This is a genomic window from Paenibacillus apii (assembly GCF_011043685.1).
GTDB lineage: Bacteria > Bacillota > Bacilli > Paenibacillales > Paenibacillaceae > Paenibacillus_AQ > Paenibacillus_AQ sabinae.
Window position 1 is genome coordinate 57,398 of sequence record NZ_JAAKGU010000005.1, and the last position, 230,686, is coordinate 288,083.

Genomic DNA, 230,686 nt, shown 5'->3' on the forward strand with positions numbered 1-230,686 from the left:
AGTTTCCTTGCCGGAATACCGGTTCGATCGTTCCATCCGGCAGCTCGCCGTCGATATCCAGCTCGGGGGACCCGATCATGAAATCGACATGCGTCAGGCTGACGTTGGCGCCTCTGGCCAGCAGTTCGTCCCGGCCAAGCTTCGTTCCGCCCTCGATATTGACCGGATAGGCGCTGCCGAGCGCGAAATGGCAGGAAGCATTCTCGTCAATACCTGTGTTGTAAAAGATCCGGTTCAGCCGGGAGATCGGCGAATCATGCGGCACAAGCGCCACTTCGCCTAAGTAGGACGCGCCTTCGTCCGTCTCTAGCAGTGAAGCCAGATGCTCACGGCCTGTCGAAGCGTCAAATTCCGTTACCTTCCCATCCTTAAAGGTCAGCTTGATGCCGTCCACCAGCCGTCCGTTCAAATTCAGCGGGAGCGTACTGCTTACCGTTCCATTCACGCCGGTGCGGTGTGGCATGGAGTACACTTCCTCGGTCGGCATATTGGCGACAAAATAGACGCCCTTCTCGTTCTCGCCTCCCGCGGCCCGCCACAGATGTCCTTCCGGCAGCTCCACGCGCAGATCGGTACCCGGAGCGCGGTAGTGCAGGCTGCGATAACGCTTGGCGTTCAGCTTCTCCTGTCTTTCCTTCAGACGGGCAATGTGTTCCCGCCAAGCGGCGACGGGATCGCCTTCCGCTTCAACGCGGTTCATCTGAAAGATCGCCTCCCACATGGCGTCAATGCGCGCTTCTTCCGGCAGGTCGGCGAATACCTTGTCCGCCCAGGCGCGGGTCGGCGCTTTGATCAGCGACCAGCTGATCCGGCTGTTCCGGGTATAGGCCTGGTATTTCTGGCGGGCGACCGCTGCCGCTTTTACTGATGCGGACACTTTAGCAGAATCGATGCCCTTTAGCAGCTCCGGATCTGGTACTTTGATATGCAGGATGGCTCCCCCTTCCTCGGCGAATTGCTCCAGCATATCCGCATGCCACTGAGGGTAATAGCCGAAGGAATCCTCCGGCGCTTTCTCGTAACGGATGCGGGTGATGGCTTCGTCGTCCCAATCCATCATGACGTATTTGGCGCCAGCCTCGTAGGCCTTCGCGACAATCAGCCGGGTCAGCTCGGCGGTCTCCAGCGGCGCGTGAACCATCAGCACCTGCCCGGGCTGCACGTTCACCCCTACTTTGACGACCAATTCCGCATATTTTTCCAACATTTGTTCAAAAAAAGCCATGTCTGCTCATCCTCCGTTTGTTCATTTTTTGAACCGAATCTTTCCAGTATATCACAATGGAGCCGCAGCCGCGCTAAGTTCCAGAACGACCGGACAATGATCGCTGCCCATGATCGCGCACTCGATTCGTGCATCCTTAATGGAAGGTGCCAACCTTGAGGACACGAGAAAATAGTCGATCCGCCAGCCGATATTACGTTCCCTGACCTTCGGCATGTAGGACCACCAGGAATATGCATCCTGCACATCGGGATGCAGGTAGCGGAACGTATCGACGAACCCCGCTTCCAGCAGTTCGGTCATCTTTTGCCGCTCCTCCGGGGTAAAGCCGGAATTGCCGTTGTTGGATTTCGCATTTTTCAAATCGATCTCCTGATGAGCCACGTTCAAATCGCCGCATACCACGACCGGCTTATGCTTGTCCAGACGCTGCAAATGCGCGCGGAACCGGTCCTCCCATTCCAGCCGGTACTCCAAACGCGACAGATCGCGCCGGGCATTGGGGCTGTAGGCATTGACTAAATAGAAGTTGTCAAATTCCAGCGTGATGACTCTTCCTTCCGTCTCTTCCTCCCCTTCCAGACCGAGGGTGACGGTCAAAGGCTCTTTTTTAGTAAAAACCGCGGTACCGGAATATCCCTTCTTGACAGCGTAATTCCAATACTGGCGGTACCTCTCTCCGTGATCCAGGGTAATTTGCCCTTCCTGGAGCTTCGTTTCCTGCACGCAGAAGATATCCGCGTCGCAATCCGCGAAATAATCGTTAAATCCTTTGTTCACGCAGGCTCTCAGCCCGTTCACGTTCCAGGATACCAGCTTCATTCTCCGTTATTCTCCTCACTTATGAAACTTGATTATGATAAGATGACTGCCGAAATTCTTGATACAACCCAGGTATTCCTATCCTCCGGTCGGAGGGTCGATATGAATATCCGTGTCGGGACTCGTTAACGACCAGCGGGTAAAGGTGACCTGAAACCCCGCTCGGGTCGGCGCGCACAAAAAAGGTCCGGCCTGAACACTTGGCGGATACGGAAATCGGGCAACACGAACGGTCCGCCACGGTCCCTCTTCCGTTCTGGCTCTGATAATGACGGCATCGTTAAGCCTGGAGGCGCGGATGGTAATCTCTTTGCCAATCCATTCGGGTACAGGCGAAAGAGACCAGTCCGAGTATGTATCCGTTACCACGGCGCCAAGATGCGGCACACCGTCGTTGATTTCAATTCCTGATTTAATCCAATGAGTCGGACTATGCCATAGCATCAATCCCGCCTGATCGTATAATCCGGAAAATCCGTCCAGCTTAAAGGCAATTTCAACGGCAAACGGTTCATCCCAAGAAGCCAGGAGGGCATGACCACTGTCATGCTGAAAACCGTACATCGTTTGCTGCCAGTAATCACTTTGTTCCACGGCTTGAACGATAAGCCGATCTCCCTCAGTACGGTTGGATTCCGGTTCGTTAGTCCAACTACCACTTGACCAGTCTGTCTTTTTGAAGGTCATTTCGCATCATCCTTTGCCTTTTCTTCTTATAAGAATAGCAGTTTGCCAATGTATCTTACAATGTCTGCGGCTTAGCAGGAGATCACTTACGCCTATCGGTTTCTTACTATTTAAGCCTGCTCATGATAGAATGACTTGATGGACCAGACTTTTCAACGAATATCCATACATACTGTATTTGTGAGGTAAAAAAACATCCATGAACGCACCGCAGCTTTTAAGAGGTTTTAACTTTCTGTACTTTGCCCTGCTGGCGATTTTCATTCCGTTTCTTCCGGTCTACCTGGCCGGTCAGGGGCTGAACCCCGGTCAAATCGGGTTCATCGTCGGCACCGGCGGCTTTGTGACGATTATCTCCCAGCCGCTGTGGGGGATGATCAGCGACAGGACCAAGACGATTCGCAAGGTTTTGCTGCTGCTCCTGCTTTTTGCGGGCATACTTGGTTATTCGCTTTACGCTTCAGACCGCTTTATCCCGCTGATTTCGTTCGCCATGCTGCTCTACTTCTTCCTGATGCCGATTGATCCGCTGACGGAAAGTCTGAACTTCCGGGTTGCCGAGGCCCACGGCGTAAGCTACGGGTCCATCCGCACCTACGGCGCACTCGGTTATGCGGTGATGTCACTGCTGGCCGGATATGTCATGTCGTATTTCGGCGGACATATTCTCGCGCCGCTCTTCGCAGGCATCGTGCTGCTCAGCCTTGTGACCACTTGGGCCATGCCAGACGCGCCGGTATCGGGTAAGCCGGTTACCCTTGGCAGCCTGAAAGCTTTTTTGGGCAACAAGGAGACGGTTCTGTTCCTCGTTCTCGTCCTGATCAGCTCGATTCCCGCGCGGATGAACGATACGTTCCTTGGGGTCTATATTTCCGAGCTTGGCGGCAAGCCGGAGCTTGTCGGACAGGCCTGGTTCCTTGCGGCAGGCAGCGAAATCCTCGTGTTCGCCCTAAGCTTCTGGTGGCTGCGCAAAGGCCAAGAGCTGATGATCATTTCGATTTCCGGCTTTTTCTACTTCATGCGCTTCTTTCTGTCCGTCTGGCTCACCGATCCGCAGCAGCTTGTCTTTCTGCAATTTTTGCAGATCCTGACCTTCCCGGTCTTCTACTCCGCCGCGATTCAATACTTGTACAGCATTGTACCGGCGGAATGGCGGGCGACGGGACAGACCGTACTCGCTCTGCTGTTCTTCGGAATATCGGGTATTGTCGCTTCCTATGCGGGCGGTGCGCTGTATAACGCCTTCGGTGGGAAGTCGCTGTATGTCTGCATCTCGGGCATGTCGTTTGCCGGGTTCGTCTTCGGCCTTATTTTATACCGCTTATCCCGAAAGGAGCGAAACGTATGAATGAAGCATTGAAGCAGCTGGTCCGGGAACTGGAAAATGCGCGGGACCCGGAAGCGGCGGCGGCCATGAGCGCGTATATGCGGGATCAATTCCCTTATTTGGGTGTGCGGACACCCGTAAGAAGACAGCTCTTGAAAGCCTTTCTCAAGGAACATCCCCCCGTTAAGGAATGGGTTCCCCTTCTATGGGCAAAGCCCGAAAGGGAGTATCAATACTGCGGTGTGGATATCGCCCAGTCCCTGCGAAAAAAGCTGGAACCATCCGACATCGGCATGATTGAAGCCTGCATCGTCTCCCGTTCGTGGTGGGACACCGTCGATCTTCTGGCGGCCAATGCCGCCGGGTTTCTGCTGCGCAAATATCCGGAGCTGCAGGCGGAGTACGCTGAGAAGTGGCTGCAATCGGACAACATGTGGCTGAACCGCACGGCCATCCTCTTCCAGCTCCACTACAAGGAAGCTACGGATGAAGCGCTGCTGTACCGCTATATCCGTGAACATGCGTCGTCCGGAGAATTTTTTATCCAAAAAGCGATCGGCTGGGCACTAAGGGAATATTCCAAGACGAACCCGGCGTCGGTCACGGCGTTTATCGAGCAAGAGGAACTGAAGCCGCTGAGTAGGAGAGAAGGACTGAAATGGCTGATGCGGTCCGGCAAAATGCAATAGAGCCCTCCCCGGATAGGGAGAGCTCTGACTTTGAACGAACAAACTAATTCGGCGCTGAACGGCGCATTTTTTATGGGTAAATATATACGCCGGAGCCGAGAAAGTCTGTGGTCAAATCGAACTTAGCTTCCAGCACGTCCATGTCGATCCACGCCGTACCCTGTTTGACCATAGTTTCACTCGCTTTGATTGCGGCCGGCTTACCGTCGGTAACGACCACGATCTGCTTCTTGGCGCCGTCCCATGTCACTTTGGAACCGAGGCTTTCCATGACGCCCCGTAGCGGAAGTATGACTTTCCCGTCTTTATACTCGCCAGCAAGACCAACCACTTCTTTACCGTCCGCGTACACCTGAAGCTTGTCCGAGAACGTGACGCCGCTCTCGATTTTTTTGATAACCTCAATCACAAATTCAGAGCAGTAATCGCTAGATACCGGAGCGAAATCCTCTCCGTACAATTCGGAATTGGACAATACCCGGATGCCAAGGAAAGGAACATTGAATGTTCTCGCTACATCGGCCACCGACGCGGTCTCCATTTCTTCCGCGCTTGTGCCAAGCGTATTATGCAGCTGGTTAATGCGGTCGATTTCCTTGTTCCACGCATCCGAAGTGCCGATAACGCCAGATACGACTTTGCCGTGCTTATACTGATCGGCCAAGCTCATTGCCGTCTTGTACAGCTCAGGGTCCGGCTCGATGGGTTTGGGCATGACCTTCCAGCTGCCGGTGTCGATTCCCGCTCCCGCATCTCTATGCGGGGATTCGAACCAGCTGTAATTGATCGCTTTGGCGCCAATCACAATATCGAACTGATGGAGCGCGGGGTCGTGACCTCCGGCGGTTCCCTGGTTAATGATCGCTTTCGGATGATATTTCTCGATTAAGAGCGTTGTCGAAGCCGCGGCATTGACCATGCCGATATTCGTCTTGGACACGACAACCGGAACGCCCTCGATGGTACCCGAATAAAAATGATACGATCCGAAGGTCTCCGTCTTGTATTCACCCATTTGCTTCAGAAAATAGGCGACTTCCATGTCCATCGCGCCCTGTACGGCGATTGGACGGACTTCTTTGGCCTCAGCGGCGCTTACCTGCAAAGGCATCAGAAGAAGCAGTAAGGCAACACTCCATAATAACCATTTTTTCATCTGCGATCACCTCGTCGTAAAATTTTGGCTTGGCTGCTTTTACACAAGATAATCGCATGATAGATTAGCGTCAATTGCTTGATATGATTTATGTCATGCTGCACAAATTATTGGAATGTTTTTGTAATCCGCTAATAAACTTTTCGGCGAAAAAATGGTTAATTATCATAGGCGTGTTATATTTATTCACCCCGAGGCGAGAAAAAATCGGCATTGCCTTTCACGCGAATTATCGCCTCGAATGGACTATGCCCGGGTCTTAACGACCAGCTCCACATCCTCCAAAGGCTGATTCAGGACAACCGTCAGTTCGCGGGCGGCGTTGTCGAAATGCCATCCCTCCGCGAGCGTCTCCAGTTCATCCCGGTCCGCCGCCTCTTTCCCGAAATCCGGCAGACAACCCGCAAACGGGAGATGCTTGAACGTGAGCGTCCATCGCTTCCAACCTTCGCCGTAGCCTGTCCATTCGGGGTGAATGGTGAATTTGACGGTTCCCTCCGTTCCAACAACTCTTAAGCGGTACAGATTATACTTCTTGTCCTTGTAGGCGAACGTCGCGCCATCGTCATCATACAGGTCAAATGCGCCTTCGCCGTTCTCCGGTGTATAAATATCCAGGAACAGATCCGAGGGGCGTTCAAATTCGGCAGATAGTGCCGGTGCCGTGGAAGGGATAATTGCACCCTCTTTAACGTACAGCGGCAGCGTATCAAGCGGGGCAGAAGCCATGAAATGACAGCCGCCCGCCCTTTTTTCGCCGGTCTTGTAGTCGAACCAGTTCCCCTCGGGCAAATAAACGACACGGTGGAACGTATCGGGACGGTAGACGGGAGCCGCAAGTATTTGATCTCCCAGCAGGAATTGGTCGCAAAGGTTGGCGACATTCGGATCTTCCGGGTATTCCAGAAGAAGCGGCCGGATGATCGGCATCCCCGTTTCGGAGGCTTCCCGGAATAACGAATACAGCAGCGGCATCAAGGAGTAGCGCAGGCGAATATACTCCCTGCAAATATCCTCCACCTCGGGCCCGAACGACCACGGCTCCTGGCGGACGGTTTCCAGCATGCTGTGGTTCCGGCAGAACGGGAACAGCGCCCCCATCTGCGTCCACCGCGCCAGCAGCTCGCCCGTTGTATGATGTCCGAACCCGCCGATATCGGGGCCCGAGAAGGAGACGCCGGACAGCCCGAGGTTCAGCACCATCGGCATCGCCAGCGCCATATGCTCCCAGAAGCTGCGGTTATCACCCGTCCAGACCGCCGCATAGCGCTGAATCCCGGCGTAGCCGGCGCGCGAAAGCACGAACGGCCTGCGGCCATCCAGGTTCCGTATCATGCCCTCGGCGGTCGCTTTGGACATCAGCATGCCGTACAGATTGTGAATTTCGGCATGCGTAGCGGGATTACCGTCGTACCGGTGCAGCGTGTCCGGGTCGATCGTCTTGTTCTCGTTAAATACAGAGGGCTCGTTCATATCGTTCCAGATGCCCTCAATACCCATATCCGTAAAGAAGCGGTGAAGGTCTCCCCACCATTCTCTGGCCTTGGCATCCGAGAAATCGGGAAACACGCTAGGTCCCGGCCACACCGGACCGACAAACGGCGACCCGTCCGGTTTCAGGCAGAAGAGGTCCGAATCTGTCCCCTCTTGATAAACGCGGTACTCCGGGTCCAGCTTCACACCGGGATCAACGATCGGGACGATCCGGATGCCCATCGTTTTCAGTTCGGCGATCATCGCTTTCGGATCGGGGAACCGGGCCGGATCGAAGGTAAAGACGCGGTATTCGTTCATATAATGAATGTCCAGGTGAATGACATCGCACGGAATTTCCTTTTCGCGGAAGGTGCGGGCCATTTCCATCACTTCATCCTGATCCATGTAGCTGTAGCGGGACTGATGGTAGCCGATGGACCACTGAGGCGGAAGCTGGATGCGTCCGGTGAGGGCGGTGTATTTTTTGACCACATCTTTCAATTGCGGACCCGGAATCAAATAATAGTCCAACCCGCCGGTATCCGCTTGAACCGTAAATGCCTCGCTTGAGGTACGCATATCGAACACCGATCTCCCTGGATTGTCCAGAAAGATACCGTAAGAGCACTCCGGCTCATTGACGATCAGAAAAGGAATCGACTGGTACAATGCTTCGATTTCCGGCACATGCGGAGAGAAGTTATCGGAGTTCCACATTTCGTATCGTTCGCCCCGCTTGTCCAGGAAGCCCGTCTTCTCGCCCAGTCCATAGTAATGGACATTCTCGCTTGCCCGGAACAAGGCGATGGCGGATTTCTGTTCGTTCCAGGCCATCATAGGATTTCGGGCCCAAATATGGCCGGAGCTATCCTTAAACCTGAGGCTGCCGTCCTCTTTAACAACCTCTATCGTGATCTCATCCGTTTCGACAAGGTAAGCGAGCCCGATATCGGCAACCGGCAGCTCCGTTTCTGCGGCGCCGGCCCCGGATCCCCCCTCCACAATTGCCGGAGTCGTCTTCATGTTGATCTCTTCATCCGGGGCGGCGCCGGCGAACAGCCTGATGCGGACCGCACCCGCGCGGGCCTTGCTTACGGCAAATTTGCCGTTGACGCAGGTGAAGATCACGCGGCCGGCTTCTTGCTCTATTTTGATAACCCGTCCCAACATCAGGGTGAATGAGGCTGCGTAATCGGAATGCAGCTTGTCCGGACTGATTTGTTCGCTCGTTAGCATGACTTGTTCCTCCTGAACGTTCGTTTGGCATATATCTATAAAAAGTTGATTAACCCTTGTCGGCTCCTGCCGTCAATCCCTCCACAAGGAAGCGCTGCATCAAGATAAACAGGATGGTCACCGGAACGGCGGCCAGTACGCAGCCTGCGGCAAACGTCGTAAATTCGGTAGAAAAGCGGTCGCCGATCATGTCGAACAGGCCGACGGCAAGGGTCTTCTTCTCGGGCGAGCGCAGCACTAGCTTCGCAAAAATAAAGTCGGTGAACGCGCCGGTGAACGTCATCAGCGATGTAAACACGATGAGCGGCGTTGACAGCGGAAGCACGATGCGGAAGAAAATCGGCATATGTCCGGCTCCGTCAATCCGTGCGGCTTCGACAAGACTCTTCGGAATGGTGTCAAAGTAGCTTTTGGCGAACAGAAAGTATAGCGGCGCTCCTGCGGCATACACGATGACGACGGCGGTGTGCGTGTTGAGCAGATTCATCTGATTGAGCAAAATATAAATCGCAATCATGCTCATAAAGCCGGGAAAGAGTCCGAGTACCAGCAGAATGCTCATCAAATTTTTACGCCCGGTAAACCGGAATACCGAGAAAGCATATCCTGTCAGCAGCGTTAGAATCGTTCCGAGAATCATGCTGGCGATGGATATCTTCAGCGTGTTCCCGTACCAGACGCCAAAGGGATGCTTATCGAACAGCATGATATAATGGCTGATCGTGTACGAAGTCGGAATAATCTTATCGCTGAACAGCGCGTCCCCCGTACGGAAAGAAGACATCAGCACCCAAAGGGCCGGATAAGCGCAGAAAATCGTCAGAATAACGAGCGCGATATAACTGAAAGACAGACGGAAGGCCGTTTTCGCTTTTTTGCCGGTGATCATGATGCCTCCTCCTCCTTGAACGCTTTCGTGCGGCGGACATTCCAGATGGCGAATGCGGAGAGCACGATGAAGATGAAAATTCCGATTACCGAAGCGTAGTTGTATTTGCCCTGCTCCATGGACAGCTTGAACAGCCAGGTGATCAGGATATCGGTATGTCCGGCAAACTGGAAATCGCCGTTAAGCGGCTTGCCGTTCGTCAGCAGATATACAATGTTGAAGTTGTTGATGTTGCCGACAAACTGCATGATAATCAGCGGCGCCATCGAGAACATGACCATCGGGAATGTAATCAGCCGCGTCTTCTGGAAGCCGCTCGCCCCGTCGATATCAGCCGCTTCATACATATCTTTCGGTATCGTCGACAGTATGCCGATAATCATCAGCATGGAGACCGGGAAGGTCAGCCAGAAGTTGGCCAGAATGAGCGTGATTTTCGCCCACAGAGGGTCGGACAGCCACGGCGCCTTGGAAATACCGAGCATTCCCAGATACTGATTCACGGGACCGAATTGGCCGTTAAAAATGTTGCGCAGAATCAGAGTGGACACGAACATCGGGATGGCAAAAGGCAAAATGAAAGCCGTCCGCCAGAACGCTCTGAACCGAATTCCCTTCTGCTGAACGAGCAGGGCCGCTGCGAATCCGCCGAAATAGCCGGTGACGGTCGCAAAAAACGCCCAGACAAACGTCCAGATCGTGACGCTGTAAAAGGTGTGGCTCCAGGAGTTGTTGCGCAAAAGCTCCTTGAACGCCTGAAGTCCTTCCCAGTTAATCAGATGCGCAGGAGGCATCGTATCACGGGTAAAGTCGGTAAAAGCGACCAGGATCATGAAAATAATCGGCATCACCGTAAAGAACACGACGCCCAGCAGCGGAATCGCCAGCACGATATGCGGGAAGCGGTAAGCCGCCACGAAGCTGAGTGTCTGCTTGAATGTATTGGGCTGAATACCTTCTTCCCGCAGCCTTCCGGTCCGGTAGGCATCCTTAATGCCCGCGATGTACATCCAAATCAGCACCAGCATGATGAATACCGTGATCAAACCCTCGATCATCAGGAAAATCGAATGGTCGCCCATCACCTGCTTGTACAGCCTTCCGACTTTTTTCAGATGGGTTTCCGTTTCGCCAAGCGTCGCGAGCGCCCAAAGTGCGTGGGGCAAACTCGTAATGGCTGTAAATATCCCATATGCATAAAAGGCGAGCATAAGGATTCCTTTGGCATACTGCTTGTTATAAATCTGGCCCAGACCCATGGCGAGAGCCGATAGCAGGGCCGCCTTTTTTCTGAACTTTTTGGAATGTTCTGGATACTCACGCTCAACTGCCAGCTGCTGCATCTCCTTTCAGCTCCCATCATAAGGAAGGATCACCCGGGAAGGACCGGATGATCTCCTCTATTTTTCATAATGTATAAGCTGAACTTAAGATTTTCCCATCAGATACCAGTCGCAACTACGAGGAACATTTGGACTTCCGGCCGCTGTTGTCTCCAGATTTCTTAATTTAAACCAATCTTCGCGGTTGAAATCCGGAGACAAAGGCGATCGCTATCGCTCCTACAGTTCCAAACTTCCTCTTCGTTACTCCTTACACTGATTACATTTTTCAAGTTCATCTTATATAGTCTGTTTACTTCGCCTCAATGCTCGACTTCATGCCTTCCGCCGCTTTATCCAGTGTTGCCTTGACGTCGGCGCCGTTCCAGATATCATCAAATGCCGGGCCCATATAGTTCCAGAAATATTCCATTTCCGTCAGGTTGGACATCATCTGGCTGTTCTTCATCTGTTTGAAGAAGCCCTGCATAATGGCGTCCTTGCGGATGCTCGGATCATTGTCGATGCCTTCCGCCGCCGGAATAACACCGGTCATCTGGTTGTCTTTGATCTGCATCTCTTTGGAGGTGATGAAGTTAGCGAAGATCTTCGCCGCGTTCGGATATTTCGAATACGAGCTTACATAGTAGGAAGTGTTGCCCGCCAGCACGATCGGCTCTTTACCGCCAGGCATCGCCGGCAGCGGAATGACTTCCACTTTAAATGGCAGCTTGCCGAAATTGCCGATGTTCCAGCTTCCGTCCATATTGATGGCCAGCTTGCCGCTTTCCCACAGTCCCGTCTTCACGTCACGGGTAGCGTCGGACAATTTGAGCGGCATAATCTCCCGAAGCGTTTGGAAGAACTTCATCCCTTGGACCGAGCCTTCGTTGTTAACGCCGATATCGTGGGGATCGGTCTCCCCGCTGCCGAATACATAGCCGCCGTAGCCGGTCATGAACGCCACATCGTAGAAGGCATTGCTTCCTTCGAACATAAACCCGTATTTATTGTTCTTAACGTCATTGAATTTCTTGGAGAACGCGATGATATCATCCCAGGTGTCGAGCTTGGTATCTTTGACCAGATCTTTGTTGACATACAGCGAGTACGTGTACACATTTCGCGGATACCCATACAGAATGCCGTCAATGGTCGATGCGTCGACAGCCATTTTCCGGTTGATGCTCTTCGTATCTTCTTCAAAATAGTCGTTCGGCAGGACGACGCCCGCTTTGACGGCGCCCCCCAGTCCGTCGTTGTTAATGCCCAGCACGTCCGCTCCGGTACCGGCCGGGCCGTCCGTCGTCAAACGGGCCACGCTGTCCCAGTAAGCAACATCTTCCACTGTTACCTTGATGCCGTATTTCTTCTCAAACTCGGCCGCCGCATAATCGGTAAAGGCGTCCTTGATCGTCCAGAAGGTCAGCTGCGCTCCAGGCTCCGGCGTTAATTCCTCCGTCGCCTCCGCGGTCGCTTCCCCGCCGGAATTCGCCGCGGCGCCTTCCGTCTCCGCATTCCCGGCGCCCGGCTTGCCGCCGCAAGCTACGAGCACGAGCATCAGCATCATACAAAGTGCAAGAAGTCCCAATTTCTTAGTCATTTCCAATCTCTCCTTATCGCTTTGGTAAAATGTATAAGCATGACATTAGTCAGTCAGCGCCCGGCAGCTTTCTCTTTCAATAATTCCGTGGGGAAGCACTCTGGATTCGCAGCTTCCGGTTCCTTTCTCCCGGATTTGCTTAAGAAGCATTTGCGCGGACCCGGAACCCAGCTCGTACACCGGCTGGCGTACGGTTGTAATTTTCGGACGGTACGCTCCGGCGATCGGAATATCATCAAAGCCCATAACCGATACATCCTCGGGAACCCGCAGGCCGTTGTCCTCCGCCGCCCGGATCGCTCCGATGGCGATCATATCGCTGACACAGCATACAGCCGTCGGGTGGTCTTCCTGCACTCTCGCGAACAGCTCCATCCCGCTCTTGTAACCCGAGTCAAGGTTGTAGTCCTTGTCAAACACCCATTCCGGGCGTGCGGTAATGCCGTGATCCGCCAAAGCCTGCTTGTAGCCGTCGTATCGCCGTACCGTCTGGTAATAATCCATCGGGCCGCAGAAAAAAGCGATGCTGCGGTGACCCAGCTCGATCAGATACTTGGCAGCGTCATAGGTAGCCTGATAATCATCGATGTTGATGCTGGAGAACCTGCCGTCCTTGTCCGTATGGCTGGAGAAGATGACGGGTACATCATTTTTATTGAAGAACTCGATTTGCTCCGGCTTCGGCGCCGAGGTCAGCAGAATAACGCCATCCACATACTTATCACGAAGCAGATTTAAATAATGAAGTTCAACATCCGTATCCCCGTTCGTATTGCAGAGCAGAGTCGTGTAGCCGTGCTGAATGAGTTCCTTTTCAATGCCGCGGACAAACATCGAAATGAATGTATTGGCAACGTCCGGGATCAGTACGCCAATCAGTGTACTTTCCTTCATGATCAGCGTCCGGGCCACGGGATTCGGGTTGTAGCCCAGCTCGTCCACCACTTTCATGACCTTCTCCCTTACTTCGGGACTTACCGGCTTGCTCCGGTTCAGCACCCGCGACACCGTGGCAATGGACACATCGGCTAGTCTGGCGACATCTTTGATCGTATAAGACATGCTTTCACCCCCTTGAGCTTAATCAGGAAAACCTTTTCCTATACCTCAAAAAAAGAGAGACTCATCTGGATTGCTTGTTCATTGCAGTGGGCAGTACCGTTCACTATTGACGGGTAAACCTTTTCCTGGAAATGAAAACTGTCTTTCTGAATCTTTCATCTGCTTTGCAGCTGTTATTTGCGATTATCATACTATCGGGAATGAAAAGATGTCAATATAAATAACACCATTTAATTTAAATTTTAATTTATCTCAAAGAAAACGAGTGCATTGTAGCAAAATTTGTTAAGTATTATTACATACATCCCAAAAAATGCCGCCCCGCAGCTTGTATGCGGGACGGCATCCATAATGAGCAGTAAGGTTATTTTACGCTGGTATAGCGATTGTAAGCATCCGTGCGAATCTTCAGCAGCTTCTCCAGTCCCATGTCGTTCAGCTTCTTAATATAGTTGTCCCAGCCTTCGTTGATTCCGCCTTTGGTAATAAATTGAGCGCGCATCGTATTCACATAGGTGTCAATGTCCGTCGTCAGCGTCGGCAGCTCCTGAAATTCTTCCGAGGTATACATAACGTTAGGAAAAGGCGTTGCCACATATTCGTTCCCCAGCTTGTCGAGCTGCAGCTTCAGGCCGTCGCCGGTCTTCGGACTAAGCTTGATATTCTGCTCAAAAGTAGGGCTGGCATATTTCGGACCGAAATCCCGGAGCGACTGTTCCCAGTACCAGGCGTCCGCGCTGGTGCCGGCCGGCGGGTCCATCAGTGAATACGTGCCGTCGTCGTTCTTCTTGATGACCGTTCCGATCGCCCCCCAGAAATTCTGGATACTGGCTTCATTCGTATAGAACTGGTCGGCCCAGCGGGCGGCAACCTCCGGATTTTTGCAAAATTTCGTAATGAGCAGTTCATTCCGTCTATAGCTGAGTCCGCTCGGATCTCCAGTCGAATACCGCTTACCATCAAGTCCGGCGATTGGAGGAATGGTTTCATATTGATCGCTCCATTTGCCGAATACCGCATCGGGTGTCCATTGGTTGGAAAAGCCTACGATCGGAGCGTCCGGATTTTGATGCTTCGCGGATGCCATCGTGCCGTCCTGTGTGAACAGCTCTTTATCGAGCAAGCCTTCGGAATAGAGCTTGTGTACCCACTCCAGTCCGGCTTTGTATTCCTCGCTGGTCGGGAAATATACCGGTTTGCCGTCTTTAATCATCATGCTTGTGGCATTCAGGTCGGTAATGCCAAAGGGGTTCAGAAAATCCATCGACAATCCAACCTCGCTGTAAGGAATCTCGTCTTTTTTACCGTTCCCGTTCGGGTCTTGCTCTTTAAACGCTTTTAATACGTTGTACAAATCGTCAATGGTGTCCGGGGCCTTTAGCCCCAATTTATCCAGCCAGGCCTTGTTGATAACAGGCTGTTGGGCGGTGATTGGACGCGATGGGAGTCTGGCCGGCAAAGAGTAGATCTTTCCGTCAGGAAAGGTGCTGATCTGTTTCATCTCGGGTGTTTCCTGCATGGCTGCTTTCAGATTGGGCATATACTTGTCGATATAATCATCCAGCGGGCGGAAATAGCTTAAATTATTTACGATGTCGGAATCGGAGAAGGATTGGTCGCCCAGAATAACTTCCGGAAGCGTGCCGCTCGCCAGCATAATGGACTTCTGTTCGGCCCAGTCGTTGGAGGACATCACCTGCCATTCGATTTTGACGTTTGTATTCTTTTCAAGGTCTTTAAGCCATTGATTCTGCGTGAAGGTGTCCCCCATGCTTCCCCAACGGACGGTCAGTACTTTCAAGGTCACCGGCTTCTTGACAATCGGAAGGCCTTCTTGGTTAAAATCGCCGCTAGCCACTGAGCCGGAGTTCTCTCCCTTGCTGCCGCTGCAGCCAGCCATGCCTGTAAGCAGGACAGGAATAAGAACCATTGCGGTGATCATTTTCACCCATCTCTTCTTTGTGCTTTTGCCCATTCGTGATTCCCCCTGATTCAATTTAGGATCAATGCTGCTACTCCTTCACGGCTCCGATCATCACCCCTTGGTTGAAGTATTTTTGCACAAACGGATACATACACAGGATCGGGACGGTCGCAACGATAATAACGGAATAACGCATCAAATTGGCCAGGCGCAGCGCGATCTGCGCGGCTTCTCCGGTTCCCATGCTGGACTGCATCTGATTGGTGATCAGAATATTGCGCAGGATGAGCTGCAGGGGATACAAATCGGGATTTTTCAAATAAATCAAGGCGTTAAAATACGAATTCCAGTAGCCGACCGCAATCCACAAGCCTAGAACTGCAATAATCGCTTTCGACAACGGCAGGACTACCTGAACAAAATATCGGAGGTTCCCGCAGCCGTCGATCTGCGCCGCCTCCCACAAATCTCCGGGAATACTCGACTGAAAGAACGTCCGGGCAACGATAATATCGTAGACGATAACCGAGAAGGGCAGGACCATGACCAGGAACGTATCGTACAGATGAAAATCCCTGACTGTCAGGAAGGTGGGGATCAGCCCGCCGTTGAAAAACATCGTGAAGATGAAAAACAAGGAAAGAAACTTTCGCCCTACAAGGTCCTTTCTTGACAGCGCATAGGCCGCCGAAATATTGACAATCAGCCCGATGGCGGTTCCCACGACCGTATACAGGATGGTGTTTCGATACCCGATCCAGATGTTCTCATGACGCAGCAGTTCCCGGTAGCCATCCAGTGTAAACCCTTTCGGAAACAGCCAAACCTGTCCATTCGCCACCGCAGACGGATCGCTGAACGACGCAATAATGATAAAAAAGAGCGGGTACATCAGAATCACCAGAAAAATTACTGCAAACACATACATCGCAATTTCCATCACCGTGTCGGATGAACGGCTGTTTTTTACTTTTCGCATATTCTTGTTGACCGCGGCTTCCACTACCCCCATCCTGGACTCCTCCCCTCTACCACAAGCTGTTTTCGCTGAATTTTTTGGATATCTGATTGACCATAATCAATAGAATGAAGTTAATGACGGTATTGAACAAGTTGATGGCCGAGGAAAAGCTGTACTGGCTGCTGAGCAGCCCGATTTTGTACACATAGGTGGAAAGAATTTCGCTTGAGGTAATATTCAGGTCATTCTGCATCAGGTACACCTTTTCAAAACCGACCCCGAGCAGCCCGCCGACCCGCAGAATAAGCAGCGTTATCGCCGTCGGCATGAGCATAGGAATATCGATATAGCGGATTTTGTGAAAGCGGCTTGCTCCGTCCACGGTTGCCGCCTCATACAGGCTCGGGTCGACCGCCGAAAGCGCGGCGATATAAATAATGCTGTCCCACCCGACATGCTGCCACACATCCGACCAGACATACACGCTGCTGAATAAACCGGCGGAGCCCATCAAATCGGGAGCTTCTGCCCCGAACAGTTGATACAGACTGCCGAGCAGACCGGTGCTGGGGGAAAATAAAATCATCATCAGCCCCACCATAACGACCGTAGAGATAAAATGCGGCATATACGATACCGTCTGAAAAAAGCGTCTGAACCGGTTGGGCCTCATCTGATTGACCATCAGCGCCAGCAGGATCGGAATCGGAAAGGTAACCAGACTGTAAATGCTGATGACAAGCGTATTCTTGATCGTCGTCGTAAATTGATAGGAATGAAAGAACTTTTCAAAATACTTGAACCCGGCCCAAGGGCTGCCGGTAATTCCCGAAGCCGGGCTGTAATCCTTGAAGGCAATAATCACCCCGTACATCGGTTTGTAGGCGAATAATAGCGTGAGCACGACAGCGGGAAGCAGCAGCAGATAGAGTCCCCAGTTCCGTCTGATCTGTCCGATTGTCCGCCCCGGAGCAAATTGACCGGCTCGCATGACATCCCCTCCTTTTCTTCATGAATCTGTCTGAACCTTTGAACACCTTTAGTATACCTTTCTCATTTCCCATATACTGGACTTCATGAGACGGGTATTCGGACCTTTGAAGACCGTTAACGTGAAGTTTGGAAGACCAGCCTCCCCTTCTTAGCAGGAAAAGTTGACGGTATTCCGACTTTTGTATGCGCTTTCCGGACTTTGAGACAAAACGGTGCCTGTATCATATGTTTTTTTTCATAAAGGTTTTATAATAGATCTGCCACCCATAAAATAAAACGCATTCAATAAAGGAAACTCGCAGAAAGGATGCGGCTCTTAAGGCCTATGGGAAAAAAAACTGGAAACAAGCCTTATCCCATCAAGCATTATGTAAAAATTATGATTATCATTTCTTTCTCGGTGCTTGTGCTGGACTTTATCATCAGCTTTGCTTCCATTTTCATCGTAAAGCAGCAGTCAACACGGTATTTGCAGGACACGGCCGACCTCTATATCAATCGGATCAATCATGATTTTGCTTATATCAATCACTACATGGGCTGGACGCTGGCGAACGACGAAAGCCTGAACATGATGAATGCCTACGGCCTGAACAGCACTCCGTTCATTAAAGCCAACGAAAATCTGTACAAACGGTTTACCGAGCTGCAAAAAAATTACGGCCTGGAATATAACTTCTTTTTCTATTTGAAGAATCAGTCCTTTTTTCTGAACTGCGCGCCAATGAGCATTTCCTATACGGATTACCGCAAACTGAAAGATCAGATGGTTTCCTACATAGAGGACAAGAACCTGTTCGAGAAATTTTATTCCAAATGGACGCCTGTTCTTGCCGGAGGCAAGTATTATATTATCAACATTGTGCCTTACTACAACCGTTATCTGATCGCCCTCATTTCCGCAGATGACCTGATCCGGCCTCTTCGTCAGATCAATCTTGGAAAGAACGGCTATGCGTCGCTTGTGGATATACAGGGAAGAACCTTGTCCACTCCAATATCCGAGAGCCTGACTGCGCATGCAGAAAGCCAGGCATCCTCTGTGCTGAATTTCCTTCGGTCCGGAAGGGTCGTCACTAACGAATTCTCCAACTCGACGTTCAGCGTCAAGATGGTCATCAAATTCGGGGCGTTTGAGAAGATCGTCATTGCCCAGCTGCTGATTATGCTGATGTTCTTCATTGTCGTGTTTGTGCTGAGCGCCGTCATGCTGTTATTTAGGAAAAGGGTTCTCGGACCGATCCGAAGCTTCTCGCGAAATCTTGCGCGGATTAACGAAGGCGAAGCGCCTGCGGATATTAAAACCGGCAGAATCATCGAGCTGGAACGGGCGAACGCGCAGTTCAAAGACCTGGTTGAGCAAATCAAAACCTATAAAATCGCCATGTACGAGCAGGAGCTGGAAAAACAGCGAATACGGCTGGACTACATGAAGCTGCAGATCAAGCCCCATTTTTTCCTGAACTGCCTGACGAGCATTTACAGCATGGCCCAAATTCAAATGTACGAGGAAATCGAGAACATGGCGATGTCGACCTCCAAGTATTTCCGGTATATTTTTCAAAGCGGCGAGAACTTTGTCCGTCTGGAGGATGAAATCGAACATGTCCGCACGTATCTGGATATTCAAAAATCGCGCTATCAGGGCGCCTTCACCTACCGCATCGAGCAGTCGGAAGATACGATCGGCACCATGGTCCCGCCGCTAATGCTGCAGACCTTTATCGAAAACTCCGTCAAATACGCCGTTTCGAGAGACCGCGAACTGCAGATTACGCTGACGGTAATCAAGCAGATACAGGCGGCTGATGAAGAAATGACGGTCATTCGGATCGCCGATACCGGCCCGGGATTTCCGCCGGACATTCTGGAGAAATTAGCGAATGGCGAGCCGTTCGTGCAAACCGGCGGCAGCCGGATCGGCATCATGAATGTCCTGCAGCGGCTGAACCTTCTTTACCGCCAGAAGGCGAATGTCGAATTTGCCAACGGTGCGGACGGCGGTGCTTGCGTTACGATATCCCTCCCTTTCATTAACACCGATTCATGAACAGCCAAAAGAGGTGTGATCCGTGAACATTTTGCTGGTGGACGATGATTATTTTGTTATAACGGCTCTCGAGAAAAAAATAGACTGGAAAGCATTATCCATCGAAAATATTTATACTGCTTACAATGTGGCGCAAGCGCGCGAGATTCTGCTGCAGCACCCGGTGCAAATCGTCATCTGCGATATCGAAATGCCTCAGGGAAGCGGGCTTGAGCTGCTGGCCTGGATTCGGGAGGAGCATTACAGCGTGCAGGCCATCATCCTGACCAATTACGCCGATTTCAACTATGCCCAAAAAGCGATTGAGCTGCAAAGCTTCGATTATTTCCTGAAGCCGATCGAGTTCGACAAATTGACGCTCATCATTCAGAAAGCCGTTGCCAAGGCGAAAGAGCAGCAAAGCAATGAAAGGGCTATACACGAAGGGCATTTGTGGCAGAAGAACCGGAAGACCCTGCTGGAGGATTTCTGGCGCAGACTGATCCTGGGGAAAGATTTTCCGTCAAGCCCTTCTTCGTTCGCCGCTTTCGTGGAGCAGCAGAATCTCCCTTACCAGGCGGAAGACCGCATTCTTCCCGTTCTGATCAATCTGTTCCCCTATGATAAAAGCTTGGGCGACAACGATAAAAGTCTGTTCGATTACGCGCTGCTAAATGTAATGTATGAGCTGTTCCAGGACTCCGGCTTCTCGGTCGAGGCGATTACGGAATTCAAGGAATATAACTGGATGGTGATCCTGAAATGGAATCATGCCCCCGATCCCCGGATCATTGAAAGCATTTGCGCCTCCTTCATCGGGCAGGCAGGCAAGTATCTCAAATGCGACGCCAGCTGCAATATTGCAGAATCCCGCACGCTTGAACACATCCGTAAAGCGATCAAAGACCTTCTGAAGTTGAACGACGAGATGATCAAGCACCGCAACCGGATCTTTTGGCTGGAACAGTATCACCGCCCGGAGGCCGTATATACACCGCCCGACCTCAGTTTGCTTGAGCAATTGCTGAATGAGAACGCCTATGACGCTTTTTTGAAAGAAACGGGAGATTATCTGCACAAGCTTAATCAAGGCCAAGTCCTGAACATGTCAGTCCTGAGCCTGCTCCGGCTCGATATTGCCCAGCTTGTCTATGCCCATTTGAAGAGCAAAGAAATTGAGGCGCATAAATTGTATACGGGAAGAACCGGAGATCAATTGTTTGTGCAGTCGCTGAATTCCATAGAAGATATGCAAAAATATATCGGCTATCTGGTAAGCACCGCCGCGGAATACCGTCATTTTACCGAGCAGCCCAAATCGGTCGTCCATGAAATCAAGCATTACATCCATACCCACTGCGGCGATGATTTGTCCAGAATGAGTCTGGCGGAGACCGTCTATCTCAATCCGGATTATCTGGCAAGACTGTTCAAAAAAGAAACGGGCATCTCGCTCGGAAACTATATCATTCAAGCCCGGATTACGGCGGCCAAACATCTGCTTGAAACGACTCAACTGTCGGTCTATGCGATCGCCAGCAAGGTCGGGTACGCCAATTATTCGCATTTTTCCAAGCTGTTCAAGCAAGAGGCCGGATGCAGTCCGAATGAATACCGGAAAAGTCGGAAAGAGATGGCGCCTGTGCCCCCGGTATAACTCGAAACTAATATAAGGACGTGATGACTATGCATTTTCTGGATATTGAGGAGTGGAAGCCAGAACAGATCCAAGAAATTTTTAACCTGACCGACCGTCTTTGTCAGAACCGGGAACAGCCCCTGCTTCTAGGAAAAACATTTATTTTATTTTTTCCCGAATCGAGTCTTCGCACGAGAGTAAGCTTTGAAAAAGGCATCCGCGATCTGCGGGGAAAGTATATTTACATATCCCCTGAAGCTCTGAATAAGAGAGAACAGCTTGCCGATGTCATAAGCTATATAGCGAACTGGGCCGATGCAGCCGTAGTCCGGCATCCGGACCTTCATAAACTCAGGGAACTGTCGCGGGGTGCTTCGATTCCTGTTATCAATGCAATGACTTCGGAGAATCATCCGTGCGAAATCATGTCCGACCTATATGCCATCAGCAGACGAAGGCCGGATTACAAGGATTTGGTCTATACCTTTGTTGGCCCGGCGGGCAATATCAGCCGAACATGGATGAGCATGGCGAAGATGATGAACCTGAACTTCCACCATGTCTGCGCCGCAGGGAATGCGCTCGGACCGGAGACCGCCAACTACAGGTTTCATACTGATTTGGAGGAGATTCTGCCGGACAGCGACATCCTTCTGACCGATTCTTTGCCGGAAGAATACCGAACGGCCGAATACATAAGGAAATACCAGCTGGATTTGCAGCGGATGCAGATGGCGAGGCCCGGTTCGCTGCTCAATCCGTGTCCGCCATTTTTCCGAGGGGAAGAGGTTGCAGCGGATGCCATCAGCTCGGATTATTTTGTCGGATATGAATTTAAAAAATGCCTTCTGTACGTCCAGCAGGCCATTATGCTGTACTGCTTATATCACTCGGAGCGGGCAGTTACATAACAAACCGGATAAGCGCCAAGCCTTAAGCAAGGTTTGGCGCTTATCCAATTAGCCGATTATAATATAGAAATCCCCTCTGGTGTTAATCGCGAATTTTACCAACCCTTTGCCAGCCTTCGAGCAATTGGCCAGTCGCCCAATCCAGATAACCGCTGTTATCGTATTTGCGTGAGTAATACTCGATAACGGCAATCAAATTGAAATAGAGATCATACAGCTCTTTGCGCGCCTGTACGCCGGGAGTGACGAATATACTTGTGTCATACCCCTCACGGAAGCCTTCCGAATCTATAAATGAACGAAAATAATGCTCCATCAACGGATCGCCCCACAGCGCCCGTTCCCAATCGATTAGCGACGTAATTTGGCCATCGGCCACAAAAATATTGCCGTCCCACAAATCCCAATGCACCAGCCTCGGCTCTGTCATTTCATCAAGCGCGGGCAGCAAGGTATCAATCCCCTGCTCCACCTCTATGCGGTCAATCGGCAGCGAGGCGCCCAGCCGCACCGCATCGTCCAGCACATCGCCGATCAATCCGGCGAAGGTTTCCCGCCATGTTCCCTTCGCTTTCGCGGGCGCTTGGTTAAACAAACCGAACCGTTCGCCCCGCACTTCATTGATCCGCCGGTTATAACGGCCCAGCTCCCGTTCAATTTCCGCTCTCTCACCCGCTGTCATCTCTTCACGGACTTCGTTATATGGCCGGCCTTTGACTTTCTCCATGAAGAAATACTCATACGGAGTCACGGTGCGGCTGTCGTCATAGGCGTACACTTCGGGAACCGGCGCGATACCGGCCGCTTTTACCAATCGAAGCGCTTCCACTTCGGCGCGCATAATGTTCCGCTCATAACTGAGCATTTCAGCCGTGTCTGATGGAGCGATCTTCAGGATCGCCTCTCTCCCGTCAGCAAGAGCAAGCTCATATGCAGTATTGAAAAATCCGCCAGTCAGCTCCCTCGTACTCAAGATTACCGTTCCATCGCCAAAGGCCGCTTGGGCAAGCCTTCCTTGCTCTTCTTCCGTCAATTTCGATTTCGTGCCGACTTCCATGCTCCACCGCCATTCCCTTTTGATTTACAATTTATAGAATTCGCCGCATCCAAAAAAATACCTCCACTGAACCTATACGATTCAGGGAGGTATTTCCGCTTAAGTCTATTTCAGCAGATACATTCTTGCTTCATAGGGGCGCAGCGAGCCGTTAACAGGTTCATCGCTGTAGTTGGAGATCAGCAGCTCTTTATCTCCCTTCAGTTCTTCGGGCAAGTCGTAGGAAACGGTGTTTCCGTAGAAATTGCACAGCACGAGAACCGTGGTATCGTCCAGCGTGCGTGTATAAGCGAACAGATCCTTGTCATCCGGGAACAGCAGCTTGAAGTCTCCGTAAACGATTACGTTATATTCCTTTCGAAGCCCGATCAGCTTCCGGTAATAATGGAATATGGAGTCAGGATTCTCCAATTGATCCGCCGCATTGATCCCTGTATAATTCGGATTAACCCGAATCCAGGGCTCACCTGTTGTAAATCCGGCATTTTCGCCCGCGTCCCACTGCATCGGCGTACGCGCATTGTCCCGGCCTTTGGCGTAGATGGATTCCATAATGTCTTCATGAACATACCCGCCCTCAAGCCGCTCTTTGTACAGGTTCAGCAGCTCGATGTCCCGGTAGTCTTCGATCGGATACTGCACGTTCGTCATGCCCAGCTCTTCGCCCTGATAAATGTAAGGGGTCCCCTGCATCCCGTGGAGAAGGGTGGCAAGCATTTTGGCCGACTCCACGCGGTATTCCTTGTCATTCCCCCAGCGGGAGACGATGCGTGGCAGATCGTGGTTGTTCCAGAACAGGCTGTTCCAGGCCTCGCCCTTGAGCTCGGTCTGCCATTTGGTCAGCACCTGTTTCAATTTCAGGAAATCCAGCGGGGAGAGATCCCACTTCCCTTTGCCTTCCTGCTCGTCCAGGCCAATATGCTCGAACTGGAACACCATGGAGAACTCGCTGCCATCCGGATTGCTGTACAGCTTGGCGATCTCCGGAGTGGCGCCCCAGGTTTCTCCTACCGTAAGCAAATCTCCTTTTTGAAAGGTTTCTCTGCTGAGTTCTTGAATGTACTTGTGGAGGTTCGGACCGTTGCCGGTGATTTTCCGGTCGGGTTCTTTGGCGATCAGGTCGATCACATCCAGCCGGAAGCCGCCTACTCCCTTATCCATCCACCAGTTGATCATGTCATAAATCTCCTGCCGGACCTTCGGATTATCCCAGTTGAGATCCGGCTGCTTCACGGCAAATTGATGGAAATAATACTGCCCGAGCTCCGGCACCCACTCCCATGCGGACCCGCCGAAGCAGCCTCGCAGATCATTGGGCGGTGTTCCTTCTACGCCGTCTCTCCAGACGTAATAGTCATGATACGGATTGTCCTTGCTTTTCTTCGCTTCCAGAAACCAAGGGTGCTCATCGGACGAATGGTTCAGCACCAAATCCATGACGATGCGGATGTTGCGCTTCTTCGCCTCGTTAATCAGCGTCTCCATATCGTCAAGCGAACCGAACATCGGGTCGATGTCCTGATAGTCGGAAATGTCATAGCCATTGTCATCCTGCGGCGATTTGCATACCGGAGAAAGCCAGATCGCTCCGATGCCAAGCTCCGCCAAATAATCCAGTCTAGAGATTATACCTTGCAGATCCCCGATTCCGTCTCCATTCGTATCCTGAAAGCTGCGGGGATAAATTTGATACACTACCGTCTCTTTCCACCATTTCTCATTTTGCACAGGTATCCGCCTTCCTAATAATAAGTCTAGTGATATAAAAACACACCGGCGCCGATTCCATCCGGCACCGGTGTGATCAAACGCCTCGCTTACGAAAGGGCGCGTTCAGGACAACGTCCTTACAGCCACCACATTTCGCCAAGCTGCTCCTGAATCAGCACCTGATTCAGATTATCGACCGCTTTGGAGAAGCCTTCATTGATCGACATCAGCCCATCCTCGTGCTCGATGCTGACCACATAGTCATAGCCGACCAGACGAAGCGCGCTGATAATGTCGGCCCAGGTCTTCAGATCATGGCCGAAGCCGACGGTGCGGAACTGCCATGCGCGGTCCAGCATGTTGTCATAGGTCTGCATATCGGTCAGGCCGTACTTGTTCACATTGATCGGATCGATGACTGTATCCTTGGCATGGAAGTGGTGGATCGCTCCTTCCCGGCCCAGAATATGGATGGCCTGTACGGGGTCGATGCCCTGCCACCACATATGGCTCGGGTCCAGATTGGCGCCGATCACTTCGCCCGCAGCCGCTCTGAGGCGGAGCAGCGTAGCCGGGGTATGCACCGAGAACCCGCCGTGCAGCTCAAGACCGATTTTAACGCCGTGTTCAGCCGCAAAGGCGCCAGTCTCCGTCCAATAAGGGATGATTTTATTCTCCCACTGCCATTTCAGCACTTCCTGAAAATCATTCGGCCAAGGCGCGACCGGCCAGTTCGGATACTTCGCACCCTCATGGTCGCCCGGGCAGCCGGAGAATGTATTGACAACCGGAACACCCAGCTTCTCCGCGAGTTTAACGGAATTCAGGAAATCCTCGTGATCCTTTTGCGCCAGCTCTTGTTGCGGATGCAGCGGGTTACCGTGGCAGCTGAGCGCGCTGATGACCAGTCCTCTCGATTCCACCGCACGCTTGAACTCCTTAAGTGCACGCTCATCCTCGAGCAGCAGCTGTGGATCGCAGTGTCTTTTTCCCGGATTTCCTCCCGTGCCGATCTCAACCGCTTTTACCCCTTTTTCCGCCACATAATCAAGCGCTTCTTCAAGCTTCCGGCCGCCGAACAGCACCAAAAATACGCCAAGTTTCATGGAATGTGTTTCTCCTCTCTGTATATCTTCCGTAGTTAGGTTAATTGATTTATTTATTCAGTACCGCTTGAGCCGAATCCTGGGCCCAGCTATCCTCGGTTCCGTCAAAATAAACCGTCTTCCCGGTGCGGGCGGATTCGTAAATCGCCTCCAGAATTTGCGTGACCACAAGCGCCTGCTCCGGCTTCACAAGCGGCTCTTTGTCTAGGGTTACGGCTTCGAGCCACAGGCGCGCTTCGCGATCCGCCTCGCTCTCCTCATCGCCCGAATAGAATGCGACTCCGCCCGGAGTAAGCTCGATATTCGTCTCGTACAGACGGCCGGACTTCTCACCGTTGATACGGAGTCCGCTCGTCATGTCGGCGCCGGCTTCCGTTCCGCACAGCAGCGTCTTCGCTTCGCCATACTCGGCGACGTTCAGTGCCCAGCTCGACTCGAGCGCAATCGTCGCGCCGTTCTCCATCGTAATGAAGCCGAACGCGGAATCCTCGACCTTGAACTGCTCGGGGTCCCAAGGGCCGAACGCATTGGCGGCGTTCTTGCGTTGTCCGAGCTTGTGGAAGACCGAGCCGGTTACGCTGTGCGGCTTGTAATTGTCCATCATCCACAGCGTCAGATCGAGCGCGTGGGTGCCGATATCGATCAGCGGTCCGCCGCCCTGCTTCTCTTCATCCAGGAAGACGCCCCACGTCGGCACCGCACGCCGGCGCAGCGCAATCGCTTTGGCATAATAAATGTCGCCAAGTTCGCCGTTCTCGCACATTTCCTTCAAATATTGGCTGTCATTGCGGAAACGGTTCTGGTAGGCGATGGACAGCTTCTTGCCGGTACGGCGTGCTGCTTCCAGCATGGCCTGAGCCTGCGCCGTTGTCTTGGCCATCGGCTTTTCGCACATGACGTGGCAGTCAGCTTCCAGAGCGGCAACCGTGATTTCCGAGTGGCTGTCATTCGGTGTACATACATGAACCACGTCGATGCCGCCGTCTTCCAGCAGCTTGCGGAAATCTGTATAGACCTTGGCATCTTCCGTGCCGTACTTCTCCGCCGCTTCCTTTGCCCGTTCTTCGATAATATCGCAGAAGGCTACCAGTTCAGCGTTTTTTTGGCGCGAAAGGCTTGGCAAATGCTTGCCGTTCGCGATACCTCCGCAGCCGATAATTGCGATTTTAAGTGTCTTAGACATAAATGTTGCCTCCTTGTTTATAATTTGCTTTCAGCCATTCCAAGCTTGCCGCTACGCTTTCAAGCGCCGGCCGGCTGCAGTAATCCTGTTCAACAATCGCCCATTCGGTCCCGGCCTGCTCCGCCGCCTTCAGAATGGCGGTAAGATCAACTTCGCCCTCGCCAAGCACGACCGTTTCCGCCGAACCGTCTTCCCGCCGCTTCATATCTTTAAGATGGATGAGGGGAAGCCGTCCGGCATACTTGCCGATATACTCCACGGGGTCGTAACCGCCGTACTGAACCCAGCAGGTATCCATTTCAACCTGAAGCAGCTCCGGCGGAACTTCGCTGTAGAGATAATCGAAGGCGGTCTGGCCTCCGCTGCTCTCCCGAAGCTCGAAATCATGGTTGTGGTAAAACAGTACCACGCCTTGCTGCTTGGCCTTCTCTCCAAGAATCCGCAAATTGGCGGCAATCCTGCCCCAATCGGAGCGCTGCTCCTCACTGAGATAAGGCACGATCAAATAGTTGCTGCCGATCTTGCGTATGTAGTCCATTTCGGCATCGGCATTCTCCAGCAGGACATCATAAGGGCGATGTGCTCCTATGGCTATGAGTCCTGTCTCCTCAAGCAGCGCCTTGACCTCGCCTTCGCTTCTGCCAAAATAATGGAAGAATTCGACACCGCTGTAACCGAGCGCCGCCACTTTTCGCAGCGTACCTTCGAAATCCTGTTCCAGTTCTTCTCTGAGCGTGTAAAGCTGCAGCCCGATCTTCAACATGCAATCACTCCCTGGACATGGTTTTGTAGCCGTTTGGTTCAGTACCCAAGTGCAAACGATCCCACGAACCGCCTGGCAACTTCAGGGCCGGCGCCCTGATGGGAAATCTGAAAGCCTTGACCTGAACAAAAGGGCTCTTTCTTACCGCTGATTCACCTTCATCTGCTTCTGACGCTTGTTGCCTGGGCGAACCGCAATCCATGTTTTCTTGATGGATTTCTCATTCTGGGTATTATTTTTCGATGCCCTGGAACTAGTATCATCGTAATCTGAAAGCGTATATAATAAAATGAATAATATGATTAAAACATGAACAATCTGATTATCATTTGAAAAAAGGCAGGAGGACATATGACAAGCGATGCACCTTGCACTATATTAACCGCCGGATTTTCCTTCCACCGCAAACCGTTCCAGATGTCGGAAGCGGAAGGCTTTCCCCATTATCTGATTCGTCTCCAGACCGAAGGGTGCTGCAGCGCTTTAATCGACGGCGCGATCACGCGTGTCGAAAGCGGCGGACTGATGCTTATTGCTCCGGGCGTTCCCTACAACCTGATTATCGACAAGGAACATTATCCGCTCGGTGAACCGCGTGTCGAAAGCGGAGATTATCATATTTTTTGCCGGGGAGAGTGGCTCGACCGGTGGTGGAACAGCCGTCATCGGGCGTCGCTCATGCATATTCCGCTAAACGACGCCTTTGTCGGCCTTTTTCGCCAGCTTGTGCTGGAGCAGCGCCGCCTGTCCGATTTTTCCCCGGAAATCTCAAGCTGTTACCTGCAGATTCTCTGCATGGAAATCGACCGGATTACACTCGACCGCCCTTCCGTGTCACCAAGGGGTTATCTGGCTTACCGGATGAAGCAGTTCGTGGAAGAAAACGCGGCACTTCTCTTCCGTCTTGAAGACGTGGCCGCTCATGTCGACATTTCCGTCTCGCGGGCCGTCCATCTATTTAAGGAGGAGTTCGGGACGACGATTGTGAAATATGTAAATGAAGTCCGCCTGGAAATGGCGCGCGAACGGATCGTCTACAGTCCGATGCCGCTGGAGCACATCGCCGAAACCTGCGGTTTCATGAATTACACCTACTTTCACCGGCAGTTCCGCAGACGCTACGGCATGTCGCCGAAGCAGTTCCGCACCCTCAGCAGGGAAAAGGATGCGCCGGCGCTTATTTGACCTTGAGTCCTGAACTTTCCTGCTGCTGGTGCACAAAAAAGATGCCCTCCTCTTCAGGACGGCATCTTGCTGTGCACGGCAGAGCGTTCATTCTTCCGCTTCTTTAATGGACAGCAGTCTGCGGAATCTGACGATGCTATCCCCTTTGACTTGCTGCTCGGTATAGACAAAGGCGACTTTCGTCCCCTCTTCCAGTTTCTCCACATGGGCTTCCAGCGCTTCGCTAAACTGAAGATCGACCGGTTCGCCGTACACTGTTATTTCAACGGTATGAGGGTCGGCCTGTCCTTCGTATATGCCGACTGCTTCTTTTTGCACAGCCTCAGTCAGTCCTTTTACAGCCGATTTATGATAACCCGGTACTGCGAACGCCAGAGAATTTGCCGATACGGCTTGTCCCCCAATGACAAACAGCAGAACTGCGGCCATCAACAGCGCACAGGCCCGGAATCCGGTTAACAATCGCTCTCTTGCCTTGGTATGGTTCATGCTTATTGCACCTCGCTTCTTAAGGATGTCATAGCACTTTAGCAGGAAGTGAAAGCAGGTGAGTGTATCCTTTTTATAACCGGAAAGGCCTTTTTTCAAACGTGGCAATCCGCCTAAAGGCTGTAATTTCGCTTGGATGCATTTCCGCTCCAACCCAAAAAGGGAGCGCCTCCGCCGCTCTCGGCAGGACACTCCCTTTTTCCGATTATCAATTTGTAAGATAGCTTCTTTCGCTAAGATCCACTTACGATATCGCCTGGCCGTCCTTCTCTCGCTTGCAGCCGCTGCCCTTGCAGATCCGGTAATTGCCTTTGAAATCGAGACGATGGTCGGTTACCGCAAATCCGTATTCCTTCTCGAGTCGCTTCTCCAGCTCTTCCAGCCAATCCTCCTTGATTTCGGCCACTTTGCCGCAGGATTGGCAGATCATATGATGGTGCATATGATCATGTCCTTCGCTGCGCAGATCGTAACGGGATACGCCGTCGCCGAAGTTCATTTTCTCAACGATATGAAGCTCGCACAGCAGCTCCAGCGTACGGTATACTGTGGCCAGACCGAGCTGAGGGAAGCTTCCCTTGACGAGCATATACACCTCTTCGACGCTCAAATGGTCCTTCTCGTTATCAAGCAGAACCTTAACAATAGCTTCGCGCTGTGAGGTCAGCTTGTAGTTGTGGGCGGCAAATTGCTGGGCAATTGTATCTATAGGATTCATGATCATTCCTCCCTCCCCGGTTGATAAAGACGCAATCGATGGGACCAAGCCGGTCTTTATCATTTATGCTGCCGGAAGTTTAATCGTAAGATTGTCTAGATTAGAATTATTATAATAAGAGCATACCAAATGCATCGCAAAAAGGAAAGAGGCAAGCCGCCGTTACTCTCCCTGTCAGCTGCGCATTTTAAATCAATCATCCCGTAAGCCCTCCGGTTATAATGATCTTGAATTTACAATTTCAGCCCCGGAAAGGAAATTCAGCCCATGCAGTATTATTTGCAAATACAGAAGGCCGTAGATTATATCGAGCATCATCTGCAGGAGAACCTCGCCATTCAGGAAATCGCTTCTTCCGCCTCCTTCTCCCCTTTTCATTTTCAGCGTCTGTTTCTCGCCATTTCGGGTTTTACCGTTCAGGAGTACATCCGCAAACGCAGGATAACCGAAGCTTCAAAGCATCTGTTGGATTCGGATGAAAGCATTCTCTCCGTTGCCGTAGCCTTTCAGTATCATTCGCAGGAAGCTTTTACGCGCGCCTTTGAGAGCTATACCGGGATAACGCCCGGGAAATTTCGCAAAGAGAATCCGGGATTTATCGGACAGTCACCGATCAGCTTTCTTCATTATCCGGAAAAAGAAACCGGAGAATTCGAGATGGACAAACCGGCAATTGTCCAATTGGACCGTTTACGGATTATCGGCTGCGAGTATAGGACACATTTGGATGGCGGCCGGCATTACCGGGAGATCCCTGGCTTTTACGACGATTTCGGCAGAAACGGACACTTTATGCATATCCCGCATAGAACTGCGCCCGGAATGGCTTACGGGGTTTCCTGCCGCTTTCAGGACGACGGGGGATTCTCTTTTATTGTAGGGGAAGAATCCGGCGAAACCGGGGAAGCGCCAAATCACCCCTATGTCAGCATCGATCTGCCGGAAGGAAAATACGCCAAGTTCAACGCCTACGGTCCCGCGGAGCACATTCAGAACAAACGGGATTTCATTTACGGCGTATGGCTGCCAGAATCCAACTATGTTCGCAGGGAAGGACCCGATTTTGAAGTCACCGATGTGGTTAACTCCAGATTTCCGGGCAGCATGAGAATGCAAATATTTATTCCGCTCGTTTAAGCAAAAAGCCCATACGGATCAATGCCCGGAGTCCATACCTTATAGCAGACAGCGTTCTGTTAAGGAGATGACCGGTGATGAAGACAACGAAAAAAAATGACGCAGCCGTTTCGGCAGATGTTCTGCGTAAAGTGGCGAGGGGCATGCTGCCGTTCTACCGAACCATAGCCGGAAGCCGAAGCTATGCGAGGGCCTGGACCCGCGCGGTTGTCACAGCTGACCTTGGGCTGATGGGCAAGCTGTTGAAGCAGGCTGCGCCGCTGGCCGCACGGCAGGGATACGGAACAAATGCCATTGGGTATTTTGTGGACTTTACTTTTCCGCCTCCCATAGCGGTGTATACGAACGGTACTACCATCCCGCCGGGACTTGTACAGTTTACGTTCAGCACGAAGGTGCACCGCCGGATAGCCCTCGCCGTGCTGCCGCTGTACCGCGAGCTGGCCTTTAACCGGAACTTCACCAAAGCTCTGGCACGGGGTATTCGCAGAAATGACCGCCAATCGGTCTCGGCCATGGTACGCGGACTTATCCGCAGTCCTGCCCTTAAATCAGTAAGCATTGAAGAGTCCGGAATTGCTCTGCTGTTCAAAACCAGCGATTCCCCTTATCCTTACCGTAATCTTTTGTTCAAGGGAGTGGAATGATAGACCTCTGCCCGGCTGCCTCCCGCAACCTTTCCGGCCTGTCCTCCGTTTAGAATATGGCGGTTTCGTAAACCGTACTAGTTGGAGGTGCAGCTATATGACATTTACCAAAAAAGCGCTGGCAGCCGTTTCGATCAGCGCACTAATGATGCTGTCGGCAGGAAGCGCAGTCTTTGCCGCCGGAAGCGGATTCACCGATCTCGGCTCCGTTCAGGGCAAGGAGATGATCCAAAGCCTGAAAGACCGAGGGCTCGTAAAAGGAGTGGACGGCTCGCAGTTTAAGCCAGGTTCCTCCTTGAGCGCAGCTCAAGGTATTCAGTTTATAGCGGGAGGCCTGCAGCTCAGTCTGGCTGCCATAGACTTCATTAAGGCTCCCGTGGCCAGCGATATATTTACCAAAGTCAAAGACGACGCCTGGTATGCCGAAGCTTTTATCAACGCGCATTATAACGGTGTCGAAGTCCCGGCGGATATCGATCCCAAGGAACCGATGACCAAACAGCAGTTCACTGCCCTGCTCGTTCAAGGCCTTGAAAAAGCCGGCAATCTGCCGATGATCAAGCTGGCTCCGGCGAAAATCGCTGACGAAGACCAGATTGACCCTTCTTACCAGGGCGGCATTCAGCGCTCCCTCGCGTACAAGATCACCGCGCTCGACAAAGACGGTAAGTTTCATCCGGAGAGCAAGCTGACACGGGCTGAAGCGGCTGTCATGCTGTATAACGCCTTAGAGTATCTGAAAGCTCACGGCAATCGATAAACTGTTTAGTGAAACGCACTTGCCTCCTGTGCAGAAGGCATCCGTGCGTTTCTTTTTTGCCTGCGCAGACGAAATCATGAAAAGCGGTTTACTCCTGAAGCATTCCTTATTAAACTATTGAAGTAGTTTTCATATAAAAGGAAGTGTAGGCAATGTCCAATCATTTAAAGGCCGATTGCGCACAATGCTTCGGTTTATGCTGCGCAGCTTTGCCTTACGCCAAATCTGCCGATTTTGCAGCAGATAAAGCCGGAGGCATCCCCTGCCCCAACCTGCAGGCCGACTACCGCTGCGGGATCCATAATGATCTCAGAGCAAAAGGCTATAAGGGCTGTACCGTCTATGAATGCTTTGGCGCGGGGCAGAAAGTATCCCAAATTACTTATAAAGGAAAGGATTGGCGAAAAAATCCGGGTTCGGCCCAGGAAATGTTCGAGGTCTTTCCGATTATGCAGCAGCTGCATGAGATGCTGTGCTATTTGAATGAAGCATTGGAGAGGCAAGAGACCGGACCGATAAATACCAATTTGCGGGCAGCTCTGGAATCAACCGAGAATCTCACGAAGCTTGATCCAGTTTCGATTATCAAGCTGGACGTCCCCGCCCATCGGGCGGTCGTCAACGATCTCCTGCTCCAGACAAGTGAACGGGTGCGGGCCAATGTTCCGCCGCGGCATCATAATCACCAGAAAGCAAAACCCAAAATGAGCAAGAGAAACGACTATATCGGGGCCAATTTGCGGGAAGCCGATCTTAGGGGCGCCAACTTGAGAGGCGCACTGCTGATCGCGGCCGACCTCCGAAAGGTCGACATGCGACAGGCCGACCTGATCGGCGCCGATTTCAGGGATGCTGACTTAAGGGGAGCCGATCTCACGGGGAGTATTTTTCTTACGCAAGCACAAATCAACTCGGCTAAGGGCGATATTCATACGAAGCTGCCACCCTCGTTGACGATTCCCGGCCATTGGATGACCTAATGCCTGGAACGGCCCTTGTACTGTACCCTTGTGTTGTAAGCTTGCTTGGACCCAAACGATTCATTGAGGGACCTCAAGGGATATGGTATAGTTAGAATCAATAATAACCGAATACAAGACCGCAATTTCACTAGGGGAGTCACTAGACTGAGACGGAGCCGCGAGCTTCGGACCCTTGGAACCTGATCTGGATCATACCAGCGGAGGGAAGTGGAACCTGAGCTTTTACTTGACTGAAGCCGGACAGCTTGTGCTGATGTTCGGCGGATTTCTAAAGGCCCGTTCATTTCTCTAATGGAAATGGACGGGTCTTTGTTCATTTAAAGGAGGGTTGACCCGCTATCGAAGAACTTTTATCTCTTAAACGCCTTTCTTTTTCCTTTCCGCAGCAGAAGCCCGTATTTTCGGATCTGTCATTGACAGTCCACAAGGGCGAATTCGTCAGCATCGTCGGCGCCAGCGGCTGCGGCAAGAGCACGCTGCTGAAAGTGATAGCCGGACTGCTGAAGCAGTCTGCGGGAGACATCCGGCTTCGCGGCACCGACTCCGGCTCAGGCGCCAACCGGCTTGGCCATATCGCCTACATGCCTCAGCAGGATCTTCTTCTGCCCTGGCGGACCGTGCTAAACAACTGCCTGCTGCCGCTTGAGATTAAAGGCCAGGCCGCCAGCGGAACCAAGGCCAAGGCGCGTGACATGCTGAAGCGTGTCGGGCTCGCCGGATATGAGCTTGCTTATCCGCATGAGCTGTCCGGCGGGATGCGGCAGCGGGCCGCCTTTGTCCGCACGCTGATGAACGGTGGCGAATTGATGCTGCTCGATGAACCATTCGGCGCGCTCGACGCGATGACCAAGCGGGACATACACCGTTGGCTGCTGGAGCTATGGGGGAACCTTAAGCGGACGGTGATGTTCATCACGCATGATCTGGAGGAAGCGGTTCTGCTCAGCGACCGCATCTTTCTGATGCCTGCCGGAAGCGGCGGCGCCCTTCAGGAGATGAACGTCGGGCTTCCAAGGCCCCGCAGCATGCAAATGAACTTTGAACCCGGCTTTGTATCCTTACGGGCCGAGCTGGAGCGGAGGCTGTATGAAACGCGCGCCGTTTAAGGAAGGGATTCACCGCTCAGGCGCCTTCCCTCTCCTGTCGCTGTTGATTCTCGCCTTATGGGAAGCCGCAGTGCGCACGGAACTTGTTCCGTCCTTTATCCTTCCCGCTCCTTCCTCGATCTGGACGGCGCTCGTCCGAAACGCAGGGCTGCTACTGGGCACTCATCTGCCAGCCACCCTGGAGGAAGTCGCTATCGGCTGCCTGATGTCGGTGGCAGGCGGCATTTTGCTTGGAACCGGCATGCATCTGTCCCGGACGCTGGAGAAGGCGCTCTATCCATTGATTATCGTAAGCCAGACGATTCCATTGATTGCACTCTCCCCCATTTTTATTATGTGGTTCGGATATTCCCTGTGGAGCAAGGTTGCCGTCGTCTTCCTGACAGCGTTCTTTCCGGTGGTCGTCGGCGTCTACGACGGTCTGGGCAAAAGCCGCGGCGCCTACCAAGAGCTGCTGCTGACGATGGGCGCAAGCCGCAGGCAACTGCTGCTTAAGATCGGCGTTCCGCTGGCTCTCCCCTCCTTTTTCTCGGGGCTGAAGCTGACCGCAGTGTACTGCGTGATCGGCGCAACTATAGGCGAATGGCTCGGTGGGACTCGCGGTCTCGGTTATTACAGCCGCCGGATGGCCGGAAGCCTGCACAGCGCCGAAATGTTTGCCGCGATTGCCCTGCTCTCGGCGCTCGGCATCGCCCTTTTCCTCGCCGTCCGGCTGCTAGAACATCAGATTCTTAAGAAAAGAGGTACATATTGATGAAATTTTTTACCCGTAGTAAAGCTATGCTGCTGTCTGCCCTAACGATGCTGCTTGTGACAACCGCTTGTGGAGGCTCTTCGCCTTCAGGCGATGCGGCGGCTTCCTCCGCGCCCTCACAAGCCCCCATTGCATCGGCCAGCCCGGCCGAACCTGCTCACAAGCTGACGCTTATGCTCGACTGGTATCCGAACGCCGTGCATTCTTTTTTGTATACCGCCCAGGAACAGGGGTATTTCGCCAAGCAGGGGCTTGATGTAGAGATTCAAATGCCGGCCGACACGAATGACGCGCTGAAGCTCGTCGCCGCCGGCAAGGTTGATCTGGCGCTGAGCTACCAGCCGCAAGTGCTGATGGCCCGGGGGGAGAAGATTCCCGTCAAAACGCTGGCCTCCATTGTCCGTCATCCGCTGACCCACCTGATGGTGCCTGTGGACAGCTCCGTACATAGCCCTAAGGATTTGGCAGGCAAAAATGTCGGCTATTCCTCCATCCCGCTCTATGAGGCGATAGTCAAAACGATGGTCAAGACCGATGGCGGAGATCCGGACAAAGTGAATTTTGTGGATGTGGGCTACGATTTGATCCCGGCCATTTCCACCGGACAGACCGACGCCATTATGGGAGCATTCATCAACCACGAGCAGCTTATTTTGCAAAAAGAAGGCCATCCCGTCAATTCCATCGACCCGGCGAAATATGGCGTACCCGACTATTCCGAGCTGGTGCTGGTCGCAAGCGACGAAGGAGTCGGCACCCGTAAGGACGATTTCAGCAAATTTTTGGCAGCGATGCGGGAAGGCCAGGCGTATGTAAAAGAGCATCCTGACGAAGCGCTGGCGATCCTGCTGAAGCATGAAGACACGACCGCCCCGCTTGACAAGGACATTGAAACGCAAAGCCTGAAGGTACTGCTTCCGCTTATGGACGCTGGCGATAAGCCTTTCGGCTATCAGGACCCCGCCTCATGGGATAAGGTGCGTCAGTGGCTTTCGGATAACGGACTGCTGCCTGCGGGTATTCAGGCCGGAGACGCTTTTGTAAATTTATAAGGTTTATACTTTTTTTAGGGAGGAATTAAAATGTCATTTATTACGAAGCTTCGGGACAACAATCCGCTCATCCACAACATTACCAACATCGTCGTCACCAACTTTACTGCGAACGGTCTGCTCGCGCTGGGCGCTTCGCCGTTTATGGCGGATTCGCATGAAGAGGTGGCGGATGTCGCTGCGATGTCCGGCGCCGTACTGATCAACATCGGCACGCTTAACGATCACTCCATCAAGGCCATGCTGATTGCCGGACAGTCGGCCAACAAGCACGGTGTGCCGGTCGTTCTTGATCCGGTGGGCGCCGGTGCGACGGCCTTTCGGACAGAAGTCACCCATCGCCTCGTTTCGGAAATGAAAATTACCGCGCTGCGGGGCAATGTGGCTGAGGTTGCCAACGTGATCGGGGAGAAATGGTCCATCAAGGGCGTGGACGCCGGAGCAGGCGACGGCGATCATGCCGCCGTCGCTGTGAAAGCGGCGAAGAAGCTCGGATGCATCGTCATTGTAACCGGAAAAGAGGACATTATCACCGATGGCGAGAAGACGTATATCGCGGCCAACGGCGACCCCATTCTGACCAAAGTGACCGGAACAGGATGTCTGCTCAGCTCCGTCGTTGCCGCTTTCCTAGCGATCGCTGGGGACGCTCCGCTGGAAGCGGCGGCCGAAGCCCTCTCCTTCTACGGCGTCGCCGCCGAAATCGCGTCGGAGAAGACGGCTTCCCAGGGTCCGGGCAGCTTCCAGTTCGAATTCCTGAACCAGCTGGCTCTGCTTACGCCGGAAGAATACGGCAAGCTTTCGAAAATACGCGAAGCGTAAACAGAACTACTCAGCAAAGGAGGCAAAACAATGAACGTATACAAGGGGTTAACGATCGCCGGCTCGGACAGCGGCGGCGGCGCGGGAATCCAGGCCGACCTCAAGACATTCCAGGAGCTTGGCGTCTACGGCATGTCCGCGCTGACCGCAGTGACGGCGCAGAATACGCTCGGCGTTCAGGGCGTATACCCGCTTGAACCTGCGGCTGTGGCACAGCAGCTGGATTCGGTCGGCGAGGATTTGGCCCCGGATGCGGTCAAGACCGGCATGCTGTTCAACAGCGAGATTATACGGACCGTTGCGGATAAAATCCGGCAGTACGGTTGGAGCAATCTCGTGATCGATCCGGTTATGGTTGCCAAAGGAGGGTCGTCGCTGCTGCTGCGTGAGGCGGTTCAGTCCCTTATTGACCACCTGCTTCCTCTCGCCCTGGTAACCACGCCGAACATTCCGGAAGCCGAAATTCTTGCCGGCATGAGCATTGCTAATCTACAGGACTGCGAGGAAGCGGCCAAAAGAATCCGGCAAATGGGGTCTCAGAGCGTGGTCATCAAGGGCGGCCATGGCAGCGAAAACGGCATCGTCACGGATGTGCTGTACGACGGCCGAGAATTTGTGTATATGGAAAGCCCGAGAATCGACACCCGGCATACGCACGGAACGGGCTGTACCTATTCAGCTGCTTTGACAGCGGAACTGGCAAAAGGACATTCGGCGGCAGAAGCCGTTCGTACCGCCAAGGCGTTCATCCGGGCGGCGATCGAAGACGGACTAGGCATCGGGGGCGGACACGGACCGACCAACCATTTTGCGTATGGCCGCAGGCTCCGCGCGGAAGGAAGTGACCGGCAATGAGCGAACGGAACCCACTCTCCGGCTCCCCATTGAGCGGCGGAGAAAGACTGGACAGCGAATATGTTCGCGGCCTCCTCAAGGTCTATTTCATTATGGGCAGCATCAACTGCCGCCGTCCGGCCGCCGAAGTTCTTAAGGAAGCGATTGCCGGAGGAGTCACGATCTTTCAATTCCGTGAAAAAGGCACCGGCGCGCTGACCGGCGCAGCCAAGCTGGACCTCGCCCGGGAGCTTCAGGGGATCTGCCGGGCCCACGGCGTCCCCTTTATCGTCAACGACGATATCGACCTGGCGATCGCGCTTGACGCGGACGGCGTGCACGTCGGCCAGGATGACGAGCCTGCCCGGATTCTGCGTGAGCAGCTGGGCAGCGATAAAATCATCGGCGTGTCCGCCCATACGCCTGAGGAAGTCCGGCAGGCCATCGCCGACGGCGCCGACTATCTCGGGATCGGCCCTGTCTACCCGACATCGTCCAAAGACGATGCCCGGCCGGTCCAGGGCACGGTGTTGATCGAGAGCCTGCGCAGAGAAGGCATCTCCATTCCTATTGTTGGCATCGGCGGCATAACCGTTAACAATGCCCTCCCTGTTCTGGCAGCGGGCGCCGACGGCATTTCGGTCATTTCCGCCATTGCCTCCGCCTCAAGCCCCCGGTTAGCGGCGGCGGAACTAGCCAATCAAGAGGAGCGCGAATAGGAATTTGACTTAAATTTTCCGTGCTTCCTCAAATGTGTCACTCAAAGACCGATAAAATAAATACATTCGATCAAGGAGGGCACATAACAAATGAAAAAAAGCTGGATAATCCTCTTAACCTGTATGCTGGTGACAAGCCTAACGGCCGGTTCGGCGCTGGCCAAACCCGATCACTCTAGCGGCAACGGGCAAAGCCAGAAAAATGCCGCCTCGGACAAAGGCCCATCTGACAAGGCCGAGGGGAAATCCGAGAGCAAAGAGAACAAGAAGAAGTCGGTTACGGATGCTACGTATCAGGAAACCGCAACAACAAGTACATATAAAGGCCACAACGGTTACAACGGTCTGCTTAAAGCCATCGAAAATGTGGAAGACAAGCCGGCCGGAGCCGTTCTTGCCGAACTGCTGCTCACGAATTACTCCACCGAGCTGACTCCTGAAATGAAAGCCAGGCTGGAAGCCATCAAGGCCAAGGATGCGGCACTGACAGCCGTCGCCGAAATGCTGGAACAAAACGGCAGTGTAACCGACGCGGTATATGTCCGCCAGGAAGTAATCAAGGCGAATGTCAAGAACCTCGACTCCTACAAAAAGCTCGGCAAACTCTATGATAAATTAGGAAAAAAAGGCATCCGGCTATATGTTAACGGGGAACAGCCTGACGCCGGATCGGCTCCTGTTCTTCAGGGCGGAACAACGCTTGTTCCTTTCCGTGCCATCGCCGAAGAACTGGGCGCCAAGGTCACCTGGAACAAACAAAAGCAGTCCGTGACCATCACCCGCGGCGGAATCGCCGTCAAGCTCGTCATCGGCAGCAAGACCGCTTACGTAAACGGCAAAAAAGTTGCTCTGCAGACCGCTCCTGCCGTTGTGAACGGCACCACGGTAGTTCCTGTCCGCTTCGTCAGCGAATCGCTTAAGGCAACAGTCAAGTGGGAAGCGGCAAGCCGTTCCGTCGTCATTTACGAGGAATAGCTGCTGGCAGAATCACGTTTCATCCAGAAAAAATCGAAGAACTTATTACACTGGGAGGACTCCGCTAAGGAGTCCTTCTTCTATGACTAGTTTCAAGGACCATTGCAAAAATAGTATATACAGATTACGGTTAATAGAAGTACGCACCAATAAACAGAGGAGGTCCGGGATGATCGACCATAACATTACCGAAGGTGTGATCCGCACACGGACGAAGCTGCGCAAGCAGGCGCTGATCTCCATTTTTAACGAGTTTGACGGCGAAATTATGAAGCTTGACGACGGCAAAAGAGCCGAGAAATACGCCAAAATGCGGCTGAGCCCATTCTCTTTTTTCCGGGGCAGCGCCTATCTTTTCTATTTTGATGCTACACGCCAGTATTTTCCCTACCATTCCTCACCCGAGCGCCCCACCTGGATTCAGGGAGATTTGCATTTCGAGAATTTCGGCGCTTTTCGTAATGAAGACGGAAATCTGGTTTATGATGTCAATGATTTTGACGAAGGCTATGTGGGGTCCTATCTCTACGATCTCCTGCGGATGTCTGTCAGCATTATCCTTGTCTGCCGGGAGCTCGGCTACACCCGCGAGGATCAATTGGAAGGTGTGGAAACCTATGTAAAGGCGTATTACCGCCAGATTCAGGCTTTTTGTGAAGGCAAGGATGATCCGGGCAAATTCATGATCGATGAGGATTCGGCGAAGGGGCCCGTCAAAAAACTGCTGCGTAAACTGGAAAAACGAAAAGCGGCGCATTTTCTGGAGAAGGTGACCGCCTCCATGCAGAATGACCGAATATTTCTTGAAACCTCGGAGCTGCAGGTGCCCGGCAGAGCCGAACAGGAAAGATTAGAACAGGCGTGGCCGTTCTATCTGGAGACGCTAAATTCCCGGAGATCGGAGCCGGAACAATACGACATCAAGGACATCGCGGTAAAAGAAGGCTCGGGAACGGCTTCGATCGGGCTGGCCCGCTATTATATCCTGATCGAAGGCGGAGAAAAAAAGGATGCGGACAGCACGGTGCTGGAAGCCAAAGAGGTTCGCGTGCCAATCCCCGCATACTTCATGCCTTACTCGGAATCGTTCTGGCATTATTTCGGCCATCAGGGCAAAAGGGTGACGGCGACTCAGCAGGCCATGCATCATAAAGCGGACCCCTTTCTTGGTTTCTTCACGATGGATGAACGGCATTTCTATGTACGGGAGCGTTCTCCCTATAAGAAAAGATTGAAGCTGGATAATTTCGATTCCATCCCGGATATGGAGCGTACGCTTATCATCATGGCCAAGCTCACCGCGAAAATGCATGCGAGAGCGGACGCCGATGTAAACCAAGGGGTCCTCCCGTATCACAGCGAGAATGAAATTGCACGGGCGATGGGACCGGACCCAGACCTCCCCGCCAGTCATATTTCCCATTGGGCCTCAGCTTACGCCGATCAGGTGGAGGCCGATTTCGGGCTGTTCACGGAATGGACGGAACCTGGCGAACCTTCATGAAAGCCGCTGGAAGCGAAAAAAAAACAGATCCGCTGACCGTACCCGGTCGGCGTTCTGTTTTTATGGCTGATGCTTTACTGTTACTTGATTAACTCTCTCTTTTGAGCAGATTGCTGTTGGCAATATAGAGCGTGATGACCAGCAGCAGGATGGCTCCCGAATAGATCAATGTATCCGACGGACTTTCATGATCGATAATAATCAGCCGGATCATCGCCGTAATGCCGATGTAGATAAAATACCTGAGCGGGAAATGATAATGCGCTTCGAAATACTTGATAATCAGGGCAATGAACTCGAAATACAAAAAATAAATCAGCAAAGCTTCCAGCAGGTCCAGTTTAGTCAGATGGCCGCCATCGTTAACAAAGCCAAAAATATAAAGGGTCTCCTTGCCGAGAAGAATGACAAGAATAACCGCCAGCACGATAAGCGCGACGTTGAGTGTCCATTGCAGAATGAACGGAATTGACGTGATATTATTTTTTGTCTTCAAAAGATCACCTCCCGCCTGAGTAATCCCAAGTATAATCGTGATTTCGTTTTCAAGGCAAGTTTAGGCTTACACTGGCGTTTGGGACATTTCGCGGGTATACTGATTTTACTTTTGGATGTGCTTATTTTTCGAAAAAGGAGAGCTTTAACATGCCGATAAACCGACCTTTGATCACCGACAGCGACTTTCAGGAGGCTATGGAACGGCAGCTGCCCGTGCGCGTGTTCCAGAATGATCACTTGATCAACTCCGGAGCGACGGTGGTGAGGTTCACCGATACCGATGTCATTATCCAGTCCAGGGTCAGCGATCTGACCTATTATTCGCGGCGGGACTGCGAGTTCTTCGAAGTCAGGTAGATAGCGGAAATGCAGACATAGCAAATAACCGGCAACTCGCCATTACGGCGAATCCCCGGCCAGTCCTCATCATAGAGAAAATGATTATTTTTTGAGAGCGGTGCCGCCGGAGCTCATCTTTTCGTTCAGAATCTCCTGAAAGCTCAGGCTCTTCTCCTGAACGGCTTCCCGTTTAAAAGCAACGGGCGGCTGAGCTCTGAAATATTGCTGATTGAACGCCATAAGATTATGTACGGGTAAGGTCATGGAAGTCGGCCTCCTTTTCCTCTACATTTTCACGAAAAATTTGCATGATGACGAATTTGTTACTTTTTACTTACCCTATTCTTTCCAGTCCAAAACAGTTTTTGTGAATTTACGAAAAAAAATTTGCGGACTGGCCGCAAAAACAAAAACAGCGGCAGTCATGGACGAGATAATCATCCTTTGACTGCCGCTGTTGTGCTCGTAATTACATTTCATCCAGCATTCTGAACAACCTATGATATTGGGTGAGAGTCGCCTGATCCTCGACTTTACGGCCGGAATGGTAGAAAGAAATCTCTCCTGTCCCATCCGATAATTGATTCCTGGATTCGAGAATATGCTTCAGGTTCTTCGCCGTCCCGAAGCTGCCTGAAATAATCTCCGCGTCATCGTTAAAAAGCTTCTTAAAAACAGGAATAAAATACGGAAAATGAGTGCAGCCCAATACAACGGTTCCGTACTGCCGTAAATCCAGATGGGAGAACTGGTCTCTTAAATAGGGAAGCACGCTTTCTTCGCTGAAATCGAATTGTTCGGCAAACCGGACAAGGCCGTTCAGCGGCAGGCTTTCAACGATATCGTGACGATCCACACTTCTCACCAGATTATGGTATTTTTCTTCTTTCAGCGTTAGACTCGTCGCAAGCACCAGAACTTTTTTCCGGGTTCCTTCACATTGTTGAACAGCCGGTTTAACGGCCGGCTCAATACCTAAAATAGGGAAATCATATTTTTGGCGAAGGTCTTGCACCGCAATGCTGGTTGCCGTATTACAGGCAATGACTAATGCTTTGACGCCCTGGCTTGCAATAAAGTCAGCGGCCTCGAATATATATTGCCTTACCTCTTCTTTCGGCTTATCCCCATATGGAACATGCAAGCTGTCCGCGTAGAAGATGTAATCTTCATTCGGCAGGAGCCTCAGCGCTTGATGCAATACAGTTATGCCACCTATCCCCGAGTCAAAAAATCCGATCCTCACTACCGCACCATTCTTCCTTCGATTGATTTTTTTATTTTATCACTCCTGTCTCCCCATTACCAATAGGCGGCTCCCTAACCATTGCTAAAGCAATAAAGACGCAAATATGTCAAGTCCGCGAGCGGCCTCTTCCATTTTCTGCCGGACCAAAGAATGATATAATGCACCTGTGGATTGCTGCGGCCCGCGGATATTTCGGCAACACTTTTTTTGGAGGGAAATCATGGTTAAATTTATCGTTTTTATGCTGCTGTGGAGGCTGGTCGGGAATCCGTTTCTTGCAGTGATTATCCTGCTTGCGGTACTCTATTTCCTTGACCGCCGCTATGTCGGCGTGTTCCCGAGCATCACCAGACCTTTTCGCAGAGCAAGACAAGGCTCCAGACTTCGCACTCAAATCTCGCTGAACCCGAATGATGTCTCTTCCAAGTTCGAGCTGGCCCGCCTCTTAAGCGAGCGCAAGAAATACAGGGAAGCGCAGGAGCTTCTGCTGCAAATCGGGGACCGCTATGAGCAGTCCGCCGAATACTGGGTTGATCTGGGCTATGCGAATATCAAGCTGGGTCAGCTGGAGGAAGGCGAAAGCCAAATGCTGCGCGGACTCGAGATTAACCGGAGAGTTCAGTACGGCCAGCCTTATCTTCGGCTTGCGGAGGCGTTTCGCAATTCCGACCGCGACAAAGCGCTGCATTATTTGCACGAGTTCCAGGACATTCAGTCTTCATCCAGCGAGGCGTACTATTTGCTCGGCTCTATGTATAAGGCGCTCGGTCAGGAGACCGAAGCAAAGCGTTCTTTCAACGAATCAATCGACGTCTACCGCTCGCTGCCAAGGTACAAGAAGCGGCAGGAACGCGGGTGGGCGCTGCGCAGCTTTTTTGCGAAAATGCGCTAGATCCGAAGTCTTTAAGCTTACACAAGTACCTCCGCTTCTCCTTCCCGGGAGTTGACGGAGGTTCTTACGTATCGGCCATAGCATCAGGCTCACGGTCTCAAACGGCTCAGCCAGCCGGCCGCACGGGGGAAAGCCTCCTCCAGCATCCTGCGCAGCAGCTCCAGCGAGAAGGTTCCGGTATCCGCGGCGCTGATCGTATAGCTTCCGAAGGCGCTGCCGCCAATGGCGATTTTGCCAATGGCCAGACCTCCAAGCGCCACCGCTCCGACCGCCGCCCCTCCAAAGGCAAGGACTCCCGCCGCGGCTCCGCCCGCCGCAACGGCTCCCAGCGCTGCTCCTCCCAGCGCGAGAATCCCGGCAGACACGCCGCCAATGCCGACGATACCGGCCGCAATCCCCCCGACGGCAAAGCCCCCGAGCGCCACATCACCGATGGCGATAATTCCTTTGGCAACCGCAGGCGCGCCGCCATAGAACCAGCCCCGTCTGCGCAATTTAATATGCACAAGCGGCAGGTCCAGAACCGTAACCGATGATTTGTATTCGTAATAATCGCCATAACCTGAGGTCTCGTAACCATGTCCCTGGTAAGAGTCTTTATTGCTGCCGTAACTCGATCCCGCTTCGGCACCGTACAGTCCGTTCATATATTCCCGGGCCATCTCCCGGGGCGTTCCGGATTCGGCCAGCACCCGTTCTACACTGCTCCGCTCGGCCCTTTCCGTCAGGGAAGTTAACAAATCCTCTGCGATTCTGCGTTTGGTACCGGGGTCTGCTTCAATTCCCGCTATCACTTCGTTGACATAGAGCTTCAATCGTTGGCTCATAAACGTTCATCTCCCATAATCTTATAAATGGAGTGATATAGCAGCGCAAGCTCTCCGGTCATTTCCTTAAGCCATTCTTGACCCGCAGCGGTGATCCGGTAATATTTGCGCCGGGCCCCGCGCTTGCCTTGTGTCTGCTCCCAGTAGCTCTCGACGAGCCGGGAATCCTCGAGCCTATACAGCACGGGGTACAGGGTCCCTTCTTTAAGCTTGAAATATCCGCCGCTTCTCTCATCCAATTCGTTGATCAACTGGTAGCCGTACAAATTTCCGCGTCTCAGCAAATGCAGCACCAAAATTTCCAGAACGCCCTTTTTAAGCTGGCTTGCCGGATCGCTCATCACATCACCTTGCTAACCTTATTATTTAGTATAACTAAGTATAGTCTGCCCCTAATTTTATCCAATGTCAATAGGCGGCTTAGAGCGAGCAAAGGAGTATTTGAACTGTCTGAAGAAAATATAGTTTTAGACTGGAAAATATAGTTTTTGACTGAGAAAATAATGTATTAGACTCATGGACGCCATTAAGCTAACAGGCAGGAGAGTTTAGTCTCCTTCTTGAATAATTACCTAGAAGGTGGAAATTAAAAATAGAGGTGCCCAATGGAAAGAATGATAATAAGAATGAACAGGATTAAAGACTACATAAATGACCACTATTCTTATTCATTTTTTTTGAATGTGTAGAAAAGGATAAGACTAAGAACAGACATGCACAATTAGGGCAATTTGATAAAAAGGAAGAAGCATATAAATGTATCGAGGATTTCAAATCCGAACTAAATATTGCTCATTATGATTTAAGAAAAATCGATTTCTCTAAAATAAATAAGTTAAGTCCCTTTTTGCTTTTAAGCTACTAGGATGCAACCTCTGAGAGTGAATGACTGCATTCTTGCGCTCTCGGTGGCGCTTCGTTAGCCTGCCCATTTTATTAAACTAACGGGCAGTAGAGCGTGGTGGCAATCTGGATAATGATATAGCTAGGAATTCCAAGAAATAAAAATAAAGAACGTTGTATAAAATAAACGCCGCTTTTAGATTGATTTCTAGAAGCGGTGTTTTTGTTTTACGCGTAATATCGCTCTAAGTAATCCTCAAACTCAATAGACGCCTGCGTTTGCGCCAGTTCCTCAATCAATCGACTTCGTTCCCACAGCGTAACGCCAAGTTTGCGCGCTGTATTGACAGCGGGCGCCGTTAAGGTGGAGTTCGTGACAACCATTGCCTCATCGCAATCATAGAACGATTTGCCTGCAAAGACTTCTTGCACAGCTGAATTTCCGACGGTTCCGCTGTATCGCTTGCATTGGACGGCGATTTTCCTTCCAGCCTTCATGATTATCAAGTCCACGCCGTCGTCGCCGCTTGCCGGCGTTAACTGTACCTTATATCCTTTGCGCCGGAATACGTCCGCCAAAAAATGCTCAAATTCCACGCCTTCCATTTTGTCCACCTCGTGGATGTCAGAAGCTACGAGTATGTATTCTTCGAGTATCCTCTTTTTATAAGCAGTAACCATTGATATTTGCTTTCCCGCCTCGGTTAAAACATCGTCCTCAATTTTCTTGCGGTCAGGTGGTACCGATTCGGGAATTAGCTGTGGTTCGGGCATTTCCGTCTCGTCGTTGTGCCAAAAATAGATAAATATTACTAACATGAAGATGCTGGCAGATATCCAATAATTAAGCGTACAGAACTCGCCAAAACCCTTATAAAACTGCCAACCCAAGAAGCGTTGCGATAAAGCTTCTACAGACACTAGCGCAAACTGGATAATAAACGAAACCCACCATCCCAGGGTAGCAAACCCCATACCCACGAAAAGAATGCATGTAGGTAGTTTCTTGACTAGATATTTGACGCGCTCTGAAGCGAAATTGTCCTCATATTTTCTCATGATGGCTTTGTTTTCATCTATTATTTTTTGAAAAGAATTGCGGTGCTTCAGTTCTTCTGCTTTATAGATGCGGTCAATCTCGCAGTCCACGCCAAAATGCCACGATTTTGTTGTTCTCGATTTTCTCAAACATCTCTTCTTTATGTCTCGGACAGAGTCTTTCCATATGCTCTCCCCCCTTTCGCTTTCCCATCTTTCAGTATATCACGCGCAGGTTTTTTCTTAATAAAATTTGTTATTGATTTTCTGATTAGCTAACGGAGACATTAGCATTCAATGAAACAGCGACAGTCTAGGACTTTATTTTTTCGTCCGTGGCTGTCGCTGTTTCAATTTCTACGGTCAGTCTATCCTGAAATAACTCTATTTCATCATCTGATGGTGCCGTGTTAGCGGCATGGGCGTCTAAAACTTATTTTAAGTAGTCTGGAGGTATAACAATTAGAAGAGCCGCATGGAATAAAGACATCCATTAATGAAAAATATAAACCGGAAGAATCTCCTCCGGTTTATCCTATTACAGCCTCCAGTACAGGCAAACGCATACGGCCTGACTTGTAAAAGCCGCGATGTTTTACCCTGCATTGAAAGACTGGATCAACAAAAACGAATTGCTTATTCTCGCCAACGATAGACCGCTTAAGGCGTGGCCATACAGCTTTACGGTGCTGAGCCGTTATCCCAAGTTTAATTGAGCCCAGCGGCTTAATGTGGCCGTCCCTTGGTTCTCCAATGAGCCATTCATGCTCTTCCTTGGCATAGCCAGTAATTACCACATCGGCGTAGTCGTAGTTAATAACCTTCTGCCAGGCCCATGAACGGATTGCCTTGCTTCCCGGGTCACAGGGGCGAATTCGGGTTTGGTAAAGACTGTCCCATTTCTTTAGCACAATACCTTCTAAACCAGCAGACTTCACGAGCTCGAAAAACTGTACAGCGCTGCCGTTCATTACCCGCATGCGCGAGTAATACTTTGTTTCGGTTAATTCCGATTCCAGCAATTCCAAGCGCCTTTCCAGTGGTAAGCCCATGACGTTCTCCCCGCGATAATACAGGATATCAAAGGCGCAAAACTGGATCCGGTGCTTGGCCTTCCGGGAATGAAAACGAGCCATCATCGCTTCAAAGTCAGGGTGGCCCTTTTCATCCGTAACGATTAATTCCCCGTCCAGGATGGTTCCTTTACTTATAGGAGGATTGTGGAGCTCAGGGAAGCGAAATGTGACGTCCATGTTTTTCGTGTAAAGCTTCAGCGCATCCATATTGGACACAAGCAAACGGATGCCGTCCAGTTTCAAACTGGCGAAATAGTCGGGATGGTCGAAAGGCTTGTTATCAACAGCATATTGCAATAACATAGGCGGGTAAAACATGATTTATCACCCTTTTTTAGGGTAACACAGTCGGTAAGGGGCCGATACTGGGAGTTGTTGGTCCTTGTATTCATCCACTGTCTAGAGGGGTGAATTTGAAAAAAGGAGGGCTGTCTCATGTGCGGTAAATTTACCTTAACCAGTAATTTGAATGATATTATCCAGTCTTTCGGCATTAGCCGGAATGAATATGACAGTTACGAGAAGAAGTACAATATCGCCCCCACCCAATTAAGGACTAAAAATATGCTAATTCATAGTGTAGTTCCTTTTGTTGATACTCGAATTTGTAGTTATAATGGGAGAGAGGCTGTTTTCATTTAACATGCAAAATACTCCATTTATTCGAAAATAAGTTATAATATATATCAAGTAAATCACAATGGTATTATAGCATTCAATAGTCAGCAATAAATAGGAATTTGTAGTGGAGATTATTTATATAACAGAAAGGGCGAAAAAATGAGTGAAATTGGTAGAATATCCGAAATTATCGGTCTTGCACAAATAACGGATAGAATAGAATTTATTTACAATTCGGTTATTGATTGTGATGCTTATATAAGAAATAAAATTGAATATGAAGTAAACGGTCGTATCATACCTGCCTTCCTGCTTATTCCAAAAGGTGAAGCACCGTTTCCAGCAGTTTTGGTTAATCATCAACACCATAGTCAACGAAATTGGGGCAAAAGTGAAGTTTGCGGATTGGTTGGTGACCCATTACAAGATTTTGGAAGCAAGCTTGCTTGTGCAGGTTTTGTAGTAATTGCGCCAGATGCAATATGTTTCGAGGAACGAAGAGTAAATGCGAGAGGCACTGAAGAAAACCACACAGAAGATGAATGGAATCATTTCCTTGCACTATGTCATGGTATTTTGACAGGAGAAACATTGGCGAAAATTTCCATAGAAGATGCTATAGGTGCAGTAAGTGTTCTTAATGGTTTGGATATTGTGGACAAAACAAAAATTGGTTGCTTAGGACATTCTTATGGTGGGAACACTACATATTTCGCAACTGCTTTTGACAAAAGAATAAGCTATGCCATGTCAAGCGGAAGCGTTGTCAGTTATAAACATCGTATGGATAACTCAATAGGAATAGAAATGTCTAGTATTATACCTGGATTTCTCAAAGAATTTGAAATTGTTGATGTAATAAAAGAAATAGCACCGAGAGATTTCTTAATTATTTGTTCTGATGAAGATAAGTATTCAAAGGATGCACCGCAAATTTATGAAATTGTAAGAAAACACTATATCTCAAGAAATGCAGAAAGGAATTTGCAGATAAAACAATATAAAGGTGGTCATCAATTGACACAAGAACGCTTTGACTATATTTTAGAATGGATTACCAGCCACGCCTAATGAGCATAATACGAAGTTCGACATATTAGTATTGTACGAACTATGTTAAAATAACCCATGAAATAAATGGAAGAGAAGTCTCTTCCATTTATTTTTTACCATATCAACAATTTAGTCTAACAGAGCCTTTTAATAATATTCACTCTAATGTAAATCCATAATTCTATACAAAAAATATAAACAAAAGAAGGACATCTTTTTAAAAGATGTCCTTCTTTTAAGTAAGCAGCTTTTACCCATTAATAGTATATGTTAGAATCTAGTATCATATACAAATTAATATCACCTTGATGCTGTTTTAAACCATGTAATGATAACTAAGGAGTATGCTTGGAGGGAAGATGCTTATGGATTTCGATCAAGTGAAATTTCTCACAGAATTTAAAAACAGATTAAATGAGGACTTAAAAACGTTATCTACAAGTGAGAGCGAGCATGAAACTAGAATTCAATCCCTTCAAAACCAGCTGCAGAATGCTATTGAATCCGGAACAAATGCTACTGTCGGAACTCTCCCCGTTACTGTATTCTTGGAACAACAGATTAAAATTGCGAAATCCAACCTAACTGCATTTCAGAATACAAGGCGAGAACGAGAACTTGAGATTCAGGAACAAATAAAAATGGTTGATGAATCATTGGAAATATTGTTGAGATAATATATAAAAATAGGCTCCTCTTCATGAGGAGCCTTTCGATTGCTATAGATATAGATTGCTTCCTTCTTGAACCTCCACACTTAAAGTATCAAATAGCGCCCGATTACGCATGACCAGGTTACCGTTTTTCAGCATGTGTTCTGTCTCGGTAAAGAGCAAGGTTTCAGCATGTTCTCTGGCTTGCTCGTAGCTCTTGCCGACCACACCTAGCCGTAATGCCGGCAAATAGGCGATCACGTTTCCAAGCTCAATATCCTCCTCAAATAATACCTGGCAACCCTGAACTATGTCCATGACCGCCTCATCGTTTGGAACTGTCGATCCACTTTTGAGTATCCGTTCAAGCTCTGCAGCTGCAACGTCAGCAGCATTTTCACGCGCTTCCTCAAAGGTGTCACCGATCGCATCGAGTTTTAGAGCCGGGATATACGCGGATACATTCCCTTCTGCCTTATCTTCTTCATACAAAACCGTGAAATTATATTTCATCATGATTATTCCTCCTCGGTAAAGAAAGTGATTACATTCAGTATGTATAACTAACTAATAGTTAAAGAACTTCTATTAGTTTTTGATACAAATTCGTAGCAGTTTTGAATCCGTAAATCCCGGTAATAGATCCAGTCCGTACGTTGCCGACATAGAGACGGTATTTAGCAGTTTTTCGCTCGGTTTTCAGATCATCCAGTCCAGCCAGCCATTCTTTTTGGAACGCTTGGACCTCCCTTTCTGTCAACGGGATAAAATGAGTGCCACAATCATAAACAAACCAAGCGAAATAGGGCGAAGTTTTCATGGATTCGATATCATTGACATAGAAGTCTGCATAAAATTTAGATTGCAAAACCACTCTTTTTAGAATATTTTCCATCTTATAAATTAAGCTTGGGTGAATTTGCTGTTCCGCTTGATTTTTTTAAACATTAAAGCATTCATTCTGGACTCCTCCTTAATAAAAAATAGTAGAAAAAAAATAAAAACCATGGATAGCACAAAAGACACCAATAGTAAGTCGGTGTCTAGCTCTCCATGGCTAAATAAGCCTAAAATATATAAACAGGAAGTGCTCCTGTTAAACTCCAACTCTGTCGGATCAATAACGACAAAGAAAACGAAAGCAACAAATCGTAATACTTTATAAATACCACATTCGCTAAATTTCGTCAATTACATAATGAGTAGAGTGTAAATCAGAATATTACACGAAATTTTAGGACCTTTTCTAAATGAAAAACTATATTTAAGACAAGCGGAGCGTCTAAGAATCTTTCTTTCTATAATATTGCTCAATCAATGAAGGTGAATACCAAATTAAAGTCGCGGCATGATTTGACAATGAATATTCATTTGTAAGTCAGATGCGAAGAACAATGAAATATATTAGTGAAATTATAATAGCTTCATTTTGAAAGATTACTTCAAGTGCTTGTTTGTGCTAACATCTGCATAGTGTTTAAAATAATCTTTGGCAGACTCTTGTCTATCATTATTCTAATTGATTCCAATCAGGTACACGAATTTGATTGGCTCCCTTCACTGCAATTTCAAGCCATTGATAGAAATAATTAAGACACAATTCAGATGACTCGATTTATTACACAGTGAAACATTTCTCTATTAATTTCTTAAAACCCCGCTGACAATAGTCGGCGGGGTTTTCTGGGGTGGTTGACTCCGGGAGCGACATTCTTACAGGAGTCTTTCAATACTTTCCTCTAACAGCTGAATCTACCCTTCGATGCTCACCGCAGTGAAGCCGGAGTTTGAAAAATTCATGCCGCCGGCGTATACGCCGATAATGACCTGATTGTCCGCAGGAGTTATCGACACAGGGGCAGTGTAGACCGCCTTGGTCCGGTCTTCAGGATTAGCCGTAATTGTGCCCCGGCCTGTCGGCAGCACAAACCACAGCGGGTCGGTGCCTGCATTGGCGTCCGCAGTCACACTCACTTGGCCTCCCTTGGAGATGGTGGCGCTGCTTGAGGTTACGCTGACTGCCGTAGTCGGAACAACAGTGATGCTGCTCTGTCCAGTAATCGTTTTGTCAGCACAACTAACCGCCTTAAAGATTACCCGCTCCGCCGCGCCATCCTCCAGGAGAGCAGGAGCCGTATAAATCCATTCCCCTTGCTGAAGCGCAGGACGCAGCGTGCCCACTGGGGAGCTGAGCGTGCAGTCCGCTTTCACCGGATTCCCCGCGGCATCGGCTACACGCAGCATGAAGGTCTGGCCGGGTGTCACCATCAGCGACTCCGGCTCGACCTGCAGCCCGCTCGCTGCAGCCGGCGAAGTAACCACAATCAGCGCCCGTCCCTCCTGCTTCGTGTCTGACCGCAGAACAGCGCTGATTACCACAGGCTGCGCAGCAGCCCCGGTTACTGCCGGAGCCGTGTAGAGACCGGCATCACTGATCGTACCGACACCACCGGCAACGACGGACCAGAGGAAGTCACCCGCCGAATGTCCCGTAGCGCCCAGCTGCACGGAAGTGCCCGGCATAATGGAGGGCGTCACTGCAGGCTCCACGGCAACCGGTCGCTTCGTCCGGCCGGCGGCATACAGATGGCCTGGCAAAGCCGCCTTTTCAACATGCAGTGTATGGCTAGCCGGAAACAACAGGTTCTCAAGCGCGAACACGTTCACACTGGGCAGCTGGATGTCCTCCAGAGCGTTTTGCAGTGAATTCTCCACCGTATTTTTAAGGATGTCCGACACATTCATCTTACCGAAGAACTTCTCCCAAAAATCGGCTTTATACGGTTTGTAAGAAGCTGCGCCTTTGCCGCTAAATGTGATGATATCCGTAACCGTGTCCACACTCGGCGTGGCAGTCAGGGAGTACGATGCGGTGCCCTCGTTACTCTGAGTGTTATCAACCCCAATATGACCGGGATAAGGCCGCGTCCAATACTGCTTCCACTTATATTCCCAATACACTGACAGGTTGGTCCCGTCCGCCCTGACCGTAAGCCCGGACAAGTTCATGTTCACGGGCATCTCGTAGCCGTTAGAGTCAGAGCTCCATGAATCCGTATCCTCGTCTTTCACCATAACGGATAACGTTCCGCTGTGAGCGACCGTAACCCAGTTTCCTGCACTAATCTGCTTACCTGAGAACGAAATCCCCGAGTTGTTGTTCTTAGAGAGAAACGGCGGGAACAACTTGCCGAACAGAACCTCGCTCGATACATACAATCCCGTCGTGTAACCCTCTTCAATCGGATAAGGCTTCAAATCGCCGAGATCCCCTGTACTCCCGTTCGTACGGATGAGAAGGACGACACAGCCGTCATTCTCTCCTGCCTTTTGACAATAGAATACGAAGTCCGTGGGCTGCAGGCAATCCGGCACATTGGATTCCGTTAATCCTCCCAGAGCATAAGTCGTATCATTGGCAGCAAAATAAAACCCGAATGCTTTCCCCAGCTCCATCGCAAGTTCCGATTTCGGATCAATGCCCGCAATCCTTGGCGTGAAGGCTCCGCCTGCCAGATCGATGACGACCGAGCCCAACTGGGAGTTGGGATTCGTTACCGTACCTCTGATTTTGCGCAGATTAATCTCTCCCGTAACCTCTGCCTGATTCCTTGTTACATGAAGTACAGCTTTTACCACGGAGCTGTTGGGATCCATTTTCACCACGACGCCGCGTATCATTTCCATGGAAACAGTGCACTGCTGATTATCAGTATTTCCGGCTGAGAAAGAGATTTGGGGTGGTCCGAGCACCACGTTCACCAGCCAGATATCCTGATCGTCCTGCGCAGCCAGGCTAAAGTGAATATCCGCGCTGTCGGGCCCTTTCTCGAGATATTGGTGGAACAGCAGCTCATTCAGATTGGCTGCATCTATGGCAAGCACCGCATCCCAGCCCTTGAGGGCTGTCTGCGGCTCGGCACTTTCCATCTTCACTTGTCCTGCATTCATACGGCATCCCTCCTTAAGTCGTCAGCGCACGCGGCGCCTCAATCGCATCAACCAGCAGGCAAGCCCCGCCTGCAACATACCCGACAAAATCAATAGCCTCCACGGCTCCAATAAACACCGGCGCAAGGGGTTCCTTCCGGATGGTGTTCATATTGTATACGGCAAAGAGACACGGAAGTGGAAGCAAGATATTCGCCAATATGCGGTACCCGCTGGTAGGATACGCAATACTGTTATAAACGTTTAAGATTAACCTGCCTAACCCATAGAGCGAAAGCCCTATCTGGCCAATATCATACGTATTATTTTTCAGGAAGGTGGCGACGACGCTTGTGGACGATTGGATAACAAAATAGAACACATAGGCTAGGGAAGCTAGCTTTACACCTACGACAGCTGCAATCGTCCAGTCCATAGCGTCCAGGTCCGGCAAACCGTTGCTGAGCCCCCAGCTGATCCCGGACATGACGATCGACAACGAGCTGACCCACCAAGGGCAGTCAGGTCCCTTGGCGTCCCCGTACATGACGGGAATAACCACCAGAATCTGCACCACCGCCGAAGCGATTTTGGCCCCTCTCGGCATATCACTTAGCAGCGGGTGTCCTGCTTCGGCCATCCATTTGGCGCTGCTGCCTGCCTTAGGGAAACGCCCATCCGGGAAAGGCTCGGCGGATGTGCCCTCAATGAGCTTGTAGATCACTGTCGTTGGAAAAGCCACGAGCAGAGACATCATCGCGGCTACCGTCAGCTTGTCATCATCCGGATAGCCCGCAGCATCGGCAATCCAGCTCCACAGCGTATTGATCGGCCCAAGATGCAGCTCGTGCGATAGGAAGGCGGTCATCGCGTCCATGACGATATCTCCAAGTTCAATCAATCCGTCGATGATTGCGTCAGTCAGGTGAAGAACAGCGTCGACCATCTTCTGCACAAAACCGAGGAAGGCAGGTAGCGCCATCTCTCCAATACTGGCAGGGTTCTTGATCACATCGCCCAGGGAATCCTTCAAAATCTCCAGAGCCCCGAGGAAGTCTTTGCCTGAGGCCTCCATATTGCTGACAAAAGCTTCCCAAGGCGACTGAACCTCCTGCGACGGCGCTATGCCTGAGCTTGAAGGAGTATACGAGCTCACCTTATCATGCAGCCAGTTGTGGTGCGTATTATCCGTGAAATCCGCGGCGGTTGCCTTCCCCACGAGCCTGTGCTTGCTATCGGGCGGTTGTCCCACAGGCTGCCAGCCGGCTAATCCGCTGAAGCTTACTCCGGCATATTTTGCCTTCATTTGCTCGAAGGAGCTGTCCACCCGGCTGATCTGCTTCGCAAAAAATCCGTCCGCCGCCTTTTGCCCCAGCTTCAGCACTTGCTTCACATAAGGAGGAATGCTTAATATTCCTTCCTCGAAGGCCTTCTTCGTCCGCCAGATTGCACCGAAATCGAACAATGCCTTCAACCAGTCAATCAGCTTGCCGATGTCAGCGGCAATGGCCTGGAACACCCCCGCAATGAAGTGACCGGCCTGCTCCAGACCATGAATCGCGAGCTGTACATCATGTGCAATTACATCGCCGATCTTCAGCGTCACCGAGGCGATCTTCTTCGCTGCGTCAACGACAAAGTTGGACAGCTTGGCGACGCCGTTCTTGACGGCTTCCCATACATCGCCGGCCCACTTGCCGATGTCTCCCCAAATGCTGCCAAGCCCTTCCGCTTGCAGGGCAGCCTTACGCTGCTGCTGATGGGCTTCAAGCTCTTCCGCCGAGTGGAACAGAATGAAGCTTGGCTCCTCAGGATTAGAGAAGTCTGCCGCGTAGCCGGCAATCGGCTGCTGCTCCTGCGAAGCTTGCGAGACGCCCTGTACAACCGATCCGGTCTGTCCGGCCGAGAGCGCAGTCTGCCTAATTGCACCCGCAGCAGTTTTCGCCAGGTTTCCATTCCCCTGCACCCCCGGAGCGAGCGGCTGACCGCCAATACTCGCCTGCGCGAGTGCAGTGCCGTCGGCGTCAAAGACAGGCAGCTCACCATGCGGGTTGGTCGGATGAAGCGTGCCCTTACCCGCGAAATAGTCATGCAGATGGGCGGCCGGCTGCAACCGCAGAGGTGCTGTAAGCCCATCTGCTGTAAGGTGCAGTTCGGGAGCCGCCAGGCCAGAAGTGGCCAATGTGGCAATGGTCAGCTTGCCTGCGGCATCTGTACTCAGCGCAGCTGCCTTGGTGCTGGTTACCTGATGAACGGCGCCCCCACACCAAAGCTCGGCAGAGGAACTTCCTTCCGCAGGCTGCAGCGAGACTGGATGGTTGGATACACCCACACCGTTTGCGTCTCTTAGCGTCAGCTCTGTGCGGAAACGGACAACTTCATAGGACTTCTCACCCGCCTGATGGACGGTGCCGGAATTCCACATGCCGGTGACCGCATCCTGGCTATGCAGGCGCAGCGAATAGTCCGCGGCATCCAGCGCAAACAGCGCCGGAGCATCCGCTGGTGTAAAGTCTGAAGCCAGCGCGGCAACTCCTGTATCGAGCGGTAGGCAGGGAGACCAGTTGGGGTAACCATTATCATCCCATGGATTGTCGATATCCTGATGAACCGCCCACAGCGTCTGCTTATCGTCCACGCCATAGAGGTGAACCGTTCCGTCGGTACTGCTGATATGGCCTGCGGCCACCGTGATGGTACTTCCTTCAATTTGTTGTGAGATCGGACCAGAGGCCGCTGAGTTGGTAGACCAGATGTGAAGTTTGTTTGAGGTATCAATGAAGAGATAAGAGAGGGTATTCTGTGCTCCGTTCCAGAAACCTAAGCAGATATCGGACAGTGTCCCTTGAAAGCCGTCCGCAAGCCCCTTGGAGCTGTATTCCTTCTCGCCGAGCTCTCCGATATAGAGAGCGGGCTTTCCGTTCTCGTTTACAGCCAGAGTCCAGGTTGCGGTATCCGTGAAGGTGAGGCAATACTTTCCTGACAATAGGGCGCCGTCCAAGACACAAACGTTGCCGGTGAAAGGCCCCCCTAAAACTTGCTGTACAGCCGTAAAGAGATCTCCTTGATCCGTACTGCCGTAGACAACAAGTGCGCCTGAAGGAGTGTAGCAGGATTTTAACCCGTGCAGCTTAAGCGTAGTAATCTGCTGCGGCTGCGACCATGCGGCTCCGTCAGCGGCGCTTAATCCGATGGCATGCAGCCCCGTTTCGTCCTGAAAAATACCATGTACCTCCGAAGCGGTTGTTCCCGCATAAGCTGTGCCTGCTGTAACGGCGTTTACAATTCTGTCCTTAAATAGCGTTTCGAGCCTCCATCCGGCATCTGTCGAGTAATCACGCTTCACATGGCACAGTCTGGCTGCTGCCCCCCCTGCTCCCTCCAGGTTGGCGATTACAAGGGCCTCCGTCTGTTCATTCCCTGCTCTTCCTCCGCTTGTTTTATTCCGGAATACGGCCACCGCACTGCCGCTGGTCGTACTGTCCACCGGAATTTTGTCCGTCATGACCAGATCCTGACTGAGCACGCTTAACCAGGTAGCTTGATACGGTGTTGGCGGGGAATACGCCGAAGCTTTTGCAGTCGTAGTACTCAATCACAAAACCTCCTAAATTTTAAATAATAGAACAAATCTAGACTAACATTTTATTCCAAAAATGACATGGTAATTAAGACCCAGACAATTCACAATGTTTTTTTGTTTTGCTTTCACTTATATCCATTGGTGATTCGTCTTTCATAAACAGTACCAGCTCCTTAACAGGCGGCATCCGCCTTAGCGTTATCCCCATCCAGTATGCTGTAAATTCAAAAAAACCGTGCGAAACAAAGCCGCAGCCATAAACAATATAGAGGGCCGGACAGGATGCAAACAGCCGCGATCCATCAGGCCATGACCAGCATGCACAACGATGGTCAGCTTGCCAAATGGAAGATGACTGACACGGGCGGACAGGAAGGAGCCACATTCTAAATGTACTAATTTGGCAGCGACATCAAGATGAGTCTTACATCTGTCACCAAGTCCCCATGTCTCAATGGCAAACTCCAGTTCCTCTTATGCTTTTTTCCATAAAGCTTTTCATTCTACATAATAAAGCATCGTTATCAGAATTCTTTTTGAAGTTTTCTTTAAAGTGCTGTACTTCTAGTACAAAACTTTGGTTAAGTTGATTATTAAAGTCTGACATATGGCCAAATTGAAATACTAACCCAGAGGCATAATTATAATGTAATCTAGTAATAATATCCTTGTTTTTCTCCCATTTATCATTCAGCTGATCAATAGCTGATCTCTTTGGTAGCTTCATTAAATGACCTCTTTAATTCAATATCAATAGCTTTCCTACCTTGTTGATAAACTGATGTGAACATTCGTAATAATGGTTTACTTTAAGCTGTTGTTTTCTATTAAACTTTTTGACCGTAGCTATGTTTCCATATAATACGCGCCGTGTCTGGCCGGCCCTTCCAAAAAGCCAGATCGACTATACTGCCATCCTCTAGGTTCAAATGTTTAACATCTTCCATCTTAAATTGAAATTGATACATTTCCCCCTCGGGCAGAGAGAAAAGCTGTTTTTCGCCTCCAACAATCTGCGTATTGATCAGATACCTGTTCCCTTCCGGATCCAAATTCGCAATACAATACTGAGCGACAATCCGCTCAGGGTTAATTTCCCCCACTTTACCAATTATGTCGTATTCCTTGCGCCCATCTTCCTTGATACGACGAACTCTTAATTTATCATTGTGGTCAAGATTCATATGCCGGATAATGGATTCGTTCAGATAATCGACTTGATTACCGTTTTGATCTACCACAATGCCCCCTGAGAGTTTGATTCTTTTGAAGATGAGAGACTCTTTAACCACGGGAAGAGCCTTTTTAGCTTCCGCGATAGGCAAATTTTCGTCTTCGGAGACATTGTCGTTATGTTCTTTCATAGCTGCTGTATCGGCCTGTTCAGTCATGTTCTTCTCATCGAGATGTTCAGACCAGTTCCAATCATACTCTTCATATTTTTTACTAGAAACTTCAGCAGCTGAGGCATCTTCCTCTTTCTCCGAATACAAATCCAGGTCGTTAATGACTACTCCACCGGTATTCGAAAAGGGCATTAAAGCCATTGCTGTCTTCTCGAAGGCTGTTACGGTGTCAGAAGAAAATAAAGTGTTAGACTGAAAAATAAAGTATTAGACTAGGAAAATAAAGTTGTAGACTTAGAAAATAAAGTATTAGACTGGCAACTGGTGCCCGTTGGTTAAGCTAACGGGCAGGATAAGGAATTTTTGAAAGGTTATTGATATAATAGAAAGGTGGGAGATTTTTGATAGAAACAAAACGTCTTATAATTAGAGAAATGGTGCAGTCCGATTATGATGCATTGTGCGGAATATTGTGTGATGAGGAAGTAATGCGTGCTGCTTATGAAAGTGCATTCAACTTAGAAGAAGCACAAAATTGGCTTAACAGACATCTTAAAAGATATGAAGAATATGGTTTTGGACTTTGGGCTGTTGTATTAAAAGAAACAAACGAAATGATTGGTCAATGTGGCTTGACAATGCAAGGCTGGAGAGAAAAAGAAATTTTGGAAATAGGATTTTTGTTTCAAAAAGCGTATTGGCACAAAGGTTACGCAACAGAAGCGGCAATTGCTTGCAAGGAATACGCTTTCTCAGTTCTTAATGCAAATAGGGTTTATTCTATTATTAGGGACACAAATATAGCCTCTCAAAAAGTTGCTGTTCGAAACGGTATGAATATTATTGATAAAGATACTAAGAATTTTAGGAATATAGATATGGAATTTTTTCTGTATTCTGTAGAGCGAACAAAATGAGCAGGTGAAATTGAAAAAGGTTTCCATGATGAACCCATATACTGTTTGAAATTGAGCTAACGGAGAACGATAGTTGAATTTAAGCAGCGGTAGTCCAAGACTTTTTTCTCGTCCATGACTGCTGCTGTTTCATTTGTTGGGGGGGCAGTCAAATACTTTATTTTCCTTAATATGAGCACACTCCCGCAATGAAAAAGCCAGCCCGAAGGCTGGCCGATTTCCGCCGCTTTGCGTGGCGCAAAATAATGCCATTAAGATTATTTAAACTTGCGCCAATCCCAGTTTACATCTGGATATTGCGGTCCGCTGCTTCCTCCGGCTCTTTCATTTTGAACGGCCACCAGTTCGCTCTGCCGAATGTTTTTACCATAACTGGAATGAAGAAAGGCAGAAACAGCAAGGCGTACAGAACAAGTCCCGAGAGCACCACGGTCGCAATCTGCATCATGGACAGTACGCCCGACGGATACATTGCCGCAAACGTGCCTCCAAGGATAATGACCGCCGATAAAATGACGGTGCCCATATTGCGCATCGCGTGCAGGATGGCTTCTTTGACATCCCAGCCTGAATTCTCGTTGAAGCGGGCCATCAGGAAGATACTGTAATCAACGCCCAGCGCAATCAGCATGACGAAGCTGAAGAACGGAGTCGTCCAGGTGATGCCGGAATAGCCCAGCAGGTTAACAAAGACCGCTTCCGTTATGCCCATCGCCGTGAAATAGGTCAGGACAAGCGACAGAATAAGGTAAACTGGCATAATGACCGACCGGAGCAAAAAGACCAGGATGACGAAAATTCCGCCCAGCATCAGCATAACCGTCCGCGAGTAATCCGCATTTGAAATGGACTGCAGGTCGCTGTAGGTGCTTGTTACCCCGCTCATTGCCACTTCCGCATTTTCCAGCTTCGTGCCCTTAACCGCCCGTTCTACCGCCGCCTGAATATCGCCCGCCTTATCGATCGCCCCGGTGCTGTACGGGTTATCGGCAAAGACGACATCAATCGTCATCACCTTGCGGTCATCCGACAAGTAATTGTCGAAGACGGTCTGGATGTCGTCCGATTCCAGCGCTTCCGCTGGAATGAAGAAACCGCTCAGCTCGCTGTCTCCGGCGGCCTGAATCTGGCTCAGATAATCCTGCGCCGAGCCGAGACCGCCGGTAATCTGCTTCAGCCCTTCCGCGCTGTCGCTGAGACCCTTCGTCAGCTGGCCGATTTGCCCGTTCAGTTCACTGAAGCCGTCAGCAAGCTGCTGCTGTCCGCCCTGCAGCCGGTCCAGTCCGTCCGTAATGGATGGAATCTTGCCGACGATTTGCCCTTGTCCGCCGGCAGCCTGATTGAGTCCGGACTGGAGCTGAGCAATCCCGGCTGCCAGCTTTTGCAGCCCCTGCGCCAGCGCATCCTGTCCGGCAGCCGCCTTGGCATAGCCTGCGTTGGCTTCGTCCAGTCCCGCGGCAGCACCTTTAAGCTGCCCGGAGACTTGACCGAGTCCGGCGGCAAGCTTGGCGGTTCCTTCCCCGGTCTGGGTGACCGTTCCCTTGATGGTCTGGTAATTCGCATCCTGCAGAAGCTCGGGATGGCTCCCCTCCAGACCGGTAAAGCTCGGTCCCAGACCGGTGAGCGCCGCCGCCGCGCCGGACAGCTGCTGCTGAATTTGGCTGATTCCGCCATCCAGCGCCGTCAGCCCGCCACCCAGCTGCTGATACCCGGCCAGCAGCTTCCGATGAGCATCGGCCAGTTGCTGCGCGCTCGCCGCAGCCTGCTGGAGACCGCTCTTTAACTCGCCAGCTCCGACAGAACCGCTCTCGATGCCTTTCTGGATGCGGGTCAGACCGTCGCCGAGTGCGGCGACACCCGATTTCAAGGCAGCCGTGCCATCGACGAGCTGTTCCGCTCCGGAAGCGGCTTCTGTCAGCTTCGGCTCATTCTGCTTGAGCCGGTTGCTTGCATCCGACAAGCCGCTCCGGATTTGCTCCAGGCCCTCATTGCTCTTGTCCAGGCCTTCCGACAGCGACGCAACCTGCGTCGGAATCAGAAAGTCGTCAATCTGCTCGCCGGCCGGACGGGTCATGCTGCGAACCGTCTTCACGCCGTCGACCTGTTCAACCTCGCGGCTGATTTTTTCAGCAAGTCCCATATACTCCGCGTTGTCCATCCGGTCATCGTTCTTGATCACCAGCTTGCCTGGCATCGATTCTCCCGGACCGAAGCTGTCTGCGATAATGTTGAAGCCTTTTACCGATGGATAGCGGCCGCCGATCTCTTCCAGGCTGTTAAACGAAAGCTTGCCGCTGTAAGTAAGGAGGAACGGGAGCACGACGGCTGCTACAATCAGCATCGCCGCCCAAGGTCTTTTTAAAGAAAAGGAGCCCGCCGCTCCCCAAATCCGGCTCTCGCTGTGCTCCAGACTGCCCCGCGACGGCCAGAACAGCTTTTTGCCCAGCACCGCCATAAAGAAAGGGACGACAGTAACCAGCGCAAGCAGCATCACCGCAATTCCTACGGCGACCGCCACGGCCGAACGGTACAGAATGAACTTGGACAGCCCGATGACGACGAAGCCGACAAATACGGCCAGTCCGGAGAAGAACACTGTTCCGCCCGCCTTGCGGTACGTCTCGATAATGGCCGTGCGGGTATCTTCCGTAGCGCCCAGCTCTTCTTTAAACCGGCTGATCAGCAGAATGCAATAATCCGTCCCGATCCCGAACATGACGGCCACCATGAAGATCTGCGTGAAGGTGGAGAGCGGAAAATCGAACCGGTCTACAAGAAACGCCACAATCGACTGCGACACAATATAGCTGAGCCCCACGGTCAGCAGCGGCACGAACGGAGCCACAACCGAACGGAACACTACGAGCAGAATCACCAGAATAAACACGACCGTGATGTATTCCGATTTTTTCAGACCCGCTTCTGAGCTTAGGATCGTATCCTCGTTAATCAGCCCTTCACTCGTCAGATAATGATCGGCGTCCACATCCTTCAGCAGGGGTGCCACCTTATCCGGCAGCGCTTTGACTTCTTCATCCCCGCCTTTGACCGACAAAGCGACCAGGATGGTCTTGCCGTCCTTGGCAATCAGGGTATCCTTTAACGCCTCCTGCGAAAAAGGGTCCGTAATGCCGCTCAGCCCTAGCTGCTCCTTATTGCTTGCGAGCTTTTCCACTCCTTGACGGATGCTCTCCGTCTCTTTCTCGCCAAGACCTTCCGGCCTGTTGAACACCAGTGCGACCTGATGAAGTGTTTCTCTGCCCTTGGCGTCGGACGCTTCTCTCAAAATCTCCGATGCTCTGGAAGAAGTATAGCCCTCCGGAACGGAGATTTGACCCTTCTCCCGGACCAGATCGGAGAATGACGGAGCGGTCATGACCAGAACCACCGCCGCAGCCAGCCAAACCGCGATTATTGCCCATCTTGCTTTCAAAATGCCTCTCATTCGTTTCTTCCTCCCGGTTCCTGCATTAATTCCGCCAAGCTCTCGAACATGGTGATAAACTGCTCAACCTTGTCCTTATCGAAGTTAGTCAAATAGGGCGAGATGACCTCCAGCACTTTTTCTTCCGCTGTTTTGTATATGCCGTGTCCGTCCTCGGTAATCGTCAGATAAACGAGCCGCCGGTCGTTCTCGTCCCGGGTTCGCTCGATAATGCCCGCCTCAACGAGTCGGTTGATCATTGCGGTTATGGAACTTTTGCCCACGCATAAAGCTTCCGACAGATAAGTCGAGGTGCAGCAAGGCTGCCCGTCGATCAGCCTTAGAATCTGGAACTGCTCACTTGTTAGGCCCTCTTCAATGCTTTCCCTGATCCGGGCGTTGACCCGCCGGGTTACCGTATGATAGGCGTCAATGTAGCGGTAGATCCACTGTTTGATCTCATCATTCAAAATAATCGCCTCCTCCCGTAAATAGTTCACTAGTAGAACTGTTTTATTGTAAAACTATATTTCGATCTGTTTGAAAAGTCAAGTTTAAGCCCTGGTGCGCATGAAAAAAGGGACCCCCGGCAAGCCATCCTTGATGACATGCGGGAAGTCCCCTGAAACTTGAATTAGTCCTCTGATTCTTCCACTTCGTATACGCAGCGAAGCTGTTCGATGCCGGAAGGATTCTCTCCCAGCGAGTAGACCATAAAGCCCAGACTCCGGTAAAAATTCGCTGCCGACTCGTCCTCGGTCTCCGCAACGACATAACGGGGCTGGCGTTCGGCCAGCAGCTCCAGTATCATCCCGCGGGCATAGCCTTTTCCGCGGTTCTCAGGAAGCACGGCAATGTGCCGGATATCGATCGAGCCGTCCTCGGTCATTTCAAAGCCGATCAGGCCGACCAGCAGCCCTTCATCCTCCCATCCGTAAAGCTGAAGGGCCGCTTCCTCCTTGTATTCCGCGTGGACGCGCTCAAGCTCGCCGGGATCGGAAATTACCGCATAAGACAGCAGTTCCTCAACATCGGGAGAATCGATTCTGGTTTTAAGATCGGTAAACATTGTATTCATAGTCTCCTTCTTCTCAATATGGCGGCCTGCCGTCAGCAATCGTCCGGCCGCCAAAGGAATCAGCAGGCCGACGGGAATAAAAACGGCCACATTACCGAGCAAATTCACCAGTCTAGCGGTGATTGTCAGCCCGCTTCCCGCCGAAAGATAATACCATACCGTATAAAGCGGGACAAGATTGGCTCTCATCGGAAGATCATGCCTTACGGTCCGACCGAACCCGAAGAACATCCAGTAGAGCAGACAGGCCGAGTAGATCAGCAGACATAGAATGGCCCATCTCCTTATCTGGCGTATTCGCGTATTGTGCCGTTTCAAGGTTTGGTTTTGCCGCTGATCACTTCAAGGCTTCCGTCGTTTTTCCCCACGATCGCCATATCCGCTATCCCGAGGAACAGGCCGTGCTCTACAACGCCCGGAATGGAATGAAGCGCCAGCGCAAGTTCGGGAGCTGATGTGATGATTTCAAACCGGCAATCCGCTATGTAATTTCCGTTGTCGCTCTTATATAAGTTTGCCCCGTCCCGGCGCAGCTCGGGAACGCAGCCGAGCTTGGCCAAATCGGCGACTGTCCATTCCCAGGCAAACGGTACGATTTCCACCGGCAGCGGGAACTTGCCCAGCGTATTGACTACTTTGGTCTCATCGGCGATTACGATCATCCGGTCGCTGCCTTTGGCGACAATCTTCTCACGGAGCAGGGCTCCGCCGCCGCCTTTGATAAGCTGAAGATCGCCGTCCAGCTCGTCCGCTCCGTCGATCGTCACGTCCAAACGGTCAATCTCCCCGAACGATACGAGCGGAATCCCCAATTCCTTCGCCTGCTGCTCTGAAGCTCTTGAGGTTGCGACCGCTGTAATGTTCAGGCCTTCGGCAACCCGTTCGCCGAGCTTGCGGATCGCCCAATAGGCCGTGGAGCCCGTCCCGAGACCAACCTTCATCCCTTCTTGTACATATTCAACCGCCGCTTCCGCCGCCAACTGCTTCGCGTTCATTTGGTTACACCCCTATTTGCCGTTATAATAGTCTGGTATTCAGTATTGCCTAACTTCATTTCTTTCAGGAGGATCTTATGCATGAGAACCGAAAATCAGATCAAATCCAAAATCAATGAGATGACCCTCCAGCGCAGGTCTCTGGAATCGCGCCTTGCCCCTTTAGCCCAAGACGACCCGGGACGCCAGGCTCTTGCCGCGCAGCTGACCCGGCTGGACGATATGATCCTCATGCTGGAATGGGTGCTGAACGAGCCGGTCGGCAAATATCATGCCTGACGCCCTCAGTCCAGGCTTTTGCCGAAGCAGAGACATTCCGGATTATCCGCATAAACGCCGAACCTGTCAATCGGGCGGTAGCCGTGCTTCATATAGAGCGCTATCGCTTCCGGCTGCTTCCCTCCCGTCTCCAGCCTCATCTCCTTGAAGCCGCGACCGCGCGCCTGGTCCTCCAGATACTTCAGCATACCTGAAGCTATGCCCATCTTGCGGGTGCCCCGGTCCACGAAGAACCGTTTCAGTTCGGCCGCAGGCTGCTCGTTACTGTCCGGCGTTAACGGACGGATTCCTCCGCAGCCGAGCGCTTCTCCATTGTGGCGGGCGATAACAAAGATGATTTTGCGCACGTCGGGATGATCGAAGTCAACTCCGTAAATCCGTTCCTGCGGATAGCGTTCCATAAGCTCCTCATCCAGCATGGCAATCAGGCGCCGCAGATCGGGATTGCCGGAATCCACAATCACATATTCCACATCGGTATGGCTCACTTTCCTCTTCCACTCCTCCAAGGGGGCTTCACCGTCATTCGGCTGCAGATTTCCCTATATTCTTCAGCGCTTCCTGATACAACCCTGCGTTATCGTCCTCATAACAGATAAAGTCGATTCTTTCCGGAGGGCCATCTTCTCCCTCCAGAGCATGGATATATTCCGCAACCGCATTCAACGCGACGCTGCATGCGAGCGGCTTCGGAAATCCGTAAATGCCCGTCGAGATGTTTGGAAAAGCGACGCTTCGGGCGCCTATCGACGCTGCCAACGCCAGGCTGCTCTTATAGCATTTGGCGAGCGTGTCGGCTTCGCCGGCTGACCCGCCTTTCCAAATCGGCCCCACCGTATGAATGACGGCCTGGAACGGCAGATTTCCGGCTCCTGTAGCCACCGCTTCGCCCGGAAGGCAGCCGCCCTGCTTGCTGCGAATGAGCGCGCACTCTTCGGCAATTTGGGGTCCCCCTGCACGATGGATCGCTCCGTCAACGCCTCCGCCGCCAAACAGTCCGGAATTGGCGGCGTTCACGATGCAGTCGCCGTTCCATGCTGTAATGTCACCCTGCTCCGCAGAGATCACGGTCCGATTCAGTATGACCTTCATGCCCCTATCTCCTCTCTGACTCTATCCGTTCCGCTCCAGGACCGCCGTCCTTTCACCTTTATGATCTGTATTATGGGCGTAAGCCTGATACAGCAGGCTGCCTCAGGAGGCAAGAACCGTCATCCTGAACTGGACACAATCTATCGCATGCTCCCGCCTTGTTACAGAAATCGACATACCGCATTTAATCTTATCACGGGCAGGCCTTGCCGAAAATGCCCTTTATGTCAATCGTCCGATTATTTTCTCATTGATTGCGATTCTCTTCAATTGGAGTCACCTGCCCGTCGCATTTATTTATCTATTCATACCCGGACATGGATGCGGCCAATCCGCTTTAAAGAAGAATCAAAATGAAAGCGATAACCTAAATATAATAGTTATTTTGAGATAATCAAAATAACAGTTGAATCTTTTATCACAATGACCCATAATGTAGGTATCCCTAAGCTTTAAAATTATCTGGAAACCAGAGGAGGATAAGGAAAATGAAATTTTTCTTGGACACCGGTAATATTGAAGAAATAAAGCGGATTACCCGCCTTGGTTTGGTGGACGGGGTAACGACGAATCCGTCGCTGATCGCCAAGGAAGGCAGACTTTTTAAAGATGTGATCAAGGAAATCGTCGAAATCGTTCCCGGGCCTGTCAGCGCCGAAGTCATCGGTCTGAAAGCCGCGGAAATGCTGGAAGAAGCTTACGAAATCGCGGAATGGGGCTCTAATGTCGTCATCAAGCTGCCCATGACCGAAGACGGTCTGGAAGCCTGCTATGAGCTGACGAAGAAAGGCATCAAGACGAACGTCACCCTGATTTTCTCCGCTGCCCAAGGTCTCATGGCCGCCAAGGCCGGCGCCACCTTCATCAGCCCGTTCGTCGGACGTCTGGACGACATCGGCGTGGACGGCATGAAGCTGATCACAGACCTGAAGACGATCCTTTCCAACTACGGCCTTAAATCGGAAATCATCGCCGCCAGCATTCGGAATATCGCCCACGTGGAGCAGGCTGCCATCGCCGGAGCGCATATTGCTACGATTCCAGGCTCCCTGCTGCCGTCGCTGTGGAAGCACCCGCTGACCGACAACGGAATTGAGCGTTTCCTCAAGGACTGGGAGAAGGTTCCTCAGGCTGTCAAGCAGCCGCAATAAACCTGGTGCTTTCAATGAAACAAGCTCTTGCCCGGCCGCCGGGCAAGAGCTTGTTTGTTTTACCTTTTACGCTTACTTGTATTCTGGAAATAATTATCCTACCATGTAAATGTACATACAATACGCAAAGGAGACCCATAATGACCCTGCCCAATCTGCAGCACTCTCCAGGCTTTTTGCTCGGTTCCGCATACCGGCGGATTTCGATCCTTTTTTCCCGCGCCCTGAAGCCATTCGATATCACTCCGGAACAGTGGACGGTCCTCTATACGATTGCATGCCGTGACAACATCAACCAGAAGGCGGTTGCCGCTTCCGTGGACAAGGATCAGCCAACCACCGCCCGGATCGTCGAGCTGCTGGGCAAGAAGGGCTTGATCACGAAGACGGTCTCGGATAACGACCGGAGAGCCTATCTGCTGAACGCCACCCCCGAGGGGAAAGCGCTGATCGGCGCCACCCGCTCTCTTGAGCAGCAGAATCTCGATTCCGCACTTGCAGGCCTGACCCCATCCCAGGTTGAAGAGCTTCGCTTGGTCCTGCGGACCATCTGCCGCAATACCGGCAATATTTATGAAGACTAGACCGGCGACCTGCCTCTGCGACCGAATGCTCCGTCCCGTTCGGATGGTTCCGGTTTGTAACGGGATAAGGCTTCCCCTTTCTTCTCCCCCCGCTGCCCTTCGCTCGGCTTGATGCCAAACAGGGTCAAGAGTCCTCCCAGAGCGCCTGCCGCCGCCATTGTAACGAACAGCGTCCAGTGACCTGCATTCATGAGCAGGGATACGGCCGGCGGACCGAGCGCCACCCCGATAAACCGCATACTGCTGTACAGGGAGGTGATCGTGCCGCGGTTCTCTTTTTCAATCCCTTCGGTTATTAATGCATCCAGACAAGGCAGGGCGGCGCCTATGCCGATCCCCCCAAGGCTCAGAAATCCGACCATAAAATAGATTCCGCTATGGAATCCGGTAATAATCATGGATGCCGTAAGCAGCGCCATTCCCGCGAAACCTAACCATTTCATGCGCTTTTTATTTTCCCCGATCATTTTTCCGGCTCCGAACGAAGACAGGCAGAGCAGCGCGAGCGGTATGGCGAGCACCAGGCCTTTCAGCCAGCCATGCATATGATACTCCGATTCAAGCGTCTCCGACAGGTAGAACAGGACGCCGAACGTAACGAACATGCAGATGCAGCCAATGGCGAATATCGAGTACAGCCAGCGTCCCTTTTCACGCAGCACATCCCGGATTCCCTGAAGAAACTGCCGTACTGTCGGTGGCTTATGCTCTTTTTTCTTCGGACTCTTGACAAGGAACACAACCAATAAAAATGAAATCAGACACAAGGCCGGAATGGAAATAAACGGCAGGTACCACAGCAGCGTTCCCAAATAAGCGCCGAGAATAGGGCTGATCACCTTGCCGAAGGTGTTGGAGGTCTCGATCAGGCCCAGACTTCTGCTGACTTCCTCTTCATCCCTGAACATGTCGCCGACCAAAGGCAGAACGATGGGAAAAGCGCCCGCTGCCCCGATTCCCTGCAAAAAACGCCCGGCAAGAATCACCCAATAAGCGGTGATTCCACCCATCAGCCACGCCGCGGCAGCCGAAACTCCCCCTCCCAGAGCCGCGACGATCAGGCTGGGAAGAATTACGGCTTTGCGTCCGAAACGGTCGGAGAGATATCCGGCAACGGGAATCATTACAATCGCGACGACGCCGTATACCGTAATGATCATACTGACCTGAAAGGAGCTGACGGCCAGCTTTCGGGAAATTTGAGGAAGCACCGGGAGGAGCATGGAATTTCCAAGCGTCATGATAAAAGGAATGGATGCCAGGGCCAGCAGATCCCTTTTTTTATCTTTCATGTGCGGACCACCTTTGTTCTTCGTTCACAACATCCTTTAGTGTGGTTGGTTCCCCACCGATTATTCATATACAACAAAAAGCCGCCCCGAAAGGTCGGTAGCGGCTTTAAATTCGCTTATTCGCTTTTATTGGACGCGGCTGCCGGTGTCCACCGATTGCACGGGAATGAACCGGCTCGGCTCGCCGAGGCAATAAATATGCAGCACATGCATCGCTCTCGTGCAAGCGGTATAGAACAGCTTCCGTTCGCTTTCCCTTCCATAATTCTTCGATGATCCATCATAGATGATAACCGCGTCGAATTCAACGCCTTTGGCCAGATATGCTGGCAGAACTAGCGTCCCCTTCTGGAAATTCGGCGTCTCCTTGGTCACAAGCTGCACATCTAGCTTATCCTTGAGACCGTCGTATACCCTTGAGCTTTCCCCGGCCGTCTTACAGATAACCGCAACATAGTGATAGCCGCGCGAATGCAGGTTCAGAATATCTTCTTCCACTCTGGACAAAAGCTCCTCGCTTCCGGACACCTCGCGAACCAGTGGCTCTTCCCCTCTTCGGTTAAACGGAACGATCCGCTCGCCGCCGGGAACCATGGACCGCGTAAACTCGACAATCTCGTAAGTCGAGCGGTAGCTCCGGGTCAGCGATACGACTTCCGTATTCTCTTTCCCGTAGATGCTCACAAGTCCCGCCAATTCGCCGAGTGCCTCACCCTGAGCGTAAATAGCCTGGTTGAGATCGCCGAGCACGGTCATTTTGGCCCGCGGGAACAACCGGCGGAGAAACTCGAGCTGGAACGGCGAATAATCCTGCACTTCATCCACGAATACATAACGAATCGAAGTGTTCGTATGAAAGCCCTGGCTGAGCTCCTTCAAATACAGGAACGGCGTGGCATCCTCATAGGCAAGCTCTCCGCCGGCAAGGGAATTCAGCGTCTGAACGCTGACACCGTCCCAGCCCTCGGGCAGCGCCGCCCCTTCGTTAAGGCTTTCCAGCAGCTCTCTGTCGCGGAACAGGCGGGAATAGAGTCCGTTGGCGTCGACAAAGCGGCCGCGTTTGACCCAGCCCCGCAACGGCTTGAGCCGCTGGCTGACTATGTAGCGGGCGAGCATTTCCTTCTCGGTGTCAAAATCATCGAACGTCTCCTCCTTACCCCGCTGCTTGCGCCGCATCGCCTGATATGCGCGGTGATACTCGCTGGAGTCCAGCAGGTCGATCTGGTCTTCCACCCAGTCCGAATTCCGTTCCCCTTGGCTGAATTGGGCGATTTTCTTCAGCAGCCAGCTGGTCATAAGGTCGATCCGGTTCGCCAGCCTGATGGATGGGTCGTATTCGTAAAATTTCCGTTCCATTTCTTCCTTGCCTACGATAGCGCGCCCCTGGAACATCAAAGGCTTGAAGAGCATTCCTTCGGATTCCAGCCTGGTTGCATAACGGCGGATGGCATCGAGAAATGCGACCGACGATTTGTAGGCAATGCCTTCCTTTCTGGCATCCGCCTCAGGGCCATCAGGACTGCCCAGCAGCGATTCCGTCTGGCTGAATACATCCTCAAGCTGGAATTCCTGGCCTAGGCGGTGCTCCAGATACATCTGGAAGGTTGTCTGCTGCATGTTGTCTTCTCCGAGCTCGGGAAGCACGGTAGACACGTAGCTGTTGAACAGCGGATTGGGTGAGAACAGAAGCACCTGATCAGCCTGCAGATTGTCCCGGTACTTGTACAGCAGGTAGGCGACGCGCTGAAGCGCCGCGGACGTCTTCCCGCTTCCGGCCGCCCCCTGAACGACGAGCATCCGGCTGCGGTCGTTGCGGATAATCGCGTTCTGCTCCTTCTGAATGGTAGCTACGATGCTCTTCATCCGGTCGTCCGCGCTGTGGCTTAGCACCTGCTGAAGCAATTCGTCGCCGATCGTGACGCCCGTGTCGAACATCACCTCGATGGTTCCATTGTCGATGACAAACTGCCGCTTCAGACTCATGTCCCCGCTCACCGTGCCTGCCGGCGTTTCAAAGGCTGCGGGACCGGGCGCCCCGTCATAATACAAGCTGGAAATCGGAGCCCGCCAGTCATAAATAAGAAAAGTGCCGTTGTCCTCCATCAGCGAGCCGATGCCCAGATAGATGCGTTCAGTTTCACCGTCCGGAGCTTCCGTGAAATCAATGCGACCGAAATATGGGGATACCACAAGCTTTTTATATTTTTTCAGCGCTTTGCTGGATTGCAAATGATGGCGTTCCCGCTCGGACAATACCTGTGCCTGCTGCCGCAGACTGGTGGAGGTTTCGCCGAGATCGTCGGGACTGCTGAAGTTCACGGTTACCTCTTCCCAAAAATCCTTGCGGAGCTCCACCACATCGCTGCGATGAAGCCCAAGCTCTTCGGAAAGCGCCCGGATATGGCCTTTGAGGAGCCCGGTAATGCGGTCGACACGAAGCTGCTCTTCTTTCCATTCCTGTTCATTGATCGACATTGAGATTCATCCCCTTTTTATAGGTTGATCATCACAACCAATTTACAAAATACAAGCGATCCGGTTCCCCTTGGGAGCCGGATTTTATGAAAATATAAAGATTTATAATCCGGGCACTTAATCTTCCGAAGCGCGGTTAATCTGGTCAGCGACCCTGTCAAGGCGTTCTAGCTGATAACCGTAATCATAAATCGCTCCGGCGACGACGGCAAGCCTTAGGCGGTTGTCGTTTCCTTGCCTGTCATGAACGACAGAATCCAGGAAGCTGTCATTGTCATCGCCCAGCGGCTTCGTCTCCGACATCCCCGGTTTAATCTTATCCTGAAACTTCAGTAAAATATGCTCATGATATTTGATCAGCTTCTCCAAATGGCGGTCGAACATGACATCGGTCTCTTCGCTCGGCTCGGCCTGAAAATAATGCCGGTCCACCGCGTCTAGTACTTCAAAGCCCTTTTGCAGGGAGGAGAGCAAATTCTTATACACTACCATCTGCCGGGTCTGGCTGTACTTCGGCTTGCGCAGCTGCTTCTGTTCTTCTTCGAACAGGGCGTATTTGTCCGCGAGCGAACGGATCGAGCCCTCAAGCGTATTCTTCTCGTCCCGGAACACGCTTTCTTTCATTTCATGAGAAACGGCCGTGCGCATCAGCAGGGAGAGGCTGTTAAAGACGCGTTCAATCTGGTTGATGTACTGCTTCCGCGGCTTCGGGGGGATAACCAGAATGTTAATTACAAAAGCCGACACGATCCCCGTCATCAGCATCAGAAACCGTGTAAGCGCAAACTGCCACTCTCCCGAGCCTTCCATCACGGAAATAACGGTAACCAGCGTCAGTCCGATCGTATCCGAACGGTTCATTTTCATGCTGAGCATAATGACCAGGATGCAGACGATGCCAATGGCAATGGGCTGGTTGGACAGCAGCATCCCGCCAAGCAGCGCAATGACCGCTCCGGCCGTACTGGTCTGAACCTGGTCCAGAAAATGCCGCCACGACCTGTAGATGGACGGCTGCATGGCAAATATGGCCGCAATTCCCGCCCCTGTGGGAGAGGGGAACTTCAGCAGCGTGGCCAGATATAGGGCAAGCGTTACCGCCAGCCCCGTCTTAAGTACGCGGGCGCCAAAATTCACGGCCCATCCCTCCTTTTGTTACTTGTAACGGCTTGTTCATACCTGATTTTATTATATTACCCAAGAGGCCGAGCGGCGAAATTTAACGGGAATTAAGCCTTTTTTCAGCGTTCTTTCAGGTTTCTGGCAATACTGGATACTGCAGTTCATTATTAAGGAAATGAGGTGAACCTATTGAGCGCATGGAACAAAAAAATGCTGACGCTGTCCGCAGCCCTTCTGTTGGTCCTGACTTTTGGCGCTTCCGCAATTGGCGCTGAGGGAGCCGAAAACGCCCCGGACAACGGCCGGACCGCCGATTCCCCATCCCATCCCGTCTCCGATAATGGAGAACATAAAGCCAAACGGCACGGCAAAGGGCATTTCATCTTCACGGAAAGCGCGAAGCTGTTCGGCATGGACTGCTCGGCTCTAGCTGAAAGCCTGAAATCCGGCAAAAGCCTGGCCGATATCGCCAAGGAGAAAAAAGGCTGGACGGAAGAGCAGTATGTCCAGAAGCTTGCGGAGGCTGCCGGCAGCCGTATAGACAAGGGCGTAGCTGAAGGACGCTTCACGCAGGAGCAGGCCAGACAGCTCAAGTCCGGTCTGCCGGCCATGCTGAAAGCAAAAGTCACCGAGAAGGGGCCGTTCACCGGACATCATCACCCGCATCGGAAACCGGCCGATCAGAACGGATAACCGTTCCCGCTAGTAATACCGCAGCTGGGCACCTCATAGGTGTCCGGCTTTTTTCACGGGGAGCGAGGGCTAGCCCTTGCGCTTCTTCTCCAGGAAGGAACGGAGCGCCTCAAACAGAACGATGGACAGCATCAGCCACGCGCAGCTGGCGGCGTATCCGCCGATCACATCGCTCGGATAATGCACGCCAAGATAGATCCGGCTCCAGCCGATGGCGGCGGTGAGGATAAAACAAACGGCGACCAGCAGGACCCGGGCCTCTCCGGTGCGAATATGGCGCCACAGCAAAAAGGTAAGCGCACCGTACACCGTAAAGGCGGCCATCGAATGGCCGCTTGGGAAGCTGAAGCCAGCTTCTTCAATAATCCGGTGAATGTTCGGCCGCTCCCTGTGGAACCAGTTCTTGAGTATGGAGTTCAAGATATGAGATGTCACACCCGCCCATAGAAAAAACAGCAGCTCCAGCCGGTGTTTTAGAAACAGAAACAGGGCAGCCATAATGACAAGGGAGAGCGTAATCACGATTTTTGACGATCCGACCAGCGATAATGCTTTGGCCAAAGAGGTAAGCGCCGGGGACTCGGAAGATTGAACGAAATGTATGATCCTGTTGTCAAACCACGCTGTTCGGTTATACGCGACCTGAACGGCAATCAGCCCGAAAATCACCATAAACAGAAGAAAAAGCTTGAAACCTCTGGACCAGTGCCTGGCAATCATTCTCTTTTCCTCCTTATGAGCATCCGACGGACAAGGTCTGTTTCCAGAGGGAACCTTTTCCATGCTATACTTTGTTAGTAGTCAATTATAAAAAGATGGAGTGCTGCCAAAGTGGAAATCCAAAAGCTTCAGGAACGTATGCTTAGTCAATTTGTTCAGACCAAGGTTCCGCTGACGATCTTTACGACCAATGGAGTGAAAATCCAGGGCATTATGACCTCGTATGACGCCTACACGATCACTTTGCAGGGTCAGAACGACGGCAAACAAAGCGTATTGTTCAAGTCCGCCGTATCCACAATCGTGCCGCTAAGGCCAGTATCTCTCCGTTAAGCATCAGCAGCACATGCAGGAAACGCCGGACCGCACAGACCGGCGTTTTTGGCGTTTCGTTATTGTTGCCCCCGCTTCATCACTTTAAGCTTTTAAGTACACCGGCTTGACGCATACAGGCTTTGGTACCTGCGCTTCGTGTCCGGTAAAGGTCAACTTTCCGCTGGCGCTGTCCCTTGCAAAGACCACCAGATTATTGGAGTCCCGGTTGGCGGCAATCAAATAATCTCCGCCCGGCGTAAGCGCAAAATGTCGCGGATGTCCGCCGTGAGTGGACGTGTGCTCTACCAAGGTCAGTCTGGCTGTCGCCGGATCGACCGCGTAGACGACAATGCTGTCATGTCCGCGATTTGATCCGTACAGGTAACGTCCGTCTGGAGACAGCGCGATTTCCGCACAGGTATTCTCTTCGGTATAGTCTTCCGGGAGCGTAGGAACGGTAACAACGGGGCTCAGAGTACCCGCTGCGGCATCATATGTAAACGAAGTAATGGTGGAGTCCACTTCGTTAATGACATACGCGGAACGTCCGTCCGGGTGGAATGCGAAATGACGCGGGCCTGCCCCCGGGTGAAGCGGCGTGTCTCCGTGCAGCTCCAGCGTTTCTTTTTCCGCATTAATACGGTATGCCCGGATGACATCAATCCCCAGATCGCAGACAAACAGGAACCGTTCATCGGGACTAAACGTCGCCGAATGCGGGTGAGGACGGTCCTGACGTTCAGGGTGGGCGCCCCGGCCCGAATGAACCGCGAAATCGGTTAGACGCACGGTCTTTCCTTCCGCGTCAAGGGAGACGAGTCCGATTTGTCCACCGTGATAGCTGGCGACCACCAGGAACTTGCTGCCCGAGTCTCTCGCAATATGGCAGGTAGTCGTGGCAATTGCGCCTTCGGCAAGCATCGTCTCCGTCCGGCTGATCTCCGATAATGCACCGGATTCACGTTCCACGGAGTAGGCTATTACTTCGCCTTCCTTGACGCCATGCCCATTGACCTTCTCGCCGATGGAATACAGGCGGAGCCTCTGCTCGTCCACATTAATAAATGTCGGATTGGCAACTCCCTTCACTCCGCTGAGCAAGGTTAGAGCGCCCCCCTGTTCCGGCTCAAACTGCAATACATGAATACCATTTACATCGGCTCCCGAATACGAACCTACATATAGAAAAAGCTTGGACGGTTGATTCATACTAATAATTCCTCCTTTGGTCTCTCTTCGCTTTTTATAATTTACATTTTTTCATCGGCTATGACAAATCCCAAAACACCGAGAACTGCATTATTTTAAAAATAAGCTTTTCAAGTATGGCTGGCCATGATATAATGTAAGCGCTAACACAGAAGAATATGAATAAGGGGGAACAGGAATGAACAGCATTCTACTGGAAGCCAGAAATGTATATGAGGACTTCGAGGTGGAAACGGACGTTCTGTTCTTTAAGGTTGGAGACCACGACCTGGTCATCTTTCACGGCAGAAACTACAATATTAAAAAGAGAATGACTGCCGAGCAATTGAATCGTCTGTTAAAATCCTCAAGCTATTATCATGTGCAGGGCGGCGTTTACGTCAATCTGAACAAAATCAGCTCCATCGAGGATGATTGCATCTATTTCGGTGAAAAAGGCGAGTACGCCAAGCGGGTACGCATTCCGAGAAGAAAGCAAGAGCATATCCGCCAGCTGATCCGCAGCCGGATCTCTTAAGCAGGATTCAAGCATTGGCGTAAAAGCCGGAGAACGACGGGCGACCGTGTTTTCCGGCTTTTTCCGTTTATTAAGGCATACTTAAAAAGAATATCTGTTTTTTTATGCTTTCTTAAGGTTTGATCCCTGGAATTCTGGTAAAGTTGGTAGAGAGAAAAGGCAACGCCTATAAATGAAGGGAGTCATTGCTACAATGGATGAAAAGAATTTGGACCAGAGCAAGCACCAGGAGAACCCTGCGGCGGCGGAACAAGCTGCTGTGGACAACACAAATCCGGAAATCCCGGTAATGGACAAGATCGGCGAACCGCCCGCAGGGGCCCCCTCTTCCTCCAAGGGAAGCAAAGGCTGGATGATCGCTTCGATCATACTGGCGGCAGCGCTTATTATTGTGTTGATTAAACCGCCTTTCCAGAAGGCTGATGGCAATGCCGCCGTAGCGACGGTTAACGGCCAAGATATTACGAAGAACGAGCTGTATGACAAGCTGGTGCAGGCTGGCGGGGAATCGACGCTGCAATCCATGATCACCCAGGAGCTTGTCGATCAAGAAGCCAAGAAAGCGAACATTACGGTCACCGATGCCGACATCAATGCAGAGATTGAAGATCTCAAGAAGCAGTTCGGCGGCGAAGACGGACTGAACTCCGCTCTTTCCCAAAGCGGCATGACCATGGACGATCTGAAGAAGCAATTGCCGCTTCAGGTAGAAATCCGCAAGCTGCTTGAGCCTAAAGTCAAGGTTACCGACGACGAAATCAAAAAATATTTTGATGAAAATAAAGCCTCTATAGGTTCGGAAGAAGAAGTCCGCGCTTCCCATATCCTCGTGAAGACGAAAGAGGAAGCCGATGCGATCGTCAAGCAGTTGAAATCCGGCGGAGACTTCGCGGCTTTGGCCAAAGAGAAGTCCGGTGACACCGGCTCCAAGGACAAGGGCGGCGATCTTGGATTCTTCAAGCGCGGCGACATGGTAGCCGCCTTCTCCGACGCGGCTTTCAAGCTGAAGGTCGGCGAAACGAGTGAACCGGTCAAGAGCGAATATGGCTACCATATCATCAAAGTAACGGATCATAAAGATGCTGTAACCCCAACACTTGAGAACTCGAAGGAAGAAATCCGCAAGACACTGGTTTCCCAGAAAGTTTCCGAAATGTCCTCGACATGGATGCAGACTCTGACTTCCGGAGCGAAGATCACGAACACGCTGACCGACGCCAAGAAGGCGGAAGCTTCTGCAGCGCCAGGAGCCTCCGCAGCGCCTGAAGCAAGCCCAAGCGCCGCTGCACAATAATCAATTCTAAAAAAGGACAAGCGACAACCGTCGTTTGTCCTTTTTTGCGTTAGTGCCACTAATAATCATCATGTCGCGGAAGCTGCTTAATCAATGCTTCTCTTTCCTGATCTTCTTGTCGTGATTCTCTCCCCACTCTTTGGCCTGCGCGGTGGCGATCGAAATCGCCCGCGAATCGGACGAGATGAATCAGCCTTATTTAAATACTTTAACGCGGTTCTCGACCGGTTCGAATTCCTTCTCACCCGGAGCGGTGACAATCCCGCCGAAAGGCATCTGTGCGATCAGCTTCCACTCGGCCGGCAGTCCCCAGTTCGACTTCACTTCATCGTCGATCAGCGGATTGTAGTGCTGAAGGGAAGCGCCGACGCCGGCTTCCGCCAGTGCGGTCCATACGACGTGCTGGAGCATGCCGGAAGACTGATTGGACCAGATCGGGAAATTATCGGCATACAGTGCGAAATTCTCTTGGAGGTGCTTAATAACGGCTTGATCTTCGAAGAAGAGAACCGTGCCTGCTCCCGCTTTGAAAGCGGCCATTTTCTGCGCTGTGCCTTCGAATTGTTCGGAGGGCACAATTTTTCGAAGCGTCCCGGAAGTGATGTCCCACAGCTTATCATGCTGTTCACCGAAAAGCACGACAGCTCTGGAGCTTTGCGAGTTAAATGAAGTCGGGCTGTGCAGGATGGCCTGCTCTACAATTTCCTGTACCTGCTCCAAGGACACCGGAAGTTCCTTGCTGATTGCATAGACGGAGCGTCTTTTTTTCACCGCATCGAAATAACTATTTGACATATAATATAACCTCCATTTTGTTAGGTTCTTACTTTTTTATATCTTAAAACATTTTCTCAGAAATTTCAACCGCTCCGTTTAAAAATTTTATTGACCGTTATTATTTTACCCGCTCCAGCCCTATTTATTGTTGTTTACCCAAAGCAGAGTATGGGAAAGCATGCGTAAGCACGTAAAAGCCCGGCCGCTTTAACGCTGTTGGCGTCAATTAGCGGCCGGGCTTCATTCCGGCGATAATGATTAATCGCGTGTAATATAGATCAAGCCTTCATCGTCCACTTTCACTTTGGCGTGAAGCGCTTCGGCTACGAACCGCAGCGGTACATAGCCTCTGCCGTACTTGTCAAAGAAGACCGGCTGGGGCAGCTTCACATTCACGCCGTCGATGACGGCATTAGCCGAACCCGGCTTCAGAACAATTGTAGTGCCATAAACATCGTCAATGACCGTAAGCTTCTTGGAGGCCGCATCCCATTTCACCTGGGCATCGAGTTGTAGAGCCAGGTACCGAAGGGGAATCATCGTCGTCTTCCCTTTAACTACGGTGTCGTATAATTCGGGCTCGACCACTGCCGACTTCTTGGTAATGCCAAGATCATTCTTGAGCACACCGTAAACCGTAGAATTGGCGTCAAATTGGCTCAGCACGGAGCCAGGTGTAAGATTAATTTCGGTAACGTTGAGAGCACCGTCTACGCTGATCGGATCGGCCTTAACCGCACCGTTGATGTTCCAAATCTGCGTTTCTGATTTGAAGGAAATACTCCGAATTGGTATGCTTCCGTCATTTGGCAGCGCCACGTTTAGACTCAGGTTCTGCTTGCGCACATGTAACGAGCTATCCACGAACAAGTCCAGTTGAAGCTTGGTATCCTTGCTCAGTACAGTTTTGATTTCCGGTGTCGATTGGTACAGCTTATCGAGTTCTTTGTCATATACGAGCAGCGCCGCATCGACGGCGAGCTTGGCCGCGTCATGCAGAACCGGAACGACATCGGCCTTGTTATCCAGCGGAATGTCGGAAAGACCGTACTGCTCCAGCAAAGCCTGCGCCGGTTCCTGCTTCAGCAGCGGCAGCAAGTAATCGTACAAGCCGTCGATCAGCTTGGTGAAGCCCTCGGTATCCTTGGAGATCGATTTCAAAAAGGCTTTGAGTAGTGCCGGGAGCTCATCCCCTGTCACTTCGGCATGAAGCTTCATTAGATTAAGCGTCTCGCCATACACAGCTTCATTAACCGGAGTCACGCTGATGGCGGAAGGGTTCGGAAGGTTATTGACCACGAACTGGCTCACCAGCTTGCCTACGCTTTCGGCCTTGTCCTTATCGAGCCCAACCTGCGACAGCACTTCATCGTAACCTTGAAGCGGGAAGTAGAACGGCTTCTTGGCTCCTTCCACATTCAAGGCAAGCACCGTTTTGTTCATGTAGAAAGTGAACGGTATCGCTGCCTGCTTAAAGCCCAGCGTCCCTGCCGCGGAAATGTCCCCGTTGTCCTGGACCTTCAGATGGCTTACATTCAAGGATAAAGAATTGATAAGATCGATGGTCTTCTGATCCTCCGCGCTGATCCCCGCAGCCGGAACGGCATTCAGAGAGAACGATACGCTTTCCTCAGCCGATTTTACATCAAGATTGCCGAGCAGCGCCTTGTTTACATCATAACCGTTTACGGCCTGACATCCCGCAAGCACCAGCAGCAGCGCCAAGATAGGAAGCAGCCATTTTGCTCTTTTTTTAACTCGGTTCATTGAATCCCTCTTCTCTCCTGTATTGGCGATAACAAAACCTATTATCTCAGGAAAGGGATATTCTGTAAACGAAGATTCTTCGAAAGACGCTTCACAGAGAGACCAGGCTTAACCATTCAATCTCGGGTAAATATCCGTAATGTAACATTCGTATGGTGGCAAGAACCGCAAGATGCCCAGGGTAAAAAGACCACCAGATCCATCTCGGAACCTGACGCTTCCTCAATCGTTCCCACAGCTCAGGGCCATAGGCGACTACCAAAGTGGGCAGCAGACTCAGCATTTGAACGGTCCAGCCGTAATAGAACAAATAGACCGTATTCAGCGCCAAATGAGCAATCACCAGCCCGTAGGACCGGAGATAGCGGAAAATAAGCACCAGCAGCAGCCCGTACGCATTGTAGTCAAGCGGTAGAACGTCCATGATCCACAAAGCCGGAATAACAACCACGACGCTCAGCCATAGCTTGGGGAGCTTGTCCAACGCAATCAGCACCAGCTCGGATAGCAGCAGCGTGAAGACGACATTCAGCCCTCCCGGATTGAGAGCCAGATTGTAGGGAATTTGCGCAATCAGGGCAATGGCAAACAGACGCAGCAAATAACGGACCTTGGAAGAAGTATGGAAATGCCCCTGAACAAGCGCGTAGCAATAAATAGGGAACGCAATCCTCCCGATATACCTCCATTCCATATCCCGGGGAAAAAAGATATACCCGATATGATCGATCAGCATCGTGAGCATGGCAATGAGCTGCATGTCGGTCCTCCTGTTTCATCTTCCGAATATCCGTACAAGCAGACACTCGAACCGCTCTTTAATGTTGTTTTCTATAATCCTTTTACGTAAAATCTCGCCGTTTCTTCCCAAAACTCGCCGGGCTTCAGGCTGAACAAGCCGATTTCATCTCCCGGCAGGTCCATATTCGGCGCATTTACCAGGTTGATCTGGGGCTCTGGGCAGAAAAAGCCTTCTGTTGCTCCGTTGTTCCAAATCATCCATTGCTTGTAGGAAGTGCCCGCATCGTAGACCAGCGTCACGCCAAGCTTTGTATCGGTAAGCTCCATGCGGTTTCTTCCGTTTTGCGGCACGGCTGTATAATGATTGTCGAGAGGAGCGAAGAACGGATTTACCCCTTCCTCTCTGAGTTTGACCTCTTCCGGCCCGAGGGGCTGGTAATTTCCTGTCGGCAGCATCCGCTCACTTAGCTCCCAGCGCTTGCCGATCGTTATTTTTACCCGGTAATCGCTTGCTGAGCTCTCCGGCGCAAACGGAGCGTTAACGGCCGTATGGAAGGCCAGCAGACAGGGCATGACTGCCTTCCCGTCGTTATGGATCAGCACCTGCTGGGACAGTCCCGCTTCCGACAGGCCGTATCGCAGCTTGACAGTATATTCAAAGGGATAATATTTATAGGATGGATGATTCTCGTCCACTTTAATGGCGACGGTCACATAGCTTTCGTGCTTGCCACTCCCGAAGTCTTCCACCTGCCAGGCCACCGTATGCAAAAAACCGTGCAGATGATTCCCGGTCGCCGCTTCGTTCACCGGCAGCTGATAGACTTGTCCGTTCCACGGAAATTTGCCGTCTTCATACCGGTTCGGAGGGAATAGCACGGGAATGCCGTATACTCCGGGGCTTTGCTTAAACGCCTCGATTCCGTCTTCTCCCGGTTCGCGCAGGAAGCGGAAGCCCTTCTTGGTATCGCGAAAAGCGATCAAATTTCCGCCGGTTTCCGGAAGCACCGCCGCCTCGTAACGTCCGGCCTTCAGCCATACTGCCGCCTCTCCCTCAAATTGCCCTTCATATGCCAGGATCTCCATGGTTTCGGCCAATCCTCCTCTGAATGTAACTGTTTTCACCAGGATAGCTTATCATAAATCGGAGCCCGGCACTATAATTGCTCCACTTCGACGTTCGTAATATTCTCAATCCCTTTAAGATCATAATAGATTTCCGTTGCGAAATCGCGGTGGGAAGCGGACAGAACCATATCAATCATTTGTCTTCCGTCCTCCAGGTCCTTGATTTTCATTCGACGGATGATGCGTTCGTGGAATTTTCGTTTGCGTTCACCTTTGGTCCGGCATGTCCCGTTCTCGATTTTCCGGATAACTTCCGGCATGCCCTCCATATCCGCCATAACAATCTTGACGGATACGTCATGATTGTTCAGCTTCTGGGGTCCGATCGCCCGAATAAGCCATGGTACCACGTTGACCGCAAAAATAAGCAGCACGACGGCGATTGCGGCTTCGATATAGAATCCGGCCCCCACCGCGATGCCGATCCCCGACGCCGTCCAGATCAGCGCCGCCGAGGTCAGGCCCGAGATAGCATCACCGCCTCTTCGCAGGATAACACCCGCACCCAGGAAACCGATGCCGCTTACGATTTGTGCCGCAAGACGCATCGGGTCCATATTGGGATGTTCGGGACCGGAGAATTTGTCAAAGGCCCGGATCGATACGATCGTCACAAGGCAGCTGGCGATACTGATAACCATACTGGTCCGGATTCCCAGCGGTTTCTGCTTCAACTGGCGGTCTATGCCGATGAACAGCCCGAACAGCATGGCTATAAGCAGCTTGATCATAGCTTCGAAATGCATGTGCATTGTTTTCACTCCCTTCAAGCAATAAGATGTATGATGACAGACAGTTAATTTGCATTCATATTGTAAATTAAATAGCCCCACTCGCGTGGAGCTTTACGTAGCTCTTTTTCGGCGCAGCATCCCGCTTTATATTATATGCACTGCCGTTTCCGTCGAGACTTCCCATTTTAGCCAGGCAATAATTCCTTAACTAATACCCACACAGCAAAAAATGAATCGGCGCACGGTTCAACCCTTCCGCAAAAAAGGCCGGCAAGTCCGTCCGGTTTCGGACATCCTGCCGAGCCTCAAATAGTATTCGCTGTGACGATAACGAGGATTGCGATTAGCCGAGCACGATCCGGTCATCGGCCAGCTTGTGGCCGCTGATTCTCTCGAACTCTCCAAGTAGGCGCTCCACCGTCAGATCCTTCTTGCGGCTCTCGTCGATATCCAGTATAATCTGGCCCTTGTCCATCATAATAAGCCGGTTACCCAGCCGGATGGCCTGCTCCATGTTATGGGTTACCATCAAGGTGGTCAGCTTCATTTCGCGAACGATGGATTCGGTCAGCCGGGTAATCAGCTCCGCTCTTGCCGGATCGAGCGCAGCCGTATGCTCATCCAGAAGCAGGATTTGCGGCTTCGTGAACGTAGCCATGAGCAGACTGAGGGCCTGCCTTTCTCCACCGGACAAAAGCCCCACCTTGGCTCGCAGGCGCTTCTCAAGGCCAATGCCAAGCCGCGCAAGCTCCTCCCGGAACATTGCCCGCTTTGCAGCCGAAACGCCGATGGACAGTCCTCTGCGCTTGCCTCGCTTGTACGCCATCGCCAGATTCTCTTCGATCGTCATACGCGGCGATGTGCCGGCCATCGGGTCCTGAAAGACCCGGCCGATCCAATGGCTGCGCCGGTGCTCGGGAAGTTGACTGATCGGGCTTCCTTCAATGAGAACCTCGCCGAGATCGGGCTTCATCACGCCGGAAATAATATTCATCAGCGTTGATTTTCCGGCCCCGTTGCTGCCGATGATGGTGACGAAATCCCCGGGCTGAAGCTCCAGATCAATGCCGAGCAGTGCAATCTTCTCATCCGGCGTTCCCGGGTTGAACAGCTTGGATACGTTATCAAGCTTTAACATTCGCCGCGCCTCCTTTCTTGTCTTTCAGCGCCTGCTCGACCAGTTCGGCCGTACGTTTGCGAGCGCTGTTTTTGTGCTTGAGGAAGCGCTGAAGAGACGGAAACACAAGCGCGATGATGACGATAATCGCCGTAATCAATTTCAGGTCGGAGGCGTCAAGCCATTCGACCCTCAGTGCCAGGGCGACAACGATCCGGTACACGATCGAGCCGAGCACAACCGCGAGGGTCGCGCGAAACACGCTGCCGGACCCGAAAATCGCTTCCCCGATAATGACGGAAGCCAGACCGATGACGATCATTCCGATGCCCATCGAGGAATCGGCATTGGCCTGATATTGGGTGATGAACGCACCGGATAGCGCCACCAGCCCGTTGGACAGACTGATGCCAAGTATCGTCGTGGTGTCCGTATTCACTCCGAAGCTGCGGATCATTCGCGAATTGTCCCCTGTCGCCCGCAGCGCGAGTCCCATATCGGTCCGGAAAAACAAATCGATCAGCAGCTTGACCGCGATCATAACGACCGGCATAACATACAGAGGATCAATCGAAGATAATAGCGTCGTCTCCCCCATTATTGAAACATTGGGCTTGCCCAAAATCCGCAGGTTGATCGAATAAAGTGCGATCATCATAAGAATCCCCGACAACAGCCCGTTAATTTTCCCTTTAGTATGGAGCAGGCCGGTGCACACCCCGGCAATAAGTCCGCCGGCAAGCGCTGCGACCGTAGCCAGCCACGGCGAATAGCCGTGAGTAATCATAACGGCGGCAATGGCGCCCCCAGTCGTAAAGCTTCCATCCACAGTCAAATCCGGAAAGTCCAGAATCCGGAACGTTACATAAACTCCCAAAGCCAAAAAAGCGTAAAGCAAACCGAGCTCTACCGCCCCTAACATGGATTGCCACATGATGTCTTGCCTCCCCTTCAAACGGCAAGGGGCGCCTCTTAAGGATCGCCCCTGGTCAAAACTTTATTGAATAATGCTGTTGGCTTGATCGGCCACTTCTTTCTTCATAGCGTCGGTTACTTCAATGCCTTGAGCGGCGGCGGCCTTCATGTTCAGGATAACATCCAGCTTCTGCTGAACGGTTACCGGAAGATCACCGATTTTCTTGCCGTTCTTTAGCACTTCCACAGCCATCTGTCCGACTTGATAACCGTGATCGAAGTATTTGAAGCCCACTGTGGCAAAAGCGCCTTTCTCAACCGTATCGCGGTCGCTTGAGAAGAATGGCAGCTTGTTCTCGTTAGCTACCTGGATAATCGAGTCCACCCCGCTGACAACCGAGTTGTCAAGAGTGATGTACAGCGCGTCGGCTCGTCCAATCAAAGATTCGGCAGCCTGCTTCACTTCGGACGTGTTCGTTATCGGCGCTTTGACGAGCTCGATTCCATGCTTGTCCAGCGCGGCCTTGGCCTTGTCCGCCATTACGACAGCGTTCGGCTCGCCTTCATTGATAATAAGCCCGAGCTTCTTCACCTTAGGAAATTGAGCGGCAATGAAGTCCATCAGCTTGGTAATCGCCTCCGGATTCGTATCGGATGCCCCCGATACATTTCCGCCCGGATGTTCCAGATTGGATACCACTTTTGCGTCAATCGGGTCCGTTACAGCCGCGAACAGGATCGGCGTTGCGTTCTTGATTGCCTGCACCAGCGCCTGAGCGGGCGGCGTTGCGATTCCGATAACCAGATCATTGTCTTCGGACGCGATTTTTTGGGCGATGGACAGATTGTTTGCCTGATCCGCCTGTGCATTCTCAAAGTCAACGGTTAGATTCTGTCCTTCGACTATACCCGCGTCTTTCAGCGCGGCGATAATGCCGTCGTACGTCGCATCCAGCGACGGATGCTCTACATACTGCGATACCGCGATCTTGTAAGTCTTGGCGTCCGTGCTTCCCGCTCCCGCAGTGCCGCCCGGTGAAGCCGCCCCGCCGTTTCCTGCCGAGTTATTGCTGCTTCCGCATCCTGCAGCTGCAAGCATAAGACTTAAACTAAGCCCCAGCCAGATTTTCTTTTTCTTCATCTCTAAATCCCCTCTTCTCATAATTGTTTCAGCGCGTGCATCGAACCGCGCACCGCAGCATTATTGCTTTTATCAATAAAAGCAATAAAGCGAACGTGTGGCGGCGTTAGCCTCGATACCAGCATTCTATGAACCTATATTATAGGTCAGGTTCTATTTCCGTCAATCTGAAAAATAACAAGTACCGCCGGCCAGAATTGACTGGACTGTTTTTCAACGGCAGATTTGAATCCCTTTCTTTACAGCCATTTCCTTTTGGTAAGGATACACATAACAAGGAGGATCACTGAGCATACTGAATCTACAACTTTTGAATATGGAGCGTGTGTAATGGAAACGAATCAAAAAAAGCTGCTGCTCTTAAGCTCTGTGCTTTCAGCCGCCGTCCTTGCTTCGGCCTGCGGAGCGGCCAATAATGCCGGCCAGCCCCGAGTCAACACTGTCAAACCGTCCGTTCAGTCTGGAGGATATGTCGAGAAGCTGCCTTTTACCGACTCTTCGGGCAAAACGTGGATTCCCCTTGAACCTGCGGTAAAATCATTAGGCTATCGAATGGAAGAGAAACCTGCGGACGGCGGATATGCCAAAATCGGTTACAGCGACGTCATGTACAAAGTGCGTCCGGGCTCTCCAAAGGCCTTCTCCCTCGGCAAAAGCTGCACGCTGCCGGAAGCGCCGATGCGGCGAGACGGAAAAATCTATATTACACCGGCTTCGCTGTCGAAACTGGTTCAATCGAAGGTCAGTTGGAACCCCGGAAACGGCGAAATTTCCATTGACACTCCGAGAGAAGGGAATGAGGATGATCAGCAAAGTGCAACCTCGCCGGGCAAGCTTATTCGCATTCAAAGCCTATCCTCGGATCAAGCCGACGAGCTGATTTCCTACGCCAAAAAATATCTGGGCGTTCCTTATGACTTCGGAGCAGCGCCATATGAGGAATCGAAGAAATTCGACTGTTCCTCCTTTACCCGCCATGTCTTTAAGAAGTTTGGCGTCGATTTGCCGAGACTAGCGAAAGATCAGGACAATATCGGCAGATCTGTCAGCCGGGATGAGCTTCAGTCCGGAGATCTTATTTTCTTCACGGTTCCCGGCCGCTTCGAAAGCGACGCCATTCCCGGCCATGTGGGCATTTATATCGGGGATGGAGAATTCATCCATACCTGGGGCGCTCCCGGCGTACAAATCAGCAAGCTGGACAACGGATATTGGAAAAACGTCATTCTGCATATGCGGCGCGTCCTGTAGGGCGCGCTTTTTCCCGCTTTAACCTCTATCTTTGCCCCGATACCCTAATGCTCAGCGTTTCCTGACGCCCGATCCCCCGCCCTTTTGAAGCCTTTGAATCTTGTGCCTTGATAAGTCAGCTCTCCCCGGTCTCCTTCAACCATCAATCCGTAACTTTGGTCAGGCACTTCAAGTTCAATCCGGGCGCCATTCTGAAGCTCATAAGTAACGTAGTAATTGGTGCTGGCGCTTGTGTCGCCCGAGCCCCCATAGACCTTGAACCGCTTGGCGACGACAGTGCAAGGAGCAGTTACCAACTCACTGGCATTGTTAGCGCTCCACTGCTTAATCCCTTTGAATAGGCTGTACAGAATAGCGGAGAGAATACCAACGGCGACAACTGCGAAAATAATGATAAAAATCCGGAAGAAAGCCGGCGTATCCTGCCAGAACAATTCCAATCCGCTTGGCGGCTCTGCCGGAAATTGACTGCTCCATAGTTTCATTTTCTGCTCCCCCGTTCTATTGTTTAATTCGATCCCTTTTGCGTGCTGCCATTTGGCTCCATGGTGAAGGCTATGTTATGATTTTAACACTAGATCGGCGAAGGAGGTGCCCAATTGTCTCTATATATTGATCGAAATGCGCGCAGCGGGCTAATTCGGCTCGTTTTGGCGCTCCTCCTTGCGCTGGTTCTGCCGGCATCAGCTACCTTTGATTGGCACAGCCCCTTGGCTCAAGACAGTGCTGCAAAAGGCATCGAAAAGCAGGCTCACCATTTTGCCTCTACATCCGCACGCCAGCATCCGAAGCCGCATATTCCCGGCACATTGCCCCTTTTGCCTGTTGAACAGGACTCTCAAACCGGCCCGAATCCCGGTCTTGTACCTTTACGTTCCGCGTTATTTTATCCGATCATATATAATCTGTTGAAGCGCCTGCTCCTGAATCCGCTTAAATTCACCTCGAATTATGTGGTTTACTTTTCCGAAAGATGAAGATATAGGCATAGAACACTGCAAAAATTTCGATTTTTACTCATTGGAGGCTGTAATCATTATGAATTTCAGAGAATGCGATCTGCCCGGAATCGGGAAAAAGTTTGTTCTAAAGACACGCAGCGGCGACAAGCTCGCTATTATTGTACATGATGACGGACGGCGTGAGCTGTATCATTTCGAATACGACGATCCGGACCAAAGCATTTCCATGGTCACACTTGACGATGACGAAGCCAGATATATATCGGCGATCATCGGCGGTGTAACCTATAAGCCAAGGTCGCTGGAATCCATTGAGGTGGCACTGGACGACCTGATTATCGAATGGTACCGGATCGAACCGGGGTATGAATGTATCGGCCGCACGATTGGCGAGCTCGACATCCGCGCCCGTTCCGGAGTTACCATTATTGCTGTCATTGAAAAAAACCACACCAAGCATCTCAGCCCCGGGCCCGAGCTTGAACTGACGCCGGACAGCATCGTCGTTGCCGCAGGAGAGCGGGAGCAGCATAAACAATTCAGGCAGATTTTGCGGAATGGATGTGGTTGATCGATGAACCATATCGTATTTGAAATCGGATTGGCTATTGCCCTTGTGGCGCTGTCCGGCTTGGTTGCCGCGAAGTTCCGCTTCTCCGTTATTCCTTTTTATATTCTGATCGGAATGGCGGTAGGACCGCATGCATTTCATATTTGGCATCTGGATTTCCGGTTTATCGAAAGCGCCGCCCTGATCGAATTTATGGGCCGGATCGGCGTGCTGTTCCTGCTGTTCTATCTCGGTCTGGAGTTCTCGGTGGGCAGGCTGGTCAAGGCGGGGAAATCGATTGCTATTGGCGGAACCATTTACATTCTGATCAACTTTTCCCTCGGTCTGCTGCTGGGCTGGGGACTCGGCTTTCCTCTTGAAGAAATTCTGGTGGTGGCCGGCATTACCACCATCTCCTCCAGCGCGATCGTCGCCAAGGTCCTCGTCGATCTGAAGCGCACCGCCAATCCGGAGACCGAAATGATTCTCGGCATCATTATGTTCGAGGATGTCTTTTTGGCCGTTTATATTTCGATTCTTTCCGGCCTGGTGCTCAGCGGCTCCTCCTCGCTTGGCGGAGTGCTGCTGTCGGCGCTGATTGCGCTGGTATACATGCTGGGCCTGCTTATTGTCGGCCGCAAACTGGTCCCGCTGCTTAACAAGGCGCTTAATATCCGCTCGGGCGAACTGTTTGGCCTTGTGATTTTTGCCATTCTGTTTCTGGTGGCGGGCTTCTCCGAGACCATTCATGTGGCGGAAGCGATCGGAGCGCTGCTTGTCGGACTCGTTCTCGCGGAGACGGAGCATGTCAAACGGATCGAGAAGCTGATCATTCCGTTCCGCGATTTTTTCGGAGCTGTCTTCTTTTTCAGCTTCGGCCTGACGATCGATCCGCTCACCCTTGGCGGAGAAGCCTTATGGTATTCACTGGCGGCAGTGGCCGTCACGCTGCTGGGCAATTTCGCCGCCGGCCTGCTTGCCGGACGGAGCGCCGGCTTAAGCCCGCGCGCTTCATCCAATATCGGCCTGACAATCGTTTCACGCGGCGAATTCTCCATCATTATGGCAAATCTCGGTAAAGCGGGCGGATTGCTCGCTGTTTTGCAGCCGTTCGCAGCGATGTATGTGCTGATTCTGGCGATTCTCGGACCGCTGCTGACCAAAGAATCCAAGGCGATCTACAAAGCGCTGGATAAGGTTTTTAAATGGGAAGGCAGGCATAGGGAGCGAAAGGCGCGGGCTCAGAAGCCGGCTCCAGCCTCCGACGAGCAATAACCTTAGACATTCTTGAATTTTAAAAAAGCGTTCCAGGCTTCTAGGCCGGAACGCTTTTTTACTTTGTGCCGCTGTCCATCCACCGCTTGTGTAACGACCAATTGACCGATGCTAGCGGAACATTCCCCATAACCGAATCAAATGGAATGTGTTGTTCGGATCGATTTTCTGGGCGATTACAAATCGTACTATGCTGTCCTCCTGGTCGGAGGTGAGTCTTTCCCCCAGAATAACCGAAGCGCTGCGCACCAGTCGGCGCACAACACCGGAGTCCTGCAGCTGTTGTCTGCTTACACCGTTAATCAGGGATTTGATCCGTTCCTTGACCGCCGGGTTCTTCATCTTCAGCTTGATGCGCTCCACCAGCTGCGGGCTGATTCCATATTGCTGATAACTCAAGCTTGCCGCACCTCCCGTCATAACCAATCTTTTACGTTCTTCTAAGTATATGACGGTATGGGGCTTCATTTGACTCAATCGATCAGATCCCCCTGAAAAATGTGCTCCTTCTGAAGATAATTCCTCAGCGGAGCATATTCGGCGGATGTCCAGAAGCTGCCGTCCCGGAGCAATTCGGCCGCATCTTCACGGGCCTGTTCCAGAACGGCAAAGTCGCCGGTCATATCCGCAAGGCGGAATTCCGGCAGCCCGCTCTGCTTCGTGCCGAAGAAATCGCCTGGCCCCCGAAGCTCGAGATCCCGCCGGGAGACTTCGAATCCGTCGTCCGTTTCGGTCATCGCAGCCATCCGCTCGCGACCGACTTCCGACTTCGGATCGGCTATCAGCACGCAGTAGGAGGCGTGCTCTCCCCGCCCGACGCGTCCGCGCAGCTGATGGAGCTGGGACAATCCGAACCGGTCGGCGTCCATAATAATCATCAGCGTGGCATTCGGCACATCGACGCCTACCTCAACAACGGTCGTGGACACGAGCACCTGCACCTCATTCTCGTAAAAAGCGCGCATAACCTCGTCCTTCTCGCCGGGAGTCATCCGGCCATGCAGCAAGCCCACCCGGTAATCGGGAAAAGCCTGCGTCAGCTGAATGTGCAGATCAATGGCATTCTGCACGTCCAGCTTGTCCGATTCTTCGATCAACGGACAGATCAGGTACGCCTGACGCCCTAGTCCGACTTCGCGACGGATCAGATTCAACACCTTATCCATCTTGTCCGGCTTGACCCAGTGGGTTGCAATCGGAATACGACCCTTCGGACGTTCGGACAACGTGGAGACGTCCATATCCCCGAAGACGGTAATCGCCAGCGTCCGCGGAATCGGTGTCGCGGTCATCGTAAGCACGTCCGGATTATAGCCTTTACGCCGCAGAACGCTGCGCTGGTTCACGCCGAAGCGATGCTGTTCATCGGTTACAACAAGGCCGAGTTCCCTGAAGAATACATCTTCCTGAATCAAGGCATGGGTTCCAACGACAATATCAACGAGACCCATTTGCAGCGAGGCCAGAAGATCCTTTCGCTTCCGCCCGTTCACACTGCCTGTCAGCAGCGCCACTGTAATGCCAAAAGGCTCGAACATCGCCTGAAGAGACCGGCTGTGCTGTTCGGCCAAAATCTCCGTAGGCACCATCAGCGCTCCTTGAAAGCCCGAGCGGACCGTCGCGAACAGGGCGATCGCCGCGAGTGCCGTTTTGCCGGAGCCCACATCCCCTTGAAGCAGGCGGTTCATGCAGTAGGAGGAGCGCATATCTTGCAGAATTTCAAGCTCCGCCTTCTTCTGGGCGCCCGTCAGCTCGAAAGGAAGACTGCGGACGAACTGCCGCACGGTCGCATTGTCCACGGTATGAACCATGCCGTCCATTCTCCCCCGGTTCAGCGTCCGAAAGGCTTGAACCTTGAGCTGAAAGAGAAACAGCTCTTCATACACCATCCGCCTGCGCCCCTGCTGCCCTTCCCGTGAATCCTCGGGCTGATGGATCGTGGCGATCGCCCGTTTGCGCGGCATGAACTCATATTTGCGCATAATCGGCTGAGGCAGAATCTCAGGGATCAAATCCCCGAACTGCAGCAGCGCCTGGGAAATCGTCTTGCGGAGCCAGCTTTGCGTCAGCTTTCCGGTGACGGAATACACCGGCTGCAGCGTTCCGGTCTTTCCTTCGCCCCGGTCCGGAAATTCATAATCGGTCACCGTTATTTGTGACCGTTTCTGATCCCATTTTCCGCTGACAACAACCCGGCGTCCCGCGGTCAACTGCTCGCGTACATAGTGGCGGTTAAACCAGGTCGCCGTGAACATCCACGGCTCCGCCATCATTTTGCAGCTAAGCCGGGACTTTCCTCCAAAGCGCTGCAGCACCGGAACACCGATCACTTTAGCCTCTACGGTCACTTTGTCCCCATGCTTCACCTCGCTAAGCGACTTCGGACGGTAATCCTCATAACGGAAAGGATAATACTCCAGCAAATCCTTCACCGTAAATATGCCAAGGGCGTGAAGCTCAGCCTGCTTTTGAGCGCTCACGCCACCAATTTCCTTAACTTCGATTGTATCCAAAGACAGATTCATATTCATCCCTCACTACGCGGGCCAAATAAATACGGCAAGTGTACCATTGCCGACATGGCTGCCTACAACAGGGCCTACGTTGGTCAGCACTTGTTCCTCAAGGGTGAAATGCTGAGAAAGCTCCCGCATTAATTCTTCACCGGCCTCAGGCTGAGCCGTATGCCCTACGGCCACATTGATTTTGTCTATGCCTTGCAGATCGGCTTGGAACAGCTCGATCATCCGGGCCACCGCTTTTTTTCGTCCTCTTACCTTCTCCACCGCATAAATGATGCCTTCCTGATCAATGGACAGAATTGGCTTGATATTGAGCAAGGTACCGAGCACAGCCGACGCTTTGCCGATCCGTCCTCCCTTTTGCAGATACTCCAGCGTATCCACGAGAAAATACAGCTTGCGCGCGCGGCGCAATTGTTCGACCGATTCCAAAATCTCCTCCGGTCCTTTCCCTTCCGCGGCTAGCCGGGCCGCATGGACCACCAGCAAACCGAATCCGTAAGATGCCGACAGGGAATCGAATACAGTAATACGCTCGCCTTCCTCCTCCAGCATCGATTTGGCGAGCAGCGCGGACTGATAGGTTCCGCTTAACCCGGAAGAAATATGGAAAGACAATATCGGACTGTCCGGATATTGCTCCAACAGTTTGTGATACACATTCATATATTCGACCGGAGACGGTTGGGACGTAGTCGGCAACTGCTGCGACCTTGGAAGTCGCTCATAGAACTGTTCCGGCGTGATATCGATTCCGTCGCGGTAAGATTCTTCCCCGAACATTAGGGTCAATGGCACGATCTCGATGCCATAAACTTCCGCCATGGACGGGGGAATATCCGAGGTGCTGTCGGTAACGATAACGGTTTTATTCATGGTAAACCTCCCCTTGACTAGTGAAAAAGGCTTAAGCTTCTACCGAGAATAAATAATAATAGATGGGCTGACCGCCTTCATGGACCTCGACCTCGGCATCTGGATAATTAGCTTCAAGCCAGCTCTCTAAGGCAGCCGTCGTTTCCGAATCGGCATCTTGTCCTGTCAGGATGGTCACGATTTCATCCCCGCTCTCCAGCATGCCTGCCAGCAGGGCCTGGCTCGCACCCAGCAGATTCTCGGCGGCAGCGACTATCTTCGAATTGGAGATCCCGATGTACTGGCCCGATTTAATGTCCATTTCCTCGTATTTCGTATCCCTCACCGCATGCGTGACCTGCCCGGATTTAACCCGACTCAGAGCCTCCAGCATACCGGAAGTGTTAGTCTCCACGGATTCTTCCTCCTGGAAGGCAAAAGCCGCCGCAATGCCCTGCGGAATACTCTTGGTCGGAATAACCGTAATCTCACGCTCGCCTTCGAGCAGTTCCTTCGCTTGCTGAGCGGCAAGGACAATATTCGAGTTATTAGGCAGGAGGTAGACATGCTTCGCCGAGATAGACGATATCGCGTTAACGAAATCTTCCGTACTCGGATTCATCGTCTGCCCGCCCGACAGCACAATATCGATGCCCAGGCTCTTGAAGATCTCGGCGATTCCGTCGCCTGACGACACGGCGATGAATCCGTATGGCGCCAGATCATCCGCCGGAGGAACGGCAGGCTCCGCAGCCGCGCTCTTCTCCTCCGGAATTTCGGCAAATACATCGGGACTTGGTGCGATATCCATCCCCGCGGTCAGCAGCTCGCGGTGCTGCTCGCGCATATTCAAAATATGAATCTGCGTAATCTCGCCATACAGCAGCGCAAGATTCAGGACCTCGCCCGGAGCTCTGGAGTGGACATGTACCTTGATCGTCTCGTCATCGGAGATGACAATAATCGAATCGCCGTTCACAGATAACGCTTTCCGAAATTGATCTTCATCGAAATCTGCCGCCTGAGTTCCTCCCAGCTGACGGTTTATAAAGAATTCCATATCGTAAAAGAACTCAATATCCTCTGTCGAGAGCTGAGACTGGGCCGAGGCCTGGATGCGCTGCGGCTTCGTTTCAAGCTTGGCCGGCGGCGCCGCAGGAACTGCCGGAACCGCTGCGCTTACAGCTTGTCCCTTGGCCGAATCCGCCAACGATCCGCTCATTAAATATTCATAAAAACCTTCATATATATAGACCAGACCCTGACCGCCCGAATCCACAACGCCTACTTGTTTGAGTACCGGCAGAAGCTCCGGCGTTCCCGCAAGCGCTTCTTTGGCCTTGGCCAGCACTTCAGTCATCAATTCGTTAATATCGTTAGTCCGTCTCGCCAGATAAACGGCATGTCTGGCAGCTTCCTTAGCCACGGTCAGAATGGTTCCTTCCACCGGTTTGACCACTGCTTTGTAAGCGGTATCGACTCCGGTTTGAAGCGCTGCAGCGAACTGCTGCGTGTTGAGCTCCTCATATTGGGTTGCATAGCGGCCGAACCCCCGGAACAGCTGGGATAAAATAACCCCGGAATTCCCCCGGGCGCCCATCAAGAGGCCCTTCGACAGCACTCCCGCACACTGACCGATCGAAGCCGAGCTGTTCTTTCGCAGCTCGCCCGCGCCTGCCGTCATCGTTAAATTCATATTGGTCCCCGTATCTCCGTCCGGAACCGGAAAAACATTCAGGGAATTGACGTGCTCCGCGTGCTGCTGCAGCTTCTCCGCGCCGGCTAGTACCATCGCGGTAAAATCATCTCCGTTTATAGAACGCTTACTCAATGAGAATTCCCCTTCCTAGCCTTCGTGCCTCTTCATACCTGACATCAAATAGACATAATGCACTAATCTATATTGTACTATAAGCGAACTGAGAAATAAAATGTTTTTGAATTGGTTGACGAAGCATTTTTTACTATGATATTATATTTAAGTATTGTTTGATTGCAGGTGATCGCTACAAGGAGGTGTAATCATGTCCCGTAAATGTGCTGTAACTGGCAAAAAGCCGAGCAGCGGCAACCACGTTTCTCATGCCAACAATCGTAATCGCCGCTCCTGGGGAGTTAACGTTCAGAAGGTACGCATTCTGGTGAACGGTAAACCGAAGCGTGTATACGTTAGCACTCGCGCCCTGAAATCCGGTAAGGTCGAGCGCGTTTAATTTTTGGAATGAGCCGCTCACAATAATTTGATACTTAGAAGAAATGGCAGCGCCGTCCTTTGCGGGATGGCAACCGTTTCTCCGACAAATATAAGACGAACTATAAGCGCGCAGCTTATAATGCTTATATTTCAAGCAAAAAGCACCCTTACATTAGTAAGGTGCTTTTTTCATGTTCCCCTATTCCTTTTGCGGCCCTCAACTCTTCTGAAAGGTATTCAAAATCGCTTTCACAAACCCTCCCAAAAACTTTGGAAGTTTAAATGTATAAAATTTCATGTTCCACCCTCCGATCGGTCCTGCAGCCCTGTTAAGAACACAAAAAAGGCTACATGAGATTTCTGCTCATGTAACCATATTTATGCGAAGAGAACTTGGCCTATACCTTGGCCATTAGCCCAACTTAGCGGCCCCCGGCAGCGGCACGGATTGCGGAAATGGCCGCAGCCCGGTCACTCTGTCCGAAGACGGCATTCCCGGCAACCAGCACATCCGCTCCCGCCTCACTGACGATAGGCGCCGTCGCTTCAGCAATTCCGCCGTCGACTTCAATGCGCAGATCATGACCAATCTCGTTCGCCCATTCCCGGATTTCCCTGATTTTATGCACAGTGCTCGGGATGAATGCCTGTCCGCCAAAACCGGGGTTCACGGTCATGACGAGAACCAGATCGAGATCCGGCAGAATTTCTTTCACTGCGGAAGCGGGAGTCGCCGGATTGATTGCCACGCCAGCAAGCAGTCCGAGCTCCTTGATCTGATGGACAACCCGGTGCAGGTGCACACAAGCTTCAGCATGAACGGTAATAACAGCCGCTCCAGCTGCGGCAAAATCGGCAATATAGCGCTCCGGATTCTCGATCATAAGATGAACATCCAGCGGAAGGGAGGTATGGGCCGATACCGCTTTGACGACTACCGGGCCCAGTGTAATATTGGGCACAAAGCGCCCGTCCATAACGTCTACATGAATCCAGTCAGCGCCGGATTTTTCGGCTTCGGCCACCTCGGAGCCGAGCGCAGCGAAATCGGCAGAGAGCAAGGATGGTGCAATTTTGATCATAGGTCAATACCTCCGCTTCTTATCTTTCATTTCATTAAAAAACAGCTTGTAATGCTCGTAGCGGCTGTCTTCGATTTCTCCGGCTTCCCAAGCCTCGATGACGCGGCAGCCCGGTTCATGCAGATGGGTGCATCCGCGGAATTTGCAATCCGCCGCATAGGGGACAAACTCGCGGAAACAGGAAGACAGCTCCTCCACGCCAAGCTCCAGAAAATCCAGCTGGCTAAAACCCGGCGTATCGGCCACATAGCCCCCTTCGCCGATATCCATCAGCTCGACATGCCGAGTCGTATGACGTCCGCGTCCAAGCCGCATGCTGATCTCGCTTGTTTCCAGGGAAAGTCCGGGAACGATCCGGTTAAGCAGCGACGACTTGCCGACGCCGGATTGGCCGGCGAATACGCTGATTATGCCAGACAGCCTTTTTCGCACCTCTTCGCTTCCCGATCCCGTCCGCGAGCTGGTAACCAGCACTTCGTAGCCGATCTGCTCGTACAATTTCTTCACATGAACGATGGCTTCTCCGTCTTCATCAGCGAGATCCTGTTTGGTCAGCACGATGATCGTGTCCAGTCCGGCATGCTCGATATGTACAAGAAACTTGTCGAGCAGCTGCAAATTCAGATCCGGTTCACGTACGGAGAATAACAGAACGGCTAACGACACATTGGCGACCGGCGGCCGGATCAGCTCGGAATCCCGGGGATTGATTTCATCAACCATCCCTTCTCCATTCTCGGTCAAGGAATAAATGACGTTGTCTCCGACAAGCGGAGACAACCCTTTTTTCTTGAAGATACCGCGGGCTCTGCACTGAATGATTTCATCCTCCGGAGAGATTTTCCCTTCCCGGAGCGGTTTTACATAATAATAACCGCTTAGAGCCTTGACGATTATTCCTTCAGGCATATGATAAAGCCTTCCTCTCTTCGATTTGGCTTACATTCTGGCAAATCTTTAACTCCGTTTACTGCAAGAGCGGCTGATAACCGGCCGCTCTTGTTCAATGAATTATTTTTCAAATCAGTTGTTTTACTGTTTCGGTTTGTCTTTTTTACCTTTACCGTCAGGACTTGAATTATTCATACTTGTGACAACCTGGGAAGCACTGGCTCCCGTCTGGTTTACGGCCGAACCGTCCCCGGTATCCGGGGGATTACTCCCCGTACCGGGCGCGGCGGCCGGATCGGTCGTCGGCTCGCCGTTGGCGGGCGCCTCCGAAGGCGACTGGGTCGGTGACGGCGACGGTTCAACCGGAGAAGCTTCGGGAATCTGAACCGTACCGTTCTTGGCATCCATGTACGAAACGGGATACGTATCGAAGAACTCCCCGTCACGGTACAAAATGACTGCCCCATCCTTGTTCGGAGCAAGCACCAGATTCACCGACAATACTTGGGTCCTACTGATCGTGCGGGTTCCCCAATCCTGGTTCTCGCCATTGTTGCGCGCATCGGCGTACTCAATCCGGATCTTGGTCTTCTTGCCTTCCTGAACCGGCGAAACCGGCAGGTTGAATGTGTATTCCAGCGCTTCCGGCGGATAGCCGTCACTGATGTAAATAGTGATTTTCTCGCCGGGCGGCGCCGAGGCGCCTTTTTCATACGGCCACTGCTTCGTTACCTTTCCTTTTTCAACAGAGAAACTGGATTCACTCTTCACATCGCCGAGCGCAAGACCCGCCTCTTCAAGCTTGGCTTTCGCCTCCGCTTCGGTAAGCCCGGTAAGGTCCGGGGTAGCGACGGTCTCCTGCCCCTTGCTGACGGTGATGGAGACGGTTGCCGTGTCCGGGTCATATTCGCTTCCGGAGATCGGGTTCTGCCTAAGAACCTGGCCTGCCTGAACCTCCGCACTGAATTCGCCGACCTGGGTAATTCGGCCCTGCTCCATTCCCTGAGCCAGCAGAGCGTTCACCGCTGCGTCATAGGTCATTCCGGATAAATCCGGCATAACCGACAGCGGTTTGGCAATGCTTACCTTAAGAGCGATGGTCGTTCCTTCTTTTACCGTCGTGTCCGGCTCTTTGCTCTGCTCAAAGACGATGCCTTCGGCAAAGTTAGGGTTGTACTGTGTCGTAACCGGCTCCTCCAGAACGAGTCCGACTTCAGCCAGCTTGGCTTTGGCATTGTCCAGCGAAAGATTGACCAGCTTCGGGACCGCAACTTCAGGTACGACCAGCTTTGCGTTAACATACCACACTACACTAAGCATCGCCAGAAGAAGCAAAAGCGTCAGCCCGATCCAAAGCGCGGGTTTCCCCCAGCCTTTTCTCTTGCTGGAAGATGGCTCATCTTCGTCACGGATCATCCGGTCTTCGACAGCCCCTCGCGCACCGAGGCCCTTGGGAATCGGCTTGATCGCGGGCATGACCCTCGTCCTGTCCTCATCGTCGTCGGCAAAAGTCAGCTTTGGCTCGCTTCGGCGCTCTGGCAGCAGACAGGTTTCCAGATCCTGAAGCATCTCCTTGGCAGACTGGTAACGTTCCTCGGGATTCTTGCGCATTGATTTGAGAATGATGTTCTCCACACTCTGGGGAATCATCGGATTCAGCTTGCGGGGTTCCTCGAATTCCTCCTGCAAATGCTTCAGCGCTACGCTGATCGGACTCTCGCCCAGAAAGGGAAGGCTGCCCGTCAGCATTTGATAAATCACGATGCCGAGCGAGTACAGGTCCGATTTTTCGCCGGTGGTTACCCCCTTGGCATGCTCCGGAGAAAAATAATGCACCGAGCCGACAACCGAGCCGGTCTGGGTAATAGTCGTTGACGTCACCGCGCGGGCGATCCCGAAATCCGTTACCTTAACCCGGCCGTTTCGCCCGATCAGGATATTATGCGGCTTGATGTCCCGGTGGATAATCTGATTCTGATGGGCATGATCCAGCGCGTCGCAGATTTGGGTGGCGATTCTTACCGCTTCATCCACCTGCAGCGGAGCCCTCTCCTTGATGATTTCATTCAGATTCTTGCCTTCAACATACTCCATGACAATATAATGAATTTCATCTTCCTGCCCCACGTCATAGATGCTGACTACATTGGGATGAGAGAGGGATGCGGCGGATTGAGCCTCCCGCCGGAACCGGCGAATAAATTCTTCATCATGTACAAATTGATTGCGCAATACTTTAATAGCGACGTTACGGTTGAGCAGAATATCATGCGCCCTGTATACAAGGGCCATACCCCCTCCACCGATTCGCTCGATGACTTGGTAACGGCCTCCCAACTCGTGACCGATCATCTATCCCACTCCTTTGATTCGGGCACAGCGGCCTCCTCTTGATGTTCTAACATAGCGACGCTGATGTTGTCGCCGCCGCCGGCAAGCAGTGCCAGCTGTAGCAATCGGTCCGCTCTTTCCTTAAGCGATATTTCCTGCAGCCCGGCAACCTTCCCCAGATGCTCGGCGCTGACAAAATTGCTCAAACCGTCGCTGCACAGCAGCAGCACTTCACTCGGATCAAGCGTTATTGGAAGCAGATCGGTCTTGATGTCCTCGTCCGTGCCAAGCGCGCGTGTAAGAACATTGCGGCGCGGATGGGTATCCAGCTCCTCAAGACTGATCTGGCCATTTTTGAACAGCTCGTTTACCAGCGTATGATCATCGGTCAATTGCTTCGCCTTGCCGTCCCGGATTATGTAAGCTCTGCTGTCTCCAATGTGGCCGATGTACCCCGACTGCCCGGCAAGCAGCACGGAAACGACGGTCGTCCCCATATTGTGGTAACGGTCGTCGCTTGCAGCCTGATTAAAGACGGTATCATTGGCTTCACTGATTGCATTAGACAGGGCGGTGCTCAAAGCTTCTCCCTCCAGACCGGGCGCGAGGCCATCCAGATTGTCACGGATGGATTCAAGCGCAAGGCGGCTCGCGGTATCGCCCGCCAAATGTCCGCCCATTCCGTCGGCAATAATACCGAGTGTATAGCCGTGAGCCGTCACACCGGTCCAGACCGAATCTTCATTGACGGAGCGCACCCGTCCAATATCGCTGGCATGAACTGTTCTGATCAAAAGATCTCACCTCAACTCCATATGTTTGGCACGCAGCTGTCCGCATGCGGCCGCGATATCATGGCCCTGTTCCCGGCGTATCGTCACATTGACGCCTTGGTCGGCCAGAATCCGCTGAAACTGAAAAATATCGTTGCGGGAGGTGCGGACATACTTGCGTTCCGGCACATAGTTGACCGGAATCAGATTGACATGGCACAGCATGTTCTTCAGCACTCCGGCAAGCTCTTCCGCGTGCTCCGGCTGGTCGTTGACGCCGCCGATCAGCGCATATTCAAAGCTGATACGCCGTCCCGTCTTTGCCTGATAATAACGCAGCGATTCCATCACCTCATCAAAAGGATAACGCCGGTTGACTGGCATCAGCTTCGAACGAAGTGCATCATTCGGGGCATGGATGGAGATCGCCAGATTAATCTGGGTATCCTCCTCTGCAAATTTATATATACTCGGGACAATCCCGCTCGTTGATACCGTTATATGCCGCTGGCCGATATTTAATCCTTTTTCATGGATCATAAGCCGCAGAAACCGCATCGTGGCGTCGTAATTTTCAAACGGCTCTCCCGTTCCCATAATGACAATGCTGCTAACGCGCTCGCCCCGGGTATCTAAAATCTGCTGGGAACGGACGACCTGGGCCACAATTTCGCCAGCCGTCAAATCCCGCTTCAGCCCGCCGAGCGTGGAGGCGCAAAAGGTACAGCCGATTCTGCAGCCCACCTGTGTCGTTACGCATACGCTATTGCCGTAATTATGCTTCATAATAACTGTCTCTATTGCATGGTCGTCATGGAGGCCGAACAGAAATTTCACCGTTCCGTCCTTCGACTCCAGCCTGGTGATCTCTGAAAGCGCGTTAATTGAGAACTGATCACTCAGCTTTGCCCGCAGCGCCTTCGACAGGTTGCTCATCGATTCAAAGTCGTTCACCCGCTTGACGTACAGCCAATCAAAAATCTGTCCTCCGCGAAAAGCCGGCTCTCCGTTATCTTTGGCCCACTGGGACAGCTCTTCAAGAGTAAAATCATATATTAAAGGTTTCATTATCTTAATCGCACCTGTACTTTCTTCTGGATAGTTATAATGCTTTGTCATCCTGCCTATTTTAACATAAATCTCACAAAGGGTAAAAGAAATCGCGGGATAGCGCATATTTTTAAGGCATTGGGCCCGGTTTCTGGGCAAAAAAATTCCTGCGCAGCGGAGGTGATCCGCACGCAGGAATTTATGAATTTCAGGACAATCGCCGAAGAGCCGCGATATAAAAACCGTCACTGCCGAAATTATGGGGAAGGATCTGTATTCCGGGGGCATCTGAGGAAAGAAGATCGCGGAGGCGCCCGCCAAGAGGCGTATCACGGTCAGCTGACGTAAACTGTGGGTTGTGCCGCAAAAAGTCTTCTACCGTCTCCTCATTCTCGGCACTCTCGATCGTGCAGGTGCTGTACACCAGAACACCGCCCGGTTTCAGAAGCCCTGAAACGGACTCCAGCAGTTCTCTTTGCAGTGCGGAAATGCTTGCTACATCCTTGGGGCTCTTGCTCCATTTCAAATCCGGCTTGCGCCGGATCACGCCAAGTCCCGAGCATGGGGCGTCCAGCAAAATCCGGTCAAAGGTCATGGGAGCATATCGCTCCTTCAGAAGCAGAGCGTCCGTTGCAATCGCCTTGACGGACTCCAAACCGAGCCTTTGGGCCTGTTCGCGCACAAGCGAAACCTTGTGCTCATGCAGATCGCTCGCGATTACCGTGCCCCGGTCCTTCATCAGCTCGGCCATATGCGAAGTCTTACCGCCCGGCGCCGAGCAGCAGTCGAGCACGGTCATTCCCGGCTCAGGCGCCACCGCTTCGGCGACGAGCATCGAGCTCTCGTCCTGAATGGACAGGACCCCGTCCCGATACCAGGAAGATAAGGCGAGGTTGCCGCCTCCTTTGATGACAATCCCATAGGGACTAAGCGGAGAAGGAGCCGCTTCGAGCTCTTCGCTTCGCATCTCCTCCAGAAGCTTGTCCCGGGTCGTCATCGTGGTGTTCACCCGCACACTGACAGCGGGAGGCTCATTATTGGCCCGGCAAATGTCTTCGGCAGCAGCTTGGCCATATTGCCGAATCCAATCCTTGACCATCCACAGGGGATGCGAATGTTTCAGGGAAATGCGCTCGGCATCGTCAAGAGCTTCCGGCAGCTTGGGAAGTTCTCCTGCACGCAGCGCGCTGCGGAGAACGCCGTTGACCATGCCCGATATTCCCTGATGCCCCCGCTTCTTGGCCAGATTGACCGCCTCGTTCACAGCCGCGTGAGGCGGAATCCGGTCAAGGTACACGATTTGATACAAGCTCATCCGAAGCAGGCAGCGCACCCAGGGCTGAAGCTTGCGCGTTCCCTTGCTTACGAAGTCTTCCAGTATAAAGTCCAGCGTATTTAGTCTGGAAATCGTACCGTATACCAGCTCCGTCGCAAGTCCCGCATCTTCTCGGGACAGCCCTGCTTTTTGCAGGCTGGCATTAAGCAGAAGATTGCTGTATGCGCTTTCCTGCTCGACACGCACGAGCACATCAAGTGCGGTTTCCCTCGCCGTAGCCGGGCGAGCGCTGCGGGCCTCCCCCGGTCCGCGGCCGCCCTTGCCGCCCCGGTGGTTACCGGGCGGCCTCATTCCAGCACCGTTCCGGGCTTCATCGCTGCGCCGCGCGTGAAGTCGGCCGCGCTCATTGCCTTCTTGCCGGCCGGCTGAACGGTCAGAAGCAGCAGACTTCCGTCGCCGGTCTTCACTTCAACGCCGGCAGGGCCGGCCGCCAGGACCGTTCCCGGCACGGTCTCGGCTTCTCCGGAACCCTCTTCCAGAATGAGTCTTCCGGAAGGGGCTGTGTCGTCGGGATTGGCGGCCGCCCATACTTTGAACGTCTCTCCGTTCCACAGGGTAAAAGCGCCTGAGAATGGGACAAGACCGCGGATTTGGTTATAGATGGCCCGAGATTCTGCGGTCCAGTCGATCCGCTCATCCTCCCGGGTCAGGTTGGGCGCATAAGTTGCCTGGCCGTCATCCTGCGCTTCCGCCGTTACGGGTCCTGCCAGCAGGCGCGGCATCTGGGCCTTCAGCAAATCCCGTCCGGCAAGACTCAGCTTCCCAAACAGCGTTCCCGAAGTATCATCATCCTCAATCGGGACCTCGACCTTGGCGATCATGTCTCCCGTATCAAGCCCTTCCGCCATGTACATCAGCGTAACGCCCGTTATGCTTTCTCCGTTGATAATGCTTCGCTGAATCGGCGCTCCTCCCCGGTACTTGGGAAGAAGCGACCCGTGTACGTTCACGCAGCCCTTGGCAGGCAAATCCAGCACAGCCTTGGGCAGAATCTGCCCGTAGGCCGCAGTAACGATGAGCTCCGGCTCATACGCGGCAAGCTCAGCCACCGCCTCAGGCCGGCGCATTCGTTCCGGCTGAAGAACGGGTAGGCCAAGCGCCTCTGCAGCCGCTTTGACTGGTGAAGGGGTCAGCGTCTTCTTTCTTCCCTGGGGCCGATCCGGCTGAGTAACGACGGCTGCAACCTCATAGCCTTCCTCCACAAGCATTTGAAGGCAGGGCACCGCGAAAGCGGGTGTGCCCATGAACACAATCTTCATTTCCTTCACTCCTCAGTCCGGCTGCGTTCCGCATTGCTGTCGTATACCTTCTCCGCGACATCCGTGAACAGCACGCCGTTAAGGTGGTCGATTTCATGCTGAAACGCCCGGGCCAACAGCCCGCTTCCCGTAATGGTAATCTCATTGCCTTCCCGGTCAAGTCCCCGGACGGTTACCGTCTCCGCACGGCGGACGTCTCCGTTAAGACCAGGAATGCTTAGGCAGCCTTCAGGACCGAGCTGCTCGCCCTCGGATTTGATGATTTCGGGATTGATCATCTTAATCAACCCATGCTCCTCATCGGCATCTACCACGATCAGCCGTTTGAGAATGCCGACCTGCGGCGCGGCGAGACCGACGCCCTCGGCGTCATACATCGTATCCGCCATATCGTCCAGAAGCTTTTGGACGTTGGGCGTAATTTTGGTTACCGGTTTTGCTATTTTGTGAAGCACTTCGTCAGGCTCTTTCACGATTATACGTATCGCCATTTCGCTAACACCTTCCTGTTTTTGAATAGATTATGCCAAAACGGCGCTACATCAACATTTGAGGGTCGACGTCAATACTTAATTGAAGCACCGGGTCGCGAAGCGAATCCTCCAGCTCCTCCGCTACCTCGCGGGCCAGTCCAATGGCATCGATGGCTCCCCGCCACTTCACCATGCACTGGAAGCGGTATCTCCCCTTTAGCCGGGGAAGCGGGGAGGCGACAGGCCCCAGGAGATCGAGCCCGTCGGCCGTCAGCTTGTCCAGGCTACCGAACCATCGGCGCTGCCGTGCTTTGCCCTGGATATTCATCGCGTAGTTCTCCGCCATCCGCAGTGCCACCGGCATCTGCTCATGCGACACCGTCACCAGAATCAGTCTGCAATAGGGCGGATAGTGAAGCGCTTTGCGGTGCTTCAGTTCATCCTTTATAAAAGAAGCATAGTCATGCCGGCTGGCATGAACGATGGAATAATGGTCAGGTGTGTAGGACTGGACCAGCACCTCTCCCGGAAGTGTGTGCCGTCCCGCCCGTCCGGCGACCTGTGTGAGAAGCTGAAACGTCTTCTCGGCCGCCCGAAAATCCGGAAGATTCAGCGCCGAGTCCGCGGTGATGACGCCCACCAGCGTCACATCGGGAAAATCAAGCCCTTTGGCTACCATTTGCGTGCCCAGCAGCACGTCGGCTTTTTTGTCCCTGAACTGTCCGAGCAGCTTCTCGTGCGAGCCTTTCTCGGTCGTCGTGTCGACATCCATCCGAATGACCCGGATTCCCGGAAACAGCTTGCCCAATTCTTCTTCGACCCGCTGCGTTCCCGTTCCGAAGAAGCGGATATGTTCGCTGCCGCATTCCGGGCAGATCTCCGGAGCTGGCTCCGCATGGCCGCAGTAATGACATCGCAAATTATTGCTGCGGCTGTGATAGGTCAGCGAAATGTCACATTCGGGACAGCCCGCGACGTAGCCGCAGCTTCGGCACATCACAAAGGTCGAGAAGCCTCTTCGGTTCAGCAGCAGCACCGACTGCTCTCCCCGCTCCAGTCTGCTCTGAATCGCCGAGTGAAGAGCGCGGCTGAACATGGAGCGGTTGCCTTCCTTCAGCTCCTCACGCATGTCCACGATTTGAACCGCCGGAAGCTGGTTGCCCAGCGCCCGGCTCGGCATCTCCAGCAGCACCGGTGAGAAAAGATCGTCGATCTTGGACCGTGCAGCGTAATAGCTCTCCAGCGAAGGCGTCGCCGACCCAAGGATGACGGCCGCATCGCCAAGCATCGCCCGGCGGACGGCCACATCCCGCGCATGGTATCTCGGATTCTCCTCCTGCTTGTAGGAGGTTTCATGCTCTTCATCCATAATGATCAGGCCCAGATTGCTAAAAGGGGCAAATACCGCCGATCGGGCCCCGACCGCAACAGACGCTTTGCCTTCGCGGATTTTGCGCCATTCGTCATATCGCTCTCCGGAGGACAAACGGCTGTGCATGACCGCGACCCCGCTGCCGAATCGGCCCTTGAAGCGTTCCACCATCTGCGGCGTCAGCGAAATTTCGGGAACAAGTACTATGGCCTGGCGTCCCTGTTGGACGCATCGCTGGATGCACTGAAGATAAATTTCCGTCTTTCCGCTGCCCGTTACCCCGTGCAGCAGAAAGACTTCATGACGCTGCTGCTCGACCGCGCCTATAATCCGATCGAATACGGCCTGCTGCTCAGCGGTTAGCGGGAGCGGATCGCTCGGCTTGAAGTCTCTCCCCCGGTAAGGATCACGGTAGACTTCCACTTCCGTAATTTCAATCAGACCTTTGTCTTCAAGTCCCTTTACTGTACTGGCCGTCACCTGCAGCGCGGACAGGACATCCTTGAGCGGCATGGGGAGCACTGCCTCCATATCGATCAGGAAAGACAACACTTCCTTCTGGCGGGCGGATCTGGCGGGAAGCTTGCTGAGCGCTTCACGGGCGGATTCCGGCTCCATGGCCAGATCGACCGCTTTGAGCTTTTTTTTGCCCATTTTATCCTTGATCGACTGGCTTTCCCTCAGCACGCCCCGCCGCAGCATGAACTTGATCGTCTCCACTCCGTCCGGAAAGGCCCGGGTCAGCTGTTTCATTGACACCTCGCCTCCCCGGCGAACGAAGTCGGCGATCTCTTTCTCCTCCCCGCCGGTACCCAGGAAGATGGGAAACCATTCTTCATCGGGGAACAAGGTTCCCTCTTCATTTACCGGTTCCGGTTCCGTATCGCCAAGCGAAATAAGCCGTTCGGCTTTGCCCTTAAGCGCCGTCGGCAGCATGGCCTGCAGCGCAGAAATCCTGCGGCAGGCGTAACGCTCGCTTATCCAATCCGCCAGCTCTACCAGCTCCGGCGAGAGCGGCGGAACGAGATCGAGCACCTCCTGAATCGGCTTGATTCCCTTAATCGTCCGTATATCGCCGGATTCCAAAGATACAACAAAGCCCTGCACCGTCCGGTGCCCGAAAGGAACAGCCACCCGGCTGCCTACCTCAATCCATACTTTAAAAGACTCGGGAATTGAATAATCGAAGGTTCGGTCGGTGCTTCGAACGGGAACATCGACGATAACCTTGGCGATATCCATTACAGGCCTTCTTCCGGCAGCCGTTCCGCCGCAACGGAGAGCACCCGGCGGGCCACCTCGTCCTTTGAAAGCAGCGGCAGTTCCTCCACAAGACCTTTTTGATCGTAAATCGAGACAATGTTTGTATCTGCGCCGAAGACCGCACCCGGTACGCTCACATCGTTGGCGACAATCAAATCGAGGTTTTTGCGGACCAGCTTGTCCTTGGCGTACATTTCCGCATTTCCGGTCTCGGCCGCAAAACCGATCAGCAGCTGATGGTTTTTGCGCTGCCCCAGCGTCTCCAGAATATCAACGGTTTTGACGAGTTCGAGGGTCATTGTGCTGCCGGACTTCTTGATCTTCGTGTCCGCTCTCTCTTTCGGACGGTAGTCGGAAACGGCGGCAGCCTTGATCAGGATGTCGCAATCCTCCCAAACGGCCGATACGGCGCCATACATCTCGTCGGCAGATTGAACGCGCACCACGTTAATGTCCCGAGGCGGCTGTTCATCCGTCCGCGCGGCCACAAGCGTTACCTCCGCTCCCATTTTCTTGGCCGCCCGCGCGAGGGCAAAGCCCATTTTGCCGGAAGAATCATTGGAGATATAGCGGACAGGGTCAATCCGTTCCACTGTGCCGCCGGCGGTTATCACAACTTTTTTGCCTGCCAGCTTACCGGTATTTTCCTTATCATTCCGCTCAAAAAAAGCCTCTACGCAGCTTACAATCGTCTCTGGCTCCTCCATTCGCCCTTTGCCGACATAACCGCAGGCCAGCAGCCCTTCTCCAGGCTCTATGAACTGGATTCCGCGCTCTGCCAGGATGTTGAGATTGTTCTGCACAGCGGGATGCTGATACATGTTCACGTTCATGGCTGGAGCAACCATTACGGGTGAAGTCGCCGCTAGCAGCACGGTCGAGAGCATATCGTCGGCGATGCCGTGCGCCATTTTGGCTATAATATTTGCGGTGGCGGGTGCGATCAGCACAAGATCGGCCGAATCGGCCAAATCAATATGCGAGATGGAAGACGGGTCCCGCTCCTGAAAGGTGTCGCTGAATACTCTCTGTTTCGACAATGACTGTAAGGTCAGCTCGGTGATGAACTGTTTGGCCGAAGCTGTCATGATAACATGCACCTTGGCGCCCTTTTGTACAAGCTTGCTGCACAAGGAAGCCGCTTTATACGCGGCGATTCCCCCTGTAATGCCAAGCAATATCGTCTTGCCCTTTAACATACTCTTCCCCCCTGCTTCCCGTGTTAACGGAAAGAATCCGTCCACAAGATAACAGCCGCCTCATCAGTGATCGGGAGCAGCCATAACTTACGGACATCCACACGTTTGTGAAAAACGTATCAATATCAAGAAGAAACGGTCTCACTGTCCTTTTAGGAAGCTTAAGCTTCTGAAGCGGCGATACGAGTATCGCTGTTAGGTACCGTTTCTTGCAGAAATTAAGACAATTGAATTAGCGCTCAGCGTATTCATACTTAATATTTTAAAAAAATAACAACCTTCCGGTTGTCAGGAACAGCCCATTCGGGCTATGAAAAAATGCGGATCATCGATGCGCGGGGCACCAGCCTGAGCGGCCGCAGCCCCCCTCAATCAGGACTACGGGCGCCAGCTGTTATCCTAGGAATCCCTGCCGCTTACCGTTTATTCGGAGATTTTGTCATCTACGCGGGTTACCGTGATGTAATCCTTGTATATTTCTTCAAGCGCAACCCCGACTTGCTTATGTGCTCTCGGAGACTTCAGCTCGGAAAGGCTTCCTTCACGAAGCTGTCTCGCCCGGCGGGCCGCAGCGACAACAAGGGAATATTTGCTGTCGACTTTGTTCATCATTTCATCGATCGATGGATATAACACTGGTACACCTCTTCAATTCAATTTATACAGTTTCCGAAACCGCCCAAACTATCTTATTTTACAATGTTCGGCAATAATAATGCTTTCTATTCGCTTACACGCAAGATCGATTTCGTCGTTAACCACTGCGTAATCGTAATGGCGCATCAGGCTGATTTCGTCCTCCGCGACCGTCATGCGGTGATTAATAATGTCATCATGCTCTGTTCCGCGCCCGCGAATACGATCTTTCAGCTCATCCATCGACGGCGGCAGGAGGAACACAAAGATCCCTTCAGGGAACTTTTCCTTCACTTTAAGAGCGCCCTGCACTTCAATCTCAAGGATGATATCCTTCCCGCTTTCCAGCGTCCGTTCCACAAAATCGCGCGGAGTTCCATAATAGTTCCCCACGTATTCCGCGTATTCCAGGAGTTCGTCGGCTTCAATCATATGAAGAAACTCCTCACGGGTCTTGAAGAAATAATTCACTCCATCCCGTTCGCCTTCGCGGGGGCTCCGCGTGGTCGCCGACACGGAATAAATGAGCTCCGGTATTCTCGGCCTCAGCGCGCTGCATACCGTTCCTTTACCGACTCCGGAAGGTCCGGACAATACGATCAGCAATCCTTTTGACATAGTACACTCCATTAATCGTTATTCGTCGTTGTCGTCATCTTTACTGGACAGTCTGTGCGCCACGGTCTCCGGCTGAACCGCAGACAATATGACATGGTCGCTGTCCGTAATAATGACGGCACGGGTACGTCTACCATAGGTTGCGTCGATCAGCATATGCCGGTCTCTCGCTTCCTGGATAATCCGCTTGATCGGAGCCGACTCCGGGCTGACTATGGAAATGATTCGATTCGCCGATACTATATTTCCAAAGCCGATGTTGATGAGTTTGATTGCCATGTTCCGGTTGTTCCCCCCATAAGTTACATCTTCGCTTGCCCGGTCGCTATTCCAAATTGGCCGCCTGCTCGCGAATCTTCTCCAGCTCCGCCTTCATCTCCAGCACGCGGCCGGCGATCCCCAAATGATTGCATTTGGAGCCGATCGTATTCGTTTCCCGGTTCATCTCCTGAATAAGAAAATCAAGCTTCCGGCCCATTGGCTCGCCGCTGCCGAGCAGATTCCTGCACTGCTCAAAGTGACTCCGCAAACGGGTCAGCTCTTCTTCAATGTTGGAGCGGTCGGCGAAAACAGCAACTTCCATTCCGAATTTCTGTTCGTCAAAAGGAAAAGTGCCGTCCTGTAGCTCTGCCAGCCGCTGGCGAAGCTTGTCTCTGTATTCCAGTACCACAGCCGGAGCCAGCCCGGTCATTTCACTTTGAAGTTCTTCAAGCCTGCTCAAGCGCTCCGCGATATCGGCTGCCAGATAACGTCCTTCCCGGGCTCGCATTTCCACAAGGGCCCGAACGCTCTCTTCCAGTCCGCCTACCAGGAGTTCCTGCAAGAACTCCCCGTTCTCCGGCAGATCCGGGCTGCCGTCGCCGCTCTCCATTACTCCCGGCAGGCTCATTATACCCGGCAGATCAAGCTCGCCGCCCACGCCGAATTCCTTCTTCAGTGCTTCCGCTGCAGCCAGATACGCCTTTACAACCGGGCGGTTCAGAACCGGACCGCCCGCGTTCTCCTCATGCTCCCGGTTAATAAAGACGTCAATGCGGCCGCGTTTGACGTATTGCTGAACCTTTCGCCGCAGCGCATCTTCAAACCCGTTCCACTCCCGAGGCATACGGACCACAATTTCGCAGTAACGGTGATTCACCGATTTGACTTCAAAAACGATCTTGCTGCCGCCTAAATGCCTGGACGATTGACCGTATCCGGTCATGCTAAATGACATCGGCATCACATCCGTTACACTATTGTAATTGATTCTCTCTAGCGAAACAAGGGGGATAATTGGCGTCCCGATTTGGCCCACACATGGTTCAGAAGCTGAACGCTCATATCGTAGAACATGAACGGAGTCATCAAATATATGCCGTTGAAGCGCTCCGTTGCCGCGTCAAGCAGCTCCTTCGCGATCGCGACCCCCTCTGCCCGTCCCGCTTCGCCTTCCAGCCCTTTCATCCGTTCACGCACCTCACCGGAGAGCTGAATGCCTGGCACTTCATTATGAAGATACTCGGCGTTGCGTCCGCTGGCGAGAGGCATGATACCAATAAATACAGGAATATTCAGGTGAGCCGTCGCATCGGCGATCTTATGAATCAGCTCCGGGTCATATACCGGCTGGGTCATAATATAATCGGCTCCGAATGCAATCTTCTTCTCGAGACGCTCAACGGCCTTTCCCAAATGCTTGACATTGGGGTTGAACGCAGCACCGATAACGAAATTGGCCTTCTGCTTGAGCGGCTTGCCCGAGAAAGCAATGCCGTCGTTGAGCTGCTTGATCATCCGTATGATCTCGAATGAAGTGAGATCGTACACCGAGCTTGAACCCGGAAGATCGCCGAATCTTGCAGGATCACCCGTTACGGCAAGCACATGGTCGATGTCAAGCGCATCGAGCCCCATCAGGTGCGACTGGGTTCCGATCAGATTCCGGTCCCGGCAGGCGATGTGCACAAGCGGACGCAAGCCCGTCTTCTGCCGGACGAGTGCGCCGAGCGCCATATTGCTCATGCGGCACACGGCCAGCGAGTTGTCGGCGAGCGTCAGCGCGTCCGCTCCCGCGCGGCGCAGCGCCTCCGCTCCGGCCATAAACTTCGAGATATCAAGGTCCCGCGGCGGGTCCAGCTCAACGATTACGGCATGGCGTTCCTTAACGATATCGATAAGGCTCGGCTCTCCGCCTTCAGCCTCGAAATCGTCCGCAAGGTTCTCATGTATGCGAACGCTAATCTTTTCTTTCGGCTCAGGAGCCGTCAGCGTCAGAGGCTCATAGCCTTTAAGAGCCGCCGCGATTTCCGCGATATGCTGCGGCGTCGTTCCGCAGCAGCCGCCGATAATACGGCTTCCCATGCCGGCGAAATCTCTTGCCATCTGACCGAAATATTCAGGGGAGGCGCCGTATTTGTAGTGGCCGTCCACATAATCGGCCAGTCCAGCATTCGGATACACCGATACCGGCAGGTTCAGGCTGCCTTGAAGCGTTCCGAGCGCCCTTTTGATGCCGATCGGACCGGTACGGCAGTTAAAGCCGATAACATCGGCCCCATCATCTTCCAGAATGCGGAAGGCTTCGGGAAGCGTCAGCCCGTCCATCGTCATCGCCGTCTCGTCGACGGCGAACTGGCAGATGACCGGCAGATCGCTTAGCTTGCGTGCCGTCCGGAGCGCCAGATGCAGCTCCTCCAGATCGTAAAACGTTTCCAACATAATACCGTCCGCATTTTCTTCGAGCATCGCGCCGATCTGCTGGCTGAAATACTTTTTGAGCTCGGAGGCTGACAGATTGGCCCGCTTGCCGGCACGGATCGAGCCAACGGCCCCGACGACATAACCGGCGCTTCCGGCGGCTTGTCTGGCGATCCGGATGCCTGCACGGTTAATCTCTTCCACTTTGGATTCCAGACCGAACTTGGACAGTTTATCGTAATTGGCCGAATACGTATTGCTCTCCAGCACCTCCGCACCCGCCTCAATATAACTGCGGTGAACCTCTTCAACAACCTCGGGCGAGGTCAAATTCAATTCTTCATAAGATATGCCGACAGGAAACCCTTTCTGATATAAAAAGGTTCCCATCGCTCCATCCCCGACCAGCACCTTGCTCGCCCAGGCAGACCGCAAATCCGGCTTCACAGAGCAACCCCTCCCCAGACATTAGTTTCATACTAATGTAACATAAATCGTGAGGAAAGATAAGCTTTCGTCCCGAAGCATCTGCAAGATTCGAGCACAGGGCGCATGACAGGCGACTTCCGGCCCCATACTATTGGATAAGGCAAAGGAGCTGAAACCCGTGAAGAAACAAATAAGAAAGATGCTGCTGAAGAAATATGCCGCGATGGTTCTGTGTGGCACGTTCACCATTCTGCTATTGTATTTTGCGGACTGGATGTTCGGATACGGCCTTACCAATATTAACACCCTGTTCCCCTTTACCATTTCTACCGCGGCCGAAAAAATACTGATGATTACCCTGACCGCAAGCTTCCTTATCCCGGATCTTATCCATTGGATTACCGGACGTCAGCCCACTCGGGAACTCGAACGGTAATTCCTGAAGGCGGCGACAATAATCAGGACGGCCGGAATGACAATCGTAAAGACGGGATATACGAAGGTAAGCATCTCCCCGCCTTCCTCCAGATGTTCCACAAAGCTTCGCGAATCCAGCATGCTGGAGGATAAAATAATAATCGCCGAGGGAATAATCAACGTCCGGTAAGGGAGATTGAACAGGTCCGAGATGGCGATCACCGCTGCACCGTAGTAAACGGCTACTTTGAAAAAGACGCCGATAATCAGCAGCATTACCACCAAAACGTCCAATCGCTGGATAAAATCGGACAATGCCGCTTTACTTACGGTAGATAGCAGGGGAAACGGAGAACGCTCCACCATGTCGCTGCCCAGTACAGTAATATTGACGAGCGCCGTGTAGCTGATAATCAAACCGGCTGCCAGGATTGCGGAAGGGACTACCCAAACCGCTCTTTTTTTGTCGCCGATATAAGGCATCAGCATTATGAAACAGAAGACTTCGCCGAACGGAAACATATAATTCGAACGGATCACCGAAAGGGCCACCGGTTTGATTCCATCCCCCAGCATAGGCAGAATGCGTGACCATTCCATTTCCCCGGAAAAAAGCATTAGCAGCGTAATAACCCCGCCGATCATCAGCACACCAATCATAATGATAAACGAGGTCCGTGCCAGCACCTCCAATCCTTTATGCAGCACGTATCCGCAGGACAAAATCATCATCGCGGCAACGATCATGATCGGCGTTCGGTTCAAGGAGGCCATGACCAATAGAGCGCTGCCATCGCGCAAATCGCGGCCGGCTCCATTCAAGAAGATAACCGCATAAAGAATGACCACGACCGCCCCAATCGGTTTGCCGAGAATCGCCCGTGCATAGCCGGATAACGGCAGGTCCGGATACAGCTTGAACAGATAATTGTAACCGGTATAGATGAGCATGCCCACCAAACAGCCCAGGAAGATGGCAATCCAGGCGTCTCTGCCAGCTTCCATTCCAACATTGACCACCAGCGCCGTCCCCAGCTCAAACATGAGAACCAGGGAAAAAAAATGTACGGGGCCAATTCTGATATCACGCATGAAATCCCTCCATTCCTATTCCTCCATCTCTTCCGACGATCGCAAGGAACGGGTCCTCATCTCGGTATGACGGACAAGGGTGTTGACCTTGATGTGCACTTTACACCGCGGAAAGATGATATCCCAGCGATCCTTGACCCGCTTCCAGCCTTTGGGGTTATTCCTCTCCACGTTCTCATTGAACCGGATATAATCGCTTTTTAGGCGCATCGCCATTTTGACGGCGGCATCGATTTCCTTCCTGGTTTCCTCACTCAGAAGCTTTTCCCAGTTTCTTAGTACGGAAGACTTGGAAATATCCAGTGCACCGTTGTATTCTTTCAAAGCGGCTTGCTGGCTTACGCTGATGTAGATATCCGGATGCTCCGGGTCTTTCGCAATAGCCCTGACCGAGGTGTGCACCTTGAACATACTGAAGGTGGCAGATTCATTATTCCCAAAGTCAAGAAATAATGGATATTCAGTCAGCTTGTTGTGGATCAGGCTAAGGCCCATTCCTTCTATGCCATCTTGGAATGCCATCAGTTTATCCTGCTTGAATACGGCAAGACCGGCGTTTTTCAGAATGGCCTTTGGCTTGATGCCCTCCACATTCCCCTTCGTTTCCCCCTTTTCCAAATCGCCCTTGACAAGCACGCCGTTGATAATCGCCCCTCCCTGTTTCGCCAAAATCCCGCGGATTACATCATCCACCTCAATTCGGAAATTGTAACCGAAGGAGCGGTTTCCCGTTTCCAGCTTCTGAACAAGGTCGTTGGCAGGGATTTTGCCGAATACCGTCATTACGGAAAGAATGTCTTCCGCTCGCTGTCCTCTGGACACAAAGACCAGGGTGCTGAGCCGCATTTCGGATTCCCGTTCAAAAAGATCCATGAGATCCTTAATCCCTTCACGGGCGAGCCCTTCGGATATGATGATCACCTTTGAATGGCCCAGAGAGAGAATTCGCGCGGATTGACGAGAAGCGTTGCCGAGGGCCTCATAAATGGACCGGCCGCTTCCTTTGTATAGAGCGACAGGGGCGTTCCCCCTGCTGTTTTTCCCGGTTATTTCATCCGCTACAACGACCTGGAAGGACACGCTGTATTTTTTCTCTTCCGACGGCCCCTTATCGATAGATACGCCAGATACTATTGCTCTCTTGTTCAGTTCAACGCTGTCCCAGCAGCCGGCCACAAAAAGAAAAAGCCCCGACACCACCAGCAGCTTCCATAGTTTAAGCACCGGTCTGCCCATCCTTCCCTGAATCGGATGTTCCTTTGTCCTTACCTGATTTGTCGTTATCGTTCATATGTCCAAGCTTATTCGGCCTGAGATTAACCAAGAACATGGGCACTCTCAAGACCGTATCCTTTTGTCCTCTCACAGAAAACGGACTGAACGGGGCTAAATACGGAGTGCCGAACGATTGCAGACTGTTGACGTGGGCGATTAATACGATCAGCCCAAGCGTAATGCCATAGAATCCGAACATCGACGCGGCGATCATAAATCCGAAGCGGACGATCCGGCCCGCGACGGCTAGATTATAAGATGGTATGGCAAAGCTTGCGATACCAGTCAGCGCGACCACAATGACCATCACCGGTGTAATAATGCCGGCTTCCACTACGGCCGTGCCCAGAATCAAGGCTCCGACCACCGAAACGGTCTGTCCCACCGCTCTCGGCATCCGGATGCCGGCCTCTCTCAAAATTTCAAAGGCAGCCTCCATAATGATCGCTTCGATCGCAGCCGGAAAAGGGACATTCTCCCGCTGGGCCAGCAGGCTGATCAGCATGGGCGTCGGTACCATTTCATAGTGGAAGGTGGTCAGGGCGATGAAAACTGAGGGCCCGAGAAGCAGAATGATAAAGCTAACATATCGCACCAAACGCATGAGCGTGGCAATGTCAAACCGCAGGCTGTAATCATCGGTCGATTGAAGAAACTGGGCCAATACCGTCGGCATGATAAGCACAAATGGCGTACCGTCTACGATCAATACAATTCTTCCTTCCAGTAAATTGGCCGCCGCGACATCGGGACGCTCCGTATTAAATACCGTCGGGAACGGGGTGAATACTTTGTCCTGAATAAGCTGCTCGATATAACTGGATTCCAGAACCGCTTCAATGTCGATTTTTTCCAAGCGCATTTTGACCTGGTCGAGGACTTTCTGGTCGACTCTATCTGTCATATATACAAGGGCAACGTCCGTATTCGTCACTGTGCCGAATTTCATAAACTCGACCCAAAGCTTCGGCGATTTGATCCGTCTTCGGATCAGCGCAGTATTTGTAATGATCGACTCGACAAAAGAATCTTTCGGCCCCCGGATCACAATCTGGGAGGATGGCTCGGCAACGGTCCGCCACTCACCTCCCTTTGTTCCTCCTTCGATCGCCTTACTGCAGCCGTCCAGTAAAATGATGGTGTTCCCCGAAAGCAGTGAGAGCATCATGTCGTTCCAATTATCTTTAATTGAAGTTTCGCCAAGCTCCAGCGCCCGGCCGAGGATGAGCTGAAGCCTTTCCTGCGGCTCCCGCGGCATTTCTTCCGCTGCGAAGGCAGTATTTTCAATCAATGCGCCAACCACGAATTCATCAACGGCAACGGAATTGACCAATCCATCTATAAAAACGGCTGCCGCCCAGACCGGTTCAGCTAGACCCAACTTAACCTTCCGGATCTTCAAATCGGGACTGGAACCGAGCTCCTGCTTGATGTCGCTCAGCGTCTGTTCAAGATTATTCGAAATGGTTAGAACCGACTGGTTACCGGTTCCGGCTGCTGGTTCACCCGAAGCCCCGGCAGACGCGTTCTGACTGTTTGATCCGTTTTTTTTCATCCGCTCTCGCCTCAATTCAGACTTCTTTTTTCCATTATTTACGACTTCCACGTTTGTTATTCGCCCGGGATTGAGGTGCACACGACTAAGGAAAGTGTCATTAAACGGCAAAAAGGCCAACCGGCAAGCTGCCGATTGACCTTATTCATTCTTCTTCTATTTGGCGAAAATCACCTTAGATGGAAACTGACCCTTTGAATACCGCCTCTGCCGGTCCTGTCATATAGACATGATTGTCTTCCTCATTCCATTCAATAAACAGGTCTCCACCCTTCAGGCTAACCCAAGCTGACCGGTCGCTAACTCCGTTGAGGACGGAGGAGACGAGCGTGGCGCAAGCGCCTGTTCCGCAAGCCAGTGTAGGCCCGGCTCCCCGTTCCCATACCCGCATGTCGATGTGTCCGCGGTCTTTTACAGTAGCGAATTCGACATTCACCTTGCGCGGGAACAGCGGATGAACCTCAAGCTTCGGTCCCCAGGTCGTCAGATCAAAGGAAACGGCGTCGTCCACATAAATAACGCAATGCGGATTGCCCATCGAAACGGCGGTAAAGGTAAATTCCTTTCCGTCCGTCTCAATCGGCCGCCCCAGTACAGGCTCAGCGTCGATATCCACCGGAATTTGCGGACCCGACAGTACAGGCTCGCCCATGTCGACCGTTACTGTCTCCACCTTTCCGTCCGTTACCTTCAGCTTTACCTTCTGTTCGCCCGCGCCGATCGTTTCAATGACGATTTCCTCCGACTGCACATGGCCGTGATCATATACATATTTCGCCACGCAGCGGATAGCGTTGCCGCACTGTTCCGCTTCGGAACCGTCCGAATTGATAATCCGCATCATGAAATCCCCGCGTTCCGAGGGCAGAATATATACGAGTCCGTCGGCTCCGATGCCGAAGAACCGGTTGCATAATTTGACAGCCAGTTCCGCCGCGTTGTCTGGCAGCGATTTCTCGCCGAATACGACGATAAAGTCATTGCCGAGTCCATGCATTTTGGTAAATTCCATAGCTTCGTCCACTCCTTCGGTTAATTGCCACAAGCATACCGCAAGAGTTCAGGCAAAGCTATTGATTTTATGCCGAAATTTTTGTACTTTTCGGCAGGCTCCGTCCACCGCCGGCGCCTCCTGCCCGGAGACGCTTCCGGCTGTGCTTCCCGCCGAGGACGCTGGCCGCGCCCATCAGGAAGGTCGGAATGCCGGAGGCGACGAGGCACAGCGACCAGTCTCTGAAGCCGAGGGGCACGGTCTTGAATATAGGCTGCAGCGCCGGGATGTACATTACGCCGAGCATCAGCAGTACGGAAGAGAGCACCGCAAGCACCAGGTATTTGTTCTGAAACGGATTCCGGTGAAACACGGACCGGGAGCTCCGGCAGTCGAACACGTGAAAGAGCTGAGCCATTACTAGGGTGGCGAACGCCACCGACTGCGCCTGAACAAGACGGACCGGATCTTCCGGGGCGACGCGCAGCGTCAGCCAGAAGGCCGCGAGCGTGCACAGGCCGATCAGAATGCCGCGGCTGATAATCTTCCAGCCCAGCCTGCGGGCGAAGATATTTTCACTGGCTCCGCGCGGCTTGTGTTCCATCAGGTCTTTCTCGGGCTGGTCAACGCCCAGCGCCATCGCAGGCAGGCCGTCCGTTACCAGATTCACCCACAGGATTTGAATCGGCACAAGCGGGAGCGGCAGGCCAAGCATCATGGCGAAGAACATCGTCAGAATCTCCCCGACATTCGATGCGAGCAAATAACGGATGAATTTGCGGATGTTCTCATAGATGCTCCGGCCCTCTTCGATCGCCGCCACAATCGTGGAGAAATTGTCGTCTCCCAGGATCAAGGCCGATGCTTCCTTGGTGACATCGGTGCCCGTGATGCCCATCGCGATGCCGATGTCCGCCGCCTTGATTGCCGGAGCGTCATTAACCCCGTCGCCCGTCATGGCGACGACATGGCCGCGCCGCTGCAGCGACTTGACGATGCGCAGCTTGTGCTCGGGCGAGACGCGGGCGTAGACGAATACGCTGTCCGACATTTTGTCGAGCGCGTCTTCGTCCATCCGCGACAGCTGGCTGCCCGTCAGCACTTTGCCGCCGCGCTGGAGGATACCGAGCTGATGGGCGATCGCTTCGGCGGTCGTCCCGTGATCGCCGGTAATCATCACCGTCTTGATGCCCGCCTTGCGGGTGATGCTAATCGCATCCCGCACCTCCCGGCGCGGCGGGTCGATCATGCCGGCAAGCCCGGCGAAGATCAGCTGGCCTTCGGCCTCCTTCTCCGAATCGGCATGCTCGTTCGGCCGCAGGTCGCGGTAGGCCAGGCCGAGGACTCGGAGCGCGTCCGAAGCCATCGCCTCGTTCGCGTCGAGCGCTTTTTGCCGCAGGGTAGGTGTACATGGCACCACCTGACCTTCCCACAGCATGTAGGAGCAGCGGCTCAGCAGGACATCGGGCGCTCCCTTCGTGCACACCATGCGGCCTCCGGGGTGGCTTACAATAACCGACATCAGCTTGCGTTCGGAATCGAACGGAAATTCCTTCTCTCTGGAGAACGTTACGGCAAGCGCCGATGTGGTCAGCCCCATCTTCGCGGATAACGCGACGAGCGCACCTTCCGTTGGATCGCCCTTTAGCTCCCATACCTTCACTGCAGAGGCAGATGTCTCTCCTTCGCCGCCTTTCGCCTTGCCTTTTCCTTTGCGTTTGGCCCGTACTTCCTCGGGAACCGTCTCGTAAATTTCGGCATTGTTGCACAGAGCGCCGATCTGCAATACCCGCCGCAGGCTCTGGTCATTCTTCAGATCGGCCGGCTTGCCTTTATGGAGAACCGCGCCTTCCGGAGCGTACCCTTCACCTGTGACCTCAAAGCTGCGTCCTCCGTTCCAGACTCGGGTGACGGTCATTTTATTCTGCGTCAGCGTTCCAGTCTTGTCGGAACAGATAACGGAAGCGCAGCCCAGCGTCTCGACGGAAGGCAGCTTGCGGACGATAGCCCTGCGCTTGATCATCCGCTGGACGCCGAGCGCCAGCGCTATGGTCACGATGGCGGGCAGCCCCTCGGGAATCGCGGCGACCGCGAGGCTGACACCGGCCAGGAACATCGACACCGCGGGCTGGCCGTGCAAAATCCCCGCAAGCACCACCACCACGGTCAATGCGAGCGACACGTAAATCAGAATTTTGCCGAGCTGTTCCAGCCGCCGCTGCAATGGCGTCTCCTGAGTATCGGTGCTCTGGATCAAGTCGGCGATCTTCCCCATTTCCGTGCCCATTCCTGTCCGGACGACGATCGCTTTGCCTGTTCCCCGGGTGACCATCGTGCCCATGAAGCCGATATTCTTTTGGTCCCCCAGGGGGACCTCCTCGGCGTGAATCGGCTCCGGGTGCTTGGATACCGGCAGCGATTCACCGGTCAGCGCCGACTCTTCGCAGTACAGCGAGCTGCATTCCAGCCAGCGCACATCGGCGGGAACCCGGTCGCCGCTCTCAAGCAGGACGATGTCGCCCGGTACGAGCAGGTTAGCGGGAATTTGCTTCACGGTCCCGTCACGCAGCGCTTTCGCAGATGGGGCGGACAGCTGCTTCAGCGCCCGCAGCGAGCGCTCGGCGCGAAACTCCTGGACGAACCCGAGCAGACCGTTCAGTACAATAATGGCGACAATCGTGACCGCATCCAGGTATTCGCCCAGCAGCCCCGATACGAGCGTCGCTCCCATCAGCACAAGAACCATGAAGTCCTTGAATTGATTCAGCAGCAGCGTCAGCGGGGAGATTTTCTCTCCTTCCGACAGCTCGTTCAGGCCGCTCTCGTTGCGTCTAGCTTCGGCCTCCTCTTCGCCAAGGCCCCGTTGCTTCGACACCGCGAATATTTTTTGCAGCTCATCACTGCCGAGCCTGTGCCAACTTTTTTGTTCCATGACTCTCCATTCCCCTCCCGGTCGTTTCTTGACTTCCGGCGGCGTTACCGCTTTTCCACCCGTTCATGACCAATGTATTCGGGGTCGTCCCGAATTATCACCCTGAGCTTATCCGCTTCGTTTTGCGCTGAGCGGCGAAAGTATGGCATCATAGAGAGGAATGAAATTTTACCAGCGACAGGAGAATTTATAACCATGGCACTCGACGGCATCGTGACCCGCGCCATTGTGGCCGAGCTTCAGGCTTGCATTGGACAGCGGATCAGTAAAATATATCAACCCGGCGATCACGATCTTGTATTTACCCTCAGAGGCGCAGGGGGAGGCGGCAAGCTGCTCTTGTCAGCCAACCCGACTTATCCGCGCGTGCATTTTACGGAAAGAAGCACCCTCAATCCGGCGGAAGCCCCCATGTTCTGCATGCTGATGCGCAAGCACTGCGAGGGCGGCGTCATCGAGGCAATTTCCCAGGTGGGGATGGAACGCATCATTCATTTCGAAATCCGGCAAAGGGATGAACTCGGAGACGTCTCCAGCAAGAAAATCATCATTGAGCTGATGGGCCGGCACAGCAACATTATCCTGACCGACGTCCAGACGGGCACCATTATCGACGGCATCCATCATGTTACGCCCGCCATCAGCAGTTACCGGATCGTAATGCCCGGCTTTGCCTACACGCAACCGCCGGAGCAGAACAAGCACAACCCGCTGGATATCTCGCGGAGCGATTTCCTGCAGCTGTACCGGGATGCCAAGGAGCAGCAGGTTGAATCGGAAGCAGCCCTTGACGAGAGAGCGGAAGGCTCTAGCGATAAGAGCAGCGGCCGGGAGAATGCGAACAAAAAAGCCCTGAATCCACCTTCCCTCAATCCCGCCGGGTGGATCGTCGATACCTTCAGCGGGATCAGCCCTCTGATCGCGCAGGAGATGGTCCGGCGGTCCGCACAGGGCGGAGATGCCGGGACGGCTTCAGGAAGTGGCGAAGTCTCAGGACGGGAAATCGCGATCGAAGAACAATTCGCAGATGCCTTCGAATCCATCATGGAGCCTGTCCGCAGGGGCCAATTCTTTCCGGTTATCGGGACGAACGCGAAAGGCAAGCTTGTGTTTTCCGCAATTCCACTGACGCTGCCTGTAAGCAGGACCAAGCATTACGACACGATCAGCCGCTGCATGGAGGACTATTTCGGTGACAAGGCCGAACGGGACACGGTCAAGCAGAAAGTCAGCGACCTGATCCGTTTCCTGACGAACGAGCGGAGCAAGAATATCAAGAAGCTCGCCAATCTGCAGGCGGATCTGGAGGAAGCCGGCGGAGCCGAGGAGTACCGCATTCGCGGCGAGCTGCTGTTTGCATCGCTGCACATGCTATCCAAAGGCGAGAAGGAAGTCCGCCTGGTTAATTACTACGAAGAGGATCAGGCGGAGATCACGATCCCGCTCGACCCGCTGCTCACTCCGTCCGACAATGCCCAGCGCTATTTTAAAAAATACAATAAATACAAGAACAGCCTCGCGGTTATCGAAGAGCAGCTAGAGAAGACGCATGAGGAAATCCGCTATTTGGAAAGCCTTCTCCAGCAGCTGGATCACGCTTCCCTGAACGACATCGAGGAAATTCGGGAAGAGCTCGTAGCCGGAGGATATTTAAGGGACCGCAGCAAAAAAGGCAAAAAGAAAAAGAAGCCCACTCGTCCGACGCTCCAGGTGTTCACTTCCTCCGAAGGCGTTGAAATCTATGTTGGCAAAAACAACCTGCAAAATGAGTACCTCACGAACCGCCTTGCAGGACCGAACGAAACATGGCTGCATACGAAGGACATTCCGGGTTCACATGTCGTGATCCGCGGGGAAACATTCGGCGACGCCACCCTAAATGAAGCAGCGCAGCTTGCCGCTTACTTCAGCCAGGCCAAGCAGTCGAGCAGCGTTCCGGTGGACTGCACGCTGATCCGGCATGTGCGCAAGCCAAGCGGCTCCAAGCCCGGCTTCGTCATTTATGACCATCAGCGGACCCTGTTCGTGACACCGGATGAAGAAATGATCAAGGGACTGCGCAGCACGTTGAAGAGCTGAGTTTAGCTGGATTTGGCTAATAGAAGCCTTCCATTGAACTCCAGCGACGCTATGAAATAGGCAGATAAAAAGAAGCTTTCACGAAGCGGATTTTCGCTTTTTGAAAGCTTCTTTCATTTTTTCTCCGTTCAGGGAAGCGGCGCTTATGCGTCCATGAAAGGTGCAGTCGAAGTCCTGACTCGCTATTTGGCGAAGGAACTGCGCCGTCTTCGGTGCCCTTTTATGTAACAAACTTGCCGCTACGGACAGCATGGAGAACTTGCCTTCTTCCCATTCGTTGAACAGCATCACGTTTAGTCCCCCGCAAGTTCACCTACTCAAGTCCCTTAAGCCTTCAGTTGTTCCAGCACATCCGCGGAGACCGTTACACTTCCAAGATCGCCGTGAAAGATCACACCGCCCCGCGTGCCGTGAAAATCCGAGCCGCCCGTTACCAGCAGGCCGTATTTTCGGGCCATGGCCAGATAGCGCTCCTCCTCTGCGGGGCCGTGGTCGGAGTGATACGCCTCAACGCCGGCGAATCCGCCGCCGCCGAGAATGCCGCGCACCAACTCATCGTCGCCGTAGAGTCCGGGATGGGCCAGCACCGCCTTGCCTTTGGCTTCGGCGATCCATTGACTGGCTTCCTCGGGAGAAATGCGCGGCTGGGCGACAAAACCGGGCTTGCCCTCGGCCAGATATTTATCAAAGGCATCGCGCATATCCGACGCCGCTCCGAGCCGCACCAGTTCATCCGCGATATGCGGCCTGCCGACGCTTTCGTCAGGCTTCAGCTCCCGGCCGATGCCCCGGACAACGGCCTCCATCGTAATGCCGATGCCCAGCCCTTGCAGCTGCTGGGTGATGGCCTCATTTCGCGCGGCGCGGGTGTCCCTTAAGCCCGCCAGCCTGCTCAGGAACAACTCGTCCCGGAAATCCACATAATATCCAAGGACATGGATGTCTTTGCCGCCGGCGCGGGTGCTGATCTCAACGCCTGGAACGACTGTAATGTCGTACAGCTCCCCGGCCTCCAGCGCTTCGGGTACGCCCGCAACCGTGTCGTGATCCGTAATGGCAACCGCGACCAGGCCCTTTTCCTTGGCTAGACGCACATTTTCAGCCGGAGGCTGCATGCCGTCGGACGCGAGCGTGTGCGTATGCAGGTCGCAGCGACCGGAAGATACGGACCCGGCAGCCTCGAACTCTTTTACCATTTCGCTCATCCTCTCTGTATGGATTCCAGCCGTTTCCTTTCTTCCCATTCCTCGCGCAGAATCCCCATCTTGATCGCATCATAATATTGGCCCCGAACAATACGCGCCTTGCGGACGCGGGCTTCCTCTGCCATTCCGCATTTAGCTGCAAGCCGCATCATCCGTTCATTGCCGGACCAGGTGCCTATGCCAAGACGGACCGTATCCATGTGAGTAAACAAATAATCCATCCACATTCGGAACGCTTCGGTTCCATAGCCGCCCGACCAGTAGGCCGAGTCGCAGATGACAATGCCGATCTCGAACCAATTTGTGACCTCGGACACCCAGTACCGGCCCACCTTGCCTTTGACTTCACCGTCGATCTCAATAATCAGTTGGGAGCGTACCTCATCGGTAGACGCCGTCTCCAAAACCGCCTTGTGCTCCTTCAGAAACTGTCCGTATGAAGCCGGCTTTTGGATCTGATAAGGGCCATTCCATTTCAAATGCTCCCTGTCGGGGGATTCATAGTAGTGATAATAAAGCTTAGGGATATCGTCTTCGGTGAAATCGCGCAGAATCACCTTTGTTCCCGCCAAAAAAACAGCCATTCCGCTCCCTCACTCCCCATCTGGCATTATAAATGCCCAGACTTGTCAATCCTCCGCATGCTTGCGCAGAAAATTCAGAAACGTTACCGCGTGAATCGGCAGCAGCGTCGATTTGTCATGTATCGCGTAAAACTGCCGCTTGAACGAAACGCCCGAGACATTTACGATCTTCAGCAGCCCCAGAGCTACCTCATGCCTGACCGTAGAGGGGGACAGCATTGTCAGGCCGAGCCCGGCCTCGACCGCCGATTTGACCGCGCCAGTGCTGCCAAGCTCCATGACAACCTGCAGTTCTCCCAGATCCATCCCCTTGGCCAGCAGCTGCTCCTCCATCACCCGGCGGGTTCCCGAGCCCTGCTCTCGCAGCACGAACGGAAACCGCAGCGCCTCTTCAAGCGAGACTTCGTCTCGGTCCGCCAGCTCATGATCCCCCGGCACAATCAGCTTCAGCTCGTCCTCCATCACCGGCTCGATTACCATGTCCGGGTGGGTGACCTCCGCCTCAATCAGCCCGAACGTGAGCTGGTGCTTGTTGATTTCCTCCATAATTTGCGTGGTGTTCATGATCTTAAGCATGACGGAAATGTTCGGATACGCTTTGCCGAAAGGGGCCAGAAGTCTCGGCAGCACATATTCCCCGATCGTCAGACTGGAACCGAGCAGCAGCCGCCCTTCCAGCATATGCGTATATGCCGCCATCCCCTGATCGGTCTCCCGCATCAGCTCAATGCTGCGCAGCGCAAAGGGCAGGAGCGTCCTTCCGGCGTCGGACAGCACGATTTTTTTGGTGGAACGGTTGAACAGCTTCGTCCCGAAGTAGTCCTCCAGCGCCTGCACCTGCATCGTCACGGCCGGCTGCGTCATATGCAGCGCCTGCGCCGCCGCGGAGAAGCTTCCTTTTTCGGACACGGTGTAAAAAATATGCAGCTGATGAAAATTCACGCTCGTCCACTCCTATTTTTGCATGACTTGGATTCCGTAACTTCCTTCATTCTCAAAAAGACATGCAGCCCCGGCCGCATGCCTCTTCGCCTTATGTTTGTTCCGGTTTGTCACTACTGAAGCTCCTTTAAGGCTCCATTTAAGTTACCTTCTTTTCCGGCCGGACTGCATGAGAGATACTCTCCTGGAGCTTCGCTGTCGGGCAAAATAGCTTTTCAAATCCCTGAGATCAATATTTTCCGACATTTTCCCGAGAAAGGATACGACGATCAGCTTGTAGAGCGGGTTTCCGTACAGATCGGCTTCGCCCGGCATTTCCACAATGCGCGCCGCCATCACAAGATCGTTGTCCACCACATACATTTCCGGCTCACCCGGAGAATGCGGCTTCACTCTTTTTTGCTTAAGACATTGCCACAGCCAAAAAGCGGCCTCCTTGCCGGTCACTCCGTCCCCCTGGCTCCTGTCCTCGTAACGGCTTCTCGCATGGGCCGTAATGACAAGATCGGCGATTCTATACTCGTTCAGCATCACATAGAACGGCTCGTAACCGCCCCGGCCGGCCATTTCCTTATCGCGCATAGCTATCACACTCCACAAAGGATCTTGGCGCGCATGTATTGATGCCATCTTACCACCATAAGAGCGGGATATACAAGCTTGAGCCCTGAGGCCGGGGAACTATGAACGCCTAAGCAAAGACTTCCGGCAGCGTACTGTCGTCAATCAGACAGCTGCCTTTGATCTGTTTGCATCTCTTTTTGAGACGCGCGGCCTCTGCGGAAATCTCCTCGATTGACCCGAACTTGCGATAACGGTTCGTTACGACGGAAACCGAAAGCGAGACGAGCGGAATTTCCTCATATTTTCCCAAACGATTCTCCGCCAGAACGGACTGCTTCGTCAGATGCGACTCGGAGTAGAAGCCGTGGATCGTCTCGTCAAAGGCGCGCAGAACCGTCCGGCAGCCTTCAGAATACTGATGATGGTCCATCACGACGATAAAATCATCTCCGCCGATATGTCCGACAAGTCCCCCCGCTGGAGCCATGCCGCCACTGATGATTTCTGCCGTCCATTGAATGAGCCGGTCGCCCTCTTTGAACCCGTATGTATCGTTGTAAGCTTTGAAGTAGTCCAGGTCGAAATAAAGCACGCTGAACTGCTCCAATGTCATGGATTTCTTGAGCCATTCGTTGATATTGACATTCCCCGGCAGACCGGTAAGGGGATTCAGGTAACTCGCCGTTTCAGCCATGATCTCGGCAAAATGCAGCAGCAAATCTCTCACGCTGACTGCGCCGCATAACCGGTTGCCGCTCGTTACCACCACATCGTCGTACAGCTTATCCTCATCGCGGGCCATCGCCTGTTTGCTGACCTCCGTGATCGGACATTCGGCATCCACGACTAGAGGAGCACGGTCCATGACCAGCTTCACAGGTCTTTGCATATAGAGCGTGTAGCCGTATAAGGTGCCTATTTTTTGGTAAAATCTCACTCTCATGATCAGTGCAACCGGATATTCGTCCTCGGTGACGGCTATTCCCTGAAGCCCTGGATTTTGCTTAAAAATACGATCCACGCATTCACATGGTGTACTCGGAGCAAGGTGCGGAATCGACTGGCATATTTCTCCTACATTATGCTGCATCAATTAGTGGCTCCTTTCCAGGACAGAACATTAAACAACGACGGGTATGCGTCCCGCTGCGGGAGAGGATTCCGGTCTTCCGACAAGATAACCTTGTCCGTAATCGATTGCCGCTTGTTGCAAATATTTCAGCTCCGCTTCGGTTTCGATGCCTTCGGCAATGACGCGGGTCCCCGACGCCAAAGCGTATTCGCGTATTAGTCCAAGCAGATGCTGCTGTTCTATATTCCCGTTAATGCCCCGGATCAGCGACTTGTCCAGCTTGATGAATTCCGGTTTCAGATATACAAGGGTCTTCAGGCTGTTATAGCCCGAACCGGCATCATCGACGGCAATCCGGAAGCCTTGCTTGCGGTAATGCGCCAGTGTTTTCTCAAAACCGACGTAGTCATGAACCGCCTGTCGCTCCGTCAATTCCAGAACGACGCGGGAGGGCGTCAGTCCCAAATGCTTTAATAAACTGACGGTTTCACCGCTTTTGTAGCGTTCATCGTTTAATACACCGGGACTTACATTGATAAAAAGCAGAGCCGAACCGCCAAAGCCAGCCACCGCCGCACTGCCTACATAACGGGTAAGCGACACCTTCCGGCAGTATCGGTCCAGCCTGGACGTGTACTCCGTCTTTGCCGCGAACTCGTAGAAAATATCTGCGGAATGAAAAAGCGTTGAAGCGGGAGGGCGGTTCAGCGCCTCATGCCCCATGGTCTCGCCGGTTGACAGCTCCACAATCGGCTGATAAAAGGTAGACAGCGCTTCCTCGTTCATCACCCGTAATAACTCCGCGAGCCGTCTGAATTCTGTGATTTCTCTCTTCATCCTGTGGTTGATGTGCCTTAAATAATGCAAAATGGGCGCATCCTCCATTAAGGATAGGTATGATTTGATCATATTCGCTCCTGCATGCTATTCGCCTGAATTTCCGATACTCTTCTAGAATAGGCGCACAATATTAACGGGGGATAAAATTTAGTCAAGTGTTTCCGCGAAAATAATCCAGTTGACCTAATTCTAAAGTCCCGTATTCATTTGCATGATCTCCCGAGTGAAGCCCGATGTAACAAGTAACGAGCAAAAAAGATAATATGCCATACTTAATATACATCTAAAATGTAATTATTTGGAATATATCTTTCAACGGCATAAGAAAAACTCCTATCGGAGCCTCTCGAAGATGTTGCCGAATCCCTCTTTAGCGGTTGTTTTGCAATATCAGGAAGTCTAGTCTTTGAAGTTTATACTTTCTGATATTATCAAAAAAAGGAAGAAGTCCAAAAGAGGACTTCTTCCCTTCCAAGCAAGAGCTTCAGACTACAGCCCGTAATATCGGGTCTTGTCCGGCACGTTGCTGTTGTACTCCGTCTTCAGTTCATTCCGGTAGGAACGTTCGATCTTGCGAACGTAGGACAGCCTGCGCACGTTCTTCATGATTTCTTCCGCACGGTCCGTATTCACGTACATAACCGCGTAATGCATTTTTCGCGAAATGTAATGCAGTGTGCCGTATTTTTCCAGATTACGCGCGGCTTTTACATCGCTTACCCAAATGATATAACCTGTGCGTTCCGCAAACATGCGCTTCTCCGCCTTTCTGTCTAGGGCTTCCTTAGGCGTGTCAGCCGCAGGAGCATTTGCCTCCGCTGCCGCAGCCTCCGCCTTTGGGCAAGGGGTCGTTGCTTGGAACCTTGATGCTGTCCGAGACCGAATAAGCGATCATCTCCGACATGGAATGAAGCATATCGTCCAGCGCTTTCTCCGCCTGCTTGAACCGCGCCACTTCCTCGAACGTTTCGAGCTCGGCTTCCGTCTTGGCTACCTCATCCTTAGCTGCGTGATAGCTCGGATGAAAATGGCCGAACCGCTGAGTTTCCTCGAACAGTTCTTTCTTGCTCTCGAGCTTTCTGATCAAGCTCTGGATTTCGGGACTCGCGGCAACCCGCGCCTTCCAGTATAAATAATCCATCACTTCGGCGGACCGGTTAATCATATCGCCCAATTCATAGGCGCCTGTCAGCACTTCGGCCATATCGACCGTGTTGTATTCCGCTACGCTCATGAATTTCATCTCGACTTCCGTAAATAATTGTTCCACTTTTTTTCAGGTGGACTATCCTATCATACCACAACCGCCATCCGCAGAAGAAGAGGGAAAACCGCGAAATACAGGAACGATCAGCTGAATCGTGTCCCAATCGCCTGAGGACATTTCCAATTCCTGAGGAGTCTCGCCAGTGAAGCTTAGCAAGCGACCGGATACTCTCCATGCCCCCGGCATGATCCGCTCAGGTATGAATTCGCAGGGTCTTCCTTCAAGGGACAGTCTTACCTTCGTCCCCCATTTCAGCGCCTGCTCCATCAGCAGGCGTGCGGTGGAAGCGTGATACCGCCGCTCCTCCTTGATCCAGGCGGACGGCACTTCCGCCGCATCCGGCCACAGCTCCTCCGCCGACTCCGGCGCAGGAGGCATCTCGGCCTGCACGGCGGCGCCGTGGTCCTCGGCGTACCACAGCCCTGCGGCAGGATCGGCTGACAGCGCATACCCGCTATCCCCGGTTTCAGGCGGATCAAGCCGGAACAGTCCGCCTTCAGGAGAGCCTTCGCCGGCAGAGCCGGGCAGGCCTTCCAGCGGATGCATTCCGGCTGAAGCCAGCTCCCTGCGGACCAGTTCCGCCCGGCCTTGGCTCACGGCGAAGTGCCGGGGGCCAAGCCGCTCCAGGCCGTCCTTCAGTCTGGGATGCCCGGCGATCATCTCGGCATCCGTTTCACTCCTGCAGGAAAGCACCAGGGTCTCGGTCAGAGCCGTCCGGCCGATATCCCGGCCCCATTGTTCAAGAACGGCCCTCACCTCACCGGGCAGACCGGACTCCGCGTAATGCTCCAGCCATCGAATGACCTCATCGGGCGATATCCCTCTGGAAGAAGCCCTTTCCAGCCGCTCCCGGGTCAATCTTAAGCTCCACATGCTGTCGATCTGAACCAGCTCCGCGAAGCAGGCCAGGCTCCAGCGAAGGCTGTAGGGCGTCTCCTCCGGGACAAGCACCTCAAGGTCGGGCTGAACGATAATCCGCACCTCTGCGGGGTCAATGGATTCGGAAGATACCGATGGATGTGGCTTCGTGTTCGTCCAGCGGAAGCATAGACTCCCGCCGGTATCGCTTCCGACCTCTGCCCAGCCAAAGCCTGCGAGACAGCGCAGCCAGGCGGCAGACACCTCGACAAGCCCGGGCCTTTCCCCGGGCAGGGCCAGTCCTGTCGCTTCCATCCAGCCGACCGTATCGGCCAGCGAATACCAATGACCGGGCCGGTATTCCGGCCTGCAAATCAGGCAGCGGAAATGCCTGTCTGCCGCTGTCCGGCGGCCGTATCGCCGGGAAGCCGCGGCATGCAGCAGAACGGACATTTCGCTTTCACTAAGGCCCAGCCACTTCTCAACGCCATTTCCCTCAGGCAAGAACGTTTGGTCCCTCCGTACCAGAAGACCCAGATGAAGCAGCAAATCGATGATCAGTACCGCAGGCTGAGGGTAATCTTCGGGATACGGCGAGCGCAGATCAAGCCCTTGCAAATGTTCTTCTTCCAGCTGCATTTTACAGGCGAGACGGCTGACATATTTTTTGTGAACGGCTCCTTTGGAAGTCAGCGGAAGACCTTCCTCTACGGCAAACAGCAGGGCCCGAAACAACTCCCCCGCCAGACCCGGGCCTGTTGCCACGGAAAGCCGAAGCCCTTCCGGCTTTAAGCAGTTGGGAGAGACCGGGAAGAAGCGGCTATGCAGAGTATCCAGTCTTTCGGCGGGTATATAGAACAACTGATTCCCCCCGATTTGCCGCATGGCGCCGATCCATCCGCCTCGCAGCAGCTCCGAGAAGGCCAGTCTGAACTCCACACGGGTCATATCAAACGGACGGAACTTTTCTTCCCTGCCCTCCTGAAATGGACGGTCTGCGCAGGCCGTGCAAATCTGTCTTAGCAGACGGGATGTATCTTCGGACAGACGATGAAACCCGCTGCTGTCTTCGCTCGTCCAATGGTCCTTACAGGTTGTCATAACGATCCCGAAGCCTCCTGTTCATGGGGGTTTCCGCAATCCGGCAGCAGATTGAATTCCTGGGCGGCCGAGTCCGGTTTCTGCATCACTGCATATTCATATCCCTGCTCCGTCAGAAACAGCCGGCGCTTTAACGCAAATTCCTGCTCTCTGCTGTCCTCCGTTACCAACGTATAGAAAAACGCCCGGTTGGCCCCCTGCTTCGGGCGAAGCACTCTCCCGAGCCGCTGCGCCTCCTCCTGCCGGGAGCCGAAGGCGCCGGATACCTCAATAGCGACTGAAGCATCCGGCAGATTGACGGCAAAGTTGGCGACTTTGGATACGATCAGCACAGGCAGTACGCCTGCGTTAAATCGGTTGTATAGCTCAATCCTCTCCTGCTGCGGCGTCTTTCCGGTAATCACCGGAGCGCCGATAATCGCCGCAAGCCCAGCCAATTGGTCAAGGTATTGGCCGATGACCAGTATGGACGCCCCCTTGTGGGCCTCGATAATTTTGACGGCCGTTTCAGCTTTGGAGGGATTGGCCGAAGCAAGGCGGAATTTCTCTTTGGGCGCCGCGTATAAATAACGTTTCTTCAGCTCCGGTTCCATCGGCACCTGAACCTCCACACACTGAACTGCGGCGATCCAGCCCTGCCGTTCAAGCGTCTTCCAGGGACAGTCGTAGACTTTGGGACCGATCAAGGAAAAAACATCCCCCTCTCTCCCGTCTTCTCTGACCAGCGTGGCGGTCAGCCCAAGACGGCGGGTGGCCTGAATCTCGGCGGTCGCCCGGAAGACGGGTGCCGGAAGCAGATGCACTTCATCATAAACGATCAGTCCCCAGTTCCGTTCGTTGAACAGCCCCATATGGGAGAAGCCTCCCTCTTTGGACGTACGGTGCGTCAGCATCTGATAGGTTGCGACCGTAACCGGACGCACCTGCCGCCGTTCTCCCGTGTACTCTCCCACGGACTCCGGAGACAGATTGGTCCGTTTCAACAGCTCCTCGGTCCACTGGCGTACGGAAGTTGCATTGGAGGTAAGAACCAGTGTTTCGCACTTCAATTCTTCCAAGGCTGCCAGCCCGACGATCGTCTTTCCCGCGCCGCAGGGTAGAACGGCGATTCCGCTGCTTCCGGAAATACCGAACCTTCGCGCCGCTTCCCGCTGGTACTCTCTTAGCTCAAAGGCAGAGTCTCCTTCCTTCCAGCGGATATCAAGCGCTTCCCCTTCATGATAGCCTGCCTGGTCCAGCACCGGATATCCGGCACGGGCCAGTTCCTGCTTCAGCAGCCCCCGGCAGGCGGCGCTTCCGGCCATTTCCAAACGCCCCGTTCTCTGGAATCCACAAGCTTCGGCAGTCTGCCTTACCTCATGCTCATTCAGCAGCTCGTCGCTGTCACTGCGCAGCAGCAGTTCCCCGGAACCGTCCGACGCATGCAGTGTGAGTCTACCATATCTGGACATCAGCAGCCTGATCTCATCCTCCAGCCCGGAGGGCAATCCGCGTCCAGACCACTGCTCAAGGCTGTCGATAATCTCATCGGGAGCAGCGCCAAGCGCAGCCGCGTTCCACAGCGTAAGCGGTGTGATCCGGTACGTATGATAGAGCGGCGGACTTTTGACCAGCTCCGCAAACACCGGCAGCCGGTCACGGACGGCGTCGAATTCCGGGTGCCGGCAATCAAGAAGCACTGTCCGGTCCCGGCGGACAACGCATGGCCCCTTGTCAATCACATTCATTCCCCCTTACGTACTCAAGCGCTGCACTATGTTCTATGTACGAGCCGGCCGGTGATTAATGCAAAGCAGGCTGAAAAAGCCCATCCCGGGCATCCGGGAATGAGCTTATAGATCAGTGATGTGCTAGTGCAGGCGATGCTGCTCGGAAATGTCGCTGAGCGCTTCGCCGGCATTGTCCGCAAAAATATTGCGAACCGCCAAATCGCCGATGGATACGACTCCGATCAGCTTCTTGCCGTCTGTCACGGGTAGCCGGCGGATTTGCTGCGAAGCCATCAGTTCGGCGGCCTCATCTACCGAGGTGTTTTGCGAAGCGCAGCGGATACCCGTCGTCATTACTTTATCCACCGATGTGGAGCCCGAGTGCTTCTCGGCGTATCCCCGGATGACCAGGTCACGGTCGGTAACAACGCCGATAAGCGTATGTCCGTCCTCGAAATCCACAACCGGGATAAATCCGGTGTCGTTATCTTTCATTTTGACAGCCGCTTCATAAATATTGTCCTGCAGAGTCACGGTAACCGGCTGGGTGGTCATAACTTCCTGGACTGTTTTCTTCAATGAAGAACCCTCCTTTTCGCTTGACGGACGGCCGGCCTTCGCCCGACAAAAGCCGAACGGCTTCTGTAAAACGCGCAGGCCGCATCCGTATTACGTAAATAGGTTCTCCGTTAACCGCAAAAATATTCTGCACTCATTCGTTCAGACAGGAATCGGCCATCGCGACCATCAGCTTGAGGCCATGAATCATCGCGTCTTCATCGAAATCAAATTTGGCGTGATGATGCGGATAAATCGCAGCCTTCTCCGGATTGCCCGCTCCAACGAACATGAAGCAGCCCGGCACCTCACGTACATAATAGGAGAAGTCCTCGGCAGGCATCAGCTTTTCCATGACCGTCACTTGAACCGAACTTCCCAATGCTTCCGGGGCCACCCGGAAAAAGCGCGCCGTCTCCCCTTCATGATTCACCAGCGGCGGATATCCCATCAAATAATTCAGCCTCGCCTCCGCACCGTAGGCCGCGCAGACCGATGTTACCATCTCTTCGACCCGGCGCCTGAGAAGCTGCCGCGTCTCATCGTCGAAGGCCCGTACCGTTCCGGTCAGCCGGGACTGCTCCGCGACAACATTCTGGGCATACCCGCCTTGAAAGGTGCCCACGTTCAGAACGGCCGGGCGCAGCGGGTCCACCGACCGGCTGACAATGCTGTGCAGCTGCGTCACGAGCGCGGCTCCGGCCAAGATGCTGTCGACCGTCCGGTGAGGCGTCCCGGCATGGCCGCCCTTGCCGATAATGTCGATAAAAAACTCATCCGCCGAAGCCATCAGTGGGCCCGGCGCGCTCGCTACAGTTCCGACCGGCAGCGGCGTCCACAAATGAAGCCCGTACACGGCATCGGCCCCGTCCAGTACCCCTTCGTCGATCATTCCGAGAGCTCCGCCGGGGCAGACCTCTTCCGCTGGCTGGAACAGAAAGCGCACCTCGCCGCGCAGCTCTTCCTTGCGGCTGCTGTAATAGCTCGCCGCCGCCAGCAGAATGGATGTATGCCCGTCATGACCGCAGGCATGCATAACGCCGCTATTCTCCGAAGCGTACTCGCATTCCTTCTCATCCTGGATCGGCAGCGCGTCCATATCCGCCCGAAGAACAACGGTCTTGCCGGGGCTTCCGCCTTTCAATATCCCCGTAACGCCGTACCCTGACGCGCTTTTCTTCACTTCGATACCAAAGCTCTCCAGTTTCTCAGCCACAAAATCCGACGTCTTCCGTTCCTGATACGACAGCTCCGGATTGCGGTGCAGATGGCGGCGCCAGGCCACCATATCCGGCTGCAGGATTTCAATCGGTTTTTGCTCCATATTATCCATTCCCTTCGCATTGGCCGCTCCCATTGAAGGCTCCGCCTGTTTCCGGCTTGTCTCCCCATGAAGCGGCAGTCTGCTTTTATTGTAGCAGAAATGGCATTGTCCGGGTATTCCGTCCTGCTTTCAGCCCTTGCATAGCCCTGTCAAACATAATATCATGAGGAAGAATAAGGCACTTGCCAGGCGGGATCACTTGTTTGGATTTACATCATAAGGAGGTTGGCACGCCATGATTTTTGAGAACACGGGTCTTGTAGGGCTGCAAAGCGATCTTCTTTATTTGGATGAGAGCGCCGAAAAGGCGGGGTTCATCCGCTGGCAGTGGGAATATTACCGGGCTACATATGACTGCAAAATCAAAGACTCCGCGGGCGGCGGGGATTACTTTCTGCGAATCAATACGCGAGCCGTTGAGGGCAAGCTGGAGAAGCCGGATACCGTGCTGGCGATTGAAGCCGTTTACTTGGGCAAAGCGACCTTTCCCCACGGTCTGGAATACGAATCTCCGGTCCCTGAAACCGTGCTGAACACAGCCGGTGAACGGATTCTGGAACTCAAACGACTTCTTGAGACATGAGAGCAGACTGATGATGAAGAAGAATGAAAACCCGCCCGCAAAAGGAACACCCGATTTTCAACTCTTGATCCTGACACTGCTGCTTGTCGGATTTGGCCTGATTATGGTTTTCAGCTCAAGCTCCAGCCTTTTTTTCAAAAATGATCCGCTGTACTTTTTGAAGAGGCAGCTCGTATGGGTCCTTCTCGGAACCGTCGCAATGTTCGTCACCATGAATATTCACTACAGCAAGTTCAAAAAGTGGTATGCGCCGCTATTTATAATTACACTTATCCTGCTGCTGTTCGTGGCTTCGACCGAAAGGGTCAATGGAGCGCGGAGCTGGCTTAACATCGCCGGAATGGGCATCCAGCCGACAGAGCTTGCCAAAATATCGATTATCCTGTATCTGGCCGCTTTAATCACGAAAAAGGGCGAACGCCTGCGCGACCTGAGAAGCGGATATATTCCGGTTATGGTTATTGTCGGCATAGTTGCCGGTTTAATTATGATGCAGCCGGATTTGGGCTCCTGCCTCATTCTTGTCGCCACCAGCGGTCTTGTCATTTTCGCCGGAGGCGCGAGTCTCAAGCATATTTTAGGATCGGTCATGCTTCTTGTTCTCGGCGCGGGTCTGGTATTGGGCGCGAAAATGGCGATCGACTCCCTGTCTCCGGGGACGGAGCAGACGGCAGCCAGCCATGATTACCGCAAAGGCCGGATCGATGCCTTTCTTGATCCGTTTCAGGATGCCGAAGGCGCCGGATACAACATCATTCAATCCCTGACCGCGCTTGGAGAAGGCGGCCTCGGTGGCGCCGGGATCGGAAAAGGCGTTCAGAAGCTGCATTACCTGCCTTACCCGTACACGGATTTTATTTTCGCCGTGATCGGAGAAGAGCTGGGCTTTGCCGGCACACTGCTGTTCCTTCTGGTCTATCTCTATTTTCTCTGGAGAGGCATTCTCGTGGCCCTAAGGTGCAAGGACCCGTTCGGAACCCTTGTGGGCATCGGTGTTATGGGCCTTATCGCCATTCAGGCTTTTGTCAATATCGGCGGCGTCACGAAGACGATTCCGCTGACCGGGGTCACGCTACCTTTCATCAGCTACGGCGGTTCTTCGCTGCTCGTTACCATGCTGTCGATGGGCATTATCCTTAACATCTCGCGGGAAACGGCCCGTCCGGTGAAGGAGGAGCATACAAAATCGGTCCGAATCACGCGATCAGTATCCCGCTAATGATTTCGCCAAGGCTATACAACAAAAGGGTGTCTCATTCCTACCTTGACGGTACGGAAGAGACACCCTTTTTCTATGCCGCTTGATCGGTAAATCCTTGCGTTCGAAGGATCTGTATTACGAAATTTCATCGTTCTTGAAAGCAACGCCTTCCACCTTGACATTCACTTCGACGACTCTTAGACCCGTCATGCTCTCTACCGCTTCACGCACGTTCTGCTGCAGCATGCGGCAAACCTCGTGAATCGGTGTTTCGTACAGTACGAAAATCCGCAGGTCAATCGCCGCCTCCAGCTGTCCTACTTCGACGGTAACGCCTTTTTGCACGTTTTTGCCGCTGAGACGCTTGGCCCAGCCTTCCGACAATCCGCCTGACATGGCTGCGATTCCCGGAGTCTCCAATGCAGCCATTCCGGCAATTTTTGAGACTACGTCATTAGAGATTCGAATATTTCCCTTTTCCAGTTGAAGTTGTTCCGCCATGCCCTTTCCCCCTTACACTCATTATCAATTATTGTAATTCCTAAACAGGCTAAAATGCAAATGGCTTTCGGCGCGTTCGTTTACATACCGGAATAATTTGGGTATATTGAGATACATACATAACATTGATTGGGGTGTGTTTGAAATTGAAAAAATGGATTTCGCCGTCGCTTCTTGTCATCACCTTCGCAATCAGCGCTATTGCACATTACGCTAACTGGGATCACACCATTCAATTCGTGCTGTCCTCCATCGCTGTCGTATTTGTTGCAGGATTCCTCGGCAGGGCAACGGAGAGCGTAGCCCACTATGCTGGTCAACGGCTGGGAGGGTTCCTCAATGCCACATTCGGCAACGCGGCCGAGCTGATTATCGCTTTTTTCCTCGTTAGAGAAGGTTTGTACGACATGGTAAAAGCGAGCTTGACCGGCTCCATCATCGGCAACCTGCTGCTTGTACTGGGTCTTAGTATTTTCGCGGGCGGATTAAAATTCAAGGTGCAAAGTTTCAATGTTACACTGGCCGGGATGAACGGCTCGCTAATGATCGTGGGCGTTATCGCCTTGTTCGTTCCAGCCATGTTCCTAACGACTCATTCGATTACCGAAGGGGAGACGGATACGCTCAGCCTGGTCGTCGCGGGGGTTCTGATCGCCTCCTATATTGCCTGGCTCTTCTTCTCGATGATTACGCACAAGAAATATTTGGATGACGTGACCGATGACCAAGAGGAAGAGCTTCCGAATGAGCATGCTCCATCATGGTCCAAAGGCAAATCGATTTTGTACCTGATTCTCGCCACCGTCATGGTCGCGTTCGTCAGTGAATGGCTGGTCGGCACACTGGAAAGTCTGACCGAACGATTCGGACTCAGCGAGCTGTTCGTCGGCGCCTTCCTGGTTGCGATTATCGGTAACGCTGCGGAACACAGCGCCGCCATCCTTCTTGCCATGAAGAACAAAATCGGCGCAGCCGTGGAAATCGCGGTCGGCAGCAGCCTGCAGATCGCCTTGTTCGTGGCGCCTGTGCTTATTTTCGCCAGCTATTTCACCGGTAATACGATGGATATTGTCTTTACCACCATCGAGCTGGTAGCGATCGCTGTAGCGGTCTTCATCGCCAGATCGATTACCCAGGACGGCAAGACCAACTGGTATGAAGGATTGCTGCTACTAGCCGTCTATATAATCCTCGGCGTTTCTTTTTACCTCGTATAAGGGTAAAAACGACAAAAATCGCGCATGTGACCACATGCGCGATTTTTTTATGACGGGTTAGTCCGGTGTATTCTTTTGAAAGAAGAACCTGCCTATTGCTTCGCCTTCTCATTCAGCATTTCATACAATACCGCCAATTCCCGTTCGAGTTTGCTTACAATTTCTTTGCCCGTAAGCTCAGACAGCAGTCCCGCTCTGACCGCGAAGTCGACTTCTCTGGAGAAACCGTACATTTGAGTATCCAGTACTTCCTCATAGAGAGGGCAGTAGCGCGTTGCCAGATTCTCCATCTGCACTTCAATGAGCTTCTGAATCTTATCGGCGTCTTCTTGCAAAAGAGCGACAGCCTTGATGTTCAGTTGTTCCTGCAATTCCGACGAAGTCATGCATCTTCCCCCCCATGTCCAAATTTACAGCTCCGGCACTATTGATTTAATATTAGTCGAAATCGGTTCCCAATACAAGAATGCACTTGGTTCACCTGTATTAAAAAGCCCTGCCGGTCCCGGCAGGGCTTCTAGAAAACGGATGTTATTCCTCGACGACTGTAAACTTCAGACCATGCTTGGCAAATACTTCGCTCATTGCCTTCTTCGCATCTTCGGCATCCGCTCCGTGCACATGCAGTTCATAATCCTGGCTCGCTACCAGAGTCGTGAACAAACCGAGAATGCTTTTGACGTCGATGTACTTGTTGTCAGCCTGAAGAACAATCGATGAGGCGAATTTACTCGCCGTTTGTGCAATTTCCACGATTGCTGCGTTGTTACTGTTTGTGGACATGTGGGATCCCTCCGCAACTGATTTTAGAAATTTATATGCTGTATAATCATTTCCATGATACATTGAATCCGCTTACCGGCGCAAGGATTTATCTAATATTTATCTTCTATTTCAAATGCTCCGGGTTGAGAGCTTCAAGCTCCGGTATGACGAACAGGCCATCTTTGCGAATGAGTCTGTCGTCAAAATAAATTTCCCCGCCGCCGTACTCCGGCCGCTGGATCAGCACAAGGTCCCAATGGATGGAGGAACGGTTGCCGTTGTCGGTCACCTCGTACGCCTGACCCGGTGTAAAATGCAGGCTGCCGGCGATTTTTTCATCGAACAGAATATCCTTCATCGGATGTAAAATATACGGGTTAAAGCCGATGGCGAATTCGCCGATATAGCGCGCCCCTTCGTCCGAATCCAAGATATCGTTCAGGCGGACGGTATCGTTGCTGGTCGCTTCAACAATTTTGCCTTGTTCAAAAGTAAGCTTGATGTTCTCAAACGTAATGCCATTATATACCGTTGGCGTGTTATAGCTGATCGTACCGTTGACCGAATCACGCACAGGCGCGCTGTACACTTCGCCGTCTGGAATGTTTCTATGACCTGAGCATTTCTGGGCGCCGATGCCTTTGATGGAGAAGGAAATGTCCGTTCCCGGCCCCGTGATCCGCACCTTGTCCGTATTGCTCATAAGTTCCGCGAGCGGGTCCTGCGCTTTATCCATATTGGCGTAATCAAGGTTGCAGACGTTGAAGTAAAAATCCTCAAAAGCTTCCGTGCTCGTATTGGCGAGCTGTGCCATGCTGGAGTTCGGATACCGAAGAACCACCCATTTCGTATGTTTTACCCGCTGTTCGCTATGTACCGGATGGGAATACAGTGAATTGTAGAGACGCATTTTCTCTTCGGGCACGTCCGACAAGTCGTTGACATTCTCGCCGGCACGAATGCCGATATACCCTTGCATTTGCTTCATGCGGTTCAAATCGATCTCAGCCCAAGTACGAAGGCTTTCCTCCGTCGCGGTCATCAGCATGCTGCGCAGCACGGAACGGTCAATTAGCTGCACAAAAGCACGGCCGCCGGCCTTGCCGATTTCCTCTACAATTGCTTTTACCAGATCGCGTTCGCTGCCGACCATTTCGACCAGCACATTCTCTCCCGGTTGTACATTTACGGAGTAGCCTACCAGATTTTCGGCTAATTTTTGAATTCGGGGATCTTTCATCTCTGTTCTTCCTTCCTTCGCCTAGCTTTTTATTTCTTGTTCTTTCCAAAATTCAGCATGCTTCCTTATTGTAGCACGACCAAGTGGAAGCGCAAGTGGACCGCCTTGGACGCCCTTCTTTTAGCGGTAGCCATAGAAGTCCACCCGTGATACATACGTCTCCCGGCGAGTCTGTCCCTTTGTTGTCATGTAAGTGATTGTCCGTTGTCTGGACATGCTTTTGGGCAAATTACGCCTCGCATCCACCTTGACATGGTAAACGGTCTCCACCGCAGCATTTTTCAGTCTGCGCTCCAGTTCTCCGTTCTCTTTTAACCAAAGCGTTTCCAGCTTGGAGGTATCTGCTCCCATCCCTGCACTCAAATCCGGCAAACGGGAATATGCCGCGCGAATCGCTTCCATCTCCGCCTTCAGCTCGGCAGCCAGCTGGTCCTGGGCCTGCTGCGGGGAAAGCTCTATTCTCAGCAGGCGCATTCCCCGTCCCGCTCCATCTTCATTCGTCACCATTTTGCTCATGCTCTTGAGCTCTTCAAGCTGACGGATGGGGTTCAGACCCGGGAGAGGGTTGACGGACCGTTCATCGCTCTCTGGAAGCACCTGCCATGCTCCGTTTCTTTTCTCCAGCCTGCTGTAAAGATTCGCTCTGGCCGACTGCTCCGTAAGTACGCCCCGTGAATTCGCAGAGTCCGGCAAAAGGGTGTACAAACGCAGGGTGCTGTGATGGTTCATCTCCCCACCGTAATATACCGAACCTTCAGGCAGCTGCCTGCCATCTACCAGAAGCGCCGCCTGCCCCTCGAATGTCACGCCGTCAGTTCCCGTCAACCCGGCCAACGCCAGATTCAGCATCTCCCCGGCCGGTTTCCCGTCCATCACGCTGCAGCCGCCGGTTAATCCGCAGAGAATCGCCAGCAGCACCGCCGCCCTTTTGGCTTGCGAAATCATCATAGGCCCCATTCCCTCTTTCCATCACTTAGTAACTATATCGTTTCCCTGTCGATGGGGCTTATGCAAAAAAAGCCCTTGAAAACGAGGGGGTTCGCGTCTCCAAGGGTGCTATCTCTTTCAATTCATGCTTTCGATCTCTCCCGAACTGTGGTCTATCATAATTTTGTTGCGGCCGTTGTTCTTGGCCTCGTACAAGGCCATGTCCGCTCTGTAGAACAGAGAGTCCAGGCTCGCCTGGTCCTGCTCCGTCCAGTTCCACTCCGCAATGCCGCAGGATATGGTAACGCTCGGGTTCGTCTCCTTCTGAACCCGCTGACGGATCCGTTCCGCTACGGAATAGGCCTGCTCGGCACCGAGCTGCGGCAGATAGACCGCTAGCTCTTCGCCGCCCCACCTTGCGGCCAAATCCCCCTGACGGATCGACAACCGAAGGATATCACTCACCTGCTTCAGGATAAGGTCGCCCTTCTGATGGCCGTATGTATCGTTCACCGATTTGAAATGGTCTATGTCGACGACGACAAGGGTGCCGCAGAAATCGCCGTTCTGCTTCTCCTTGATGGTCTGGTCGAGAAAATGCCTGGCGTAAAGTCCGGTTAACGTATCCCTGTTCGCCAGCCGGTGGACCTCCGCATGCAGCAGCGCATTGCCCACGGCAAGGCCGATATGTCCGGCCATCGCCTGGAGCAGACGGAAATTATCATAGGTGAAATAATGCGGCTCCCTGTGGGACAGCATAATCGCTCCCCGCACCTCACCGCCTACACTGAGCGGAGTGGCGATAAGCGACTGCGATTCAGTCAAATCCATCAATTGGGACTTCGTTCCCGACTGATCCGGGTATTCGGGGATGATGACCGTTTCGCCGGAGGCGTACACCTTTCCGCCAATTCCTCTGTCGACTTCTATCAATTCATTGATCAGACCGGGATGGTTGCAGGCGACCGCTTCAAGCCCGCCCCTCTCCTCGTTATAATGCAGAATGCAGCAGTAATCGGTTTCGAACATTTTCATCAATTCTTCAAAAGCCGCCTCAAACGTCTCGCTCAGCCCGAGGTTCTGATTGAGCCGCCGTGTCAGTTCATTGGTCATCTGCAGCTCGCGGATGAGCTGATTCGAACGTTCGTACAGCTTGGCGTTCTCAAAGGCGGTTCCCGCGGTTCCCGCCACCATGGACAGAAAAGGCAGATCCACTTCCGGCCAGGCGGGACTAAGCATCACCAAGTGAAACACGCCGTATACGCCCTGTTTACCGCCAAGGGGCAGACCGATCTCCACTTTCCTGTCATCCTCAGTATATGGCCGCAACGCCATGCTGCCGTCTTTGAATGCCTTTAACCGGACGTCCTCTTCATCCAGATCAAGCGGAAGAGGCTTCACCTGCGGATGCGAGCTTAGGTGATCCTGGGACATGTATAGCGTCAGTCTGACGTCCGGATACATCGTCATTATGCTCGCTATCACTTCCGTCAGCACGGCATCGACATCGATGTTGTCATGCATCCGCTGCACGATCTGGAACAGCAGGGTACGGCGGCTGCTTTCGCGTTTGGCATGATTATGTACATTTGCAAGATCAGCTACAAACATATGTTCAAACTGCCTGTAGAAGCAGGTGACGTAGTGCCGGGCCATTCCTTCGGCGGTATTGCGTCCGCCACTTGCAAAATGCTCAGCCGGCATTGCGCAGCCGAAGAGGGCAAATATTTCCCCCTTGGAGCGCGTAGTCATCGGCATTACAAAAAAAGCCGTTTCGTCTCCATTCTCCTCAATCTGAAGCGTACACTCTTTGGTCGTGCTTAGGCTTAAAGTAGCAACCTGCTCCCACAAAGAGTTGTCCGGTTCACTGACACCGCTGCTGCCCGCCAGCCATTTGCCCGCATAATCGAACACGCACCATTTCCACGATTCCGCAAAAGACATGGTGGAGCCCCTTTTGTACCATTCATGAAAACTGTCCACAATCAAGCCTGCGGTGTAAGGAAAATCATGTCGATTGACGTCCATTTTCCTGAGCCACCCGGTTGGATCTTCGGAGTTCCATTCCGGCATCTGGGCGTTTCGCATCAGCGCATGGCTTTCCTTATAACCATAAGCTTTCTGCTCTGACATAATGAAGGATCCCCTTTGCATCCCGAATAGTAATCCGCTACTGCCTTAATTAACACTATTTTACTCTTTTCCCGTCTGTCTTGCATCTGATTTTCGGTAATTCCGGGACTTTTTTTAGGCCCAAAGCCCTAAATATGAAAAAACTCATAAACTTCGTAAGGCACACTTGACTTGAAACCCTATTTTCATATAAAATTTATTGTTGAACAAGACTGTAACAAGTCTTCAATTGGGCGTAACGTTGTGTCACCCTCACGTCTTTCGACTGCAGCGGGCAGCGGCTGAACTTTCCCTGCGGCGCGGCTCCGAATCGGTATGCCGCATTTCGAAATACGGCGCAAATAGAGCCCTGATGAAATTACAATTAAAAAGGAGTCTACTATAACATGGCACGTTACACCGGACCTAAATTTAAACTCAGCCGCCGTCTGGGCATTTCCCTGAGCGGCACTGGCAAAGACCTGAAACGCCCTTTCCCTCCGGGACAGCATGGCGCTAACCAACGCAGAAAAGTAAGCAACTACGGTCAACAGCTTCTGGAGAAGCAAAAACTGCGCCACATGTACGGTTTGGGCGAAAAGCAATTCCGCACTTTGTTCCACAAAGCGCACAGCTTGCAAGGGATCGCGGGCGAAAACTTCATGTTCCTGCTTGAAAGCCGTCTGGACAACCTCGTGTACCGTCTTGGCTTCGCCAACTCCCGCGCTGGCGCGCGTCAATTGGTATCCCATGGCCACGTAACGGTTAACGGCAAGAAGGTTGACATCGCTTCTTACCTCGTAAGCACAGGCGACGCGATCGGTCTTCGCGAAAGAAGCCGCGGCTTGACCTCCGTTAAGGAAGCTCTGGCTAACCGTACTCACCTGCCGGCTTACCTGGAATTCTCCGACGCTGCTCTTGAAGGCAAGTTCATCCGTCTGCCTGAGCGCGCCGAGCTTTCCCAAGACATAGACGAGAAGCAAATCGTCGAATTCTACAACCGCTAATATTTGCTGGATACGCATATATTGCAGCGAAAGAGCCTCCGGATATTCCGGGGGCTTTTTTGTGTTTCATGCGTATTCCTAGGCATGTAAAAAAGAAGGAGAACCGGACGCCAAAGTCCGTTCTCCCTCTTTGAATGCAGCTCACCAGCTGCGCTTGTATTCAGCCTTAGCTCTACTCCAACACCAGCTTGGCAAATTTGCGCTTGCCGACCTGGATGATATCCCCGTCCTGCGGCACGATCTCTGCATTCGGGTCGGTCAACTTCTCTTCGTTCAGTTTGACCGCCCCCTGCTGAACGCTCCGCTTGGCCTCTCCGCCCGAAGCGGCCAGGCCGATCACCGTAAGCAGCTTGGTCAATCGGATCGACCCGTCGCTAAGCTCATTTGCCGGCACAACCGCCGTCTCGATATCGTCCGGCAGCGCACGCTGCTGGAACACGGTCACGAAATGCTGCTGCGCGGCATCCGCCGCTTCGGTGCCGTGGTACATTCTGACAAAGGTGTGCGCCAGCCGCATTTTAGCGTCGCGTGGATGGACCGTCCCCGCTTTCAGGCCTTCCTCCAGCTCCTTCAGCTCCTCGTTGCCAATGTCGGTTGCCAGCGAGTAGTATTTCAGCATCAGCTCATCCGGTACGGACATCGCCTTGCCGTAGATTTCATTCGGCTCTTCGTCGATGCCGATGTAGTTGCCAAGACTTTTGCTCATCTTCTGCACGCCGTCCAGGCCTTCAAGCAGCGGGGTCATGATCGCGGCCTGAGTGTCGACGCCGTATTCTTTTTGCAGCGTCCGCCCCATCAGCAGATTGAACTTCTGGTCCGTTCCTCCGAGCTCCACGTCGCTCTTCAGCGCCACGGAATCCATTCCCTGCATCAGCGGGTAGAAGAACTCGTGAATGCTGATCGGCTGTCCGCTCTGATAGCGCTTAGTGAAATCGTCGCGTTCCAGCATGCGCGCAACCGTCACTTTGGCCGACAAGCCCACAACATCCGCAAAGGTCATCGGTCCGAGCCATTCCGAGTTGTAGTACACTTTAGTCTTCTCAGGATCGAGAATTTTGTGAAGCTGCTTCTTGTACGTTTCCGCGTTCCGCTTCACATCCTCCTCGGTAAGCTGCTTGCGCGTTTCCGATTTGCCCGTCGGATCGCCGATCCGTCCCGTGAAATCGCCGATAATCAGCTGCACCTGATGGCCCAGCTCCTGAAATTGACGCAGCTTATGCATGACGACCGTATGGCCCACATGGATATCCGGCGCGGACGGGTCCAGACCCAGCTTCACATTGAGCGGCACGCCGCTGACAACCGATTTGATGATTTTGCGCTTCAATTCCTCTTCCGGCACAATTTCCACAACACCGCGCGCGATAATCTCCAGTTGGCGCTCAACCTCACGCTGCTGTTCCGGCTTTAATTCTTCCCATTTCATAATAGCAACCCCTTTTGATGTTGATACTTCTAAATAAGAACGCACAAAAAAAGCCTCCTCTTCATCCCAAGGGACGAGAAAGAGACTCGCGGTACCACCCTAGTTAAAGCTCTAACCGTCATTGATTGCAGCGTGACGATTGCAAGCCTTCGCTTGATTGAAATAACGGGCGCTTGACGTACCCGGTGCCGGACTACTGGGACTTGGGCCTTCAGGTCCATTCCGTTCCCCCGGACGGCTCCGGACTGTAATTCAAAAAGGATCCGCTATCGGTTTGCACCACCCACCGACTCTCTGAAAATCCGGGCTTCCCTTCTTACTTCTGTCCTTCTCAGCCTTTAGAAATATCCAGTTGAATTTATTTATATCACAGGATCTTTTGAAAAGTCAAATATCTGCAAAAACCGCCCTCTTCCTACAAGCGCATTCAAAATCGCCAATTTGTGCTATAATAATTCCGTTAAAAGGAGGATGTCGATGTCTCAGGAAAATATAAAAAAAACAGCGACGGACATTCGCCCGCGAAGATCTTGGCTGCGCAGGATCGGTTCCGTCGTGAAATGGATGTTTATTCTGGGCGTAATGGGCGTCTTGATCGCCGGCGGCGCAGTTGGAGGCTTTATCGCTTCCATTGTAAAAGACGATCCGGTCCGCTCCGAGAAAATGATTCAGGAAAAGGTCGGAGAGAACGTCGTGACGGGGTTCGCCTACTTCCGCGACGGCATGCCGATCGGCCAGCTCCGGACGGAGGAAGACCGCAGGCTGGTCGCCTACAAGGATATTCCCCAGTTGGTCATTGACGCTGTTCTGGCGATCGAGGACAACCATTTTTACGAGCATCATGGCGTGGATATCAGCGGCACCATGCGCGCAGTCAAGCAGAAGCTGCTGAACGAATCTGTGCAAACCGGCGGCAGCACCTTGACCCAGCAGCTCGCCAGACGAGTATTTCTTAATCTGGATAAAACGGACGACCGCAAGGTCAAGGAAATATTGCTGTCGCTTCGGCTGGAGCGTTTTTTAAGCAAAGAGGAAATATTGACGGCATACCTGAACAAGGTGCCGTTCGGCAACGGTTCCAATGGCTATAACGTCTACGGTATCAAAGCGGCGGCGAAAGGGATATTCGGCATCGATAATTTGAACAAGCTGAATGTCGCCCAAGCGGCCTACCTGGCCGGCCTCCCCCAGCTTCCTTCCGCCTATTCGGCGTTCAACGGGTATGGGGAATTTAACGAGGCTGCTTTTAAACGCGCGCTCGACCGCCAGCACCTGGTCCTTCGGCGCATGCTGGAGGAGAACAAAATCTCATCTTCCCAGTATCAGGAAGCCCTCGCATTTGACATTAAGAAAGCCCTTGCTCCGCACACCAAGAAGGCTTACGTCACTTTTCCTTATCTTATGATGGAGACGGAGCGTCAGGCAGCCGCGATCCTGCTGTCGCTTGAGAACAACAATCAGGAGACCGCAAAGGGCGGTTCACAGCTTGAAGAGGCCCGCCAGCAGCTGCTGACGGGAGGCTACCGCGTATACACGACAATTGACAAAAAAGTATACAGCGCGATGCACAGCATCTCCGATGACAGCAGCAATTTTACCAAAGAGAGCAAAAGCAAAGGGCTTGAACAGACCGCAGGCATGTTGATTGAGAACAAGACTGGCGCGATTCTGGGAATGATCGAAGGGCGTGATTTTAATGTCGAGAGCATGAACTACGCCACCCAGATGATTAGACAGCCCGGATCGACAATGAAGCCGATAGCCGCCTATCTGCCCGCTTTAGAGTCGGGGCTGATCCAGCCGGCCAGCATTTTGGACGATGCGCCTATCATTCTGAAGGATGGCCAGAAAGGCTTCCACATTCCAAAGAACGCCAACAACCGCTATCAAGGGCTGGTAACGGCGAGGTATGCGCTGAACAACTCGCTGAACCTCCCGGCGCTGAAGCTGTTCGACGAGAAGGTAGGCATCAAGAACGCTTGGGCTTTTGCCAAGAAGCTGGGAATCACAACCATTCAAGACGGGGATTACAGCGCGCAGACCGGCGTTCTCGGCGGACTGAAGTATGGAGTATCCGTTGAAGATCTGACCAATGCGTATTCCTCTATCGGCAATAAAGGCCAATTTAACGACGCCTACATGATTGAAAAGATCGTTGATTCGAAGGGTAACATCATTTATCAGCACAAGCCTCATCCGGAGCGTGTATTTTCGGAGCAGAGCGCTTATCTGATGACAGACATGCTCCGCACCGTCGTTACCGACGGCACCGGAAGCACCGTCAAGAGCAAGTACAAGCATTTCAAAAATATTCCGATCGTCGGCAAGACCGGCTCGACTCAAAATTATGCAGATGTCTGGTTCATGGGATATACCCCGGATATCACGCTCGGCATGTGGGTCGGATACAAGGAGCAGATCAATACGCTCGAGGGTAAAACCCAGCGGAAACAGGCGCAGACCTTGTGGGCCAAGGTCATGAACGCCGTGATCGACAAGAAGCCGGAACTGTTCAAGACGAAGAGCTTCACCAAACCTGAAGGCATCGTCAAAGAGACCGTATCGGCGTACAGCGGCAAACTGCCGACCTCACTTACGGACAAGTTCACGACCGATATTTTCAATGCAAAATATACGCCGAAGGACAGCGACGACGGAATTTCAAGAGCGAAATACATTACCTACCAAGGGGTAAATTATATTCCGCGGGATGGAACGCCTGATGATTTTCTGAAGGAAAAGATCGTTGTTTCCAGAGAGAAGCCGATCGAAGAATTGATCAAGGAACTGGAAGCGGCCTTCAAATCTATGAATGAGCATGAACCGCTGGAGTACTATCTGCCGGAGGATGCGAAGTCGGACGTGCCGACAGAAGTCGACCCAAGAGTTGACGACGGCGCCGCTCCTGCAGCGCCCGGGAATGTAGAAGTCTCTTACGACACCGGCAAGGCCGTCATCCGCTTTGCGCCGAGTGCTTCGTCCGATGTCGTGGGTTACCGGTTATATTCTTCCGTGAATGGCGGACCGTTCCAAAAAGTGTCTGTGCTCCTTGCCGGTGACGGCACATCTTTCACAACGGGTACCCCTGCAAGCGACTTTGCCGTGTTTTATGTGACGGCCGTGGATGTGGCAGGGAAAGAAACGCCTTCGGGAAGTGTCGGCGGAGACATGCCGACGCCTGAGCCGTCGCCAAGCCCGGGAGACGTACTTTCCCCGCCGGATACGGGGGCAACCCCGGGGGATCAGGGACTTCCTGATCCGGGGCTCTTTCCTGGAGGGATCAGCGACCCCGGAGCGAACCCCACCCAGCCGGGTCCAGACGGCGGGCAGGTCACACCGCCGGCCGACGGCAACAATCCGGGTAGCGGCGGAAGTAACGCCGCTAACTAAATAACCGCCATTTCATTATCCTGGAGGACCATATAACGAGTAGACGGTTGACTGCCGCCCTTACGGGCTAAGCGGTCAACCGTCTTTTTTATGGCTCATTTACTCCTCTAATCCTCTATCGTCGAGAGATCGCCGGCCGGCAGTTGAAGCTCCCACGCTTTGAGCACGCGGCGCATGATTTTGCCGGACCGGGTCTTCGGAAGCTTATCTTTGAATTCGATTTCCCTCGGCGCGGCGTGGGCGGATAACCCTGATCTCACAAATGAAGCAATTTCCGCCTTCAGCTCAGGTGATGGGATATATCCTTGCCGGAGTGATATAAAGGCCTTTACAATTTCTCCCCGCAGGGTATCGGGTTTGCCAATAACACCGGCTTCCGCAACCGCAGGATGCTCGATCAGCTTGCTCTCCACCTCAAACGGCCCAATCCGCTCTCCTGCGGAGTTAATGACATCGTCAACCCGTCCCTGGAACCAGAAATAGCCTTCATCGTCCATATAGGCAGAGTCCCCGGAAATATACCAGCCGGGTATGCGAAAATACTCCTCATATTTGGCGGAATTATTCCAAATCCGGTCCATCATGGACGGCCAAGGTGTTTGGATAGCCAGATTGCCCATCGTATACGGAGGGAGCTTATTCCCTTTGTCGTCCAGAATCGTAGCCTTAATGCCCGGAAGCGGCCGTCCCATCGACCCCGGTTTGATATCCATTCCGGGAAAGTTGCAGATGAGCTGTCCGCCTGTCTCCGTCATCCACCATGTATCATGAATGCGCTGGCTGTACACTTTGTCACCCCAACGGATAACCTCGGGATTAAGCGGCTCACCGACTGAGAGAATATGGCGCAGACTGCTTAAATCGACTCCTTTAAGGCTTTCTGTTCCCGCACTCATCAGCATGCGGAATGCCGTAGGAGCGCTGTACCATACCGTTACTTTATTGCGTTCAATCGTTTGGTACCAATCCCGTGGACTGAATCGGCCGCCGCGCACGACATTCGTCACACCGCACAACCAAGGGGCAAAAATTCCGTAAGAGGTTCCAGTGACCCAACCGGGGTCGGCGGTGCACCAGTAAATATCATCATCAAGCAGATCAAGCACGACTTTGCCGCTATAGTAATGCTGGATCATCGCGCGCTGCACATGGTAGACGCCTTTGGGCTTTCCGGTCGAACCTGAAGTGTAGTGCATAATCAGTCCATCCTCGAGGCCGAGCCACTCCGGCTCAAGCTCCTCAGACGCGGAAGCGCATTCCGTTTCATAGTCAAGCACATAATTTTCAGGGTCCGAGCCCCCGCCCACAAGAAAAATATAACGCAGCTCCGGAAGCTCCTCACGCTTTACCCGGTGCAATAATTCCGGGGTAGTGACCAACGCGACAGCGCCGCTGTCCTCAAGCCGATCCTTGACCGCAGTTTCCATAAACGCTTCGAACAAGGGTCCCGCAACCGCACCGACCTTCAGGATGCCGAGAAGACTGAAATACAGCTCAGGCTGCCTGGGCATAAACAGAAATACCCGGTCCCCCTTGCCGATCCGGTATTTGCGGAGGACATTACCGAAACGGTTCGACTTCTCCTGCAAATCGGCAAACGTATAGGATTCGTCCCGTGTAGAATCACTGTACAGCAGCGCCGTCTTTTCTCCCCTTCCCTCACGGACATGGCGGTCGACCGCTTCATAAGCCATATTGACCTTACCCGTGTCATACCAAGTAAAGTTGCGCTCCACATCCTCCCACTTAAAATGGGTGACGGCCTGATCGTAATCAGCCAAATTCGGATTCCGCGCCCGTCCCGGCAAAACATGATGATGAACCTGCCCCATTACCTTTGCCCCCTCTCGCATGAATGGTATAAGCTTAAATCACTTCAAGCACAATTGAAGTCAAGCTATAATTATGAACTTTTTATGTCGAATTCAAGTATAGCATAGCAAGCGCTTACAATCCATCCTTTGTTCATACCAAAAAGAGTCGGCAATCGCCTATGCTGCTATGACTCCTATCGGGTTCGAAAATACCGCTGCCCTCCCATGAGCTGTTCATCAGCGTACGGGAGGGCAGCGGGTTATGTATTAAGGCAGCATGTCCAGTATGCAGCTCAAGATTTCATGGGACTTTCGGGACGCGGTCACTGTAAATTCTGAGAAGCTGACATTGGCTGAGCCGTCGGCCTTGTCGGACATGGCGCGGATCACAACGAACGGGATACCGTTCATATAACATACCTGAGCCAGCGCCGCTCCTTCCATTTCCGCGCAGGCGCCTCCCAGCTGCTCCCGCAGCATCGTGACCGTTTCGTGGCTGGCAATAAACTGGTCCCCCGAAAGAACTCTCCCTGTCACATAGCGGACATCCAGCTCCCGGCAGACCTTCTCGGCAAGCAGCACAAGCTCCGGATCGGCCGGAAACTCCGAGGTCTCCTGGTAGGGAATCACCCCGCGAGGGAAGCCAAGCGCCGTTACATCCATATCATGCTGCAAGCACTCAGACGAGATGACAATATCTCCAACTTCAAGGTCCGGATGCAACGCTCCGGCCACGCCAGTAAAGAGTATCTTGGCAGCGCCGAACGCATCGATCATAATCTGCGTGGTGACCGCGGCATTAACTTTTCCAACTCCCGATTTGGAGACCACAACGGATTTCCCGCCGATAGTACCTTTATAGTATGTAATCCCCGCCTTTGCAACAGCTTCGCTGTGCTCCATATTCTCCAATAGCAATTTGATTTCTTCATCCATAGCTCCCATGATCCCGATAACCGTTTCCATCAACTGGCCTCCCTTAAAATAAAAAGATGATAAAATAAAAGCTGAACTTAAGATTTTCCCATCAGATACCAGTCGCAACTACGAGGAACGTTTGGACTTCCGGCCGCTGCCCATCTCCAGATTTCTTGATTTAAACCAATCTTCGCGGTTGAAATCCGGAGACAAAGGCGATCGCTATCGCTCCTACAGTTCCAAACTTCCCCTTCGTTACTCCTTACACTGATTACATTTTTGAAGTTCATCTTATATAGCATAAAAAGCCCCATGACGGAGCTTTTTACTTTTGGTCTATTCTACTTATCCGGGTATAAACCGCCCGGCCTCCCCCCTGCAAGGGGATGTCCATACTATTCGTTTACGTGGCTGACGGACAGTCGCAGAATAGTCTCATGCGGCAAAATGACGCGCGGATTCTCTACGGTCTCCTTCTTCATCAGCTTGGTCAAAAGTCTCATGGCCACGGCGCCGAGGTCGTACATCGGCTGAGCCACCGTCGTTAGCAGCGGACGCACCATGGAAGCCATGCGGATGTTATCTACGCTAATGATCGAGAAATCGTCTGGCACTTTCAGCCCTTCGTCCTGAATGCTGTGAATGGCGCCAATCGCCATTTCGTCCGTTGCGGCAAAGATCGCCGTCGGCTTCTTCTTCAGCCCCAGGAAATACTTCATCGCCTCAACGCCGGATTCATAGCGGTAATTTCCGATGCGCACAAGATCTTCCTGGTATTCGATACCGGCGGCTTCAAGCGCCTTCTTGTAGCCCTGGAAGCGTGAAAAACCATTGGCCGGGTCATGCAGCGTGCCGCTGATCATCGCGATTTCCCGGTGGCCATGGCGAATCAGCGTATTGACCGCATCGAATGCGGCCGCTTCATGATCGATATCAACCGAAGGATAGGTTCCCTTCTCATCGCTTGTCGCGCACAGCACGATTGGAACGGCCGAAGTCTGGAAAGCGAGAATATGCTCATCCGTTACGGTGCCGCCCATAAAGAGGAGTCCATCCACCTGCTTCTCGAGCAGGGTGTTGATAACGCGGATTTCCTTCTCCTTACGCTTGTCGGCATTACACAAAATAATATTATAGTGATACATATTGGCAATATCTTCGATTCCGCGGGCAATTTCCGCAAAAATCGAATTGGATATATCAGGAATGACAACGCCGACAGTTGTCGTTTTCTTGCTGGCAAGACCTCTTGCCACGGCGTTGGGGCGGTACCCCAAACGTTCAATCGCTTCATACACCTTCTTGCGGGTTTGCGGTTTCACATTGGGATTGTTGTTGACAACCCGTGATACCGTTGCCATAGATACGCCTGCTTCACGCGCTACATCGTAAATGGTTACCGTCAAATTACTCTCTCCATTGCCATAAATTTTATCGTTCGACCTAATTAAAATCATGATACGATAATTTGTACTTTTGTGCAATGATAACGCTTCAATTTCCTTTCAGAAATCTTTTCAGTTCGAAAGCAAAGATGCCGAAACAGGGACTTGTTTCACGGTTTCTTGTTATTATTAACAAAAAGCGCCATGATTGTCTGGTTCCGGATACCTATTCTTCTCTTCATTGCACACGCCATAAACAGGACCTTGGTGATCATCGTTTACCGGCCGATTTTCCGGACTTTCACGCAATATCATTGAACAGGTTATGAGGCTACCGCTTTAATCAGATTACCTGCTAAAACAGAAATGTAACCTCTTTCTTTATGGTATCAAAAATCGACGAAAAAATCCAATGTTTCTGAAAAATTTTCATTGTTTTGCATAAGGGATTATACAATTCGGGATACGGTATGCGGGACCAGTCTCAGCAGCCTGTCCTCAAGCTCCTCCATCCACTTCTTATCCGCTGCTTCGGACGCAATCCGGAATAAATCCAGCAGCAGATCGATCCTCTCGCTCAACGCCTGCTGAACCGCCTGTTCCAGAACTTCCACTCTTCCCCCGTTATCGTTAAAGGTGTCATTCACTACGGAAGCCCATTCATTGTGTTCGGTAAAAGAGAAGCGGCTTCTCTTGGGATTCCCGCCCAGCTCTTGAATCAGCCGGCTTAAATCGTTCTTCACCGCCGGATGCGGCTTATACTGGAAGCAGGACTGGCACATAAAGACAGGGACATTGGTTATTTTCACTTTGCCTTTATAAATCAGTGTATGCATATGTATAATCATCTCTCCGCCGCAGCGGCAGCTTTGATGCAGTTGGCCTTCATTGTACATGGTCACACCTCAACAAATGGTTATTAATAAGGATATTCGCAGCTGCCTGAGGACAGACATTTAGCGCTGGTCCAAACGAATGGATGCATTAGATTTATATTCGCGTTCTCCTGTAAAAAACCTTCCTGTTTGCATAAAATGATTAAATTACCATTTATGATAGTAAATCCTACTATGCGGATGACTTGAAAATTTAAATTTGGTACAATAATCGGGATTACGTTCTTTAGAAGGGAGCTAAAGTCAAATGCGTCTGGACGGAAAAAAAGTAATTGCACTTGTAGACGATGAATTTGAAGATTTGGAGCTTTGGTATCCTGTCTACCGGGTAAGAGAGGAAGGCGCAGAGGTGCATCTGGCCGGCCTTGTTAAAGACAAGACTTACGTAGGCAAATATGGCGTTCCCGCAACCGCGGAATACTCCTGGGATGAGCTGGACGCTGCCGATTACGACGGCATCCTGGTTCCCGGCGGGTGGGCGCCGGACAAGATCCGCCGCTATCCGGCGGTCCTCAAGCTGATTCGGGACTTCAACGAGTCGAAGAAACCGATCGGTCAAATCTGCCATGCAGGCTGGGTGCTGATCTCCGCCAAAATTCTGGAGGGCGTCACCGTAACCTCGACACCCGGCATCCGCGACGATATGGAGAACGCCGGAGCAATCTGGAAGGACGAGCCGGTCGTGGTCGACGGCCATATTGTCTCCGCCCGCCGTCCTCCCGATCTCCCCCCGTACGGCAAAGCCTTCTGCGACGCGCTGGCCGGGAAATAAAGAACTGAATGCAGTCTTTGGCCCTCGCTTGTAAAGCGGGCCGAAGGCTGCTTTTTTATTAACGTATACGAATTGGGGAACTGGTAAGGTACAGGGATAGATTTTGCGTGATTTGACAATATAAGAAACAGGACAAGGGTACATTGCCTGCAAAACCATGGATTTAAGCTGTAACGGAACTGAACAATAAACAGACAAATGATTATGCCGAAATGGAGGATTTTATAGCCTATGTTCATGCATAAGATGCTGCTGATTCTTCATTTGTTCATCTTGTCCAATCCAGTCACCACGGCAGAGCCTCCTCAAAATCAGGAAAAAATATCGATTAATATCGATCCTCTGAAGCATCAGCTGTACCTGTACTCGAATAGTCAACTTATCAAAAAGTATACAATCGCTCTTGGTAAACCCGAAACACCGTCACCTGTAGGCGAGTATGTCGTTATTAACAAATACAAAAATTGGGGGAAAGGGTTCGGCACCCGGTGGATTGGACTTAACGTACCCTGGGGAACCTACGGTATTCATGGTACAAACAGGCCCTATTCAATAGGCCATAATGCCAGTCATGGATGCATACGGATGCACAACCATGATGTAGAGGAGTTATATGAGTTTGTACGAGTGGGGACCAGGATAAGCTTTGGAGGGCATGTTCTTGGGAAACTAAGCGAAAATCCCAGGAGTTTGGCAAAGGGGGATAGCGGCGGTGACGTTCAAATCATTCAATACTGGTTGCGGAGCGCTGGATTTTACAATGGTGAATGCAATGGCAAGTTCAACAGCACAACAGAATTAGCGCTAAAAAATTATGAAAAGAAGCATGGATTGCCCGTTGATGGCGTAGCAGGGTATCACGATTATTTACACCTCGGGTTGGTTGAATGAAGCTAAAAAGTCCGGCAAGCATGCCGGACCCCCAGTTCTCTATATTTTGAATGGTTAACCGTCGATTGGTTAAGCGTCGCCCTTAACGACAGGCTGAATGATTGCCTTGTCGAGGAACTGTGTGAGCTGCCGCTCGCTCTCCTCGGCAGCCCGGCTGCGGAAGCAGAGCTTGGCGATTCTCCGGGCCTCGGAGGCCGCTGTGTTCAATGTCCGGTGCTTGACCTTCAGCAGCGCTTGGGGCGACATGCTGAGGTCGCTGACGCCAAGCTCCAGCCACAGGGGAAGCGAACGCTCATCCCCGGCCAGTTCCCCGCAGACGCTGATGCCAATGCCCGCCGCTTTGGCCGCTTCCACCGTCATGCGGATCATCCGAAGCACGGCAGGGTGATACGGATGGTACATATGGGCAATCTGCTCGTTCATCCGGTCAACCGCCAGCGCGTACTGCACCAGATCATTCGTCCCGATGCTGAAAAAGTCCACCTCTTCCGCCAGGAAGTCGGCGATCATCACCGCGGCCGGCACCTCGATCATGATTCCGATCTGTAAATTGCGGTTGTAAGGAATGCCGCGCCGGTCCAAGTCCTTTTTCACTTCCTCAAGCACGGCTTTGGCCTCTCTTACCTCCTCAACCGAAGAGATCATGGGGAACATCATTTTAATGTTGCCGTGGACACTCGCCCGAAGGATTGCCGTCATCTGCGTCTGGAACATGTCCTTCCGGTCAAGGCTGATGCGGATCGCACGGTAGCCAAGGAAAGGGTTCTGCTCCTCCGGAAGCTGAAAATAATCCAGATGCTTGTCTCCCCCGATATCCAGCGTACGGATGACAACCGGATGCTCTCCTACCTTCTCCGCCACAAGCTTATAAACCTCATATTGCTCCTCTTCGGTCGGAAAACTCTGACGGTCCATATACAGAAACTCTGTCCGGAACAGACCGACGCCCTCTGCGCCGTACTTCAACGCCAGATCCAGCTCCTTCACGGAGCTGATGTTGCCTGCCAGCCGCAGCTTTACTCCATCACGGGTCTGGGCCTCCACCGAGGACAGAAGCTCCAGCTGTTGCCGTTTCTCCCGTTGTCTGTCGCGAACAATGCTGTAATGTTCGGTTGTAGCTTGGTCAGGATTTACATAAAGATTACCGTTGTCCCCGTCGATAATCAGCAGCTCCCCGGTCTGGATCGGGCTGGAGAGCTTGCTCTCCAGGCCCGCCACCAGCGGGATGCCAAGCGCACGGGACATAATGGAAGAATGCGACGTCATGCCTCCCATCATGGTCACAATGCCAAGCACGTAAGCGGGATTCAGGTGGGCTAGCTGGGAAGGGGAAAGCTCTTTGGCCACCAGAATGTAGGGCTGGGTATCGGAAGGCAGAGTGACCTCGGGCGCCCCTAGCAGATGCTTCAGCAGCCGGTTGCCGACATCCTTGATGTCGACCGCCCTTTCCTTCATGTATTCGTCATCCAGGAGGTCGAACATGGCCACAAAGTGATCAATGGCCTCCTTGACAGCCACCTCCGCCGCCTTGTATTGCCTCTCGATGATTCCGCGGATTTCGCTCATGAATACCGGATCGTCCAGAATCGCCAAATGAGCGTCAAAAATGCTGGATTCCTCGGGGCCGACGACTTCCCTGAATTCTTTTTTGATAAATTCGAGCTCATCCTTGGAGGTGCGTATCCCTTCATATAAACGCTCAAACTCTTTGGCCAGATCGACCGGATTCACCTGCGTCTCCGGCATGCTCCATTCCCAGTTCGGCAGAACGAAAGCCTTTCCGATGGCAACACCCGCTGAGGCGCCTATACCTTGTATCATGATTCTACCCCTCCAACATTGCTTTCGTGCAATACGACGGACATCACCGAAGATTGCCCTTTTTTCACAGTTTTAAATGGAGCGTAGCTCCAGGATTTGACGCGTTCCGGATTGGTAATCACCATCGGGGTGGCAAGCGATGAGGCATGCTCTTTCAGGTACTCCAGATCGAATTTCACCAGCAGCTGGCCGGGTTCGACGCTGTCCCCTTCCTTGATCTCCGACTGAAACGGACCTTTCAGCTGGGAGGTGTTGATGCCGATATGCATGAGCACCTCAAGCCCTTCAGGCGTCGCAATGCCGATCGCGTGCATCGTGGGATATATATGCATGACTTTGCCGAATACCGGAGAGACGAGCTCTCCCTTTTCCGGAATGAAGGCGACGCCGTCTCCGACCAGTTTTTGGGCAAAAATATGATCGGGGACCTCTTCGATCGGCAGCATTTTACCCTGCATCGGGGCGTTGAACAGCACCTGAGGCAGGTCGCGGAGCATGAGCTTATCGATTTCCTCGCGGATCAGCTCGGAGTACGTGCCGAAGACGACCTGCACATTGCCCCCGCCGAGCTTGATGATGCCGGCAGAGCCAAGGCTTTTAAGCGCTCCGATGTCGATCTTGCGGTCGTTATGCACCGTAAGCCTCAGCCGCGTAATGCAGGCCTGGACCTGCACGATGTTCTCTTTGCCGCCAAGTGCCTGCAAGATAAGCGGAGCCTGGTAAGGGATATTCCCCGCCCAGTCGCCAAGCTCGGAGCCTTCCTCCCGGCCCGGAGTCGGAATCTGAAAGCGGCGGATCGCCCAGCGGAATAATTGATAATAGACCAGCCCGTAAACGATACCGATCGGGATCAGCAGCCAGGCGCGCCGGGCCAGATGCAGATTCAAGAAAAAGTCGATGGCCCCCGCCGAATAGGAAAAGCCGTGATGGATGCCCAGCGCGTAAGTGAGAGACATCGCAAGTCCCGACATAACCGAATGAATGGCGAACAGATAGGGCGAAGCGAACAGAAAGGCGAATTCGATCTGCTCGGATACGCCGGTCAGGAAGCAGACAAGCGCCGCGCGCATGAACGTCTTTCGGATTTGCGGCTTCAAATCTTCCCGCGCTTCCTGAATAATCGCGAACGCAATGGCGGGGAGCGCAAACATCATGATCGGAAAGAGCCCTGCCATGAAGCTGCCAGCCGTCGGATCGCCGGCAAAAAACCGCGGCAGATCGCCCTGAACGGCTGCGCCGTCCGGCGTTGTATACGTTCCCAGTTGAAACCAGAACACATTGTTCAATATATGATGAAGTCCAAAGGCCGTGAGCACTCTGTATAATACGCCGTACAGGAACAAGCCGAAGCCTCCCGTCCTGTCGACAAAGCGGAGAAGGTCGTCAAGACCGTGCTGTATCATCGGGGAGACGCCCAGCATCACCCACGCGAACAGAGCGGAGAACAAGCCCATAAAGAGCAGTACAAAACGCGATCCCCCAAAAAACTGGATCGCCTCGGGAAGCTTGATATTCTTAAAGCGGTTATGGGCGATGCCGGCAACAATTCCGAGCAGAATGCCGATCAGCGTCGAGGGTTGCAATGCGCCGTCGCCCAGCTTCATCACAATCCTGTCATAGGTGAACATTCCCGCCAGCGCCGCAAGCCCCGCGGGCCCGGCTTGATTGGACAGCCCCCAGGCGACTCCGACCGCAAACAGATAAGGCATATAATAAAAAATTCCCTGTCCCGCATAGGTTGCCACTTCGGCTACCGAAGCCAGCCCCCAAGCGGACCATGGCAGGCTTCCCAGGCTGAGCAGAATGGCCGCCGCCGGCAGCACCATGGTGGGAAGCATAATGGCTCTGCCCAGCTGCTGCAATGATCCGAGCCAGTTCAAAATGGATCTCTCCTTTCATACTACATTGAATGGTACGGCCTGTGTCCCGTTTTGTCAAAAGAATAAGTCGGCACATTTTTGTATTATACCATAAAATTCCATATCATTCGATTGAACGAGCAAAAGCAGGCACAAAAAAACGTCCCCCCTCTCGGTCAGGACGTTTTCTCTTCACTGACGTTACTACGTTTTTCGGGTCCGCCCCTGCATCGTAATCGCTTCTTCGACCTTGATGCAGCGGTCCATGATGGCCGTCATTCCCGCCTCTGCGGCGATTTCGGCCGCTTCCTGACTGACAACGCCCTGCTGCAGCCACAGCACTCTGGCGCCGATCGCTGCGGCCTCCCGGGCAAGCTCGGCACAGAATTCGCTGCGGCGGAACACGTTGACAATGTCGACCGGTTCAGGAATCTCGGCAAGCGAATGATAGCACTTCTCCCCAAGGATTTCGCCATCGACCATCGGATTGACCGGTATAATGCGGTAGCCTTTGTTCTGCATGGCGTAAGCAACCATATAGGAGGTCCGGTCACTCTTGTCGGACAGACCCACGACGGCAATGTTGCCTGCGGAAGCCAGGATGTCTCCGATCCGCTCCCTGGACGGATTTTCAAAAGCCATATGTTTCAGCCCCTTTGTTAAGAAATTCCTTCTGCCGCTTTTATTTTACCCACTCCACATCCGCGCCAAGCGCCTTCAAATGGTCAAAGTACTGCGGATACGATTTGGCTACATGATGCGCATCCTTAATCAGCAGCGGCTTCGCCGCGCGAAGTCCGACGACTGTCAGGGCCATAATGACGCGATGATCGAAGTGCGCGTTGATCGTAACGCCGCCTTCGACGCCTTCCGGTCTGCCGTGAACGATGATCTCTTCCCGCCGTTCTTCGACCTTCGCCCCGGCCTTGCTCAGCTCGGCCAAATAATCGGTGATGCGGTCGCATTCCTTATAGCGCAAATTCTCCACATTATAAAATCTGGAGGTCCCTTCCGCGAACACGGCGGCGGCAACCATAGCCAGCACGGCATCCGTAGCCGCGTCTCCGTCGAACTCGACCGCCTTCAGGCGTTCATTCCCCTGTACGTGCACCGTTCCGTTCTCGTGGGTAAGCGGCACTTCCATCATACGCAGAACATCGATAATTGCTCTTTCCCCCTGCCGGCTCTTCTCGGCGAGGCGATGAATCTTCACATCGGACTTTGTAACGGCGGCGGCGGCCAGTACGGCTGCCGAGCCGGGGTAATCCCCCTGTACGGTATACGACTTAGCCTCATAAGACTGTCCGCCCGGCACCTTGAACGACATATAATCGTCGGCCGCGTGAACTACGATACCGGCCTGCTCCAGCACCTCAAGCGTCTGTCCGACGACCACCTTCGATTTCAGATCGTTGAGAACGATAATCTCGCTGTCTTCCTCAAGCAGCGGCGTCAGAAACAGCAGCGCGCTCAAATACTGGGAGCTGACCGCTCCGGAGACGGTAATGCGTCCCCCTTTCGGGTTGCCGCCCCGGATAGTGATCGGAAGGCGGCCTTCGTTATGCTCGACCTCGACGCCAAGCTGGCCAAGCGCGTCGATCAGATCGTCATGGGGACGCTTGCCCAGCGAGTCGGGGTATGTATTCACAAAGGTCACTTCCGGGCACAGGGAAGCTACCGCCATCAGGAAGCGCAGCACGGCGCCGGCATTGCCGACATTGAGCTCCTTAACGTCTTTGGGACGTCGGCCGAAGCCTTTGATGACAATCTTCTCGTCATCCTCCGTAAGCTCGGCTCCCAGATCGCGGATACAGCGGCGGATCGCGTCGCTGTCTTCGCTGTGCGCCGGATGATAGATGGTGCTGGTTCCTTCGGACAGCGCGGCGACCAGCAGATAGCGCGTTGTATAATTTTTGGAGGAAAGTGCTCCGATTTCTCCGTTTAGTACCGGCGTAGGCCTTACAATAACGTCCATGTTTCTTAGCTCTCCTTATATATTGAATATATTGATTGGTGGATACGGTCACAGTCATCGTTTGACAGAGTAATCCGTCCTTATGATATCATTAAACCATTCTTGTCAAGGAAAGAGGTCATATCCATGAATGGTATTCCCCAAATTACCGCCGAGGAATTGCATCAGCGCCTGGAATCCGGCGAAGAATTGGTCCTGATCGACGTTAGAGAAGCCGATGAAGTAGCCCTTGGAATGATTTCGGGCGCTCAGCATATTCCGATGGGCGACATTCCGTACCGCATGTCCGATATCCCCGAGGATGCGGAGGTTGTTTTCATATGCCGCTCCGGCTCCAGAAGCCAGCGGGTATGCGAATATTTGAGCTCCCAGGGCTATGACCGCGTAGCGAACTTCAGCGGCGGCATGATCGGCTGGTACGAACTGCTGGAGCATTAACCAACATGCTTAAAAGCTAAAACGCGGTAGTGCATTAAAATATCCTGACACACTTGTGCCGCTGTCAGGCTGCTTGTATCCACCGTGCAGTGCGCGAAGCTGTAGGCGTCCTTACGTTCTTCCAGAATGCGTCTGACGCGCTCTTCCGCATTGCCGGCAAGCAGCGGCCGGTTGTTGTCGCCGGTTACACGCGAGATGATCTCCTCCGCCGTTGCGCTGAGCGCCGCGACGATTCCATTCTCCAGCATTAGCTCCCTGTTCGCCTCGGCCAGCACAACGCCTCCGCCCGTGGCAATAACCTGTCCTCCGGTCTGAAGCGTTTCCCGCAAGCTTTCCGTCTCCAGTGTCCGGAAGTAGCCTTCTCCATCCTTTTCAAAAATCTCGGCGATGCTTCGCCCTTCCTTACGAACGATCACCTGATCAAGGTCGACCAGTTCAAATCCCAGTTCCTCGGCAAGAATGGCGCCTACCGTCGACTTCCCCGTTCCCATCATTCCGATCAGAATCAGATTTTTGGCGTCCGTTGGCCTGCTCTGCCGCTTCATGTCGTCTGCCGACATAACGATCACCACCCGCTAGTTTGAGACTTTATCGTAAATTTAGACATATCATAACACAGGGTGAAAACTCAGCACAATGCTTCGTCCATCCGATTATCCCATGACCTCATAAAAAAGCCCGGAAGAACCGCCAGAAGGCGGACTCTTTCCGGGCTGTGAGGCGAAGTATACTCGCCTTTATTCGGATTGCGCTTCGGCGATCCAATCGTGGTGGAAGATGCCTTCCTTGTCCACGCGCTTGAAGGTATGCGCACCGAAGTAGTCGCGCTGCGCCTGAAGCAGGTTCGCCGGAAGACGCTCCGTGCGGTAGCTGTCGTAGTATGCCAGGGCGCTCGCAAAACCAGGAACCGGAATGCCGCGTGTAACGGCTTCGGCAACCACTTTGCGCCATGCGTCCTGATAAGAAGTCATGACGTCCTTGAAGAACGGATCCAGCAGCAGGTTCTTGAGCTCCGGATTGTTCTCGTAGGCGTCCGTAATGTTTTGCAGGAAGCGGGAACGGATAATGCAGCCGCCGCGCCAGATTTTGGCGAGATTGCCGTATTTCAGGTTCCAGCCGTATTCATCGGAAGCGACGCGCAGCTGCGCGAAGCCTTGAGCGTACGAAACGATCTTGCTCGCGAACAGTGCTCTGCGAACATTCTCGATGAATTCAGCCTTGTCACCGCTGAACGGCTCCGATGCCGGACCGCTCAGGACCTTGCTGGCTTCCACACGCTCTTCCTTCATCGCGGACAGGAAGCGGGAGAAGACGGATTCGGTGATCATGGACAGCGGCACGCCGAGATCCAGCGAGCTTTGGCTTGTCCATTTGCCGGTGCCTTTTTGACCCGCCGCGTCAAGAATGACGTCGACCATCGGTTTGCCGGTCTCCGGATCGTACTGAGCGAAGATGTCCTTCGTGATCTCGATCAGGTAGCTGTCCAGTTCGCCTTTATTCCACTCGGCGAATGTGGCATGCAATTCTTTTTCATCCAGTCCCACTACATCCTTAAGAAGCTGATAAGCTTCGCAGATAAGCTGCATATCGCCGTACTCAATGCCGTTATGCACCATTTTGACGTAATGGCCGGCTCCGTCCGGTCCGATATATGTACAGCAAGGTTCTCCGTCCACTTTGGCCGAGATCGCTGTGAGGATCGGCTCCACCAATTGATATGCACTTTCCTGACCGCCAGGCATAATGGAAGGTCCTTTGAGCGCGCCTTCTTCGCCGCCGGATACGCCAGTGCCGATAAAGCGGAAGCCCTTCTCTTCGAGTTCCTTGTTGCGGCGAACCGTATCCGGGAAGTAAGCATTGCCACCGTCGATGATGATATCGCCTTGATCCAGATGCGGAATCAGTTGCTCGATCGTTGCATCCGTCGCTTTGCCCGCCTGAACCATGATCAGGATTTTGCGCGGAGTTTCCAGCGACTGCACAAATTCCTCAACGGAGAAAGTGCCTGTCAAATTCTTGCCTTCAGCTTCTTTGAGAAGATCATGCGTCTTCTCGGGGGAACGATTGTATACCGATACGGTAAAGCCTCTGCTCTCGATGTTAAGAGCCAAATTTTTGCCCATTACAGCCAGGCCTATGACGCCGATTTGTTGTTTTGCCATCTGGTCCTCCACCCTTTTTACACTTTTAATTTTGTGTGAAGCATCAAGAGATCAATTTCATTGACAAAATGCATCTTTGATGAAATTTGACTCGCAACGTAACCATTCTAACGTTTTTTTCACCAGAAGTGAACCCCTAAGGGAAATTGCCTCGCAAATCGAAGACACCCCTTTACCAGAGGTGCCCAAATCATGCTTGATTCAAACTGTATCTACCATTCCAATTTCGTTAATTCCTTCATCAAAAATGTGAGTTTTTCCTTGGAAAGCTTCGCCTGCTGCTCGTCCTTGCGGGCCAAAGCGGCGCTTAGCCGGTCCAGCTCCTCGTCGACTTCGATTCTGCGCTCGCGGATTCGCTCTTCGCCCAGTGTCGAGTAGAACATTTTCGTAAGTTCCTGGTCGGACAGCATAGGGCCTTTCTGATAGAGCACCCTCTGCTGATAGCCGGATATCTCCACCAGGCGGATGACCTCGCCGAACAGGATGTTCTCGATGATGATTTGACGGTCGCGGAACCGCTTGACGATGGCATGCCCGCGCATATCGCCAATCAGCTTCTCCATCCATTCCGCCAGTCGGGCATCGCGAATCATGTAATCGCCCACCAGCTTGTAGCCGTCCCTGATCCGCTGAAAGCGGAGCTTGATAAGCTTTCGCCCGGTACGTACCGATATGACAAAAAGATTATCGCTCTCGCTCCAGTACAAGGAATAGCCTTCCTGGATCAAATCCTTGATCAGATTCTGAATATGCATACGGTCAAACCGGAGCTCCAAATTGCAGTACTCCACCTCGTCGTTCTTATTCACGGCACTCCCTCCTCTATGCCTTGGGATAGCAAAACCGACCTTGTCATTTGCGTCTTTTGTGCTTACGGAAGCCGTGACTGCCGCCGGTAAACACAAGCGGCCGCGGGTAAAGATTCTTTGCGTTAAGCCTACACTTATTTTATACTTCAGTTTATGTAGCGGGAACTTGGTTTATTGACTATTTTTACCCGCTTCCACAACATTCCAAACGCTTTTGCCGCGGATAAATAGCGCGCATTATGGCGAAATCGGAACATTCGCATAGAGCTTAGAGGTGACAGGATTTGACGTTTAACGGATTTGCAGCAGAAGATTTCGAAGTATTTGCCATAGGCGGCCTGGAACCCCGGATGGAGGCTCTCATCTCCAGGGTACGGCCCAAGCTGACGGCGCTCGGCGACGAAGTCGCCCCGTTTCTTTCCGCCCTGTGCGGGGAAGAAATGTATCCTCATGTGGCCAAGCACGCCCGGCGGACGGTGCATCCGCCAAATGATACCTGGGTGGCCTGGGGGCCCGGAAAAAGAGGCTACAAAGCGCTCCCCCATTTCCAGACGGGAATGTTTCACAGCCATCTGTTTATCGTGTTCGCCATCATTTATGAGAGTTCGAACAAGATTATTTTCGCCGATGCGCTCTCCGGCAGCATTTCTGAAGTCCGTAAGCAGCTGCCTGGAAATTATTTCTGGTCCACGGACCATCTGGACCCGCACGGAACCCCGCAATCGGACATGGACGATGAACAGTTCGCCCGGTTGACGCGCCGTCTCAAGGAGGTCAAGAAAGCAGAGGTCACCTGCGGCCTGCGGATAGAAAGCGGCGATCCCGTTCTTCGGGACGGCTCGGCGCTTCTCAAGATCATCGAACAAACCTTCGAGACGCTGCTGCCGCTGTACCGGATGGCGTTCTAAGGGAATTTTTTCACCCCCCTGATTTCTTCAAAAAAGAAAGGCAAAAACCGCCCGCTCACCGTAACATAGGAGAGCGGGCGGTTTGTATTTGGGGCACGGCTTTTAGGGGAAAGCTCCACGCTCAAGACCGCGTTAACTGGAGTGCCTCGTTTTTCCGTTTGGTGCGGCGAACAATCGCCAGATGAAGGAAGAACAGCAGCACCATGACTAATGAGCTCGCTATAAAGGGTACGCCGTGCCCGACCGAATCCCAAAGCTTGCCCGATACGATGGGACCGGCCACCATACCGGAGCCCTGCAGGGTAAGAAATATTCCCCATACCGTTCCGCGTTCGCCTTTGGGCACCTGCTTGGCTATGAAGGCGTTCCATGCGGGCAGGATACAAGCATAGCTGATCCCGACCAGAGCGACAACCACGAAGACATACGGCAGGCTGCGTACGTAAGCAAAGGTGGCGAGCGAAGCAGCGGCCAGCAGGAAGCCGGTATTGAGAAACGCCTCCGTGCCGATCCGGTCGACCAGCTTGCCCGCCGGAACCAGAGCCAGCACGGTGATGCCGCCGCCGGCAATCAGCAGGAGATTGAACTGGATCGGCGATAAATGCAGCTCCGTCCGGGTGAACAGAGTGACGACCGGCGTCATCAGCCCGATGGCGAACGCCTGCAGGAACAAAGCCGGGTACAGCAGACGGCTGACCCTCAGCGATTGTTTAAGCTGGAGCAGCGTCCGCTTCAGACTCGCGAGCGGCGACAGCTTCGGACGGGTCGCTTCCGTCACTTGGGTGCCGCGCGTCACGGCATGAACCCCATGGCCGATCCGCGCCGGAAGCAGCAGGGCAACGGCGACCACGGCAGCGGCAAAGGCCAGCAGCACGAAGAATACGGTGCGGTAGCTTTGATGGCCGTGGTCCATCAGAAAGTTGACCGTGATCGGGCCGATGCCCGTACCGGCCAGGGAGGCCATCTCCACGGCGCCCATAGCCGCGCCGCTGCTGCCGCTCTTGGTGGAGACGGCCAACTCGGTTACGCCCGTCATGACGCAGGGCCAGAGCGGGGATGTACCGATCCCTAGAATCAGGCAGGCCAGCGACAGAGACGCCGCATCTTTGGCGTAAATAATAAGGATTACGGCCACCGCGATCATAATCAGCGCGCCGGTCATTGTCCAGCGGTACCCGATCCGTTCCATGATCCAGCCCGAAGGGCCGCGGAAGAGATTGTCACCGAGATACTGCAGTGCAAAGGCAAGTCCGACTACCGTGACGGATAGCCCAAGAACGTTCTCCATATAGACGGGAAGCAGCGCGACAAGCAGTGATCCCTTCACAAATTCAACCAAAAAAATGATAAACCACATCTCGATTATGAACGGCGACGCCAGACTGATATGCGTGCGCTGCTGGGTATTTGCAGGCATTACATCACATCCTAGTATTATGATGATTGTTTTGTTATACTTCTCTTTGTTTGCGACTTCAGTTATAGAAAGGTTGTGGGAGTATTAATGGATCAATCGCTTACCCCTCTCTTCACGGCTCTAAAAAAGCACGCTGCCGGAAATCCGGTGCAATTTCATATTCCCGGTCATAAAAAAGGTGCCGGAACCGATCCCGAGTTCAGGGAATTCATCGGTGATAACGCCTTTTCCATAGATCTGATCAATATTGCACCGCTCGACGACCTGCATCAGCCCAAAGGCGTGATCGCCCAGGCACAGAACCTGGCGGCGGAAGCGTTTGGAGCGGACTATACTTATTTTAGCGTTCAGGGCACCAGCGGAGCCATCATGACGATGATTCTGTCGGTCTGCTCGCCCGGGGAAAAGATTATCGTGCCCCGCAATGTCCACAAATCGGTCATGTCCGCCATTATCTTCTCGGGGGCAAAGCCGATCTTTGTCTCCCCCGTACAGGATGAGAATCTCGGCATCGACCACGGCATTACGACCAGTTCGCTCAAACGGGCCTTGCAGCGCCATCCGGACGCCAAAGGGGTTCTTGTCATCAATCCGACCTATTTCGGGATATGCGCCGATCTTCGATCGATCGTCGATCTGGCCCACAGCTACGGCGTTCCCGTGCTTGTCGATGAGGCCCACGGGGTGTTGATCCATTTCCACGAGGAGCTGCCGATGTCGGCCATGCAGGCCGGAGCCGATATGGCTGCAACAAGCGTTCATAAGCTCGGCGGCTCCATGACCCAAAGCTCCGTACTCAACGTAAACGCCGATACCGGTCTTATCAATCCGCAGCGCGTACAGACGATGCTCAGCATGCTGACTACAACATCGACCTCATACGTCTTGCTGGCATCTCTCGATACGGCAAGACGCCAGCTTGCCCTCCATGGCCATGACATGGCTTCTAGAGCAATTGCGCTGGCCAACTATGCGAGAGAAGCGGTTAACGAACTTGAAGGCCTGTACAGCTTCGGCAATGAAATTCTCGGCACGGAAGCTACCTTCGACCATGACCCTACGAAGCTGAGCATCCACGTGCGTCATTTGGGTATCACGGGCTGGGAAGCAGAGAACTGGCTGCGCGAGAAGTATAATATTGAAGTTGAAATGAGCGACATGTATAACATTCTTTGCCTAATCACGCCGGGAGATACTCAGCAATCGGTCGACAAGCTGTTGTCGGCACTGCGGGTGCTCTCCGCCATCCATTACGGCAAAGGCGATATCTATGAGCTTAAAGTCCAGGTTCCCGAAATTCCGCAGCTTGCGCTTACACCGCGTGACGCCTTCTATGCGGACACGGAGCTTGTCCCGTTCAAGGAATCAGCCGACCGGATTATCGCGGAGTTCATTTATGTGTATCCTCCGGGTATTCCAATCCTGCTCCCTGGAGAAGTTATTACCCAGGATAACATTGATTATATCCTCGACCATGTGGAGATCGGTCTTCCGGTCAAGGGACCGGAGGATCGCACTCTTACTCATGTTAAAGTTATCGTCGAGGCCGACCCGATTTTTTAATATATCCCGAATTAAGGTGCTTCACCTTTATCTCCCAAATAAAAACCCGATACCTGATCATAGGTATCGGGTTTTCTTGATTTGGCTCCGGGATGTTCCCGGGCTTCTTCTATATCTCGTCCGAATTTATCCCTGCTGTGCAATCAGCTCTTGATAAGCCTCTTCTACAGCTTTCCATTCCGCTTCGTCTTCGATATTGTAAAGCACCATTTCTTCGTCTTCTTCTTCCATGCGGAGAATGATGCCGTCGGCTTCGGGGTTCTCGCGTTCCAGCAGCAGCGCATAGAGCTTGTCGGCTACGTCGAACGTTTCCACCAGCACCATTTCCACATCTTCGCCCTGCTCGTTAGTCAAAGTCAACACAAACTCCTCATGCTCATGGTCGTGTCCGCAGCCGCATCCATCATGGTCATGGCTGTGCCCATGATGATGGCCATGTCCGCCGCAGCATTCTCCGCCATGCTCATGTTTGTGATCGCTCATTGAAATACCTCGCTTTGAATTGAATTATCCTACATTTGGTATGGTAACACGTAAGACGAGCCCAGGTCAATTTACAGACACTTAAGGCAAAGCGTTAATCGAGCGCAGTGATGACCTTCTCGGACACGAGCGCGTAATCGCCGTTTCGGGTCGCCTTCATGTAAAAGCCGAACCGGTATTTGCCCTTCTCCTTAAAATCGTACGTAATTTCTTTCGTAGAGAACCAGAAATTGTCTTCTTGTCCGCCGTCCAAATCACTGGAATCGAGGTCCTTAACGTTGCCGGAAGGATCGGTAATCGACAACTTGACGCCCGCAATATCGTCGGTCAGGCTGTCCACCTGACACAGCGCCCTGAATTTTAGCTTACCCAGTTTGACTTTGCCAAAGATGGTATCGCCCTTGAACAGGGATATATGAACATTCGGTTTAAGAATCTTCACCTTGCCGGAGTCGCTCCAGATCACCAGCCCGTCGATTTCACGAGCGGGTATATAGGTCTTACCATCAATAAAGTACCCTCCGTCGGATAACTCCTTGCCGTTGCTCCATACGCGTACTTTTTGATATACCGAATCGGCAAACAGCACCGAACCGCCCATCAGGGAAAATGCCAACACGCACACAGCCACTTTTCTCCATCTTTTATTCATCGCCGTTCGTACCTCCATACTAATTCATGCTGTTAATATATACTTCATACGTATAGGCAAGTTGCGCCCGGCCCGGCAAAATTTTCTTCCGTTTCGCATAAGGGCGTCTTTCTTGGTGCAATATGGATAAAATGAGAGAGGGCGCCATAAAATCCGTGTCATACAGGCGATTTATCGAGAGTTTAGATTTGGATTATATAACTTCATTCTGCGTTTACAAAAGGCTGATATGATAATACAGATGGCTAACCCGGGAGGTATACAGGAATGACTGTCAAATTGCAAATGCTCGGAACGGGCAGCGCCTTCGCCAAAAATTATTTCAACAATAACGCCCTGCTGCTGGGCAGCGGCTACAACCTGCTGATTGACTGCGGCATTACCGCTCCACTGGCCATGCATGAGCTGGGACGTTCGTTCGAGGAGATCGACGCGGTCCTGATAACCCATCTGCATGCCGACCACGTTGGCGGACTGGAGGAGCTGGCCCTGTCGCTTAAACATAAAACGGGCCGCAAAATGACGCTTATGCTCGCCGAAGCTCTCGTCGATCCATTGTGGGAACATACCTTGATGGGCGGATTGTACCAAGAGGGTATAACGACTTCGCTGGACGATGTCTTTCATGTCCGTCCCCTTCACCCTGATACGAATTACTCCCTCTCGCCGGAGATTAGCGTTCATCTTCTTCGGACACCCCACATACCGGGGAAAGACAGCTATTCGCTTATGCTGAACGAGGAGGTATTCTACAGCGCCGATATGACGTTCGAGCCTGAGCTGCTGACCGGTCTTGTGCGAAACCGTGGCTGCCGCAAAATTTATCATGACTGCCAGCTGGAAGGCCCGGGAGTCGTACATACAACCCTCGATGAGCTGAAGAGTCTTCCGGAGGACATCCGCAGCAGAATCTCCTTGATGCATTACGGCGACGAGAAGCCGGATTATATCGGGCGGATAGCGGGAATGGATTTTTTGGAACAGCATGTAATTTACGACCTGTAAAAAGACTAGAAGGTTCAGGCCCACCGCTCACCCATCTTTGGTAATTAAAAAAGGGACTGCCCCGGGGCAGTCCCTGTCATTTCGCTGCGCTTAGAACAGCGGTAGCTGGTCAAGATTGTTGGTCGGGTCTCCGTCGGCATCCCCTCTGATATGAGGAGCCCCGTCCTTGCCTTTAAATATATTGACGCCGGCTATCGCTCCGGCCTGAATTTCCTGAAGAGCCTGTTCATAGCTCAGAACACGACCCGTAGAGGTCTGAAACGAAGTCAAATCTCCGTCACCGTTCTTTTGAACCGCCACAAAACGTTCCCGTCCTCCGTTCACCATCTGGACAATCTCCTTTATTGCAAATTTGCCAATAATCAGGCAACTCATAGTTTGTCCGAAGAACAGGAGGGATATGTGGACCTATAATTTTTTTTGCATCCGCACATGCAGGATTCCGGCATCGTAGAACGGCTTCTCAGAAACAACCTCGTAACCGAGCCTCCGGTAGAACGATTCGGCCTGGCACTGTCCGTCAAGGATGGATGTTTCGAGCCCAAGCTCCCGGGCCAGCTCTTCCAGCGCGAGCATCAGCACCCGGCCGTAGCCCTTGACTCTGTATTCCTTAAGCACAGCGATCCGCTGCATTTTGGCGGCTCCCTCGCGGTAATAGGTCAATCTTCCCGTGGCAACGGGAACCCCGTCATCTATGATCAGCAAGTGATGGGCATCGGGGCCAATCTCATCGAAACGGTCGATTTCTTCCTCCACGGGAACCTTTTGCTCCTCTACAAACACCTTTTTGCGGATCTCCAGCCCCTGCTGCAGCTGCTCCCCGGTTGTCACGCGCACAATCTCCGCCGCCATGAATATGGTTGCTCCCCTCTATGGTCTCGATGTTGTCAATCAAACTATTATACTGAATATCGTTCGGACTGTATAGCCGAATAAGAAGGAGCGCGGCAACGCGTCCCCTCTTAAGTTATCGGCAGCTTACAGGCCGTTATCAGCGGTCCGTGTATACATCCTCTGGAATGGATTTCGTGTATACGTCCTGCAGCACCGGCGCCAGCGGATCGCCTTCTTCTCCAAGCCCCTTTCCGGGATTTCTGTTTGTCACATCCATCGAATCGGGAAGAGCTGGAGCGGTAGACAGCCCGCCGGGATAGATGCAGCCGGAGGCGGCAATAAGCAGCGCGGCGAAGACCGCGGCCAGACCCAGTTGTCTTTTATTCATCATGCGGCTCCTTTACTCGGATTTACCTTTCCAGGTTTGTCCAATAGTTTTAACGAAACCGGTTTATTTTATAACCCGCCCTACTCTCTGGCAAAAGTCAAGTTATGCTATAATAGCTACGTTTGATTGTACTTTTACGACCTATGATTATACTTTTATATTGAAAAGAGCTGATTTCGTGATAGGTGAGATTTTGATTCAGGTTGTGCTGCCTGTATTTATACTGATTGGCGCCGGATCGCTGCTGCAGCGGCTGTTTCGGCTGGATTTGTATACGCTGGCCAAAATCAACTTCTACTACATAACGCCCGCCGCCGTGTTTATGAGCATGTACCTCTCCAAAATGTCGGCTTCCCTCCTCGGCCTGGTAGTCGGCTTCTATGCGCTTTACATAGGCATTCTATATATGGTTTCCTTTACGCTTACACGTTCATTAAAATACTCCACAAGCATGAAAGCCGCGTTCACGAACAGCGTGGTTCTCGATAACGCCGGAAATTACGGCATGCCGGTCAATGAGCTGGCTTTTCATGGGGATTCTCTCGCCGCTTCGCTTCAATCGCTGATTATGGCGCTGCAAAGCCTGCTCACCTTTACATATGGCGTCATATCCATCCAGCGGGCCAAGCTGAAAGGCAATTACCGGATCGTCATTATCGGCTTTTTGAAAATGCCCGTTCCTTATGCGCTGGTGCTGGGATTATTGTTTCACGCTTTCTCCGTGCCTTTGCCGATGTTCATTTCGAAACCGCTCACTTACGCCCAGGAATCAATGGTTGCCGTCGCCCTGCTTACGCTTGGAGCACAAATTGTCAAATATCCGATTCGCCTTGCCCGTCTTGATCTTTATCTGAGCCTTCTCCTGCGCCTGTTTGCCGCTCCAACGATCGGCATTCTGCTTGTGCTTGCGCTTGGTATCAAAGGCATTCCCGCCCAGGCTCTCATTATCGCTTCCGGCATGCCAACCGGCGTCAACGCTTCGCTGCTGGCTGAGGAATATGGCAACGAGCCGGACTTCGCGGCCCAGACCGTGCTCATCTCAACGCTGCTGAATGTCGTTACGATTACGGGTCTGATTTCGCTGGCCCGAATGTTGGGGTAAGAAATCCGATTCACTTTCATATAAGAGATAGGGGAGGAACAGACCATGAATAAGCTCGTATTTTTTCTCGGGGGAGCAGGAGCCGGCAAGACCACACTCGCCAAGGCGCTGGCAGCAAGACGAAAAATCGCCTTCTTCGACATGGATATCCTGCTGCGGCCGGCGGCAGACGCGATTATGACACTTCACGGACTGGACCCCTCCGACCGCGATTCACAGGAATACAAGAAGCTCTGCCGCGATTTGGGGTACCGGATTACGATGGACGCCGCGCTGGACAACGTCAAGCTGAATGTCGACAGCGTAGTTGTCGGCCCTTTTACAAAAGAAGCCGAGGATGAAGGATGGATTGCGCGCGAGCTGGCCCGGATCGGACGTTCCCTGTCTGATGTCGAGGTTAAAGCGGTCGTGGTCAGCCTATCCGATGAGAGGCTGTACAAGGAGAGAATTACTGCAAGAGGCTCCGCCCTGGATGATTGGAAGCTGCGCCACTGGGATGATTTCCGTTCCTCTCTAGGAGCACGTACGGTAAAATGGCCGCTTCCCTCTTCCTTCATCCTGTACTTTGACAATTCCGGTTCGGACCCAGACCTTGCTGCGGACGCCGTAGAGCGTTTCGTTTACCCGGAGGAATAAGGTGTCACCCTTCCAGGTTTTAGATGGAGAGAATGCGGGAATGTTTGTAGTATTGTCAAACATTTTGACCTTGTGCAAATTGTGAAACAATTCACCGCTAATTATAATTAAACATAACTTACAAGCGCGTCTTCCAACGAAGGCAAGGAGAGGATGAATAAATATGAAATCCGAAACGGCACAAGTCAAAGAAAGATTGCCCCGCCACCTGCTTGCCATGCTACCCTGCCCGCTTAAGGTGCCTCTTGAAGAAACATTTTTGCACCAGCAGAGCTCGGGGCTCTGGTCCGAGCTGGACCCGGAAGAGCTGGCATTTGAAGGAAATGCCAATCAGAGCGACTTCTATAAGACAGTGGATCAGTTTGATTCCGCGGACGAACTGCCGGATGTCGTGATTACGCCGGGGATCAGCAGCTTTTTCCATCCAGACTTCCGCACCCGGTTTCTTGATCATGACGTATTCGCCGACGCCGCCGAATACGTCCCTAATGAGCGGTTCGCGGAAATCGGGATGAAGGACCCGACAGGCAGGGTAACGCTGATGTGCGTGAATCCGCTCGTTATTGTCGCGGATAAAGCCCGGCTGGGCGATACGCCCGAACCGCGCTCATGGAGCGACCTGTTGAATCCGGTCTACCGGAAGCAGGTAACGATGAGAGGCCATAACGGCACCTTTTGCGAGACGGTGCTGCTGACCATCGGACAACGCTTCGGCCAGGATACGCTGACCGGGCTTGGACGTTCGGTTCGCCAAGGACTCCACCCGGGTCAAATGGCAAAGCTGGCGGGAACCGACAACGAGGCGGGAACGGCTCTTTACGTCATGCCGTATTTTTATGCAAATATGATCCGTAAACGGGATAAAGTCAATATTATCTGGCCCGAGGAAGGCGCGATTGCAAGCCCTGTCTTCCTGCTGGCCAAGAAGAATGCTACGGAAGGCGGACGCCGGCTGGCTTCCTTCTTCACAGGCGAAGAGACGGCCCGGCTCTGCGAACAGGCCTTCTTCCCTTCGCCACATCCTTCTGCTACGTCTTCGGTCCCTGATCGCAAGCTGCTGTGGATGGGCTGGGACCTTGTCTGGAACCGGGATATCCAGGCTTTGACGGACGCTGCCAACGCCGCCTTCAACAAAGGCTTTGCAGAGGGGGTCTGACCGATGAAGCTCATAACCGTGGCCGGCCCGCCGTCGAGCGGCAAAACCTCCATGCTTCTGCGTGTGATTGATTGGCTAAAGGAGCAGGGACTTCAAGCGGGGGTCGTCAAATTCGACTGCGTCGCGTCCAAGGATGATGAGCGCTACCGTGCCAAAGATGTTCCGGTGCTTCTCGGTCTTGCCGGCAATCTGTGCCCGGATCATTATTTTGTGACCAATATTGAAGCCTGTGTCCGCTGGGGGCAGTCGCTGGAGCTGGATATTCTGATCAGTGAAAGCGCAGGACTGTGCAACCGCTGCTCCCCGTTCATCCGCCACGCACTGGCGGTCTGTGTGATCGATAATTTATCGGGGGCGAATACTCCGACCAAAATGGGGCCTCTGCTCAAGCAGGCCGATATCGTCGCCATTACCAAAGGCGACATTGTATCCCAAGCCGAGCGCGAAGTGTTCCAGTATCAGGTGCGTAAAGTGAATGCCAAAGCCGAGGTGCTCCAGATCAACGGCCTGACCGGCCAGGGCAAGGAACGCCTTGGCGCTCTGCTGAAGCAGGCGCAGGATATCGATACCCTTGACGGGCGGAAGCTCCGGTTCTCGATGCCTGCGGCGGTCTGTTCCTACTGCCTGGGCGAAACGAAAATCGGCAGCGATTATCAGATGGGCAACGTCAAGAGCATTGCGATTCCAGACGTTCCCCGCCCGGAGGTGAGCTAAGATGACGGACAGCATTGAGTCCATTACGATTCTGGGGGGCCGTTCCAAGTCAGGCAGCCCCGAGGATGTCAATCTGAGGCTGGTACCCGGCGATCTTGTAGCCGTTGTGGGGCCGACCGGCTCCGGGAAGAGCAGGCTGCTGGCCGATATCGAATATGTTGCCCAGCGCGATACGCCGAGCGGGCGCTGCATCCTGATTAACGATCAGCCTCCCGCGCCCGAGCTCAGGTTCGCCTGGGGAAGAAAGCTGATTGCACAGCTGTCCCAGAACATGAACTTTGTGATGGACGCTACGGTAGCGGAATTTATCGCCATGCATGCGGAATGCCGCGACACCCATTTCGAAGAAGCGGGACTTGCGAATCTCATCGACAGCGTCGTCGCCCAGGCCAACCGGCTGACCGGCGAACCGATTCATCCGGACACTCCGCTTACCGCGCTGAGCGGCGGCCAGTCGCGGGCCCTGATGATCGCGGATACCGCGATTCTGTCTGACAGCCCGATTGTGCTCATCGACGAAATCGAGAACGCGGGAATCGACCGGAGGCAGGCGCTGGACATCCTCGTGCAGAATCAGAAGATTGTACTGATGGCAACCCATGACCCGATTCTGGCGCTGCTCGCGCACAGCCGCATTGTGCTGAAGAGCGGCGGCATCGCCGATGTTCTCCGCAGCGACGAAGGCGAATCCGAGCTGCTGGAGGAATTGCAAAAAGCGGACGCCGCCATCATGGCGGTCCGCGAGAAGCTGCGCCGGGGCGAGCGGCTGGGAAGCGCCGCGTTCAAGATCTCCTGACTTACCGCGGCTGACGGTCCGTTTACTCTCCGTTAATATGCCGAAATATAAAAAGCGAACCGGCCCATCCTTGGCCGGTTCGCTTTTTATATTTAATAAAGTCAGACCTCGTTCATCTCAGCAGAATGTGCTGCCTTTCACTTGAGTTAGTACACGCTGGTCAGTGCTTTTTTCCGGGCAACGCCGGTTCGGATAGCCGCTTCGGCTACCGCCTTCCGAATGCATTCCACGACCCGCTTGTCGAAAGCGTTGGGAATGATGAAATGCTCGTTCAGCTCGGATTCGTCGACCGCCGACGCGATCGCTTCCGCAACCGCAAGCTTCATTTCGTCGTTAATGTCGGTGGCACCGCAGTCCAGGGCTCCCCGGAAAATGCCCGGGAAGCAAAGCACATTGTTAATCTGGTTCGGATAATCGGAGCGACCCGTCGCCATAACCTTGACATACGGGGCCGCAAGAGCGGGATCGATCTCCGGTGTCGGATTGGCCATGGCGAATACGATCGGATCTTTGGCCATATTTTGAACATCCTCGACTTTTAGCACGTTCGGTGCGGAAACCCCGATAAATACATCCGCCCCCTTGATGCAGTCGGACAAAGAGCCTTGCTCCAGATGGGGATTGCTGATCTGAGCAAATTCGGTCCAGTGATGCTTGTCGTACACATTCTGGCGGTTAATCGCGCCTTCGCGGTCGACGCCGATCAGATTTTCGGCTCCAGCGCCCAGCAGCATTTTTGCGATCGATATGCCTGCCGCTCCGCAGCCGTTTACGACAATTTTGACATCCCTGATGTCTTTGTCTACCACCTTCAGCGCGTTAAGCAGCCCGGCCAGCACCACAATCGCCGTACCATGCTGATCGTCGTGAAATACCGGAATATCCAGCTCTTCCTTAAGGCGGCGCTCAATTTCGAAGCAGCGGGGAGAAGAAATATCCTCCAGATTGATGCCTCCGAACGTGGGAGCCAGCGCCTTGACGATCGCGATAATCTCTTCCGTGCTCTTCGTGTCCAGGCAGATCGGCACCGCATCCACATCGGCAAATTGTTTGAACAGCGCAGCTTTTCCTTCCATGACCGGCATGGCCGCTCTCGGTCCGATGTCGCCAAGCCCCAGTACCGCCGTACCGTCGCTGATGACCGCCACTGTATTTTTTTTCGTAGTCAGCTCAAATGCTTTATCCTGATCTGAAGCGATGGCTTGACATACCTTGGCAACACCCGGCGTGTAGACCTTGGCCAGATCCTCCATCGATTCGATTGGATGCTTCAAAGTTGTTTCCAGCTTGCCGCCTTGATGAAGCAGCATGATTTCCTCCACATTCATGGTTATCCCTCCTGGTAATTGGCTGACCGTTTCGCGCTTTTAGGTCCTTCTTTATTTATCCTGAATCGGGATGCTTGCGACCCCTAATCGTTAATTCGGTATTTCGGTCTACAATTCTTAATTCAATCACATAACCCTGAGGGATTTCCGCCAAATACATCACATTGATAGGTAAGCTTTTGAATTTATCGCTAATTTTTTGGGGAGCGCTCCCTGTCTATTTCATTTTTTAAAAAACAGTTGCATCTCCTGCCAGCTTTATGATATTATAAATCTCGTTGCAGGACGGTAGCTCAGCGGGAGAGCACTATCTTGACAGGGTAGGGGTCATGGGTTCGATCCCCATCCGTCCTATACGCAGAAAGCCTTGTATATCAAGGCTTTTTTGGTTTTTAAGGACATATTCCATCTCAACATAGCCTCTCCATTGCCTTCATGGTAGCACCGTGGTAGTAAGTCAGTTCATATCTTCCTGTATCCTTCAATCACCGCTGGGCAAATCAGGTTCTGAATAATTGTTCTCCCAGAGCGTGTGCAGCTTCTTCCTGCATGTTCGGAAACAGGTGAGAGTATAGATCAAGGGTAATCTGTATTGAAGCGTGTCCCAAGCGCTCTGATACGATCTTAGGGTGCACGTTATTCTTAAGCAGCAGTGAAGCATGGGTGTGTCTAAGATCATGAAAAGTAATAGGATGAAGTTCGGACTTCTTAAGCATGCTGTACCACGTTCTGGACAGGTTCCTCGGCGTTGTAGGCGTACCGACTGTCGTGCATACCACAAGATCATTATCTTCATACATAGCCCCAGCATAGCTCTTCTCAAGTTGTTGTCTTCGCCGCCACTTATCCAACATACTGACCGTGTCTGGATCAATAGAGATCGTGCGAACGCTTGTCGTTGTCTTGGCTCCAGGACGAAGTGTTTTGCCATCATGACTCAGTGTTTGTCTAACTGACACTATTCCTCGTTCCAAGTCCACGTCGCGCCATCTAAGCCCCAGAATTTCTCCTTGCCGCATACCTGTAGCGAGAGCCAGATGGAAGGCTTCATAATATCGGACCTCTTCCCTGCGAACTGTATTAAGAAAAAGTTTAACCTCTTCGGCTGTCCATACCTCCATATCTTTCTTACCTCCTTTGGGTTTGTTATCAATTCGCGTAGCAACGTTTCTCGGTATAATGTCCTTTCTTTCAGCGGAGTTGAGCGAAGCTGTGACAACGTTATAGATGCGTTTGATTGTACCTTCAGCCAGTCCCTTTGCCCGCAGATCATTCATGAAACGTTCAATTATCAGGACATTCAGTTTGGACAATGGATACTGGCCGAGTTGAGGCATGATATGGAGCCTGATATATGATTCTGTGCTTTTGGTGGTTTGATCGCTGTAATTTGCCGACTTGCCTCTGAACCACTCCTTAAGAAACTCACCATATGTCATCTTTGAGGGCTCATAGTAACTTCCTTTATCCGCCTGTACCTGAGCATCTCTGAGGGCTTTTTTGGCTTCCCGTTCATTCTTGAAGCCGCGCTTCTTCTTCTGAATTCGCTTGCCGTTAGCGTCCTTGCCCAAGGTTAAGGTGTAAAACCATAACTCCTTGTTCTCTTTCTTAACAAAGTATTTTCCTACATAACCCGCAACCGTCATATCCGCATTCATCATTTTCAAAACCTCCATTTCACTTATTATCATTGTTATAAGAATTATTCGGTTTATGGATCACCACGAATGCGCTCAATCTGCATTCTTCACCACTTCCTTTCAGGCTTTTATTCTAACCGTTGAGCCACTTGAAAAAGACTCCTTTCAGAATACGGATCGACTTCCCTACACGCACTACATGGAATTGTCCCGAATTCACCAGTTCATAGGCTTGGCGGCGGCCAATGCCCAGTATATTTTGAATATCCGCTACGTTAAGCACTTCAGGGTAGGATTGATACATCAAAATCATCCTTTCTTGTTTTCTTTAGGTAATGGGATACGATCAATCTTACGTGGAGCCTTCGGTACCTCGCTTGGAGCGGCATAGTGACGTAGAGCCTCGCTGCTTAACTGGACCATCTCGGCGTTTGTCTGATTCCTGAATGTATCAATATAACCACGATGCTTTAATATCTTGAGTGCATCGTGCAATCGTTCTGATTTGGCGAACTTCCCTTTGGTTTTTTGCCATACAAATTGCCTCCGAAACTCAGTGTCATTAGTCTGCGAATTTATTTTAAGTAGTGCTCCCCAAAGGTACTTTGCAGCTTCTATTTCTTCTTCAACCTTTATACATCCAAAGGCAGCAAGAGTATGTTCATAGAAATAGTCCCGTGACGCGAGCACCTTTTCAAGAGTATCACGATTAATAACTGATCTTACGTCTGTAATCTGAACAGGATCGCCTTCAAAGTGTTCAGCGACATGAACAAGGGATGCAATTTTGAGCAAATGTGCAGGCAAGCGATCCGTCCACAACTTCAAAAACTCATACTCCGAATCGGCATTCAAATTTTCTTCATGTTGTCCCAAGAAATCCAGAAAGAGCACCTGCGCCTCTTCAGAAAGTGTTAATTCACTAACGTTATCGGCATTCATTTGCATCATGAACTGAATGGTTGATTCATACTTGTCGACTATAGAACGATCTATTGATTTGGGAGTAACATCCCTTTTGCCTCGCATTGACTTTGGCACGGCATACAAGAAGCGCCCAAAGAGTCCCCGATCAGTAAAGCGTTCAGGTAGTCCTTGAAGAACGCTTGGTTGGACAAATAAGCCGATGGTAAGGATAGGTTCTTCCAGCATTTCAGTTTTCCTACCGATTCGGTCAACGGTAAGATAATCGCCCGTGTATCCCTTCAAATAAACATCAAGATTTGGCATAGTACTGTAACGTTTACCATCCAACATTTCAAATAAACCTCCTTCAGAGGAGAGCAAGGCCATTCGCTCATTGTTTTCCTGAAGCAGGCCGATTAACTTTTCTGGAGTTACATCATCTGCAATAAATCTTGGAAGACTCATTTTGCTTGAGGCTGATTTCTGCTCGGTGTCGGTATCTGTATCGTTGTCTGATATGAAAGCTTTAACAGCAGCCTTTTCATAATCGATAATAGGTTTTATAAACATACTATGAACCGTACTTTTACGCTCTCCTGATGACATTACAACTACGTTGTACAAATTGTTTCGTTCGACCCAGGTTCCCTCACTGAAAGGACGAATCTTAAACTTTTTGGCGAGCGCTGTTGAGAGAACAGATAGGGCCGCCATACCTGATGCGTCATATGGAGTCTGAGTTGCATCTTGAACAGCCATAGTGTACTGTTGCAGCCACTGAGGAAAGATATCTGAAGGAAAAGACGGGAGTACTTTGCTTTCTTCAAAGGTCACTAGTTCTATTTCTGATTTTTCTGATTTAATTACTATGTTATTTGGCAGTTTGATACTCATAATTGCGCCCCCTTGAGATTAATAGGTAAAATGTTTTACAGAGCAGTGTTGGTGTGACTACCAGTATTGTGTAGCGATTAAAGTGTTGGCTGCATTAATTTCTTTTCCCATGATTCGTTCACTCCTTCTGCTGTTTGCTGAGCGTTGCCGCTTGCAAGAATGACTTTACAGCAGCTTAAAATCGGTTTCAATACCTTCTGCCAACCTTGTAATGAACGCTGTTTTGCTTCAATTTTCACTTGATATTAATTCACTAATATCTGGATATTCCGAGTAAGCTTTTTGAAGATTCTATCGATTATTTCAATTTGGACTAATGGAGCGATTTGAATGAGACAATCGTCAGTACAGAATATGATGTTCGCAGATAGCCGTCTGGTATGGGAAGTAACAGGGAACAATTACAGATTATTCATTGACTACAGCATAGGAAGGAAATTCCGTTTTGTGCGGGAAGTATTAGAAGGCCTGTATTCTAGCAAAGAGTACAGCAGAGGAAAGGCTGCAAAGGCAGCTGGGATTTCGTATCAAGGGCTGAAGAACATAGAAGAAATTGAGAACTACCAGCCGAATACCAGTACGATTGAATTGCTGAGCCGAGTCTATAATCTGCCTTCACTGCTATTTACTAATCAGGAATATCAGTTGTCTTTAGAGGGTTTCCTCATTGGCAAGAAAGAGAACAAAGCGAAGTTTTTAGGTGATTATCGTAGAGTTCATATTTTCCCACATATACTTGATCCAGAGTACAGACCAGTTCATCATAAGTGCAATGATCATAGGAGCGTTGAGGGAATTGTTGGTGAAATTGATACTGAAGGGGAAGATGTAGTATTTGATGTTAACGGCAAAATGAGTCTGGATAGAATTACCCTTCAGCTTTCATTGAAGCTTTTCCAAACCTCCAGCAGCATTCTGCTTCAAGAGAATGATTTGGTAACAAGTGCCATTATTGTACCTGAAGACTTAGAGCATTTAGAAGAATTGATTAAGCGGGAAGTGGAATTCTTGGAGAGGAAATATAATCAAAGAAAGGCCGATGATAAGATTAAAGATGTGGGCAGCAGTTTGGAGCGCTACTTACAACGGTTACATAAAAGCGAGCAGAACGAGAACGTAAGTTCTGACTTGTAATTTTATAAACAAAGGGTTGTGTTACCAGTAACGAGATAAATATGTCCTTAATTCTTCACATGGGCACTGTCTCAATTATTACTGGGAGGCAACCACTTTGAACATAAGCTCTGATACCAAGCGTCTGAAGGCAAGATTGAATGATGTACAAGCACGACTTCTCTTTGAACAAGTCATTAAGCCATATAAGCAACGATTCAATGCCCACTACCATTACTCAGCCGATGATAAGCGTAACGCTGTTTTTCTCGGTCATCTGCCAAGAGCGCCTTATATGAACTATACGACGGCGTTGACCTTTCACGGGTACTCTCACGGCAGTCCCTTGCTACGGGATATCTTCGCTGTAGTGCCCTTGGAAGAGTGGCTGGTCAGCGAAATACACATTGCTTTCGATTTTGACCAGCCCTACAAGCAGTTCCACGCCATCCGCCCTCCAAAAAGAGCAGATGTTAGCTCCTTTGATTCCTCAATCTACATTGGGGGTAAATCCTCTTCTTCAAGGCTCCACATGTATGACAAGCAACTGCAAATGAAGAAAAAGCATAATATATGTACCGATATCTGGACAAGGGTAGAGATGCGCTATAAGCTCACGCCGATGAAATGTGTAGCGAGTCTGGAGATGGCTGACTTCTCATCAGCAAGTCAGTACTATGTACTTCAGGATATCTCCTGTCTGGACAATGAGATACGGGATATCGTAACGAAGCTGGATACTCGGTAGTTCAACTGGAAAGACATTGATTGGCGTACTAAAAATAAAATAAGAGAGCACGGCATCACCCAGGGCCTCAACCTGTATGACCTCATACTCTCTAATGTAGACGATATTCCGAGCTTTTTATATACTCCAGTAGCCAAGAAGGATAGAAGAAGAAGCTCTTAGTAGTAATCTCAATGTTAAGCGTAAGCCTTATAAGGCCAGAATGCAAGACTAAGTGTACTACATGCGTCAAAGCCCTGATATAGCCTGATAAAGTCGCTATCGCCGCAATTCCTAACCAATCCTAATAGATGACTACAGGTAGAGAGAGCGATCAGGATAGGGATATAAGTATTAAGTTAGTATGCGGCCCATACTACATAAACACTTGATTTTTAAGGGTCTGAGACTCTTAGTAGGGTTAGTCTCCTTTTTATTGAGATTTTCTTATACGGGCTTAGCAATACTCGTTACTCAGTACAGAGCAGTCTCAAGTAGCTACTCCCACTCAAAAGTCCCTTGAATGGCCATTTGCTCAATACATAAAGGTGTAAGCCAAACTGCTTGTAAACCCAGCAGTGACGCGCCTTTCAGAACATTGCACGATAAAATATTCAACTCCCATGTGTTAACTTTGAATTAATCCCCCTTTTCACCATTCCTGATTTTTCAATCTTTCATATCGACTGGTCATTTTGTGCAAAATATTTGTTTTTTTATCCAAAAACCCCTTGTAAATGTGAGATGTAATGGTTACTCTCTGGTTAGTTCTTCGTAGAGGCACCTGCGACGGACAATCTCCTTCAATACAGCGGCTCCTTTAATGGGGCCGCACTAACTACACTAAGTAAGGGTGGATGGAATGCATAAAGAAATAATGGAATACTCCGCCGATGCTTTATTCGGTGAAGAAGATTATACAGCCTTCTGGAAATTCCCTAAAGAAGGAACAGGACCGATTCTTGTGGACTTGGATATTCTTAAAGTGGGGGAACAACTCCGTATCAAGCGATGCCATGATTGGCTAAATAGAAAAGAACTAGCGGATATACTTGGAATCAGTGTGAACACACTAGCGGATATTGAACACGGTAAGCGAGACATTCCTAATAAATGTAAAGATTCGGTTGCGCACTACCTGTACGGACAATACTACTGTTATGGAGTACTGGCAGTAGATTCTAAAGAAGACTGCAAATCAGGAGGTGATTAAGGTGAAGATGGGTGAAATTAGAGCGATTTTTGAGAAAGAGAACGCACGGCCTGATTGCACTGCAGCACAAAGGGAAGCAAATGAGTTCAGGTTAAAGATATATGAATACCTGACTAGAAGTCGAGCTCCATTTGAACCACGAACAATATTTGACCCGGAAATGGAGTTTTTGAAGTATGGCAAGAGATATACACCTAATTCATTACTGCGATAACTGTGCGTATGGCCTTAACTTTATTAAGCAAGCATAGAATCACCAAGGATTTAGAATAGTGAGTATTCGTAACCTTGGTAAGGCTGTAAGAGGTATTAAGAATTTCATGTTAGAACGATTATTATAATACGGCTTTGTATCAGTGCTAGACATAGAATGTGAACCCACGTATGAAGTGTACGAGCGAACTGCGGCGAGCGTCAAGCGAGCCGAATGTGCAAGCCGAAGGCCATAATTTGAGAGCCGACCAAACGGCCGACTCTCTGGGTAAATCAGTTTTTTCGATAAGCTTCGGTAGCTTCTTTCTCCGTATGTTCATCCAGTACCGAACGCATGACACATTCTAGTTGCTGGAGCGCCCTGTGAGATAGACCGAGTTTCTTTCCAGCGAGCAATGCATATCCGTAAATTGCGAAGTTGTTCAAAATACATATCCCCCTATTAAATACCATTACATAAGCCCATGCTCTTTGAATGAGTAAAAGCTTTCCGCAGATAATATGATATGATCCAACATCTCGATTCCGAGTAGCTCTCCAGCGTTAGATAATCGGGTGGTCAACTGGAGATCTTCTTGAGAAGGTTCCGTAAACTGACTGGGATGATTATGAATGGCTATCCAGCTTGCCGCAGCCCTTTGAATTAATGAACGGTATACTTCTCTTACTCCTACAATAGCGGAGCTAAGACTCCCGATGCTGATCTGGGATTTGCAGATAACTTGATTTTTTGTTGTCAGTGGAAGCGCCCAGAATTCTTCATGCATGAGGTGCCCAATCTCATATCTCATTAGCTGGAATACATCTTCAGGCTTTCTGATAAAACAATTTGCTTCCTGAGGAGTATTCAAGGCTCTTGCCAGCTTCAGTGTGCTAACGATCTGACGGGCCCTAGCTGGGCCAACTCCTTTTATTTGAATGAGTTCTGCTTCACTAGCACCTAAGAGTTCATAAGGGCTGACAAATCGATTAAAAAGCTCCTGCATAACATAGCCGTCCTCCTTAATGCAAAGCGCATCACTAAGGGCGGATTTAATAGAATACATATCCATGGGTTTTTCCCTCCACATAAAATGAAATAGAGGAGCAGCCCATGCCACTCCTCTTGAATGCGTATAGATATTGAGTTAAGATTTACTCGTGTTGGTTACCAAGGCCGCATTGCCGTGCGGTCTTTCTTATTGCCTTTCTTTGATCCGCTTCAGATACCGCTCCACTTGCTTGGGATAGTACTTGAAGAAATAACCTCGTACATACTTGATGGCTAGTTCCTCATTGGTTTTCCATTGACGAATGAAGTATGCTTTAAGCACATGCCCTGCCATACTGATCTGATTTTGCATAACCAGTTGCCGCAGTAGAACCGTCATTTCATCATTGATGATTTTATTGTCTTCCAATTTTATCCACCTCCCGATGACCTACTCTCACACGGTCTTTTTACTCTCTGTCTTACCTGTTATGGCTGGATATCAAGCTTTGTTTTATATTGGCTTGTTAAACTGCTGAAATTAATAAAGACTCCTACTATTGCCGTGATTGGCAAATAAGTAGGAGTCCTACCTTTCATTATTCTTACTTACTTCATTATCTGATTTCAGCCTGAATTTCTTGATGGATAGATTCCTCCTTAACAGCTGATTCGCTTTCTGACTGAATGGATTGCCATAAGAATTCTTGCACCAATCCAAATATTCGCTCCAGATAATTCGTCGTATCTCTTCTACTTCTTGTATGTCCTGTCTGCACAGATGATGGAACAATGCGCTGACCTTGTAATTCCTTGTATTAAGCGGGCCACTGTCATAATGAATTTGTTCCTGACCTATGAAAATGATTGCAACTATGCCATATACGCTAAGCTTTACATTCTTAATGATTTCAGAACCTCTGTAGTCATTGTAGTAAGCGGGATATAGCATGCTTGTACTGTAAAACTGGTACTGGATATTCCCCTTAGCTTGTGCAATCAATATTTGTCTGCTCAATCAAATCACTCCTCTGTAAGATTTGTGTTAATGCCGCGCCGATCCAGTTCTTCTTTAAGAAGCTGAATGAAATCATAGCTGAGTCCAAGTTGAACCGCATCCTGATAAGTTTCGAGGATGACCACGTCTTCCATCCTCTGTAATGGTTGTCTGTGCATGAATTTCCCCTCCTCTCCAATTTAGAGCTTTATCTCACAGCTCCTAATAATCTCTGTTAATCGGCAGAACGCAAAAAAGGACCCGTACTCATTCCTTAGCGGAATGAAATACGAGTCCTTATTTTGTATGTACTGCTATTCGTCTTTCCATTCAAGCATATAGCTAAGTAATTCGTAAGCGTGTTTTTGATCCGAGGCACTTCTGCTTTGGAATTTCGATACAAGCAAGGACAGATAGTAGTTATCCCTGCCTTTTTCTAAAGGTTGAATAAAACGGAATAGTTCTTCAAAGGGGACATCAAGCGCAGCGGCTACCTTTTCAATGCTCTTCATTGTGACATTATTCTCACCTCGTTCAATTCGCCCGATGTAAGTATAATGCAGCTCGGCAAGCTCCCCTAGCTTCATCTGACTCCATTTTCGTTGTTCACGTAAAGCGCGTATACGCTCACCCACAAGCTTCATTGTACGACTACTCAACGTTATCACCTCTACAGCAACGATAGCCTAGAGCGAACGGAGCATCGACAGCGTATTAGCATTATAAGCATTACATTATAGCGTATTAGTAATATTTGTGATATATATACTATAGGTATTTTGGCATACGTTGGAAGTAACCTTTTTGCAGGGAGGCGGTGGGGTCGTTAAGAATTCAAATGCGTATTAGAATTTACATTATATCCCCTGGTAAAATTTATAAATTTTGAATCCTTATATGAATTTTTAAGGTAAGGAGGTGAAGAAAGAATGATTAGTGCTGGATTGATTACAGGTATCGTCATAGTAGGATTTATGCTGTTTAGCGATAAGGGTGTTGCTAGAAAGATCGGCTGGGGATGCCTGCTATTCATACTGTTGCTGATAGTTCTTGGTGCTGTAGCAATAAGCTTCTTGAACAGCATGTAACCGTTTAAAGACCAACATTGCTAGTTTGTCTTCTCCAATATAATATGACTTTGATATGGAGGGATGTTATGTGTTTGCTTTAGGAATAATTGTGATGATTGTCGTAGTAGTGATTTTAGCAACGCAGGCTAAAGAAAAAGAAATTGTTAGGAACACAAATAATGAACAATTACGAAGAGCCACAAACGAGATATTTGAAACCCATTTTAGTAATGCGATGTTTGAGCTCATGGCGGAAATTGAAACAAAGCTGCCACTGGATGAGTGGACCAAGCTAAAAAGCATTCCTGAATGGAGAAGTATTTATATTCAAGTTACTTGTAGCGACAGTTACTGCATGGGATTTTATGTGAGTATGGAAAAGAACTTCTCCAGAGAAATACCAAATCACGAAATGTTAAAGATAGAGTCACAAAGACGTATATTGGAAAGCTCCTGTTACATGTTTGCAGAGCAACATCAATTAAAGAAAGAAACAGGCAAGGTGCTTGCAAATGCCTGCAAACGAGCATACAGCAAGGGATATGATAAAGCCTATCTACAAGGATCATATGTCGCGGTCCCAAGATAGCAATACATAGAAGTAATCAAGGACATGAGGCTTTGAAAGAAGTAGGCACACCATCTGATAGCTGACAATCCTAAATGAGGAGAGAATAAAATGTATATGAAAAGAACTTTATCAGTGCTGGCTGCATCAGCAATTATCATCACGGCGACTTCTATTTCGCATGCGGCTCCAAGCGCAAAGCAACAAGCCGTATACTCGGCCAGTGCCAGCTTTATAAAGGAATACAAGCTGGATAAAAGCGAGCTCGCCCCTCCCTTACTTTATGATCTCAACAATGACGGCAAAGATGAAGTCATTTTGACTACAGCCAAGTATGAGATTACTGATTCTGATTTGTACATAGGTGTATACAGCTTGGCAAACGGGAAAAAGATTACAGTCAGGCATGACCAAGATACGAACGGTATTCCAGCCCAAATCCGAAGAGTTAAGAACAAAACATATAAGAACTGTATAGCATTGAGTACGCATGGTACAACAGGATTCGAGGCGTTCGGGGTTGAGGTGCTCACTTTGCGAAACAATAAGTTAACGAATGTCGCATCTTTTGAGGCCGAGGGTGAAGGCGAGAACAACTTTGTTATTGATTTAAACAAAGATGGATATCATGAGTTTGCTGCTTTAGAGGTAGAGTCTGGAATTGGAGCAGATCGGCTGGGCTTTAGCGGTGCAGCCAATAACATTACCTTCAGATGGGATGAAGCAAAGAAAAAGTACATCCAGTATGGACCCGATGGAATACGAGAAGATCAGCGGAAACCTGTGGGCACATTGACAACAAAGCAGGCTCTAGATATTCTGATCGAGGCCTACAAAGTTGAAATGTCATTTGATAAGCCTCAGTCGCTGAAGAAGATAGAAGCAGCTATGAAGCCTTATTTTAGTCATAACTTTATTTATGAATTCCAAGGATCGCTGCGACCGTCCTCGAATGGTTATAGCCCAACATACATGGAGACAGATGACTTCTCCTCTCTGATGCCGTCTTACAATACTAAACAGAAGCTGACACTGAAGTTCAACTCGGACAAGACCATAGCTATTTCTTCGCAGAATGTTGAGGTTCAAGGCGAAGAAGGATTTGTCTCTACTACTGCGATAACAACACTGGTTAAGACTAAGTATGGCTGGAGAATTGATAGCTTTGATTATTAAGTGAACATGAAGCAGATATAACTGACTATAGAATGAGGCTCAGAAGATTCAGTACAGCTTTGGTTGCAATTGAACTATTATGGCGACAAGTGGAATGTGAGCACTCAGGCATAAATGAGATTGGTGAACTAGAATAATGAGCGTACTTTATTACCCTATATCTGTGAAACCAGGACTCCTTCAAAAGAGTCCTTATTTTCTTAGGAAAAATAATACTAAAGTTTAGTATAATTAGGAAATAAGTCACATACACACGAATCATATCTTATGGTTTTGTTGTATAATTCATGGAGTGAATTTGATACAATGCAGAGAATTTAATACAACTAAGGATGAGTCAGAGTGATAGTACATTGCCCAAATTGTGATACTACTGTAGATGCTAAAGAATGTGGACACAACGTTATATATGAGGAGGAACAGATTCCATCTATTCAGGTGACATTACTTTCATGTCCTCTCTGCTGTAATTCTATTTTTGCTGAACAGGAATTAATTGCTGTAACTTTTAATGAATACGATTGGAGCTTTCCAGTTAGGATTTGGCCTGATCCAGAATCAAAGCTTCCTACTGAGCTTCCTCCAATGGTTAGAACGTCGTTAGACGAGGCAAATAAATGCTTCAAAGCCAAAGCTTATCTTGCCTGTGAGTAATGTGTGGCAGAGTTATTGAATCTATCTGTAAAGATCACAATACTAAGTCAGGTAATTTACTAAACGGATTGAAAATACTTCTAGAGAAACAGATTATTGACAAAAAAATATATGATTGGGCAGACGCCTTACGACTTCATCGTAATATTGGCGCGCACGCTAATGAGGAGGTCATTATCAAGGAGGACGCTAGGGACCTTCTTGATTTCAGCTTTGCTATCTGTAACTACGTATACATACTTACTCTAAAATTTAAGAGCTTTATGGCTCGTAAACAATCGTAATAAGAAGAGATCACAGCACAGTTTATTTTGGTTCACCTCAGTATTCCCAATTATTTCAATCTTAATTTTTTGGGGGTTAGATAATGGCTAGTAACATTGATCAACAAAAAAATATTATTAGAAAATTCTTTAAAGATAACAATATTATTGATACTCTTTTGGGAGAAATATATGTTATGGACGAGTTAGGTCAAGGAGGAAATGCTATAGTATACTCTGCTCTTTGGGGGCGTTCCGTCGTTGCAATCAAATTTCTTGCGGAAGACTGCTCTGTAAAGACAACGTCTAGGCATCAAAGATTTGTCACTGAAGTTCGTGAGATAATTAAATTATCTGATTCTCAGGCTGTTGTGCCTATTTACTTATACGATCTTTTACCCGTTGAGGATTTTATATTTCCATATATGCTAATGAAGCAATATTCCGATACACTTAGTACATGGAAAAAAAAGAACCCCATTCTCCAAATAACTGATGTTTTGCCTGTAATCAAAGACCTTATCTACTGCATAGACAAGATACACAATTTAAATATTATTCATAGAGATTTAAAACCTCAAAATATATTAATTGACGAAGACAACGATCTAGTCCTTGCTGACTTTGGAATCTCATGGTTTGACCCAGAACACTATGAACGTCTTGTTAAAACAGAAAAAAAAGAAAGATTAGCTAACTTTAGTTTCTCGGCACCTGAGCAGTTTCAAACAAACCCTGAACCAAAGCCTACTATGGATTTATTTGCTTTAGGACAATTGATTCAATGGTTAATAACTGGTGATACTCTAAGGGGTGTTGGTAGAACTAAATTAAGTAGTATTCATGAATCCTTTGCTCCTTTAGATTCTATTGTTGATATGCTACTGCAATATGACCCTTCTAATAGACCGCAAAGTGTTAACGAACTAAACTCCCTTCTTAAATCGGTTCTTAACCCACCTGAAATTCAAGAAACAGAAGAAGAAAGAGTCTTTAAGGCTTTAAGAGGTTTTGATTTGATTATCCGATCAACATGCCCAGGAAAGATGGGGCTTATTAAGATTACAGACAAACACAAGATCCACTTAATAATGAGTATGATAGCAGAACAGTATATAAAATTGAGGTTATGGTGGACACAAGGTTCATCTGACTGTCCTATTGAAAATATTCGTCAATTAGATGAAGATATTTGGTTATTCGATAGTAGTGAATGTTTAATTGAGGAGATCTGGGTAAAGAAAGACCATTCTCTTGACCATCAATATATCCTTTTACAATGTGCTCCTATGCCTCCATTTGGCATTTACGAAGATCGTGGACAAAAATCAGAAGAAGCTGCTTGGTTTATGGAGAAATATATTACTAGACAGGAATATGACGATGGTTTTGCTGAGATTAACGGTAAGATTGAAAAAATAAACAACAAAGCTGAAATACGTATTAGAGAATTAGAACGGGATTTCCTTTTTGTAGCAACCTTTGCAAATCCAATAAATGTTGATACTCATCCATATAATAATAGATATGTTGTAGATGAGGTGTATCATTCCATTAAAGACGCTGGAAAGATAGTTGAAACCGAACTTATTAGGCTTGATAAACTGAAACGTCATCCGACTTCAGTAATGATGAGCTGAATTGCAGTGACGAAGTCGATAATAGGGTAATTAATAATAAACTACTTTGGAGGTCTATTGATGAATCTAACCGATATCGCTCTTATGAAATTTTTATATATGAGAAATCCTATGTATCATGGCAAGATTCTTGAACTAAGAGAATCGGTTGCAAACTGGTTGTCATATATTCCCCACACTTTTCCGCATTATACAAGACACACTGTTGAACACAGCGAAGAAATCATTTTACAAATATCAAAAATGCTCTTTAGGGATAATGATCAGGAACAAGGTATCTTACGTTTGTCGAGTATAGAAGCATTTATAATAATGGCATCAGCTTTACTGCACGACTCGGGAATGGTAGTTTCGGATCAAGAAAAAATAAAAATATTACAATCAGAAGGTTGGAATTTATGGGTTTCAGGAAATGGTTCTAAACGCTGGGAAGAAGTAAAAAGTATTAGAAATGATAGCAATATTGATGTTAGTGTCCGTAACTTTATAGCTGATATACAAACAAGATATTTAATTGCAGAATACATAAGGAAAGCACATCATTTTAGAGCAGTCGATGTTATGACTCAAAACCATACTCTTTTGGGTAAATTTTCATTTGATGACCCCTCACTTTTTCAAACAATAACAGATATTTGTGTAGCTCATGGATTAAGTAGTTTTGAACTTGATGACAGTGAAAAATATCCTGAACGTCGCGATATCAGAGGAGAAGAAGTAAATGTGAAGTTTCTGGCTTTGCTACTTAGAATCGGTGATTTGCTTGATATGTCCTATGATAGGGCCTGTCCATTATTAATGAATGCTGCCTGTCCTTTACCATCTGACAGTTTAGCACACTGGACTCAGTATCAACGAATTACTCATCGCTTAACTGCCACTGATTGTATTCAGATTACTGCAAAATGTAATACCCAAGACGAACATAGATTTTTACAGGATTGGTGCCAATGGCTCGTAGATGAGATTAAAAATGCTTCTATAATTATGTCAAAAGCTACAAGACATTCGAATTGGAACGCCCCAAGTGTAAGTATTGGTAATTCTAATGCATCTATAAAAATTCAACCTAGTTCAATAGCTACATATATTCCTTCTGAGTGGAAACTTGAACTTGATCAAGATATGGTGTTCCAAAGATTAATCTCAGACGTCTACAAGTCAGAAAAAGATTTTCTCAGAGAATTGTTGCAAAATGCACTGGATGCAACTAGATGTAAAGTAATTGCAGACTTAAAAGGTCAAGGTGAACCCATTCCAGATTACACTAACCAAATAAGCGAGCATATCAAAGAGAGATATCCAATTAATATTTGTTTAGAAGAGAGAACTTTTCAAAGCCCTCTTTCTCAGGAAGAACATCTCAAACAGGTTTTAATTATTGAAGATAATGGACTTGGTATGGATACAGAAATAATAAAAAAATATTTCTTACAGGTTGGAAGATCTTACTACACATCAGAAGAATTTCAAAGAAGCTTTAATTTTAAGCCTAACAGTCGATTTGGAGTTGGCTTTTTGTCAGTATTTGCAGTCAGTGAATATATAACTGTGGAGACTTATAAACCATCTTCAAACCGTAACGATGGGCCAATTTCCTTATGTCTCACTAGCCCCAAAAGCTATTTATTAACTGATAAAGGATCACGAAACAAAAGTGGAACTAAAATCGAAATAGTACTAAATAAAAAATTTCGAGAAAATGAATTAAAATCTTTATTATATACCTGGTGTAAAAAAATAGAGTTTCCTATTTATGTGAAGGAACATGATATTGAGAATGTCATAAACTGCGAAAATCCCCATCAGTTCACTTATGAAGTAGAGTCTATAAAAGAAAATACAAAGTTTGTCGTTTCTGTCTTTCCAATAGATGAAAGAGGTGTATTTGGAGAATTATATGTTATGCACGTGAATGAAAATGGCAAAGAAGATTGGAGCCAATGGAGATGGATGCAATATCAATATGAAAGTTCTCATCCGCTTGCTGTTAGACCTACTTCTCCTTCCAATCTAACATGTATAAATGGAATTGCCTATGATGAGTCTACTTCTTACAAACCTTTTAGTTTTCGTATAGACTATCGAGATGAACAACTGAAGCCTAACCTATCGCGACAACACACAGACAGGGAAAATCACCTTAATAACCCGATAATTTACAGGAGATTTTTAGAGATTCTTAATGAGCATTTATCTTTACCTTACATAAGTTCTATGCGGAATAAATGGATATACATTAATAAAATAATCGATTACGCGCCTCAAATCGTTAAAGATTTTCAAAATAGTCCAATTATTAGAGTGTTTATTTCAGGAATCCCAAAATTACTAACTCCAAATGAAATTAATAAGCTTGATAAACTTTATACTTTTTCAATAAATGTGGATACTAAAAGCTACACTATCCAAGAAATTCAAGAAATATTGAATGCCATTAAAGAGCCAGTGATTATTGATATTGATTTAAATCGGCTTTCTGATGAAATTACTACTTATGAAGAAAAATCCATCTCAAAAATTACATCGATTAATGGTAACTACTTCTTTTTAACTTTATGGATAAACTCTATACCGAAAAAATTAAAAAAAATAAATTATGAAAATTATGACAAAATAGATTATTCACTAGTAAAATACGAGGATAAAAAAATTATTGGTTTAACACTATTCAATTCTACAAGAAGTAGTAAAAACAGAGAAATATTAGTATTAAACTCAAATAACATTCTTGTTAAATGGTTAACAAAGGTTAAAACAGCTGTAGAAGAAAGCTCTGATTCTTTTATTACTAATGCCTATAATAAAATATTAGAATTACTTAAAACCCCAGTTAGTATAAATGGATATCAGTCAGAGAGCTTAAATGATCAACTTATTAAATGGAGAGAAATTAAAGGATTAAACTCACAACTTTATCCACCTAAAATCATAATAGATAGATCAATGTTTATTAGACGTCTTCATTGAGGTTTTTGGTAGCAAGGTGGCAGCATACACCAAATAACAGGCGGAAATTGAAGGAACTATGTTCTCTCCTACTCACTTTAATCCCTTTATTTATAAGCCTTCAGGACCTCACAGGATAGTAAAGGAAACCACGGTGCTCCTTTGACAGGGTAGGGGTCATGGGTTCGATCCCCATCCGTCCTATACGATTCACCACGAAAAACCCTTGTAATTCAAGGGTTTTTTCTTTTTCCGTTGATGTGAAATTACTGAAATTCGCCAGAAAAGTAGAACCAGGAACGAATTGGGGACGAATTTCAGCACAACCCCTGAACTTTTGCACCATTGCTCTCTATGGAGCCGATTTAGCCGCAGCAAGCAACTTCAAAAATATGCTGAAAGCAATCCATGTATAACTATTTTTAGTTTTATGGATATGTGGTATAGTAAGGCTAGAAACAGCCTACAATGCAAAGAGAGCCGTGCGCGAACACGACTCTCCAAGCAATAGCCGCTTTTAAGGGCGGTTCGGCTTTAACACGGTTTACCTACAAGAAATAGGCCGCGACCCGGTCAGAGGGCGGCCTATTTCTTTTTGAGGTAATTTAGCAGAGCAATAATGAACATGCCGAACATGAACATCAGTGACAACGCTTGATAAACCTCCATGGCATCACCTGAAGGCTTTCGCAGAAAGCCACATCGTAAGCTTAAGCTATTCCGGGAGATTAGCCGGCCGCCCTTACAAGCCTTCTATTGCCATGTCATCATACCATGACGGTTTACAGCTTGAATAGGCGAACAACGCTACTCTATATCTCAGCAGGCTACTCCTCTTTTGTCATGTATAAGGGTCCATCAGCTGCTATATCCGTCAATACAGAGTCCTTTTTAAATTATAGCTCGGTCTTTTTAATTATTTTAGCGAGATTACCGCCGAGCCGTTAATGATCATCCCCCGCCCGAAAAACTTCCCTTGATAAAGGTCACTACTGCAATGCTGTACTTCTCGATGTAATTTTTCAACCGTTCGCCTCCCTCTTCACTCCGGCACTTTTAGAAACTGCGGCAGCAGCGCTCTTTCTCGTCTTCAACAGAAAGGTTAGCGGGATCGCAACAACGCCAATCCATGTAGCGACCACAAACACATCCTGAACACCCATCGCCATGCTTTGCGCTTTTAGCAGCGAAGAGCCTACCGCCCCTCCCCCGGTCAGTGCTTTCAGATGGATCGCGGATCTTGCGGCCAGCAAGGAGCTGAAGATCGCAATAGCCAGCGCTCCGGTGGCTTGGCGCACCCAGTTCGTTACCGAAGAGGCATGCCCGCTATATTCTTTGGGGATGGCCGACATCCCGGCATTGGTCACCGGCATAAAAGCAAGGGCGATCCCAACATAACGCAACGTCATCCATGCAGCCACATAGATATGGGTTGCAGCCGGCGTAAGATGGCTAAGCTCCCAGGTCGAGAGAACCAGCAGCAGAATCCCGCCAAGAATCAGCACGAACGGCCCCACCCTGGTGTACAGCTTGCCGACCACCGGTGACATAAACGCCATCGCCAGCGAGCCCGGAAGCAGCACCAGAGCGGTTAACAGCGGTGTCGACTGCTGGATATCCTGCATAAAAATCGGAATCAGGAACGATCCGGAATACAGGGAGATGGTAATCGTGCAGTTGATGATTAAGCTGTACGTAAAGCGCTTCTGGCAGAACACCTTCAGATTGAGCAGCGGCTCTTTCAGGAAAAGCTCCCGGCAGATAAAGTAGGTCAACAGGGCCGCCCCAATAACGAGCAGCGATATTGTCCCCCACGAAGTCCAGCCCCAGGAGTTCCCTTCGCTGAAAGCCAGGATAATACAGGCGCTGCTTAGAATAACCGTGATGAAGCCTGGCAAATCAAAGGTTTTGGACAGACTGGACCGGCGAGAATAGGGCAAAAATTTAAGCGCGACCGCAATTGCAGCAATTCCTATCGGCAGGTTGATAATAAAAAGGGAGCGCCAGCCGAAATATCCGGTCAGCCAGCCGCCGAGCGTAGGCCCGAATGCCGGAGCCAGCATGGAAGAAAGACTCCATAAGCTCATGGCAAAAGCCTGCCGATCCTTCTCTATAAACTGATAGATCATCGCCATTGTTGTAGGAATAATCATTCCGCCGAACACGCCCTGCATGATGCGAAAAGCGATCAAGGAATGCATGCTCCAGGCTAACGTCGACAATCCGGAAAAAAGGGTGAAGCCCGTTAAAGCAAACACATAAAAGTATTTATAGCTCCACTTGTCGCCAAAATATCCGACGATCGGAGCGACTACCCCAGTCGCCATCAGATAGCCGGTGATCATCCATTGAACGGAACCGACCTCCGCATGAAAATCCTTCATGAACACCGGAAAAGCCACGTTAATCGTGGTTGAACTCAGGATGGACATGAAATTCCCGAAAAAAACCGCTAAAATAATAGGCCAAAATGAAGAATTACCGGCTGTATGTTTATTCAAAGCGTTCTCTCCCCTATGCTGCACCAAAAAGAAAAATCAAATTTAGGTGTAGAATACAATTAGTTTTACATAGGTGTATTATACAACTAATAATTTGAAAATGCATATAACTTTTTTCATTTATGGATATGTATTTGCCTTGCCGGAGGTATTTTCACTTATAATATGGAGAATAGTACACAGCAAAGGACGGAGTAAACAATGGACGATAAAAATTTGGATTTCATTAGCAATGAAATGTTGAAACTGATTCGCCGCGCCTCTCTGGACAAAAAGCATGGCGGTCTGGACCGTTCAAGCTATACCCTGCTGCACCATTTGTCCAGCCATGACAATATCGGGGTTAAAGCGCTGGCCGAAGAATTCGGCCTGGACACCTCTACCATAAGCAGGCAGATAAGCGTGCTGGAACTCAAGGAGTACATAGAGCGGATACCCGATCCGCAGGACGGAAGATCGAGCTATTTTCAGATCACCGAACTGGGGTCACAGAGGCTTGCTGAAGCGAAAAAAATCCGAATGAACAGGTACGAGCAAATCTTTCAAAACTGGTCGCCGCAGGAATGCCGGACTTTCGGTGACTCGTTGGCTAGACTTAACCGTACACTTGCCGAATGACTCTGCTCTGCCGCATTCATTAAACGGCCTGCTCCTCCCATTCGGTTGACATTTCCTTTTGTTCTCGTATGCAGGATAACCTCTCCCTTTTAAGCAGCGGATAATCGTACAGAAACCCTTCGTACACCGTCTCGAAAGCCGGATGATGCAGAAAGTCGTTGGGCGTTACCAGCGCGGATGGCCGATCCCATAGGGAAAGTCCGCTTCGGCGCAGCGCTTCGGATACAAACTGGGAGCAAAAATAAGCATTTTTCGTCTCTATATCAAAGTTCATCAGCACGCCTAATAATCCGATCAGATTGTAGCGGTAGACCTGCCTCTTCTTCTGAAAAGAGAGGATCGTCCGTAGTGCAGCATCGCGCTCCTGCTTCGAAATCCGCAACCGGAGCAGTACGCAGCGAGTGCCCGGATAATGGCGGAACGTTCCCTCATAGACATCTTCTCTTACAAATCCGCCAGCCCACGGTTTTTTCGGTTCTTTGCGGCCAAAGCTGAACACCTCGTTTAGCTCCTCGTCGAGCGCCAGAGAGGCGTGGTTATACGGAGCGGCGGTGATGCTTTTGATCAATGTCGTGAACAATGTGCCCGTATCGGTCAACAAAACATAAATGCTGCTCTCGGAATTATTGTCTCTGCTGTTGTCAATCATTGTCTTCACCTCACCCTAAGATTAACAAAGGATGAAATTAGCTGTAACTGACCGGGGTTTAGTTTCGTTCTGGACTTTGGTCGCGGGACTTCTTTGACCAATGGCCAGGAACACCAAAGCTTATAGTAAAGGATAAGAGAACCGCCAGTACGCAAATGGACGAAAAAAACGCCCGCGTTAGCGGACGCTCAGACAAGTATTTATGTTACTCCTCAAACCTCACAAATTCATCGGCATTAGCCCGGATATGGACGGCGATCGTCTTCAGACTTGCCGGAGAAATCTGCTGAAACCGCCGGTATAACTGCTTCACCCCGGCATTCAATTCCTTGTCACGATCAAGATCGGTAATTACGGCGTCCTTCCACTCCAAGCCGAGCCTGCGGTTTCGGGTCTCCAGAACCTCTTTGGTTTCTTCCAGCAGACGGGACATCTCTTTATCGCCAAAAAAGCTTATTCCGTTCATCACACCCGCCCACATGTCCGGATTTTGCAGCAGATGGGTGATCCAGCCGTAATACTCCATTTCCGAATTTTTCGCATGACCGTAGAAGGCTTTGAACATGCATAACGCCCGCTGTCCTTCAGAAAGTTCGGATATTACCTTGGCCTTCACCGCCATATCCTTGGCGCGAATTTGGCTGAAGGTCGGCTCCATGCACGCCAGGCTCAATCTTTCATCTTCCAAGGAATCGAATTCATTCTTACTCATTACCGCTAATGCCATAACATCCCTCCTTTCCATATAATACCACAACATTCCGGATGGCAGTTTACAACAAGTACTCCAGCTCAAGCTCATGGCGAATGGGAATGCCGTCATTCCCGATCAGGGGTATCGACGGCTTCAGCTTCCGCGCCTCTGTAATGGCATCCCGGTGTACGGCCTTGAGATCAAATCCCCTTTTCTGATAAAAACGGACCGCCTTCGTATTGTCATTGGATGTAATGAGCCAGACTCTGGCCCATCCTTCCGCCCGGGCACGTGCAATCACCGCTTCAATCAGCCGGGTACCGGCCCCTATATTCATGGTCCTGCTCTCCAGCGAGACGATCTCACACTCTCCATTCCGCACATGATAGAAAATTGCCGAAAGCAGATTGCCGTCTTCATCTTCCGCACAGCAGCCGGGCAGCTCCTCCAGCCGGTGGACTTTCCCCCGGGAGACCATTAGCGGACCGGAAAGGTTGGTCACTTTCTTCTTTGCCCGCGTATCCATATCTTTTATCAGCATCCAGCATGCCTCCCGTCTCATTAACAGCGGCTTTATTATATTTCATCCGGCTGTAAGGAGGCAAAATGCACCTTAGACCTGACCTTTCCACGGCGCCCATTCAATGCTCAATCACCAGCATCCCCCACTGATACACACTGGGTACGGTAACGGAAAGCACATATCCCCGCTCGGTTTCTTCAAGGGAATATTCAAGCTCTTTCGGTCTGCCCATATCGATATCGGGGCTCGCCGTAAATACGGAACGGACCGGCTCGTTAACCTGTACGCGAACGGTCAGATTTTTCACCTCCGCCGGCCGGTTCTTTCCTTCGTTCCAGTAATCCTCGGTGTTATTTGTCAGGTTGATGAACTGGATCAATTTTATCTGTTCGCTCTCCCGGACCACGGTCCAGATTTTGCCGGGTTCGCCGTAAGTGGAATAAGGAGCGCCGCCGAATACGTATTCCAGATTGTCTCCATCCACATGCGTCATCGAGACATCTCGCAAGGACGGATCATACAGTAAATGAATATAGCGGATCATAAAATCGTAATAATTCCGGATTTCACGCATAAAGGCATCATCCGCTACGGAATAATCGACGTAGTATCCTTGAGTCAGCACTCCGCTTTTCTCTCCCAGCAGCAGATGGTAAGCTCCATGGGAGAAAATCACCGCCGACAGCAGCAGCGCGGCAGCGTGGGCTTTATCGATGGATTCCGCTGGCTCCAGCCGAAAAGGCTTCAGGTAGGCCGCAAGAATGACCGGCTTTCCATGACCGAATTGCTGCGCCCAGGCAATAATCTGCTGGATATGATGATATTTTTCATACGGATTCCATACCTCGATATATACGGCATCCTGCGAGGCCGCCGCGACCGTATCCACCGGCCAATTACCGACATTGTTGAAGATGAGGCCGATATCCGCTTTGGACTTGCTCAGCTCCCTACGAGTATTCTCGATCAGAACAGGGAATTGCTGCTCCAGCCGCTCCACCTTCACCACGCCGCCGAGTTTTGAAATGCCCGTCTTCGGATATCCGTACGTGTCCATATGAATGCCGTCGAAGCCGACCTGTTCGATCGCCTTTTTGTACTCTCCAATGATGTGATGATGCCATGGCGACTCCTCGCTGACGTTCATTATCGTAAAAATATCGATGAAATCGATGACTTTTCCATTGCCGTAATACAGCGCCCAATCCGGATGCTCCCGGTAAAAATCCTGGCTCGCCGCGTAAATCGCCCCGTAAGCCATAGTCTTCATGCCATGTGAGCGGCAGAGCGCGATTTTCTCCTTCACAACTTGAAGACTGAGCTCTCGGCCCATCAAATCGGTAAAGGTATCCTCCGGCGGAACGAGGTCGTCATGGCGGTACATCCAATCGTAAAATTGCACCAGATTAATATGGAGCTTGCCTAGGCTCTCCACATCTTTGGTATCCCCAAGCTCACGCGAATGAAAATCGCTTAAAAAGCCGTACCTTGGCGACTGTCGCCAGCTCGAAACCACATCAAAGGCGGTCGAGAAGCGCACAGGCTCCGTCTCCTCCTGCGTTAGCAGCAAATCGACGCCATATCCGCGAAAGGCTTCATCTGGCGGACCAAAATTCAAAATATGCGTTGAAACGGCTCCTGGAGGAATGACAATATCATAGGACTGGCTATCTAATACACGGTTCACACATAGAAGTTCCGCTGTTAGACGAACCAAAGCTTCATGCTGGAGCGGATTATCAAATTCAACTTTAATGCATACCGGTTCTCCGGTCAGATATTGGGCTTTACCCGGGTAAGCGTCTTTAATCGTTGGAAACATACGGTTCATCCTTTCACCGCTCCGGCGGTTATCCCTTTGACAAAATATTGTTGGAAGACCAGGAAAGCAAGGACAGCAGGCGCAAGCCCGATCACGGCGGCGGCGGCCATCAGATTCCACTGCGCGCCGTACTGCTGAAAGAACATGGAGACGGCGAGCGGGATCGTTCTCATGTCTTGACCCTGCAGGAAAAATACGGCCTGGCCGTAATTATTCCAGATCGCCAGCCCCTGCAAAATGACGACCGCCGCCGTTACCGGACGCAGAAAATGAAACGTGACTCTCCAAAAGGCCGTAAACGGCGTACACCCGTCGATAATTGCGGACTCCTCAATTTCCCGGGGAAGCACTTTAATGAAGCCCGTATACAGGAACACGGAAAAAGGAATGCCATTCGACGCCATAAGCAGAACCATCGCCCAATGCGTATTAATGCCGCCAATCGATTTCATCAGTGTGTAAAGCGGCACGGTAATAATGATCGCCGGAATCATCATGCAGATCAGCAGCACGTTGAACACCGATTGATGAAATTTGTTGCTGTATCTGGCGATGGCGTAGCCCGCGGAGCTTGCCACGAGAATAATCAGGACGGCGCCCCCTATAGCGATAATCAGGGAGTTCAGCGTAGCCAGTCCCATTTTGGACGATTCCCACGCCTCCGAGAAATTGGAGAAGTTGAAATCGGGCAGCAGGGACAGGCCGTTAAACAATGTGCGGGAGGGCTTGTTCAACGCCAAATACAGCAGAATGTAAAAAGGAATCAACGACAGCAGCGTCATTGCCGCTACCAAAGTGTATTTACCGAGTGTTCGCGTATTTTTCATAACGGCGGCCCTCACATTTCAAACTCTTTCTTATTGATATATCTCATAAAGAGAAAGACGGGAATAATAATCATGACGAACAGAATCATCGCTACCGCGGTCGAATAGCCGGTAAAGCTTCCGTACAGCATGCGAAGAATGTAGATGCTCAGCGATTCCGTACTGTAGCCCGGCCCTCCGTCCGTCAGTGCGACAATGATCTCGAAGACGGACAGGGACCCGATAATGTTCGTGACGACATTAATTTTGATCGATTGTACGACCATCGGTATCGTAATGTACCAGAGCGATTTCAGATACCCCGCGCCATCGATTTCCCCGGCCTCGTACAGCTCCTTCGGAATGGACTGCAGGCCCGCCAGATAAATAATCATCGTCATGCCCACGAACTGCCACACATTGATGAACACCAGCACGAGGAGCGCGGAATTCGCATTGCCCAGCCAATCGCTTCCGCCGGTGCCCAGATGCAGGCTTGCCAGCAGATGATAGAGAAAGCCCCGGTCCGGCTGCAGGATAAAATACCAGACATATCCCATTATCAGCGGGCTGATGACCGCCGGCAAATAGACGACCGCGCGCACAAAGCCTTTTCCCTTAAATGGCCGGTCCAGAATCAGTGCGTATAGAAAGCCGAATAAATTAAGCAGAGGAGCGCTTCCAATCGCAAAGAAGACCGTATTGTACACATCTTTCTTCGCCCGGGCATCATGGAAAAAATCCACAAAGTTCTGCAGTCCGATAAAACGCGGCGCGGTCATGCCGTTGGAATCCGTCAGGCTGATCCCGATTCCCTGCGCCAGCGGATAAATGAAGAACAGTCCAAACAGCACGATGGCCGGCAGCGCCATAAAAAGGTGCAGGTTATTCCATAGCTTTCGCAGTAGATTCATCCGATTTCTCTCCAATCCATTGCCGGGACCCGGCCTGTATCTTGCGTTGCCGCTTTCCGGGTCCCGGGTTATCTGGCGCTTTATCTGTGGGTTGCTTTCCAGGCTTTGTCCCAGGCGTCTTTGTAGGCTTTGGCAAAATCCAGGGAGGCGGCATACTGGCCGGCCAGCAACTCCTGCACCATTCTGCCGGCATCATCGCCCGAGAAGCCCGACGGCGAATCCGTGAAAGCGATGTTAACGCCGCTGCTTAAGGCCTGATTGGCTTGTTCTTTAAGCGGTCCCCAATCCGCAGTCACATCCGTGAACGCCGGAGGCGATTTCAGGAACTCGCTGTAGGTCTTCAGATTTTCTGGCTGCAATAAGAACTCAAGGAATTTTTTCGCTTCTTCCGGGTGCTTCGACTGGGCGGTGATCGCATATCTCGAATCGTCCGCAGACAGGACAACCGGCTTCGTTCCGTCCTGAATGGACGGGTAGGGGCTGAACCCGAGGTCATTCTGGAAGTCGGGACTAATTTTGAGCAGATCCGCAACGACCCACATGCCCTGACTGATCATCGCGGCTTTGCCTGTAGCGAACGCTTCCTTCTGGTTGTCGTATGTCGCGGTCAAAGCGTCTTTGTTAATCAGGCCGGCCGCTTGCAGTTCCAGCAAACGTTTCGCGAAGGTGTCAATCGGGCCGTTCGCCTGATCGAACTTCAGTTTATCCGACTCATTGTTGATGAAGGCTTCCCGGGCGCTTTTTACTCCCAAATCCTGCTTGATGATGCCGTGAGCCAGGAACTCGATCAGATGTCCAAGCGTCCAGGAATCCCTTCCGGCGATAAAGAGCGGCGTCACATCCGGCTTTTTGTCCTTGATCGCCTGCAGATTCGCCTTAAACTCGTCCCAGGTCAGCGCTTCCTTCAGGCCCAGCTCCTGGATTATTTTTTTGTTATAAAAAATACCGGCCATCGTCACGTTCGTCGCCACCTGATACTGCTTGCCGCTCTTTACATCCGTCGACAGCTCTTTGACCGCAGGCAGAACTCTCGGCCAGAACGGCTCATTTGAAAGATCCAGGTATTTGCCTTGGTCGATATAATCCTGCTCTACCACTGTGGTGATGTCGGGAATGTCGCCGGAAGCAAATTTTACTTTAATGACATTGCTTGCATCCTTTTGGTATTCCTGCTCCACCTCGATCCCCGGATTTTCCGAATTGAACTTCTGGATCAGGGTGTTCATTAAGTCGACCGTCTCCACTTTTCCGGTAAAAAACTTCAGTTTCACGGTTTCTTTGGGGGCCGTTTCCTGAACCGTGCCTGCGGCAGTACCGCTTGGGTTTGGCGAATCCGCGCTCTTCCCGCCGCAGCCTGCCAATAAACCGACCATCATTACGCCTGTGAGCAGCAGCCCCAGTTTCTTTTTTCTCATCATTGACTCCTCCCTTTGTTGGCTGTTCCTTTGACCTGTGTTCCTCGTTACAGTTTCATCATAAGGGGGAATGCGCGACCGCAAAACACCGCATTTTTACACAAAGGTGCGATTTTTGCAGATCTCTGAAAAACGAATTGAAGCGCATACAATAAATCGCTACACTGGTGTTGGGGGGAGTGGAATATGTACAAATGGAAGCGCTACAGATATTGGAGCATCAAGAAAAAGCTGCTCTTTTTCTCCGTATTGTTCATTCTGGGTTCGGTCTTTCTGGCCTCCATTCTATCCTATTCCAAATACACCATGGACTTCGAGCAGCAGTCCTCCGAGCAGGTGCAGCAAATTATCGCCCAGGTCTCCTATAATATCGACACCTATCTGGATGATCTGTTCCGCCTTACCCTGTCGCCCTATATGAACGATGGCGTGATGCAGACCCTTGAGGAAGATGTGCAGGATTCCCAGCTGGCCCAGCTGAAAAAACGCCGCTTCATTGACAATTATCTCGAAGAGATGATGATTTATCCACGGAAAGATATTAACCGGGTCTTTATTTTAACGGATGAAATCTATACGGTCGGACGCATGCCTATCAGTGTGGATTACGACAGCCGGTTTCAGGAATTCGATTGGTATAAACAGGCGATGAATACGCAGGACTCCATCTTTGTGCCAACGCATACTCAGCAGATGGTGAAGAACGGCGGTCCCAAAGTATTTTCCATCGTGAAGCAGCTTCGGAGCACCCGGGATACGGAGAAAATACTCGGGGCCATCAAGGTGGACGCCAACTATAACGGCATCGCCGTCATTTGCAACAAGGTCGATATGGGCTCGGGCGGAGGCTTGTTCATTCTGGACAACAACCGCAACGTGATCTACCGGAGTACGGATCGGCTAAACGCTGTATCCTTGTTCAATCAGGTCAAAGCGGGCGGGAAACCGACGATGATGATTGATCAGAACGGCACCTCTTACCTGCTCAATTCGACGCAGCTCCCGCGTTCCAACTGGACGATCGTTGCCGTAAGCTCCGTCAAGGAACTGAATCAAAAAGCGACGGAAACGAGGAACTTCGGCTTCTTCATCGCAATGGCCTGCTCGCTGCTCGCGTTTGTCCTGATGTATTTCTTTGTCCGTCGTTTCTTGGCTCCCCTGCTAAATATCGTGAAACTGATGAGAGAAGTGGAGCAGGGGAATTTGCAGGTCTCTTTTCCCGCGCACCGGAATGACGAGATCGGATATCTCGGCACCTCCTTTAACGGCCTGGTCGCCAGAGTCAACGAAATGCTGGAGGAAAATACACAGCTCGTGAAGCAGGTATACGAAACGGAGCTGCTCCAGAAAGAAGCCCAGGTACAGGCTCTGTACAATCAGATCCGCCCCCATTTTCTGTTCAATACGCTGAATATGATATCGATGCAAATGCAGACCGGGAAGCAGGACAAAGCTATCGACCATCTCCATAAACTAAGCAGCATGCTTCGCGGCATGACCCGGATGGATAAGGACATTCCGCTACAGAAGGAACTGGATCTCCTTAAAGCTTATTTAAGCATCCAAAGCAGCCGCTACGAAGGCAGACTGGAGTACGAGCTGCAGGTCGATCCCGCTCTGTATGACATGCCCATCCCTGCCCTGCTGTTTCAGCCGATCGCCGAGAACGCGGTGATTCACGGCTGCGAAGCCAAACGAGGAAAAACCTGCATTCGGATTTCGGGCGAAAAGACCGCGCGCGGCGAGGTACTGTTCACGATCCAGGACAGCGGGCAGGGAATGAGTGCGGAAACGCTGCAGAAGCTCCGCGACAAGCTCGAGCGGGCCCGGCCTGATTATCCTTCCGCCGGAGATTCGGACGCGGACGGCATCCGGGCAGGAACCGGCATCGGGCTGCTTAACGTGAACAAACGAATCAAACTAAAATACGGTTCCGGGTATGGACTTCAAGTCGACAGCGTGCAGGGACAGGGAACCGCCGTATATGTACGATTGCCGGAAGCCGGATTTGGAAGGAGCGTCGCGGATGTATAAAGTGCTGATTGTCGATGACGAACCGCTCGTGCGCGAATATTTGAAATTGCATATCACCTCGAATCATCCCGATTGGGAGGTTGCAGGAGAAGCCATGGACGGGCAGGAAGCCTGGGAAATGCTGCAGAGCATACGGGTTCATCTGGTCATCACCGATATTAAAATGCCGGTTGTTGACGGACTCGAGCTGTGCGGACGGCTGGCCCGATCGGATAATCCGCCCATTATTTTGATTCTGTCCGGCTTTGATGAATTCTCGCTTGCCCGGGATGCTCTCCGCTTCGGGGTGCAGAACTACTTGCTGAAGCCCGTAGTCCAAGATGAATTGGCCGAAGCTCTGAATCAGGTTACCGCACAGCTAGACCGCAAATTCCATGACGAGCTTGCTGCCCAGGCTATGGGAAAGGTCTCCAAGGAAAGCCAGGCGCAGGTCGTCAGACAATTCCTGAAGGCCCTTGTAAGCGAAAACAGCGTGGAGATTAAGGCACTCTATCCTCTTGTCTTCCGCCTGAAGGTGCAGCTGATTGAAACCGAAGGCCTTATTATGGTGCTGGACCTCGATGAAGACCGGCTTGCCCAAAAAGGGATGCCTTACGGCGACTTCCCCGTCTTCCGTTTTATTCTTCATCAAATGACGGGCGAGCTGTCCGAAGCAAGCGGCTCCGGGTTCGTCTTCCTGGACGAAGATCAGCACACCTGCGTGCTGGTGACGGGCGAGGGCAAGAACGACATTGAGCATAAGTGCCGCTTACTCTATGATAAAGTCGCTTCAGCCATGCTGGCCAATACCGGAATTACCGTCTCCGGCGCCCTTGGAACCTTGGAATCCGAGCTGTTTCATCTGCAGTACTCCCATGCCAAAGCCATTGAAACTCATGGCCTCTGCCTATTCTCGGAAGAGCCTCTTCTGTTCAATGAACGAAACGGCGGCGTTCCGCCTCAGCGTCTCGCCATGCTCGAACAGACGCTGGCCTCTGTGCAATTGGCCGTCCCGGACCGGAATGAGGCCGCCTTTTTGATGGCGGTGAAGCGTTATTTTGAAAGTCTGCCGCATATTGGCTCCGTTCATGTCTTGAAGTTCGGACTTCATCTGCTAAGGCAGCTTGCGAACGGACCTTTGGAACGTCAGGGCGGATTCGCGGAAAGCGCCTATCGGCATCTCCGGGAGGTGCCCGGCTATCCACCCGGACTTTCCATACAAGCTGTGCTCGGGCTGTTTCAGGAAATCTTTCATTGCCTGACCAGAGGCGGCCCGGAAGAGCCTGTCCACGAGAATGAGCAGGACATCGTCAGCCGGGTCAGAACTTATATCTACTCCCACTACGCGGAGCCGTTAAGCCTTGCCCTCCTCGCCGAAAAGATAGGAATTTCTCCGGGCTATTTAAGCAGCATCTTTCACAAAACGATGCAGGAGCCGTATATCAAATTCCTGACCCGGGTCCGGATGGAACAGGCGGCAAAGCTGCTCAAGGCCAGCCCGGCCATGAAAGTATACGACGTTTCGGAGAAGGTCGGTTACGTCAGCGTTAAGCACTTTTCGCATGTGTTTAAGCAATTTCATCACATGCCTCCGGGCGAGTATCAGGAAAAATATCTGGACCATACAGAGCGGCCCGTCCTCTAAGCCCCGTCCCCTTCGTCTGGTGTCCCTAGGCTGTGTTCATCGTAATGCCGATGAACACAGCCTCTTTGCATGGGGCCGCAAGGTTACAACAGGACGATATCTGTCCAGCCGTTACCCGCCGCTCACCTTCCTCTTTAAGACGCCCGCATGCTTCCCGCCGGCTTCCAGGCCAAAATGCGGTCCAGCCGGAACGTTCGCGGACTTCCCGTTGTCAGGCACGAGGCCCGGACCAGACCGCCCCGGATATCGTTGACCGTAATCCGCCGCTGCGACAAACGTCCGCTTCGGTCCAGATAGACAATTTCGACGGTATGACCTATATATTTCTTCGGCATGGCGCACCTCCAGGAACAAGCGTTCTCTTTTTATTAACACCATTATCGCAAACATTTGTTCGTAATTCAAGTCCATTTGGAAAATAATATGTATATACACGATCATATGTTCGCAATATAATTAGGGCATAGTCCTCTATTTCCGTTCAGAAAGACCTCTGCCGAGGTACATAGGAGACGCTTCCCGGAAGCGCCGGTGTGATTACAAGTTTTTTGATGGAGGGTTCACCCATGTCGAGACACATTTTTTTAATTGACGGACAGTCCTTCTACGCGTCGATAGAGAAGTCGGCTCATCCCGAGTATCGCGATAAACCCGTTGCTGTCGGAGACCCTGAAAGGCTGAACGGCATCGTGCTGGCGGCATGCCCAATCGCCAAATCCCGAGGCGTGACGACGGCGTCCCGGGTCGGAGAGGCGCTGGCCAAATGCCCGGAGCTGGTGGTCATCCGTCCCAGAATGCGGACCTATATTCAAGTCTCGCTCCTGATCACCGAAATCTTTGAGTCCTATACCGATCTTGTGGAGCCTTACAGCATCGATGAGCAATTTTTGGACGTTTCGGGTTCGCTCGCTTATTTCGGATCTCCCTATGAAATGGCCAAAATGATTCAAGAGCATGTCTATTTATCAACCGGCGTACATACGAGGGTCGGCATCGGCCCCACCAAGGTTCTGGCCAAAATGGCGACCGACAACTATGCCAAGAAGATACCGGAAGGTATATTTGAGCTCTCGTTCGAGAAGCTGGAGTCGACGTTATGGAACCTCCCCGTGCATCAAATGTTCATGGTGGCATCGGCGATGACCCGCCATTTTACCCGGATGGGCCTAGCCTGCATCGGAGATATCGCGCGTATGGAGCTCTATGAGTTCAAGCAGCGGATGCGGCGGGAAATGGGAAAACAAAGCGATATTCAGGCCGAGTACTACTGGCAGACGGCGCGGGGGATCGATCCAAGCCCCGTGGCCGCCGGAATACGGCATCAATTAAAATCGGTGAACCATGGCAAGGCGCTCCGCTGGAAGCTGTATCACAGGCTTAAAGACATCGAAATTGTCCTGCTCGAGCTGGTGATTGAGGTGTGCCGGCGCACAAGATATCATCATTATATGGGCTCGGTTGTGTCCGTCTCCGCAGCGGAAACGGACGGTGAACGCTCCTCCCACTTTAGCCGGCAGATGACGCTGCCCGAGCCGACCGCCCTGACCCATGAAGTGGCCGTCGCCGCCCATTCCCTGTTCAAGAAGCACTGGAGCGGGCTGCCTGTCAGCCACCTGAGCGTCTCCCTGTCCCAGCTGACGGACGACAGCATTATGCAGCTTACCTTTTTTGATAACCGCTGCCTTGCTTACGACCGGGAACGGGCCATCGACGGAATCAAGGACCGATACGGGAGCGATGCCATTATGCGCGCCTCCTCTCTGATGGAAGCCGGCGTCGCGCGGGAAAGAGCGGAACAGATTGGGGGGCATTATAAATGAGCAAGCTGGACGACAACGAACGCTGGAAATCCAAAATGCTGCTGACAGAGCATGTCGAGCAGTATGAACAGCAGCATCGTCCCCATCCGGGCAAGATCATAACCGCCGAGGAACGAACGATGCTCCGGGACTGCATCCTGCTTCCGTATATGGAAAAAATGGTGCAAAAAAGCATAGCCGAAATCGAGTACTCGACCAATATCCTCAAACGCCTGTATCTCGCCGCCGGCCAATACATTCTGGAGCAAATCATGAAAGATTTGTACAGACTGCGCCGGGAGCTTAAACAGCGAAATATCCGGATTCTGACGGAGGAACAGTCCGATTTGGTCGTATATCATTATTTTTATTGCCGGGGATACAAGGAGCGTTTTGGCATGACCCGCGATGTGATGCGGTCGGAGATCAGCTTGAGGCTGACCAGATATACGTCGGAGCTGACCGGGCTGCTGAAAGAATCGCTCAAAGAACGGAACAAGGAAACTTAAGCGGGGAAAGATTGCCGGAAACCGCCAGTCACACTTCCTCCTTGAAGCAGCTCTGCCCAGGGCTGCCGTTTGCGTTGCCGCTTCATTTTGACACATCCCCCCAGGGGGGATATAATGGCCGTGAACATTAGAAACGCGCGAAAGGTTATCAAGCTTTATTACATAAATCACGGAGGTTCCTCATGTTAACAGCCGCCCGCAGTGACCAGAGCAGAAAGATCAAGGTGATTCTGGCTCTCGCTATACCGTCTATGATTGAAAATTTTTTGCAAACCATTGTGGGCTTTGTCGACACCCTCTTTGTATCCCGGATCGGTCTGAACGAAGTCGCCGCGGTCGGGGTGACCAATGCCATTATGGCTGTTTATATCGCAGTTTTTATGGCTATGGGTGTAGGGACTTCCTCTCTGATTGCGCGGAGCGTCGGGGCCGGGGACATCGGCAAGGCCAAAGCCATTGCCCGGCAATCGGCGTGGATTTCGGCTCTGCTGGGCCTGGCTTTCGGCATCATTACGTTGTTATTTGCCGAGCCTTTGCTGCGGCTGATGGGCGCGGAGCCGGAAGTATTGGCGGATAGTGCGGTCTATTTCCGGATCGTGGCGATTCCCTCTGTTTTCTTATCCCTGATGACGGTCTTCGGAAGCATTTTGCGCGCGGCCGGCGATACGAAAACCCCAATGAAGGTCGGCATTTGGATGAATATGGTCCATATCGCACTGGATTACGTTCTCATTTTTGGCTTATTCGGCTGGTCGGGCTGGGGGATCGCGGGAGCCGCTTGGGCGACCTCGGCGGTACGGGTGATTGGGGCCATTGCGCTCTTTATCCATATCCGCAGATCGAAGCTCTCTTTTTCCATTCGAAAAAGGGGTTCAAGTGAATACACTCTGCCCTTACTGAAGCTTTCCGCCCCGGCGGCAGCCGAGAGGCTGATCATGCGTTTTGGGCAGGTGCTTTATTTTGGCCTCATTGTGCGAATAGGTACGGATGTTTACGCAGCCCATATTCTTGCCGGAAATATAGAGATCTTCTCTTATATGCCGGGGTACGGCCTGGCCGTCGCGGCGACCACGCTTGTAGGCCAGAACCTGGGAGCGAACAAACAAGAGGATGCCCGCCAATACGGGCTGTTAACTATGTGGATTGCCGTGGCGTTTATGACCGCTGTGGGGATCTTGATGTTTGTGTTCTCCCCAGTCGCCGCCCGCTGGTTCACTCAGGATGCCGCCGTTATCGGGATGGTGACCACCGCGCTGCGCATCGATGCGTTCGCCCAGCCGTTCCTGGCCGTCGGGCTGGTTATCGCCGGAGCCCTTCAAGGAGCTGGGGATACGAAGAGTCCCATGTACAGCACAGCCATCGGAATGTGGCTGATCCGCGTGGTCGGCGTATATGTGCTGTGCCTTTATTTCAACATGGGCATTGCCGGGGTCTGGATATCCATCGCCATTGATTTGATTATTCGAGCTGCCTATTTGACGCTTAGATTTAACCGGAAAATGCGTTCTGCTTAAGCCTAACCGCCACGGCTAATTGAAATAAAGAAATGGAACTTGATCTTTTGGCCCATTGCAGGCACAATCGGATATATAACATTCAAGGGGAGGATTAACAAGGTTTGAACAACGCCGAATCCGGGACAACCTATGAAATTATAGATCTGTGCCTTCTGGCCGGAAAAATCATGCTCCAAAACGGCGCGGAGACTTACCGCGTGGAGGATACGATGACGCGCATGGCCGCCTCCCTCGGATTTCCAGGGGCGCACAGCTATGTGACGCCGACAGTGATCCTCTTTACGACCAGCCGGACGGAGCAGCCCAAGCTGTTCCGTATCGCCGAGCGTACGACCGACCTGCAAAAGGTCGCGGAGGTCAATGACATCTCGCGCCGCCTCAGCCAGCGGCAGATCACCTCGGCGCAGGCGCGGGAGCGGCTGGCCCAGGTGGACGATGCGGCCCATGCCTACCCGGTCTGGCTCCAGATCATGGCCGCCGCCATGGCGGGCGGCTGCTTCACCATGATGTTCAAGGGCGGCTTCCAGGACGCCCTGCCCGCGCTCCTTGTGTCGGGGCTTGGCTACGCCTCAGCGACCTATTTGCAAAGGCTGGTCCAGATTAAATTTTTTGCCGAGCTTACGGCGTCTTTTCTGATCGGCCTGCTGGCCTACTTGTTCGTCCAGGCCGGCATCGGCGAGGAAACAGACAAGATCATCATCGGCTCTGTTATGCCGCTCGTGCCGGGACTGCTGATTACCAATGCCGTCAGAGACCTGATGGCCGGTCATCTGATATCAGGGCTGTCCAAGGGAGCGGAAGCATTCCTGACCGCTTTTGCCATCGGAACAGGCATCGGACTTGTACTATCCTTCGTTTCATAGCCCTACAAAGAGGAGTAATATCATGATTGTGCAGCTTATCACAAGCTTTATCGCCTCCGCCACGTTCTGCATCCTCTTTAACACGCCCAAACGCATGCTGTTTCAATGCGGACTGGCCGGAATGCTGGGCTGGATGGTATTTCTGCTGCTCGATCCCGAGTGGAAATCCGTCGTGGCTACCTTCTTTGCCACGGTCGTCGTCGGGGCGGTCAGCCAAATTTTTGCCAGATCGTTTAAAACGCCGGTTATCATCTTCAGCGTAGGCGGCATCATACCGCTCGTACCGGGCGGCCTCGCCTACGATGCCATGCGCCGGTTCATTGAAGACGATTATAACACCGCGCTGCAGGCCGCCGTTCAGGCTTTCCTGCTCTCGGGAGCCATCGCCACCGGGCTTGTACTTAGCGAGGTGCTGGGGCAGATGTTCCGCCGCGGCCGAAAATAACTGCCGTTTCAAGGGGAGATCATATACCCTCCCAAATAAGCTCACCCCCGGGCACAGCGCTGGGGGAACAATAAGGCCGCCCCGCCCTGGATTATCGATCCGGGCAGGGCGGCCTTATTGGCGATTAGATAGGAGCGAAGATGTTCCGAATCCGGCTATGCTCCGACTCTTTTTTGATACACAACGATATCCAGCCACCGGCCGAATTTACGGCCGATTTCCCTGTAATAGGCGCTCTGCTCATAACCGCTGCTCTCGAAAAAGGACCGGCTCGGGCCATTCTCCGAGCATACCGTGGCCACCAGCGTATGAAATCCTTGTTCCGCGGCCATCCGCTCGATAAAGGCCAATGCCGGCCTTCCGAATTTTTTTCCCGTACACTCCGGCTTCAGGTATACGCTGATTTCACCCGTCACGTCATAAGCCTGCTTGCTCTTGTGTCTTGCTATCAGAACATAGCCCTGCATTTCCCCGTCCTGCATGACCGCATAGGATCTAAACCGGGGGTCGCCGGTCAGCATGTTCCATTTCATTTCCTGTATAGTCAGCTGCTCGGTGTGAAACGACACGGTCGTATTCAGTACATAATAATTATATATATCTGTCGCCTCAACCAAATGCTCTTCCCCGATTTCGGCGAAAGACAGCTCTTCGCGGTTCATCTTTAATCCTCCCAAATGGCCATCTCCAGTTCATCTACAAACCAGCGGAGCTCGGCGGTGGCTCGGCGGCCCAGCGTCCCGTCCTCAAACATCCTCTGCACCGTATCGCGCTGCTCCTGAATGGCTTCGAGCTTCCATTCCAGCTGGCGGCCTTCCTCCTGCTCCGCTCCATTTCCGCCCTGGTCGTGCTTCAGACGGTCTATCAGCATGCCGTAGCGCTTTGCCACGCTTCCATAACCTTCCCGGTTATCCTCGTTCATCTCTTCCTGGATGGCGCCGATTGCGGCGCGGCACATCCCGATCTTGGCTTCCCGGATGCCTCCGACCGGAAGAGGGCCGGAACGGCCGGTTTCTTGCAGAGGCTTCGAGAATATTCCGGAGAACATCCGGCCCAGTTTGTCTAGTGACAGTCTGAGCTGTGAATCGAGTCCTCTTGTCAGCAGCGCTTCCTTGTGATCCAGCAGCTCCATCATCGCTTGCCCCGCCTCGGAAGAGATGGACCCTCCATCAATAAGCCCGCTAAGCTCCCTCCGTTCAGCCTGCAGCCCGGTCAAACGCGCTTTGAGTGCGCACTCCTTGCCATATTTGTCATCCGGACTTGTAATCATCAGCTTGTTCTGTATTTCCTGCAGCGCCGGGAGCGTACCCGGGAATCCCGAAACAGCGGGAACAGCGTCGACACGATTCTTCTCTGCCGTCCCGCCACGGACTATCGCCTTGCAGTTCTCCACAATTTGCGACTTGGCCGCCTGCTCCGACTCCTCACGACTGTCCTCCTCCCTGCGGGCGATAAGCGGAAGCAGGACGCTGGCAATGATCAGGGAAGCCAGTATAACACCCGCCGCCAAAAAGATAATCAGATCCCGCTCCGGGAACGGCGACCCGTCGTCCAGCACAAGCGGAATGGAGAAAGCGCCGGCCAGAGTAACCGCACCGCGCACGCCCGAAATAGAGGTAATAATCCGCGACTTCATCGAAGGCTTGCCTCCGTCCTTAAAGCGCGCGCTCCTCATGCAGATCAACCACACCCAGACGAAACGAAGTGCAATCAGCAGAGTCGTGATAGCCAGCACATACAGAATCACAGTCAGGTTGTCGACCGCCGTATCCCGGTAGATGACCGATACAACATCCGGAATCGAAATACCGAGAATGAGGAAGACCATGCCGTTCAAAATAAACAGCAGCACCGACCATATGCTTGCCGAGACGAGCTGAAGCTTGTATTGGGGAGAATCGGTCCGGTCTTTTTCAATAGCCTGAACGATGCCGCCGGCCACTACCGCCAGAATGCCCGATACGCCCAGCTCTTCGCTGACAAGGTAGATCAGGAATGGCGTCAGAATCTGCAGGAGGACATGTACGGTGACATCCTCCATCCCAAAGCGCCGGATAAAGACGCTAAGACGAATCAGCAGGAACGACAGCGCGGCTCCGGCAAGAAGTCCTCCGGCAGCGATGAGAATAAAGCTGCCGATCGCTTGGGATAGAGAGAATACGCCGGTGACTGCAGCCGCTACCGCAAACTTAAACGCAACGAGGCCGGAAGCGTCATTCATCAGCGACTCGCCTTCAAGTACGCGGTGGACGCTCTTTGGCAGCTGCACCCGGCCTGCCCGACCGGCCAGAGCGCCTACAGCGACCGCGTCCGTCGGCGACAGTATCGCTGCGAGTGCGAACGCCGCCGCGAGCGGGATCGACGGAATCATCCAGTGGATGGTGTAACCCGCCACCAGCACCGTCGCAAACACGAGACCGAGCGCCAGCAGCAGAATCGGCGCCCGCAGATTCCACAGCTCGGCCCGCGGGGTACGCCTTCCGTCGTTGAACAGAAGCGGAGCGATAAACAGGACAAAGAACAGCTCCGGTTCCAACGCCAAGTGAATCCCCCATGGAAAGGCGGCGGTGACAACCCCGAAACCGATTTGAATAAGCGGTACGGGAACGAAGGGAATGAACCGGTTGACAATTTTGGATAGACCGATCAGACCAAGAAGGACAAGCACGGCGATAAACGTCTCCATAGAACTATCCCCCCAATTTAGGTTCGCATCATTTTATCGTAATCGTAAATCTTCATGGAAAAGCAGAAAAAATCGAATAAAATCCTTTATTTTAATACAAACCCCATTATATTCTACGATCCGGCGATATTCAGCTACATACGCATCTTATTATTACTTGACATAAATTTTTATTTGTGGTATAATCATAAATTTGCATATTGATTAAAATTCCCTCTTGGACTAAGATAGTCTCTGCACTCATTTTCCGTCTAGGAGGAATACCATGCAAATCGCCCAAGGAATTGAAATGCTGGAGATTACAGCCGAAGTAATGGGAGGAACGGATACGCTGTATCCTGCCCTGCTGTGGGATGAAGATCATGCGGTGCTGGTCGATACGGGCTACCCCGGACTGCTCGATAAAATCAAGAAAGCGTTCGAACTTGCCGGTGTCGCATGGAGCACACTCGACACCGTCGTTCTCACCCACCAGGACATCGACCATATTGGCGGACTCCCTTCCATGCTGGACGAGGCGAATGAAACAATCAAGGTACTGGCTCATCCCATCGAGCAGCCTTATATCGAAGGGGAGCGGATGCTGCTCAAGCATACGCCGGAAGCGATTGCCGCCGCCGAAGCCATGCTCCCGCCTCATGTGCCGGAGGAGTGGCGGCGCGCCTTTCTGCACCTTCTCGCCCATCCTCCCAAGGCAAAAGTGGACGCCGTAATCGAAGACGGCCAGAAGCTGCCGGTCGCAGGCGGCGTCATCGTCGTCGAGACCCCCGGCCACAGCCCGGGGCATGTCAGTCTGTATCATCCCGCCAGCCGGACGCTGATCGCCGCCGACAGCCTGACAGTGAAGAACGGCGAACTGCATGGCCCTGATCCCCGGGTAACGCCGGATATGGCTACCGCGCTGTCCAGTCTGCGCAAATATGCAGACTATGCCGTTGAGAACGTCATCTGCTATCATGGCGGACTATACCGCGGGGATGCGGGCCGGCGCATTGCCGAACTGGCGGAAGGGGCGCAGTAAACCGTCCGCTGTTGAACTTCAGTCAAGCGGACAGCAGCCGCACTTCTGAACCGGTACCCCGGACGGCGCACGGCGTTCCCCGGGAAAACGCCTGCCGTCAGCCCGGAATCTGTGACGAGATCTGAGCCAGCGTGACTCCGCGCAGCACGTCTTCCATCGCCTGCTGGGCTACCGAAAAGACCGGAATGATGGCCCCGGCGATGTTCTGGCCGACGGGGCAGGACGGATTCGGATGATCGTGAACCGCGAACAGGGAGTCTTTGCCGACAGCGTCAACCGCCAGATAAATGTCGAGCAGCGTAATCTCTCCGGCCAGCCGGGCCAGCTTGGCTCCGGCGATCCCCGGCCGAACCTCGATGAGACCCGCTTTGCCGAGCATGCTTGTGATCCGGCGGATCACCACCGGGTTCGTGCCAACGCTTCCGGCGATCCATTCGGAAGTATTCTTACCCTCTTTGTTAACCTCAAGCAGGGTCAGGATATGGATGGCAACCGCCAATCGGGTGCTGATGTTCATAGGGTGCTCTCCTTTTGACGTCCGGTATTAATAAGACCTTATTAATTGGAACTATCATAGTTACCTTTACTGTTCTTGTCAATCGCGGCGAGGATGGCCTGGGTCTGCGGCCCGTATTTGCGGATCAGCCGGGATTTGCCGAGATTGGCTTTTACGATCCGGACAATTCGCGGATCGGACATGCCGGCGAAGCGTTCAAGCAGGGCAAACCCTTCCTCCGGCTCGGCTGCCGCGAAGACGCTTAAGGCGTATTCGAGGCCTTTGGACAGTACGCGAAGCGGCTCCGGTTCCCGTACCGGCCGGGCCGCAAGCTCTTCCATGATTTCGCCCGCCAGCGAGAGCGCGTACCCCGCGTTGTCCTTCGCTTTCAGCAGCGGAGGATGGGCCAGAGCGGCGACAAAAGCGCGCTGCTCCAGCTCATTCGCCCCCCTCTTCCACGCTTCAAGCAGAGCGCGGAGCAGCCCGAAATCCTGCTCGCCGACGTTTTGCAGCCCCATCGCCGCGGCCTCGCGCATCCGCCAGCGGGAATCGTTCATCGCCCGCTTGAATACGTCCGCAATCCGCTCTCTGCGTTCAGCATCCGCATATCCGTAATGCGCGCCCATCGCCTGGAGCACGCAAAAAGGCAAAAACTCCCGTGGATTGCCCGTACCCGCCGCTTCGTCCGAAATCTCCGCCCATTCAACCAGCAGCTCCCACATTCCTCCGGCCAGCTCCGGGACAGCAAAGTGCCGGGCGAATTTCTCCGCCAGTTCAAGATTGGCCCGCGGCCCCGGGAGCCGGCTGTCCGCCGCCAACTCGTTCCCGAGCCGCTCGGGAGCCGCTTCGCCGCCGTTCATCCACCGCTCCAGCTCCGCCAGCGCGGCGTACGCTTGTCCGTTCATACTTCCTCCTTCACAGGATATACCCAACCTGTCTCATTCGGATATGTTATAGTATGGAAAATACTGTCCAGAATAGAGAAACATTTACGGGAGGCGCTCATGGATCAATTGAAGCCATTGGAACAGGTGTTACAGGAAAACGGTATCCAATATGAGATCATTAAGCATGAAGGACCCCTCAAGACGGCTCAGGAAGGCGCGGCTTATTTCGGAATCGAAATCGGGCAGACCGCCCCGGCTTTGGTGCTGAGAGCCGGCGATCAATTCTACGCCCTGATCGTGTCCGGCGACCGTGGACGCGTCAATCTGGACGAGCCGGCGGCTCTGCTCGGACTGGGCTCTTTAAAAATGGCAAGCCCTAAGCAGGTTCTAAAGCTTACCGGACAGGAAGTAGGCAGCGTATCATTGAAGCTTCCCCTGCCCTGCATCGTGGACCGGAGGCTCTTCCGTTATCCTTTCATATACGGAGGCACGGGAGAGCCCGGTTCGACGCTAAAAATACCGCCGCAGGCTTTGGAACAGCTCAATGAGGTCATCGCCTACCTGGATTAGAAGAACCAGCAGGCTGCGGCCCTATTGGGCACCGGGCTGGTTTTCGGGAGATTTTCAGGCCCCCGTCAAAATAACAGGCCGCCCCTTCGTTACGATAATCGTATGCTCGAACTGCGCAACCCGGCTGTTATCCGGAACGGTCAGCGTCCAGCCGTCCGCCTCCTGGTCCACGAATTCCGCGCCGGTCGTCAGGAACGGTTCAATCGTGATGACCTGGTTCGGCTTCAGCACCGTCGTCTCCCGGGGGCTGAAATACGGCAGGATTTCGTGTGGCTTATCATGCAGCGTTTTGCCGATACCGTGGCTGCACAGATTCCGCACAACCTTGTAGCCGCGTTTTCTGGCCTCCAGCTCCATCACTCTGCCGATTTCGTTGACCCGCATCCCCGCCCGCAGATGGGAAATCACGCTCATCATCGTTTCCTCGGCGCTGACGCACAGGCGCAGCAGCTTCTGGTCGTACGGGGGCAGCTGGAAGGACACGGCAGCATCGCTGAAATACCCGTTCAGCTCGGCCGACACATCGATGTTGATCAGGTCGCCGGGACGAATCACTTTGGAACCCGGAATGCCGTGCGCCACTTCCTCATTAATGCTGATGCAGGTGTCCCCCGGAAAATCATACACTTCTCTGGGAGCCGATTTCGCGCCGAAGCGCTTCAGAATTTCCGCCCCTATTTTGTCGAGCTGCAAGGTAGTCATGCCGGGTTTTACGCTCTTCCTCATCTCCGCGATGGTGAACCCGACGACCTTTCCCGCCGCCTTCAGTCCTTCCAGATCTTGTTCCGTATCGCTTGTCATCGACGCCCATCCTCTCTCATTTGATATCGGTAAAAATAATATGGCCGCCGCAAATTACCGCGCTCTGCCAGTACGAATGGCAACCGCATAATCGGGTCTTCCGCTGCGCTCCGCAATCTCCGCCGCCGCATTCCAATCGTATGGGATCAGCTTATGCTCTACGCTCCAGCCCGTTCCTTCCTTCTTGCGGACCATGCAAAAGCTCGCATATGGCGTACCCGATTCCATAACATGGGGAAAAGGAAGATCGTCCTCATAAGCCGGAAGACCGACGCTTCCCGGGTTGACCAGAAACTTGCCGTCCGGCAGCGTGACGGTATGAAACACATGGCTGTGTCCGCAGAAAATGCCGCGCTCCTCTATAGTGTGCAGCTCCGCCTGCAACGTTTCCGTTTTTTTATAAAAAACGCCGTCTTCGGTTACTTCTTCAAGCAGATACCGCTTATTGTGGTCAGGCGTTCCGTGGCAGAACAGCAGATCCTCATGGCGCCACACGGCTAAATGCCCCGCAATCCACGCTTCCGTATCGGCATCAAGCAAAGGCTTGACATGGCGGTACGTCGGCGATTCGCAGTCTTTCTCCAAAAGAATTTCATCGCAGTTGCCCATGATGTTCACAAGATTTCCGCGCTGCCGAAGCAGCCTCGCCGTTCCCATTGGATCTACCGGACCGAATAAACTGTCTCCCAGATTGATGAGCCAATCGGCGCCGCTCCGGTCAATTTCCCGTAAGACCGCCTCCAGCGCCGGTGTATTGCTATGTATGTCCGAAAATACCGCTATGGTGCAGCTCAGGTAGATCGCCTCCCAAAACACGCGTTCTCTATATTATAACAGCAAAACCGGAACTGGAGAAATCAGGAGGTCTCCCCGCTGTCCGGACAAAAAAAGAAAGGATGCCCGGCCTAAACAGCCATAGAACATCCTTTCCGCGCTGGCAATCGCCTTATGTTCCGCTTCAGGAACACAGCGAGGCTTCAAAAATATTCAGTTCACACCGGCCGCTTTCAGCCAGGCTTCGGTAATGAGCGCATGGCCCGCGGGAGTAGGATGAACGCCGTCTTCGGCCCAGTAAGCCGGATCGGCTTTCACCGAAGCAGCGGCGAACAGGCCGTCGAGCGGGACGAGCAGCGCTCCGTATTCTCGGGCCAGCTTCCGCACAACCGCGATTTTCGGGTCCAGATCTTCCCTCCAGTCGCGGTTCAGCCCCCGAACCGGCAGGACGAACGGCTCAACCAGGATCAGCTTCGCATCCAAAGCCTCCCGCGTGCGGTCGAGCAGATTCCGGTACTGCGCTTCGAACGCTTCCGCCGTTGTCTCATCACCGCTGTCGTACCGGCACCAGCTCTCGTTGATGCCGACATAGATCGATACCCAGGTCGGCATCAGCGCAAGGCAGTCCCTGTCCCAGCGCCGCACGAGATCGGCCGCCCGGTCGCCGCCGATGCCCCGGTTGTAGAAGGTAAGCTTTTTCTCCGGATACAGCAGACCAAGCTTTCCAGCTACCATCAAGGGATACCCGTTTCCCAGCGAATAAGCGTCGAAGCGGTCGCGGCCAACATCGGTAATACTGTCTCCCTGGAACAGAATCACGTCATTTTCTTTAAAAAGCATCTTCGGATGTCCTCCTTTATATAAAAGCGGCCAGCAAGCAGACCGCGGCGGGAATTAAAATCTTTTTCTTCACTATACAGCTCCTTTCGCGTTGTTATCGTTCTCATAATAGACTCTATTACGATTTGGAAATATTGGCAATCCCAAAAAGCGGGAGCTTTGTTGAAGCCTGTGTACGACCTCATTGACGGATATCAAAAGCTGTGATATGTTTATTAAGTAACTATTAGTAAGTTTGTTAGTTTATTAAACTAATTTATTTTTTGATTATAGGATGGAGGCATTACCCATGAGCACACCCGTATCGACGAATTCTTTTGCAGACGTGGTCCAAGCCCGCAGATCAGCTATGAATTTTGTGGAAGGTATCAAGATTCCGCAGAGCGATCTGGAAGAAATCTTCTCCCTCGCCAGACTCGCCCCTTCGGCTTACAATCTGCAGCACGCCCGTTACAAGGTAATCGCAGACCCGGAACTTAAGGAAAAGATTCGCGAGAACGCCTACGGACAATACAAGATCCATACCGCCTCGGCCGTCATTGCCGTTCTAGGCGATATGCACGCTTACGAGCAGGCCCCGGAAATTTATGGCGGTCTTAAAATGCTGGGAGCAATGTCACAGGAAGAATATGACGGAATGGTTGGGGCGATTAATCAAGCTTACATAGGCAAAGAGGCTTTTCAGCGCGACGAGGCGATCCGCAACGCATCCCTGTCAGCCATGCAGTTCATGCTGATCGCCAAAGACAAGGGCTGGGATACGTGCCCGATGATCGGCTTCGACCCGGAGGCTGTCAAACAGACGCTCTCCCTTCCGGACCACCTGGTTCCCGTTATGCTGATCACGATCGGCAAGGACAACCAGCGCAAGATCAGACCGCGCGGCTACCGCAAGCCGGTGGGCGAGTTCGTTGATTTTCTGTAAAATGATTTGAAAAAGCTGCTCTCATTGCTTGCTCGGCAAGCCGGAGGGCATTTTTTTTATGGCCGCATCTTCGAGAGACTCTGATCAGAGGTTCGCTTAGCAGATAGAGACCTCACTTCTTGCAATAGTCCCATCTTTGTCATTAACATAATCTGTTCCGCTCTCGCAATTACTTTTTCTTTCCCATGTTACTTTGTACTCATTATTTATGTGTTTTATCGAAGTTATTTCAGCTTCACCAAAACTGCTGTTTTTCTCATGATATTGCTGGACAACGGATTTGGCTTGTTCTGCTGATATTTGGACAACTTTTGTTTTTGGAGGACTTTGACATCCACTTAAAAGTGCTATTATAACAACAAATATGAAAGCAAAATTTTTACTCATCTCATCGCCGCCCCTTCCTTAAAGATGATTTAACCAACATTATCCTCTTAAATGACGAACCTTTTCCAGATAATGTTGCAGTTACTTGTTTGTAACAATTTAAATCAGCTACTGAAGGGACTTTTCATCAAAAGAGAAATGCCTTCAAACAGGAAATACACTTCCATTGGGTAAGAATGGGGGAAACGAACTAATTTAAATAAAACCACTATATAAAATGAATTTGAAAAAATGACATCATGGTAAGGAGTAACGAAGGGGAAGTTTGGAACTGTAGGAGCGACAGCGATCGCCTTTGTCTCCGGATTTCATCTACTAATGGCGGTATAATCAAGAAATCTGGAGACAACAGCGGCCGGAAGTCCAAACATTCCTCGAAGTTACGAACGATACCCAAATGGGAAAATCTCAAGTTCATTTTATATAAGCAAAAAAAGAACCCCGCCATCCGGCGGGGCCAAGTGTCATCTTTGGGGGTCATGTTTATACTATACAGCCGGACGCTTAAAGGTGCATGAAAATGGGCTGAACCTCCGGTTAAACTGCTGCAAATTGGCTGTTGTACAGACGGGCGTAGTATCCTTTTTGGAGCAGCAGCTGGTCGTGGGTTCCGCTTTCCACAATGTCGCCGTCCTTCATGAACAAAATGAGGTCCGATTCGCGGATGGTGGACAGGCGGTGAGCGATGACAAAGCTGGTGCGTCCCTCCATCATTTTCAGGAACGCGCGCTGGATGCGGATTTCGGTCCGGGTGTCAATGCTGCTGGTCGCCTCGTCCAGAATAAGCATCGGCGGATCGGCCAGCAGCACGCGCGCGATCGTCAGCAGCTGCTTCTGTCCCTGGGACAGGTTGTCGCCGGAGCCGCTGATCACGGTATGGTAGCCTTCCGGCAGCCGTTTGATGAAGCTGTGCGCGCTTACGGCCTTGGCGGCGGCGATAACCTCATCGTCGGTCGCGCCCGGCTTGCCGTAGGCGATATTATCCCGGATGGTTCCGCTAAGCAGCCACGTATCCTGCAGCACCATGCCGAAATTCCGGCGCAGGCTGTCGCGCGTTAGCTCCCTGATGTCCACGCCGCCGATTCGGATCGTTCCGCCATCCACATCATAAAAGCGCATCAGCAGGTTAACCAGCGTTGTTTTGCCTGCTCCCGTCTGTCCGACAATGGCGACCCGGGTACCGGGTTTGACTTCCAGGCTAAAGTCCGTTATCAAGGGGCGCTCGGGATGATAAGCAAACTTGACTTTGTCGAATACAACCGTCCCCTGGCCAGGCTCAGGCACAAAAGCATCCGGAGCGTCCGGGGTTTCGGGCTCAAGGTCAAGTATGGCAAAGATGCGCTGCGCCGAAGCGGTCGCCGATTGAAGCTGTGTAATGACGCCGGTGATTTCGTTAAACGGCTTGGCGAACAAATTGGAGTAGATCAGAAAGCCGGACAAATCCCCCACGCTAAGCCGGCCTGCGATAATGACGATACTGCCGATAATCGCAATCACGGAGAATGTGATGTTGTTGACCAGCCGGGTCGTCGGCCCGGACAGGGAACCGTAGAATTGGGATTTGACTCCGGTCTGGTACAGCTCCCCGTTCAGCCCGGAGAACCGTTCAAAGGCAGCGTTCTCTTGATGAAAGGCTTGAACGATTTTTTGCCCGCCGACCATTTCTTCCACATAGCCGTTGAGACCGCCGAGAATTTTGGCCTGGTCGCGGAAGAGCTGCTGCGAGCGCGTCGTAATAAACCGCGCCATATAATACGATGCGGGCGCGGACAGCAGCACGACTCCGGTCATGAGCGGACTGATGTACAGCATCAACCCTATGGTGCCGGCGATGGTCACCACCCCGGTGAGCAGCGTCTGGTAGCCCTGAAGCAGACCGTCCGATACAGCGTCCATATCGTTCACGAACCGGCTGATCAGGTCGCCCTGCGGATGATTGTCATGGAACCTCAGCGGCAGAACGTTCAGCTTGTCGAACAGCTCGGTGCGCATATTGTTGACCGTGCCGTAAGCGATCCGGTTCGTAAGATAGGTCAGCAGCCAGCCGCATAAGCTCCCGGCGATATATACGGCCGCCAAAACCAGGAGCAATTTCAGGAGTGCAGGGAAATCCACCTTCCCCTGCGCCGTCATGCGGTCAATCGCCCGGGCGATCAGCAGCGGTCCGATAAGGCTGGCCGCTACACTGAGTATGGCGCTGAACGCCGCCAGGATGGCCGAGCTTCTGAACTGCGCGGTATAGATGATCAGTCTTTTCCAAACTTTGTTGCCGTTCATACAGCCGTCTCCTCTCCTGTCAGCTGGGAGCTGCAAATTTCACGGTATACCTCGCAGCTGCGAAGCAATTCTTCATGCCGGCCGACCCCGGCAATCCGCCCGTCTTCGAACACGATAATTTTGTCGGCCTGCCGCACGGTGGCTACCCGCTGGGAGACGACAAGCGTCGTCATTCCGGCCCGGGTCTCACTCAGGGCCCGGCGGAGCGCCGCGTCGGTGGCGAAATCCAGCGCACTGGAGGAATCGTCCAGAATAAGAATGTCCGGACGTCCAATCACCGCCCGCGCGATGGTCAGCCGCTGCTTCTGCCCGCCGGACAGGCTCAGTCCGCCGCGCGAAACCGCCGTATCCAGGCCTTCAGGCAGCCTGGAAATGAACTCCTCCGCCTGCGCGACAGCCGCTGCCTCGCGGACCTCATCCTCGGAAGCTTCTGGCTTCCCCCAACGGATGTTCTCGGCGATGGTTCCGGTAAAGAGCACAGCCTTTTGCGGGACGATGCCAATGGATTGTCTGAGCCCGAGAAGCGGGTAGTCCTTGACGTTCACACCATCGACTCGCACTTCGCCCGAGAAAGTGTCATAGAAGCGGGAAATCAGATTGACAAAGGTCGATTTACCCGAGCCGGTGCCGCCGATCAGCCCCACGGTTTCTCCCCGTTCAATGGTCACGGAAATATCGTCCAGCGCCAGCTCTCCGGCCCGGCTGTAACCAAAGGAGACATGGTCGAACTCAATGGCGGGAACACGGTCGGCAGATGCGGAAGAAGCGTTCCGTTCCGTTTGTGTGGCAGGTAGGACATCCGCTCTGGCAGCCTGAAGCGGGACCGCCGGATGCTCCGGCTCCGTCACAGAACTGGTCACGGTCAGCACCTCGTTTACCCGGGCCAGCGACGAGTTGGCTTTGGTAAATATAATTACCAAATTGGAGGTCACGATCAGCGCCAGCAATATCTGCGTAACATAGTTGATAAAAGCGATGATCTCTCCCTGCGAGAGCCGGCCCTCATTAATGTGAATGCCTCCTGCCCAAAGAATCGCAAGGATGGCCGCATTGACCACCAGAGTGGTCAATGGGCTGAGCAGAGCGGAAATCCGGCCGACGCGCAGCGCCATCGCCGTCACGTCGTCCGCAGCGGCGCCGAAGCGTTCCCGTTCAGCGCCCCGCTTGGCGAAAGCCCGGATGACCCGGATGCCGGACAGATTCTCGCTCAGCACCTGGGCGATGCCGTCCAGCTTCTGCTGATACTTGCGGTACAGCGGCGACGAACGCGAAATGATCCAGTACAGTAAGGCGGCAAAGACCGGAGCAGCCGCCAGCAGTACAAGCGACAAGCGCAAATCGAGAATCATGGCCATGATAATCGCTCCAATGGCGATAAACGGCGCGCGGATGACAAGCCGGATCAGCATGGCAACGGCCAGCTGAAGCTGGTTCACATCATTCGTCATCCGGTTAATAAGCGAAGGCGTGCCGAACCGGTCAAGCTCCGCATAGGACAGTGAGGAAATATGCCGGAACATCGCGTTGCGCAGCCTTGTGCCGAAGCCCTGAGACGCCCGGGCGGCTGAATACTGGCACACCATGGAGCAGGCAAAGCCCAGGATGGACATCAGCAGCATAAGTCCCCCCATCCGGTACACATATGCGGCGTTATGCGGTCCGATGCCCCTGTTCACCATCAGTGCGACAATGGTCGGCAGCAGGAGCTCAAGAATCGCCTCCAGCAGCTTGAAAATCGGGCCGATAATCAGCTGTTTCCGGTAAGGCTTCAGAAATACAGCAATCTTGTTCATTGCTTGGTCACACCCATCCGAGAAAGTATACGTAAAATATTTCACAAACAATAAAAGCCAGTTATGATTATGGCATACCTATTCCCATATTAATAATATTGGATTCGTATCTCTCCGATACGATTAACATATCAATAAGGCGGAGATGCAAAATGGACATTAGACAGCTCAAGTATTTTCTGACGATTGCGGAGGAAGGCCAGATTACATCGGCGGCGCGAAAGCTGCAAATGGCCCAGCCACCGCTTAGTCAGCAGTTAAAGCAGCTGGAGGAAGAGCTTGGGGTCAAGCTGGTGGAGCGGGGACCGCGCAGCATCCAGCTCACGGACGCAGGGGTGATCCTGAGAAACCGGGCGCAGCAAATTCTCGATTTGGCCGATGCTACGGCAAGGGAAATCGGCGATTATGTCAAGGGACTAACGGGGACGCTGTCCATCGGAACCGTCTCCTCCTCGGGGTCTGCCCTGCTGCAGAATCGGCTGTGCGAGTTCCACAGGACCTATGAAGGAGTCAAATTTGAAATTCATGAGGGCAACACATTCAAAATCATCGACCTGCTGGGCAGGGGAATCGTGGAGCTCGGCATTGTCCGTACGCCGTTCAATCCGGCCAACCTCGAATGCCGCTATGCCGATTCCGAACCGATGGCCGCTGTCATGAGCCGGGAGCTGGACTTTTGTCCCAGCCAGTCTTCAGTTGATCTGGGAGAGCTCAAAGACAAGCCCCTGATCATCTACCGGCGGTTCGAGCAGCTTATCACAGACGCCTGCCTCGAACACGGCTTCGAGCCGCAGCTCTTCTGCATGAACGACGACGCCCGGACCACGCTGCTGTGGGCCAACGCGGGTCTTGGCATCGGCATCGTGCCGAAATCCGCTTTCGGACTGGTAAGCAGCGGCAACCTGATCTATAAAGAAATCAACAGCGACTCGTTGCGCACGCGCATTGCGGCTATTATGATGAAGGGAAAATATGCGTCAACTCTGGCGACCAAGTTTTTCGAGAGCTTTGGTCAAGGAGACACCTGAATGTTAATCATCCATTCCATTTCGACAGGAGGAATACCCATGGCGCCTTTCATCGCCCTTATTGTTTCTTTCGTACTGTTCCGCGTGCTTGGACTGCTTGGCCTCACCCCTTTCGACGGCTGGCAGCCGTCGCTGCAGGCGGCCGCAGCCGTCATGCTGCTGCTTACCGCTTCCGCCCACTGGGGAAAACGCAGAGCCGACTTGATCCGCATGGTGCCCCCCTCTTACAGGCAACCCGGGCTTATCGTGACCCTCACCGGCCTGCTTGAGATAGCCGGCGCTGTGGGCCTGCTCTTTCCCGCCACATCGCGGGCGGCATCCTGGTGTCTGGCGGCGCTGCTGATCGTCATGTTTCCGGCCAATGTACATGCGGCCCGCAAGAAGCTGACCATTGCCGGGAGTCCGGTTCCCGGGCTTCCTGTCCGCACCCTGCTCCAGCTGGTGTTTATTGCAGCCGTACTGCTCGCGGGGTAACGATAGGAAAGCTCCCTTCGTTTACCGTTCCCGCGTCTTAGGGACCAACTGGTTTAGAAAAGGCTGGAACTGTGCTAAATTAATGAAAGCGAAATAACATTCATACAGAGGATAGGTGAAACCATTGCAGAATTTCGGATTCGCAAGAGTCGCGGCCGCTTCCCCCGAGCTGCGGGTTGCCGACTGCGCATTTAATGCTGATAAAATTATGGAAATTATTGAACAGGCGGACAAGCAGCAGGTTGAATACCTGGTACTGCCGGAGCTCAGCATCACCGGCTACACGTGCGCGGACTTGTTCATGCAGCGCCGGCTGCTCGACTCCGCGCTGGAGGCGCTGCTTGCCATCGCCCGCAAGACCGCAGGCCTTGGCATGGTCGTAATTGCCGGCCTTCCCATCGAGATCAGAGGACGGCTCTATAACTGCGCCGCCGTTATACAAGGCGGAAACATTCTCGGGATTGTACCGAAGACCTGCATTCCCGGCTACAGCGAGTTCTACGAGCCCCGGTGGTTCGCCGGAGCCGAGGAGCTCGAGACTTCGGAGCTGCGCATCGGGGGAGCCGTGGTCCCGATCGGCAGCGATCTCCTCTTTGTCTGCGAAGAGAATTCCAACCTGGTCTTCGGCGTGGAAATCTGCGAGGATCTGTGGGTTCCCGTTCCTC

General features: G+C 51.8%; 219 protein-coding genes, 1 tRNA gene, 1 riboswitch and 1 other annotated feature (2 of these 222 cut by a window edge). Of the genes, 77 read left to right on the forward strand and 143 right to left on the reverse strand.

Annotated features, from left to right (window positions below; translation table 11 throughout):
* From G5B47_RS12435 to G5B47_RS12445, 3 genes are all read right to left on the reverse strand, one after another.
* A protein-coding gene (locus tag G5B47_RS12435) for an aminopeptidase (protein ID WP_165098433.1) crosses the window boundary here: on the reverse strand, nt 1-1,225 show its 5' portion. The gene continues 8 nt to the left of window position 1, outside the view; the window shows 1,225 of its 1,233 coding nt (coding positions 1-1,225); the start codon lies at nt 1,223-1,225; its stop codon lies beyond the left edge, outside the window.
* 51 nt (nt 1,226-1,276) lie between these two features.
* On the reverse strand, nt 1,277-2,047 hold the full coding sequence (locus tag G5B47_RS12440; protein WP_165098435.1) for an exodeoxyribonuclease III: 771 nt from the start codon (nt 2,045-2,047) through the stop codon (nt 1,277-1,279).
* A gap of 78 nt (nt 2,048-2,125) precedes the next feature.
* On the reverse strand, nt 2,126-2,734 hold the full coding sequence (locus G5B47_RS12445) for a DUF1349 domain-containing protein (RefSeq protein WP_165098437.1): 609 nt from the start codon (nt 2,732-2,734) through the stop codon (nt 2,126-2,128).
* A 199-nt stretch (nt 2,735-2,933) separates the two neighbouring features.
* On the opposite strand from G5B47_RS12445, the gene G5B47_RS12450 reads away from it, so the two are divergent.
* Nucleotides 2,934-4,082 carry an MFS transporter gene (locus G5B47_RS12450; RefSeq protein WP_165098439.1) on the forward strand — a complete coding sequence of 383 codons (1,149 nt, stop codon included), beginning with the start codon at nt 2,934-2,936 and terminating at the stop codon, nt 4,080-4,082.
* On the forward strand, nt 4,079-4,750 hold the full coding sequence (locus tag G5B47_RS12455; RefSeq protein WP_165098441.1) for a DNA alkylation repair protein: 672 nt from the start codon (nt 4,079-4,081) through the stop codon (nt 4,748-4,750). Before G5B47_RS12450 ends, G5B47_RS12455 begins: the two co-directional genes overlap by 4 nt.
* Before the next feature lie 70 nt (nt 4,751-4,820).
* On the opposite strand, the gene mtnN is transcribed toward G5B47_RS12455, so the two are convergent.
* From mtnN to G5B47_RS12500, 9 genes are all read right to left on the reverse strand, one after another.
* The gene (gene mtnN / locus G5B47_RS12460; RefSeq protein ID WP_165098443.1) at nt 4,821-5,906 is read right to left on the reverse strand and encodes a 5'-methylthioadenosine/S-adenosylhomocysteine nucleosidase; all 1,086 of its coding nucleotides are present in this window, start codon (nt 5,904-5,906) and stop codon (nt 4,821-4,823) included.
* A gap of 246 nt (nt 5,907-6,152) precedes the next feature.
* Nucleotides 6,153-8,618, reverse strand: a complete 2,466-nt coding sequence (locus G5B47_RS12465; RefSeq protein ID WP_165098445.1) for a glycoside hydrolase family 31 protein — start codon at nt 8,616-8,618, stop codon at nt 6,153-6,155.
* A gap of 49 nt (nt 8,619-8,667) precedes the next feature.
* Nucleotides 8,668-9,507 carry a sugar ABC transporter permease gene (locus tag G5B47_RS12470; protein WP_165098447.1) on the reverse strand — a complete coding sequence of 280 codons (840 nt, stop codon included), beginning with the start codon at nt 9,505-9,507 and terminating at the stop codon, nt 8,668-8,670.
* A complete protein-coding gene (locus G5B47_RS12475; protein ID WP_165098449.1) occupies nt 9,504-10,850 on the reverse strand; it encodes a sugar ABC transporter permease in 1,347 nt (448 codons plus the stop codon). Before G5B47_RS12475 ends, G5B47_RS12470 begins: the two co-directional genes overlap by 4 nt.
* Before the next feature lie 292 nt (nt 10,851-11,142).
* Nucleotides 11,143-12,432, reverse strand: a complete 1,290-nt coding sequence (locus tag G5B47_RS12480; RefSeq protein WP_165098451.1) for a sugar ABC transporter substrate-binding protein — start codon at nt 12,430-12,432, stop codon at nt 11,143-11,145.
* A gap of 45 nt (nt 12,433-12,477) precedes the next feature.
* Complete coding sequence (locus G5B47_RS12485; RefSeq protein ID WP_165098453.1) at nt 12,478-13,494, reverse strand: LacI family DNA-binding transcriptional regulator; 1,017 nt, start codon at nt 13,492-13,494, stop codon at nt 12,478-12,480.
* A 364-nt stretch (nt 13,495-13,858) separates the two neighbouring features.
* Nucleotides 13,859-15,469, reverse strand: coding sequence for an extracellular solute-binding protein (locus tag G5B47_RS12490; protein WP_165098454.1), 1,611 nt, complete (start codon nt 15,467-15,469; stop codon nt 13,859-13,861).
* A 37-nt stretch (nt 15,470-15,506) separates the two neighbouring features.
* Nucleotides 15,507-16,430: a carbohydrate ABC transporter permease gene (locus G5B47_RS12495; RefSeq protein WP_206107346.1), complete on the reverse strand. Its 924-nt coding sequence runs from the start codon at nt 16,428-16,430 to the stop codon at nt 15,507-15,509.
* A 16-nt stretch (nt 16,431-16,446) separates the two neighbouring features.
* Entirely contained in the window at nt 16,447-17,370 is a 924-nt protein-coding gene (locus G5B47_RS12500) for an ABC transporter permease (protein ID WP_165098456.1), read from the reverse strand.
* Nucleotides 17,371-17,697: 327 nt separating this feature from the next.
* Here G5B47_RS12500 and G5B47_RS12505 point away from each other — a divergent pair, with 327 nt between their 5' ends.
* Genes G5B47_RS12505 through G5B47_RS12515 form a run of 3 tightly spaced genes read left to right on the forward strand, consistent with a single transcriptional unit; the run spans nt 17,698 to nt 21,951 of the window.
* Nucleotides 17,698-19,422 carry a sensor histidine kinase gene (locus G5B47_RS12505; protein ID WP_235949724.1) on the forward strand — a complete coding sequence of 575 codons (1,725 nt, stop codon included), beginning with the start codon at nt 17,698-17,700 and terminating at the stop codon, nt 19,420-19,422.
* Nucleotides 19,423-19,444: 22 nt separating this feature from the next.
* Entirely contained in the window at nt 19,445-21,058 is a 1,614-nt protein-coding gene (locus tag G5B47_RS12510; RefSeq protein ID WP_165098457.1) for a helix-turn-helix domain-containing protein, read from the forward strand.
* 29 nt (nt 21,059-21,087) lie between these two features.
* Nucleotides 21,088-21,951, forward strand: coding sequence for an ornithine carbamoyltransferase (locus G5B47_RS12515; protein ID WP_165098459.1), 864 nt, complete (start codon nt 21,088-21,090; stop codon nt 21,949-21,951).
* A gap of 82 nt (nt 21,952-22,033) precedes the next feature.
* Here G5B47_RS12515 and G5B47_RS12520 read toward each other — a convergent pair whose 3' ends face one another.
* The 5 genes from G5B47_RS12520 to G5B47_RS12540 all read right to left on the reverse strand — a co-directional run bounded on the left by G5B47_RS12520 (nt 22,034) and on the right by G5B47_RS12540 (nt 27,770).
* Complete coding sequence (locus G5B47_RS12520) at nt 22,034-23,008, reverse strand: phosphotransferase family protein (RefSeq protein WP_165098461.1); 975 nt, start codon at nt 23,006-23,008, stop codon at nt 22,034-22,036.
* A 105-nt stretch (nt 23,009-23,113) separates the two neighbouring features.
* Nucleotides 23,114-24,736, reverse strand: coding sequence for a glycoside hydrolase family 13 protein (locus G5B47_RS12525; protein WP_165098463.1), 1,623 nt, complete (start codon nt 24,734-24,736; stop codon nt 23,114-23,116).
* A 119-nt stretch (nt 24,737-24,855) separates the two neighbouring features.
* Complete coding sequence (locus G5B47_RS12530) at nt 24,856-25,824, reverse strand: sugar phosphate isomerase/epimerase family protein (protein WP_165098465.1); 969 nt, start codon at nt 25,822-25,824, stop codon at nt 24,856-24,858.
* A gap of 49 nt (nt 25,825-25,873) precedes the next feature.
* Nucleotides 25,874-27,007 carry a Gfo/Idh/MocA family protein gene (locus G5B47_RS12535; RefSeq protein ID WP_165098467.1) on the reverse strand — a complete coding sequence of 378 codons (1,134 nt, stop codon included), beginning with the start codon at nt 27,005-27,007 and terminating at the stop codon, nt 25,874-25,876.
* Nucleotides 27,000-27,770 (reverse strand): sugar phosphate isomerase/epimerase family protein, encoded by a 771-nt coding sequence (locus G5B47_RS12540; protein WP_165098469.1) that lies wholly within the window; start codon nt 27,768-27,770, stop codon nt 27,000-27,002. Before G5B47_RS12540 ends, G5B47_RS12535 begins: the two co-directional genes overlap by 8 nt.
* Nucleotides 27,771-28,121: 351 nt before the next feature.
* Here G5B47_RS12540 and G5B47_RS12545 point away from each other — a divergent pair, with 351 nt between their 5' ends.
* Nucleotides 28,122-28,955 (forward strand): AraC family transcriptional regulator, encoded by an 834-nt coding sequence (locus tag G5B47_RS12545; protein ID WP_165098471.1) that lies wholly within the window; start codon nt 28,122-28,124, stop codon nt 28,953-28,955.
* Nucleotides 28,956-29,042: 87 nt separating this feature from the next.
* Here G5B47_RS12545 and G5B47_RS12550 read toward each other — a convergent pair whose 3' ends face one another.
* Together G5B47_RS12550 and fur are read right to left on the reverse strand one after the other, a co-directional pair.
* Nucleotides 29,043-29,444 carry a hypothetical protein gene (locus G5B47_RS12550; protein WP_165098473.1) on the reverse strand — a complete coding sequence of 134 codons (402 nt, stop codon included), beginning with the start codon at nt 29,442-29,444 and terminating at the stop codon, nt 29,043-29,045.
* A gap of 244 nt (nt 29,445-29,688) precedes the next feature.
* Nucleotides 29,689-30,162 (reverse strand): ferric iron uptake transcriptional regulator, encoded by a 474-nt coding sequence (gene fur / locus G5B47_RS12555; protein WP_206107347.1) that lies wholly within the window; start codon nt 30,160-30,162, stop codon nt 29,689-29,691.
* Between the two features lie 267 nt (nt 30,163-30,429).
* Here fur and G5B47_RS12560 point away from each other — a divergent pair, with 267 nt between their 5' ends.
* From G5B47_RS12560 to G5B47_RS12615, 12 genes are all read left to right on the forward strand, one after another.
* The gene (locus G5B47_RS12560; protein WP_165098475.1) at nt 30,430-31,299 is read left to right on the forward strand and encodes an AraC family transcriptional regulator; all 870 of its coding nucleotides are present in this window, start codon (nt 30,430-30,432) and stop codon (nt 31,297-31,299) included.
* A gap of 77 nt (nt 31,300-31,376) precedes the next feature.
* Complete coding sequence (locus G5B47_RS12565; protein ID WP_165098478.1) at nt 31,377-31,946, forward strand: hypothetical protein; 570 nt, start codon at nt 31,377-31,379, stop codon at nt 31,944-31,946.
* Between the two features lie 97 nt (nt 31,947-32,043).
* Nucleotides 32,044-32,706 carry an S-layer homology domain-containing protein gene (locus tag G5B47_RS12570; RefSeq protein ID WP_165098480.1) on the forward strand — a complete coding sequence of 221 codons (663 nt, stop codon included), beginning with the start codon at nt 32,044-32,046 and terminating at the stop codon, nt 32,704-32,706.
* A gap of 152 nt (nt 32,707-32,858) precedes the next feature.
* Nucleotides 32,859-33,686: a pentapeptide repeat-containing protein gene (locus G5B47_RS12575; protein ID WP_165098482.1), complete on the forward strand. Its 828-nt coding sequence runs from the start codon at nt 32,859-32,861 to the stop codon at nt 33,684-33,686.
* A gap of 122 nt (nt 33,687-33,808) precedes the next feature.
* Nucleotides 33,809-33,912: riboswitch (TPP riboswitch) on the forward strand.
* 190 nt (nt 33,913-34,102) lie between these two features.
* On the forward strand, nt 34,103-34,795 hold the full coding sequence (locus tag G5B47_RS12580; RefSeq protein WP_328804527.1) for an ABC transporter ATP-binding protein: 693 nt from the start codon (nt 34,103-34,105) through the stop codon (nt 34,793-34,795).
* Nucleotides 34,776-35,549: an ABC transporter permease gene (locus tag G5B47_RS12585; RefSeq protein WP_165098484.1), complete on the forward strand. Its 774-nt coding sequence runs from the start codon at nt 34,776-34,778 to the stop codon at nt 35,547-35,549. Before G5B47_RS12580 ends, G5B47_RS12585 begins: the two co-directional genes overlap by 20 nt.
* Nucleotides 35,549-36,601: an ABC transporter substrate-binding protein gene (locus G5B47_RS12590; protein ID WP_235957158.1), complete on the forward strand. Its 1,053-nt coding sequence runs from the start codon at nt 35,549-35,551 to the stop codon at nt 36,599-36,601. Before G5B47_RS12585 ends, G5B47_RS12590 begins: the two co-directional genes overlap by 1 nt.
* A gap of 30 nt (nt 36,602-36,631) precedes the next feature.
* A complete protein-coding gene (gene thiM / locus G5B47_RS12595; protein WP_165098486.1) occupies nt 36,632-37,423 on the forward strand; it encodes a hydroxyethylthiazole kinase in 792 nt (263 codons plus the stop codon).
* Nucleotides 37,424-37,453: 30 nt separating this feature from the next.
* A complete protein-coding gene (gene thiD, locus G5B47_RS12600) occupies nt 37,454-38,278 on the forward strand; it encodes a bifunctional hydroxymethylpyrimidine kinase/phosphomethylpyrimidine kinase (protein ID WP_165098488.1) in 825 nt (274 codons plus the stop codon).
* A complete protein-coding gene (thiE, locus tag G5B47_RS12605) occupies nt 38,275-38,976 on the forward strand; it encodes a thiamine phosphate synthase (protein WP_165098490.1) in 702 nt (233 codons plus the stop codon). Before thiD ends, thiE begins: the two co-directional genes overlap by 4 nt.
* A 90-nt stretch (nt 38,977-39,066) precedes the next feature.
* Entirely contained in the window at nt 39,067-39,951 is an 885-nt protein-coding gene (locus G5B47_RS12610) for a copper amine oxidase N-terminal domain-containing protein (RefSeq protein ID WP_165098492.1), read from the forward strand.
* Between the two features lie 169 nt (nt 39,952-40,120).
* Complete coding sequence (locus G5B47_RS12615; protein WP_165098494.1) at nt 40,121-41,455, forward strand: DUF2252 family protein; 1,335 nt, start codon at nt 40,121-40,123, stop codon at nt 41,453-41,455.
* A gap of 88 nt (nt 41,456-41,543) precedes the next feature.
* Here G5B47_RS12615 and psiE read toward each other — a convergent pair whose 3' ends face one another.
* Entirely contained in the window at nt 41,544-41,951 is a 408-nt protein-coding gene (gene psiE, locus G5B47_RS12620; RefSeq protein WP_165098496.1) for a phosphate-starvation-inducible protein PsiE, read from the reverse strand.
* A 149-nt stretch (nt 41,952-42,100) separates the two neighbouring features.
* Between psiE and G5B47_RS12625 the strand changes: the two genes are divergently transcribed.
* Nucleotides 42,101-42,310, forward strand: coding sequence for a hypothetical protein (locus G5B47_RS12625; RefSeq protein ID WP_165098499.1), 210 nt, complete (start codon nt 42,101-42,103; stop codon nt 42,308-42,310).
* An 84-nt stretch (nt 42,311-42,394) separates the two neighbouring features.
* Here the strand turns inward: G5B47_RS12625 and G5B47_RS12630 are convergent, their stop codons facing one another.
* Nucleotides 42,395-42,556, reverse strand: a complete 162-nt coding sequence (locus G5B47_RS12630; protein WP_165098502.1) for a hypothetical protein — start codon at nt 42,554-42,556, stop codon at nt 42,395-42,397.
* Between the two features lie 205 nt (nt 42,557-42,761).
* The gene (murI, locus tag G5B47_RS12635) at nt 42,762-43,538 is read right to left on the reverse strand and encodes a glutamate racemase (protein WP_025334734.1); all 777 of its coding nucleotides are present in this window, start codon (nt 43,536-43,538) and stop codon (nt 42,762-42,764) included.
* Nucleotides 43,539-43,761: 223 nt separating this feature from the next.
* On the opposite strand from murI, the gene G5B47_RS12640 reads away from it, so the two are divergent.
* Nucleotides 43,762-44,433, forward strand: coding sequence for a tetratricopeptide repeat protein (locus tag G5B47_RS12640; protein ID WP_165098505.1), 672 nt, complete (start codon nt 43,762-43,764; stop codon nt 44,431-44,433).
* 89 nt (nt 44,434-44,522) lie between these two features.
* Here the strand turns inward: G5B47_RS12640 and G5B47_RS12645 are convergent, their stop codons facing one another.
* The 4 genes from G5B47_RS12645 to G5B47_RS12660 form a co-directional block, all read right to left on the reverse strand.
* Nucleotides 44,523-45,260 (reverse strand): hypothetical protein, encoded by a 738-nt coding sequence (locus G5B47_RS12645; protein ID WP_165098508.1) that lies wholly within the window; start codon nt 45,258-45,260, stop codon nt 44,523-44,525.
* Nucleotides 45,257-45,601, reverse strand: coding sequence for a PadR family transcriptional regulator (locus G5B47_RS12650; RefSeq protein WP_165098510.1), 345 nt, complete (start codon nt 45,599-45,601; stop codon nt 45,257-45,259). Before G5B47_RS12650 ends, G5B47_RS12645 begins: the two co-directional genes overlap by 4 nt.
* Before the next feature lie 730 nt (nt 45,602-46,331).
* On the reverse strand, nt 46,332-47,291 hold the full coding sequence (locus tag G5B47_RS12655) for a restriction endonuclease (RefSeq protein ID WP_165098512.1): 960 nt from the start codon (nt 47,289-47,291) through the stop codon (nt 46,332-46,334).
* Between the two features lie 380 nt (nt 47,292-47,671).
* Complete coding sequence (locus tag G5B47_RS12660; protein ID WP_235949726.1) at nt 47,672-48,535, reverse strand: ATP-dependent DNA ligase; 864 nt, start codon at nt 48,533-48,535, stop codon at nt 47,672-47,674.
* 462 nt (nt 48,536-48,997) lie between these two features.
* Between G5B47_RS12660 and G5B47_RS12665 the strand changes: the two genes are divergently transcribed.
* A complete protein-coding gene (locus tag G5B47_RS12665) occupies nt 48,998-49,909 on the forward strand; it encodes a prolyl oligopeptidase family serine peptidase (RefSeq protein ID WP_165098514.1) in 912 nt (303 codons plus the stop codon).
* A 347-nt stretch (nt 49,910-50,256) separates the two neighbouring features.
* A complete protein-coding gene (locus G5B47_RS12670; RefSeq protein ID WP_165098516.1) occupies nt 50,257-50,568 on the forward strand; it encodes a hypothetical protein in 312 nt (103 codons plus the stop codon).
* A 42-nt stretch (nt 50,569-50,610) separates the two neighbouring features.
* Here the strand turns inward: G5B47_RS12670 and G5B47_RS12675 are convergent, their stop codons facing one another.
* The 5 genes from G5B47_RS12675 to G5B47_RS12695 all read right to left on the reverse strand — a co-directional run bounded on the left by G5B47_RS12675 (nt 50,611) and on the right by G5B47_RS12695 (nt 59,604).
* Nucleotides 50,611-51,060, reverse strand: coding sequence for a type II toxin-antitoxin system HicB family antitoxin (locus tag G5B47_RS12675; RefSeq protein ID WP_165098518.1), 450 nt, complete (start codon nt 51,058-51,060; stop codon nt 50,611-50,613).
* A 1,236-nt stretch (nt 51,061-52,296) separates the two neighbouring features.
* Nucleotides 52,297-54,495, reverse strand: coding sequence for a hypothetical protein (locus G5B47_RS12680; RefSeq protein ID WP_165098520.1), 2,199 nt, complete (start codon nt 54,493-54,495; stop codon nt 52,297-52,299).
* Nucleotides 54,496-54,508: 13 nt separating this feature from the next.
* A complete protein-coding gene (locus G5B47_RS12685) occupies nt 54,509-58,069 on the reverse strand; it encodes a hypothetical protein (RefSeq protein WP_165098522.1) in 3,561 nt (1,186 codons plus the stop codon).
* Between the two features lie 439 nt (nt 58,070-58,508).
* Entirely contained in the window at nt 58,509-58,784 is a 276-nt protein-coding gene (locus G5B47_RS12690) for a hypothetical protein (RefSeq protein ID WP_165098524.1), read from the reverse strand.
* 100 nt (nt 58,785-58,884) lie between these two features.
* Nucleotides 58,885-59,604, reverse strand: coding sequence for a hypothetical protein (locus tag G5B47_RS12695; RefSeq protein WP_165098526.1), 720 nt, complete (start codon nt 59,602-59,604; stop codon nt 58,885-58,887).
* A gap of 200 nt (nt 59,605-59,804) precedes the next feature.
* Between G5B47_RS12695 and G5B47_RS12700 the strand changes: the two genes are divergently transcribed.
* A complete protein-coding gene (locus G5B47_RS12700; protein ID WP_082596080.1) occupies nt 59,805-60,320 on the forward strand; it encodes a GNAT family N-acetyltransferase in 516 nt (171 codons plus the stop codon).
* 283 nt (nt 60,321-60,603) lie between these two features.
* Here the strand turns inward: G5B47_RS12700 and G5B47_RS12705 are convergent, their stop codons facing one another.
* From G5B47_RS12705 to rpiA, 4 genes are all read right to left on the reverse strand, one after another.
* Entirely contained in the window at nt 60,604-63,765 is a 3,162-nt protein-coding gene (locus tag G5B47_RS12705) for an MMPL family transporter (RefSeq protein ID WP_165098528.1), read from the reverse strand.
* Nucleotides 63,762-64,214, reverse strand: coding sequence for a MarR family winged helix-turn-helix transcriptional regulator (locus G5B47_RS12710; protein ID WP_165098530.1), 453 nt, complete (start codon nt 64,212-64,214; stop codon nt 63,762-63,764). Before G5B47_RS12710 ends, G5B47_RS12705 begins: the two co-directional genes overlap by 4 nt.
* Before the next feature lie 164 nt (nt 64,215-64,378).
* Nucleotides 64,379-65,140 (reverse strand): GNAT family N-acetyltransferase, encoded by a 762-nt coding sequence (locus G5B47_RS25595; protein WP_235957159.1) that lies wholly within the window; start codon nt 65,138-65,140, stop codon nt 64,379-64,381.
* Nucleotides 65,137-65,817: a ribose-5-phosphate isomerase RpiA gene (gene rpiA, locus G5B47_RS12720; RefSeq protein WP_165098533.1), complete on the reverse strand. Its 681-nt coding sequence runs from the start codon at nt 65,815-65,817 to the stop codon at nt 65,137-65,139. The genes G5B47_RS25595 and rpiA overlap by 4 nt, the downstream gene beginning before the upstream one ends.
* Before the next feature lie 81 nt (nt 65,818-65,898).
* Between rpiA and G5B47_RS12725 the strand changes: the two genes are divergently transcribed.
* A complete protein-coding gene (locus G5B47_RS12725) occupies nt 65,899-66,096 on the forward strand; it encodes a hypothetical protein (protein ID WP_165098536.1) in 198 nt (65 codons plus the stop codon).
* A gap of 5 nt (nt 66,097-66,101) precedes the next feature.
* Here the strand turns inward: G5B47_RS12725 and G5B47_RS12730 are convergent, their stop codons facing one another.
* Nucleotides 66,102-66,584, reverse strand: a complete 483-nt coding sequence (locus G5B47_RS12730) for a GNAT family N-acetyltransferase (protein WP_328804528.1) — start codon at nt 66,582-66,584, stop codon at nt 66,102-66,104.
* 34 nt (nt 66,585-66,618) lie between these two features.
* A complete protein-coding gene (locus G5B47_RS12735; RefSeq protein ID WP_165098539.1) occupies nt 66,619-67,188 on the reverse strand; it encodes a macro domain-containing protein in 570 nt (189 codons plus the stop codon).
* A gap of 488 nt (nt 67,189-67,676) precedes the next feature.
* Between G5B47_RS12735 and fsa the strand changes: the two genes are divergently transcribed.
* Nucleotides 67,677-68,339 (forward strand): fructose-6-phosphate aldolase, encoded by a 663-nt coding sequence (fsa, locus tag G5B47_RS12740; protein ID WP_165098542.1) that lies wholly within the window; start codon nt 67,677-67,679, stop codon nt 68,337-68,339.
* Nucleotides 68,340-68,479: 140 nt separating this feature from the next.
* Nucleotides 68,480-68,923, forward strand: a complete 444-nt coding sequence (locus tag G5B47_RS12745) for a MarR family winged helix-turn-helix transcriptional regulator (protein WP_165098545.1) — start codon at nt 68,480-68,482, stop codon at nt 68,921-68,923.
* Here G5B47_RS12745 and G5B47_RS12750 read toward each other — a convergent pair.
* From G5B47_RS12750 to G5B47_RS12760, 3 genes are all read right to left on the reverse strand, one after another.
* Nucleotides 68,920-70,215: an MFS transporter gene (locus G5B47_RS12750; RefSeq protein ID WP_165098548.1), complete on the reverse strand. Its 1,296-nt coding sequence runs from the start codon at nt 70,213-70,215 to the stop codon at nt 68,920-68,922. The genes G5B47_RS12745 and G5B47_RS12750 overlap by 4 nt on opposite strands.
* Before the next feature lie 126 nt (nt 70,216-70,341).
* Nucleotides 70,342-72,690, reverse strand: a complete 2,349-nt coding sequence (gene helD / locus G5B47_RS12755; protein WP_165098550.1) for an RNA polymerase recycling motor HelD — start codon at nt 72,688-72,690, stop codon at nt 70,342-70,344.
* A gap of 117 nt (nt 72,691-72,807) precedes the next feature.
* A complete protein-coding gene (locus tag G5B47_RS12760; protein ID WP_165098553.1) occupies nt 72,808-73,827 on the reverse strand; it encodes an FUSC family protein in 1,020 nt (339 codons plus the stop codon).
* A 174-nt stretch (nt 73,828-74,001) separates the two neighbouring features.
* Here G5B47_RS12760 and G5B47_RS12765 point away from each other — a divergent pair, with 174 nt between their 5' ends.
* The gene (locus tag G5B47_RS12765) at nt 74,002-74,505 is read left to right on the forward strand and encodes a hypothetical protein (RefSeq protein WP_165098556.1); all 504 of its coding nucleotides are present in this window, start codon (nt 74,002-74,004) and stop codon (nt 74,503-74,505) included.
* A gap of 69 nt (nt 74,506-74,574) precedes the next feature.
* Here the strand turns inward: G5B47_RS12765 and G5B47_RS12770 are convergent, their stop codons facing one another.
* Complete coding sequence (locus G5B47_RS12770; RefSeq protein WP_165098558.1) at nt 74,575-75,225, reverse strand: phosphatase PAP2 family protein; 651 nt, start codon at nt 75,223-75,225, stop codon at nt 74,575-74,577.
* A gap of 111 nt (nt 75,226-75,336) precedes the next feature.
* Here G5B47_RS12770 and hfq point away from each other — a divergent pair, with 111 nt between their 5' ends.
* Nucleotides 75,337-75,558 (forward strand): RNA chaperone Hfq, encoded by a 222-nt coding sequence (gene hfq / locus G5B47_RS12775; protein ID WP_165098560.1) that lies wholly within the window; start codon nt 75,337-75,339, stop codon nt 75,556-75,558.
* An 84-nt stretch (nt 75,559-75,642) separates the two neighbouring features.
* On the opposite strand, the gene G5B47_RS12780 is transcribed toward hfq, so the two are convergent.
* Nucleotides 75,643-76,749, reverse strand: coding sequence for a lactonase family protein (locus G5B47_RS12780; RefSeq protein ID WP_165098562.1), 1,107 nt, complete (start codon nt 76,747-76,749; stop codon nt 75,643-75,645).
* Nucleotides 76,750-76,927: 178 nt separating this feature from the next.
* Here G5B47_RS12780 and G5B47_RS12785 point away from each other — a divergent pair, with 178 nt between their 5' ends.
* Together G5B47_RS12785 and G5B47_RS12790 are read left to right on the forward strand one after the other, a co-directional pair.
* Nucleotides 76,928-77,266: a hypothetical protein gene (locus G5B47_RS12785; RefSeq protein ID WP_165098565.1), complete on the forward strand. Its 339-nt coding sequence runs from the start codon at nt 76,928-76,930 to the stop codon at nt 77,264-77,266.
* A 193-nt stretch (nt 77,267-77,459) separates the two neighbouring features.
* On the forward strand, nt 77,460-78,560 hold the full coding sequence (locus tag G5B47_RS12790) for a peptidylprolyl isomerase (RefSeq protein WP_165098568.1): 1,101 nt from the start codon (nt 77,460-77,462) through the stop codon (nt 78,558-78,560).
* Between the two features lie 195 nt (nt 78,561-78,755).
* Here G5B47_RS12790 and G5B47_RS12795 read toward each other — a convergent pair whose 3' ends face one another.
* The 8 genes from G5B47_RS12795 to G5B47_RS12830 all read right to left on the reverse strand — a co-directional run bounded on the left by G5B47_RS12795 (nt 78,756) and on the right by G5B47_RS12830 (nt 86,880).
* Nucleotides 78,756-79,355 carry a nitroreductase family protein gene (locus G5B47_RS12795; protein ID WP_165098571.1) on the reverse strand — a complete coding sequence of 200 codons (600 nt, stop codon included), beginning with the start codon at nt 79,353-79,355 and terminating at the stop codon, nt 78,756-78,758.
* A 240-nt stretch (nt 79,356-79,595) separates the two neighbouring features.
* Entirely contained in the window at nt 79,596-81,104 is a 1,509-nt protein-coding gene (locus tag G5B47_RS12800; RefSeq protein WP_165098573.1) for a copper amine oxidase N-terminal domain-containing protein, read from the reverse strand.
* 91 nt (nt 81,105-81,195) lie between these two features.
* A complete protein-coding gene (locus G5B47_RS12805; protein WP_165098575.1) occupies nt 81,196-81,864 on the reverse strand; it encodes a TraX family protein in 669 nt (222 codons plus the stop codon).
* Between the two features lie 71 nt (nt 81,865-81,935).
* Complete coding sequence (locus G5B47_RS12810) at nt 81,936-82,931, reverse strand: aldose 1-epimerase (protein WP_165098577.1); 996 nt, start codon at nt 82,929-82,931, stop codon at nt 81,936-81,938.
* 71 nt (nt 82,932-83,002) lie between these two features.
* A complete protein-coding gene (locus G5B47_RS12815) occupies nt 83,003-83,719 on the reverse strand; it encodes an MgtC/SapB family protein (RefSeq protein ID WP_165099101.1) in 717 nt (238 codons plus the stop codon).
* 331 nt (nt 83,720-84,050) lie between these two features.
* Nucleotides 84,051-84,845: an ABC transporter ATP-binding protein gene (locus G5B47_RS12820; RefSeq protein WP_165098579.1), complete on the reverse strand. Its 795-nt coding sequence runs from the start codon at nt 84,843-84,845 to the stop codon at nt 84,051-84,053.
* Complete coding sequence (locus G5B47_RS12825) at nt 84,832-85,758, reverse strand: ABC transporter permease (RefSeq protein ID WP_165098581.1); 927 nt, start codon at nt 85,756-85,758, stop codon at nt 84,832-84,834. Before G5B47_RS12825 ends, G5B47_RS12820 begins: the two co-directional genes overlap by 14 nt.
* Nucleotides 85,759-85,821: 63 nt before the next feature.
* Nucleotides 85,822-86,880 (reverse strand): ABC transporter substrate-binding protein, encoded by a 1,059-nt coding sequence (locus G5B47_RS12830; protein WP_165098583.1) that lies wholly within the window; start codon nt 86,878-86,880, stop codon nt 85,822-85,824.
* A gap of 330 nt (nt 86,881-87,210) precedes the next feature.
* On the opposite strand from G5B47_RS12830, the gene G5B47_RS12835 reads away from it, so the two are divergent.
* A complete protein-coding gene (locus tag G5B47_RS12835; RefSeq protein ID WP_165098584.1) occupies nt 87,211-88,131 on the forward strand; it encodes a C40 family peptidase in 921 nt (306 codons plus the stop codon).
* Between the two features lie 44 nt (nt 88,132-88,175).
* Here G5B47_RS12835 and G5B47_RS12840 read toward each other — a convergent pair whose 3' ends face one another.
* Nucleotides 88,176-88,616: a DUF2500 domain-containing protein gene (locus G5B47_RS12840; protein WP_165098586.1), complete on the reverse strand. Its 441-nt coding sequence runs from the start codon at nt 88,614-88,616 to the stop codon at nt 88,176-88,178.
* A gap of 114 nt (nt 88,617-88,730) precedes the next feature.
* Between G5B47_RS12840 and G5B47_RS12845 the strand changes: the two genes are divergently transcribed.
* The 3 genes from G5B47_RS12845 (at nt 88,731) to G5B47_RS12855 (ending at nt 90,918) form a co-directional block, all read left to right on the forward strand.
* Nucleotides 88,731-89,108 (forward strand): hypothetical protein, encoded by a 378-nt coding sequence (locus G5B47_RS12845; protein WP_165098588.1) that lies wholly within the window; start codon nt 88,731-88,733, stop codon nt 89,106-89,108.
* Between the two features lie 61 nt (nt 89,109-89,169).
* Nucleotides 89,170-89,664 carry a cation:proton antiporter regulatory subunit gene (locus tag G5B47_RS12850; protein ID WP_165098591.1) on the forward strand — a complete coding sequence of 165 codons (495 nt, stop codon included), beginning with the start codon at nt 89,170-89,172 and terminating at the stop codon, nt 89,662-89,664.
* Nucleotides 89,665-89,667: 3 nt separating this feature from the next.
* Nucleotides 89,668-90,918, forward strand: coding sequence for a cation:proton antiporter (locus G5B47_RS12855; RefSeq protein WP_165098593.1), 1,251 nt, complete (start codon nt 89,668-89,670; stop codon nt 90,916-90,918).
* 111 nt (nt 90,919-91,029) lie between these two features.
* Here the strand turns inward: G5B47_RS12855 and G5B47_RS12860 are convergent, their stop codons facing one another.
* The 4 genes from G5B47_RS12860 to G5B47_RS12875 all read right to left on the reverse strand — a co-directional run bounded on the left by G5B47_RS12860 (nt 91,030) and on the right by G5B47_RS12875 (nt 96,126).
* The gene (locus G5B47_RS12860; RefSeq protein ID WP_025334694.1) at nt 91,030-91,317 is read right to left on the reverse strand and encodes a stage VI sporulation protein F; all 288 of its coding nucleotides are present in this window, start codon (nt 91,315-91,317) and stop codon (nt 91,030-91,032) included.
* Nucleotides 91,318-91,391: 74 nt separating this feature from the next.
* On the reverse strand, nt 91,392-93,443 hold the full coding sequence (gene recG, locus G5B47_RS12865; protein WP_165098595.1) for an ATP-dependent DNA helicase RecG: 2,052 nt from the start codon (nt 93,441-93,443) through the stop codon (nt 91,392-91,394).
* A gap of 12 nt (nt 93,444-93,455) precedes the next feature.
* Complete coding sequence (locus G5B47_RS12870) at nt 93,456-94,316, reverse strand: DegV family protein (protein ID WP_165098597.1); 861 nt, start codon at nt 94,314-94,316, stop codon at nt 93,456-93,458.
* A gap of 31 nt (nt 94,317-94,347) precedes the next feature.
* Nucleotides 94,348-96,126, reverse strand: coding sequence for a DAK2 domain-containing protein (locus G5B47_RS12875; protein ID WP_165098600.1), 1,779 nt, complete (start codon nt 96,124-96,126; stop codon nt 94,348-94,350).
* A gap of 193 nt (nt 96,127-96,319) precedes the next feature.
* On the opposite strand from G5B47_RS12875, the gene rpmB reads away from it, so the two are divergent.
* On the forward strand, nt 96,320-96,508 hold the full coding sequence (gene rpmB / locus G5B47_RS12880) for a 50S ribosomal protein L28 (protein ID WP_025334690.1): 189 nt from the start codon (nt 96,320-96,322) through the stop codon (nt 96,506-96,508).
* 198 nt (nt 96,509-96,706) lie between these two features.
* On the opposite strand, the gene spoVM is transcribed toward rpmB, so the two are convergent.
* From spoVM to G5B47_RS12960, 16 genes are all read right to left on the reverse strand, one after another.
* Nucleotides 96,707-96,787 (reverse strand): stage V sporulation protein SpoVM, encoded by an 81-nt coding sequence (gene spoVM, locus G5B47_RS12885; RefSeq protein ID WP_006675261.1) that lies wholly within the window; start codon nt 96,785-96,787, stop codon nt 96,707-96,709.
* Nucleotides 96,788-96,911: 124 nt separating this feature from the next.
* Nucleotides 96,912-97,571 (reverse strand): ribulose-phosphate 3-epimerase, encoded by a 660-nt coding sequence (gene rpe / locus G5B47_RS12890; RefSeq protein WP_165098602.1) that lies wholly within the window; start codon nt 97,569-97,571, stop codon nt 96,912-96,914.
* 3 nt (nt 97,572-97,574) lie between these two features.
* Complete coding sequence (gene rsgA, locus G5B47_RS12895) at nt 97,575-98,480, reverse strand: ribosome small subunit-dependent GTPase A (RefSeq protein WP_165098604.1); 906 nt, start codon at nt 98,478-98,480, stop codon at nt 97,575-97,577.
* 123 nt (nt 98,481-98,603) lie between these two features.
* Nucleotides 98,604-100,814 carry a Stk1 family PASTA domain-containing Ser/Thr kinase gene (pknB, locus tag G5B47_RS12900; RefSeq protein WP_165098606.1) on the reverse strand — a complete coding sequence of 737 codons (2,211 nt, stop codon included), beginning with the start codon at nt 100,812-100,814 and terminating at the stop codon, nt 98,604-98,606.
* Complete coding sequence (locus G5B47_RS12905; RefSeq protein WP_165098608.1) at nt 100,811-101,587, reverse strand: Stp1/IreP family PP2C-type Ser/Thr phosphatase; 777 nt, start codon at nt 101,585-101,587, stop codon at nt 100,811-100,813. The genes pknB and G5B47_RS12905 overlap by 4 nt, the downstream gene beginning before the upstream one ends.
* Nucleotides 101,588-101,593: 6 nt before the next feature.
* A complete protein-coding gene (gene rlmN / locus G5B47_RS12910; RefSeq protein ID WP_165098610.1) occupies nt 101,594-102,634 on the reverse strand; it encodes a 23S rRNA (adenine(2503)-C(2))-methyltransferase RlmN in 1,041 nt (346 codons plus the stop codon).
* Between the two features lie 190 nt (nt 102,635-102,824).
* Nucleotides 102,825-104,243 carry a 16S rRNA (cytosine(967)-C(5))-methyltransferase RsmB gene (rsmB, locus tag G5B47_RS12915; RefSeq protein ID WP_165098612.1) on the reverse strand — a complete coding sequence of 473 codons (1,419 nt, stop codon included), beginning with the start codon at nt 104,241-104,243 and terminating at the stop codon, nt 102,825-102,827.
* A complete protein-coding gene (fmt, locus tag G5B47_RS12920) occupies nt 104,240-105,211 on the reverse strand; it encodes a methionyl-tRNA formyltransferase (RefSeq protein WP_165098613.1) in 972 nt (323 codons plus the stop codon). The genes rsmB and fmt overlap by 4 nt, the downstream gene beginning before the upstream one ends.
* A gap of 5 nt (nt 105,212-105,216) precedes the next feature.
* Complete coding sequence (gene def / locus G5B47_RS12925; protein ID WP_025334682.1) at nt 105,217-105,702, reverse strand: peptide deformylase; 486 nt, start codon at nt 105,700-105,702, stop codon at nt 105,217-105,219.
* Nucleotides 105,703-105,748: 46 nt separating this feature from the next.
* Entirely contained in the window at nt 105,749-108,298 is a 2,550-nt protein-coding gene (priA, locus tag G5B47_RS12930) for a primosomal protein N' (protein WP_165098616.1), read from the reverse strand.
* The gene (coaBC, locus tag G5B47_RS12935) at nt 108,298-109,518 is read right to left on the reverse strand and encodes a bifunctional phosphopantothenoylcysteine decarboxylase/phosphopantothenate--cysteine ligase CoaBC (RefSeq protein ID WP_165098617.1); all 1,221 of its coding nucleotides are present in this window, start codon (nt 109,516-109,518) and stop codon (nt 108,298-108,300) included. The genes priA and coaBC overlap by 1 nt, the downstream gene beginning before the upstream one ends.
* 423 nt (nt 109,519-109,941) lie before the next feature.
* Nucleotides 109,942-110,154 (reverse strand): DNA-directed RNA polymerase subunit omega, encoded by a 213-nt coding sequence (gene rpoZ / locus G5B47_RS12940; protein ID WP_025334679.1) that lies wholly within the window; start codon nt 110,152-110,154, stop codon nt 109,942-109,944.
* A gap of 48 nt (nt 110,155-110,202) precedes the next feature.
* The gene (gene gmk / locus G5B47_RS12945; RefSeq protein ID WP_025334678.1) at nt 110,203-110,772 is read right to left on the reverse strand and encodes a guanylate kinase; all 570 of its coding nucleotides are present in this window, start codon (nt 110,770-110,772) and stop codon (nt 110,203-110,205) included.
* A gap of 18 nt (nt 110,773-110,790) precedes the next feature.
* Entirely contained in the window at nt 110,791-111,051 is a 261-nt protein-coding gene (gene remA / locus G5B47_RS12950) for an extracellular matrix/biofilm regulator RemA (protein WP_006209218.1), read from the reverse strand.
* Between the two features lie 46 nt (nt 111,052-111,097).
* Nucleotides 111,098-111,988 (reverse strand): YicC/YloC family endoribonuclease, encoded by an 891-nt coding sequence (locus G5B47_RS12955; RefSeq protein WP_165098619.1) that lies wholly within the window; start codon nt 111,986-111,988, stop codon nt 111,098-111,100.
* A 38-nt stretch (nt 111,989-112,026) separates the two neighbouring features.
* A complete protein-coding gene (locus G5B47_RS12960; protein WP_165098622.1) occupies nt 112,027-113,898 on the reverse strand; it encodes a bifunctional homocysteine S-methyltransferase/methylenetetrahydrofolate reductase in 1,872 nt (623 codons plus the stop codon).
* 160 nt (nt 113,899-114,058) lie between these two features.
* Between G5B47_RS12960 and G5B47_RS12965 the strand changes: the two genes are divergently transcribed.
* Nucleotides 114,059-114,316 (forward strand): hypothetical protein, encoded by a 258-nt coding sequence (locus tag G5B47_RS12965; RefSeq protein WP_165098625.1) that lies wholly within the window; start codon nt 114,059-114,061, stop codon nt 114,314-114,316.
* Here G5B47_RS12965 and G5B47_RS12970 read toward each other — a convergent pair.
* From G5B47_RS12970 to G5B47_RS12990, 5 genes are all read right to left on the reverse strand, one after another.
* Entirely contained in the window at nt 114,289-115,389 is a 1,101-nt protein-coding gene (locus G5B47_RS12970; RefSeq protein WP_165098628.1) for a GerAB/ArcD/ProY family transporter, read from the reverse strand. The genes G5B47_RS12965 and G5B47_RS12970 overlap by 28 nt on opposite strands.
* A 15-nt stretch (nt 115,390-115,404) precedes the next feature.
* Nucleotides 115,405-116,613 carry a Ger(x)C family spore germination protein gene (locus G5B47_RS12975; RefSeq protein WP_165098631.1) on the reverse strand — a complete coding sequence of 403 codons (1,209 nt, stop codon included), beginning with the start codon at nt 116,611-116,613 and terminating at the stop codon, nt 115,405-115,407.
* A complete protein-coding gene (locus G5B47_RS12980; RefSeq protein ID WP_165098634.1) occupies nt 116,606-118,219 on the reverse strand; it encodes a spore germination protein in 1,614 nt (537 codons plus the stop codon). The genes G5B47_RS12975 and G5B47_RS12980 overlap by 8 nt, the downstream gene beginning before the upstream one ends.
* Nucleotides 118,220-118,394: 175 nt before the next feature.
* Nucleotides 118,395-119,231, reverse strand: coding sequence for a diaminopimelate epimerase (gene dapF, locus G5B47_RS12985; RefSeq protein WP_165098636.1), 837 nt, complete (start codon nt 119,229-119,231; stop codon nt 118,395-118,397).
* 67 nt (nt 119,232-119,298) lie between these two features.
* A complete protein-coding gene (locus tag G5B47_RS12990) occupies nt 119,299-122,142 on the reverse strand; it encodes a calcium-translocating P-type ATPase, SERCA-type (RefSeq protein ID WP_165098639.1) in 2,844 nt (947 codons plus the stop codon).
* Nucleotides 122,143-122,337: 195 nt separating this feature from the next.
* On the opposite strand from G5B47_RS12990, the gene G5B47_RS12995 reads away from it, so the two are divergent.
* Nucleotides 122,338-124,221 (forward strand): Rqc2 family fibronectin-binding protein, encoded by a 1,884-nt coding sequence (locus G5B47_RS12995; protein ID WP_165098642.1) that lies wholly within the window; start codon nt 122,338-122,340, stop codon nt 124,219-124,221.
* 78 nt (nt 124,222-124,299) lie between these two features.
* Here the strand turns inward: G5B47_RS12995 and G5B47_RS25370 are convergent, their stop codons facing one another.
* The 13 genes from G5B47_RS25370 to G5B47_RS13060 all read right to left on the reverse strand — a co-directional run bounded on the left by G5B47_RS25370 (nt 124,300) and on the right by G5B47_RS13060 (nt 136,278).
* A complete protein-coding gene (locus G5B47_RS25370) occupies nt 124,300-124,512 on the reverse strand; it encodes a hypothetical protein (protein ID WP_206107349.1) in 213 nt (70 codons plus the stop codon).
* Nucleotides 124,513-124,547: 35 nt separating this feature from the next.
* Nucleotides 124,548-125,426, reverse strand: a complete 879-nt coding sequence (locus G5B47_RS13005) for a PHP domain-containing protein (RefSeq protein WP_165098644.1) — start codon at nt 125,424-125,426, stop codon at nt 124,548-124,550.
* Nucleotides 125,423-126,010, reverse strand: coding sequence for a GNAT family N-acetyltransferase (locus G5B47_RS13010; protein ID WP_165098647.1), 588 nt, complete (start codon nt 126,008-126,010; stop codon nt 125,423-125,425). The genes G5B47_RS13005 and G5B47_RS13010 overlap by 4 nt, the downstream gene beginning before the upstream one ends.
* Nucleotides 126,011-126,055: 45 nt before the next feature.
* Nucleotides 126,056-126,952, reverse strand: a complete 897-nt coding sequence (locus G5B47_RS13015) for a selenium metabolism-associated LysR family transcriptional regulator (RefSeq protein WP_165098649.1) — start codon at nt 126,950-126,952, stop codon at nt 126,056-126,058.
* 144 nt (nt 126,953-127,096) lie between these two features.
* On the reverse strand, nt 127,097-127,534 hold the full coding sequence (locus tag G5B47_RS13020) for a hypothetical protein (protein ID WP_165098651.1): 438 nt from the start codon (nt 127,532-127,534) through the stop codon (nt 127,097-127,099).
* A 109-nt stretch (nt 127,535-127,643) separates the two neighbouring features.
* Entirely contained in the window at nt 127,644-128,606 is a 963-nt protein-coding gene (locus G5B47_RS13025) for a GGDEF domain-containing protein (RefSeq protein WP_165098653.1), read from the reverse strand.
* A 30-nt stretch (nt 128,607-128,636) separates the two neighbouring features.
* Nucleotides 128,637-129,497: an EAL domain-containing protein gene (locus G5B47_RS13030; protein WP_165098656.1), complete on the reverse strand. Its 861-nt coding sequence runs from the start codon at nt 129,495-129,497 to the stop codon at nt 128,637-128,639.
* A 420-nt stretch (nt 129,498-129,917) separates the two neighbouring features.
* Nucleotides 129,918-130,181 carry a YlbG family protein gene (locus G5B47_RS13035; protein ID WP_025334664.1) on the reverse strand — a complete coding sequence of 88 codons (264 nt, stop codon included), beginning with the start codon at nt 130,179-130,181 and terminating at the stop codon, nt 129,918-129,920.
* 40 nt (nt 130,182-130,221) lie between these two features.
* Complete coding sequence (locus tag G5B47_RS13040; protein WP_165098658.1) at nt 130,222-130,662, reverse strand: YlbF family regulator; 441 nt, start codon at nt 130,660-130,662, stop codon at nt 130,222-130,224.
* A 51-nt stretch (nt 130,663-130,713) separates the two neighbouring features.
* Nucleotides 130,714-132,654 carry a helicase-associated domain-containing protein gene (locus G5B47_RS13045; protein WP_165098660.1) on the reverse strand — a complete coding sequence of 647 codons (1,941 nt, stop codon included), beginning with the start codon at nt 132,652-132,654 and terminating at the stop codon, nt 130,714-130,716.
* On the reverse strand, nt 132,651-134,381 hold the full coding sequence (locus G5B47_RS13050) for a DNA repair helicase XPB (RefSeq protein WP_165098663.1): 1,731 nt from the start codon (nt 134,379-134,381) through the stop codon (nt 132,651-132,653). The genes G5B47_RS13045 and G5B47_RS13050 overlap by 4 nt, the downstream gene beginning before the upstream one ends.
* 123 nt (nt 134,382-134,504) lie before the next feature.
* The gene (locus G5B47_RS13055) at nt 134,505-134,918 is read right to left on the reverse strand and encodes a CBS domain-containing protein (RefSeq protein ID WP_165099104.1); all 414 of its coding nucleotides are present in this window, start codon (nt 134,916-134,918) and stop codon (nt 134,505-134,507) included.
* Nucleotides 134,919-135,075: 157 nt separating this feature from the next.
* Nucleotides 135,076-136,278 (reverse strand): M20 family metallopeptidase, encoded by a 1,203-nt coding sequence (locus G5B47_RS13060; protein WP_235957161.1) that lies wholly within the window; start codon nt 136,276-136,278, stop codon nt 135,076-135,078.
* Nucleotides 136,279-136,480: 202 nt separating this feature from the next.
* Between G5B47_RS13060 and G5B47_RS13065 the strand changes: the two genes are divergently transcribed.
* Together G5B47_RS13065 and ftsW are read left to right on the forward strand one after the other, a co-directional pair.
* A complete protein-coding gene (locus tag G5B47_RS13065; protein ID WP_165098666.1) occupies nt 136,481-136,828 on the forward strand; it encodes a YugN family protein in 348 nt (115 codons plus the stop codon).
* 13 nt (nt 136,829-136,841) lie between these two features.
* Nucleotides 136,842-138,047: a putative lipid II flippase FtsW gene (gene ftsW / locus G5B47_RS13070; protein ID WP_165099108.1), complete on the forward strand. Its 1,206-nt coding sequence runs from the start codon at nt 136,842-136,844 to the stop codon at nt 138,045-138,047.
* 117 nt (nt 138,048-138,164) lie between these two features.
* Here ftsW and G5B47_RS13075 read toward each other — a convergent pair whose 3' ends face one another.
* The gene (locus G5B47_RS13075) at nt 138,165-138,530 is read right to left on the reverse strand and encodes an Asp23/Gls24 family envelope stress response protein (protein ID WP_165098669.1); all 366 of its coding nucleotides are present in this window, start codon (nt 138,528-138,530) and stop codon (nt 138,165-138,167) included.
* 146 nt (nt 138,531-138,676) lie between these two features.
* Here G5B47_RS13075 and cax point away from each other — a divergent pair, with 146 nt between their 5' ends.
* On the forward strand, nt 138,677-139,747 hold the full coding sequence (cax, locus tag G5B47_RS13080; protein WP_165098672.1) for a calcium/proton exchanger: 1,071 nt from the start codon (nt 138,677-138,679) through the stop codon (nt 139,745-139,747).
* A gap of 92 nt (nt 139,748-139,839) precedes the next feature.
* Here the strand turns inward: cax and G5B47_RS13085 are convergent, their stop codons facing one another.
* From G5B47_RS13085 to G5B47_RS13105, 5 genes are all read right to left on the reverse strand, one after another.
* Nucleotides 139,840-140,133, reverse strand: coding sequence for a YlaN family protein (locus tag G5B47_RS13085; RefSeq protein ID WP_025334654.1), 294 nt, complete (start codon nt 140,131-140,133; stop codon nt 139,840-139,842).
* A 145-nt stretch (nt 140,134-140,278) separates the two neighbouring features.
* Complete coding sequence (locus G5B47_RS13090) at nt 140,279-140,530, reverse strand: HPr family phosphocarrier protein (protein ID WP_165098675.1); 252 nt, start codon at nt 140,528-140,530, stop codon at nt 140,279-140,281.
* 106 nt (nt 140,531-140,636) lie between these two features.
* Nucleotides 140,637-141,752: an aminopeptidase gene (locus G5B47_RS13095; protein ID WP_165098678.1), complete on the reverse strand. Its 1,116-nt coding sequence runs from the start codon at nt 141,750-141,752 to the stop codon at nt 140,637-140,639.
* 120 nt (nt 141,753-141,872) lie between these two features.
* Nucleotides 141,873-142,700 carry a hypothetical protein gene (locus tag G5B47_RS13100; RefSeq protein ID WP_165098680.1) on the reverse strand — a complete coding sequence of 276 codons (828 nt, stop codon included), beginning with the start codon at nt 142,698-142,700 and terminating at the stop codon, nt 141,873-141,875.
* A 117-nt stretch (nt 142,701-142,817) separates the two neighbouring features.
* The gene (locus G5B47_RS13105; protein WP_165098682.1) at nt 142,818-144,812 is read right to left on the reverse strand and encodes a sensor domain-containing diguanylate cyclase; all 1,995 of its coding nucleotides are present in this window, start codon (nt 144,810-144,812) and stop codon (nt 142,818-142,820) included.
* Nucleotides 144,813-145,198: 386 nt separating this feature from the next.
* On the opposite strand from G5B47_RS13105, the gene rpsD reads away from it, so the two are divergent.
* Nucleotides 145,199-145,798: a 30S ribosomal protein S4 gene (gene rpsD, locus G5B47_RS13110; protein WP_165098684.1), complete on the forward strand. Its 600-nt coding sequence runs from the start codon at nt 145,199-145,201 to the stop codon at nt 145,796-145,798.
* A gap of 172 nt (nt 145,799-145,970) precedes the next feature.
* Here the strand turns inward: rpsD and tyrS are convergent, their stop codons facing one another.
* Complete coding sequence (gene tyrS, locus G5B47_RS13115; RefSeq protein ID WP_165098686.1) at nt 145,971-147,224, reverse strand: tyrosine--tRNA ligase; 1,254 nt, start codon at nt 147,222-147,224, stop codon at nt 145,971-145,973.
* 66 nt (nt 147,225-147,290) lie between these two features.
* Nucleotides 147,291-147,566: a binding site (T-box leader), on the reverse strand.
* 135 nt (nt 147,567-147,701) lie between these two features.
* Between tyrS and G5B47_RS13120 the strand changes: the two genes are divergently transcribed.
* Nucleotides 147,702-150,614, forward strand: coding sequence for a transglycosylase domain-containing protein (locus G5B47_RS13120; protein WP_165098688.1), 2,913 nt, complete (start codon nt 147,702-147,704; stop codon nt 150,612-150,614).
* Nucleotides 150,615-150,721: 107 nt separating this feature from the next.
* On the opposite strand, the gene acsA is transcribed toward G5B47_RS13120, so the two are convergent.
* The 4 genes from acsA to G5B47_RS13140 form a co-directional block, all read right to left on the reverse strand.
* The gene (gene acsA / locus G5B47_RS13125; protein ID WP_165098690.1) at nt 150,722-152,446 is read right to left on the reverse strand and encodes an acetate--CoA ligase; all 1,725 of its coding nucleotides are present in this window, start codon (nt 152,444-152,446) and stop codon (nt 150,722-150,724) included.
* A 249-nt stretch (nt 152,447-152,695) separates the two neighbouring features.
* A complete protein-coding gene (locus tag G5B47_RS13130) occupies nt 152,696-153,394 on the reverse strand; it encodes a 5'-methylthioadenosine/adenosylhomocysteine nucleosidase (protein ID WP_165098692.1) in 699 nt (232 codons plus the stop codon).
* Between the two features lie 347 nt (nt 153,395-153,741).
* Entirely contained in the window at nt 153,742-154,752 is a 1,011-nt protein-coding gene (gene ccpA / locus G5B47_RS13135) for a catabolite control protein A (RefSeq protein ID WP_025334644.1), read from the reverse strand.
* Between the two features lie 428 nt (nt 154,753-155,180).
* On the reverse strand, nt 155,181-155,627 hold the full coding sequence (locus G5B47_RS13140; RefSeq protein ID WP_165098694.1) for a hypothetical protein: 447 nt from the start codon (nt 155,625-155,627) through the stop codon (nt 155,181-155,183).
* A gap of 247 nt (nt 155,628-155,874) precedes the next feature.
* Here G5B47_RS13140 and G5B47_RS13145 point away from each other — a divergent pair, with 247 nt between their 5' ends.
* Both G5B47_RS13145 and G5B47_RS13150 read left to right on the forward strand, forming a co-directional pair.
* A complete protein-coding gene (locus tag G5B47_RS13145; protein ID WP_165098697.1) occupies nt 155,875-156,399 on the forward strand; it encodes a type 1 glutamine amidotransferase domain-containing protein in 525 nt (174 codons plus the stop codon).
* Nucleotides 156,400-156,630: 231 nt separating this feature from the next.
* On the forward strand, nt 156,631-157,290 hold the full coding sequence (locus tag G5B47_RS13150) for a L,D-transpeptidase family protein (RefSeq protein ID WP_165098699.1): 660 nt from the start codon (nt 156,631-156,633) through the stop codon (nt 157,288-157,290).
* A 69-nt stretch (nt 157,291-157,359) separates the two neighbouring features.
* Here G5B47_RS13150 and ptsP read toward each other — a convergent pair whose 3' ends face one another.
* The 4 genes from ptsP to aroA all read right to left on the reverse strand — a co-directional run bounded on the left by ptsP (nt 157,360) and on the right by aroA (nt 162,945).
* Nucleotides 157,360-159,111 (reverse strand): phosphoenolpyruvate--protein phosphotransferase, encoded by a 1,752-nt coding sequence (gene ptsP, locus G5B47_RS13155; protein ID WP_165098702.1) that lies wholly within the window; start codon nt 159,109-159,111, stop codon nt 157,360-157,362.
* Nucleotides 159,108-160,991, reverse strand: a complete 1,884-nt coding sequence (locus G5B47_RS13160) for a glucose PTS transporter subunit IIA (protein ID WP_165098705.1) — start codon at nt 160,989-160,991, stop codon at nt 159,108-159,110. The genes ptsP and G5B47_RS13160 overlap by 4 nt, the downstream gene beginning before the upstream one ends.
* Before the next feature lie 183 nt (nt 160,992-161,174).
* Nucleotides 161,175-161,612 carry a CoA-binding protein gene (locus G5B47_RS13165; RefSeq protein ID WP_165098707.1) on the reverse strand — a complete coding sequence of 146 codons (438 nt, stop codon included), beginning with the start codon at nt 161,610-161,612 and terminating at the stop codon, nt 161,175-161,177.
* A gap of 40 nt (nt 161,613-161,652) precedes the next feature.
* A complete protein-coding gene (aroA, locus tag G5B47_RS13170; protein WP_165098709.1) occupies nt 161,653-162,945 on the reverse strand; it encodes a 3-phosphoshikimate 1-carboxyvinyltransferase in 1,293 nt (430 codons plus the stop codon).
* Between the two features lie 126 nt (nt 162,946-163,071).
* On the opposite strand from aroA, the gene G5B47_RS13175 reads away from it, so the two are divergent.
* Nucleotides 163,072-163,383 (forward strand): rhodanese-like domain-containing protein, encoded by a 312-nt coding sequence (locus G5B47_RS13175; RefSeq protein WP_025334636.1) that lies wholly within the window; start codon nt 163,072-163,074, stop codon nt 163,381-163,383.
* Here G5B47_RS13175 and G5B47_RS13180 read toward each other — a convergent pair.
* The 3 genes from G5B47_RS13180 to G5B47_RS13190 all read right to left on the reverse strand — a co-directional run bounded on the left by G5B47_RS13180 (nt 163,380) and on the right by G5B47_RS13190 (nt 166,354).
* Nucleotides 163,380-163,943, reverse strand: a complete 564-nt coding sequence (locus G5B47_RS13180; protein WP_235949732.1) for a shikimate kinase — start codon at nt 163,941-163,943, stop codon at nt 163,380-163,382. The two genes, G5B47_RS13175 and G5B47_RS13180, sit on opposite strands and share 4 nt — an antisense overlap.
* Before the next feature lie 177 nt (nt 163,944-164,120).
* Nucleotides 164,121-165,545: an NADP-dependent phosphogluconate dehydrogenase gene (gene gndA / locus G5B47_RS13185; RefSeq protein WP_165098712.1), complete on the reverse strand. Its 1,425-nt coding sequence runs from the start codon at nt 165,543-165,545 to the stop codon at nt 164,121-164,123.
* A 212-nt stretch (nt 165,546-165,757) separates the two neighbouring features.
* Nucleotides 165,758-166,354 carry a hypothetical protein gene (locus G5B47_RS13190; protein WP_025334634.1) on the reverse strand — a complete coding sequence of 199 codons (597 nt, stop codon included), beginning with the start codon at nt 166,352-166,354 and terminating at the stop codon, nt 165,758-165,760.
* Nucleotides 166,355-166,638: 284 nt separating this feature from the next.
* On the opposite strand from G5B47_RS13190, the gene G5B47_RS13195 reads away from it, so the two are divergent.
* On the forward strand, nt 166,639-167,262 hold the full coding sequence (locus tag G5B47_RS13195; protein ID WP_165098714.1) for a DUF1054 domain-containing protein: 624 nt from the start codon (nt 166,639-166,641) through the stop codon (nt 167,260-167,262).
* Between the two features lie 121 nt (nt 167,263-167,383).
* On the opposite strand, the gene G5B47_RS13200 is transcribed toward G5B47_RS13195, so the two are convergent.
* Nucleotides 167,384-168,679: an MFS transporter gene (locus tag G5B47_RS13200; RefSeq protein ID WP_165098717.1), complete on the reverse strand. Its 1,296-nt coding sequence runs from the start codon at nt 168,677-168,679 to the stop codon at nt 167,384-167,386.
* Between the two features lie 87 nt (nt 168,680-168,766).
* On the opposite strand from G5B47_RS13200, the gene G5B47_RS13205 reads away from it, so the two are divergent.
* Nucleotides 168,767-170,242, forward strand: a complete 1,476-nt coding sequence (locus tag G5B47_RS13205; RefSeq protein WP_165098720.1) for an aminotransferase class I/II-fold pyridoxal phosphate-dependent enzyme — start codon at nt 168,767-168,769, stop codon at nt 170,240-170,242.
* Between the two features lie 126 nt (nt 170,243-170,368).
* On the opposite strand, the gene G5B47_RS13210 is transcribed toward G5B47_RS13205, so the two are convergent.
* On the reverse strand, nt 170,369-170,725 hold the full coding sequence (locus tag G5B47_RS13210) for a DUF1292 domain-containing protein (RefSeq protein WP_165098722.1): 357 nt from the start codon (nt 170,723-170,725) through the stop codon (nt 170,369-170,371).
* A gap of 94 nt (nt 170,726-170,819) precedes the next feature.
* Complete coding sequence (locus tag G5B47_RS13215; protein WP_165098725.1) at nt 170,820-171,377, reverse strand: copper amine oxidase; 558 nt, start codon at nt 171,375-171,377, stop codon at nt 170,820-170,822.
* Nucleotides 171,378-171,644: 267 nt separating this feature from the next.
* Here G5B47_RS13215 and G5B47_RS13220 point away from each other — a divergent pair, with 267 nt between their 5' ends.
* A complete protein-coding gene (locus G5B47_RS13220) occupies nt 171,645-172,382 on the forward strand; it encodes an MBL fold metallo-hydrolase (RefSeq protein ID WP_165098727.1) in 738 nt (245 codons plus the stop codon).
* A gap of 90 nt (nt 172,383-172,472) precedes the next feature.
* Here the strand turns inward: G5B47_RS13220 and G5B47_RS13225 are convergent, their stop codons facing one another.
* From G5B47_RS13225 to G5B47_RS13235, 3 genes are all read right to left on the reverse strand, one after another.
* Nucleotides 172,473-172,709, reverse strand: a complete 237-nt coding sequence (locus tag G5B47_RS13225; protein ID WP_165098729.1) for a DUF3892 domain-containing protein — start codon at nt 172,707-172,709, stop codon at nt 172,473-172,475.
* A gap of 81 nt (nt 172,710-172,790) precedes the next feature.
* Nucleotides 172,791-173,234 (reverse strand): GNAT family N-acetyltransferase, encoded by a 444-nt coding sequence (locus tag G5B47_RS13230; RefSeq protein WP_165098732.1) that lies wholly within the window; start codon nt 173,232-173,234, stop codon nt 172,791-172,793.
* A gap of 139 nt (nt 173,235-173,373) precedes the next feature.
* Entirely contained in the window at nt 173,374-173,604 is a 231-nt protein-coding gene (locus G5B47_RS13235; protein WP_165098734.1) for a hypothetical protein, read from the reverse strand.
* A 178-nt stretch (nt 173,605-173,782) separates the two neighbouring features.
* Between G5B47_RS13235 and G5B47_RS13240 the strand changes: the two genes are divergently transcribed.
* The 5 genes from G5B47_RS13240 (at nt 173,783) to G5B47_RS13260 (ending at nt 178,008) form a co-directional block, all read left to right on the forward strand.
* The gene (locus tag G5B47_RS13240; protein WP_165098737.1) at nt 173,783-174,706 is read left to right on the forward strand and encodes an AEC family transporter; all 924 of its coding nucleotides are present in this window, start codon (nt 173,783-173,785) and stop codon (nt 174,704-174,706) included.
* A gap of 45 nt (nt 174,707-174,751) precedes the next feature.
* Nucleotides 174,752-175,342 (forward strand): AAA family ATPase, encoded by a 591-nt coding sequence (locus G5B47_RS13245; RefSeq protein ID WP_165098740.1) that lies wholly within the window; start codon nt 174,752-174,754, stop codon nt 175,340-175,342.
* 163 nt (nt 175,343-175,505) lie between these two features.
* Complete coding sequence (locus tag G5B47_RS13250) at nt 175,506-176,498, forward strand: ABC transporter substrate-binding protein (RefSeq protein WP_165098742.1); 993 nt, start codon at nt 175,506-175,508, stop codon at nt 176,496-176,498.
* Nucleotides 176,499-176,501: 3 nt separating this feature from the next.
* Nucleotides 176,502-177,212, forward strand: coding sequence for a GTP-binding protein (locus tag G5B47_RS13255; protein WP_165098745.1), 711 nt, complete (start codon nt 176,502-176,504; stop codon nt 177,210-177,212).
* Between the two features lies 1 nt (nt 177,213).
* On the forward strand, nt 177,214-178,008 hold the full coding sequence (locus tag G5B47_RS13260) for an ATP-binding cassette domain-containing protein (protein ID WP_165098748.1): 795 nt from the start codon (nt 177,214-177,216) through the stop codon (nt 178,006-178,008).
* 146 nt (nt 178,009-178,154) lie between these two features.
* Here G5B47_RS13260 and G5B47_RS13265 read toward each other — a convergent pair whose 3' ends face one another.
* Nucleotides 178,155-179,336 (reverse strand): NAD(P)-dependent malic enzyme, encoded by a 1,182-nt coding sequence (locus G5B47_RS13265; protein WP_165098751.1) that lies wholly within the window; start codon nt 179,334-179,336, stop codon nt 178,155-178,157.
* Nucleotides 179,337-179,618: 282 nt separating this feature from the next.
* Between G5B47_RS13265 and G5B47_RS13270 the strand changes: the two genes are divergently transcribed.
* Nucleotides 179,619-179,690: transfer RNA gene (locus tag G5B47_RS13270), tRNA-Val, on the forward strand.
* A gap of 146 nt (nt 179,691-179,836) precedes the next feature.
* Here G5B47_RS13270 and G5B47_RS13275 read toward each other — a convergent pair.
* The 4 genes from G5B47_RS13275 to G5B47_RS13290 all read right to left on the reverse strand — a co-directional run bounded on the left by G5B47_RS13275 (nt 179,837) and on the right by G5B47_RS13290 (nt 183,015).
* A complete protein-coding gene (locus G5B47_RS13275; protein ID WP_235957163.1) occupies nt 179,837-180,997 on the reverse strand; it encodes a site-specific integrase in 1,161 nt (386 codons plus the stop codon).
* 112 nt (nt 180,998-181,109) lie between these two features.
* Nucleotides 181,110-181,280, reverse strand: a complete 171-nt coding sequence (locus G5B47_RS13280; protein WP_235957164.1) for a helix-turn-helix domain-containing protein — start codon at nt 181,278-181,280, stop codon at nt 181,110-181,112.
* Nucleotides 181,281-181,285: 5 nt separating this feature from the next.
* The gene (locus tag G5B47_RS13285) at nt 181,286-182,776 is read right to left on the reverse strand and encodes a YfjI family protein (RefSeq protein ID WP_165098756.1); all 1,491 of its coding nucleotides are present in this window, start codon (nt 182,774-182,776) and stop codon (nt 181,286-181,288) included.
* 77 nt (nt 182,777-182,853) lie between these two features.
* Complete coding sequence (locus G5B47_RS13290; protein WP_165098758.1) at nt 182,854-183,015, reverse strand: hypothetical protein; 162 nt, start codon at nt 183,013-183,015, stop codon at nt 182,854-182,856.
* A gap of 91 nt (nt 183,016-183,106) precedes the next feature.
* Here G5B47_RS13290 and G5B47_RS13295 point away from each other — a divergent pair, with 91 nt between their 5' ends.
* The 3 genes from G5B47_RS13295 (at nt 183,107) to G5B47_RS13305 (ending at nt 185,829) form a co-directional block, all read left to right on the forward strand.
* Nucleotides 183,107-183,910: a hypothetical protein gene (locus tag G5B47_RS13295; protein ID WP_165098760.1), complete on the forward strand. Its 804-nt coding sequence runs from the start codon at nt 183,107-183,109 to the stop codon at nt 183,908-183,910.
* A 97-nt stretch (nt 183,911-184,007) separates the two neighbouring features.
* Complete coding sequence (locus G5B47_RS13300) at nt 184,008-184,637, forward strand: replication initiation factor domain-containing protein (RefSeq protein WP_165098762.1); 630 nt, start codon at nt 184,008-184,010, stop codon at nt 184,635-184,637.
* A gap of 841 nt (nt 184,638-185,478) precedes the next feature.
* Nucleotides 185,479-185,829, forward strand: coding sequence for a helix-turn-helix domain-containing protein (locus G5B47_RS13305; protein ID WP_165098764.1), 351 nt, complete (start codon nt 185,479-185,481; stop codon nt 185,827-185,829).
* Between the two features lie 665 nt (nt 185,830-186,494).
* Here the strand turns inward: G5B47_RS13305 and G5B47_RS13310 are convergent.
* From G5B47_RS13310 to G5B47_RS13330, 5 genes are all read right to left on the reverse strand, one after another.
* Complete coding sequence (locus G5B47_RS13310) at nt 186,495-187,094, reverse strand: JAB domain-containing protein (RefSeq protein ID WP_165098766.1); 600 nt, start codon at nt 187,092-187,094, stop codon at nt 186,495-186,497.
* Between the two features lie 126 nt (nt 187,095-187,220).
* A complete protein-coding gene (locus G5B47_RS13315) occupies nt 187,221-187,442 on the reverse strand; it encodes a hypothetical protein (protein WP_165098768.1) in 222 nt (73 codons plus the stop codon).
* A 159-nt stretch (nt 187,443-187,601) separates the two neighbouring features.
* The gene (locus G5B47_RS13320; RefSeq protein WP_165098770.1) at nt 187,602-188,030 is read right to left on the reverse strand and encodes a hypothetical protein; all 429 of its coding nucleotides are present in this window, start codon (nt 188,028-188,030) and stop codon (nt 187,602-187,604) included.
* A 5-nt stretch (nt 188,031-188,035) separates the two neighbouring features.
* A complete protein-coding gene (gene sda / locus G5B47_RS13325) occupies nt 188,036-188,188 on the reverse strand; it encodes a sporulation histidine kinase inhibitor Sda (protein ID WP_165098772.1) in 153 nt (50 codons plus the stop codon).
* A gap of 135 nt (nt 188,189-188,323) precedes the next feature.
* Nucleotides 188,324-188,668, reverse strand: coding sequence for a helix-turn-helix domain-containing protein (locus tag G5B47_RS13330; RefSeq protein ID WP_235957165.1), 345 nt, complete (start codon nt 188,666-188,668; stop codon nt 188,324-188,326).
* Nucleotides 188,669-188,938: 270 nt separating this feature from the next.
* On the opposite strand from G5B47_RS13330, the gene G5B47_RS13335 reads away from it, so the two are divergent.
* The 6 genes from G5B47_RS13335 (at nt 188,939) to G5B47_RS13360 (ending at nt 196,350) form a co-directional block, all read left to right on the forward strand.
* The gene (locus G5B47_RS13335; protein WP_165098774.1) at nt 188,939-189,097 is read left to right on the forward strand and encodes a hypothetical protein; all 159 of its coding nucleotides are present in this window, start codon (nt 188,939-188,941) and stop codon (nt 189,095-189,097) included.
* 70 nt (nt 189,098-189,167) lie between these two features.
* Nucleotides 189,168-189,668 carry a hypothetical protein gene (locus tag G5B47_RS13340; RefSeq protein ID WP_165098776.1) on the forward strand — a complete coding sequence of 167 codons (501 nt, stop codon included), beginning with the start codon at nt 189,168-189,170 and terminating at the stop codon, nt 189,666-189,668.
* A gap of 90 nt (nt 189,669-189,758) precedes the next feature.
* Nucleotides 189,759-190,823, forward strand: coding sequence for a hypothetical protein (locus G5B47_RS13345; protein ID WP_206107351.1), 1,065 nt, complete (start codon nt 189,759-189,761; stop codon nt 190,821-190,823).
* A 653-nt stretch (nt 190,824-191,476) separates the two neighbouring features.
* Nucleotides 191,477-191,761: a DUF4145 domain-containing protein gene (locus tag G5B47_RS26180; RefSeq protein ID WP_165098781.1), complete on the forward strand. Its 285-nt coding sequence runs from the start codon at nt 191,477-191,479 to the stop codon at nt 191,759-191,761.
* An 83-nt stretch (nt 191,762-191,844) separates the two neighbouring features.
* Entirely contained in the window at nt 191,845-193,380 is a 1,536-nt protein-coding gene (locus G5B47_RS13355) for a protein kinase domain-containing protein (protein WP_165098784.1), read from the forward strand.
* A 60-nt stretch (nt 193,381-193,440) separates the two neighbouring features.
* Nucleotides 193,441-196,350, forward strand: a complete 2,910-nt coding sequence (locus tag G5B47_RS13360; protein ID WP_165098786.1) for an HD domain-containing protein — start codon at nt 193,441-193,443, stop codon at nt 196,348-196,350.
* Nucleotides 196,351-196,914: 564 nt separating this feature from the next.
* On the opposite strand, the gene G5B47_RS25910 is transcribed toward G5B47_RS13360, so the two are convergent.
* Together G5B47_RS25910 and G5B47_RS13365 are read right to left on the reverse strand one after the other, a co-directional pair.
* A complete protein-coding gene (locus G5B47_RS25910) occupies nt 196,915-196,998 on the reverse strand; it encodes a putative holin-like toxin (RefSeq protein ID WP_219214875.1) in 84 nt (27 codons plus the stop codon).
* Between the two features lie 353 nt (nt 196,999-197,351).
* Nucleotides 197,352-198,830 carry an MDR family MFS transporter gene (locus tag G5B47_RS13365; protein WP_165098789.1) on the reverse strand — a complete coding sequence of 493 codons (1,479 nt, stop codon included), beginning with the start codon at nt 198,828-198,830 and terminating at the stop codon, nt 197,352-197,354.
* A 201-nt stretch (nt 198,831-199,031) separates the two neighbouring features.
* Here G5B47_RS13365 and G5B47_RS13370 point away from each other — a divergent pair, with 201 nt between their 5' ends.
* Nucleotides 199,032-199,448: a MarR family winged helix-turn-helix transcriptional regulator gene (locus tag G5B47_RS13370; RefSeq protein WP_165098792.1), complete on the forward strand. Its 417-nt coding sequence runs from the start codon at nt 199,032-199,034 to the stop codon at nt 199,446-199,448.
* Nucleotides 199,449-199,467: 19 nt separating this feature from the next.
* Here G5B47_RS13370 and G5B47_RS13375 read toward each other — a convergent pair whose 3' ends face one another.
* The 7 genes from G5B47_RS13375 to G5B47_RS13405 all read right to left on the reverse strand — a co-directional run bounded on the left by G5B47_RS13375 (nt 199,468) and on the right by G5B47_RS13405 (nt 206,271).
* Nucleotides 199,468-200,097, reverse strand: coding sequence for a C40 family peptidase (locus tag G5B47_RS13375; protein WP_165098794.1), 630 nt, complete (start codon nt 200,095-200,097; stop codon nt 199,468-199,470).
* 205 nt (nt 200,098-200,302) lie between these two features.
* Entirely contained in the window at nt 200,303-200,824 is a 522-nt protein-coding gene (locus tag G5B47_RS13380) for a hypothetical protein (protein WP_165098796.1), read from the reverse strand.
* 46 nt (nt 200,825-200,870) lie between these two features.
* Complete coding sequence (locus G5B47_RS13385; RefSeq protein WP_165098798.1) at nt 200,871-201,332, reverse strand: GNAT family N-acetyltransferase; 462 nt, start codon at nt 201,330-201,332, stop codon at nt 200,871-200,873.
* Nucleotides 201,333-201,432: 100 nt separating this feature from the next.
* On the reverse strand, nt 201,433-203,136 hold the full coding sequence (locus tag G5B47_RS13390) for a glycoside hydrolase family 66 protein (protein WP_165098800.1): 1,704 nt from the start codon (nt 203,134-203,136) through the stop codon (nt 201,433-201,435).
* Nucleotides 203,137-203,141: 5 nt separating this feature from the next.
* Nucleotides 203,142-203,963, reverse strand: a complete 822-nt coding sequence (locus G5B47_RS13395; protein ID WP_165098802.1) for a carbohydrate ABC transporter permease — start codon at nt 203,961-203,963, stop codon at nt 203,142-203,144.
* Between the two features lie 11 nt (nt 203,964-203,974).
* Nucleotides 203,975-204,856: a carbohydrate ABC transporter permease gene (locus tag G5B47_RS13400; protein WP_165098805.1), complete on the reverse strand. Its 882-nt coding sequence runs from the start codon at nt 204,854-204,856 to the stop codon at nt 203,975-203,977.
* An 80-nt stretch (nt 204,857-204,936) separates the two neighbouring features.
* On the reverse strand, nt 204,937-206,271 hold the full coding sequence (locus G5B47_RS13405; RefSeq protein ID WP_165098808.1) for an ABC transporter substrate-binding protein: 1,335 nt from the start codon (nt 206,269-206,271) through the stop codon (nt 204,937-204,939).
* Nucleotides 206,272-206,457: 186 nt separating this feature from the next.
* Between G5B47_RS13405 and G5B47_RS13410 the strand changes: the two genes are divergently transcribed.
* Together G5B47_RS13410 and G5B47_RS13415 are read left to right on the forward strand one after the other, a co-directional pair.
* Nucleotides 206,458-208,305 (forward strand): sensor histidine kinase, encoded by a 1,848-nt coding sequence (locus G5B47_RS13410; RefSeq protein WP_165098810.1) that lies wholly within the window; start codon nt 206,458-206,460, stop codon nt 208,303-208,305.
* The gene (locus tag G5B47_RS13415; protein ID WP_165098813.1) at nt 208,298-209,929 is read left to right on the forward strand and encodes a response regulator; all 1,632 of its coding nucleotides are present in this window, start codon (nt 208,298-208,300) and stop codon (nt 209,927-209,929) included. The genes G5B47_RS13410 and G5B47_RS13415 overlap by 8 nt, the downstream gene beginning before the upstream one ends.
* Before the next feature lie 134 nt (nt 209,930-210,063).
* Here the strand turns inward: G5B47_RS13415 and G5B47_RS13420 are convergent, their stop codons facing one another.
* Complete coding sequence (locus G5B47_RS13420; protein ID WP_025334582.1) at nt 210,064-210,264, reverse strand: hypothetical protein; 201 nt, start codon at nt 210,262-210,264, stop codon at nt 210,064-210,066.
* A 231-nt stretch (nt 210,265-210,495) separates the two neighbouring features.
* On the opposite strand from G5B47_RS13420, the gene G5B47_RS13425 reads away from it, so the two are divergent.
* From G5B47_RS13425 to G5B47_RS13445, 5 genes are all read left to right on the forward strand, one after another.
* Nucleotides 210,496-211,749, forward strand: a complete 1,254-nt coding sequence (locus G5B47_RS13425) for a DNA polymerase IV (RefSeq protein WP_165098814.1) — start codon at nt 210,496-210,498, stop codon at nt 211,747-211,749.
* Complete coding sequence (locus G5B47_RS13430) at nt 211,746-212,237, forward strand: hypothetical protein (RefSeq protein ID WP_165098816.1); 492 nt, start codon at nt 211,746-211,748, stop codon at nt 212,235-212,237. The genes G5B47_RS13425 and G5B47_RS13430 overlap by 4 nt, the downstream gene beginning before the upstream one ends.
* 182 nt (nt 212,238-212,419) lie before the next feature.
* On the forward strand, nt 212,420-213,751 hold the full coding sequence (locus G5B47_RS13435; RefSeq protein WP_235949734.1) for an MATE family efflux transporter: 1,332 nt from the start codon (nt 212,420-212,422) through the stop codon (nt 213,749-213,751).
* Nucleotides 213,752-213,855: 104 nt separating this feature from the next.
* On the forward strand, nt 213,856-214,617 hold the full coding sequence (locus G5B47_RS13440) for a threonine/serine exporter family protein (protein ID WP_268958477.1): 762 nt from the start codon (nt 213,856-213,858) through the stop codon (nt 214,615-214,617).
* A gap of 22 nt (nt 214,618-214,639) precedes the next feature.
* Complete coding sequence (locus tag G5B47_RS13445; protein ID WP_165098818.1) at nt 214,640-215,062, forward strand: threonine/serine exporter family protein; 423 nt, start codon at nt 214,640-214,642, stop codon at nt 215,060-215,062.
* A 155-nt stretch (nt 215,063-215,217) separates the two neighbouring features.
* Here G5B47_RS13445 and G5B47_RS13450 read toward each other — a convergent pair whose 3' ends face one another.
* Together G5B47_RS13450 and G5B47_RS13455 are read right to left on the reverse strand one after the other, a co-directional pair.
* On the reverse strand, nt 215,218-215,724 hold the full coding sequence (locus G5B47_RS13450; RefSeq protein ID WP_165098820.1) for a GNAT family N-acetyltransferase: 507 nt from the start codon (nt 215,722-215,724) through the stop codon (nt 215,218-215,220).
* A 2-nt stretch (nt 215,725-215,726) separates the two neighbouring features.
* Complete coding sequence (locus tag G5B47_RS13455) at nt 215,727-217,748, reverse strand: Na+/H+ antiporter (protein ID WP_165098822.1); 2,022 nt, start codon at nt 217,746-217,748, stop codon at nt 215,727-215,729.
* Nucleotides 217,749-218,013: 265 nt separating this feature from the next.
* Between G5B47_RS13455 and G5B47_RS13460 the strand changes: the two genes are divergently transcribed.
* Entirely contained in the window at nt 218,014-218,769 is a 756-nt protein-coding gene (locus G5B47_RS13460; protein WP_165098825.1) for an MBL fold metallo-hydrolase, read from the forward strand.
* 97 nt (nt 218,770-218,866) lie between these two features.
* Here the strand turns inward: G5B47_RS13460 and G5B47_RS13465 are convergent, their stop codons facing one another.
* Nucleotides 218,867-219,286 carry an Rrf2 family transcriptional regulator gene (locus G5B47_RS13465; protein ID WP_165098828.1) on the reverse strand — a complete coding sequence of 140 codons (420 nt, stop codon included), beginning with the start codon at nt 219,284-219,286 and terminating at the stop codon, nt 218,867-218,869.
* Between the two features lie 41 nt (nt 219,287-219,327).
* Nucleotides 219,328-220,170: a hypothetical protein gene (locus tag G5B47_RS13470; protein WP_165098830.1), complete on the reverse strand. Its 843-nt coding sequence runs from the start codon at nt 220,168-220,170 to the stop codon at nt 219,328-219,330.
* Between the two features lie 99 nt (nt 220,171-220,269).
* On the opposite strand from G5B47_RS13470, the gene G5B47_RS13475 reads away from it, so the two are divergent.
* On the forward strand, nt 220,270-220,722 hold the full coding sequence (locus G5B47_RS13475; RefSeq protein ID WP_165098832.1) for an aminoacyl-tRNA deacylase: 453 nt from the start codon (nt 220,270-220,272) through the stop codon (nt 220,720-220,722).
* A 54-nt stretch (nt 220,723-220,776) separates the two neighbouring features.
* On the opposite strand, the gene map is transcribed toward G5B47_RS13475, so the two are convergent.
* From map to G5B47_RS13490, 3 genes are all read right to left on the reverse strand, one after another.
* Nucleotides 220,777-221,523 carry a type I methionyl aminopeptidase gene (map, locus tag G5B47_RS13480; RefSeq protein WP_165098833.1) on the reverse strand — a complete coding sequence of 249 codons (747 nt, stop codon included), beginning with the start codon at nt 221,521-221,523 and terminating at the stop codon, nt 220,777-220,779.
* 54 nt (nt 221,524-221,577) lie between these two features.
* Nucleotides 221,578-222,339, reverse strand: a complete 762-nt coding sequence (locus tag G5B47_RS13485) for a metallophosphoesterase family protein (protein WP_328804531.1) — start codon at nt 222,337-222,339, stop codon at nt 221,578-221,580.
* Nucleotides 222,340-222,510: 171 nt separating this feature from the next.
* Nucleotides 222,511-223,137 carry an SGNH/GDSL hydrolase family protein gene (locus G5B47_RS13490; RefSeq protein WP_165098835.1) on the reverse strand — a complete coding sequence of 209 codons (627 nt, stop codon included), beginning with the start codon at nt 223,135-223,137 and terminating at the stop codon, nt 222,511-222,513.
* 289 nt (nt 223,138-223,426) lie between these two features.
* Here G5B47_RS13490 and G5B47_RS13495 point away from each other — a divergent pair, with 289 nt between their 5' ends.
* On the forward strand, nt 223,427-224,062 hold the full coding sequence (locus G5B47_RS13495; protein ID WP_165098837.1) for a nitroreductase family protein: 636 nt from the start codon (nt 223,427-223,429) through the stop codon (nt 224,060-224,062).
* A gap of 96 nt (nt 224,063-224,158) precedes the next feature.
* On the opposite strand, the gene G5B47_RS13500 is transcribed toward G5B47_RS13495, so the two are convergent.
* From G5B47_RS13500 to G5B47_RS13510, 3 genes are all read right to left on the reverse strand, one after another.
* Nucleotides 224,159-224,449, reverse strand: coding sequence for a hypothetical protein (locus G5B47_RS13500; RefSeq protein WP_165098839.1), 291 nt, complete (start codon nt 224,447-224,449; stop codon nt 224,159-224,161).
* 537 nt (nt 224,450-224,986) lie between these two features.
* Nucleotides 224,987-226,726, reverse strand: a complete 1,740-nt coding sequence (locus G5B47_RS13505) for an ABC transporter ATP-binding protein (RefSeq protein WP_165098841.1) — start codon at nt 226,724-226,726, stop codon at nt 224,987-224,989.
* A complete protein-coding gene (locus G5B47_RS13510) occupies nt 226,723-228,519 on the reverse strand; it encodes an ABC transporter ATP-binding protein (protein ID WP_165098844.1) in 1,797 nt (598 codons plus the stop codon). The genes G5B47_RS13505 and G5B47_RS13510 overlap by 4 nt, the downstream gene beginning before the upstream one ends.
* Nucleotides 228,520-228,671: 152 nt before the next feature.
* On the opposite strand from G5B47_RS13510, the gene G5B47_RS13515 reads away from it, so the two are divergent.
* From G5B47_RS13515 to G5B47_RS13525, 3 genes are all read left to right on the forward strand, one after another.
* Nucleotides 228,672-229,547 carry a LysR family transcriptional regulator gene (locus tag G5B47_RS13515; RefSeq protein ID WP_165098847.1) on the forward strand — a complete coding sequence of 292 codons (876 nt, stop codon included), beginning with the start codon at nt 228,672-228,674 and terminating at the stop codon, nt 229,545-229,547.
* A gap of 39 nt (nt 229,548-229,586) precedes the next feature.
* Nucleotides 229,587-230,021 (forward strand): DoxX family protein, encoded by a 435-nt coding sequence (locus G5B47_RS13520; RefSeq protein ID WP_165098850.1) that lies wholly within the window; start codon nt 229,587-229,589, stop codon nt 230,019-230,021.
* A gap of 115 nt (nt 230,022-230,136) precedes the next feature.
* Nucleotides 230,137-230,686, forward strand: partial view of an NAD(+) synthase gene (locus G5B47_RS13525; RefSeq protein WP_328804532.1) — the start only. Its footprint extends 1,400 nt past the window's final position; 550 of the gene's 1,950 nt are visible here — the first part of the coding sequence; the start codon lies at nt 230,137-230,139; the stop codon falls past the right edge of the window.

Excerpts from the sequence above, each read along its gene's own strand:
- G5B47_RS12440 (WP_165098435.1), bottom strand. The coding sequence starts at position 2,047 with ATGAAGCTGGTATCCTGGAACGTGAACGGGCTGAGAGCCTGCGTGAAC.
- G5B47_RS12445 (WP_165098437.1), bottom strand. The coding sequence starts at position 2,734 with ATGACCTTCAAAAAGACAGACTGGTCAAGTGGTAGTTGGACTAACGAA.
- G5B47_RS12450 (WP_165098439.1), top strand. The coding sequence starts at position 2,934 with ATGAACGCACCGCAGCTTTTAAGAGGTTTTAACTTTCTGTACTTTGCC.
- G5B47_RS12455 (WP_165098441.1), top strand. The coding sequence starts at position 4,079 with ATGAATGAAGCATTGAAGCAGCTGGTCCGGGAACTGGAAAATGCGCGG.
- mtnN (WP_165098443.1), bottom strand. The coding sequence starts at position 5,906 with ATGAAAAAATGGTTATTATGGAGTGTTGCCTTACTGCTTCTTCTGATG.
- G5B47_RS12465 (WP_165098445.1), bottom strand. The coding sequence starts at position 8,618 with ATGCTAACGAGCGAACAAATCAGTCCGGACAAGCTGCATTCCGATTAC.
- G5B47_RS12470 (WP_165098447.1), bottom strand. The coding sequence starts at position 9,507 with ATGATCACCGGCAAAAAAGCGAAAACGGCCTTCCGTCTGTCTTTCAGT.
- G5B47_RS12475 (WP_165098449.1), bottom strand. The coding sequence starts at position 10,850 with ATGCAGCAGCTGGCAGTTGAGCGTGAGTATCCAGAACATTCCAAAAAG.
- G5B47_RS12480 (WP_165098451.1), bottom strand. The coding sequence starts at position 12,432 with ATGACTAAGAAATTGGGACTTCTTGCACTTTGTATGATGCTGATGCTC.
- G5B47_RS12485 (WP_165098453.1), bottom strand. The coding sequence starts at position 13,494 with ATGTCTTATACGATCAAAGATGTCGCCAGACTAGCCGATGTGTCCATT.
- G5B47_RS12490 (WP_165098454.1), bottom strand. The coding sequence starts at position 15,469 with ATGGGCAAAAGCACAAAGAAGAGATGGGTGAAAATGATCACCGCAATG.
- G5B47_RS12495 (WP_206107346.1), bottom strand. The coding sequence starts at position 16,430 with ATGGGGGTAGTGGAAGCCGCGGTCAACAAGAATATGCGAAAAGTAAAA.
- G5B47_RS12500 (WP_165098456.1), bottom strand. The coding sequence starts at position 17,370 with ATGCGAGCCGGTCAATTTGCTCCGGGGCGGACAATCGGACAGATCAGA.
- G5B47_RS12505 (WP_235949724.1), top strand. The coding sequence starts at position 17,698 with ATGGGAAAAAAAACTGGAAACAAGCCTTATCCCATCAAGCATTATGTA.
- G5B47_RS12515 (WP_165098459.1), top strand. The coding sequence starts at position 21,088 with ATGCATTTTCTGGATATTGAGGAGTGGAAGCCAGAACAGATCCAAGAA.
- G5B47_RS12520 (WP_165098461.1), bottom strand. The coding sequence starts at position 23,008 with ATGGAAGTCGGCACGAAATCGAAATTGACGGAAGAAGAGCAAGGAAGG.
- G5B47_RS12530 (WP_165098465.1), bottom strand. The coding sequence starts at position 25,824 with ATGAAACTTGGCGTATTTTTGGTGCTGTTCGGCGGCCGGAAGCTTGAA.
- G5B47_RS12535 (WP_165098467.1), bottom strand. The coding sequence starts at position 27,007 with ATGTCTAAGACACTTAAAATCGCAATTATCGGCTGCGGAGGTATCGCG.
- G5B47_RS12540 (WP_165098469.1), bottom strand. The coding sequence starts at position 27,770 with ATGTTGAAGATCGGGCTGCAGCTTTACACGCTCAGAGAAGAACTGGAA.
- G5B47_RS12545 (WP_165098471.1), top strand. The coding sequence starts at position 28,122 with ATGACAAGCGATGCACCTTGCACTATATTAACCGCCGGATTTTCCTTC.
- G5B47_RS12550 (WP_165098473.1), bottom strand. The coding sequence starts at position 29,444 with ATGAACCATACCAAGGCAAGAGAGCGATTGTTAACCGGATTCCGGGCC.
- fur (WP_206107347.1), bottom strand. The coding sequence starts at position 30,162 with ATGAATCCTATAGATACAATTGCCCAGCAATTTGCCGCCCACAACTAC.
- G5B47_RS12560 (WP_165098475.1), top strand. The coding sequence starts at position 30,430 with ATGCAGTATTATTTGCAAATACAGAAGGCCGTAGATTATATCGAGCAT.
- G5B47_RS12565 (WP_165098478.1), top strand. The coding sequence starts at position 31,377 with ATGAAGACAACGAAAAAAAATGACGCAGCCGTTTCGGCAGATGTTCTG.
- G5B47_RS12570 (WP_165098480.1), top strand. The coding sequence starts at position 32,044 with ATGACATTTACCAAAAAAGCGCTGGCAGCCGTTTCGATCAGCGCACTA.
- G5B47_RS12575 (WP_165098482.1), top strand. The coding sequence starts at position 32,859 with ATGTCCAATCATTTAAAGGCCGATTGCGCACAATGCTTCGGTTTATGC.
- G5B47_RS12585 (WP_165098484.1), top strand. The coding sequence starts at position 34,776 with ATGAAACGCGCGCCGTTTAAGGAAGGGATTCACCGCTCAGGCGCCTTC.
- G5B47_RS12590 (WP_235957158.1), top strand. The coding sequence starts at position 35,549 with ATGAAATTTTTTACCCGTAGTAAAGCTATGCTGCTGTCTGCCCTAACG.
- thiM (WP_165098486.1), top strand. The coding sequence starts at position 36,632 with ATGTCATTTATTACGAAGCTTCGGGACAACAATCCGCTCATCCACAAC.
- thiD (WP_165098488.1), top strand. The coding sequence starts at position 37,454 with ATGAACGTATACAAGGGGTTAACGATCGCCGGCTCGGACAGCGGCGGC.
- thiE (WP_165098490.1), top strand. The coding sequence starts at position 38,275 with ATGAGCGAACGGAACCCACTCTCCGGCTCCCCATTGAGCGGCGGAGAA.
- G5B47_RS12610 (WP_165098492.1), top strand. The coding sequence starts at position 39,067 with ATGAAAAAAAGCTGGATAATCCTCTTAACCTGTATGCTGGTGACAAGC.
- G5B47_RS12615 (WP_165098494.1), top strand. The coding sequence starts at position 40,121 with ATGATCGACCATAACATTACCGAAGGTGTGATCCGCACACGGACGAAG.
- G5B47_RS12625 (WP_165098499.1), top strand. The coding sequence starts at position 42,101 with ATGCCGATAAACCGACCTTTGATCACCGACAGCGACTTTCAGGAGGCT.
- G5B47_RS12630 (WP_165098502.1), bottom strand. The coding sequence starts at position 42,556 with ATGACCTTACCCGTACATAATCTTATGGCGTTCAATCAGCAATATTTC.
- G5B47_RS12640 (WP_165098505.1), top strand. The coding sequence starts at position 43,762 with ATGGTTAAATTTATCGTTTTTATGCTGCTGTGGAGGCTGGTCGGGAAT.
- G5B47_RS12645 (WP_165098508.1), bottom strand. The coding sequence starts at position 45,260 with ATGAGCCAACGATTGAAGCTCTATGTCAACGAAGTGATAGCGGGAATT.
- G5B47_RS12650 (WP_165098510.1), bottom strand. The coding sequence starts at position 45,601 with ATGAGCGATCCGGCAAGCCAGCTTAAAAAGGGCGTTCTGGAAATTTTG.
- G5B47_RS12660 (WP_235949726.1), bottom strand. The coding sequence starts at position 48,535 with ATGTTTTACCCGCCTATGTTATTGCAATATGCTGTTGATAACAAGCCT.
- G5B47_RS12665 (WP_165098514.1), top strand. The coding sequence starts at position 48,998 with ATGAGTGAAATTGGTAGAATATCCGAAATTATCGGTCTTGCACAAATA.
- G5B47_RS12670 (WP_165098516.1), top strand. The coding sequence starts at position 50,257 with ATGGATTTCGATCAAGTGAAATTTCTCACAGAATTTAAAAACAGATTA.
- G5B47_RS12675 (WP_165098518.1), bottom strand. The coding sequence starts at position 51,060 with ATGATGAAATATAATTTCACGGTTTTGTATGAAGAAGATAAGGCAGAA.
- G5B47_RS12680 (WP_165098520.1), bottom strand. The coding sequence starts at position 54,495 with ATGAATGCAGGACAAGTGAAGATGGAAAGTGCCGAGCCGCAGACAGCC.
- G5B47_RS12690 (WP_165098524.1), bottom strand. The coding sequence starts at position 58,784 with ATGAAGCTACCAAAGAGATCAGCTATTGATCAGCTGAATGATAAATGG.
- G5B47_RS12695 (WP_165098526.1), bottom strand. The coding sequence starts at position 59,604 with ATGGCTTTAATGCCCTTTTCGAATACCGGTGGAGTAGTCATTAACGAC.
- G5B47_RS12705 (WP_165098528.1), bottom strand. The coding sequence starts at position 63,765 with ATGAGAGGCATTTTGAAAGCAAGATGGGCAATAATCGCGGTTTGGCTG.
- rpiA (WP_165098533.1), bottom strand. The coding sequence starts at position 65,817 with ATGAACGCGAAGCAGTTGGCGGCGGAAGCGGCGGTTGAATATGTACAA.
- G5B47_RS12725 (WP_165098536.1), top strand. The coding sequence starts at position 65,899 with ATGAGAACCGAAAATCAGATCAAATCCAAAATCAATGAGATGACCCTC.
- G5B47_RS12735 (WP_165098539.1), bottom strand. The coding sequence starts at position 67,188 with ATGAAGGTCATACTGAATCGGACCGTGATCTCTGCGGAGCAGGGTGAC.
- fsa (WP_165098542.1), top strand. The coding sequence starts at position 67,677 with ATGAAATTTTTCTTGGACACCGGTAATATTGAAGAAATAAAGCGGATT.
- G5B47_RS12745 (WP_165098545.1), top strand. The coding sequence starts at position 68,480 with ATGACCCTGCCCAATCTGCAGCACTCTCCAGGCTTTTTGCTCGGTTCC.
- G5B47_RS12750 (WP_165098548.1), bottom strand. The coding sequence starts at position 70,215 with ATGAAAGATAAAAAAAGGGATCTGCTGGCCCTGGCATCCATTCCTTTT.
- helD (WP_165098550.1), bottom strand. The coding sequence starts at position 72,690 with ATGTCGATCAATGAACAGGAATGGAAAGAAGAGCAGCTTCGTGTCGAC.
- G5B47_RS12770 (WP_165098558.1), bottom strand. The coding sequence starts at position 75,225 with ATGATTGCCAGGCACTGGTCCAGAGGTTTCAAGCTTTTTCTTCTGTTT.
- G5B47_RS12780 (WP_165098562.1), bottom strand. The coding sequence starts at position 76,749 with ATGAATCAACCGTCCAAGCTTTTTCTATATGTAGGTTCGTATTCGGGA.
- G5B47_RS12785 (WP_165098565.1), top strand. The coding sequence starts at position 76,928 with ATGAACAGCATTCTACTGGAAGCCAGAAATGTATATGAGGACTTCGAG.
- G5B47_RS12790 (WP_165098568.1), top strand. The coding sequence starts at position 77,460 with ATGGATGAAAAGAATTTGGACCAGAGCAAGCACCAGGAGAACCCTGCG.
- G5B47_RS12795 (WP_165098571.1), bottom strand. The coding sequence starts at position 79,355 with ATGTCAAATAGTTATTTCGATGCGGTGAAAAAAAGACGCTCCGTCTAT.
- G5B47_RS12800 (WP_165098573.1), bottom strand. The coding sequence starts at position 81,104 with ATGAACCGAGTTAAAAAAAGAGCAAAATGGCTGCTTCCTATCTTGGCG.
- G5B47_RS12805 (WP_165098575.1), bottom strand. The coding sequence starts at position 81,864 with ATGCAGCTCATTGCCATGCTCACGATGCTGATCGATCATATCGGGTAT.
- G5B47_RS12810 (WP_165098577.1), bottom strand. The coding sequence starts at position 82,931 with ATGGAGATCCTGGCATATGAAGGGCAATTTGAGGGAGAGGCGGCAGTA.
- G5B47_RS12815 (WP_165099101.1), bottom strand. The coding sequence starts at position 83,719 with ATGCATTTCGAAGCTATGATCAAGCTGCTTATAGCCATGCTGTTCGGG.
- G5B47_RS12820 (WP_165098579.1), bottom strand. The coding sequence starts at position 84,845 with ATGTTAAAGCTTGATAACGTATCCAAGCTGTTCAACCCGGGAACGCCG.
- G5B47_RS12825 (WP_165098581.1), bottom strand. The coding sequence starts at position 85,758 with ATGTGGCAATCCATGTTAGGGGCGGTAGAGCTCGGTTTGCTTTACGCT.
- G5B47_RS12830 (WP_165098583.1), bottom strand. The coding sequence starts at position 86,880 with ATGAAGAAAAAGAAAATCTGGCTGGGGCTTAGTTTAAGTCTTATGCTT.
- G5B47_RS12835 (WP_165098584.1), top strand. The coding sequence starts at position 87,211 with ATGGAAACGAATCAAAAAAAGCTGCTGCTCTTAAGCTCTGTGCTTTCA.
- G5B47_RS12840 (WP_165098586.1), bottom strand. The coding sequence starts at position 88,616 with ATGAAACTATGGAGCAGTCAATTTCCGGCAGAGCCGCCAAGCGGATTG.
- G5B47_RS12850 (WP_165098591.1), top strand. The coding sequence starts at position 89,170 with ATGAATTTCAGAGAATGCGATCTGCCCGGAATCGGGAAAAAGTTTGTT.
- G5B47_RS12855 (WP_165098593.1), top strand. The coding sequence starts at position 89,668 with ATGAACCATATCGTATTTGAAATCGGATTGGCTATTGCCCTTGTGGCG.
- recG (WP_165098595.1), bottom strand. The coding sequence starts at position 93,443 with ATGAATCTGTCTTTGGATACAATCGAAGTTAAGGAAATTGGTGGCGTG.
- G5B47_RS12870 (WP_165098597.1), bottom strand. The coding sequence starts at position 94,316 with ATGAATAAAACCGTTATCGTTACCGACAGCACCTCGGATATTCCCCCG.
- rpmB (WP_025334690.1), top strand. The coding sequence starts at position 96,320 with ATGTCCCGTAAATGTGCTGTAACTGGCAAAAAGCCGAGCAGCGGCAAC.
- spoVM (WP_006675261.1), bottom strand. The coding sequence starts at position 96,787 with ATGAAATTTTATACATTTAAACTTCCAAAGTTTTTGGGAGGGTTTGTG.
- rpe (WP_165098602.1), bottom strand. The coding sequence starts at position 97,571 with ATGATCAAAATTGCACCATCCTTGCTCTCTGCCGATTTCGCTGCGCTC.
- rsgA (WP_165098604.1), bottom strand. The coding sequence starts at position 98,480 with ATGCCTGAAGGAATAATCGTCAAGGCTCTAAGCGGTTATTATTATGTA.
- pknB (WP_165098606.1), bottom strand. The coding sequence starts at position 100,814 with ATGATCGGTCACGAGTTGGGAGGCCGTTACCAAGTCATCGAGCGAATC.
- rlmN (WP_165098610.1), bottom strand. The coding sequence starts at position 102,634 with ATGAAACCTTTAATATATGATTTTACTCTTGAAGAGCTGTCCCAGTGG.
- rsmB (WP_165098612.1), bottom strand. The coding sequence starts at position 104,243 with ATGAGGCCGCCCGGTAACCACCGGGGCGGCAAGGGCGGCCGCGGACCG.
- fmt (WP_165098613.1), bottom strand. The coding sequence starts at position 105,211 with ATGAAGATTGTGTTCATGGGCACACCCGCTTTCGCGGTGCCCTGCCTT.
- def (WP_025334682.1), bottom strand. The coding sequence starts at position 105,702 with ATGGCGATACGTATAATCGTGAAAGAGCCTGACGAAGTGCTTCACAAA.
- priA (WP_165098616.1), bottom strand. The coding sequence starts at position 108,298 with ATGGATATCGCCAAGGTTATCGTCGATGTTCCCGTTCGAAGCACCGAC.
- coaBC (WP_165098617.1), bottom strand. The coding sequence starts at position 109,518 with ATGTTAAAGGGCAAGACGATATTGCTTGGCATTACAGGGGGAATCGCC.
- gmk (WP_025334678.1), bottom strand. The coding sequence starts at position 110,772 with ATGTCAAAAGGATTGCTGATCGTATTGTCCGGACCTTCCGGAGTCGGT.
- remA (WP_006209218.1), bottom strand. The coding sequence starts at position 111,051 with ATGGCAATCAAACTCATCAACATCGGCTTTGGAAATATAGTATCGGCG.
- G5B47_RS12955 (WP_165098619.1), bottom strand. The coding sequence starts at position 111,988 with ATGTCATTTAGCATGACCGGATACGGTCAATCGTCCAGGCATTTAGGC.
- G5B47_RS12970 (WP_165098628.1), bottom strand. The coding sequence starts at position 115,389 with ATGCGTGATATCAGAATTGGCCCCGTACATTTTTTTTCCCTGGTTCTC.
- G5B47_RS12980 (WP_165098634.1), bottom strand. The coding sequence starts at position 118,219 with ATGAAAAAAAACGGATCAAACAGTCAGAACGCGTCTGCCGGGGCTTCG.
- dapF (WP_165098636.1), bottom strand. The coding sequence starts at position 119,231 with ATGGAATTTACCAAAATGCATGGACTCGGCAATGACTTTATCGTCGTA.
- G5B47_RS12990 (WP_165098639.1), bottom strand. The coding sequence starts at position 122,142 with ATGGAACAAAAAAGTTGGCACAGGCTCGGCAGTGATGAGCTGCAAAAA.
- G5B47_RS12995 (WP_165098642.1), top strand. The coding sequence starts at position 122,338 with ATGGCACTCGACGGCATCGTGACCCGCGCCATTGTGGCCGAGCTTCAG.
- G5B47_RS13005 (WP_165098644.1), bottom strand. The coding sequence starts at position 125,426 with ATGAGCGAAATGGTAAAAGAGTTCGAGGCTGCCGGGTCCGTATCTTCC.
- G5B47_RS13010 (WP_165098647.1), bottom strand. The coding sequence starts at position 126,010 with ATGGCTGTTTTTTTGGCGGGAACAAAGGTGATTCTGCGCGATTTCACC.
- G5B47_RS13020 (WP_165098651.1), bottom strand. The coding sequence starts at position 127,534 with ATGCGCGATAAGGAAATGGCCGGCCGGGGCGGTTACGAGCCGTTCTAT.
- G5B47_RS13025 (WP_165098653.1), bottom strand. The coding sequence starts at position 128,606 with ATGCAGCATAATGTAGGAGAAATATGCCAGTCGATTCCGCACCTTGCT.
- G5B47_RS13030 (WP_165098656.1), bottom strand. The coding sequence starts at position 129,497 with ATGATCAAATCATACCTATCCTTAATGGAGGATGCGCCCATTTTGCAT.
- G5B47_RS13035 (WP_025334664.1), bottom strand. The coding sequence starts at position 130,181 with ATGTTTGCGGAACGCACAGGTTATATCATTTGGGTAAGCGATGTAAAA.
- G5B47_RS13040 (WP_165098658.1), bottom strand. The coding sequence starts at position 130,662 with ATGAGCGTAGCGGAATACAACACGGTCGATATGGCCGAAGTGCTGACA.
- G5B47_RS13045 (WP_165098660.1), bottom strand. The coding sequence starts at position 132,654 with ATGACAACCTGTAAGGACCATTGGACGAGCGAAGACAGCAGCGGGTTT.
- G5B47_RS13050 (WP_165098663.1), bottom strand. The coding sequence starts at position 134,381 with ATGAATGTGATTGACAAGGGGCCATGCGTTGTCCGCCGGGACCGGACA.
- G5B47_RS13055 (WP_165099104.1), bottom strand. The coding sequence starts at position 134,918 with ATGACCACCCAGCCGGTTACCGTGACTCTGCAGGACAATATTTATGAA.
- G5B47_RS13060 (WP_235957161.1), bottom strand. The coding sequence starts at position 136,278 with ATGGGAGCGGCCAATGCGAAGGGAATGGATAATATGGAGCAAAAACCG.
- G5B47_RS13065 (WP_165098666.1), top strand. The coding sequence starts at position 136,481 with ATGATTTTTGAGAACACGGGTCTTGTAGGGCTGCAAAGCGATCTTCTT.
- ftsW (WP_165099108.1), top strand. The coding sequence starts at position 136,842 with ATGAAGAAGAATGAAAACCCGCCCGCAAAAGGAACACCCGATTTTCAA.
- G5B47_RS13075 (WP_165098669.1), bottom strand. The coding sequence starts at position 138,530 with ATGGCGGAACAACTTCAACTGGAAAAGGGAAATATTCGAATCTCTAAT.
- G5B47_RS13085 (WP_025334654.1), bottom strand. The coding sequence starts at position 140,133 with ATGACTTCGTCGGAATTGCAGGAACAACTGAACATCAAGGCTGTCGCT.
- G5B47_RS13090 (WP_165098675.1), bottom strand. The coding sequence starts at position 140,530 with ATGTCCACAAACAGTAACAACGCAGCAATCGTGGAAATTGCACAAACG.
- G5B47_RS13095 (WP_165098678.1), bottom strand. The coding sequence starts at position 141,752 with ATGAAAGATCCCCGAATTCAAAAATTAGCCGAAAATCTGGTAGGCTAC.
- G5B47_RS13100 (WP_165098680.1), bottom strand. The coding sequence starts at position 142,700 with ATGATGATTTCGCAAGCCAAAAGGGCGGCGGTGCTGCTGGCGATTCTC.
- G5B47_RS13105 (WP_165098682.1), bottom strand. The coding sequence starts at position 144,812 with ATGTCAGAGCAGAAAGCTTATGGTTATAAGGAAAGCCATGCGCTGATG.
- rpsD (WP_165098684.1), top strand. The coding sequence starts at position 145,199 with ATGGCACGTTACACCGGACCTAAATTTAAACTCAGCCGCCGTCTGGGC.
- tyrS (WP_165098686.1), bottom strand. The coding sequence starts at position 147,224 with ATGAAATGGGAAGAATTAAAGCCGGAACAGCAGCGTGAGGTTGAGCGC.
- G5B47_RS13120 (WP_165098688.1), top strand. The coding sequence starts at position 147,702 with ATGTCTCAGGAAAATATAAAAAAAACAGCGACGGACATTCGCCCGCGA.
- acsA (WP_165098690.1), bottom strand. The coding sequence starts at position 152,446 with ATGGGGCAGGTTCATCATCATGTTTTGCCGGGACGGGCGCGGAATCCG.
- G5B47_RS13130 (WP_165098692.1), bottom strand. The coding sequence starts at position 153,394 with ATGGAAACGGTTATCGGGATCATGGGAGCTATGGATGAAGAAATCAAA.
- G5B47_RS13140 (WP_165098694.1), bottom strand. The coding sequence starts at position 155,627 with ATGTACAATGAAGGCCAACTGCATCAAAGCTGCCGCTGCGGCGGAGAG.
- G5B47_RS13145 (WP_165098697.1), top strand. The coding sequence starts at position 155,875 with ATGCGTCTGGACGGAAAAAAAGTAATTGCACTTGTAGACGATGAATTT.
- G5B47_RS13150 (WP_165098699.1), top strand. The coding sequence starts at position 156,631 with ATGTTCATGCATAAGATGCTGCTGATTCTTCATTTGTTCATCTTGTCC.
- ptsP (WP_165098702.1), bottom strand. The coding sequence starts at position 159,111 with ATGATACAAGGTATAGGCGCCTCAGCGGGTGTTGCCATCGGAAAGGCT.
- G5B47_RS13165 (WP_165098707.1), bottom strand. The coding sequence starts at position 161,612 with ATGGCTTTTGAAAATCCGTCCAGGGAGCGGATCGGAGACATCCTGGCT.
- aroA (WP_165098709.1), bottom strand. The coding sequence starts at position 162,945 with ATGGACGTTATTGTAAGGCCTACGCCGGTACTAAACGGAGAAATCGGA.
- G5B47_RS13175 (WP_025334636.1), top strand. The coding sequence starts at position 163,072 with ATGAATGGTATTCCCCAAATTACCGCCGAGGAATTGCATCAGCGCCTG.
- G5B47_RS13180 (WP_235949732.1), bottom strand. The coding sequence starts at position 163,943 with ATGTCGGCAGACGACATGAAGCGGCAGAGCAGGCCAACGGACGCCAAA.
- gndA (WP_165098712.1), bottom strand. The coding sequence starts at position 165,545 with ATGGCAAAACAACAAATCGGCGTCATAGGCCTGGCTGTAATGGGCAAA.
- G5B47_RS13200 (WP_165098717.1), bottom strand. The coding sequence starts at position 168,679 with ATGCCTGCAAATACCCAGCAGCGCACGCATATCAGTCTGGCGTCGCCG.
- G5B47_RS13205 (WP_165098720.1), top strand. The coding sequence starts at position 168,767 with ATGGATCAATCGCTTACCCCTCTCTTCACGGCTCTAAAAAAGCACGCT.
- G5B47_RS13210 (WP_165098722.1), bottom strand. The coding sequence starts at position 170,725 with ATGAGCGATCACAAACATGAGCATGGCGGAGAATGCTGCGGCGGACAT.
- G5B47_RS13215 (WP_165098725.1), bottom strand. The coding sequence starts at position 171,377 with ATGAATAAAAGATGGAGAAAAGTGGCTGTGTGCGTGTTGGCATTTTCC.
- G5B47_RS13220 (WP_165098727.1), top strand. The coding sequence starts at position 171,645 with ATGACTGTCAAATTGCAAATGCTCGGAACGGGCAGCGCCTTCGCCAAA.
- G5B47_RS13225 (WP_165098729.1), bottom strand. The coding sequence starts at position 172,709 with ATGGTGAACGGAGGACGGGAACGTTTTGTGGCGGTTCAAAAGAACGGT.
- G5B47_RS13230 (WP_165098732.1), bottom strand. The coding sequence starts at position 173,234 with ATGGCGGCGGAGATTGTGCGCGTGACAACCGGGGAGCAGCTGCAGCAG.
- G5B47_RS13235 (WP_165098734.1), bottom strand. The coding sequence starts at position 173,604 with ATGAATAAAAGACAACTGGGTCTGGCCGCGGTCTTCGCCGCGCTGCTT.
- G5B47_RS13245 (WP_165098740.1), top strand. The coding sequence starts at position 174,752 with ATGAATAAGCTCGTATTTTTTCTCGGGGGAGCAGGAGCCGGCAAGACC.
- G5B47_RS13250 (WP_165098742.1), top strand. The coding sequence starts at position 175,506 with ATGAAATCCGAAACGGCACAAGTCAAAGAAAGATTGCCCCGCCACCTG.
- G5B47_RS13255 (WP_165098745.1), top strand. The coding sequence starts at position 176,502 with ATGAAGCTCATAACCGTGGCCGGCCCGCCGTCGAGCGGCAAAACCTCC.
- G5B47_RS13260 (WP_165098748.1), top strand. The coding sequence starts at position 177,214 with ATGACGGACAGCATTGAGTCCATTACGATTCTGGGGGGCCGTTCCAAG.
- G5B47_RS13265 (WP_165098751.1), bottom strand. The coding sequence starts at position 179,336 with ATGAATGTGGAGGAAATCATGCTGCTTCATCAAGGCGGCAAGCTGGAA.
- G5B47_RS13275 (WP_235957163.1), bottom strand. The coding sequence starts at position 180,997 with ATGATGAATGCGGATATGACGGTTGCGGGTTATGTAGGAAAATACTTT.
- G5B47_RS13280 (WP_235957164.1), bottom strand. The coding sequence starts at position 181,280 with ATGTATCAATCCTACCCTGAAGTGCTTAACGTAGCGGATATTCAAAAT.
- G5B47_RS13285 (WP_165098756.1), bottom strand. The coding sequence starts at position 182,776 with ATGAGTATCAAACTGCCAAATAACATAGTAATTAAATCAGAAAAATCA.
- G5B47_RS13295 (WP_165098760.1), top strand. The coding sequence starts at position 183,107 with ATGAGACAATCGTCAGTACAGAATATGATGTTCGCAGATAGCCGTCTG.
- G5B47_RS13305 (WP_165098764.1), top strand. The coding sequence starts at position 185,479 with ATGCATAAAGAAATAATGGAATACTCCGCCGATGCTTTATTCGGTGAA.
- G5B47_RS13310 (WP_165098766.1), bottom strand. The coding sequence starts at position 187,094 with ATGGATATGTATTCTATTAAATCCGCCCTTAGTGATGCGCTTTGCATT.
- sda (WP_165098772.1), bottom strand. The coding sequence starts at position 188,188 with ATGCACAGACAACCATTACAGAGGATGGAAGACGTGGTCATCCTCGAA.
- G5B47_RS13335 (WP_165098774.1), top strand. The coding sequence starts at position 188,939 with ATGATTAGTGCTGGATTGATTACAGGTATCGTCATAGTAGGATTTATG.
- G5B47_RS13345 (WP_206107351.1), top strand. The coding sequence starts at position 189,759 with ATGTATATGAAAAGAACTTTATCAGTGCTGGCTGCATCAGCAATTATC.
- G5B47_RS26180 (WP_165098781.1), top strand. The coding sequence starts at position 191,477 with ATGTGTGGCAGAGTTATTGAATCTATCTGTAAAGATCACAATACTAAG.
- G5B47_RS13355 (WP_165098784.1), top strand. The coding sequence starts at position 191,845 with ATGGCTAGTAACATTGATCAACAAAAAAATATTATTAGAAAATTCTTT.
- G5B47_RS13360 (WP_165098786.1), top strand. The coding sequence starts at position 193,441 with ATGAATCTAACCGATATCGCTCTTATGAAATTTTTATATATGAGAAAT.
- G5B47_RS25910 (WP_219214875.1), bottom strand. The coding sequence starts at position 196,998 with ATGGAGGTTTATCAAGCGTTGTCACTGATGTTCATGTTCGGCATGTTC.
- G5B47_RS13370 (WP_165098792.1), top strand. The coding sequence starts at position 199,032 with ATGGACGATAAAAATTTGGATTTCATTAGCAATGAAATGTTGAAACTG.
- G5B47_RS13375 (WP_165098794.1), bottom strand. The coding sequence starts at position 200,097 with ATGATTGACAACAGCAGAGACAATAATTCCGAGAGCAGCATTTATGTT.
- G5B47_RS13380 (WP_165098796.1), bottom strand. The coding sequence starts at position 200,824 with ATGGCATTAGCGGTAATGAGTAAGAATGAATTCGATTCCTTGGAAGAT.
- G5B47_RS13385 (WP_165098798.1), bottom strand. The coding sequence starts at position 201,332 with ATGCTGATAAAAGATATGGATACGCGGGCAAAGAAGAAAGTGACCAAC.
- G5B47_RS13390 (WP_165098800.1), bottom strand. The coding sequence starts at position 203,136 with ATGTTTCCAACGATTAAAGACGCTTACCCGGGTAAAGCCCAATATCTG.
- G5B47_RS13395 (WP_165098802.1), bottom strand. The coding sequence starts at position 203,963 with ATGAAAAATACGCGAACACTCGGTAAATACACTTTGGTAGCGGCAATG.
- G5B47_RS13400 (WP_165098805.1), bottom strand. The coding sequence starts at position 204,856 with ATGAATCTACTGCGAAAGCTATGGAATAACCTGCACCTTTTTATGGCG.
- G5B47_RS13405 (WP_165098808.1), bottom strand. The coding sequence starts at position 206,271 with ATGAGAAAAAAGAAACTGGGGCTGCTGCTCACAGGCGTAATGATGGTC.
- G5B47_RS13410 (WP_165098810.1), top strand. The coding sequence starts at position 206,458 with ATGTACAAATGGAAGCGCTACAGATATTGGAGCATCAAGAAAAAGCTG.
- G5B47_RS13415 (WP_165098813.1), top strand. The coding sequence starts at position 208,298 with ATGTATAAAGTGCTGATTGTCGATGACGAACCGCTCGTGCGCGAATAT.
- G5B47_RS13420 (WP_025334582.1), bottom strand. The coding sequence starts at position 210,264 with ATGCCGAAGAAATATATAGGTCATACCGTCGAAATTGTCTATCTGGAC.
- G5B47_RS13425 (WP_165098814.1), top strand. The coding sequence starts at position 210,496 with ATGTCGAGACACATTTTTTTAATTGACGGACAGTCCTTCTACGCGTCG.
- G5B47_RS13430 (WP_165098816.1), top strand. The coding sequence starts at position 211,746 with ATGAGCAAGCTGGACGACAACGAACGCTGGAAATCCAAAATGCTGCTG.
- G5B47_RS13435 (WP_235949734.1), top strand. The coding sequence starts at position 212,420 with ATGTTAACAGCCGCCCGCAGTGACCAGAGCAGAAAGATCAAGGTGATT.
- G5B47_RS13445 (WP_165098818.1), top strand. The coding sequence starts at position 214,640 with ATGATTGTGCAGCTTATCACAAGCTTTATCGCCTCCGCCACGTTCTGC.
- G5B47_RS13450 (WP_165098820.1), bottom strand. The coding sequence starts at position 215,724 with ATGAACCGCGAAGAGCTGTCTTTCGCCGAAATCGGGGAAGAGCATTTG.
- G5B47_RS13455 (WP_165098822.1), bottom strand. The coding sequence starts at position 217,748 with ATGGAGACGTTTATCGCCGTGCTTGTCCTTCTTGGTCTGATCGGTCTA.
- G5B47_RS13460 (WP_165098825.1), top strand. The coding sequence starts at position 218,014 with ATGCAAATCGCCCAAGGAATTGAAATGCTGGAGATTACAGCCGAAGTA.
- G5B47_RS13465 (WP_165098828.1), bottom strand. The coding sequence starts at position 219,286 with ATGAACATCAGCACCCGATTGGCGGTTGCCATCCATATCCTGACCCTG.
- G5B47_RS13470 (WP_165098830.1), bottom strand. The coding sequence starts at position 220,170 with ATGAACGGACAAGCGTACGCCGCGCTGGCGGAGCTGGAGCGGTGGATG.
- G5B47_RS13475 (WP_165098832.1), top strand. The coding sequence starts at position 220,270 with ATGGATCAATTGAAGCCATTGGAACAGGTGTTACAGGAAAACGGTATC.
- map (WP_165098833.1), bottom strand. The coding sequence starts at position 221,523 with ATGACAAGCGATACGGAACAAGATCTGGAAGGACTGAAGGCGGCGGGA.
- G5B47_RS13490 (WP_165098835.1), bottom strand. The coding sequence starts at position 223,137 with ATGCTTTTTAAAGAAAATGACGTGATTCTGTTCCAGGGAGACAGTATT.
- G5B47_RS13495 (WP_165098837.1), top strand. The coding sequence starts at position 223,427 with ATGAGCACACCCGTATCGACGAATTCTTTTGCAGACGTGGTCCAAGCC.
- G5B47_RS13500 (WP_165098839.1), bottom strand. The coding sequence starts at position 224,449 with ATGAGTAAAAATTTTGCTTTCATATTTGTTGTTATAATAGCACTTTTA.
- G5B47_RS13505 (WP_165098841.1), bottom strand. The coding sequence starts at position 226,726 with ATGAACGGCAACAAAGTTTGGAAAAGACTGATCATCTATACCGCGCAG.
- G5B47_RS13510 (WP_165098844.1), bottom strand. The coding sequence starts at position 228,519 with ATGAACAAGATTGCTGTATTTCTGAAGCCTTACCGGAAACAGCTGATT.
- G5B47_RS13515 (WP_165098847.1), top strand. The coding sequence starts at position 228,672 with ATGGACATTAGACAGCTCAAGTATTTTCTGACGATTGCGGAGGAAGGC.
- G5B47_RS13520 (WP_165098850.1), top strand. The coding sequence starts at position 229,587 with ATGGCGCCTTTCATCGCCCTTATTGTTTCTTTCGTACTGTTCCGCGTG.